General features: G+C 70.3%; 202 protein-coding genes, 4 tRNA genes and 11 pseudogenes (1 of these 217 cut by a window edge). 120 read left to right on the forward strand and 97 right to left on the reverse strand.

The window, feature by feature from the left end:
• Positions 1-45 precede the first annotated feature (45 nt).
• The 10 genes and pseudogenes from OOK07_RS14935 to OOK07_RS14980 all read left to right on the forward strand — a co-directional run bounded on the left by OOK07_RS14935 (position 46) and on the right by OOK07_RS14980 (position 9,591).
• Positions 46-773, forward strand: a pseudogene (locus OOK07_RS14935) (hypothetical protein).
• A 19-nt stretch (positions 774-792) separates the two neighbouring features.
• Complete coding sequence (locus tag OOK07_RS14940; protein ID WP_266796908.1) at positions 793-1,641, forward strand: hypothetical protein; 849 nt, start codon at positions 793-795, stop codon at positions 1,639-1,641.
• On the forward strand, positions 1,638-2,945 hold the full coding sequence (locus tag OOK07_RS14945; protein WP_266796909.1) for a TadA family conjugal transfer-associated ATPase: 1,308 nt from the start codon (positions 1,638-1,640) through the stop codon (positions 2,943-2,945). The genes OOK07_RS14940 and OOK07_RS14945 overlap by 4 nt, the downstream gene beginning before the upstream one ends.
• A 37-nt stretch (positions 2,946-2,982) precedes the next feature.
• Positions 2,983-3,912, forward strand: a complete 930-nt coding sequence (locus tag OOK07_RS14950) for a type II secretion system F family protein (RefSeq protein WP_406313315.1) — start codon at positions 2,983-2,985, stop codon at positions 3,910-3,912.
• Positions 3,909-4,835 carry a type II secretion system F family protein gene (locus OOK07_RS14955; protein WP_266796912.1) on the forward strand — a complete coding sequence of 309 codons (927 nt, stop codon included), beginning with the start codon at positions 3,909-3,911 and terminating at the stop codon, positions 4,833-4,835. The genes OOK07_RS14950 and OOK07_RS14955 overlap by 4 nt, the downstream gene beginning before the upstream one ends.
• A gap of 55 nt (positions 4,836-4,890) precedes the next feature.
• A complete protein-coding gene (locus tag OOK07_RS14960; protein ID WP_266796913.1) occupies positions 4,891-5,142 on the forward strand; it encodes a hypothetical protein in 252 nt (83 codons plus the stop codon).
• Between the two features lie 41 nt (positions 5,143-5,183).
• The gene (locus OOK07_RS14965; protein WP_266796914.1) at positions 5,184-5,636 is read left to right on the forward strand and encodes a TadE family protein; all 453 of its coding nucleotides are present in this window, start codon (positions 5,184-5,186) and stop codon (positions 5,634-5,636) included.
• Positions 5,633-6,100 carry a TadE/TadG family type IV pilus assembly protein gene (locus tag OOK07_RS14970; protein ID WP_266796915.1) on the forward strand — a complete coding sequence of 156 codons (468 nt, stop codon included), beginning with the start codon at positions 5,633-5,635 and terminating at the stop codon, positions 6,098-6,100. Before OOK07_RS14965 ends, OOK07_RS14970 begins: the two co-directional genes overlap by 4 nt.
• Before the next feature lie 14 nt (positions 6,101-6,114).
• Positions 6,115-6,576, forward strand: coding sequence for a TadE/TadG family type IV pilus assembly protein (locus OOK07_RS14975; protein ID WP_266801950.1), 462 nt, complete (start codon positions 6,115-6,117; stop codon positions 6,574-6,576).
• A gap of 113 nt (positions 6,577-6,689) precedes the next feature.
• Positions 6,690-9,591, forward strand: a pseudogene (locus tag OOK07_RS14980) (BTAD domain-containing putative transcriptional regulator).
• 111 nt (positions 9,592-9,702) lie between these two features.
• On the opposite strand, the gene OOK07_RS14985 reads toward OOK07_RS14980, so the two are convergent.
• Entirely contained in the window at positions 9,703-10,353 is a 651-nt protein-coding gene (locus OOK07_RS14985; RefSeq protein ID WP_266796917.1) for a DUF7691 family protein, read from the reverse strand.
• A 284-nt stretch (positions 10,354-10,637) separates the two neighbouring features.
• Here OOK07_RS14985 and OOK07_RS14990 point away from each other — a divergent pair, with 284 nt between their 5' ends.
• Positions 10,638-10,772, forward strand: coding sequence for a hypothetical protein (locus OOK07_RS14990; protein ID WP_266796918.1), 135 nt, complete (start codon positions 10,638-10,640; stop codon positions 10,770-10,772).
• A gap of 397 nt (positions 10,773-11,169) precedes the next feature.
• Here OOK07_RS14990 and OOK07_RS14995 read toward each other — a convergent pair whose 3' ends face one another.
• The 3 genes from OOK07_RS14995 to OOK07_RS15005 form a co-directional block, all read right to left on the reverse strand.
• The gene (locus OOK07_RS14995; protein ID WP_266796919.1) at positions 11,170-11,367 is read right to left on the reverse strand and encodes a site-specific integrase; all 198 of its coding nucleotides are present in this window, start codon (positions 11,365-11,367) and stop codon (positions 11,170-11,172) included.
• Between the two features lie 205 nt (positions 11,368-11,572).
• Entirely contained in the window at positions 11,573-12,091 is a 519-nt protein-coding gene (locus tag OOK07_RS15000; RefSeq protein ID WP_266796921.1) for a hypothetical protein, read from the reverse strand.
• Positions 12,092-12,194: 103 nt separating this feature from the next.
• Entirely contained in the window at positions 12,195-14,150 is a 1,956-nt protein-coding gene (locus OOK07_RS15005) for an APC family permease (RefSeq protein ID WP_266680477.1), read from the reverse strand.
• Positions 14,151-14,893: 743 nt separating this feature from the next.
• Here OOK07_RS15005 and kdpF point away from each other — a divergent pair.
• From kdpF to OOK07_RS15040, 7 genes and pseudogenes are all read left to right on the forward strand, one after another.
• The gene (kdpF, locus tag OOK07_RS15010; protein ID WP_009326374.1) at positions 14,894-14,983 is read left to right on the forward strand and encodes a K(+)-transporting ATPase subunit F; all 90 of its coding nucleotides are present in this window, start codon (positions 14,894-14,896) and stop codon (positions 14,981-14,983) included.
• Positions 14,984-14,991: 8 nt separating this feature from the next.
• The gene (gene kdpA / locus OOK07_RS15015; protein ID WP_266796922.1) at positions 14,992-16,656 is read left to right on the forward strand and encodes a potassium-transporting ATPase subunit KdpA; all 1,665 of its coding nucleotides are present in this window, start codon (positions 14,992-14,994) and stop codon (positions 16,654-16,656) included.
• The gene (gene kdpB / locus OOK07_RS15020; RefSeq protein ID WP_266680481.1) at positions 16,653-18,794 is read left to right on the forward strand and encodes a potassium-transporting ATPase subunit KdpB; all 2,142 of its coding nucleotides are present in this window, start codon (positions 16,653-16,655) and stop codon (positions 18,792-18,794) included. The genes kdpA and kdpB overlap by 4 nt, the downstream gene beginning before the upstream one ends.
• A gap of 6 nt (positions 18,795-18,800) precedes the next feature.
• Positions 18,801-19,469, forward strand: coding sequence for a potassium-transporting ATPase subunit C (locus OOK07_RS15025; RefSeq protein ID WP_266796924.1), 669 nt, complete (start codon positions 18,801-18,803; stop codon positions 19,467-19,469).
• A 129-nt stretch (positions 19,470-19,598) separates the two neighbouring features.
• Positions 19,599-20,282, forward strand: coding sequence for a response regulator (locus OOK07_RS15030; protein ID WP_266796925.1), 684 nt, complete (start codon positions 19,599-19,601; stop codon positions 20,280-20,282).
• A 47-nt stretch (positions 20,283-20,329) separates the two neighbouring features.
• Positions 20,330-22,873 carry a DUF4118 domain-containing protein gene (locus OOK07_RS15035; protein ID WP_266680487.1) on the forward strand — a complete coding sequence of 848 codons (2,544 nt, stop codon included), beginning with the start codon at positions 20,330-20,332 and terminating at the stop codon, positions 22,871-22,873.
• Between the two features lie 157 nt (positions 22,874-23,030).
• Positions 23,031-23,322 (forward strand): annotated as a pseudogene (locus OOK07_RS15040) (Tn3 family transposase); the annotation flags it as partial.
• Positions 23,323-23,549: 227 nt separating this feature from the next.
• Here the strand turns inward: OOK07_RS15040 and OOK07_RS15045 are convergent.
• The 6 genes from OOK07_RS15045 to OOK07_RS15070 form a co-directional block, all read right to left on the reverse strand.
• The gene (locus tag OOK07_RS15045; RefSeq protein ID WP_266680491.1) at positions 23,550-25,259 is read right to left on the reverse strand and encodes an LCP family protein; all 1,710 of its coding nucleotides are present in this window, start codon (positions 25,257-25,259) and stop codon (positions 23,550-23,552) included.
• A gap of 224 nt (positions 25,260-25,483) precedes the next feature.
• Positions 25,484-25,753, reverse strand: coding sequence for a Sec-independent protein translocase subunit TatA (tatA, locus tag OOK07_RS15050; RefSeq protein WP_266796927.1), 270 nt, complete (start codon positions 25,751-25,753; stop codon positions 25,484-25,486).
• 83 nt (positions 25,754-25,836) lie between these two features.
• Positions 25,837-28,533: a magnesium-translocating P-type ATPase gene (mgtA, locus tag OOK07_RS15055; RefSeq protein WP_406311730.1), complete on the reverse strand. Its 2,697-nt coding sequence runs from the start codon at positions 28,531-28,533 to the stop codon at positions 25,837-25,839.
• The gene (locus OOK07_RS15060; RefSeq protein ID WP_266796928.1) at positions 28,526-28,888 is read right to left on the reverse strand and encodes an ArsR/SmtB family transcription factor; all 363 of its coding nucleotides are present in this window, start codon (positions 28,886-28,888) and stop codon (positions 28,526-28,528) included. The genes mgtA and OOK07_RS15060 overlap by 8 nt, the downstream gene beginning before the upstream one ends.
• 48 nt (positions 28,889-28,936) lie before the next feature.
• Positions 28,937-29,155 (reverse strand): hypothetical protein, encoded by a 219-nt coding sequence (locus OOK07_RS15065; RefSeq protein WP_266680502.1) that lies wholly within the window; start codon positions 29,153-29,155, stop codon positions 28,937-28,939.
• A gap of 190 nt (positions 29,156-29,345) precedes the next feature.
• The gene (locus OOK07_RS15070) at positions 29,346-29,858 is read right to left on the reverse strand and encodes a PadR family transcriptional regulator (protein ID WP_266680504.1); all 513 of its coding nucleotides are present in this window, start codon (positions 29,856-29,858) and stop codon (positions 29,346-29,348) included.
• A gap of 99 nt (positions 29,859-29,957) precedes the next feature.
• Between OOK07_RS15070 and OOK07_RS15075 the strand changes: the two genes are divergently transcribed.
• Positions 29,958-30,515 (forward strand): hypothetical protein, encoded by a 558-nt coding sequence (locus OOK07_RS15075; protein WP_266680506.1) that lies wholly within the window; start codon positions 29,958-29,960, stop codon positions 30,513-30,515.
• Positions 30,516-30,571: 56 nt separating this feature from the next.
• Positions 30,572-31,531 (forward strand): D-2-hydroxyacid dehydrogenase family protein, encoded by a 960-nt coding sequence (locus tag OOK07_RS15080; RefSeq protein WP_266801952.1) that lies wholly within the window; start codon positions 30,572-30,574, stop codon positions 31,529-31,531.
• Between the two features lie 20 nt (positions 31,532-31,551).
• On the opposite strand, the gene OOK07_RS15085 is transcribed toward OOK07_RS15080, so the two are convergent.
• The 5 genes from OOK07_RS15085 to OOK07_RS15105 all read right to left on the reverse strand — a co-directional run bounded on the left by OOK07_RS15085 (position 31,552) and on the right by OOK07_RS15105 (position 35,072).
• A complete protein-coding gene (locus tag OOK07_RS15085; protein WP_266796931.1) occupies positions 31,552-32,424 on the reverse strand; it encodes a tyrosinase family protein in 873 nt (290 codons plus the stop codon).
• Positions 32,408-32,917, reverse strand: coding sequence for a tyrosinase family oxidase copper chaperone (locus tag OOK07_RS15090; RefSeq protein ID WP_266680510.1), 510 nt, complete (start codon positions 32,915-32,917; stop codon positions 32,408-32,410). Before OOK07_RS15090 ends, OOK07_RS15085 begins: the two co-directional genes overlap by 17 nt.
• Before the next feature lie 133 nt (positions 32,918-33,050).
• Positions 33,051-33,632 carry a vitamin K epoxide reductase family protein gene (locus OOK07_RS15095; protein ID WP_266680512.1) on the reverse strand — a complete coding sequence of 194 codons (582 nt, stop codon included), beginning with the start codon at positions 33,630-33,632 and terminating at the stop codon, positions 33,051-33,053.
• A complete protein-coding gene (locus tag OOK07_RS15100; RefSeq protein ID WP_266680514.1) occupies positions 33,632-34,132 on the reverse strand; it encodes a DUF5949 family protein in 501 nt (166 codons plus the stop codon). Before OOK07_RS15100 ends, OOK07_RS15095 begins: the two co-directional genes overlap by 1 nt.
• Before the next feature lie 184 nt (positions 34,133-34,316).
• Positions 34,317-35,072 (reverse strand): glycoside hydrolase family 16 protein, encoded by a 756-nt coding sequence (locus OOK07_RS15105; RefSeq protein WP_266796934.1) that lies wholly within the window; start codon positions 35,070-35,072, stop codon positions 34,317-34,319.
• Positions 35,073-35,349: 277 nt separating this feature from the next.
• Here OOK07_RS15105 and OOK07_RS15110 point away from each other — a divergent pair, with 277 nt between their 5' ends.
• The 4 genes from OOK07_RS15110 to OOK07_RS15125 all read left to right on the forward strand — a co-directional run bounded on the left by OOK07_RS15110 (position 35,350) and on the right by OOK07_RS15125 (position 37,217).
• A complete protein-coding gene (locus OOK07_RS15110; protein ID WP_266680518.1) occupies positions 35,350-35,742 on the forward strand; it encodes an RNA-binding protein in 393 nt (130 codons plus the stop codon).
• A gap of 391 nt (positions 35,743-36,133) precedes the next feature.
• Positions 36,134-36,454 carry a hypothetical protein gene (locus OOK07_RS15115; protein ID WP_266680520.1) on the forward strand — a complete coding sequence of 107 codons (321 nt, stop codon included), beginning with the start codon at positions 36,134-36,136 and terminating at the stop codon, positions 36,452-36,454.
• 64 nt (positions 36,455-36,518) lie between these two features.
• Positions 36,519-36,836: a hypothetical protein gene (locus tag OOK07_RS15120; RefSeq protein WP_266680522.1), complete on the forward strand. Its 318-nt coding sequence runs from the start codon at positions 36,519-36,521 to the stop codon at positions 36,834-36,836.
• A gap of 60 nt (positions 36,837-36,896) precedes the next feature.
• Positions 36,897-37,217 (forward strand): hypothetical protein, encoded by a 321-nt coding sequence (locus OOK07_RS15125; protein WP_266680524.1) that lies wholly within the window; start codon positions 36,897-36,899, stop codon positions 37,215-37,217.
• Positions 37,218-37,636: 419 nt separating this feature from the next.
• On the opposite strand, the gene OOK07_RS15130 is transcribed toward OOK07_RS15125, so the two are convergent.
• Positions 37,637-37,969: a hypothetical protein gene (locus OOK07_RS15130; protein ID WP_266796936.1), complete on the reverse strand. Its 333-nt coding sequence runs from the start codon at positions 37,967-37,969 to the stop codon at positions 37,637-37,639.
• A gap of 359 nt (positions 37,970-38,328) precedes the next feature.
• On the opposite strand from OOK07_RS15130, the gene OOK07_RS15135 reads away from it, so the two are divergent.
• From OOK07_RS15135 to OOK07_RS15170, 8 genes are read left to right on the forward strand one after another with little or no spacing between them, the layout of a single operon-like run.
• Complete coding sequence (locus tag OOK07_RS15135; RefSeq protein WP_266680528.1) at positions 38,329-39,459, forward strand: glycosyltransferase family 4 protein; 1,131 nt, start codon at positions 38,329-38,331, stop codon at positions 39,457-39,459.
• Between the two features lie 20 nt (positions 39,460-39,479).
• Positions 39,480-40,943: an exopolysaccharide biosynthesis polyprenyl glycosylphosphotransferase gene (locus OOK07_RS15140; protein WP_266680530.1), complete on the forward strand. Its 1,464-nt coding sequence runs from the start codon at positions 39,480-39,482 to the stop codon at positions 40,941-40,943.
• Positions 40,944-40,949: 6 nt separating this feature from the next.
• A complete protein-coding gene (locus OOK07_RS15145; protein WP_266680532.1) occupies positions 40,950-42,287 on the forward strand; it encodes an O-antigen ligase family protein in 1,338 nt (445 codons plus the stop codon).
• On the forward strand, positions 42,284-43,969 hold the full coding sequence (murJ, locus tag OOK07_RS15150; RefSeq protein ID WP_406311738.1) for a murein biosynthesis integral membrane protein MurJ: 1,686 nt from the start codon (positions 42,284-42,286) through the stop codon (positions 43,967-43,969). Before OOK07_RS15145 ends, murJ begins: the two co-directional genes overlap by 4 nt.
• Positions 43,959-44,750: a polysaccharide deacetylase family protein gene (locus OOK07_RS15155; protein WP_266796938.1), complete on the forward strand. Its 792-nt coding sequence runs from the start codon at positions 43,959-43,961 to the stop codon at positions 44,748-44,750. The genes murJ and OOK07_RS15155 overlap by 11 nt, the downstream gene beginning before the upstream one ends.
• Positions 44,747-45,889, forward strand: coding sequence for a glycosyltransferase (locus OOK07_RS15160; RefSeq protein ID WP_266796940.1), 1,143 nt, complete (start codon positions 44,747-44,749; stop codon positions 45,887-45,889). Before OOK07_RS15155 ends, OOK07_RS15160 begins: the two co-directional genes overlap by 4 nt.
• On the forward strand, positions 45,886-46,557 hold the full coding sequence (locus OOK07_RS15165) for a YveK family protein (protein WP_266680540.1): 672 nt from the start codon (positions 45,886-45,888) through the stop codon (positions 46,555-46,557). Before OOK07_RS15160 ends, OOK07_RS15165 begins: the two co-directional genes overlap by 4 nt.
• Positions 46,554-47,663, forward strand: a complete 1,110-nt coding sequence (locus OOK07_RS15170; RefSeq protein WP_266680542.1) for a GNAT family N-acetyltransferase — start codon at positions 46,554-46,556, stop codon at positions 47,661-47,663. Before OOK07_RS15165 ends, OOK07_RS15170 begins: the two co-directional genes overlap by 4 nt.
• An 8-nt stretch (positions 47,664-47,671) precedes the next feature.
• Here the strand turns inward: OOK07_RS15170 and OOK07_RS15175 are convergent, their stop codons facing one another.
• The 12 genes and pseudogenes from OOK07_RS15175 to iolC form a co-directional block, all read right to left on the reverse strand.
• On the reverse strand, positions 47,672-48,976 hold the full coding sequence (locus tag OOK07_RS15175) for a glycoside hydrolase family 26 protein (RefSeq protein ID WP_266796942.1): 1,305 nt from the start codon (positions 48,974-48,976) through the stop codon (positions 47,672-47,674).
• A gap of 46 nt (positions 48,977-49,022) precedes the next feature.
• A pseudogene (locus OOK07_RS15180) lies at positions 49,023-49,382 on the reverse strand (long-chain fatty acid--CoA ligase); the annotation flags it as partial.
• 40 nt (positions 49,383-49,422) lie between these two features.
• On the reverse strand, positions 49,423-49,938 hold the full coding sequence (locus OOK07_RS15185; RefSeq protein WP_266796944.1) for a transposase domain-containing protein: 516 nt from the start codon (positions 49,936-49,938) through the stop codon (positions 49,423-49,425).
• Between the two features lie 175 nt (positions 49,939-50,113).
• On the reverse strand, positions 50,114-51,670 hold the full coding sequence (locus OOK07_RS15190; protein ID WP_266796945.1) for a vWA domain-containing protein: 1,557 nt from the start codon (positions 51,668-51,670) through the stop codon (positions 50,114-50,116).
• Between the two features lie 147 nt (positions 51,671-51,817).
• Entirely contained in the window at positions 51,818-52,699 is an 882-nt protein-coding gene (locus OOK07_RS15195) for an ABC transporter permease (protein ID WP_266796946.1), read from the reverse strand.
• Entirely contained in the window at positions 52,696-55,548 is a 2,853-nt protein-coding gene (locus tag OOK07_RS15200) for an alpha/beta fold hydrolase (protein WP_266796948.1), read from the reverse strand. Before OOK07_RS15200 ends, OOK07_RS15195 begins: the two co-directional genes overlap by 4 nt.
• A gap of 227 nt (positions 55,549-55,775) precedes the next feature.
• The gene (locus OOK07_RS15205; protein WP_266680551.1) at positions 55,776-57,176 is read right to left on the reverse strand and encodes an APC family permease; all 1,401 of its coding nucleotides are present in this window, start codon (positions 57,174-57,176) and stop codon (positions 55,776-55,778) included.
• Positions 57,177-57,522: 346 nt separating this feature from the next.
• Entirely contained in the window at positions 57,523-59,025 is a 1,503-nt protein-coding gene (mmsA, locus tag OOK07_RS15210) for a CoA-acylating methylmalonate-semialdehyde dehydrogenase (protein ID WP_266796950.1), read from the reverse strand.
• 14 nt (positions 59,026-59,039) lie between these two features.
• Positions 59,040-60,929, reverse strand: coding sequence for a 3D-(3,5/4)-trihydroxycyclohexane-1,2-dione acylhydrolase (decyclizing) (gene iolD / locus OOK07_RS15215; protein WP_266796952.1), 1,890 nt, complete (start codon positions 60,927-60,929; stop codon positions 59,040-59,042).
• The gene (gene iolB, locus OOK07_RS15220; RefSeq protein WP_266680555.1) at positions 60,926-61,753 is read right to left on the reverse strand and encodes a 5-deoxy-glucuronate isomerase; all 828 of its coding nucleotides are present in this window, start codon (positions 61,751-61,753) and stop codon (positions 60,926-60,928) included. Before iolB ends, iolD begins: the two co-directional genes overlap by 4 nt.
• Positions 61,754-61,760: 7 nt before the next feature.
• Positions 61,761-62,672 (reverse strand): Cgl0159 family (beta/alpha)8-fold protein, encoded by a 912-nt coding sequence (locus OOK07_RS15225; protein ID WP_266680557.1) that lies wholly within the window; start codon positions 62,670-62,672, stop codon positions 61,761-61,763.
• A 56-nt stretch (positions 62,673-62,728) separates the two neighbouring features.
• Entirely contained in the window at positions 62,729-63,697 is a 969-nt protein-coding gene (gene iolC, locus OOK07_RS15230; protein WP_266680559.1) for a 5-dehydro-2-deoxygluconokinase, read from the reverse strand.
• Positions 63,698-63,820: 123 nt separating this feature from the next.
• Between iolC and OOK07_RS15235 the strand changes: the two genes are divergently transcribed.
• The 3 genes from OOK07_RS15235 (at position 63,821) to OOK07_RS15245 (ending at position 65,926) form a co-directional block, all read left to right on the forward strand.
• Positions 63,821-64,738, forward strand: coding sequence for a sugar phosphate isomerase/epimerase family protein (locus tag OOK07_RS15235; protein ID WP_266683528.1), 918 nt, complete (start codon positions 63,821-63,823; stop codon positions 64,736-64,738).
• 359 nt (positions 64,739-65,097) lie between these two features.
• Positions 65,098-65,298, forward strand: coding sequence for a helix-turn-helix transcriptional regulator (locus OOK07_RS15240; protein ID WP_266680561.1), 201 nt, complete (start codon positions 65,098-65,100; stop codon positions 65,296-65,298).
• A 64-nt stretch (positions 65,299-65,362) separates the two neighbouring features.
• A complete protein-coding gene (locus OOK07_RS15245) occupies positions 65,363-65,926 on the forward strand; it encodes a GNAT family N-acetyltransferase (protein WP_266680563.1) in 564 nt (187 codons plus the stop codon).
• On the opposite strand, the gene OOK07_RS15250 is transcribed toward OOK07_RS15245, so the two are convergent.
• Positions 65,907-66,950, reverse strand: a complete 1,044-nt coding sequence (locus tag OOK07_RS15250) for a zinc-dependent alcohol dehydrogenase family protein (RefSeq protein ID WP_266796954.1) — start codon at positions 66,948-66,950, stop codon at positions 65,907-65,909. The genes OOK07_RS15245 and OOK07_RS15250 overlap by 20 nt on opposite strands.
• Positions 66,951-67,157: 207 nt before the next feature.
• Between OOK07_RS15250 and OOK07_RS15255 the strand changes: the two genes are divergently transcribed.
• Together OOK07_RS15255 and OOK07_RS15260 are read left to right on the forward strand one after the other, a co-directional pair.
• Positions 67,158-67,397, forward strand: coding sequence for a heavy-metal-associated domain-containing protein (locus OOK07_RS15255; RefSeq protein ID WP_266796955.1), 240 nt, complete (start codon positions 67,158-67,160; stop codon positions 67,395-67,397).
• A 20-nt stretch (positions 67,398-67,417) separates the two neighbouring features.
• A complete protein-coding gene (locus OOK07_RS15260) occupies positions 67,418-69,667 on the forward strand; it encodes a heavy metal translocating P-type ATPase (protein ID WP_266796956.1) in 2,250 nt (749 codons plus the stop codon).
• A gap of 844 nt (positions 69,668-70,511) precedes the next feature.
• Here the strand turns inward: OOK07_RS15260 and OOK07_RS15265 are convergent.
• The 5 genes from OOK07_RS15265 to OOK07_RS15285 all read right to left on the reverse strand — a co-directional run bounded on the left by OOK07_RS15265 (position 70,512) and on the right by OOK07_RS15285 (position 75,275).
• Positions 70,512-71,801 (reverse strand): citrate synthase, encoded by a 1,290-nt coding sequence (locus OOK07_RS15265; RefSeq protein ID WP_266680571.1) that lies wholly within the window; start codon positions 71,799-71,801, stop codon positions 70,512-70,514.
• A gap of 288 nt (positions 71,802-72,089) precedes the next feature.
• A complete protein-coding gene (gene recD2 / locus OOK07_RS15270) occupies positions 72,090-74,348 on the reverse strand; it encodes an SF1B family DNA helicase RecD2 (protein ID WP_266796957.1) in 2,259 nt (752 codons plus the stop codon).
• Positions 74,349-74,422: 74 nt separating this feature from the next.
• Complete coding sequence (locus OOK07_RS15275) at positions 74,423-74,650, reverse strand: DUF7848 domain-containing protein (RefSeq protein WP_266796958.1); 228 nt, start codon at positions 74,648-74,650, stop codon at positions 74,423-74,425.
• Positions 74,647-74,979, reverse strand: a complete 333-nt coding sequence (locus tag OOK07_RS15280) for a hypothetical protein (protein ID WP_266680577.1) — start codon at positions 74,977-74,979, stop codon at positions 74,647-74,649. Before OOK07_RS15280 ends, OOK07_RS15275 begins: the two co-directional genes overlap by 4 nt.
• Positions 74,976-75,275 carry a hypothetical protein gene (locus OOK07_RS15285; protein WP_266680579.1) on the reverse strand — a complete coding sequence of 100 codons (300 nt, stop codon included), beginning with the start codon at positions 75,273-75,275 and terminating at the stop codon, positions 74,976-74,978. The genes OOK07_RS15280 and OOK07_RS15285 overlap by 4 nt, the downstream gene beginning before the upstream one ends.
• 179 nt (positions 75,276-75,454) lie before the next feature.
• Here OOK07_RS15285 and OOK07_RS15290 point away from each other — a divergent pair, with 179 nt between their 5' ends.
• The 10 genes and pseudogenes from OOK07_RS15290 to rbsD all read left to right on the forward strand — a co-directional run bounded on the left by OOK07_RS15290 (position 75,455) and on the right by rbsD (position 84,661).
• A complete protein-coding gene (locus OOK07_RS15290) occupies positions 75,455-76,210 on the forward strand; it encodes a DUF5919 domain-containing protein (protein ID WP_266796959.1) in 756 nt (251 codons plus the stop codon).
• Complete coding sequence (locus tag OOK07_RS15295) at positions 76,203-76,670, forward strand: NUDIX domain-containing protein (protein WP_266680583.1); 468 nt, start codon at positions 76,203-76,205, stop codon at positions 76,668-76,670. Before OOK07_RS15290 ends, OOK07_RS15295 begins: the two co-directional genes overlap by 8 nt.
• 90 nt (positions 76,671-76,760) lie before the next feature.
• Positions 76,761-77,080, forward strand: a pseudogene (locus OOK07_RS15300) (ATP-binding protein); the annotation flags it as partial.
• Positions 77,080-77,325, forward strand: a complete 246-nt coding sequence (locus OOK07_RS15305; protein ID WP_266796960.1) for a hypothetical protein — start codon at positions 77,080-77,082, stop codon at positions 77,323-77,325. The pseudogene OOK07_RS15300 and the gene OOK07_RS15305, both read left to right, overlap by 1 nt.
• 101 nt (positions 77,326-77,426) lie before the next feature.
• Complete coding sequence (locus tag OOK07_RS15310) at positions 77,427-78,326, forward strand: MBL fold metallo-hydrolase (protein ID WP_266796961.1); 900 nt, start codon at positions 77,427-77,429, stop codon at positions 78,324-78,326.
• A 282-nt stretch (positions 78,327-78,608) separates the two neighbouring features.
• Positions 78,609-79,646 (forward strand): LacI family DNA-binding transcriptional regulator, encoded by a 1,038-nt coding sequence (locus OOK07_RS15315; protein WP_266680587.1) that lies wholly within the window; start codon positions 78,609-78,611, stop codon positions 79,644-79,646.
• Positions 79,643-81,178 carry a sugar ABC transporter ATP-binding protein gene (locus tag OOK07_RS15320; protein WP_266796962.1) on the forward strand — a complete coding sequence of 512 codons (1,536 nt, stop codon included), beginning with the start codon at positions 79,643-79,645 and terminating at the stop codon, positions 81,176-81,178. Before OOK07_RS15315 ends, OOK07_RS15320 begins: the two co-directional genes overlap by 4 nt.
• A complete protein-coding gene (locus tag OOK07_RS15325) occupies positions 81,168-83,117 on the forward strand; it encodes an ABC transporter permease/substrate-binding protein (protein ID WP_266796963.1) in 1,950 nt (649 codons plus the stop codon). The genes OOK07_RS15320 and OOK07_RS15325 overlap by 11 nt, the downstream gene beginning before the upstream one ends.
• Before the next feature lie 138 nt (positions 83,118-83,255).
• A complete protein-coding gene (locus OOK07_RS15330; RefSeq protein ID WP_266796964.1) occupies positions 83,256-84,275 on the forward strand; it encodes a ribokinase in 1,020 nt (339 codons plus the stop codon).
• Positions 84,272-84,661 carry a D-ribose pyranase gene (gene rbsD / locus OOK07_RS15335; RefSeq protein WP_266796965.1) on the forward strand — a complete coding sequence of 130 codons (390 nt, stop codon included), beginning with the start codon at positions 84,272-84,274 and terminating at the stop codon, positions 84,659-84,661. The genes OOK07_RS15330 and rbsD overlap by 4 nt, the downstream gene beginning before the upstream one ends.
• A gap of 239 nt (positions 84,662-84,900) precedes the next feature.
• Here rbsD and OOK07_RS15340 read toward each other — a convergent pair whose 3' ends face one another.
• From OOK07_RS15340 to OOK07_RS15350, 3 genes are read right to left on the reverse strand one after another with little or no spacing between them, the layout of a single operon-like run.
• Positions 84,901-85,698 carry a sugar phosphate isomerase/epimerase family protein gene (locus OOK07_RS15340; RefSeq protein ID WP_266801954.1) on the reverse strand — a complete coding sequence of 266 codons (798 nt, stop codon included), beginning with the start codon at positions 85,696-85,698 and terminating at the stop codon, positions 84,901-84,903.
• A 35-nt stretch (positions 85,699-85,733) separates the two neighbouring features.
• Entirely contained in the window at positions 85,734-86,885 is a 1,152-nt protein-coding gene (locus tag OOK07_RS15345; RefSeq protein WP_266680599.1) for a dihydrodipicolinate synthase family protein, read from the reverse strand.
• Positions 86,882-88,039, reverse strand: a complete 1,158-nt coding sequence (locus tag OOK07_RS15350) for a Gfo/Idh/MocA family protein (RefSeq protein ID WP_266796966.1) — start codon at positions 88,037-88,039, stop codon at positions 86,882-86,884. Before OOK07_RS15350 ends, OOK07_RS15345 begins: the two co-directional genes overlap by 4 nt.
• Positions 88,040-88,367: 328 nt before the next feature.
• On the opposite strand from OOK07_RS15350, the gene OOK07_RS15355 reads away from it, so the two are divergent.
• Positions 88,368-89,426, forward strand: a complete 1,059-nt coding sequence (locus OOK07_RS15355; protein WP_266680603.1) for a LacI family DNA-binding transcriptional regulator — start codon at positions 88,368-88,370, stop codon at positions 89,424-89,426.
• A gap of 212 nt (positions 89,427-89,638) precedes the next feature.
• On the opposite strand, the gene OOK07_RS15360 is transcribed toward OOK07_RS15355, so the two are convergent.
• The gene (locus tag OOK07_RS15360) at positions 89,639-90,322 is read right to left on the reverse strand and encodes a class I SAM-dependent methyltransferase (RefSeq protein ID WP_266796967.1); all 684 of its coding nucleotides are present in this window, start codon (positions 90,320-90,322) and stop codon (positions 89,639-89,641) included.
• A 26-nt stretch (positions 90,323-90,348) separates the two neighbouring features.
• Between OOK07_RS15360 and OOK07_RS15365 the strand changes: the two genes are divergently transcribed.
• The 3 genes from OOK07_RS15365 (at position 90,349) to OOK07_RS15375 (ending at position 92,336) form a co-directional block, all read left to right on the forward strand.
• Positions 90,349-90,516 carry a hypothetical protein gene (locus tag OOK07_RS15365; RefSeq protein ID WP_405672037.1) on the forward strand — a complete coding sequence of 56 codons (168 nt, stop codon included), beginning with the start codon at positions 90,349-90,351 and terminating at the stop codon, positions 90,514-90,516.
• Positions 90,517-90,591: 75 nt separating this feature from the next.
• Positions 90,592-91,524 (forward strand): bifunctional helix-turn-helix transcriptional regulator/GNAT family N-acetyltransferase, encoded by a 933-nt coding sequence (locus tag OOK07_RS15370; RefSeq protein WP_266796968.1) that lies wholly within the window; start codon positions 90,592-90,594, stop codon positions 91,522-91,524.
• 11 nt (positions 91,525-91,535) lie between these two features.
• The gene (locus OOK07_RS15375) at positions 91,536-92,336 is read left to right on the forward strand and encodes a sugar phosphate isomerase/epimerase family protein (RefSeq protein ID WP_266796969.1); all 801 of its coding nucleotides are present in this window, start codon (positions 91,536-91,538) and stop codon (positions 92,334-92,336) included.
• A gap of 182 nt (positions 92,337-92,518) precedes the next feature.
• Here OOK07_RS15375 and OOK07_RS15380 read toward each other — a convergent pair whose 3' ends face one another.
• Positions 92,519-92,920 carry an ATP-binding protein gene (locus OOK07_RS15380; protein ID WP_266796970.1) on the reverse strand — a complete coding sequence of 134 codons (402 nt, stop codon included), beginning with the start codon at positions 92,918-92,920 and terminating at the stop codon, positions 92,519-92,521.
• A 115-nt stretch (positions 92,921-93,035) separates the two neighbouring features.
• Between OOK07_RS15380 and OOK07_RS15385 the strand changes: the two genes are divergently transcribed.
• Both OOK07_RS15385 and OOK07_RS15390 read left to right on the forward strand, forming a co-directional pair.
• Entirely contained in the window at positions 93,036-93,386 is a 351-nt protein-coding gene (locus OOK07_RS15385) for a Scr1 family TA system antitoxin-like transcriptional regulator (RefSeq protein WP_266796971.1), read from the forward strand.
• Positions 93,383-93,616 (forward strand): DUF397 domain-containing protein, encoded by a 234-nt coding sequence (locus OOK07_RS15390; protein WP_266796972.1) that lies wholly within the window; start codon positions 93,383-93,385, stop codon positions 93,614-93,616. Before OOK07_RS15385 ends, OOK07_RS15390 begins: the two co-directional genes overlap by 4 nt.
• Here the strand turns inward: OOK07_RS15390 and OOK07_RS15395 are convergent.
• A complete protein-coding gene (locus OOK07_RS15395) occupies positions 93,587-94,246 on the reverse strand; it encodes a GNAT family N-acetyltransferase (RefSeq protein ID WP_266796973.1) in 660 nt (219 codons plus the stop codon). The two genes, OOK07_RS15390 and OOK07_RS15395, sit on opposite strands and share 30 nt — an antisense overlap.
• Before the next feature lie 117 nt (positions 94,247-94,363).
• Between OOK07_RS15395 and OOK07_RS15400 the strand changes: the two genes are divergently transcribed.
• Positions 94,364-94,765: a hypothetical protein gene (locus tag OOK07_RS15400; protein WP_266796974.1), complete on the forward strand. Its 402-nt coding sequence runs from the start codon at positions 94,364-94,366 to the stop codon at positions 94,763-94,765.
• A gap of 16 nt (positions 94,766-94,781) precedes the next feature.
• Positions 94,782-96,314: a caspase, EACC1-associated type gene (locus OOK07_RS15405; RefSeq protein WP_266796976.1), complete on the forward strand. Its 1,533-nt coding sequence runs from the start codon at positions 94,782-94,784 to the stop codon at positions 96,312-96,314.
• On the opposite strand, the pseudogene OOK07_RS15410 reads toward OOK07_RS15405, so the two are convergent.
• A pseudogene (locus OOK07_RS15410) lies at positions 96,311-96,958 on the reverse strand (3-phosphoshikimate 1-carboxyvinyltransferase); the annotation flags it as partial. The gene OOK07_RS15405 and the pseudogene OOK07_RS15410 overlap by 4 nt on opposite strands.
• A gap of 477 nt (positions 96,959-97,435) precedes the next feature.
• Here OOK07_RS15410 and OOK07_RS15415 point away from each other — a divergent pair.
• On the forward strand, positions 97,436-99,229 hold the full coding sequence (locus tag OOK07_RS15415; RefSeq protein ID WP_266680615.1) for a glycoside hydrolase family 3 protein: 1,794 nt from the start codon (positions 97,436-97,438) through the stop codon (positions 99,227-99,229).
• Positions 99,230-99,414: 185 nt separating this feature from the next.
• Entirely contained in the window at positions 99,415-100,005 is a 591-nt protein-coding gene (locus tag OOK07_RS15420) for a hypothetical protein (protein ID WP_406311755.1), read from the forward strand.
• Positions 100,006-100,084: 79 nt separating this feature from the next.
• Here OOK07_RS15420 and OOK07_RS15425 read toward each other — a convergent pair whose 3' ends face one another.
• The 6 genes and pseudogenes from OOK07_RS15425 to OOK07_RS15450 form a co-directional block, all read right to left on the reverse strand.
• Positions 100,085-101,515, reverse strand: a complete 1,431-nt coding sequence (locus tag OOK07_RS15425; protein ID WP_266796979.1) for a S28 family serine protease — start codon at positions 101,513-101,515, stop codon at positions 100,085-100,087.
• A gap of 126 nt (positions 101,516-101,641) precedes the next feature.
• Positions 101,642-102,034 carry a hypothetical protein gene (locus OOK07_RS15430; protein WP_266680621.1) on the reverse strand — a complete coding sequence of 131 codons (393 nt, stop codon included), beginning with the start codon at positions 102,032-102,034 and terminating at the stop codon, positions 101,642-101,644.
• 77 nt (positions 102,035-102,111) lie between these two features.
• Positions 102,112-102,249, reverse strand: a complete 138-nt coding sequence (locus tag OOK07_RS15435) for a hypothetical protein (RefSeq protein ID WP_266680623.1) — start codon at positions 102,247-102,249, stop codon at positions 102,112-102,114.
• 123 nt (positions 102,250-102,372) lie between these two features.
• Positions 102,373-106,104, reverse strand: a complete 3,732-nt coding sequence (locus OOK07_RS15440) for an ABC transporter ATP-binding protein (protein WP_266796980.1) — start codon at positions 106,102-106,104, stop codon at positions 102,373-102,375.
• A 163-nt stretch (positions 106,105-106,267) separates the two neighbouring features.
• Positions 106,268-106,920 (reverse strand): annotated as a pseudogene (locus OOK07_RS15445) (esterase-like activity of phytase family protein); the annotation flags it as partial.
• Positions 106,921-107,057: 137 nt separating this feature from the next.
• The gene (locus OOK07_RS15450) at positions 107,058-107,912 is read right to left on the reverse strand and encodes a serine hydrolase (RefSeq protein ID WP_266796982.1); all 855 of its coding nucleotides are present in this window, start codon (positions 107,910-107,912) and stop codon (positions 107,058-107,060) included.
• Between the two features lie 236 nt (positions 107,913-108,148).
• On the opposite strand from OOK07_RS15450, the gene OOK07_RS15455 reads away from it, so the two are divergent.
• Positions 108,149-110,422, forward strand: coding sequence for an ArnT family glycosyltransferase (locus tag OOK07_RS15455; protein ID WP_266796983.1), 2,274 nt, complete (start codon positions 108,149-108,151; stop codon positions 110,420-110,422).
• 207 nt (positions 110,423-110,629) lie between these two features.
• Positions 110,630-111,436: an endonuclease I family protein gene (locus tag OOK07_RS15460; protein ID WP_266680635.1), complete on the forward strand. Its 807-nt coding sequence runs from the start codon at positions 110,630-110,632 to the stop codon at positions 111,434-111,436.
• Between the two features lie 507 nt (positions 111,437-111,943).
• Here OOK07_RS15460 and OOK07_RS15465 read toward each other — a convergent pair.
• Positions 111,944-112,309 carry a hypothetical protein gene (locus OOK07_RS15465; RefSeq protein WP_266796984.1) on the reverse strand — a complete coding sequence of 122 codons (366 nt, stop codon included), beginning with the start codon at positions 112,307-112,309 and terminating at the stop codon, positions 111,944-111,946.
• Positions 112,306-112,659 carry a hypothetical protein gene (locus OOK07_RS15470; protein ID WP_266796986.1) on the reverse strand — a complete coding sequence of 118 codons (354 nt, stop codon included), beginning with the start codon at positions 112,657-112,659 and terminating at the stop codon, positions 112,306-112,308. Before OOK07_RS15470 ends, OOK07_RS15465 begins: the two co-directional genes overlap by 4 nt.
• Positions 112,660-112,866: 207 nt before the next feature.
• On the opposite strand from OOK07_RS15470, the gene OOK07_RS15475 reads away from it, so the two are divergent.
• Positions 112,867-114,216: an NsdA family TPR-like regulatory protein gene (locus tag OOK07_RS15475; RefSeq protein ID WP_266796987.1), complete on the forward strand. Its 1,350-nt coding sequence runs from the start codon at positions 112,867-112,869 to the stop codon at positions 114,214-114,216.
• A gap of 61 nt (positions 114,217-114,277) precedes the next feature.
• Positions 114,278-114,499: a DUF397 domain-containing protein gene (locus tag OOK07_RS15480; RefSeq protein ID WP_266796989.1), complete on the forward strand. Its 222-nt coding sequence runs from the start codon at positions 114,278-114,280 to the stop codon at positions 114,497-114,499.
• A 122-nt stretch (positions 114,500-114,621) separates the two neighbouring features.
• Here OOK07_RS15480 and OOK07_RS15485 read toward each other — a convergent pair whose 3' ends face one another.
• The 3 genes from OOK07_RS15485 to OOK07_RS15495 all read right to left on the reverse strand — a co-directional run bounded on the left by OOK07_RS15485 (position 114,622) and on the right by OOK07_RS15495 (position 118,838).
• The gene (locus tag OOK07_RS15485) at positions 114,622-116,322 is read right to left on the reverse strand and encodes a thiamine pyrophosphate-binding protein (RefSeq protein ID WP_266796990.1); all 1,701 of its coding nucleotides are present in this window, start codon (positions 116,320-116,322) and stop codon (positions 114,622-114,624) included.
• Positions 116,319-117,299, reverse strand: a complete 981-nt coding sequence (gene speB / locus OOK07_RS15490) for an agmatinase (protein ID WP_266796992.1) — start codon at positions 117,297-117,299, stop codon at positions 116,319-116,321. The genes OOK07_RS15485 and speB overlap by 4 nt, the downstream gene beginning before the upstream one ends.
• Positions 117,300-117,362: 63 nt before the next feature.
• A complete protein-coding gene (locus tag OOK07_RS15495; RefSeq protein WP_266796993.1) occupies positions 117,363-118,838 on the reverse strand; it encodes a sodium:solute symporter family protein in 1,476 nt (491 codons plus the stop codon).
• A 122-nt stretch (positions 118,839-118,960) separates the two neighbouring features.
• On the opposite strand from OOK07_RS15495, the gene OOK07_RS15500 reads away from it, so the two are divergent.
• Both OOK07_RS15500 and OOK07_RS15505 read left to right on the forward strand, forming a co-directional pair.
• A complete protein-coding gene (locus OOK07_RS15500) occupies positions 118,961-120,433 on the forward strand; it encodes a PucR family transcriptional regulator (RefSeq protein WP_266796995.1) in 1,473 nt (490 codons plus the stop codon).
• Between the two features lie 111 nt (positions 120,434-120,544).
• Positions 120,545-121,333, forward strand: coding sequence for a phosphatase (locus OOK07_RS15505; protein ID WP_266680653.1), 789 nt, complete (start codon positions 120,545-120,547; stop codon positions 121,331-121,333).
• Here the strand turns inward: OOK07_RS15505 and OOK07_RS15510 are convergent.
• The 4 genes from OOK07_RS15510 to OOK07_RS15525 form a co-directional block, all read right to left on the reverse strand.
• Positions 121,272-121,745, reverse strand: a complete 474-nt coding sequence (locus tag OOK07_RS15510) for a maleylpyruvate isomerase N-terminal domain-containing protein (RefSeq protein WP_266796996.1) — start codon at positions 121,743-121,745, stop codon at positions 121,272-121,274. The two genes, OOK07_RS15505 and OOK07_RS15510, sit on opposite strands and share 62 nt — an antisense overlap.
• A gap of 38 nt (positions 121,746-121,783) precedes the next feature.
• Positions 121,784-122,665 (reverse strand): acyl-CoA thioesterase, encoded by an 882-nt coding sequence (locus tag OOK07_RS15515; protein ID WP_266680657.1) that lies wholly within the window; start codon positions 122,663-122,665, stop codon positions 121,784-121,786.
• A gap of 46 nt (positions 122,666-122,711) precedes the next feature.
• Positions 122,712-123,869, reverse strand: coding sequence for an acyl-CoA dehydrogenase family protein (locus OOK07_RS15520; RefSeq protein ID WP_266683530.1), 1,158 nt, complete (start codon positions 123,867-123,869; stop codon positions 122,712-122,714).
• A gap of 108 nt (positions 123,870-123,977) precedes the next feature.
• The gene (locus OOK07_RS15525; RefSeq protein ID WP_266680659.1) at positions 123,978-124,571 is read right to left on the reverse strand and encodes an SACE_7040 family transcriptional regulator; all 594 of its coding nucleotides are present in this window, start codon (positions 124,569-124,571) and stop codon (positions 123,978-123,980) included.
• Between the two features lie 95 nt (positions 124,572-124,666).
• Here OOK07_RS15525 and OOK07_RS15530 point away from each other — a divergent pair, with 95 nt between their 5' ends.
• The 6 genes from OOK07_RS15530 to OOK07_RS15555 all read left to right on the forward strand — a co-directional run bounded on the left by OOK07_RS15530 (position 124,667) and on the right by OOK07_RS15555 (position 132,663).
• Entirely contained in the window at positions 124,667-126,298 is a 1,632-nt protein-coding gene (locus OOK07_RS15530) for a carboxyl transferase domain-containing protein (RefSeq protein WP_266796998.1), read from the forward strand.
• Positions 126,299-126,309: 11 nt separating this feature from the next.
• Positions 126,310-128,340: an ATP-binding protein gene (locus tag OOK07_RS15535; RefSeq protein ID WP_266796999.1), complete on the forward strand. Its 2,031-nt coding sequence runs from the start codon at positions 126,310-126,312 to the stop codon at positions 128,338-128,340.
• Positions 128,337-129,308 (forward strand): hydroxymethylglutaryl-CoA lyase, encoded by a 972-nt coding sequence (locus OOK07_RS15540; protein WP_266680665.1) that lies wholly within the window; start codon positions 128,337-128,339, stop codon positions 129,306-129,308. Before OOK07_RS15535 ends, OOK07_RS15540 begins: the two co-directional genes overlap by 4 nt.
• A gap of 5 nt (positions 129,309-129,313) precedes the next feature.
• Positions 129,314-130,474: an acyl-CoA dehydrogenase family protein gene (locus OOK07_RS15545; protein WP_266680666.1), complete on the forward strand. Its 1,161-nt coding sequence runs from the start codon at positions 129,314-129,316 to the stop codon at positions 130,472-130,474.
• A gap of 142 nt (positions 130,475-130,616) precedes the next feature.
• Positions 130,617-131,660, forward strand: coding sequence for an ABC transporter substrate-binding protein (locus OOK07_RS15550; protein WP_266797001.1), 1,044 nt, complete (start codon positions 130,617-130,619; stop codon positions 131,658-131,660).
• Between the two features lie 142 nt (positions 131,661-131,802).
• Positions 131,803-132,663: a siderophore-interacting protein gene (locus OOK07_RS15555; RefSeq protein WP_266797002.1), complete on the forward strand. Its 861-nt coding sequence runs from the start codon at positions 131,803-131,805 to the stop codon at positions 132,661-132,663.
• Between the two features lie 292 nt (positions 132,664-132,955).
• Here the strand turns inward: OOK07_RS15555 and OOK07_RS15560 are convergent, their stop codons facing one another.
• The gene (locus tag OOK07_RS15560; RefSeq protein WP_323178086.1) at positions 132,956-134,554 is read right to left on the reverse strand and encodes a beta-N-acetylhexosaminidase; all 1,599 of its coding nucleotides are present in this window, start codon (positions 134,552-134,554) and stop codon (positions 132,956-132,958) included.
• Positions 134,555-134,646: 92 nt separating this feature from the next.
• Here OOK07_RS15560 and OOK07_RS15565 point away from each other — a divergent pair, with 92 nt between their 5' ends.
• On the forward strand, positions 134,647-135,531 hold the full coding sequence (locus OOK07_RS15565; protein WP_266680672.1) for a DUF4429 domain-containing protein: 885 nt from the start codon (positions 134,647-134,649) through the stop codon (positions 135,529-135,531).
• Positions 135,532-135,612: 81 nt separating this feature from the next.
• On the opposite strand, the pseudogene OOK07_RS15570 reads toward OOK07_RS15565, so the two are convergent.
• A pseudogene (locus tag OOK07_RS15570) lies at positions 135,613-135,814 on the reverse strand (phosphoesterase); the annotation flags it as partial.
• 147 nt (positions 135,815-135,961) lie between these two features.
• On the opposite strand from OOK07_RS15570, the gene OOK07_RS15575 reads away from it, so the two are divergent.
• Positions 135,962-136,219 carry a hypothetical protein gene (locus OOK07_RS15575; RefSeq protein ID WP_266680674.1) on the forward strand — a complete coding sequence of 86 codons (258 nt, stop codon included), beginning with the start codon at positions 135,962-135,964 and terminating at the stop codon, positions 136,217-136,219.
• A 13-nt stretch (positions 136,220-136,232) separates the two neighbouring features.
• Complete coding sequence (glmS, locus tag OOK07_RS15580; RefSeq protein WP_266680676.1) at positions 136,233-138,050, forward strand: glutamine--fructose-6-phosphate transaminase (isomerizing); 1,818 nt, start codon at positions 136,233-136,235, stop codon at positions 138,048-138,050.
• Positions 138,051-138,158: 108 nt separating this feature from the next.
• Here glmS and OOK07_RS15585 read toward each other — a convergent pair whose 3' ends face one another.
• Positions 138,159-138,725, reverse strand: a complete 567-nt coding sequence (locus OOK07_RS15585) for a GPR1/FUN34/YaaH family transporter (RefSeq protein ID WP_266680678.1) — start codon at positions 138,723-138,725, stop codon at positions 138,159-138,161.
• Between the two features lie 151 nt (positions 138,726-138,876).
• Positions 138,877-139,404, reverse strand: a complete 528-nt coding sequence (locus OOK07_RS15590) for a universal stress protein (protein WP_266680680.1) — start codon at positions 139,402-139,404, stop codon at positions 138,877-138,879.
• A gap of 308 nt (positions 139,405-139,712) precedes the next feature.
• On the opposite strand from OOK07_RS15590, the gene OOK07_RS15595 reads away from it, so the two are divergent.
• From OOK07_RS15595 to OOK07_RS15610, 4 genes are all read left to right on the forward strand, one after another.
• The gene (locus tag OOK07_RS15595) at positions 139,713-140,045 is read left to right on the forward strand and encodes a hypothetical protein (protein WP_266680682.1); all 333 of its coding nucleotides are present in this window, start codon (positions 139,713-139,715) and stop codon (positions 140,043-140,045) included.
• A gap of 378 nt (positions 140,046-140,423) precedes the next feature.
• On the forward strand, positions 140,424-141,656 hold the full coding sequence (locus OOK07_RS15600) for a helix-turn-helix domain-containing protein (RefSeq protein WP_266797006.1): 1,233 nt from the start codon (positions 140,424-140,426) through the stop codon (positions 141,654-141,656).
• A 166-nt stretch (positions 141,657-141,822) separates the two neighbouring features.
• Positions 141,823-142,425 carry an oligoribonuclease gene (gene orn, locus OOK07_RS15605; RefSeq protein ID WP_266797008.1) on the forward strand — a complete coding sequence of 201 codons (603 nt, stop codon included), beginning with the start codon at positions 141,823-141,825 and terminating at the stop codon, positions 142,423-142,425.
• A gap of 104 nt (positions 142,426-142,529) precedes the next feature.
• Positions 142,530-142,602: transfer RNA gene (locus tag OOK07_RS15610), tRNA-His, on the forward strand.
• Here OOK07_RS15610 and OOK07_RS15615 read toward each other — a convergent pair.
• Positions 142,594-142,830: a hypothetical protein gene (locus OOK07_RS15615; protein WP_266797010.1), complete on the reverse strand. Its 237-nt coding sequence runs from the start codon at positions 142,828-142,830 to the stop codon at positions 142,594-142,596. The two genes, OOK07_RS15610 and OOK07_RS15615, sit on opposite strands and share 9 nt — an antisense overlap.
• 120 nt (positions 142,831-142,950) lie before the next feature.
• Here OOK07_RS15615 and OOK07_RS15620 point away from each other — a divergent pair.
• Positions 142,951-143,268: pseudogene (locus tag OOK07_RS15620) on the forward strand (GNAT family N-acetyltransferase); the annotation flags it as partial.
• A gap of 283 nt (positions 143,269-143,551) precedes the next feature.
• On the opposite strand, the gene OOK07_RS15630 reads toward OOK07_RS15620, so the two are convergent.
• Positions 143,552-144,595 carry a LacI family DNA-binding transcriptional regulator gene (locus OOK07_RS15630; RefSeq protein WP_266797012.1) on the reverse strand — a complete coding sequence of 348 codons (1,044 nt, stop codon included), beginning with the start codon at positions 144,593-144,595 and terminating at the stop codon, positions 143,552-143,554.
• Positions 144,596-144,989: 394 nt separating this feature from the next.
• Between OOK07_RS15630 and OOK07_RS15635 the strand changes: the two genes are divergently transcribed.
• The 4 genes from OOK07_RS15635 (at position 144,990) to OOK07_RS15650 (ending at position 149,860) form a co-directional block, all read left to right on the forward strand.
• Positions 144,990-146,312, forward strand: coding sequence for an ABC transporter substrate-binding protein (locus OOK07_RS15635; protein ID WP_266797013.1), 1,323 nt, complete (start codon positions 144,990-144,992; stop codon positions 146,310-146,312).
• The gene (locus OOK07_RS15640) at positions 146,309-147,334 is read left to right on the forward strand and encodes a carbohydrate ABC transporter permease (protein ID WP_266797015.1); all 1,026 of its coding nucleotides are present in this window, start codon (positions 146,309-146,311) and stop codon (positions 147,332-147,334) included. Before OOK07_RS15635 ends, OOK07_RS15640 begins: the two co-directional genes overlap by 4 nt.
• Entirely contained in the window at positions 147,331-148,236 is a 906-nt protein-coding gene (locus tag OOK07_RS15645) for a carbohydrate ABC transporter permease (RefSeq protein WP_266797017.1), read from the forward strand. The genes OOK07_RS15640 and OOK07_RS15645 overlap by 4 nt, the downstream gene beginning before the upstream one ends.
• Positions 148,237-148,420: 184 nt before the next feature.
• Positions 148,421-149,860 (forward strand): GH1 family beta-glucosidase, encoded by a 1,440-nt coding sequence (locus OOK07_RS15650; RefSeq protein ID WP_266797019.1) that lies wholly within the window; start codon positions 148,421-148,423, stop codon positions 149,858-149,860.
• Between the two features lie 155 nt (positions 149,861-150,015).
• Here the strand turns inward: OOK07_RS15650 and OOK07_RS15655 are convergent, their stop codons facing one another.
• The 3 genes from OOK07_RS15655 to OOK07_RS15665 all read right to left on the reverse strand — a co-directional run bounded on the left by OOK07_RS15655 (position 150,016) and on the right by OOK07_RS15665 (position 153,750).
• Entirely contained in the window at positions 150,016-151,482 is a 1,467-nt protein-coding gene (locus OOK07_RS15655) for a glycoside hydrolase family 18 protein (protein ID WP_266797021.1), read from the reverse strand.
• Between the two features lie 181 nt (positions 151,483-151,663).
• Positions 151,664-153,040, reverse strand: a complete 1,377-nt coding sequence (locus tag OOK07_RS15660; RefSeq protein WP_266797023.1) for a sensor histidine kinase — start codon at positions 153,038-153,040, stop codon at positions 151,664-151,666.
• On the reverse strand, positions 153,037-153,750 hold the full coding sequence (locus OOK07_RS15665; RefSeq protein ID WP_266797025.1) for a response regulator transcription factor: 714 nt from the start codon (positions 153,748-153,750) through the stop codon (positions 153,037-153,039). The genes OOK07_RS15660 and OOK07_RS15665 overlap by 4 nt, the downstream gene beginning before the upstream one ends.
• Positions 153,751-153,861: 111 nt before the next feature.
• Here OOK07_RS15665 and OOK07_RS15670 point away from each other — a divergent pair, with 111 nt between their 5' ends.
• Positions 153,862-154,377 (forward strand): hypothetical protein, encoded by a 516-nt coding sequence (locus OOK07_RS15670; RefSeq protein WP_266797027.1) that lies wholly within the window; start codon positions 153,862-153,864, stop codon positions 154,375-154,377.
• A gap of 15 nt (positions 154,378-154,392) precedes the next feature.
• Here the strand turns inward: OOK07_RS15670 and OOK07_RS15675 are convergent, their stop codons facing one another.
• Positions 154,393-155,259 carry a spermidine synthase gene (locus OOK07_RS15675; protein ID WP_266797028.1) on the reverse strand — a complete coding sequence of 289 codons (867 nt, stop codon included), beginning with the start codon at positions 155,257-155,259 and terminating at the stop codon, positions 154,393-154,395.
• 60 nt (positions 155,260-155,319) lie between these two features.
• Positions 155,320-155,772 carry a hypothetical protein gene (locus tag OOK07_RS15680; RefSeq protein WP_266797029.1) on the reverse strand — a complete coding sequence of 151 codons (453 nt, stop codon included), beginning with the start codon at positions 155,770-155,772 and terminating at the stop codon, positions 155,320-155,322.
• Between the two features lie 274 nt (positions 155,773-156,046).
• On the opposite strand from OOK07_RS15680, the gene OOK07_RS15685 reads away from it, so the two are divergent.
• Positions 156,047-157,495 (forward strand): NsdA family TPR-like regulatory protein, encoded by a 1,449-nt coding sequence (locus OOK07_RS15685; RefSeq protein ID WP_266797030.1) that lies wholly within the window; start codon positions 156,047-156,049, stop codon positions 157,493-157,495.
• Between the two features lie 19 nt (positions 157,496-157,514).
• Here OOK07_RS15685 and OOK07_RS15690 read toward each other — a convergent pair whose 3' ends face one another.
• On the reverse strand, positions 157,515-158,111 hold the full coding sequence (locus tag OOK07_RS15690; protein ID WP_266797031.1) for a histidine phosphatase family protein: 597 nt from the start codon (positions 158,109-158,111) through the stop codon (positions 157,515-157,517).
• 193 nt (positions 158,112-158,304) lie between these two features.
• On the opposite strand from OOK07_RS15690, the gene OOK07_RS15695 reads away from it, so the two are divergent.
• The 7 genes from OOK07_RS15695 (at position 158,305) to OOK07_RS15725 (ending at position 164,504) form a co-directional block, all read left to right on the forward strand.
• Positions 158,305-159,252, forward strand: a complete 948-nt coding sequence (locus OOK07_RS15695) for a phosphatase PAP2 family protein (protein WP_266797033.1) — start codon at positions 158,305-158,307, stop codon at positions 159,250-159,252.
• Positions 159,203-160,333 (forward strand): hypothetical protein, encoded by a 1,131-nt coding sequence (locus OOK07_RS15700; protein ID WP_266797034.1) that lies wholly within the window; start codon positions 159,203-159,205, stop codon positions 160,331-160,333. The genes OOK07_RS15695 and OOK07_RS15700 overlap by 50 nt, the downstream gene beginning before the upstream one ends.
• Positions 160,324-161,913: an amino acid adenylation domain-containing protein gene (locus OOK07_RS15705; protein ID WP_266680688.1), complete on the forward strand. Its 1,590-nt coding sequence runs from the start codon at positions 160,324-160,326 to the stop codon at positions 161,911-161,913. Before OOK07_RS15700 ends, OOK07_RS15705 begins: the two co-directional genes overlap by 10 nt.
• Positions 161,910-163,247, forward strand: a complete 1,338-nt coding sequence (locus OOK07_RS15710; RefSeq protein ID WP_266797036.1) for an AAA domain-containing protein — start codon at positions 161,910-161,912, stop codon at positions 163,245-163,247. Before OOK07_RS15705 ends, OOK07_RS15710 begins: the two co-directional genes overlap by 4 nt.
• A gap of 112 nt (positions 163,248-163,359) precedes the next feature.
• The gene (locus OOK07_RS15715; RefSeq protein WP_266680692.1) at positions 163,360-163,725 is read left to right on the forward strand and encodes a DUF8844 domain-containing protein; all 366 of its coding nucleotides are present in this window, start codon (positions 163,360-163,362) and stop codon (positions 163,723-163,725) included.
• Positions 163,726-163,846: 121 nt separating this feature from the next.
• Positions 163,847-164,440 (forward strand): bifunctional DNA primase/polymerase, encoded by a 594-nt coding sequence (locus OOK07_RS15720; protein WP_266680694.1) that lies wholly within the window; start codon positions 163,847-163,849, stop codon positions 164,438-164,440.
• Positions 164,431-164,504 (forward strand) — tRNA-Lys (locus OOK07_RS15725). The genes OOK07_RS15720 and OOK07_RS15725 overlap by 10 nt, the downstream gene beginning before the upstream one ends.
• Positions 164,505-164,977: 473 nt before the next feature.
• Here OOK07_RS15725 and OOK07_RS15730 read toward each other — a convergent pair.
• On the reverse strand, positions 164,978-166,291 hold the full coding sequence (locus OOK07_RS15730; RefSeq protein WP_406311772.1) for a M6 family metalloprotease domain-containing protein: 1,314 nt from the start codon (positions 166,289-166,291) through the stop codon (positions 164,978-164,980).
• A gap of 283 nt (positions 166,292-166,574) precedes the next feature.
• On the opposite strand from OOK07_RS15730, the gene OOK07_RS15735 reads away from it, so the two are divergent.
• A complete protein-coding gene (locus tag OOK07_RS15735; RefSeq protein WP_266797040.1) occupies positions 166,575-168,458 on the forward strand; it encodes a putative bifunctional diguanylate cyclase/phosphodiesterase in 1,884 nt (627 codons plus the stop codon).
• On the opposite strand, the gene OOK07_RS15740 is transcribed toward OOK07_RS15735, so the two are convergent.
• From OOK07_RS15740 to OOK07_RS15750, 3 genes are all read right to left on the reverse strand, one after another.
• A complete protein-coding gene (locus tag OOK07_RS15740) occupies positions 168,437-169,543 on the reverse strand; it encodes an LLM class flavin-dependent oxidoreductase (protein ID WP_266680700.1) in 1,107 nt (368 codons plus the stop codon). The two genes, OOK07_RS15735 and OOK07_RS15740, sit on opposite strands and share 22 nt — an antisense overlap.
• 97 nt (positions 169,544-169,640) lie before the next feature.
• Positions 169,641-170,372, reverse strand: a complete 732-nt coding sequence (locus OOK07_RS15745; protein WP_266680706.1) for a maleate cis-trans isomerase family protein — start codon at positions 170,370-170,372, stop codon at positions 169,641-169,643.
• Positions 170,369-171,166 (reverse strand): maleate cis-trans isomerase family protein, encoded by a 798-nt coding sequence (locus OOK07_RS15750; RefSeq protein WP_266797042.1) that lies wholly within the window; start codon positions 171,164-171,166, stop codon positions 170,369-170,371. The genes OOK07_RS15745 and OOK07_RS15750 overlap by 4 nt, the downstream gene beginning before the upstream one ends.
• Before the next feature lie 213 nt (positions 171,167-171,379).
• Between OOK07_RS15750 and OOK07_RS15755 the strand changes: the two genes are divergently transcribed.
• Positions 171,380-172,333, forward strand: a complete 954-nt coding sequence (locus tag OOK07_RS15755) for a D-2-hydroxyacid dehydrogenase (RefSeq protein WP_266680710.1) — start codon at positions 171,380-171,382, stop codon at positions 172,331-172,333.
• A 23-nt stretch (positions 172,334-172,356) separates the two neighbouring features.
• The gene (locus tag OOK07_RS15760; RefSeq protein ID WP_266797044.1) at positions 172,357-173,766 is read left to right on the forward strand and encodes an amidase; all 1,410 of its coding nucleotides are present in this window, start codon (positions 172,357-172,359) and stop codon (positions 173,764-173,766) included.
• Here OOK07_RS15760 and OOK07_RS15765 read toward each other — a convergent pair.
• Positions 173,747-174,241 (reverse strand): DUF3830 family protein, encoded by a 495-nt coding sequence (locus OOK07_RS15765; RefSeq protein ID WP_266584298.1) that lies wholly within the window; start codon positions 174,239-174,241, stop codon positions 173,747-173,749. The two genes, OOK07_RS15760 and OOK07_RS15765, sit on opposite strands and share 20 nt — an antisense overlap.
• Positions 174,242-174,288: 47 nt before the next feature.
• On the opposite strand from OOK07_RS15765, the gene ehuB reads away from it, so the two are divergent.
• The 6 genes from ehuB (at position 174,289) to OOK07_RS15795 (ending at position 178,548) form a co-directional block, all read left to right on the forward strand.
• The gene (gene ehuB, locus OOK07_RS15770) at positions 174,289-175,203 is read left to right on the forward strand and encodes an ectoine/hydroxyectoine ABC transporter substrate-binding protein EhuB (protein ID WP_266797046.1); all 915 of its coding nucleotides are present in this window, start codon (positions 174,289-174,291) and stop codon (positions 175,201-175,203) included.
• The gene (gene ehuC, locus OOK07_RS15775; RefSeq protein ID WP_266680716.1) at positions 175,200-175,922 is read left to right on the forward strand and encodes an ectoine/hydroxyectoine ABC transporter permease subunit EhuC; all 723 of its coding nucleotides are present in this window, start codon (positions 175,200-175,202) and stop codon (positions 175,920-175,922) included. The genes ehuB and ehuC overlap by 4 nt, the downstream gene beginning before the upstream one ends.
• Entirely contained in the window at positions 175,919-176,569 is a 651-nt protein-coding gene (ehuD, locus tag OOK07_RS15780) for an ectoine/hydroxyectoine ABC transporter permease subunit EhuD (RefSeq protein WP_266680718.1), read from the forward strand. Before ehuC ends, ehuD begins: the two co-directional genes overlap by 4 nt.
• Positions 176,559-177,356 (forward strand): ectoine/hydroxyectoine ABC transporter ATP-binding protein EhuA, encoded by a 798-nt coding sequence (ehuA, locus tag OOK07_RS15785; RefSeq protein ID WP_266680720.1) that lies wholly within the window; start codon positions 176,559-176,561, stop codon positions 177,354-177,356. Before ehuD ends, ehuA begins: the two co-directional genes overlap by 11 nt.
• Before the next feature lie 232 nt (positions 177,357-177,588).
• Positions 177,589-178,347 carry an IclR family transcriptional regulator gene (locus tag OOK07_RS15790; RefSeq protein ID WP_266680722.1) on the forward strand — a complete coding sequence of 253 codons (759 nt, stop codon included), beginning with the start codon at positions 177,589-177,591 and terminating at the stop codon, positions 178,345-178,347.
• Positions 178,348-178,474: 127 nt separating this feature from the next.
• Positions 178,475-178,548, forward strand: a tRNA-Lys gene (locus tag OOK07_RS15795).
• Between the two features lie 107 nt (positions 178,549-178,655).
• On the opposite strand, the gene OOK07_RS15800 is transcribed toward OOK07_RS15795, so the two are convergent.
• From OOK07_RS15800 to OOK07_RS15820, 5 genes are all read right to left on the reverse strand, one after another.
• Positions 178,656-180,281: an AMP-binding protein gene (locus tag OOK07_RS15800; protein ID WP_266797050.1), complete on the reverse strand. Its 1,626-nt coding sequence runs from the start codon at positions 180,279-180,281 to the stop codon at positions 178,656-178,658.
• A 40-nt stretch (positions 180,282-180,321) separates the two neighbouring features.
• Positions 180,322-180,837, reverse strand: a complete 516-nt coding sequence (locus OOK07_RS15805; RefSeq protein ID WP_266680726.1) for a hypothetical protein — start codon at positions 180,835-180,837, stop codon at positions 180,322-180,324.
• Positions 180,838-180,995: 158 nt separating this feature from the next.
• Positions 180,996-181,601, reverse strand: a complete 606-nt coding sequence (locus tag OOK07_RS15810; protein ID WP_266797051.1) for a lytic polysaccharide monooxygenase auxiliary activity family 9 protein — start codon at positions 181,599-181,601, stop codon at positions 180,996-180,998.
• Positions 181,602-181,738: 137 nt separating this feature from the next.
• Positions 181,739-182,860, reverse strand: a complete 1,122-nt coding sequence (locus OOK07_RS15815; RefSeq protein WP_266797052.1) for an SPFH domain-containing protein — start codon at positions 182,858-182,860, stop codon at positions 181,739-181,741.
• A gap of 76 nt (positions 182,861-182,936) precedes the next feature.
• On the reverse strand, positions 182,937-184,274 hold the full coding sequence (locus tag OOK07_RS15820; RefSeq protein WP_266680732.1) for a peptidoglycan-binding protein: 1,338 nt from the start codon (positions 184,272-184,274) through the stop codon (positions 182,937-182,939).
• Between the two features lie 190 nt (positions 184,275-184,464).
• Between OOK07_RS15820 and OOK07_RS15825 the strand changes: the two genes are divergently transcribed.
• The 4 genes from OOK07_RS15825 (at position 184,465) to glxA (ending at position 189,677) form a co-directional block, all read left to right on the forward strand.
• Positions 184,465-184,538, forward strand: a tRNA-Lys gene (locus OOK07_RS15825).
• Positions 184,539-184,683: 145 nt separating this feature from the next.
• Positions 184,684-185,400 carry a FadR/GntR family transcriptional regulator gene (locus OOK07_RS15830; RefSeq protein ID WP_266680734.1) on the forward strand — a complete coding sequence of 239 codons (717 nt, stop codon included), beginning with the start codon at positions 184,684-184,686 and terminating at the stop codon, positions 185,398-185,400.
• 318 nt (positions 185,401-185,718) lie between these two features.
• Entirely contained in the window at positions 185,719-187,743 is a 2,025-nt protein-coding gene (locus tag OOK07_RS15835; protein WP_266680736.1) for a glycosyltransferase family 2 protein, read from the forward strand.
• Entirely contained in the window at positions 187,740-189,677 is a 1,938-nt protein-coding gene (glxA, locus tag OOK07_RS15840; RefSeq protein WP_266680738.1) for a radical copper oxidase GlxA, read from the forward strand. The genes OOK07_RS15835 and glxA overlap by 4 nt, the downstream gene beginning before the upstream one ends.
• Positions 189,678-189,793: 116 nt before the next feature.
• Here the strand turns inward: glxA and OOK07_RS15845 are convergent, their stop codons facing one another.
• The 9 genes from OOK07_RS15845 to OOK07_RS15885 form a co-directional block, all read right to left on the reverse strand.
• Positions 189,794-190,813 (reverse strand): glycoside hydrolase family 6 protein, encoded by a 1,020-nt coding sequence (locus tag OOK07_RS15845; protein ID WP_266797054.1) that lies wholly within the window; start codon positions 190,811-190,813, stop codon positions 189,794-189,796.
• Between the two features lie 460 nt (positions 190,814-191,273).
• A complete protein-coding gene (locus OOK07_RS15850) occupies positions 191,274-191,951 on the reverse strand; it encodes a class F sortase (RefSeq protein WP_266797056.1) in 678 nt (225 codons plus the stop codon).
• Positions 191,952-191,955: 4 nt separating this feature from the next.
• Positions 191,956-192,603: a hypothetical protein gene (locus OOK07_RS15855; RefSeq protein WP_266797057.1), complete on the reverse strand. Its 648-nt coding sequence runs from the start codon at positions 192,601-192,603 to the stop codon at positions 191,956-191,958.
• A 112-nt stretch (positions 192,604-192,715) separates the two neighbouring features.
• Positions 192,716-193,495: an HAD-IIA family hydrolase gene (locus OOK07_RS15860; RefSeq protein ID WP_266680751.1), complete on the reverse strand. Its 780-nt coding sequence runs from the start codon at positions 193,493-193,495 to the stop codon at positions 192,716-192,718.
• Between the two features lie 153 nt (positions 193,496-193,648).
• Complete coding sequence (locus tag OOK07_RS15865) at positions 193,649-194,329, reverse strand: phosphonatase-like hydrolase (protein WP_266801955.1); 681 nt, start codon at positions 194,327-194,329, stop codon at positions 193,649-193,651.
• 95 nt (positions 194,330-194,424) lie between these two features.
• Positions 194,425-195,549 carry a TIGR03364 family FAD-dependent oxidoreductase gene (locus tag OOK07_RS15870; RefSeq protein ID WP_266797059.1) on the reverse strand — a complete coding sequence of 375 codons (1,125 nt, stop codon included), beginning with the start codon at positions 195,547-195,549 and terminating at the stop codon, positions 194,425-194,427.
• A gap of 132 nt (positions 195,550-195,681) precedes the next feature.
• Entirely contained in the window at positions 195,682-196,437 is a 756-nt protein-coding gene (locus OOK07_RS15875; RefSeq protein WP_266797061.1) for a GntR family transcriptional regulator, read from the reverse strand.
• Between the two features lie 60 nt (positions 196,438-196,497).
• A complete protein-coding gene (locus OOK07_RS15880; protein WP_266797063.1) occupies positions 196,498-197,349 on the reverse strand; it encodes a hypothetical protein in 852 nt (283 codons plus the stop codon).
• Positions 197,350-197,847: 498 nt separating this feature from the next.
• Positions 197,848-198,966 carry an ROK family transcriptional regulator gene (locus tag OOK07_RS15885; protein WP_266801956.1) on the reverse strand — a complete coding sequence of 373 codons (1,119 nt, stop codon included), beginning with the start codon at positions 198,964-198,966 and terminating at the stop codon, positions 197,848-197,850.
• Positions 198,967-199,161: 195 nt separating this feature from the next.
• Here OOK07_RS15885 and OOK07_RS15890 point away from each other — a divergent pair, with 195 nt between their 5' ends.
• From OOK07_RS15890 to OOK07_RS15900, 3 genes and pseudogenes are all read left to right on the forward strand, one after another.
• On the forward strand, positions 199,162-200,253 hold the full coding sequence (locus OOK07_RS15890) for a Gfo/Idh/MocA family protein (RefSeq protein ID WP_266797064.1): 1,092 nt from the start codon (positions 199,162-199,164) through the stop codon (positions 200,251-200,253).
• Positions 200,250-200,753: a heme-degrading domain-containing protein gene (locus OOK07_RS15895; RefSeq protein WP_266515077.1), complete on the forward strand. Its 504-nt coding sequence runs from the start codon at positions 200,250-200,252 to the stop codon at positions 200,751-200,753. Before OOK07_RS15890 ends, OOK07_RS15895 begins: the two co-directional genes overlap by 4 nt.
• A gap of 83 nt (positions 200,754-200,836) precedes the next feature.
• Positions 200,837-201,181 (forward strand): annotated as a pseudogene (locus OOK07_RS15900) (LLM class flavin-dependent oxidoreductase); the annotation flags it as partial.
• Positions 201,182-201,256: 75 nt separating this feature from the next.
• Here the strand turns inward: OOK07_RS15900 and OOK07_RS15905 are convergent.
• The 4 genes from OOK07_RS15905 to OOK07_RS15920 form a co-directional block, all read right to left on the reverse strand.
• The gene (locus tag OOK07_RS15905; protein WP_266680761.1) at positions 201,257-202,114 is read right to left on the reverse strand and encodes a fumarylacetoacetate hydrolase family protein; all 858 of its coding nucleotides are present in this window, start codon (positions 202,112-202,114) and stop codon (positions 201,257-201,259) included.
• A gap of 152 nt (positions 202,115-202,266) precedes the next feature.
• Positions 202,267-203,001, reverse strand: coding sequence for a YidC/Oxa1 family membrane protein insertase (locus OOK07_RS15910; RefSeq protein ID WP_266797066.1), 735 nt, complete (start codon positions 202,999-203,001; stop codon positions 202,267-202,269).
• 91 nt (positions 203,002-203,092) lie between these two features.
• Entirely contained in the window at positions 203,093-203,407 is a 315-nt protein-coding gene (locus OOK07_RS15915) for a DUF6412 domain-containing protein (RefSeq protein WP_266797068.1), read from the reverse strand.
• Positions 203,408-203,466: 59 nt separating this feature from the next.
• Positions 203,467-203,994 carry a winged helix-turn-helix transcriptional regulator gene (locus OOK07_RS15920; protein WP_266680767.1) on the reverse strand — a complete coding sequence of 176 codons (528 nt, stop codon included), beginning with the start codon at positions 203,992-203,994 and terminating at the stop codon, positions 203,467-203,469.
• A 68-nt stretch (positions 203,995-204,062) separates the two neighbouring features.
• On the opposite strand from OOK07_RS15920, the gene OOK07_RS15925 reads away from it, so the two are divergent.
• Positions 204,063-205,550, forward strand: coding sequence for an MFS transporter (locus tag OOK07_RS15925; protein ID WP_266797070.1), 1,488 nt, complete (start codon positions 204,063-204,065; stop codon positions 205,548-205,550).
• A gap of 25 nt (positions 205,551-205,575) precedes the next feature.
• On the opposite strand, the gene OOK07_RS15930 is transcribed toward OOK07_RS15925, so the two are convergent.
• The gene (locus tag OOK07_RS15930; protein WP_266797071.1) at positions 205,576-206,403 is read right to left on the reverse strand and encodes a class E sortase; all 828 of its coding nucleotides are present in this window, start codon (positions 206,401-206,403) and stop codon (positions 205,576-205,578) included.
• Between the two features lie 215 nt (positions 206,404-206,618).
• Here OOK07_RS15930 and OOK07_RS15935 point away from each other — a divergent pair, with 215 nt between their 5' ends.
• The 4 genes from OOK07_RS15935 to OOK07_RS15950 all read left to right on the forward strand — a co-directional run bounded on the left by OOK07_RS15935 (position 206,619) and on the right by OOK07_RS15950 (position 213,990).
• Positions 206,619-208,091, forward strand: coding sequence for a glycoside hydrolase (locus OOK07_RS15935; protein WP_266797073.1), 1,473 nt, complete (start codon positions 206,619-206,621; stop codon positions 208,089-208,091).
• A gap of 60 nt (positions 208,092-208,151) precedes the next feature.
• Positions 208,152-209,390: an MFS transporter gene (locus OOK07_RS15940; protein ID WP_266797075.1), complete on the forward strand. Its 1,239-nt coding sequence runs from the start codon at positions 208,152-208,154 to the stop codon at positions 209,388-209,390.
• 187 nt (positions 209,391-209,577) lie between these two features.
• Positions 209,578-210,588, forward strand: coding sequence for an SEC-C domain-containing protein (locus tag OOK07_RS15945; RefSeq protein WP_266797076.1), 1,011 nt, complete (start codon positions 209,578-209,580; stop codon positions 210,586-210,588).
• A 333-nt stretch (positions 210,589-210,921) separates the two neighbouring features.
• A complete protein-coding gene (locus OOK07_RS15950) occupies positions 210,922-213,990 on the forward strand; it encodes a DEAD/DEAH box helicase (protein WP_406313319.1) in 3,069 nt (1,022 codons plus the stop codon).
• A gap of 104 nt (positions 213,991-214,094) precedes the next feature.
• On the opposite strand, the gene OOK07_RS15955 is transcribed toward OOK07_RS15950, so the two are convergent.
• On the reverse strand, positions 214,095-214,760 hold the full coding sequence (locus OOK07_RS15955) for an ATP-binding protein (RefSeq protein ID WP_266797079.1): 666 nt from the start codon (positions 214,758-214,760) through the stop codon (positions 214,095-214,097).
• Between the two features lie 201 nt (positions 214,761-214,961).
• Between OOK07_RS15955 and OOK07_RS15960 the strand changes: the two genes are divergently transcribed.
• Together OOK07_RS15960 and OOK07_RS15965 are read left to right on the forward strand one after the other, a co-directional pair.
• Positions 214,962-215,807: a helix-turn-helix domain-containing protein gene (locus tag OOK07_RS15960; protein WP_266797080.1), complete on the forward strand. Its 846-nt coding sequence runs from the start codon at positions 214,962-214,964 to the stop codon at positions 215,805-215,807.
• Positions 215,807-216,007, forward strand: a complete 201-nt coding sequence (locus tag OOK07_RS15965) for a DUF397 domain-containing protein (protein WP_266797081.1) — start codon at positions 215,807-215,809, stop codon at positions 216,005-216,007. The genes OOK07_RS15960 and OOK07_RS15965 overlap by 1 nt, the downstream gene beginning before the upstream one ends.
• On the opposite strand, the gene OOK07_RS15970 is transcribed toward OOK07_RS15965, so the two are convergent.
• Positions 215,993-216,142, reverse strand: coding sequence for a hypothetical protein (locus OOK07_RS15970; protein ID WP_266797082.1), 150 nt, complete (start codon positions 216,140-216,142; stop codon positions 215,993-215,995). The genes OOK07_RS15965 and OOK07_RS15970 overlap by 15 nt on opposite strands.
• Positions 216,143-217,005: 863 nt before the next feature.
• Here OOK07_RS15970 and ltrA point away from each other — a divergent pair.
• The 3 genes and pseudogenes from ltrA (at position 217,006) to OOK07_RS15985 (ending at position 219,928) form a co-directional block, all read left to right on the forward strand.
• Entirely contained in the window at positions 217,006-218,769 is a 1,764-nt protein-coding gene (ltrA, locus tag OOK07_RS15975; protein ID WP_266794682.1) for a group II intron reverse transcriptase/maturase, read from the forward strand.
• 43 nt (positions 218,770-218,812) lie between these two features.
• Positions 218,813-219,662, forward strand: a pseudogene (locus OOK07_RS15980) (IS5 family transposase).
• Positions 219,659-219,928: a hypothetical protein gene (locus OOK07_RS15985; RefSeq protein ID WP_266797083.1), complete on the forward strand. Its 270-nt coding sequence runs from the start codon at positions 219,659-219,661 to the stop codon at positions 219,926-219,928. Before OOK07_RS15980 ends, OOK07_RS15985 begins: the two are co-directional and overlap by 4 nt.
• Before the next feature lie 139 nt (positions 219,929-220,067).
• On the opposite strand, the gene car is transcribed toward OOK07_RS15985, so the two are convergent.
• Positions 220,068-223,550: a carboxylic acid reductase gene (gene car, locus OOK07_RS15990; RefSeq protein WP_266797084.1), complete on the reverse strand. Its 3,483-nt coding sequence runs from the start codon at positions 223,548-223,550 to the stop codon at positions 220,068-220,070.
• Between the two features lie 479 nt (positions 223,551-224,029).
• Here car and OOK07_RS15995 point away from each other — a divergent pair, with 479 nt between their 5' ends.
• The 4 genes from OOK07_RS15995 (at position 224,030) to OOK07_RS16010 (ending at position 228,193) form a co-directional block, all read left to right on the forward strand.
• Entirely contained in the window at positions 224,030-224,686 is a 657-nt protein-coding gene (locus OOK07_RS15995) for a TetR/AcrR family transcriptional regulator (protein WP_266797086.1), read from the forward strand.
• Between the two features lie 33 nt (positions 224,687-224,719).
• Complete coding sequence (locus OOK07_RS16000; RefSeq protein ID WP_266797088.1) at positions 224,720-225,100, forward strand: Scr1 family TA system antitoxin-like transcriptional regulator; 381 nt, start codon at positions 224,720-224,722, stop codon at positions 225,098-225,100.
• A 53-nt stretch (positions 225,101-225,153) separates the two neighbouring features.
• Entirely contained in the window at positions 225,154-225,573 is a 420-nt protein-coding gene (locus OOK07_RS16005; RefSeq protein WP_266797090.1) for a pyridoxamine 5'-phosphate oxidase family protein, read from the forward strand.
• 301 nt (positions 225,574-225,874) lie between these two features.
• Positions 225,875-228,193: an ATP-binding protein gene (locus OOK07_RS16010; RefSeq protein ID WP_266797091.1), complete on the forward strand. Its 2,319-nt coding sequence runs from the start codon at positions 225,875-225,877 to the stop codon at positions 228,191-228,193.
• Positions 228,194-228,322: 129 nt separating this feature from the next.
• On the opposite strand, the gene OOK07_RS16015 is transcribed toward OOK07_RS16010, so the two are convergent.
• A complete protein-coding gene (locus OOK07_RS16015) occupies positions 228,323-228,979 on the reverse strand; it encodes a contact-dependent growth inhibition system immunity protein (RefSeq protein WP_266797092.1) in 657 nt (218 codons plus the stop codon).
• 21 nt (positions 228,980-229,000) lie between these two features.
• On the reverse strand, positions 229,001-229,538 hold the 3' end of the coding sequence (locus OOK07_RS16020) for an RNase A-like domain-containing protein (RefSeq protein WP_266797094.1). 1,577 nt of this gene lie beyond the right edge of the window; the window shows 538 of its 2,115 coding nt (coding positions 1,578-2,115); the start codon falls outside the window, past its right edge; it ends in the stop codon at positions 229,001-229,003.

Consider the following 229,538-nt stretch of genomic DNA (forward strand, 5'->3'; position numbering starts at 1 on the left):
GCCGGACGTGGCAGACAACATCTTGCGTGCACGGGGAGCGGTTGCGTGAAAATCCAGGAGCGTACGGGGGCGGGCGCGGGACGTCCCGCCGCCTCGGCTCAGCCGGCGGTCGGTGACCGGCTTCCCACTCCCCCTCGCGAGCGCAAACCCGCGCTGGCCGCACTGGCGGTGCTGCTCATCCTGGTCGGCGCGCTCGGCGCGACGATGCTCGTGCTGCAGGCCGGGGATCGGATCGAGGTCGTCAAGGTGACGCAGGAGATACCCGCGGGTGGGTCGGTCACGGGCAGCAACATGACCTCCGTGATGGTCGCCGAGGACAGCAGCATTCACTACGTGCCGTGGGCCCAGCACGAAGCCCTGGAGAAGATGAAGGCGGTCAGCACCATCCCGGCCGGGGTCGTCGCCGTCGGCGAGATGTTCGGCGACGAGGCGGGTGTCGCGGCGGGCAAGGCCACCGTCGGCCTCTCCCTCAAGGCGGGGCAGTACCCGACCGGACTGAAGGCCGGAGACACCGTCGCCGCCTACCGCGTCGGCAGCGACAGCGGGTCCGGCAGCTCCGGCGGCTCCAGTAACTCCGCCTCGACGTCCGGCAGCAGCAACACCCTGATCGTCGGCCAGGCGCGCGTCAGCTACGTACAGACGGGGAAGAGTGACGACCTCGTCAGCAGCTCGAGCTTCCCGTCACACTGACCGTCGACAGCGACAAGGCCGCCGCCCTCGCGCAGGCTGCCTCCAACAGCGCCGTGGCCCTCGTGCTCGTCTCCGGTAACTAGAAGGCGGCTCAAGCACACCATGGCTCTCATCGCCCTCGCCGCCGACAAGGGTTCCCCCGGCGTCACCACCGCGGCCGTCGCCCTCGCGGCGGTCTGGCCGCGTCGCGCCCTGCTCGCCGAGACCGACCCGGCCGGCGGCGATCTCGTCTACCGCAGCACCGCCGCGCACGGCGGGCCGCTCAACCCCAACACCGGCATGCTGTCGATCGCCGCGACTGCCCGGCGCGGGCTGGTCCCCGATCAACTCTGGGACCACGTCCAGCCGTTGAGCGGCGGTCTCGAGGTTCTCGTCGGCCTCGGCATCGCCGAGCACGCCGCGGGTCTCGCCGGGCTGTGGCCCACCCTGGGGCGCGCCTTCGCCTCGCTCGCCGACTCCCCGCACGCGCCCGCCGACGTCATCGCCGACTGCGGACGGATCAGTGGGGACACGCCCGCGGTCGAGCTGTTCCCGCACGCCGCCCTCGTACTGCTCCTCTCCCGTACGGAGCCCGAGGCCATCGCCCGCGTCCGCGACCGCGCCGCCGCCCTGGCCGCCAAGCTGCACGGCGGTCCGCGCGGCGCCGTGAGCCTGGCCACCCCGCTGATCGGTGTCGTCCTCATCGCCGACCCGAGTAACGCCGGCCGGATCGCGGGCCAGGTCAACGACGTGCTCATACACGCCCAGACCGGTGCCCGCGTCGTCGGCACCATCGCCGACGACCCCGCCGGAGCCGACCAGCTGGCCGGCCGCAGGCGCGGTCGCCTCGACAAGTCGCTGCTCATCCGGTCGGCCCGCAAGGTCACCGCGGATCTGTACCAGCAGTACGGCGCCGCATGGTCCGTACCCGCCCACGGTCATGTGGGCGGGCATGCGGGGGCCGCGGGATGACCGCTGTCGACCATCAGCTCGTCAAGCGGTTCAGGCAGGACGCCGGTGACCGCCTCGCCGAGCAGCGCCGCGTCGACCAGGCCGGCGGCGTCACGCCGATGTCCACCGAGGACGAGCGGCACTACGCCCGCGCGGTCATAGCCCAGATCCTCGAGGACTACGCCCGGACGGAGATCAACGCCGGGCGTACGCCGCTGGACGCCGAGACCGAGGAGCAGTACGCGGCCGCCGTGCACGCCGCCCTCTTCGGCGTCGGCCGGCTCCAGCCGCTGCTCGACAACCCCGAGGTCGAGAACATCGACATCAACGGCTCCGACCAGGTGTTCGTCGGGTATGCCGACGGCCGCGAGGTCACGGGTGATCCGGTCGCCGAGACGGACGAGGAACTCATCGAGCTCATCCAGGTGCTCGGCGCCTACTCGGGCCTTTCCTCCCGCCCCTTCGACTCCGCCAACCCGCAACTCGACCTGCGGCTGCCCGACGGTTCGCGTCTGTCGGCCGTCATGGATGTGACGCGGCGCCCGGCGCTCTCCATCCGTCGCGCCCGCATGGGCAAGGTCTTCATCTCCGACCTTGTCGGCAACGGCACCCTGGCCCCCGAGGTCGCGCACTTCCTGGCCTGCGCGGTCCGAGCCCGCAAGAACATCATGATCGCGGGAGCCACCAACGCCGGTAAGACGACGCTCCTCAGGGCCCTCGCGAACGAGATCCCGCCGCACGAGCGCCTCATCACCGTCGAGCGCGCCCTGGAACTCGGCCTGGACACCTTCCCCGACCTGCATCCGAACGTCGTCGCGTTCGAGGAGCGCCTGCCCAACTCCGAGGGCCAGGGCATGATTTCGATGGCCGAACTCGTCCGCCGTTCGCTCCGTATGAACCCCTCCCGCGTCATCGTCGGTGAGGTCCTCGGCGACGAGATCGTGACCATGCTGAACGCGATGTCGCAGGGCAACGACGGCTCGCTCTCCACGATCCGCGCCAACAGCTCCAGCGAAGTCTTCAACCGTATTTCCACCTACGCGTTGCAGGCGTCCGAGCGGCTGCCCATCGAGGCCAGCCAGATGCTCATCGCGGGCGCGGTGAACTTCGTCGTCTTCATCCAGCGGCGCAACAACTACCAGACCGGCGGCCGCCTCCAGCGCATGGTCACCTCCGTACGCGAGGTCAACGGCGTCGACGGCCGCGTGCTGTCGAGCGAGGTCTTCGCCGAGGCTCCGGACGGGCGGATCGTGCCGCATGCGCCCCTCGCGTGCCTGGAGGACCTGATCGCACAGGGCTACCGGCCCACCGGAACGTGGGTTTGACATGACGTACGAGGCTCTCGACTCGCCGCTCGGTTCGATGGGCGGCCTGTTCTCCACGACCGTCCTCTACTCGATCGGCTGCGGTGTCGCCGTCGGCGGCGGACTCGCGCTGTTCGTGATCGCCGTACGCGGACTGCCCGCCAAGCCCGACCACGAGAAGCAGAAGGCGGCCGAGCGGGCGAGCGAGCTGATGCGGTTCGCCGGACAGCGCGGCTCGCTGGCCGCCATCATCGGCCTGGTCGTCCTGCTGCTGACCCGCTGGGCGGTGGCCGGCCTCGCGGCCGGCGTCCTCGTCTTCTTCTGGGACCGCCTCTTCGGCGGAGCCGCGGAGGAAAAGGCCGCCATGCGCCGCGTCGAGGCCCTCGCCTCGTGGACGGAGTCACTGCGCGACACGATCGCAGGCGCGGTGGGCCTGGAGCAGGCCATCCCGGCGTCCGCCCGCGCGGCGGCCCCGGTCCTGCGCCCCCACCTGGACGCGCTCTTCGACCGCCTGCGCTCGCGCACCCCGCTCCCCGACGCGCTCCAGCAGCTCGGCGACGAGATCGACGACGCGTCCGCGGACATCATCATCGCGGCGCTGATCCTCAACTCCCGGCTGCGCGGCCCGGGTCTGCGACAGGTCCTCGGCGCGCTGGCCAAATCGGCGCGTGAGGAAGTGGACATGAGACAGCGCGTGATGGCGCAGCGCGCTTCGACCCGGCGGTCCGTGCAGATCGTCGTCGCCGTCTCGATCGCCTTCGTCCTCGGCCTGTCCGTCTTCAACCGCGACTTCGTGGCCCCGTACGGCACAGCCGTCGGCCAGCTCGTACTCGCCTGCGTCTGCGGTCTGTTCGGGCTCGGCTTCTGGTGGCTGCGCAAGCTGTCGACCATCGAGACGCCGGAACGCTTCCTGGTCCGGGACGAGTCGGCCGTGCAGTTCGTGCGCCCGCGGATGCCCGCCCAGCCGGAAGAGGGGGTACGACGGTGAACCTGACGATGCCGGTCGTCGTCGGCGCGATTCTCGGCCTGGGCGTCTACGCCCTCATACGCGCCCTCATGCCGTCCAAGCGCAGCGCCGTCGCGCAGGTCGCGCGGATCGACGCGATGCGGGCGCGCGGGGCGGCGTACGAGTCGGCGACGCGGACCACGGCCCGCAAGGGCCCCCTCGGCTCGCTCCGGGCCGAAGTCGGCGCGCGCGTCTCCGAGTTCTATCTGCAGCAGGGCTGGGAGCAGCGCTCGCTCCGTGCCGACCTGGCCGTCCTGGACCGCAGCTGGGAGAACTTCCTGGCGACCAAGGTGCTGCTGGGCGTGGCCGGCCTGTTCTTCGGCCCGTTCCTGTTCGCGGTCGTGTGGACCATGGGTTTTGGCAGCAGCCCGATCATTCCCGTCTGGCTGGCACTGGTCTGCGCGGCCCTCTTCTTCTTCCTCCCCGACCTGGAGGTACGGCGGGACGCGGCCGACAAGCGGCGCGACCTGCGGCGTGTGATCGGGGCGTACCTGGACCTGGTGTCGATGAGCCTGGCGGGCGGACGCGGTCTGCCGGAGGCGCTCATGGCCGCCGCCGAAGTCTCGGACGGCTGGGCGACGCTGCGCATCCGCAACGCCCTCGCCGACGCCCGCATCACGGGCATCAGCCAGTGGCAGGCGCTGGGGCAGCTCGGCGAGGAGATCGGCGTCGAGGAGCTGAAGGACCTGTCGGCGTCGCTCGCCCTGGTCGCCGACGACGGCGCGAAGGTACGCGAGTCCCTCGCCTCCCGCGCCGAGACCATGCGGCACCGCGAACTCGCCGAGATCGAGGGCGGCGCGGGCGAGAAGTCGCAGTCGATGCTCGTGGCGCAGCTGCTGCTGTGCGCCGGCTTCCTGGTGTTCCTGATCTTTCCGGCGGCGATGCGGGTGTTCCAGGTGGCATGACGCGCGCTTTGACCGACCACCAGCCGACGAACTGCTTCTGAGAGGACAACTCCCCATGAACAAACGGAACTTCACCACCGGCATCCCGCCCGTGGACTTCCTTGTCACCTTCCTGCGGGGGCGGGTCCAGCGGGCCCGCTCGGGTGAGCTGGACCGCGGGGCTTCCGCCGTGGAGTGGGTCATCATCTCGGCGGTCGTCGTGGCGATCGTCGGCGTGGTGGCCGCGATCATCAACGCCGCGCTGACCGACGGCGCCAACAAGGTGGGCGACTGCATCAAGGGCGCCAGCGCGTCCAAGACCTGCTGAGCGTTCGTACAGATTCAACGGACTCAACAGATTCAACGGGGTTGTCGGTGCGCGTTCGTCGCTGGATACGCCGCCGGGTGGAGGCCGCTTCCGCCCGCGGTGACTCCGGCATGACCGCGATCGAGTTCGTGTTTCTCACGCCGGTCCTGTTCTTCATGATCTTCGCGACGGTGCAGTTCGCGTTGTACTTCTTCGCCGACCACGTGGCCCAGGCGGCGGCCCAGGCGGGCGCCCGCAAGGCGCGTGCCACGGCGCACGACCAGCCCGGGGCCTGGCGGGGCGAGGCGAAGGACGTAGTCGACAGCTACATCAGCCAGCTGGGTCCGCAGCTGGTGCTGTCGCCGGACGTCACGATGCTGCAGCCGGAGCAGAACACGGTCGGCGTGGAGATCTCGGCGCGGGTGCCGACGGTGTTCCCGGGGCTGGATCTGACGGTGCACGCGCAGTCGGAGGGGCCGGTGGAGAGGTTCGTGCGAGATGAGGGAAACGGATGAGGTTCCCTGCCCGCTCTCACGCGTCTGCTTGGTCTGTCGCCTCTGCTTGGCGGGACCGCTTCTCCCGACTGCGGGACGACCGGGGGCTGTCCACCGTCGAGGTCGTGATCCTCGCCCCGGTGATGATCCTGTTCATCCTGGTGCTGGTGGCCTTCGGACAACTCGTGGACGGCCGCGGCGCGCTCGACGGGGCAGCGCGGGACGCGGCCCGCGCGGGCTCGATCCAGAAGGACCACGCGACGGCGATGGCCGAGGCCAAGAAGGCGGCGGAGGCTGACCTCACGGACGTCTGCTCGGGCCCGGTGTCCGTCGTACAGACCAGCCAGGGCTTCAAGCCGGACACCATCTTCACGGTCGAGGTCAGCTGCAGGATCCGAGGCCTGGCGATGCTCGGCCTGGACGTCCCGACGACACTGTCGGCGAGCTTCAGCTCCCCGCTGGACCCGTTCCGGAGGACGGCGTGATCGGCGCGATCGGTGTGCGGGACTTCGTGCGCGCGTGGCTGTCCTCCCGCCGCGCCCGCCTGGACGACCGTGGCTCGGGCGCCGGCGCGGTCATCATCTTCGCGCTCGTCTTCCTCTCCCTGGCGGCCTTCGTCATCGACGGCGGCATGTCCATCTCCAAGCGGGAGCGCGCGGCGGACATCGCCGAACAGGCGGCCCGTTACGCCGCCCAGGACATCGACCGTGATGCCCTCTACGAGAACGCGGGCGGCGCCGCCCCGATCAAGTACCAGGACTGCGACGCCCGCGTGAAGGCCTTCGCCCGGCAGATGGACATGTCCGGCGCGGACGTCGCGGCGACCCACTGCGTGGCGGCCGACGCCGAACAGGTCCAGGTCGAGGTGCAGCTGACGTATGCGCCCGTCTTCACCGGGATGTTCTACGGCGGTGACGTGGTCGTCCACGGACAGGCGGTGGCTCACAACGAGGTCGGCTGAGCCTGCCCCTTCGACGTCGCACATACGAGTTCATAAGATCTCTGTAGCCTCAATACATCTCACACAACCTCACAGATCCCATCTGTCCGCCCCGCTACCCAAGGACACCCGCCATGCCGCGAACGCCCCAGCCCGTGCACATCCGGCGGCGTACCTTCGGGGACTTCGTCAAGGCGTTCTTCGCGTTCGTCGCGCTGCTCGTCCTGGTCGTGGGCGTGCCGGGCGCGCTGGCGGTGTCCGTGGGGTGGCCGCTGCCGAGCAGGTTCGAGCCGGTGCAGTGGCTGCAGAACCCGATCACCGTCGGGACCTTCCTGCACATCTTGACCGTGCTCGTCTGGCTCGCCTGGGCCCAGTTCACCGCCTGCGTCCTCGTCGAGGTCAAGGCCGCGCTCTCCGGAGTCGGCATCCCCGGGCGCGTTCCCGGCGCCGGCCCCAGCCAGCTGCTCGCCCGGCAGCTCGTCGCCGCGCTGCTGCTGGTTGGCGCCACCGCGGCCAGCCTCACACCGGGGCTGTCCCAGTTCGGGCACAGCCTGGAGGGGAACCAGAAGCCCACGGTCGCGGCCGCCCAGCAGACCCCCGGACTCTTCGCCCAGCAGCAGGAGCAGACTGCAGGCACAGCCGATGCCCTCGCCGAGCAGGCATCCCATGCCGCAGCACAGGCGGACAGCGGCAGCAGTGGTACCGCCAAGCACGGCGAGACGAAGTACTACCGCATCCAGCCGCCCGAGGGGCGTCACCACGACACCCTCTGGGAGGTCGCCCAGCGCCACCTCGGTGACGGGCGCCGGTACAAGGAGATCTACCAGCTCAACAAGGACCGGATCCAGGCGGACGGCTCCAAACTGTCCGAGGCCAGTCTGATCCGGCCCGGGTGGATCATGGAGATGCCGGGCGACGCGCACGGCGGCGAACTCGTCGAGATGCCCGACGCTCACGCCCAGGTGTCGCACGAAGTGCAGCAGCAGATCCACGACTACGCCAAGACCGGGGACCATGCGCAGGACCGTGGCGACCGGGACACCCAGCAGTTCGCCGTGCCTGAGCAGCGGCTTGCCCCTCACGAGCAGCACCACCAGCACGCCACCCCGGCCGCCTCCGCCTCCTCGGAGTCCGGCACCCAATCCTTCGGCCTCCCCGAAGCCCTTCTTGCCGCTCCCCTCCTCGCCGCCGGGCTCCTCGGGGCCCTCGGTCGCCGGCGCCGGCAGGCGCTGTGGCAGTCGGCGTTCGGGGCGGTCGGAGGGCGGCGCGGAATGGAGCCGCCCACGCCGACTGGGGCGGCCGCCGAGGCCGAGGACGCGCTTCTGGTCGGCGCCGACCCCGAAGGCGTACGGCTGCTCGACCGGTCCCTGCGCGGACTGGCCGCGTCCCTCGCCGCCGAGTCGCGCGCTGCCCACCGTGTACGCGGCCTGGCTGAGCAACGGCGACCTGCACCTGCAGCTCGCGCAGCCCGCGGGCAAGCCGCCCGCCCCCTGGCGGCTCGGGCAGGACCAGACCTTCTGGATGCTGGCCCGCACCGACGCCGAGCGCTACGAGGACGCCGACACCGCCGCGCCCTACCCCGGTCTCGTCAGCCTCGGCACGCTGGACGGCTCCCGGCTGCTCCTCAACCTCGAGTCCGTGCCCGGCATCGTCTCCCTCAGCGGCCGTGAGGCCGACCGGGCCGCCGTGTTCGCGTCCGTTGCCGCCGAACTCGCCACCAACGGGTGGTCGGACCGCATGACGATCACGCTCGTCGGCTTCGGCGAGGACCTCACCCCGCTCGCCCCCAACCGGCTCCGCCACCTCGACGACAACTCGGCCCTCATCGAGACCATGGAGGCCGAGACACGGCAGCGGCGGGGGGCGCTGGGGGCTGCGGGGCATGACTCGGTCCTCACCGGGCGTACAGGGCCCGCCCAGCACACGCGGTGGGCGCCGCACCTCGTCCTCCTCGCCTCCCAGACCTCAGCCGAGGACGCCGTCAAGCTCGCCGAACTCGCCGCCGACGCAAGCCGCTTGGGCATCGGTTACCTCGTCGGCATGGAGTCCGGCGAGCTGCCCGGTGCCGCCTGGGAGATGGAGATCACCAGCGAGGGCAAGCTGCTCGCGCCCCTCCTCGGTCTCGAACTCGACGCGCAGCTCCTGCCGGTCGCCCAACAGCGTGCCGTCGTCGAGCTATTCGTCGAGGCCGACCCCGAGGGCGATCCCCAAGGACCCACGCCCACCCCGCCGTTCCTCGTCGACATCAGCGAGCAGGGGCGGCCCGCGGTGTACGCGCGGCTCGTCGGGTCGTACGAGATCATCGGCCTCGACACCCCGGACGGAGAGCGGAGCGCACTGCTCCACGAGGCCCTGGCCCTGCTGCTTCTGCACCGTGAAGGCGTGCACCCCCGCGTGCTCACATCCGCCCTGTGGCCGCGGGGAGTTACCGAGGACGTGCGGGACGCGCTGCTGGCACGGCTGAGCACATGGCTCGGCGCCGACCCGGACGGCAACCCGCGACTGCGTACCGACGCGACCGGGCGCCTCATCCTCGACAAGGCCGTCGTATCGGACCTCGACGTGCTGCGGTCGCTGTACCACGAGGCCACGCAAGGCAAAGGCGCAAGCAGCCGGACCGTACGCGGACGGCTGCTCACCGACGCGCTCGCTCTGGTGCGCGGACCGCTGCTCGCCGACCGGCCCGAGGGCCGCTACCGCTGGCTCACCCACGAGATCGTCGACGCCCAACTCCCACTGCTCGTGGCGGACATCGGGCTCGCACTGTCCGCCTTCCACCTAGAGAAGGACCACACGGAGAAGGCCATCGAGGCACTCGGCGCAGCCCTCAACTCCGCGCCCGGCGACGAGCGGCTGTGGAACGAGCTACTGCGCGCCACCCACGCCACCGGCGACACCGGCGACACCGGCCGACTCCAGACCCTCACCGCCGATCTCATCAACCGCAGCAGCCCGCGGGGACTGCCGCCGCGCACCGAGGCGCTCCTCGACGAACTGCTGCCGTCGTGGCGCAGCGGCGTCGCCACGGTGGGATGAGTACGGGTCTGTTTCTCCAGCGTCAGCTTCGGCATTCATACGGTCGCCTCACCTCCGGCGGGCAGCCAGGGGTGAGGCATGCTTCCGTGTCCCGGCGACGGCCCGGTCAGGTCAGCCCGTGATGGAGAAGAAGATCGTGTCCTGCGTGTACCAGTCGACGTTCTTCGTGGCGCGCTCCCATTCCTCGTGTTCGACCTCGAGCTTGTCGATGAGGTCCTGGACGTCGTGGTGGAAGCTCTCGTCCATCCGATCCAGCACGGCACGGTAGGCGTCGGCTGCCGGCTTGGCCTTGGCCAGCGGAAACATGCCGATGTGCGGCCCGTCGACGGGATAGGGAATGCGGAAGGGAATCTCCTCCGGCGGCCCGGAGAACAGACGGTCCAGCAGCAGATCCGCACTCACCCCCAGGCGGCGCAGCTCGTCGTCCACCAGGCTGAAGAAGGTGGCGGGATTGGAGAACACGCCCAGCTCCATGAGATCGGATGCGTTGCAGTCGATGATGTGCTGCAAGGCCTGGAAGTAGGCGCCCTCCGCGTACTCAGCGTTCGAGGTCGCGTGACCGGCCAGCAGGTGGTCGAGCGCGTCGGGTACGGACAGACCCCAGTCGATGCCCTGGCTGTCGAGTTCGTGTTGCCTCTGCTGCGCCCTCTCGCGTATCAGGCCAAGGATGCGCTGCTGGTCGGGCGTGAGGTTGCTCCCGGCTCCGAGAAACGCCAGGACATCGGCTTTGTCAGCGGTGCTGTACGAGATGATCCGGCTCATGATCGCCATGCTGCCAGCCGCCACTGACACCGAAGCCGGCAGGCAGGTGATCGCTTCGGAGCGGTGCGTACCCTTCTTGGCAGGACTCCTGCCGAAGAGCCGGGCTCATCAATGTGCTCGCCCCGGACACCGAGATCCTGGACCAGGTCGGCGTCAACGCGGACCACGACGTCGTGGTCCAGCTGCATGGGGCTCGCCCCGCACCTCCGCGATGACGAAGCCGGACGTCCTGTGGTGCGGCGCACGCGCCGCTGCCGCCGCACGGCTTCATCGACACCGCACTCATGGACACGAAGAGCGAGGTCGTATGGTCCGCGGCGGACGACGAACTCGACGGCGACGCCGTGGGGGCAGGCGCGGACCACACCCTCCACCGACCTGCCACACGGCGCTTCCGCCGCCTTCCCGAAACCCCATAGGCAAGGACCAGGCCGTTCGCCTGCCGACAGCTGCGGCCACCAAAGGGCGTCCCCCACCTCGGTAGCGGAGCACATCAGCCGTCAAATAATTCGATCACCTGTTTGCATCTAAGGCTGCGGCGCCAGCCGGGATCGCCCCTCAACCGCCACCGTGGCGCAAATACGCAGGTCAGCGCCGTGCGCACGACCAGCCATGTTTTGGGGCTCCTGCCGGGGGCGCAAGTCTCCGCCCTCCCTTTGGGAGGGCATTTTGCCAGTCAGAGCGTGTTTCACCCGCCACGCCGAAGCCCCGGGCACTCCCCCGACGATCAAGGGAAGGTTCCGGGGCTGTCCGGCTGTCACCGGGTTTTCGCGGGTGGCCCTGTCGAATACGTGTCGAAATTCTTGGCGCGAAGCCTCAGTCGCTGTCGGCCGGCTCGGGGAGATCTCCGGCAGCCTCCGGGCGCCGTTTCAGGTCAGGCAGCTGCCCCTCGACGCACCGCGCGTAAGTGGCCAACAGCACCGGCACGCTGTTCCCGGCCCATTCGGCCACCTGGGCAGGTGGGATCCCGTCGTTGAGCCACTTCGTGAGGCGCGTGTGCCGGTTGTCGTACACCCGCCTCCCCGTGGGCGAGTCGAAGACGTGCGGGGGCAGGACGGCCTTGCGCGCACTGCGCCAAGCCCGGCGGATGACCGAGCCCGCGTGTCGGCGAAGACTGCGAGTCGTTCGGCACGCTTGCCAAGTAAGCACCTTCAACTGGGATGACACACATGTTTGTCATGTCGGCCGTTGGGTCTGCCGCCGCTCTTCCGGTGATTGATCACGAGAGGCCGGACGCTCTGAGGACCGCCTGGGCGGTGTCATTGTCGATCCGGTGGCCGAGCTGTTGCAGGACGTCTGCTCCTTGGCGCAGTGTGCCCCGCTCGATGGAGCGGCGCAGTCCGGTGTCGAGCTCGTGCCAGATCAGCGGGTTGGCGGCCAGGACGCGGGGATCGAGTTCCAGGTGATGGCCGTAGGCGTCCCACAGGACCAGGTGGGGAGCGACGTCGCCGCACTGTCTTGCGCCTGCCAGAGCGTCCGTACGCACCATGCGTTGGCACCACGGGCCGCGTACCGCAAGCCAGCCGGGACCGGCGCTCACCCGGTGTGGCAGCAGGACGGTGAAGACCGCGGCGGACAGGGTGATCCACAGCAGGGCGCGGAGCGGCGACAGCGTGTCCGCGTCCCAGTCGACCAGCAGGGTCATGGCGCAGAAAATGAGCGCGCAGCCCACCGCGAACCGGGCGCTGCCACGCCAGTGGCGGTCGCCGGCCAGATCCAGCGGTCCGCTTCGTCCCATGAGGCTGACGCTAGGCCTCCAATTACGGCCGGGCGATTGCCCCTGACGGGGCTCTGACGCCGCACGGTCGCATCTTGACGGGTTCCTGACGCGGGCGGTGGATTCAGCCGGTGTGGACGCGGGGGCGGCGGGCGCGGTCCGGTTCGGCTTCGCGCAGGACCTCGCGGGTGACCGGGGCGACCTCGCCCTGCCCGAAGAGGAAGAAGCGCAGGAAGTTGTGGAAGGGGTTGCCCTCGGTCCACTCGAAGTAGATGTGCGGGGTGCAGCCGGTCGAGTCGCGCACGTGCAAGAGCAGGGCGGCCAGGGCGTTGGGGATGGAGGAGGACTCCAGGGTCAGGACGCGGTAGCGGTTGTGGAGGACCTCGCCGCGGACGGTCAGGTCGCCCTCGAACTCGGACGGGTCGGTAAGCGTCACCTCAAGGAAAACGAAGTCTTCTTGCTCCGGCAGGTCGTTGTCCGCCCGGATCTGCTCGATCTTGTCGCGGTACTCGGCCTTGTCGCGCCGGTCGGGTTCGTTGGCGATGAACCGTATCTTCCGGGTGGCCATGTCCCGGATGAAACGTTCCGCCATGTCGTCCAGCGTCACGCTGGTCACGCGCAGTTCGAAGGCGCGGGCCAGCCGGGACAGCAGGGAGACCAGGATGATGCCGGCGATGAAGCAGGCGCCGATCTTGACGCCGTCGGGACGCTCGACGACGTTGGCGCCGGTGACGTAGAGCAGGACCGCCGAGACGATCGCGAAGGCGATGGTCCAGCCGCGATGTCCGGCCTTGCGCGAGGCGATGGTCACCGCGATCGCCGCGGAGGACATCAGCACCAGGACGCCGGTGGCGTAGGCGCCGCCCTGGGCGTCGACGCTGGCGTCGAAGATCCACGTGACCAGGAAGCCGATCAGGGTGAAGACGATCACCATCGGGCGCACGGCGCGGGCCCAGTGCGGGGCCATGCCGTAGCGGGGCAGATAGCGCGGCATCAGGTTGAGCAGCCCGGCCATCGCGGAGGCGCCGGCGAACCAGAGGATGGCGATGGTGGACAGGTCGTAGACGGTGCCGAAGGCGCCGCCCAGGTACTGGTGAGCGAGGTAGGCGAGGGCGCGTCCGTTGGCCTGGCCGCCGGGCTTGAACTCGTTCTCCGGGATCAGCACAGTGGTGATGAAGCTGGTCGCGATCAGGAACACGCTCATGATCAGGGCGGCGGCCGTGAGGAGCTTCTTGGTGTCCCGGATCCGGCCCTTCGGGTTCTCTTCGGTGTCGCCGGCGTCGCCCTGCACGTGTGGCATGACCGCGACGCCGGTCTCGAAGCCGGACAGGCCGAGCGCGAGCTTGGGAAAGACCAGCAGGGAGACGCCGATCATGGCGAACACGTTGCCGTGCTCGGTGGTCAGGGCGCTGGACCAGTCGGTGACCACGTGGCCCGCGGTGAGCACGTGCCACATGCCGACCATCACGACGATGGTGTTGAGCCCGAGGTAGGCGATCACCAGAGCGACCGCGACGCCGATCGCCTCCAGGAAGCCCTTGAGGAACACCGCGCCGAGCAGGGCGACGAGGATGAGGGTGATCAGCATCTGCTTGTCGTGCAGGGTGCTGGTCAGGTGGGGGTTCTCGACCAGGTGGGTCGAGGCGTCCGCCGCGGACAGGGTGATGGTGATCAGGAAGTCGGTGGCGGCGAAGCCGAGCAGGGTCAGGACGAACAGCTTGCCCTTCCAGAACGACAGCAGCCGTTCCAGCATGGCGATGGAGCCCTCGCCGTGCGGGCTCTCCTCGGCGACCCGGCGGTAGACGGGCAGGACGCCCGCCAGGGTGACGATCACGAGGACGACGGTGGCGATCGGGGAGAGGAGTCCGGCCGCGAGGGCGGCGATGCCCGGCTGGTAGCCCAGGGTGGAGAAGTAGTCGACGCCGGTGAGGCACATGACCCTCCACCAGCGCTGGCCCTTGTGCGGGGGCTCCGGCTCCGCGTGCGGTCCCGTGTGGCCCCCGGGCTTGCCCATGTCGGACAGGCCCTGCAACATCCACGTCCGGAGTCGGCTCGGAGGCGGGTGTTCGGTGGTGGCCATCGGCGTGCTCTCCTTGCGTGCGGCTCAGCGTGTGATCTCGGCCATCACGCGGACGGCGGCACCAGCGTAAGCAGAGAGTGACGTGTGGGCCTGGGGATGAGCTGGCTGAGGGCGTCAATCTTCCGTTAAGAACAACCCGCGCATACCGGCAGCACATCAAGACGGTGAGGTCACTCGGCTCATGGGCACCGGCTGCGCTGTACGAGGGAAGCGAGGGGGCAGCGAATCCGGAGCGGACACGAAGTGTCATGCCGTACGCCGTCTCCCGGCTGCCGTCGACGGACATGACACGGATCTGGACGGGGCACGCCTCGGGGGCCAGGGCCGTTGTGCCGTGAATGAGCCGTCAGCCGCCGTGCTGATCCCGGAGGCGGAGCCGGAGCGGCTCTGGCCGTTGCTGCTGCACAGCGGGGCGCAGACGTCGCCCACCCCGTACGGCGCGAGACCGACGCGGTCATCTGCCGCCTGCGCTTCCGGCTGCTGTGAGCGAGGTTCCGCACGCTCCCGGCGGCCTGGCCACCGATACGGACCCGTGGGCGTAAGAGTTCCGTCAAGGGTGCGGGGGTCGCCGTAAGAGAGCCGTCAACGGCCGACCGGATCCCGCCCCAGAGGCGGTTTCCTCTAAGCGTCCGTTCAATCCCCATCTCATCCCGGGAGTTCACGATGGCCGATCTGGCCTTCGTCGTCACCACGATCGCCGTATTCGCGCTGGTGGCGCTCGTCGCCAAGGGGGTGACGAAGCTGTGACCGCGGAGAACGTCGTCGGCCTGGTCGTGGCCGTCGCCCTGCTGGGCTATCTCGTCCTCGCCCTGATCTTCCCGGAGAGGTTCTGAGAACTGACATGGGTCCCGTACTCGCCGGCGTGCTCCAGCTGCTGGCCCTCATAGGCGCGCTGGCGCTCGCCTACGTCCCCCTCGGCAACTACATGGCCAGGGTCTACTCCTCGGAGAAGCACTGGCGCGTGGAGAGGTGGATCTACAAGGGCATCGGTGCCAATCCCGACACGGAGATGCGCTGGCCTGCCTATCTGCGCGGTGTGCTCGCCTTCTCCGCCGTCAGCGTCCTCTTCCTCTACCTGCTCCAGCGCCTGCAGGGTGTCCTGGCGCTGTCGCTCGGCTTCAAGTCCATCGATGCGGACCAGGCGTTCAACACCGCCGCGTCCTTCGTCACGAACACCAACTGGCAGTCGTACTACGGCGAACAGGCCATGGGCCACGTTGTGCAGACCGCCGGTCTCGCGGTGCAGAACTTTGTGTCGGCCGCGGTGGGCATTGCGGTGGCGGTGGCTCTGGTGCGTGGCTTCGCCCGCTCACGCACCGGTGAGCTTGGCAACTTCTGGTCGGACATGGTGCGCGGGGTGACCCGCATCCTGTTGCCGGGCGCGTTCGTCGCGGCGATCGTGCTGGTCGCCTGCGGCGCGATCCAGAACTTCGCCGGGATCCACGAGGTCGGTCAGTTCATGGGCGGCTCGCACCAGTGGAACGGGGGCGCCGTCGCCTCGCAGGAGGCCATCAAGGAATTCGGCACCAACGGTGGCGGCTACTCCAACGCCAACTCGGCGCACCCGTTCGAGAATCCGACGCCCTTCACCAACCTCTTCGAGATCTTCCTGCTGCTGGTGATCCCGTTCTCGCTGACCCGCACCTTCGGGGTGATGGTCGGCTCCGTGAAGCAGGGCTACGCGATCCTCGCCACCATGGCCACCATCTGGGTCGGCTTCGTCGCCCTGATGATGTGGACCGAGTTCGCCCACCACGGCCCGGCGTTGCAGCTGGCCGGCGGGGCGATGGAGGGCAAGGAGACGCGGTTCGGTGTCGGGGCCTCGTCGATCTTCGCGGTGTCGACCACGCTCACCTCGACCGGAGCGGTGGACTCCTTCCACTCCTCCTTCACCGGCCTGGGCGGCGGCATCACCCTGCTGGGCATGATGCTGGGCGAGATCGCGCCAGGCGGCACCGGCTCCGGGCTCTACGGCATGCTGATCATGGCGGTCATCGCGGTGTTCATCGCCGGCCTGATGGTCGGCCGCACACCCGAGTACCTGGGCAAGAAGATCGGCACCCGCGAGATCAAGCTGGCGGCCTGCTACATCCTCATCACCCCGGCACTGGCACTCGTCTTCACCGCCGCGGCGATGGCCCTGCCCACCCCGGGCCACTCCATGACCAACTCCGGCGCGCACGGCTTCTCCGAGATCCTCTACGCCTATACATCGGGCGCCAACAACAACGGCTCGGCCTTTGCCGGTCTCAACGCGGACACGCAGTGGTTCAACACCACGATCGGCCTCGCGATGATCCTCGGCCGTTTCCTGCCGATGATCTTCGTGCTGGCGCTGGCCGGCTCGCTCGCCGAGCAGAAGCCCATCCCGGTCACCGCTGGCACCCTGCGCACCGAGAAACCGCTGTTCACCGGCCTGCTGGTGGGCGCGATCCTGATCATCACCGGTCTGACCTACTTCCCGGCCTTGGCGCTGGGGCCGCTGGCCGAGGGGCTGGCGTCATGACCACTCGCACAGAGAAGCAAGAGGACGCGATGTCCACAGCCACCCCGACCGGGGCGCCGCACAGCGACGTACCCAGCGGGCACAAGCCCGCCGAAGGACGTGTCGGCGCCGGCCTCTTCGACCCCAAGCAGCTCGTCAAGTCCCTTCCGGACGCGTGCCGCAAGCTCGACCCGCGGGTGCTGGTCAAGTCGCCCGTGATGTTCGTGGTCTGGATCGGGTCCGTCCTGACGACGGTGTTCTCCTTCAAGGACCCGGGCGACTGGTTCGGCTGGGCGATCAGCGCCTGGCTGTGGCTGACCGTCATTTTCGCCAACCTGGCGGAGGCGGTGGCCGAGGGCCGCGGCAAGGCGCAGGCCGACACCCTGCGCAAGGCCAAGACGGACACCGTCGCACGGCGGCTGCTCAAGGACGGCGTGGAGGAGCAGGTCCCGGGCACCGAACTGAGGATCGGCGACCTGGTCGTCTGCGAGGCCGGCGACATCATCCCCGGCGACGGTGACGTCGTCGAAGGTGTCGCCTCCGTCGACGAGTCTGCGATCACCGGCGAGTCGGCACCGGTCATCCGCGAGTCCGGCGGCGACCGGTCCGCGGTGACCGGCGGCACGAAAGTCCTCTCCGACCGCATCGTCATCAAGATCACGACGAAGCCGGGCGAGACCTTCATCGACCGGATGATCAACCTGGTCGAGGGCGCGGCCCGGCAGAAGACACCGAACGAGATCGCGCTGAACATCCTGCTCGCCTCGCTGACCATCGTCTTCCTGCTGGCAGTCGCCACCCTGCCGCCGTTCGCGGACTACGCGGGCACCCACCTCACGATGGTCGTGCTGGTCGCGCTGCTGGTCTGCCTCATCCCGACGACGATCGGCGCGCTGCTCTCCGCGATCGGCATCGCCGGCATGGACCGGCTCGTGCAGCGCAACGTGCTGGCCATGTCCGGCCGGGCGGTCGAGGCGGCGGGCGACGTGTCGACGCTGCTGCTCGACAAGACCGGCACCATCACGCTCGGCAACCGTCAGGCGTCCGAGTTCGTGCCGGTGACCGGTACCACGGAGGCCGATCTCGCCGACGCCGCCCAGCTGTCCTCGCTGGCCGACGAGACACCCGAGGGCCGCTCCATCGTCGTACTGGCGAAGGACAAGTACGGCCTGCGCGAGCGCCACCAAGGAGAACTCACCGGCGCCGAGTGGATCGCGTTCACCGCCCAGACCCGGATGTCCGGCGTGGACGTCGACGGACGCAACATCCGCAAGGGCGCGGCCGGTTCGGTCATCGCCTGGGTGAAGGAGGAGGACGGCACGGTCGCCGCGGACGCGGACACACTCTCCAACCGCATCTCCGAGGCGGGCGGTACGCCGCTGCTGGTGGCCGTCAAGGACGGGGAGGGCGCCCGCGTGCTGGGCGTCATCCACCTCAAGGACGTCGTCAAGGAGGGTATGCGGGAGCGGTTCGACGAGCTGCGCCGCATGGGCATCAAGACCGTCATGATCACGGGTGACAACCCGCTGACCGCCAAGGCGATCGCCGAGGAGGCGGGCGTCGACGACTTCCTCGCGGAGGCCACCCCCGAGGACAAGATGGCCCTCATCAAGCGGGAGCAGGCCGGCGGCAAACTCGTCGCCATGACCGGTGACGGCACCAACGACGCGCCCGCGCTCGCTCAGGCGGACGTCGGCGTGGCCATGAACACCGGTACGTCGGCTGCCAAGGAGGCCGGCAACATGGTCGACCTCGACTCCAACCCGACCAAACTCATCGAGATCGTCGAGATCGGCAAGCAACTCCTCATCACCCGAGGCGCGCTCACCACCTTCTCCATCGCCAACGACGTCGCGAAGTACTTCGCGATCATCCCGGCACTGTTCGCCGCTGTTCCGGCCTACCACGGCCTGGACAAGCTCAACATCATGCACCTGTCCTCGCCGGACTCCGCGATCCTGTCCGCGGTCATCTTCAACGCGCTGATCATCATCGCGCTGGTGCCGCTTGCCCTGCGCGGTGTGCGGTACCGGCCAGTCAGCGCCGACAAGATGCTGCGGCGCAACCTCACGATCTACGGCATCGGCGGGCTGATCGCCCCGTTCATCGGCATCAAGCTCATCGACCTGCTCATCTCCCTCATCCCCGGAATCGGCTGATCGGCTATGAACAACTCGGTTACGAATACGGCCCGGTTGCTCTGGGCGGGCCTGCGCGCTCTCCTCGTACTGACCCTGGTGACGGGCGTCATCTATCCGCTGGCGGTCACCGGTATCGCCCAGGGCCTGTTCCACGACCAGGCCAACGGCTCGGAGATCAAGGCGGACGGCAAGGTCGTCGGATCGTCCCTGATCGGGCAGGCGTACAACCTGCCGCTGAAGAAGGGCCAACAGACCCCGGAGCCCGACCTGAAGTGGTTCCAGGGCCGTCCGCAGAACGGCCTCGGCGCCAACACCGTCAACGTCCAGTACAAGCTGATCCTTTCCGGCGCCACCAACCGTTCCGCCGACAACAAGGACCTGATCGCTTGGGTGACGGCCGCCAAGGCCGCCGTCATCAAGGACAACTCGGTTGGCAGCTACATCGTGAAACCCGCCGACGTCCCCGCCGACGCGGTCACCTCCTCCGGATCCGGCCTGGACCCGGACATCTCCCGGCAGTACGCGGATCTGCAGGTCCACCGGATCGCCGAGAAGAATGGGCTGTCCGTCGCCGAGGTGGACAAGCTGGTCGAGGATCACACCGAGGGCCGCACGCTCGGCTTCATGGGCGAGCCCCGCGTGAATGTCCTCGAACTCAACCTCGCGCTCAAGGACCTCGTGGCCAAGGGCTGACGGCCTTACGCGACCACGCGGGAGTTGGCGGCCCGGGAGCATTCCTGTTCCGTCAACTCTCGCAGGCGCGACGTCGGTTGCCTGCTCCCGACACCTATGGTTCGACGTACGACAGGAAGGTGCACACCCATGACACGGGTGCTGGTGGTGGAGGACGACCCGCAGCTCGTACGGGCTCTCCTCATCAATCTCCAGGCACGCCAGTACGGGGTCGACGCGGCACCCGACGGCGCGACCGCGCTCCGCCTCGCGGCCGCACGCCGGCCCGATGTGGTGATGCTCGACCTCGGACTGCCCGACATGGACGGTGTCGACGTCATCAAGGCGCTGCGCGGCTGGATGCGGGTGCCCATCCTGGTGTTGTCCGCCCGGCAGGCGTCCGACGAGAAGATCGCCGCCCTCGATGCCGGCGCCGACGACTACGTCACCAAGCCGTTCAGCATGGACGAGCTGCTCGCCCGGCTGCGGGCCGCCGTCCGCCGCACCGAGGAGGTCCCGCTCGCGCCCGGGGCCACGCTCGTGGAGACGGACGGCTTCACCATCGACCTGCTCGCCAAGAAGGCCGTCCGAAGCGGCCATGACGTCCGCCTGACCCCGACCGAATGGCACCTGCTGGAAATCCTGGTCACCAGCCCGGGGCGGCTGATCACCCAGAAGCACCTGCTCCAGGAGGTGTGGGGCGTCTCCCAGAGCAACAAGACCAACTACCTGCGCGTCTACATGGCCCAGCTGCGGCGCAAACTGGAAACAGACCCCGCCCACCCCCGCTACCTCATCACCGAACCCGGCATGGGCTACCGCTTCGAGGGATGACCCCCGTCCCGACCGTCCCGACCACATCCGAACCCAGAGACGAGACCATGGCACGCGGCAAGCTTCGGATCTACCTCGGCGCGGCCCCGGGCGTCGGCAAGACGTACGCGATGCTCTCCGAGGCCCATCGCCGCGTTGAACGCGGCAGCGACTGCGTGGTCGCCTTTGTGGAACATCACAAGCGGCCACGCACCGAGGTGATGCTGCACGGCCTGGAGCAGATCTCACGCAAGGAACTCGATTACCGCGACAGCGTGTTCACCGAAATGGACGTCGACGCCGTCCTGGCCCGGCACCCCCGGGTGGCGCTGGTCGACGAGCTCGCCCACACGAACATCCCCGGTTCCCGCAACGCCAAGCGCTGGCAGGACATCGAGGAGCTGCTCGCCGCCGGCATCGACGTGGTAACGACCGTGAACATCCAGCACCTGGAGTCGCTGGGCGACGTCGTCGAGTCGATAACCGGCGTACGGCAGCGCGAGACCGTCCCCGACGAGGTCGTCCGGCGGGCGGACCAGATTGAGCTGGTCGACATGTCGCCGCAGGCGCTGCGCCGACGGATGGCGCACGGCAACATCTACAAGGCCGACAAGGTCGACGCGGCCCTGTCGAACTACTTCCGGCCGGGCAATCTGACCGCGCTGCGGGAACTGGCGCTGCTCTGGGTGGCCGACCGAGTCGATGAGTATCTGACCGAGTACCGCAGCGAACACCGGGTGTCGAAGATCTGGGGCTCGCGGGAGCGGATCGTGGTCGGTCTGACCGGCGGCCCGGAGGGCCGCACGCTGATCCGCCGGGCCGCCCGGCTCGCCGAGAAGGGCGCCGGCGGCGAGGTGCTGGCCGTCTACATCGCCCGCAGCGACGGACTGACCAACGCCTCGCCCAAGGAGCTGGCCGTCCAGCGCACCCTCGTGGAGGACCTGGGCGGCACCTACCACCACGTCATCGGCGACGACGTCCCCTCCGCTCTGCTGGATTTCGCGCGGGGAGTCAATGCCACCCAGATAGTCCTCGGTGTCTCGCGGCGCAGGGGATGGCAGTACGTCTTCGGGCCCGGTGTCGGCGCCACGGTCGCCCGGGAGTCTGGCCCCGACCTCGACGTCCACCTGATCACCCACGACGAGGCGGGCAAGGGCCGCGGATTGCCGGTAGCGCGAGGTGCCCGGCTCGGCCGTGTGCGGATCATCTGGGGCTGGCTGGCCGGGATGGTCGGCCCCACACTGCTCACACTGCTGCTGACCAACGTCGACGCCGAACTCGGTCTGGCCAACGACATGCTGCTGTTCCTGACGCTGACCGTGGCAGCGGCCCTGCTCGGCGGCCTGCTCCCGGCACTGGCCTCGGCGGCCTTCGGGTCGTTTCTGCTGAACTACTACTTCACCCCGCCCCTGCACCGCCTCACCATCGCCGACCCCAAGAACATCGTCGCCCTCGTGGTCTTCTTCGCCGTGGCGGTGTCGGTGGCCTCCGTGGTTGACCTGGCCGCCCGTCGTACGCATCAGGCGGCCCGGCTGCGCGCCGAGTCAGAGATCCTCTCCTTCCTCGCCGGCAGCGTGCTGCGCGGCGAGACCAGCCTGGACGCTCTGCTGGAGCGGATGCGGGAGACCTTCGGCATGGAGTCGGTCGCCCTGCTGGAGCGGGAAAGCGACGTGGCCCCGTGGACCTGCGCGGGCAGCGTGGGCCCACAGCCCTGCCAGTACCCTGAGGACGCGGACGTGGACATGCCGGTCGGCGACCACATGGCCCTCGCGCTGTCCGGCAGAGTGCTGCCCGCCTCCGACCGCCGGGTCCTCGCCGCGTTCGCCGCCCAGGCCGCCGTGGTCCTGGACCGCCAGCGCCTGCAGTCCGAAGCCGACCAGGCCAAGGAACTCGCCGAGGGCAACCGCATCCGCACCGCCCTGCTCGCCGCCGTCAGCCACGACCTGCGCACCCCGCTCGCCGGGATCAAAGCCGCCGTCTCCTCTCTGCGTTCGGACGACGTGGCCTGGTCCGAGGAGGACCAGGCCGAACTCCTGGAGGCCATCGAGGAGGGCGCCGACCGCCTCGACCACCTGGTGGGCAACCTGCTCGACATGTCCCGGCTGCAGACCGGCACCGTCGCCCCGCTGATCCGCGAGATCGACCTCGACGAGGTGGTGCCCATGGCCCTGGGCGGCGTACACGAGGACAGCGTGGAGCTGGACATCCCGGAGACCTTGCCGATGGTCGCCGTCGACCCGGGCCTGCTGGAGCGGTCGGTGGCCAACCTGGTCGAAAACGCGGTCAAGTACAGCCCCGCCGGCGAGCGCGTCCTGGTGGCAGCCAGCGCCATGGCCGACCGGGTGGAAGTGCGGGTGGTGGACCGCGGCCCGGGCGTCCCGGACGAGGCCAAGGACCGCATCTTCGAGCCGTTCCAGCGCTACGGCGACGCCCCGCGCGGCGCCGGCGTCGGTCTGGGTCTCGCGGTCGCCCGCGGCTTCGCCGAAGCCATGGGCGGCACCCTCAACGCCGAGGACACCCCCGGCGGCGGCCTCACCATGGTCCTCACCCTCCAGGCCGCGTCCGACCGCCAACCGCTCCCCGCCGGCCTTCCGGCGACCGCCACCTCCTAGCGACGCCAACATCCCGCCAGGACAGGCCAGTACAGCCAGTACGGCGTTGGAGTCCCGTGGGCCATCGTGCCCGCGCGGATGCGAGTATGGCCCCGATCTCACGTGTGGTCGCTGGAAGAGCGTTCCCCCCGTCGACGGAGGCCGATCGGCACTCACCATGCTGCGGATCGCCGGCTCCCTGGTCACCAACCAGGTCCGCGCCCACAACCTGATGCGCATGTTCGGCCGCGAGGGGCACCTGACCCCGCTGGGGCAAGCGTTCACGGCGCGCGGGCGCATGACCAAGCCCCCGCACCTGCGTGCCGTCGCCGACCCCATGGACGACACCTTCCGGCGCCAGATGAGCAACCAGCTCACCGTCCAGGAGCCTCGCCACAACCTCGCCCGCAACCTCTGCCGCGGTAAATGAGGGCATCATCCGCCAGGCACACCGGGAAGGGATCGAGGAGGCTCGGACCGGCCGGCGGTCAGCTCCTCACCTGGGCGACTGGTGTGCCGGCGTCCAGCGACGCCACCGTATGGATGATTGCGTCGGCCGAACGGCTGCGGGTGGGGACGCGATTCCCAGCCGACCATGCCGGCGGAGCGCGCCTGTCAGGCCGTCGAATTCGCCGGGAACGCTGCCAGGGCGCCGTACCTCTCTTGGCGCGACCCGGCATCACCGGCTCCTGCGGCTTTACGGCGCCGAGTCCTTCTTCCCCGCTGCCGCCGCATAGGCCTGAGCCGGTGTCATCGCCACCCCGTTGATCTGGACCGTCTGGTAGGGGCTGACCTCCGCGCAGTTCTTGGCCTTGTCGGCGGTCTGGGCGTGGGCGTCGGCGACGGCGGCGTGGGTGTCGGCGGGGGCTGCGGAGCCGTACGACGTGCCGCTCGGCCAGTCGCTGCCGATGACCAGGACGATCCCGCTCGCGCTCCCCTGGGTGAGGTGCGAGGCGGGCAGCCCGAGGGCGGAGGCCGCCGTCCGGGCTTCGGCCTGCTGCCCGGGGCCGTAGGTGATCGTCGTCCGCGACGACTGCTCGGCGGCGTTGCCCGAGGTGGTGCCCGAGCCGAAGCCCTTGGCGAGGAGGGCGTCGGCGATCACTGAGGCGCGTCCGCCGGTGGTGGTGCCGTTCTCGACCCGTACGGCCACCCCGGAGGCCGGCACGGTCGCCGACGGGGAGGCCGAGGCCTTCTTGTCGCCGCTCACCTTCTTGCCGCTGCCCGACGTCAGCGACCGGTCGTCGGCGATGGTCGCGAACAGCGCCTTCGCAGCGGACGCGGGCACGACGCGCTCCTTGTTTGCCGGGTCCGCCGCGGTCTGCATCGTGGTGAACGTCATCCGCTGCGACGGCACCTTGTTCAGGTCCGTCGCCAGATCGACGAGCTTGCCGACGCTGCCCAGGCCGGTGTCCACGGTCAGCGCGTTGGTGGCCGCGTCCGCAAGCGAGTAGACCTTGGCCGGGTTCGCCAGCGTGCCCGCGCTCTTGAACTTGCGGATCATGGCCCCGAGGAAGAGGTGCTGGGAGACCGTACGGCCCAGGTCGCTGCCGTCCCCGAAGCCGTGCCGGGAGCGGACGAACTCCAGCGCGGCCTCGCCCTTGAGGGTGTGCGTGCCCTTGGCGAGCTTCAGATGCGAGTAGGTGTCGTAGACGTCGTCGCTGACGCACACCGACACACCGCCCACCGCGTCGGACATCTTCACCACGCCGGAGAAGTCGAGCATCGCGAAGTGGTCGATGGGGATGCCGGTGAGCTGGTGCACGGTCTTGACCTGGCAGGCCGCGCCGTACTGGAGGGCGCTGTTGATCTGCCCGTAGTAGCCGCCCGTCGACTGGCCGCTGCCCGGGTCCTTGCAGGCGGGGACGTTGGTCATGGTGTCGCGCGGCACGCTCATCACGGTGGCGTTGGAGCGGTCGGCCGAGACGTGGACCACCATCTCCACGTCCGCGTTGTGCCCGGCGGTCGAACTCGCCGTGCCGCAGCCGCCGCCCAGTCTGCAGTCGGCCGCGTTGTTCCTGCCGTCCGAGCCGATCACCAGAAGGTTGATCGGGGTCCGGCCGAAGGCGTCCGCCTTCTCCTTGCCGTCGGCGCCGCCGTCGATGGCGACACTCCTGATGTTGCCGTTCAGATGCTCGTACAGCCAGGCACCGGCTCCGGCGGTGACCAGGATCAGCACCGACACCGTGAACAGGGCTGTGCGGGCTATTCGTTTGCGCCGGGTGGCGAGCTTGGCCCGGCGGCCCGACCGTTGTCCCTTGGAACGTGCCGCCCGCCGAGCGGCCGCCCGGCCGCCGTGCGATGGGCGAGGCGGTCCGTCGTCCGTCTCGCGCTGGCGGGGAACGCTCGTCGAGCGATCACGTGTGGCGGAATGGCCGCGGGTTCTGCCCTCGCCCCAGGGGTCGCTCAACTCCCACTCCCTACGCTGTGGCCGACGTCAACCGACGGCGCGACGGAGCACCCCTCGGGTTGATTGATTGCGCAATATAGCAAGTGTTACTGGGTGCGCTGCTGCTGAGCTGCACCCCACCCCCCAGGTCCCCGGCGGCACGCCACCACCCGCGCCAAGGACACCGAGCGGCGCGTGGCGGACACCGCTCCGCGCCCGCCCCGGCCTCCGCGCTCGCCCCCGCCTCAGCTCTCGGTCTGCGTCTGCGCCTTCGGCTGCGTCGACTGCACCGACTGCACCGACTGCACCGACTGCACCGGCTGCGTCTGTTGCGTCTGCTGCACCGGCTCCTGCGTGCCGCCCTCGTCCTTCATCGCCTTCGCCTCGCTCTTGAGGATGCGCATCGACTTGCCCAGCGCACGCGCCGTGTCCGGCAGCTTCTTCGATCCGAACAGCACGATGATGACGATCGCCACGATCAGCAGGTGCCAGGGTTCCAGTCCGTTGCGGAGCATCCCGCCCACCCCTTCTTCTTCGCATGACGGCCTGATGCGCGGGAGCGCGGGACACCGTCCTGCTGGTTGCCGCCTGATGGTTGCTACATTGCGCAACTGTATAACCGAGAGCACCCTCTGACTGCAAGCAGTCCAATCGTGTACATGGCAAGCACGGCGGCCAGCAGCAGGTAGTACAGGGGCGGCAACGGCGTGAAGCCGAGCAGCGAGCCGAAAGGGGAGACCGGCAGCAGCAGTCCTACGGCGGCCAGCGCCCCCGCCGCCCAGCCGATCGGCCCCGGCCCGCGCCCGTGCCCCGCTCCAGCGCTCCCGGCGCGCAGCAACAGCATCACCAGGCCCTGGGTGAGCAGGTTCTCGGTGAACCAGCCGGAGTGGAACACCGCCGCGTCGTCCAGACCGTCGGACCCGTGCAGGGCGAGCGCGAGCACACCGAAGGTGGCGAGGTCGGCGACCGCGTTGAGGGCGCCGAAGCCGGTGATGAAGCGCAGCAGGTCGCGCGGGCGGAGGAGGATCGGGCGGCGCAGCACGGACGGATGCGGCCGGTCATGGGCGAAGGCGAGCTGGGCGGCGTCGAAGCACAGGTTCTGCACCAGCACCTGGGCCGGGAGCATCGGCAGGAAGGGCAGCAGCAGGCCCGCCGCGAGCATCGCGATGACGTTGCCGAGGTTCGAGGAGAGGCTGACGCGCAGATACGTGGCGATGTTGCCGCCCGAGTACCGTCCGGCCGCGATGCTGTGGTCGATCGCGGTGAGGTCCTTCTCGGCGAGGACCACGTCCGCGCTCTCCCGGGCGACGGCCACGGCGTCCCGGGGTGCGATACCGACGTCGGCGGCGCGCAGGGCGGGCAGGTCGTTGACCCCGTCACCCAGGTAGCCGACGGTGTGCCCGCTCGTGCGCAGGGCGGTGGCGATACGGGCCTTGTGCTCGGGGGCGCAGCGGGCGAAGACGACGGTGCGGGCGGCGGCCTCGGCGAGTTCGGGATCGGTGAGGCCGTCGATGCGGTCCGCGGCGAGGACGGCGTCCGCGGGCACGGGGACGCCCAGGTCGCGGCAGGCGCGCACGGCGGTGCCCGGGTGGTCGCCGGTGAGGATCCGGACGGTGACGCCACGGTCGGCGAGCGCCCTCAGCGCTTCGGCGGCGGTGGGGGCGAGGGCGTCCTTGAAGGTGACGAACCCCCGGAAGTCCAGGCCGCGTTCGTCGGCGGGCGTGTAGTCGCGCGTGCGCGCGGGACGCTCCGCGGTGGCGACGGCCAGCACCCGCAGCCCGTCGTCCGCCTGGCGTGCCGCGAGCGCGAGCAGCCCCGCGCGCTCCCGGTCCGCCAGGACACAGCGTTCCAGTACGGCCTCGGCGGCTCCCTTGACGACCAGGGTGTGCGTGCCGAGCCGGCCCGGTGTGCGCACGACGGCGGTCGCGAGACGCCGCAGCGGATCGAACGGTAGGGCCGCCACCCCGTCGTACGCCATGACGTCGTCCTCGTCGGCCGCGTCCAGGACCGCGTCGTCGAGGGCGTCCGGGGCGGGCAGGTCGGCGAGCTGGAGGGTCCACCAGGCGTTGACCGCGGCCCAGCGCAGCACCTCGGGATCGTCGTGGCCGCCCGGGCCGAGGGCGCGGTCGAGGACCGGCCGGTCCTGGGTGAGGGTGCCGGTCTTGTCGAGGCACAGGACGTCGACGGCGCCGAGGTCGTGCAGCGAGGGCAGCCGTTTGACGATCACCCCGTGGCCGCGGGCCAGCAGCGAGGCGCCGCGCGCCAGGCACATGGTGACGATGACCGGCAGCATCTCCGGCGTCAGCCCGACCGCCACCGCCACGGCGAACGGCAGCGTCTCCAGGCCGCGGTCGCGCAGGGCGGCGCCCGCCATGAGGACCAGCGGCGGGGTCAGCAGCATGAACCGGATGAGGATCCAGGAGATGCCGTGCACCGACCGGTCGAAGGCGCTGGCCTCGGGCCGGGCCTCCTCCCCCGGGCCGTGGGCCGCCGCGAACCGCGTCCGCGCGCCGGTCGCCACGACGACCGCGGTGGCGCTGCCGGAGGCGATGCTGCTGCCCTGGAAGCACAGCTGGGACCGGTCGAAGTCGTCGCCGCCCGCCTGCGCCCCGTCAGCGGCGTCCTTGGCCACGGGCGCCGACTCGCCCGTGAGCACCGCCTGATGCACGGTCAGCCCCTGCGCCCGCAGCAGCCGTACGTCCGCCGCGACGAGATCGCCCGGCCCCAGCCGGATCACGTCCCCCGCCACCAGCTCCTCCACCGGGATCTCCCGGACGTCCGGGGGCAGGTCCTCCTCGGTGCGGCGCAGGACAGTGGCCGTGCTGGCGACCAGGCCGCGCAGCGCGGCCATGGACCGGTTCGCCCGGTGCTCCCCGGACGCGCGCAGCACGCAGCTCACCACGACCAGCAGGAGGATCACGCAGGCGGTGCCCCAGGAGGCGACGGCCGCCGACACCAGCCCGAGGCAGAGCAGTACGGCGGTGAACGGGTCGCGCAGGCTGCGCAGCAACGCCGTCGGCCAGGAGGCTTCCCGCCGGCCCGGCAGCGTGTTCGCCCCGAACCGCGCCTGCCGCTCCTCGGCCTCCGCCTCGGTCAGACCGCGAGGACCGCTGCCCAGGTGCCGCAGCGTCTGCAGCACGGTGAGCGCATCAAGACCCGATCCGGACACGGGCACCGCGTCGGGACCCGCGCCGAGGGCCGATTCCGGCACGGTCACCGCGCCGGGCTCCGGTCCCGCGTCGGGGAGCCGTCCGGCGGCCGGCCCGGGGTCCGGTGCCGAGGCGCTGTCAGCCACCGGCCCCGCGCAGGCTGCGCACGGACAGGGACGTCCCCTCGGCGCGCGCGGCGAGCTGACCCACCATCACCCGTACCACGGTCACGACGTCGGGGTCGTCGACGAAGTAGATCTGGCGCCGCCCCTCCCGGCGGGACCGCACGAGCCCGGCGAGCTTCAGCTTCGCCAGGTGCTGGCTGACCGCGGGCAGCGCGCCGCCGACCCGGTCCGCGAGGTGGGTCACGTCGCTCTCACCCTGGGCCAGCGCCCACACCAGGTGCAGCCGGGCCGAGGACGCCAGCAGTCCGAAGGAGGCGGCCGCCTCCGCGAGCACCTCGGCGGACGGATCCTCGAAGCCACCGATGTCTGCCGCCACTGTCCTTCTCCTGTCCCGCCCTGGTCCGCGCGCCGCACTCGCGCCGCCTCAGTCTAGGTGCCGGCCCGGGACCGACTCCTCGTCCGGACCGGGCCGGTCGCGGGCCGCCAGGAGAAACCATCCGAGGTCCCCGACCGCCGCCCCGGCGGCCGCGGCCCCCGCGATCAGCCCCGCGGTGATCAGTCCCTGTCCGATGTAGGGCCGCCCGGCGAAGGTGCTCAGGCCGAAACCGAGGACCAGGAACAGGACCGCGGCGACGGCCGGCACGCCCGTGAGGAGCAAGGCCCGCGCGCACACGAACCCGCCGCCCCGGCGTGCACCTGCAGCATGCTGAGGATCCGGCACGTGTCTCCCCCGATGGATGAATCCGTATATGGATGAAGCCGTATGGGGTGGGGAGTGTAATGGTTCTCGACTTGCGCAATCTTTAAAGGCTTGATCATCCGCCCTCAGAGGCTCACCTGATCTGCTCGGCCGCCCACTCGGCCCACTCCCGCCGCATGGCGTTGAACCGCAGCCCGTACTCCAGCGCGATCCTGCCGTAGACCGACAGACTGCCGTCGTCCCAGTCGATGGACTCCGCCAGCCGGCTCAGGCTCTCGACCCCCTGCTCGGACATCTCCATCAGATCGGCCAGATAACCCCGCGCCTGCTCGGGCGTCAGCACGCCGAGGAAGAAGACCCGCAGCAGGATGTCGCTGCGGGTGTTCCGCTGAGGCTTTGTCTCGGTCAGCCAGTGCCGCAGTTCGGCCAGCCCCTCGCCGGTGATGGCGTACTCCTTGCGGCCCCGCGGCCCCTCCGCGGCGACCGCGGTCAGGCCGGAGTCCGCGAGCTTGGTCAGCTCGGTGTAGATCTGGCTCTGTGTCGCGGGCCAGACCGTGGCCAGCGACGTCTCGAAGAGTTTCAGCAGGTCGTACCCGCTGGCGGTGCGTTCGGAGAGAAGCCCGAGCAGGGCGTGTCGTAGGCTCATGCCCCCAGCCTACCTTCCACTATTGACATGTCACAGAGTGACCTTCTACTTTTGACATGTCAGAAGAGTAACTCAAAGAGCTGAAGACCAGGGGTCCCCATGTCGTACCTGCGCACTTTCCTGCCTTGGATCGTCTTCGCGGTCATCCCCTCGGGTGACTGGCAGTGGGGAGCCCTGGCAGCCCTGGTGGTGGCGGTGGCGGTCATCATCGAGCAGAAGCGGTCGGGCGCCGGGTTCGACGCACTCATCATCGAAACGGGCTCGGCGGCCTTCTTCGCCGCACTGGCGGCCGTCGCCTTCGCCGACCCGCACTCCGGTATCCACGACTACTCGGCGGCGCTCTCCTCCGGAGTCCTCGCGGTCATCGCCGGGGCCTCGCTGGCCATCGGGCGGCCGTTCACGCTGGGCATCGCCAAGCGCACCACACCCCGTGAACTGTGGGAGCTCAAGCCGTTCATCCGCGTCAACGTCGTCATCACCGCCGTATGGACGGCCGCCTTCGCCCTCACCGCCCTCGCGCTCGCCTACGAGGCCCACACCGGACACGGCCACTCCACCCCTGCCACTCTCATCCAGATCGCCGGTTTCGTGGTCCCGATGCTCTTCACGGTCCGCTACGTCGCCCATATGCAGGCCAAGGCCGGGCAGATCGCCTGATCGGTACGGTGACCACGAGCGACCTGACCGGTACACACCGAAGAAAGGGGCCCGCCGTGCGGCTGCGCTGCGCTGTGCTCGACGACTTCCAGCAGGTGGCGACAGAACTCGCCGACTGGTCACCCGTGGCCGACCGGGTGGAGACCGTCACCTTCTCCGGACACTTCGGCAGCGAGGACGAACTCGCCGCGGCCCTCTCCGGCTTCGACATCGTCGTCACCCTGCGCGAGCGCGTGCCCTTCCCGGGGTCCCTGCTCGCCCGCCTGCCCCGGCTGAAGCTGCTCGTCGCCTCCGGTATGCGCAACAGCGTCATCGACTACACCGCCGCCGAGGCCCACGGCGTCACCGTGTGCGGTACGGCGAGCACCTCGACGCCGCCGGTCGAACTGACCTGGGCCCTGCTGCTCGGCCTGGCCCGCGGCATCGTGGAGGAGAGCAACTCCCTGCGTTCCGGCGGCCCTTGGCAGCAGACGGTCGGCGCCGACCTGCACGGCCGCCGCCTCGGACTGCTCGGCCTCGGCAAGATCGGCAGCCGGGTGGCACACGTGGGCCTCGCGTTCGGCCTGCACGTCAGCGCCTGGAGCCAGAACCTCACCAAGGAGTACACGGACGAGGTGGGCGTCGAACTCGCCGCCTCCAAGGAGGAGTTGCTGTCCACCAGCGACTTCGTCTCCGTCCACCTGGCCCTCGGCGACCGCACCCGCGGGCTGCTCGGCCCCGCCGAACTCGCCCTGCTCAAGCCCACCGCGTACCTGGTCAACACCTCCCGCGCCGCGATCGTCGACCAGGACGCCCTGCTCGCCGCGCTGCACGAGGGCCGCATCGCCGGTGCCGGCATCGACGTCTTCGACATCGAGCCCCTCCCTGCCGGCCACCCGATGCGCACGGCTCCCCGCCTGCTCGCCACACCCCACCTCGGCTATGTGTCCCGGTCGAACCTCGAGACGTACTACCGGGAGGCGGTGGAGGACATCCGGGCGTTCCTGGACGGGAAGTCGGTGCGGCGGCTGGGCTGAGGAGCCGTGCGGGCAGCCGGTCAGGCGTACCGGTAGATCCCGCTCACGTCCTCCATCTCCTGCGGCGTGACATCCCACGGCGGCATGGGCTCGTTCCGGGCGACGATCCGCCCGCGCTGCTCGTCGCCGGGGCCGGGCGCCTTGGCCGGCAGATAGCGGGCGCCCTTCTTCTTGTGCCGCCGCTGCCAGCGGGTCCACTGCAGGTCGACGAAGGCGTGGTGCAGCCAGAAGACGGGGTCGTTGACGGAGCCGCCGCCGAGCATGGCGCCGCCGACCCAGCGGTGGACGCGGTTGTGGTTGCGCCAGGCGACATTGCCCTGCCCGGTCCCCCACCCCTCCAGTTTGTTGCGGAACCCCTTGGTGCAGGTGGAGTCCCAGGGCGAGGTGTCGTAGACCGGGTCGGCGAGCGCCGACTCCAGCTCCTTCTTCGTCGGCAGAGCGATGGGGTTGCCGGCGCGGCCGAGGTCCCGGGTGAGGAACGCGCCGTTGGTGATGCCGTGCCTGATGGGCCAGTAGCCCTGCGCGTAGGCGAACGGCCCGGTGACGACCTGACGGTCGGAGCTGCGCCCGTTGCCGCCGAGCACGTCGTCGGTCCAGGGCACGGCCGTCGTCGAACGGTCCCGCGTCCAGTCCCAGTACGGCACCGTCACCGACGGGTCGACCCGCTGCAGCGCCCGCTCCAGGTCCAGCAGGAAGCGGCGGTGCCAGGGCAGGAAGGAGGGCCCCATGTGGGCCGCCCGCAGACCGGTCTCGCCGTCGGAGGTGTAGTACTCGATGTGCAGGCGCACGAACTCGTCGTACGCACCCCGCCATTTGATCTCCAGCAGCGCGTTGACGAACCGCCGCCGCTCGTCGCGCGTCAGCTTGCTGACGTCCTTACGCACGTACACCATGCTGCTCCCCCATGTGCGCGTATCCCTCACCGAGCGGGCCAGGCTCCAGGTCGCGCAGCCGCTGGCCGGGGCCGAGTTCGTCGACCGCCGCCCGGGTCGCCGCCAGCGAGGTCCGGTACGAGCTGTAGTGGTCGACCATGGTCAGCCAGGTGCCGTCGGCGCGGCGCATCAGATGCAGCGGGTGGCCGTCCACGGTGACCTGCCAGGCACAGTCGTCGCCGCAGCCGTCGGCGCGGAGCAGGGTGCCCTGGATGCGGCGCCCGCGGTAGGTCTCGTCGAAGGCCGGTTCCCCGGTGTCCGCGGGGCTCACGGTGTGGTCCCCGCTCCGCGGCGGGCGCGAGGCCCCGACGAGAGGGGCGAGCGCCAGACCCACGGCGGAGGCGAGCAGCCCGCGCCTTATCACCCAGCAGGTCCGCCGCTCGGACCCGCTGCCCGCCCGGCCGTCGGCATTCGGCTCCGCGACCGTCGGCGCCCCGTCAGCACTGATCACCATGCGTCACTCCCTGGGGACAGACTCGTATGACCGCAGCGTCAACCACCGGTCGCGCCGTACGGTCACGACCGGTTCGGCCATACGGACCTGTGTTCCACTCGGGAGAGTCAGCGCCGGACAGTGGGCCCGGGAGTCAGCCGGTCCAGAAGTCCCACCACCGCGTCAGGACGAGCATGCCCACGACGCCGATGTGCAGCAGCGGCAGTACCCAGGTGAACTCCGCGAAGAAGGACTTCACCGGGCCCGGCGCGGGCAGGAAGCCGCCCCGCACGTTGAAGGAGGTGACGTACCAGAACAGCAGGATCGTCGCGGCCCAGGCCAGACAGCACCACAGGCACAACGCGTTGATCCGGTACAGCGACTCGTACTGCAGCCAGGACACGAACCCGATCCCGAACAGACAGCCCGCCTCGAAGACGAGCCAGTACCAGCCGGGGAACGCCGCCCCGGCCAGCACACTCACGCCGACGCAGATCACGACACCGTAGGCCACCAGGCCCAGCATCGGGTTGGGGAATCCGAAGACCGAGGCCTGGGCGCTCTTCATCACGCTGCCGCAGGACACCACCGGGTTCAGGCTGCATCCCGGGACGAAGCCGGGGTCCTTGAGCAGCTTGAACTCGTCGATGGTGATGACCCAGGAGGCCAGCAGTCCGGCGGCGCCCGTGATCACCAGCAGGAGGGCGAACGCGGGGCCGCCCCCGGCCCGGCGCATCAGCCGCGCGGGCGCTGGGCCGGCAGGACGACGTGTGCGGCGGCGCTCAGGGTCTGATCGGCGCCTACGAAGGCGGCCAGCGCGGCCGGCTCGATCGGTTGCCCCGGCCTGCCCTCGGGCCACGGACGGGTGGTGAACACCAGGTAGGCGTAGCCCCGTTCGGCGACCGCCGCCAGCCAGGCCGGCGGCGCGGTGCACTGGGCGCCCAGCTGCGGCATGCCGACGACAGCCTGGTCCGCCTCGACACGCAGGGTGAGAGCCAGGTCGGCCCCGGTGGTGCCGTCGACGAGATCCGCGCCGACCGTCAGCCCGTTGCTCGCCAGCAGGTCCTCGACCGCGGCGGACGTCATCTCCGGCCCGCCCTCGGCATCCCCGAGGGAATAGGCCAGCAGATACGGCATGTCGGTGCCGTCGGGAGCCGCGCCGCTCCAGGGCAGCACGACGAGCGTGCCCAGCTCGGCGACTCGGAAGGGGCTCGTTTCGCTTGAGGTCGAGGTCACGCCACGCTCAACGAGCCCCGACCGGGGCGGAAACTCCGCCTCCGGAAGACATATGAGATCCCCGAAGGATGCCGGGCCGGAATGGTCCGTCGTCGGACCGGCGATGACGGCCGGTCCGTTCTCACGCGCCCCGCCGGAGCGGGACGGTCACCCCGTCGGGGGGAACGGCCGTCGGGCCGACCGCTCAGCGGTAGACGCGAAGGTGGTGGGCGGCGAAGGTGACCGGCCGGTGGCCGGACGGGGCCGGGTGGTACTCGCCCGCGCACAGCGACAGGTTGAGGATCAGGTACGCCGACCAGTCGGCACCGACGCCCGTTCCGTCGCGGTAGACCCGCTCGCCGTCGACGTACCAGTCGACGGAGTCCTCGCCGCAGGAACTGCCGATGGTCACCCACCCGCCCGGGACGACCGCGTCGGCGTCGGTGTAGTACGTGCAGGCGTCGTTGACGTGGTTGGACAGCTCCAGCAGGTTCGGGTTGTCCGGGTGGTACTCGAAGGTGTCGATCTCGTTCCCGCCGTCCTTCCAGGTCCACAGCGCCGGCCAGGCACCGGGCCGGGAGGGCAGTTTGACGCGGGCCTCGATGTAGTCGCCGGTCCTGACCTGGAAGCCCTCGGCGGAGTACTCGGTGGTGAGCAGCCCGGTGCGCCAGGCCTGCCGGCCGCCCCGGAGAACGTGGCCGGCCGGGGTGGCGGCGAAGGTGGCCACGCCGCCGGAGACGGTCACACAGCCCGGGTCGAGCCAGTCGAGCTTGTTGTCGTCCGGGTTGTGGTTGCCGTAGCGGTAGGCACTGGTTCTGTCGCCGACCCATTTGGCGCCCCAGGCGATCGGGGCGTTGAACTCCTCCGACCAGACGAGTGATTTGCCGGGGGCCGATCGGGTGGCACCGATGGCGGTGGCGGCGGATGCGGTCGGCGTGAACTTGGGGCTCTCGGCGGTCATGGCGGCGAGGGTAGGGCCACACCTCACCGACCCGGCCCGAAGTATCGGCCACCTGCCGTAATTCCACTTTCAGACTACCCGCATGGTCGAATCCAAACGCACCATACGATCAATTGATTCACCGACCATGTGAGCCCGTCCGACGGCTCTGTACGCAAAGCATTGTTCACCCCTCCGACTTTCACGCGTATGGCGTAACGCAGCGCATTTGCATAGAGCATCGACTGCTATGTTCTCCAGCCGTCGGATCAGAGGTAACTTTCAACCGAGGTGATTCATGAAGAAGGCAGTTTTCACCACTGCGGCGTTGGCCATCGGCGCGAGTCTCGTAGGTGGCGCCGCCGCCGCTGCGTCGGCCGCGCCGGCGCCGGCACCGGCGCCCGCATCAGGTCTGCTCGGTGTCATGTCCCCGACCAAGGTGACCCCGGCAGTCGTGCCCGCGGCCGATGTCGTCACGCACCTGGCCCGCGACGGCAAGATCGCGAACGGCAGCGCGTTCGACGAGAAGCGCCCGGAGGGTGGCTCCGGCGTGTACCTGGACGGCATGGACCCCAATTCCGCCAAGAAGCCCACGATCCCGGTGAAGAACCCGGCCGGCCGGGGCGATGTTCAGGTCCACCCGCTGCAGGCGCCGACCGCCGTCGGTCTCGGCAGCCTCCTGGGTAAGTGACACGACGGAAGCCGTAGGAGTCGGCCGCACCGACCCGCACCCGGTCTCGGCGCACCGAACACGGCGGAGACCCACGAAGCATCTCTCCGGCCCACCGGCCCTTTCCCCTCCGGTGGGCCGGACACGCGTCGGCCCTCGTTCCGTACGGGCCGGCGCGGCCCGGCACGGCGGAATTCTCTCCGAGTTGCAGGCGGCCGTCGCCTTTCGGATTGTCGTTCATATGAGCCACAAGGATTCCACGCCCATTACGGATCGGCCTGCCGGGGCGCATCACATTGCGCCATCCGATGGAATAATCCCTGTTTAGCCCCTCTTCCCGTGACTTATGCGCGCATATCAAGGTTTCCTGGTATGCAAGCGTGCGCAACCGTGAATTGAGGAAGGAACTGAGTTGCCCAGGAAGTTCGCGGTCATCACTGCCCTCACCCTCGGCGCTGTGGTCAGCAGTGTCGGCATTGCCTCGGCGAGTGACAACAACACCGAAATCAAGGGTGGCGGCGGTTTCTCGTCGTCCCCGGTCGTGGTGAACGCCCCGCAGCAGGGCGTTCTCATCGTCAACGGCACGGTCGTCGACGGCCGGTGCATCGCACCGTGGTCCAACGGAGCAGTCCTCGCCGGCGTCCTCGCGCCGAACTCGCACTACTCCGCGTGCAACACCGACAAGGTCGACCAGTCGCAGAACGCCCGGTACGAGGGCGGCCTGCTCTTCTGACCCCTTGCCCCGAGTAACTCGGAGCAGGTGCATCACCCCATTACAGCCCCGAAAGGCGCAACTCATGCGTAACAAGGTTACGGCCATCTCCGCCCTCGCTGCGGGTGTCGTCCTCGCGGCGGCCGGCACCGCCGCTGCCGACAACTGCACCACCGTCAAGGGTGGTGACGGCTTCTCGTCGTCCCCGGTCGTCGTGAACGCCCCCCAGCAGGGTGTCGCTGTCGTCAACGGCACGGTCGCCGACCTCCGTTGCGTCGCGCCGTGGTCCAACGGTGCCGTCCTCGGCGGCGTTCTCGCCACGAACTCGCACTACGCCGCGTGCAACACGGCGGACATCGACCAGTCGCAGAACGCCGGTTACAAGGGCGGCCTGCTCCTCTGACCTGTTCCGAGCAATTCGGAGCACGGAAATCCCCAACCGCCCCACCGAAAGGCGCATCACATGCGTAACAAGGTTACGGCCATTTCCGCCATCGCCGCGGGCATCGTTCTCGCGGCCGGCGGCGCCGCCGCGGCCGACGACAACAACACCACCGTCAATGGCGGTGGCGGCTTCTCGTCGTCCCCGGTCGTCGTCAACGCCCCCCAGCAGGGTGTCGCCGTCGTCAACGGCACGGTCGTCGACGGTCGTTGCATCGCCCCGTGGTCCAACGGTGCCGTTCTGGGTGTCATCCTCGCCCCGAACTCGCACTACGCCGCGTGCAACACCGACAAGGTCGACCAGTCGCAGAACGCCCCGACCGCGGGCGGCCTGCTCATCTGAGCGGTTCTTTCACCCGATGGCGGTCCGCCGGAACTCCGGCGGGCCGCCGTCGGCTTTCCCACGGCCGTCACAGAGGGACGCAGGCACGAGGTCGCACGAAAACCCTCGGGGCCCGTCTGCGTCCCATGCAGACGGGCCCCGAGGTGAGGAGATGACCGACGAAAGCCGGCAGGAACACCGCCGGTCGAGAAGAGCGCGCCAACAAGGAGGGAAAGGCGCTCCGCCGCCTACGGCATTCCTGCCGGCGCGCCGCAATGCGAGCGACGCCGGGCTGTTCCAATGGGACCAACGGCACCGCACCGCCGACGGTCACCCTGAATCGTTCGTTTGGCCCAGCGCACGTGGATTGCGCTCCCCCGCATATGACGAAGGGCCGGCTCCCAGGGATGCGGAGCCGACCCGAATCGTCGAGCCACTGCCTACTTGCCGACGGGAAGGCCGCCGAGGAGCTGGCCGTCCACGGAGCCCGGCAGGGCGGACTTCGGCAGGGCGCCGCCGACGAGCGGGGTCTTCACGACTCCCGTGTTCTTCACGCCGCCCTTCACGCTGCTGTTCACGCTCTGCGCCACCTGCTGGACGTTGTTGCCCACGTAGCCCGCCGACACCTGGGCTGCCGTGGGGACACCGCCCGCGACCGTCCTTCCGCTGTCCATAAGGCCCTGCGCCGGCATGTCCGCCGCGATGGCGGGCACGGCGACACCGGCAATGGCAAGGGAACCAGCAACGACGGCGGCAGCCTTCAGAGTCTTCATCGTGTGCCTTTCTTTTGTAAGCCTGACTTCTCCCGGCCTAACGAGAGGGCGACCTCCTGGAAACCCTGTTGCCGCCAGTTCGGGGAACTCATACGAATGGACCCTGACCTGCCAATGCTCCAAACGGGTGACTCAAGGTGACAAATAGCCCATGGAAACGCCACCATTCCGACACAGTTCACCGGTCCGCAGATAAATACGGCGGAGCAGCTAGAGTGGCTCACCTCGTGATTCCAGCGATGCCGGTTGAACAACGGACCTCACGCTCTCGAACGGGTGCGGGATTTTATATCAAGAACACGAGCCGCACGTCCTGGCCCCCGGCTCGGACTCTTTTGTTCGGAAGGGCAGCGTCGCTCATGCGTAATTCCCCATGCGTGCCGCACATTCTGCATGTCACCCAGCCCGTCGAGGGCGGTGTCGCGCGGGTCGTGACGGACCTGGTGGCGGCCCAACTCGCCGCGGGATTGCGGGTCACCGTCGCCTGTCCGCAGGACGGCATGCTGTCGGACGCACTGCGGGCGCAGGACTGCACGGTGCTGCGCTGGGACGCGACCCGCTCGCCGGGACGCCGACTTCCCGGCGAGGTACGGCAGTTGGCACGGATCACGTGTGACGTACGGCCGCACCTGGTGCACGCGCACAGTGCGAAGGCGGGACTAGCGGCCCGGCTCGCGGTACGCGGCCGTATCCCCACCGTCTTCCAGCCGCACGCCTGGTCGTTCGAGGCCGCGGGCGGTGTCGTCGCGCGCCTGGCAGTGGGCTGGGAGCGGTTGGGGGCCCGGTGGGCGACGCGCATCGTGTGCGTGAGCGAGGCGGAGCGGCGTACCGGGGAGCGCCGCGGAATCAGTGCCCTGTGGCGTGTCGTCCCCAACGGCGTCGACACGCTCAGGTTCCGGCCGGAAGGGCCGCAGGAGGACCACGGGTCCGGCACGGGCCCCCTCGTCGTGTGCGTGGGCCGGCTGTGCCACCAGAAGGGGCAGGACGTGCTTCTGAGGGCCTGGCCCGAAGTGGAGCGGCAGGTGCCCGGCGCACGGTTGGCGCTGGTCGGCGACGGCCCGGACGCGGACCGGCTGCGCTCAGGTGCGCCCGATTCCGTACGGTTCACCGGCGCCGCGCCCGACGCCGCCCCCTGGTACCGGGCCGCCGACGTCACGGTCCTGCCGTCCCGCTGGGAAGGCATGGCACTCGCTCCGCTGGAGGCCATGGCATGCGCCCGGCCGGTCGTCGTCACCGACGTGGACGGGGCACGCGAGAGCCTGCCGCCGGAGCATCCGCCGCACTGCCTGGTGCCGCCGGAGGACTCCGACGCGCTGGCCCGGGCGCTGTCGGCGCTGTTGCGGGACGAGCAGCTGCGCACGGCGCTGGGCGCACAGGGCCGTAGGCATGTGCTCGCCGCTCACGATCTACGGCACGCGGCGGACGCCGTGATCGACGTCTACCGCGAATTGCTCGGCGTCGTTGTCGCGCCGGTCGTCGTACCCAACTAGAGCAGGAAGTGCATCACCAGATGACTGCGGAAAGTACCGTTCCCCCTCCTGCGGGGCAGCAGCCGCGGGCGGCAGGGCGCGCCGTCTCCGTTCTCGCCCCTCGCCGCCCCGCAGCCGGACGCCGACTGCCCGCCGGACGGAGAGGCCGCCCTCCGCGGCGCGCCTCCCGGGTGCCCTTGCCCCTCGTCGACGGCGGCGCCACCGTGCTGGGCGCCCTTGTCGTGCCCCGGGCCGTCACATACCCGCTGGTCATCGTTGTGCTGGCCCTCGGTGTGATGCTGCTGAACCGGCGGGCCGGCCTGTACGACGCCTCCGTCACGCGCGGCTCGCTGGACGAACTCCCCGCCGTCTGCGGCCGGATCGCCGTCGGCTGGGCGGCCGTGGCGGCGCTCTCCCCGCTGCGACCGCTGCCGCTGACCGTGCTGGTCACCGCGTTCGCCGTGCACTGCGCGGCAGGCTGCGCGGGTCGCGCGGCGGTGCACGGACACCGTGCGCGGCGGCGTCGGCCCTGCCCCGCGCTGGTGGTCGGCCCGGTCACGGCGGCCCGGCCGGTCGCGGCCGCGCTGCTGCGCCAACCCGGCTGCGGTGTACGGCCGGTGGGCCTGGTCAGCGACTCCCTGGACGTGCTCACCGGTTCCGGCGAAGGTCACGGGTGTCCGGTCCTCACCACGGATCAGGAGACGCATCGGGCGGTCATCCAGAACGGTGTGGAGACGGTGCTGGTCGTGGGCGCCGCCACTCGGGTGGAGAAGGCCGCACTGCTGCGGGATCTCGCCGCGTACGGCTGCGTGGTGTGGGAGCTGGACACGGACCCGCCGTCGTACGGCTCCGACGGGCTGCGTGAAGGAACCGGGCATCTGGCGGGCTACCCGCGCCGGCTGCTGTCTCCGGGCGGCGGACGGCAGCGCGTCAGCAGGGGCAAGCGTGTGCTCGACATGGCGCTGTCCGGCTCACTGCTGCTGCTGGCCGGCCCGGTGCTGCTGGTGTGCGCGGCCGTGCTGCTGGTCATGGACGGGCCCGGGGTGCTGTTCCGGCAGGAGCGGATCGGCAAGGACGGGCGGCCGTTCACCCTGCTGAAGTTCCGCACCCACCGGCCCGCCAGCGCGCACGAGGCGGCGACCCGCTGGAGCGTGGCGAACGAGCACGAGATGAGCCGCTTCTGCCGGTTCCTGCGCCGCACCTCGCTGGACGAGCTGCCGCAGCTGTGGAACGTCTGCCGCGGCGACATGAGCCTGGTCGGCCCGCGCCCCGAACGGCCCTACTTCGTGGCCATGTTCAGCCAGGCCCATCCCGGCTACCGGGAGCGTCACCGGATGCCGACCGGGATCACCGGGCTCGCCCAGATCCACGGGCTGCGCGGCGACACCTCCATCGAGGACCGGTGCCGCTTCGACAACGCCTACATCGACAACTGGTCGCTGTGGCAGGACATCTGCATTCTGGTGCGTACGGCGGTGCTGTTCGTGCGCCCGACGGGGAGCTGAGCGCGGGTGAGCTCTCCCTCGGCGGCCTCCGTACCGCTCGTACGACGGCCGGCGGCGCTGCCGGCGCTGCGCCGGGCGGCTCCCGTGCTGCCCGTCGTGGCGGTGATCGCCCTGCTGGGACTGCCGGGCGCGCCGGACAGCGGTGCCTCGCCCGCCGATCTGGCCTGCGGGCTGGTCGTGCTCTGGGCCGCCGTGACCACCGTACGAGAAGGGCGGCGCCCGCTGACGCGGACGGCGGCGGTGGTGCTCGGTCTGCCCGTGGTGGGCATCGCGGTCGCCGCGACCGGGGCGGTGACGCCCGGCGACGGGATCACCGGCCTTGCCCGCTATCTGCAGGTGTTCGTGCTGTTCCCGCTCGCGGTGGTGCTGCTGGTTCGCGACCGGCGCGACGCCCGGCTGTTGCTGTGGTCGCTGGCCGGCCTCGCGCTGTGGCAGGGGGCCGTCGGGGTGCACCAGTTCCTCACCGGAACCGGGGCCTCGTACCAGGGGGCGGACATCCGGGCGGTGGGCACGTTCGGGCCGTCCGACGTGATGGGCATGGCGAGCGTCGTCGCGTCCGGGGTGGTGGCCCTGACCGGTCTCGCCCTCGGCACGCGCGCCCGGAACCGGCAGCTCGTCGCGGCCGGCTGTGCGCTGGCGCTGCTCGTGCCGCTCGCGCTGTCCTTCAGCCGGGGTGCCTGGATCGCCACGGCCGTGGCCTGCGGGACGCAGCTGCTGCTGGCCGGCGTGCGGCGGGCGGTGACGGTGTTCGCGGCGGCGGTCGCGGCCGCGGTGGTGCTGGTGGGCGGGCTCGGGGTGGGCGCCGCGGCGCTGCAGGAGCGGCTGACCAGCATCACCCAGGTCACCGACACCCCGGACCAGTCGGTCGTCGACCGCTACACCATGTGGGCGGCGGCCACCGACATGTGGCACGAGCATCCGGTGACGGGCGTCGGCCTGAAGGCCTTTCCCGCCTACCGCGACGCCCATGCCTCGCTCGCGCTGTCGTCGGGCAGCGACACCGCGGGAGCGGGTCAGGCCTACCGGCGTCAGCCGCTGCTCTCCCCGCACAACATGTACCTGCTGCTCCTCAGCGAGCAGGGCCTGCTGGGTCTGCTCACGGTGGCGGGCAGCTGGCTGGCGCTGCTGGTCTGCGCGCTGCGCGGGCTGCGGCGCGCGGGACGCGCCCGGGACTGCGCGCTCGCGGCCGTCGGTCTGCTGCTGTGGCAGCTCGTGAACTTCCTGTACGCCGACATCGGCGGACCCTCCACCACGCTGACGGCCGTCTGCTTCGGCCTCGTCGCCTGGTGGTCGCTGGCGGGCGGGGCGCCGGCGGGCCCGGCCGCCGAATCGGGCACGCGGTGAGGCCCGGCCCCGCGAGGACGGCGGACGCCACGGGCCACGCGACCGGCATCTACCGCGCCCGCCCGGCGAATGCGGGGCGGCCGGCCACCCGGCCGGCGGGCGGCCCGCCCTCGCGCCGCTTCATCGCCCGGGCGACGCTGCTCTCCGCCGCACTGTCCGTCGCCGGGGCGGTCCTCGGCCTCGGACGGGACCAGGCGCTCGCGCACCTTTTCGGCGCCGGCGCGGAGACCGACGCGTTCCTGGTGGCCTGGACGGTGCCCGAACTCGCGGCGACCCTGCTGATCGAGGACGGCCTGGCGTTCGTGCTCGTGCCCGCGTTCAGCGCGGCGCTGGCCCGGCGGGCGCTCGGGAAGGGCACTCCCGACCCGGTACGCGCCCTGGTCGCCGCCTCGTTGCCACGGCTGTGCCTCGCCTTCGCCGCCACGGCCGCGGTCCTGGTGGCCGGGGCGCCGCTGCTGGTCTCGGCCCTCGCGCCCGGTCTGTCCGACCCGTCCCTGGCCGTCTCCTGCACGCGGCTGACCGCGACCTGCGTACTGAGCTTCGGGCTGGCCGGGTACTGCAGCGCGGCGCTGCGGGCCCACCGTTCCTATCTCGCCCCCGGCGCGATCTACATCGCCTACAACGTCGCGATCATCGCCACGATGTTCGTCCTGGGTGAGCACTGGGGTGTGCGTTCCGCCGCGCTCGGGGTCGCCCTCGGCGGGTGCCTCATGGTCGCCGTACAGGCTCCGTCCCTGGGCCGGCGCATCGCCCGGCGGCCCGGCCGCAACGCCTTCGCCTACGACGGGGACGGCGGCCGGCCCCTCGCGCCCGCCCTGGTCTGCGCCGTCCTGCTGTTCGCCCTGTGCCGGCAGTCGCAGGTCCTCATCGAGCGCTACTTCGCCTCCACGCTGCCCGCCGGCGCCATCTCGCACCTCAACTACGCCCAGAAGGTCGCCCAGTTGCCGATGTCGCTGTCCATGATGGTGTGCGTCGTCACCTTCCCGGTGGTGGCGCAGGCCGTCGCCGAGGGCGACACTCGGCGGGCCCGGGACCGGGTCGAGCGGGACGTGGCGCTGATGGCCTGCCTCGTGCTGCTCGGCGCCGCGGTGGTGGTGGCCGGTGCGCCGCAGATCGTCGAACTCCTTTTCCAGCGTGGAGCGTTCACGGCACAGGACACCGCCGCCACCGCCGCGGTGATGCGGGTGTACGCGACCGGACTGCTCGGGCAGACCCTGGTCGGGGCGCTCGCACGGTCGTACTTCGCGGGCGGCCGGACCACCTGGTTCCCGCTGGGGGCGATGGGCGTGGGCGCTCTCGTCACCATCAGCATCGGCGCCCTGGCCGTCGGCCCCTGGGGGGCGTGCGGCATCGCCGCCGCCAACGCGGCCGGCATCACCGTCACCGCCCTGCTCCTGCTGCACGGCCTGGGGCCGGGCAGCGTACCCGTGCGCGTGCGCCGGGTGGTCGCCGAACTGGCCCGACCGGTGGGCGCGGCCGTGTGCGCCACCGCAGCCGGGCTCCTGTGTGCGGGGCTGTTCGCCTCGCCCGCGGCCTCCGTGGCCGCCTGCTGCACCGGCGTGACCGTCGTCTTCCTGCCGCTGGCCTGGATCCTCGACGCAGCGAACGCCCGGTCCCTCGTGCTGTCCGCCATGCAGTTCCTCCGTCACTCCGTCACACGAAAGCTGGGCCATGGTCGCTGACGTCTCTGCCGCATCGCCTACGGCCGAACCCGCACCCGGACCGCCCGCGCGAAGACTCGCGGGGCGGGGCCCGGCCGCCTGGGTCGCCATGTACCACTCCGTCTCCGACTGCCCGGACGACCCCTACAACGTCACCGTCACTCCCGCACGTCTCGACCGGCAGCTCGCCTGGATGTCCGCGCGCCGTCTGCGCGGGGTGAGCATGCGGGAGCTGCTCGCTGCCCGCGCCCGCGGCACGGAGCGCGGCCTGGTGGGGCTCACCTTCGACGACGGGTACGCCGACTTCGCGAGCACCGCGCTGCCCGTGCTGTGCCACTGGGGATTCACCGCGACCGTGTTCGTGCTGCCGGGGCGGCTCGGCGGCGACAACGGCTGGGAGCCGCAGGGGCCGCGCAAGCCGCTGCTCGACGTGGACGGCATCCGCCACGTCCTGGCCGCGGGCATGGAGGTCGCCTCGCACGGAATGACCCATGTCGATCTGACCAAGGCCACGGACCAGGTGCTGCACACCGAGGTCGACGACAGCCGTCACCGGCTCGCCGGGATCACCGGCGGCGACGTCGAGGGCTTCTGCTACCCGTACGGCTACCTCGACGAGCGCGCCGCCGCCGCGGTGCGCTCGGCCGGTTATCGCTACGCCTGCTCGATCTGGCCCGGACCGGCCGGCTGCGGCGACTTCGCGCTGCCCCGCATCCACGTCGGACAGAGCGACACCGCGCTGCGCCTTGCGCTGAAGAGACGTCTGGCCCGGGTCTACGGCCGAGATGTGGGGGCCGCGTGAGGGCCCTGCACATCATCACCGGGCTCGGCGTGGGTGGAGCGGAACAGCAGCTGCGCCTGTTGCTGCGTCACCTTCCCGCACAGTGCGACGTGGTGGCCCTGACCAACCCCGGGCCGGTCGCCGCGGGCCTGGCCGCCGACGGCGTCCGGGTCACCCACCTCGGGATGGGCGGCAACCGCGACCTGGGCGCGCTGCCCCGGCTGACCCGGCTGATCAGCGCCGGCGGCTACGACGTCGTACACACCCATCTGTACCGGGCCTGTCTCTACGGCCGGATCGCGGCGCGGCTCGCGGGCGTGCGGGCCGTCGTGGCCACCGAGCACTCGATCGGTGAGACCCGGCTGGAGGGGCGGCCGCTGACCGCGGGCGTCCGCGCGCTGTACCTGGCCGGCGAGCGCCTCGGCCGCGCCACCGTCGCCGTCTCACCGGCGGTGGCCGAGCGGCTGCGGCGCTGGGGTGTGCCCGGGCCACGCATCCGCGTCATCCCGAACGGCATCGACGCGCACCGTTTCCGCTTCGACGAGGTGGGCCGCAAGGAGGCCCGGAACCACTACGGGCTGCCGGAGGACTCGTATGTCTTGGGAGGGGTGGGGCGCCTCGCCCCGGGCAAGCGCTTCGACCTGCTGCTGCGCGCGCTGTCCCGGCTGCCCGGTGACGCGCGGCTGCTGCTGGTCGGCGGCGGGCCCGAGGAGGCGGCGCTGCGGCAGACCGCCCGGGGGCTGGGGGTCGCGGACCGGGTGGTGCTGACGGGCGAGCGGCCGTATCTGCCGGAGCCCGGCGACGCCGCACCCGGCCTCGTCGACCTGCTGTCCGCGATGGACGTGCTCGTCTCACCGTCGGCGGAGGAGGCCTTCGGTCTGGCCGTGGTGGAGGCGCTGGCGGCGGGGCTGCCCGTGCTGTACGCGAGCTGCCCCGCCGTCGACGACCTGCCGCCGGACGCGGCTCCCGGCGCCCTGCGCGTCACCGGCGGCGCCGGGGCGTACGTACGGGAGCTGCTGCGGCTGCGGGCCGCGGGGCCGGGTGAACGGGCCGCCCCGGAAGCCGTGCGCCGCTACGACATCGCGTGCAGCGCCCGGCAGTTGATGGATGTGTACACGGCCGCTCTGTCCGGCTCGACCCTGGAAGTGAGTTCTCCATGACCGACACCCCCACTCGGCGTGACCGGCTGTCAGGCCGTTCGCGCCCACGTGCGAGGCGGCTGCCCTCCTGGTGGCTGCTGCCGGCCGGCGCGCTGCTCGGTGCCGTGGCCGGCGGCGCGTACGGAGTGGCGAAGCCGCCGCAGTACACGGCGACCAGCTCCGTCGTCGCCGTGGCGGCCGGCCGGTCCGACGTCGACTGCGCCGACGCGCTCGGCTTCGCGCAGGCGTACGGGAGGGTGGCCCCGCAGCTCGCGGTGCTCGGGGACGCGCAGGTGACGGCGGGCGTGCCGGTCGCGCAGCTGCGCGACAGCGTGCAGGTCGCGACCTCACCGGACGCGCCGATGATCGCGGTCTCGGCGACCTCGTCGAGCCCCGCCCAGGCCGTCGACATCGCCAACGCGGTGTCCGGCACGCTGGTCACCCAGGCGGGACACACCAAGGCCGGCACGGGCATCAGGCTCGAACCCCTGTCCCGGGCGCTGCGGCCCACCGAGCCGTCGTCCCCGTCGTGGCGGCTGACCTCGCTCGTGGGGGCGAGTGCCGGCGGGCTGCTGGGCGGCCTCACGCTGCTGGCACGGCCGCGGCGGACGACCCGGGACGACGGCCCCGGCCAGGCGACCGTGCCCGCCCCGACCCACGCCGCGGACGCCCGCGGGACGCTCGCATGACCGCGCCCGGCCGCGCCCTGTCGGTGGAGCTGTGCACCGACGAGCGGACCTTCGCCGCGCTGGCCGAGGAGTGGGGACGGCTGCACGCGTCATGCCCGTCGGCGACACCGTTCCAGACCCACGCCTGGCTGCACTCGTGGTGGCTGTCGTACGGCACGCCCGACGGGCTGCGGCTCTTCCTGGTCCGCCGGGGCGGTGAACTGGTGGGCGCCGCACCGCTGATGCGGGTGCGGCGCCCGCTGCCCAAGCTGGTGCCGATCGGCGGCGCCATCTCCGACTTCCGTGACGTGCTCCTCGACGCGGAGGTGACCGAGGAGGGCAGCCTGGTCCTGGCGGACGCGCTGTCCGACGCGGCCCGTACCGCTCTGATCGACTTCCGGGACGTCAGGCCGGGCAGCGCCGTGGAACGGATCTACCGGCACTGGCAGGGGCCGCGCTGCCGGCTGCGCGACTCGACATGCCTGGAGCTGCCCGCGCTGCCCATGACCGAGCTGGTCAAACGGCTGCCGACGGCGCGCGCCCAGCGGGTGCGCAACAAGGTCAACAGGCTGGGCCGGCTCGGTGTCGAGTGGCGTGTCGTGAACCACGACGAGACGGAGACCGCGCTGCGCCGGATGCTTGAGCTGCACCAACTGCAGTGGCAGGACAAGAAGGTGACGCCCGAACACATCCGGCCGCGGTTTCTGGAGCACCTGGTCCGGTCGGTGGGCCCGATGACCCGCTCCGGCCAGGCCGCGGTGACGGAGTTCCTGTTCGAGGGCACGGTGGTGGCGGTCAATCTGCTGCTGCTGTCGGGAGGGCTGACGGGCGAGTATCTGTACGGCTTCCACCCCCGGCTGCGGGAGAGCAAGCTGGACGTGGCGACGATGCTGCTGCGCGCGTCCAGCGAGGTGGCGTCCGGTCGTGAGGGCGGGGTCCTCAGCCTGCTGCGCGGCGACGAGCCGTACAAGTACCGCTGGTGCCCCGAGACGGTGCACAACCAGCGTTTCCTGCTGGCCGGCCGACGCACGGTGCCGCTGCTGGCGGCCAGCGCCTGCCACTCCGGGGCCCGGCACGGGGCCAAGAAGGTGCTGCGCAGGAAGGCCGCTGCACAGGATCAGGGGTAGGGGTCCCCTCAGTGCGCGCAGCCGGCACGTCGGCCGTCCGCCGGTTGCGCCGCCCCGTTCGCCACGGCGGCCGGCGTGCATCCGGGCGGCTGGGCGGGCGTGGCCGGCGTCGCCGGTTGCCTCGGCGGCAGTGGCACGGGCGGTGGCACCGGTGTCGGCAGCGGCACGGCGGGCGGCGTGGGCGCGGCCGGGACCGGCATCGGGACCGGGACCGACGGTGCCGGCAGCGGCACGGAGGCGCTGGACAGCACCTCCCGGTACAGGGCCGAGGACCGCGGATTGGTGGCGCACTGCCACACGCCGTGCGGGCAGTAGTCGGTGATCGTGTTGTACAGCGGCTTGTGCTCCTCGATCCAGGCGAGCATGCGCAGCATGTACGTGGGGTTGTCGCCGTTGCGGAACAGACCCCATTCGGGATACGAGATCGGCTTGCCGTGAGCCTGCGCGAAGTCGACGTGGAACTGCAGCCCGTAGGGCTCTGACACCTCCTCGTCGAACGACATTCCGTGCGGCTGGTCGTAGGAGTCCATGCCGACGATGTCGACGACGTCGTCACCGGGATAGCACTCCGGCCACGGAATCGCGTCCGCGCCCCTGTTCGGGGCGAAGTCGAACTTGAACTTCTGGCCCGGGACCGAGCGCATGACGGTGACGATGCGCCTCCAGTACTCCTTCCAGTCCTCCGGATCAGGGGCGCAGCGGTGGGTGTACGTGGTGCCGTTCATCTCCCAGCCGAGTACGAGGACCGTGTCCGTCGCGCCCAGGTCGACCAGTCGCTGCGCCAGCACCCGGAAGTGCTCGTCGAACGCGCCGGCCGCGGCGTGCCGCAGGAGCCTTCTGACGGCCGTGTCGGAGAACTCCGCCTCGTTGTGTTCCATCAGCGGCACGTTGAGCACGAACATCCGGTCCTTCTCGGCCTGCCGCCACTGGGCCCAGCTGTCGAGGAAGCCGTTCCCGCCCTCGATGTTGCTCCACACGTCCCCCGGCAGATACGTGTGCCCGACGCGCAGTTCGGTGCCGTCCAGCCAGCCGCTGAACCTCTTCAGAAGCGCGAGACCCTCGGGTTCGGAGTCGAGGAAGGCACCGAACGCGCCCCGCTGTTCGTCCGCTCCCGCCGGGGGCCCGCCGTCCAGGGGCGGCGGGGTGGGGCCCGGTGCGGTGGGCACCACGAGCGGGGGGCGCGGCGGGTCCGGATGCCGTGCGTCGTCGACCGGAGAGGGGGTCGGCGCACAGGCGAGCAGGGCCGCCGAGAGCAGTCCCGCGGTCACGAGCACCAGTCGCGCGAGGGGGGAATGGCGGCGATGAGGGGCCATTCGTCCTCCTTCGCCACAGCTCCTCAAAGTGACATATAGTCATATATCACTTAAATCTATTATTCAGGACGTACGACTCGCCGCCGTACAGCGCCTCTACCTCCTTCGAGTACGCCGCCGTCACCGCATGCCGCTTGATTTTCAACGACGGAGTGAGCAGTCCGTTGTCCTCTGTGAACTCTTCTTCGACAAGAGTGAAGGCGCGGACCGTCTCGGCCCGGGAGACGGCATCGTTGGCGTGGTCCACGGCCCGCTGGACGTCGGCGCGCATCCGGGGGTCCCGTACGACCTCGGACACCGGGGTGCCGGCCGGCCGCCCGAGGGCCGTCAGCCAGTGGGCGACGGCCTCCGGTTCGAGGGCGATCAGGGCGGCGACGAAGGGGCGGTTGTCGCCGACGACGGGGCACTAGCCCCAAGGCCGTGAAGTTTGCGGCTGGGTTTCGTTGTCAAGGGCCTGCGGGCGCGAGGATTTCGATGCCGGTGGTGGCTATGTAGCTGGTGCGGTCGATGCGAGGGCCACGTGCCTGGTACTTGGAGATGGCGCGTTTGACGATGCGGGGGCTGACCCGCAGTCGCCGTGCGGGCAGCAGTGCGGCCACCAGCAGCCCGCGCCAGCGGGCCCCGGGGCCGTGCGTGGTCGGGGCCGGTCCGCGCAGCAGGTCGAACAGCCACCGCACCGGCTTGCTGCCGACACGACGGCGGGCCTGGGCCAGCGCGCTCGCCGAGGGCACAGCGAGCGGCAGGCCGGCCAGTGCGCCGGTGAGCTTGCGCCACACTCCGGGGTATCCCACCTCCGGGAACAGGCACGCGGCCAGGATCAGGTAGATCACGACCCGGGAGGGCAGGTCCCGCAGCCGCGACTGCACCGTCCTGGTCGCCATCAGCGCCTCGTCGACCATCTCGAAGGGCACAAGCTGGGTGAGCTCGCCGAGATGACCTGGCGCGAAGCGCCCTTCGGCCACCCGGACGGCACGGGTGATGGCAGACTGTCCGGACAGCGGAGCCTCCGGTCTTTGTGAACGGCTTGTCTTGGTCGACTGCCAGTTCTACCGGGGCTCCGCTCCTCACGTCCGGCGAATCCACAGCTCAAAGACCCCTGGACAACCCCACCGGACCCATAACTTCACGGCCTTGGGACTAGCCCTGGCCGCGGCCGGCCTGTTCGATCGCGTCGGCGAGCTGCCGTACGTCCTTGTCCTCGGTCTTCCGCGCCAACTCGTGGGCGCGGTCGCCGAGTTCTCCGAGGCCGGGGTCGCCGGGGAGGCTGCTCCAGCGGTGGTCGCCCTGGCGCAGGGAGTCTGCGAAGTAGGCGGCCACGGCCGTGACCTGGAAGCGAGGGCTCGCGTCCCACAGGGAGTCGTGGAGGGCTCCGGTCTCCAGTTCGCCCGACTGCTCGTGCGGGTCGCGGGTGCCGGGGTCGAGCCAGCGGACGGTTGCCGTGGCGAGGTGGCCGCCGGCGCCGGGCCTGGTGCGCACGGCGTACAGGGCGGTGACGGTGTGGCCGGGGCCGACCTCGCCGCCGTCGACGCGGTCGTTGCGGAAGTCGCCGTCGGCCACCCTGCGGTCGTCGTAGCCGACGAGGCGGAAGTCGGCGACCGTCCTGGGATCGAAGGCGACCTGGGCCTTGGCGTCACGGGCGGTCAGGTCGATGTTCTGCGGGAGCTGGTCGCAGAAGACCTTGCGGGCCTCGTCCTCCCGCGACACGTACACGGTGTGGCCGTCTCCCTTGTCGGCGAGGCGTTCCATGAGGGCGTCGCCGTAGTCGCTGCCGACACCCACACCGAAGAGGGTGACGCCGTACTCGCGGCGGGCCGTGGAGATGCGGTCGAGGATGGAGTCGGGGTCGGTGTCGCCGTCGTTGGCGAGGGCGTCCGAGATGAGGACGACACGGTTGGTGGCGTTCTCGCGGCGGCCCTCGACGGCGGTGGCGTAGCCGGTCTCGACGCCCGCGCCGAGGTTGGTGGAATAGGTCGGCTCCAGGCTGTCGATCGCGTCGTGGATCTTGCCCCGGTGGCTGCCGAGGCGGGTCATCGGCAGGACCGTCTCGGCCTTGTCGCTGAAGGTGACGATGGCGACCGAGTCGTCGTCGCGGAGCCGGTCCGTCATCGTGTCGAGGGACTGCTGGGCGAGGTCGAGACGGCCGGGCTCGGACATCGAGCCGGAGATGTCGATGACGAAGGTGAGGGCGGCGGGCGGGCGTGCGCCCATCTGGTGGGCGGGGCGGGTGGCCAGGCCGACGCGGACCAGCGACCAGTTCTTCCGGTCGGTACGGGCGCCGTCGACGGTGACCGTGAAGCCGTTGCCGTCGGGGCGTTCGTAGTCCTGGCGGAAGCTGTTGACGAACTCCTCGGGGCGGATGGTCGAAGGGTCGGGGCGCCGTCCCTCGGCGAGAGTGCGGCGGGCATAGCCGTACGAGGCCGTGTCCACGTCGAGAGCGAAGGTGGAGAGGTGGTCGGGGGACGGGCTCTCCAACGAGTCCTGGCCCTTGTTCTCCCCGGCCGTCGGGGCGGCCGGCGCCGGGAAGCCGGTCCTGTCCGAGCCGTCCGAGGTCTTGCTGCTGTGGTCGGAGCCGCCGCCCGCGCCGCAGGCCGTGAGCAGCAGGCCGCTCGCCGCCGTGAGTGCGACGAGGCCGGCGCGCAGCCGTCGTGTGCGGCGCCGCGATGTGCCCGGCCGTGTTGTTCGGTACCGCTCCATCTTCCGTGCCCCCTCGGTGCGTTGACGTCGACGTCTGTGACTGTGACGGCGCGGGAGGCCGGAACGTGCGGCACGGGGTGTTGCGGATGAGTCTCAAGACGGCCACGATCATGGCCGGTCGTGACCGGTGGGTGATCCTCCGTTGACCTAGGACACCACGTCCTTCCGGGCGAAACCGCGAAAGGCCAGGGCGAACAGCACGAGCGCGTACGTTATGGAAATCGCCGTGCCCTGGATCATGCCGGACCACTCGAGGTTCGGCTGGACGGCGTCCGCCCAGGCGAACTGCCAGTGCGCGGGCAGGAAGTCGCGCCAGTGACCGAGCGCGGTCACGGCGTCCAGGACATTGCCGACGATGGTGAGGCCGACCGCGCCGCCGACCGCGCCCAGGGGCGCGTCGGTCTTCGTCGACAGCCAGAACGCCAGGCCCGCGGTGACCAGTTGGGACACGAAGATGAACGCCACGACCACCAGCAGGCGCTGGGCCGCCGTCCCCGGGTCCAGCGACCCGCCGGTGGGGATCTGCAGCGGGCCCCAGCCGTACGCCGCCGTGCCGACGGCGAGCGCCACCACCGGCAGCAGGATCATCGCTGCCAGGCTCAGCCCCAGCCCGACGACGAGCTTGGACCACAGCAGGCGCGCCCGCGGCACGGGGGCGGCCAGCAGATAGCGCAGGGAGGACCAGCCGGCCTCCGAGGCGACCGTGTCCCCGCAGAACAGGGCGACCGGGATGACCAGCAGGAAGCCCGCGGAGACGAAGAGGTTGACGGCGGCGAAGTTCGCCCCGGAGGCGGTGGCCGTGTCCATCAACGTCACCGTGTTGTTGCGGCCGTCCGGAGTGCCGCCGATCGCGAACGCGATGAGCAGCACGAACGGCAGCGCGGCGAGGATTGAGCCCATGACCAGTGTGCGGCGCCGCTTCAACTGCCGGGCCAGCTCCACCCGCAGGGGCAACGTCCGGCCGGGCCGGTAACCGGAGGCGGTTTGGACGGACTCGGTGTGCTGGGTGTGCTCGGCCGGCGTGCTCATGCGGAACCTCCGATCAGGGTGAGGAAGGCGTCTTCGAGACGGCGGTGCGGGCCGAGCGAGGCGACCGGGACTTCCAGGCGCACCAGCTCTACGAGCAGGTGGGCCGCGGAGACCGTGCGGGCGGCGGGAGCCGGATCCACCTCGGCCGGTGGCCGCAAGAGGAGTGCCGCCCCGTGCGGTTGTTCGTCCGCGGCGGTGTGGTCGTGGCTGGTCGCGCCCCGCGGCGGAGCCGCTGAGGTGTGCAGCCCCGCGCCCCTTCGGGGCGTTGCCGGACCGTCGCCGGCTTCCTCGGCCTCGGTCAGGTGAGGCCTCTCGTCGGGCGCCAGCCGCACCAGGAGGCCACCGTCCGTGCGCACCGCCGACTCCACTCCCGGCAGTGCCGCCACCTTGTCGACGAGTGGGTCCGGGATGTCGGTCGCCAGGCCCACGAGCAACGTGTCGCCCGAGCCGATGATGTCGGCCACCCGGCCCGCCTGGACGAGGCGGCCGCGGTCCATGACGACCAGGTGGGTGCAGGACTGCTCGACCTCTGCCAGGAGGTGGCTGGAGACGATCACCGTGCGGCCGGCCGCCGCGTACCGGATCAGCACCTCGCGCATCTCGCGGATCTGCGGCGGGTCGAGGCCGTTGGTCGGTTCGTCGAGGATGAGCAGGTCCGGGAGGCCGAGCATGGCCTGGGCGATGGCGAGGCGCTGGCGCATGCCCTGGGAGTAGGTGCGGACGGCCCGGGCGAGCGCGTCGCCGAGGCCCGCGATCTCCAGGGCCTCCTCCAGGTGCGCGTCCTCGGGCGGGCGGCCCGTCGCCTGCCAGTACAGCTCCAGGTTCTCGCGGCCCGAGAGGTGCGGGAGGAAACCCGCGCCCTCCACGAACGCGCCGACCCGGGACAGCACCGGGGCGCCGGGGCGGATGGCGTGCCCGAAGACGCGGATCTCGCCGTCGTCCGGCTTGATCAGGCCCATCAGCATGCGCAGGGTGGTGGTCTTGCCCGCGCCGTTCGGTCCGAGGAGGCCCAGGACCTGGCCCTTGGCCACGCGGAAGGACAGGTCCCGTACCGCGTAACGGTCCGTCGACCTCGCGTACCGCTTGCTCAAGTCCGTGATCTGAAGGGGGACTTCGGCGAGCGCCGGGTCCGGTGGCACCGCGGCCGTGCGGCGGCGGCCGCTCAGCAGCAGGGCCAGGGCGATCACGGCTCCGGCCAGCGGGAGCCACCACACCCAGGACGGCAGCGGGGCGGCGGCGGTGGTCACGCCGGGTGCCGTCGGCACCTTCAGGTCGCCCTTGAGGGAGACGGTGTACGTCGCCGGGGTGGCCGGGGAGGCGTAGCCCAGGTCGGTGGAGGCGAGGACCAGGCGCAGGCGGTGACCCTGCTCGACCTCGTGGTCGACGGCCGGCAGCGTGATCGTCACGTCCCTGCCCGCCTTCGCGCCCTCGACGCGGACGGGGGCCACCAGCTGCGAGGGCAGCACGGGCGTCCCGCCGCCGGGAGAGACGTCGTACACCTTCCCGAACAGCACGGCGTCGTCGCTGGTGGACTTGACGTGGACGGTGACCGTCGGTGAACCGGTGATCCGCACATGGCCGGACATCGGCGCCGACTCGAACTGCGCGTACTGGCCGGGGAAGTCCAGCGACACCCCGACGCCGAGCGAGGACAGCTGGGCGAGCCCGCCGGAGCCGCCGAGGCCGGGCAGGGCGGAGACGGCGGGCGGGGTGGCGCCGGCCGGGTTGTCGAAGTCCTGCCGCGTGCCCCTCAGCGGCACGAAGCGCTGCCCGCTCTCCAGGCCCGGGTAGGTGTCGTCGCTCGCTCCCCGCAGCAGGGCCGAACCGGTCGTGGAATCGACTCCTCCGGCGCGGCTGACACGGAAGGCCGGGCCCGTGTCCGTGGCCTTCTCGTCCTTGAGGTAGCGGTCGAACCAGGTACGCACCCGTGTCTGGACACGGCTCGTCTCCATGTCGCCGCCGTCGTGACCCCCGGCGATCCAGTCGACGTCCACGGGGGCTCCGTTCGCCCGGATGGCCTTCGCCGCCGCGTCCGCCTGGCCGAGCGGGAAGAGGGAGTCCGTCTGGCCCTGCAGCAGGAGCGTGGGCACCTTGATGCGGTCGGCGACGGCGGACGGGGAGCGGGCGGTCAGCAGCTCACGCGCCTGTGCGTCCGGCCTGCCCGACTCCGCGACCCGCTGGTACATCCGGCACAGCTCGGGCTGGAACGCGTCGCATCCGCCGCCGGAGTTGACGAAGATGCCGGCCCACAGCTTCTTGAAGACGCCGTTCGGGAACAGGGCGTCCGCCAGGTTCCAGTACGTGATCGCCGGGGCGATGGCGTCCACGCGGTGGTCGTATCCCGCCGCGAGCAGCGAGATCGCGCCGCCGTACGAGGCGCCGGCGACGCCCACGCGCGGGTCGCCGGGCTTGTCGAGCTGGACCTGGGGCTGCTTGGCCAGCCAGTCGATCAGCCGGGAGACGTCGGCGACCTCGCCCTTCGGGTCGTTCAGTCCGATCTTGCCGGTGGACCTGCCGAATCCGCGCGCCGACCAGGTCAGGACCGCGTAGCCGTCTCCTGCAAGGTCCTGCGCCTGCTGCCGTACGTCGTCCTTGTTCCCGCCGAAGCCGTGGGCCAGGAGGACAGCGGGGCGGCGTGCGCCGCTGGGGCCGGAGGTGAAGAACGAGGTGTCGATACGGACGCCGTCCACGGCCATGACCCTGTCGGTCCGGTGCACCGCGGGTGCGTCGTCGGAGGCGACGGCCGTCCATGTCCCGGCACCGGCGAGCACGACGACGGCGGCCCCGGCGGCCAGCAGGCGCCGGGGCCGCCGAAGCGGCCCTCGCAGGCGGGGCATTCGAAGATCCATGCCTCAACGGTACGGGGGTCTCTGACAGTTGGAGCAGCCTCGGGGGTGAGGGGGCCGCCCTCCCGCGGGAGTACCGGGCGATCAGCATGTACCGCGGTTGCTGTACGGCTACGGGCGCGGTCCGTCCTGTGATTCGCCGGGTGCGGGTTCGTTGTGGCTTGTCGCGCCCACGCGGCGGAGCCGCAATCGATACAGCCCCGCGACCCCGGGACACCCCCGCGGGGCGATCAGGGCTGGGCGTCCTCCGGGATCGACACCAGCCACCGCGTGTCCCTGCGCGGGCGGAGGTAGAAGGCCCAGTACAAGGTGGCCACTGCCGTGATGCCGCCCGTCCACAGCAGGTAGCTCGTCTCCTGCAGGCTGAGGATGTACGCCAGTACGGCGATCAGCAGGACCGGCATCGCGGGCCACAGGGGCATGCGCCAGGCCGGGGTGTGCTGGTGGGTGCCACGGCGGGAGAAGAGGGCGGCCACTGCGACCAGGAGGTACATGCCGGTCACCGAGACGCCCGTGACGCCGTACAGGGTGTCGAGGTTCACGAAGCAGAGCACTGCGCCGGGGACGCCGACCGCGAGGGTGGCGACCCAGGGGGAACCGAAGCGGCCGAGCTTGGCGAAGACGTTGTTGACCGGCTCGGGCCAGGCCTTGTCGCGCGCCGAGGCGAACAGGACGCGGGAGTTCTGGATGACCATCACGATGCCGGCGTTGATGATCGCGAGGGCCACGCAGAGGCTGACGAACGTGCCGACCGCCGAGTTGGACCAGGCGGTGACCATGGAGCTGATGTCGCCGCCGGAAAGCTCCGAGAGGTCGGAGGCGCCCAGGGTGATGGCGACGACCGGGACCAGGATGATCACGGTGGAGATGGCGAGGGTGGCCAGGACGGTGCGGGCGACGTTGCGGCGCGGGTGCTCCAGCTCCTCGGAGAGGTAGACGGCGGTCGAGAAGCCCTGGGTGACGAAGAGGGCGATCGCCAGGCCGGAGACGACCAGCATCGCCGTCACCGTGTCCGTGTGGCCGTGGGCGCCGCCCACCTGCATGGACACCAGGCTGCCCGCGCCCCGCTCGCTGTGCGCGAAGCCCAGGACGGCGACCACGGCCGCGGCGATGACCTCCAGGACCAGGAAGATGCCGGTGATCCAGGCGTTGGCGCGCAGGTCGAGCAGGCCGGCCAGGGTGGCGAGCAGCATCACGCCGGCGCCGGCGATCGACGGGTCGAGATGCACGACCGGTGCCAGGTAGTCCGCCGTGCCCATCGCGATCACCGGCGGCACGATCATCACGACCAGGAGCGAGAGGACGAAGACGAGCCAGCCCGCGAGCCGTCCGGCCAGCGTCGAGACCATCGCGTACTCGCCGCCCGCGCTGGGGATGAGGGTGCCCAGCTCCGAGTAGCAGAACGCCACGGCGATACAGAGCAGCGAGCCGATGGCGATCGTCAGGGCGGTGGCGGTGCCGAGCGAGCCGAACAGGTCAGGGACGACCACGAACAGCGTGGAGGCGGGGGTCACGCAGGAGAGCGTGAGGAGGGTTCCGCCGACGACCCCGATGGAGCGCTTGAGGTGCGTGGGGCCGGTGTCCGTCGCCTCGGGGGCGGCGGTGTCGAGAGGGCGGAGCGTGTCGGTCATGCGGCGGTTCCGATCGACTCGTGCGGATGCCTCCGGCGGCTGGCGCGGTGCTGCATGGAACCCCGACGAAAACCATCACGTCAATGGGTAGTTGGCTACGAAATCCGTAGATCAAGAGCCCTTGGACACTTGAATACGGCGTTCTGGTCAGGTTCTTCCGTGCCTTTGAGTCGTACGGGAATCGCAGGGAGGGCGTCGAAAAAACGTGCGGACTTCCAGCATGCGGACCTCTCGGGGAAGCTGAGCCGGAGCTGAGCCCGGACATGGCGGTGCCCCGCCCCCGGAGAGTTCCTCGGGAGGGCGGGGCACCGTACGGCCTCGTGGGTTGCGGCTCGGGGGCTGCGCCTCAGTGGTTGCGCGGGAAGCCGAGGTCGACGCCGGAAGGGGCGTCGGCCGGGTCGGGCCAGCGGGTGGTGACGACCTTGCCGCGGGTGTAGAAGTGCGTGCCGTCGTTGCCGTAGATGTGGTGGTCGCCGAAGAGGCTGTCCTTCCAGCCGCCGAAGGAGTGGTAGCCGACGGGGACCGGGATCGGGACGTTCACGCCGACCATGCCGGCCTCGATCTCCATCTGGAAGCGGCGGGCGGCGCCGCCGTCCCGGGTGAAGATCGCGGTGCCGTTGCCGAACGGCGAGCTGTTGATCAGCGCCACGCCCTCGTCGTAGGTGTCCACGCGCAGCACGCACAGCACCGGGCCGAAGATCTCGTCCTGGTAGGCCTTCGCGGACGTGGGCACCTTGTCGAGCAGCGAGATGCCGATCCAGTGGCCGTCCTCGAAGCCCTCGACCGTGTAGCCGGTGCCGTCGAGCACCACCTCGGCGCCCTCGGCCGCCGCGCCGGAGACGTACGACGCCACCTTGTCGCGGTGCACCCTGGTGATGAGCGGGCCCATCTCGGAGGTGGGGTCGTTGCCGGGACCGATCTTGATCTTCTCGGCGCGCTCGCGGATCTTCTCCACCAGTTCGTCGCCGATGGAGCCGACCGCGACGACCGCGGAGATGGCCATGCAACGCTCGCCCGCGGAGCCGTAGGCGGCCGAGACGGCGGCGTCGGCGGCCGCGTCCAGGTCGGCGTCGGGCAGGACCAGCATGTGGTTCTTGGCGCCGCCCAGGGCCTGGACGCGCTTGTGGTTGGCGGCGGCGGTGGTGTGGATGTAGCGGGCGATCGGGGTCGAGCCGACGAAGGAGACGGCCTTGACGTCCGGGTGCTCCAGCAGACGGTCGACGGCCACCTTGTCGCCGTGCACCACGTTGAAGACGCCGTCGGGCAGACCGGCCTCGGCCAGCAGCTCGGCGATCTTGATCGCCGCCGACGGGTCCTTCTCGGACGGCTTCAGGACGAAGGTGTTGCCGGTCGCGATGGCCATCGGGAACATCCACATCGGGACCATCGCCGGGAAGTTGAACGGCGTGATGCCCGCGACGACACCCAGCGGCTGGCGGATGGAGGAGACGTCGACGCGGCTGGCGACCTGCGTGGACAGCTCGCCCTTGAGCTGCACGTTGATGCCGCAGGCGAGGTCGACGATCTCCAGACCGCGGGCCACCTCACCGAGCGCGTCGGAGTGCACCTTGCCGTGCTCGGCGGTGATCAGCTCGGCGATCGCGTCCCGGTTGGCGTCCAGCAAAGCCCGGAACCGGAACAGGATCTCCGTGCGCTTGGCCAGCGAGGACTGGCCCCAGGTGGCGTACGCGTCCTTGGCGGCCGCCACCGCGGCGTCGACCTCGTCGACCGACGCGAAGGCGACGTTCGTGGTGACCGCGCCGGTCGCAGGGTCGGTGACCGGCCCGTACGTACCCGACGCGCCTTCGACGGTCTTGCCGCCGATCCAGTGGTTGACGATCTTCGTCATGCCCAGATACTCCTTCACAGATGGCGGCGTCGGGTGGAGACGTGCCGTTCGTACAGCTCTCGGGCCTTCACCGCCGACGGTCGGGTCGCGGTCTCGGCCACAGGTACATCCCACCAGGCCTGTGCAGGCGGCGGGCCCGACACAGTGTCGGCCGTTTCGGTCTCGACGTAGACACATGTGGGCGTGTCGGCGGCGCGGGCCTCGGCGAGCGCCTCCCGGAGATCCGCCACGGTCTTCGCCCGCAGCACGCGCATGCCCAGGCTGGCGACGTTCGCGGCGAGATCCACGGGCAGCGGCGCCCCTGTGTAGGAACCGTCGGCAGGGGAACGGTGGCGGTACGCCGTGCCGAACCGCTCGCCGCCCACCGACTCGGACAGTCCGCCGATGGACGCGTACCCGTGGTTCTGCACGAGCAGCACCTTGATCGCGATGCCCTCCTGTACGGCGGTCACGATCTCCGTCGGCATCATCAGGTACGTGCCGTCGCCGACCAGCGCCCACACGGGCCGGTCAGGGGCGGCCAGCTTCACGCCGATGGAGGCCGGGATCTCGTAGCCCATGCAGGAGTAGCCGTACTCCAGGTGGTACTGGTCCCGCGACCGCGCCCGCCACAGTTTGTGCAGGTCGCCGGGGAGGGAGCCGGCCGCGTTGATGATCACGTCCGTCTCGTCGACGATCGCGTCCAGCGCACCGAGCACCTGCGGCTGCGTCGGCCGTACGTCCGGCTCGTCGGCCTCGTAGCAGGCGTCGACGCGCTGCTCCCAGCGCTCCTTGTCCTCGGTGTACTCGGTGACGTAGGGGGACACGACCCGGTACGCGTGCGTGTCCAGGGCCGCCGTCAGTTCCTGCAGGCCGCTGCGGGCGTCCGCGATCAGCGGCTGACCGGCGAGCTTGTGGCCGTCGAAGGGCGCGATGTTGAGGTTGAGGAAGCGCACGCCCTCGCCGGTGAAGAGGGTGCCGGAGGCGGTGGTGAAGTCGGTGTATCGGGTGCCGACGCCGATCACCAGGTCGGCGGTGCGGGCGAGTTCGTTCGCGGTCGCCGTGCCGGTGTGGCCGATCCCGCCGACGTCCTGCGGGTGGTCGTGACGCAGGGAGCCCTTGCCGGCCTGGGTGGAGGCGACCGGTATGCCGGTGGTCCCCGCGAACTCGGCGAGAGCCTCCTCGGCGCGGCTGTGGTGGACGCCACCGCCCGCGACGACGAGCGGCCTGCGCGCGGCCCTGATCACCCGTACGGCCTCGGCGAGTTCGGCCGGATCGGCACCCGGACGCCGTACGGCCCAGGTGCGCTCGGCGAAGAACTCGTCCGGCCAGTCGTACGCCTCGGCCTGGACGTCCTGCGGGAGCGCGAGCGTCACGGCGCCGGTCTCGACGGGGTCGGTGAGCACGCGTACGGCGTTGAGGGCGGACGGGATCAGGGCTTCCGGGCGCGTGATCCGGTCGAAGCACTTCGACACCGGGCGCAGGCTGTCGTTGACCGACACATCGCCGGCGTACGGGACTTCGAGCTGCTGGAGGACCGGGTCGGCGGGGCGGGCGGCGAAGACGTCGCCGGGCAGGAGCAGGACGGGGAGGTGGTTGACGGTGGCGAGGGCGGCGCCCGTGACGAGGTTGGTGGCGCCGGGGCCGATGGAGGTCGTCACCGCGTGCGTGGACAGGCGGTTCGACTGGCGGGCGTAGCCGACCGCCGCGTGCACCATGGCCTGTTCGTTGCGGCCCTGGTGGTAGGGCATGTCGGCGGAGTACTCGACGAGCGCCTGACCGATTCCCGCCACGTTGCCGTGGCCGAAGATGCCCCAGGTCGCGCCGATCAGCCGCTGCCGCACGCCGTCGCGCTCGGTGTACTGGGCCGACAGGAAGCGGACGAGTGCCTGCGCGACCGTGAGCCTCGTCGTTGAGGACGTCATCGGTAACCCTCCGTATGGTGCGGATGGAAGCAGATCCGCCACTCCCGCGTCTCGCCCGGCCCCGCCATGACATTGAGGTAGTACATGTCGTGACCGGGCTGGGCGATGGACGGGCCGTGCCATCCGTCGGGGACGAGGACGGCGTCGCCGGAGCGGACCTCGGCGAGGACGTCGGATCCGCCCTCACGGGAGGGAGATACGCGCTGATAGCCGAAACCGTTCGGGCCGTCGATCTCGAAGTAGTAGATCTCCTCCAGCTCCGCTTCCACGCCGGGCCGGTGCTCGTCGTGCTTGTGCGGCGGGTACGAGGACCAGTTGCCGCCGGGGGTGATCACCTCGACGGCGATGAGCCGGTCGCAGTCGAAGGCTTGGGCCGAGGCGAAGTTGCGGACATGCCGCAACTGGGCGCCGCTGCCACGCACTTCGACGGGGACCTCCGGCGCGGGGCCGTAGCGGGCGGGGAGTCGTCGCTCGCACTTCGCTCCTGCCAGGGCGAAGCGGCCTCCCGCGCCGGAGGCGATCTGGACCCGGGCGTCCAGGGGTACGTACGCGAAGTCGGAGACCGACGCGAACACGCTTTCCCTGCCCAGGAGTTGGAACTCTTGGTCCGTCTTGTCGTCGGCTGTCCGCACGGTACATGCGCCCTGCAGCGGAAGCACGATCCACTCGCTGTCACCGGTGGTGAAGGTGTGTGTGCCACCCGGCTCCAGCTCCACGATCCGCAGACTGCTGTACTCCCAGCCGGCCCTTTTGGGGTCGACGTCCAGCACATAGTTGCCGTTCGCGGTGGTGCCGCGCTCGACGTGCAGCTCGCCCACGGTCATCAGGTCCTCACAACAGTCCGACGGCGGTGTCGACGGCGGCGGCCACGTCGCCGTCCGCCGGGTACAGCAGCGAACGCCCGACCACCAGGCCTCGCACGGTGGGGAGTTGGAGGGCGCCGCGCCACTTCTCGTACGCGCCGTCCTGATCGTCGCCGACCTCGCCGCCCAGCAGCACGGCGGGCAGCGTCGACGTCGCCATGACCTCGGCCATGTCGTCGGGGTTCTCGGTGACCGGGAGCTTGAGCCAGGTGTAGGCGGAGGTGCCGCCGAGGCCCGAGGCGATCGCGATGGACTTGGTGACGGCCTCGGCGGACAGGTCGTTCCTCAGCCTGCCCTCGTCGGTACGGCGGCTGATGAACGGCTCCACGAAGACCGGAAGCCGGCGCGCCGCCATGTCGTCCACGGCGCGGGCGGTCGACTCCAGCGTGGTGAGGGAGCCGGGGTCGTCGTAGTCGATGCGCAGGAGCAGCTTGCCGGCGTCGAAGCCCAGGCGCTGGATGTCCTCGGGGCGATGGCCGGTGAACCGGTCGTCGAGTTCGAACCGGGCGCCCTGAAGGCCTCCGCGGTTCATCGAGCCCATGACGACCTTGCCGTCGAGGGCGCCGAGGAGGAGCAGGTCGTCGAGGATGTCGGCGGTGGCGAGGACGCCGTCGACGCCGGGGCGGGAGAGGGCAAGACAGAGGCGTTCGAGCAGGTCGGCACGGTTGGCCATGGCGAGTGGGCGGTCGCCGACGCCGAGCGCGCCGCGTGCCGGGTGGTCGGCGGCGACGATCATCAGCCGGCCGGAGTCCCCGAGGAGCGGTCTGCGGGTACGACGGGCGGCGGCCTCGGCGACGGCCTCGGGCTGCTGGGCGCGCAGGCGGACCAGTTCACCGACGTCGACCTGCCGTGGCGTGGCCGCTCTCGGGGTCACGGTCATGCCCAGGCAGCCCGTGCCCCCCGTCTCGTCGTCGGCCCCGCGGACCCGGCCCGCCCTCACAGCACCGCTCCGGCCTCGATGGCGGCCTCGATCTCGCCGGTGGTCGGCATGGCGGACGAGCACTCCAGGCGGGAGGCGACGATCGCGCCGGCCGCGTTGGCGTGCCGCATGATCGTCTCCAGGTCGTGGCCCTCCAGCAGTCCGTGGCACAGGGAGCCGCCGAAGGCGTCACCGGCGCCGAGACCGTTGAGGACGGTCACCGGCAGGGGCGGGACCTCGGCCGACTCGCCCTTGCTGTTGACGGCGAGGACGCCCTTGGGGCCCTGCTTGACGACGGCGAGTTCGACACCCGCGTCCAGCAACGCCTCGGCGGCGGCCCGCGGTTCACGCACCCCGGTGGCGACCTCCACCTCGTCGAGGTTGCCGACCGCGACGGTGGTGTGGCGCAGGGCCTCCTGGTAGAAGGGGCGGGCGGAGGCGGCCGGATCGCGCCCGGCCGTCTCCTTCCAGAACATGGGGCGCCAGTCGAGGTCGAAGACCGTCGTGCCGGCCTTGGCGCGGTGGGCGAGGGCCGCGAGCGTCGCCGTACGGCTGGGTTCCTCGCTCAGGCCGGTGCCGGTGACCCAGAAGACACGGGCGTCGTGGATGGCGTCGAGATCCAGCTCGTGGGCGTCGATCTCCAGGTCGGGGGCCTTGGGCCGGCGGTAGAAGTAGAGCGGGAAGTCGTCCGGCGGGAAGACCTCGCAGAAGGTGACCGGGGTGGGCAGGCCCGGGACCGGGGTGACCCAGCGGTCGTCGACGCCGAAGCCCTGGAGGGCCTCGTGGAGGTAGGCGCCGAAGGGGTCGTCGCCGGTGCGCGTGATCACCGCCGTACGGCGTCCGAGGCGGGCCGCGGCGACCGCCACGTTCGTCGCCGAGCCGCCGAGGAACTTGCCGAAGCTCGTCACCTGCGGCAGCGGGACGCCGGTCTGGAGCGGATACAGGTCCACTCCGATCCGCCCCATGGTGATCAGGTCGTACGCCATCGGCATCCCTTCGTCACGGCTCTCCCGCGTTTTTAGACCCCCACACCGAGCCCTGTCAATGTTTTGTCCAGACATACGGACGACAGCTTGACAGCGCTTGCTGTCGCCCGGAAGCTGACCGCCATGACGTCCTTGCCGCCTCAGTCCTCACTGTCCCGCATCCGCGTCGGATCGGCGCCCGACTCCTGGGGCGTCTGGTTCCCGGACGACCCGCGGCAGGTCCCCTGGCAGCGTTTCCTCGACGAGGTCGCGCAGTCCGGCTACGAGTGGATCGAGCTGGGTCCGTACGGGTACCTGCCGACCGACCCCGCGGTGCTCACCGAGGAGACGGCCCGCCGCGGCCTGAAGGTGTCGGCCGGCACGGTGTTCACGGGCCTGCACCACGGCGAGGCGGTGTGGGAGAAGACCTGGGCCCACGTGGCCGACAACGCGGTACTCGCCCAGGCCATGGGTGCGTCTCATCTGGTGGTCATCCCGTCCTTCTGGCGGGACGACAAGACCGGCGAGGTGCTGGAGCCGGACACCCTGACGCCCGAGCAGTGGCGCAACCTGACCTCGCTGACGGAACGGCTGGGGCGGGAGGTGCGGGAGCGGTACGGGCTGCAGATCGTCGTCCACCCGCATGCCGACACGCACGTCGACAGCGAGGAGAACGTCGTCCGGTTCCTGGACGGGACGGATTCCGACCTGGTCTCGCTGTGCCTGGACACGGGGCACTACGCGTACTGCGGCGGCGACAGCGTCAAGCTGATCGAGACCTACGGGGAGCGGATCGGGTATCTGCACCTCAAGCAGGTGGATCCGGAGATCCTGGCGGAGGTGCGGGCGGGCCAGGTTCCGTTCGGTCCGGCTGTCGCGCGCGGTGTGATGTGTGAACCGCCGGCCGGGGTGCCCGCGTTGGGTCCGGTGCTGGAGGCGGCGCAGAAGCTGGACGTGGATCTGTTCGCCATCGTGGAGCAGGACATGTACCCGTGCGAGCCGGACGTTCCGCTGCCCATCGCGCAGCGGACGCGGGCGTTCCTTCGGTCCTGCGGGGCGTAGCCCGTCGGGACGGGGAGGGGCGGCGGGGCACCGGTGGGCCGGGCCCGGCGACGCGGGAGCCCCCGGGCCTGAGCGAAGTCGGCAGCCCGGGAAAGGGCGCGGCCCACCTCCCCGGTGTCAACGCGACGCGCCTTGGAGCCCGCGCACGCCGTTGCACCACTCGTGTCACAAAAGTCCCCTCCGTGTCACCCATGTCCCGTGTACGCGGGACTTGTGTCACACGCGGCCCACAGGCCCTGCCCTCCCTTCACGCTCCGTCGTTGACGGGGGCACAGGATCTGTGATCGCCAGCGCAGCGCCCGGCTCCCCCGACGGCCGCCCCCGGCCGCCCCCGCGGCGCGCGCAGGGAGGTGCTACCCATGACCGACCGAAGGCTGTGGTCGTACAAGGAGATCGCGGCGCACATCAAGGTGCAGCCGGACACCGTGCGGTCCTACCGCAAGCACGGGCTGCTGCCGCAGCCCGACCACGTCGAGGGCGGAAAGCCCTTCTGGTACGCGGACACGGTCCGGGCATGGGTCGCCTCCAGGCCCGGAAACCGCGGCCGAAGAGAGGACTGACCTGCCGCGGTGTCCCCCCGGAAAACCACCTGTGCCCCACCGCGCTGTGGGGCACGGTTGTTCCATGAGCTTCTCCGTCAAGCCCGTTCTCACGGGGGCCAGGACCGTACTGCGGCCGTTCACCGAGGCCGACGCCGACGTCATGCGGGAGATCATGGAGGACCCGGACGTCCTCCGCTTCACCGGCGAGCCCTCGCGTGAACTCACCTTGGAGCACCTGCGGTCCTGGTACGGCTCCCGGGCCGCGCAGCCCGACCGCCTCGACCTCGCCGTCACCGACCGCGCCACCGGCGAACTCGTCGGCGAGGTCGTCCTGTACGAATGGGACCCGCGGGCCCTCAGCTGTACGTTCCGCACCCTGATCGGCCCGCGCGGCCGGGACCGCGGGCTCGGAACCGAGGCCACGCGGCTCGTCGTCGGCCATGCCTTCGGACAACTCGGCCTGCACCGGATCCAGTTGGAGGCGTACGGCCACAACCACCGGGCCCTGCGCGTGTACGAGAAGGCAGGGTTCGTGGTGGAGGGGATCCGGCGGGACGCCGAGTTGCGCGACGGCGAGTGGGTCGACGAGGTGATCATGGGCATCCTCGACCGTGACTGGGCCGCCCTCAGCTCCACGGCTCGATGACCGTCACCCCGGCTCCCGGCGCAGTCCCCATCGCCGCCAGTGCCGCCGGTGTGGCGTCCAGGGTGATGTGTGAGGTCACCAGGAGGTCGGGCCGCAGCACGCCGGCCCTCACCAGCTCCAGCATCGGCGGGTAGGTGTGCGCCGCCATGCCGTGGCTGCCGAGGAGTTCGAGCTCCAGGGCGATCGCGCGGGCCATCGGGACGGGGGTCGTGCCGGAGGGTGAGGGGAGCAGACCGACCTGGACGTGGCGGCCGCGGCGACGCAGGCCGTTCACGGAGGCGGCGCAGGTGAGCGGCGAGCCCAGGGCGTCGAGGGACACCTGGGCGCCACCCCCGGTCAGCTCACGGACCGCCGCGGCCGTGTCCGTGGCGGCCGACCCGTCCACGCACTCCGCCGCGCCGAACTTCCGCGCCAGGTCCAGGGCCCCGGGCGATACGTCCACCGCGACCACCCGCGCCCCCGAGGCCGCCGCGATCATCACCGCGGACAGGCCCACGCCTCCGCAGCCGTGCACCGCGACCCACTCCCCCGCCGCCACCCGGCCCTGCTGCACGACCGCTCGGAACGCGGTGGCGAACCGGCAGCCCAACGCCGCCGCCGTGGCGTACGACAGTTCCTCGGGCACGGCGACGAGGTTCACGTCGGCGTGGTCCAGCGCCACGTACTGCGCGTACGAACCCCAGTGCGTGAAGCCGGGCTGCGTCTGACGCTCGCACACCTGCTGGTCGCCGGCCGCACATGCCGCGCAGCCGCCGCAGGCGCACACGAAGGGGACGGTCACCCGGTCGCCGGGGCGCCAGTTGCGCACGCCGGGGCCGACCGCCTCCACCACACCGGCGAGTTCATGTCCGGGAACGTGCGGGAGGGCGATGTCCGGGTCGTGGCCCTGCCAGCCGTGCCAGTCGCTGCGGCACAGTCCGGTGGCCTCGACCTTCACGACGACCCCGTGCCCGGCGGGCCGAGGGTCTGTCACGCCACGCACCTCGGCCGGCTCCCCGTACTGCTCGAACACCACTGCCCGCATGTGCGCTCCCGTCCCCGTCCGCGGCTACGGGTACATCCTGGCCGGTCCCGCCGGTTCCGCGCGCCCCTGCCGGGGCGTTCACCGTCGGCAACGCGGACGTCACCACGGCCCGGACGTGATGGAAAAATACCCCCTAGGGGTATAGCCTGGAGAGTGGAAGGCCCCCGTGGGCCCTTCAGCCCCACACGCCTCGACGAGGAGAACGACATGACCACCCAGACCGACACCCCGGGTACCGTCACCGCCGTCTACAAGGTAAGCGGGATGAGCTGCGGACACTGCGAGGGTTCCGTCTCCGGTGAGATCCTGGGGCTTCCCGGCGTCAGCTCGGTGACGGCCGTCGCCGCGTCCGGTGAGGTCACCGTCGTCTCCAGCGCCCCCCTCGACGAGGCCGCCGTGCGCGCGGCGGTGGACGAGGCGGGCTTCGAACTCGTCGGCCAGGTCTGACCGGAAGCCGGGTACCCGAGATGGCCAGCACCACCACAGAGACACCGGCACCGATACCCACGGCAGCGGACGCCTCCGAGGTCGAGCTGCTCATCGGCGGGATGACCTGCGCCTCCTGCGCGGCGCGCGTCGAGAAGAAGCTCAACCGCATGGACGGCGTCACGGCCACGGTGAACTACGCGACGGAGAAGGCGAAGATCACCCACTCCGCGGGCATCCAGGTCGCCGACCTGATCGCCACCGTGGTGAAGACGGGCTACACGGCCGAGGAGCCACCCCCGCCCCGGCCGGAGCCCGCCGAGCAGGACACGCCGGAAGACGCCGAACCGGCCTCCTACCGCCGCCGCTTCACCGTCTCAGCCCTGCTCGCGCTCCCCGTCGTACTGCTGTCGATGATCCCGGCCCTGCAGTTCGACGACTGGCAGTGGTTGGCGCTCGCCCTCGCCGCGCCGGTCGTCGTGTGGGGCGGGCTGCCCTTCCACCGGGCGGCCTGGACGAACGCCCGGCACGGCGCGGCCACCATGGACACGCTGGTCTCGGTCGGCACGCTGGCCGCGTTCGGCTGGTCGCTGTGGGCGCTGTTCCTCGGCGACGCGGGCGTGCCCGGCATGCACGACGAGTTCAGGTTCACCGTCACCCGCACCGACGGCGCCTCCACGATCTATCTGGAGGTCGCCGCCGGTGTCGTCGCCTTCATCCTGCTGGGCCGCTATCTGGAGGCCCGCTCCAAGCGGCGTGCGGGAGCGGCTCTCAGGGCGCTGATGGAGCTGGGCGCCAAGGACGTGTCCGTGCTGCGCGGGGGCCGTGAGATCCGCATCCCCGTGTCCCGGCTGGCCGCCGGGGACCACTTCGTCGTACGGCCCGGGGAGAAGATCGCGACCGACGGCACCGTCGTCGAGGGCGCGTCCGCCGTGGACGCCTCGATGTTGACCGGCGAGTCGGTGCCGGTGGACGTGGGCACGGGCGACGCCGTCACCGGGGCCACGGTCAACGCCGGGGGCCGGCTCGTCGTCGAGGCCACGCGCGTGGGCGCCGACACCCAGCTCGCGCGGATGGCGAAGCTGGTGGAGGAAGCGCAGAACGGCAAGGCGGAGGTGCAGCGGCTCGCCGACCGGATCTCGGCGGTCTTCGTGCCCGTCGTCATGCTGATCGCGGTCGCCACGTTCGGCGCGTGGCTCGGCGTCACGGGCGACACGGTCGCCGCGTTCACCGCTGCCGTCGCGGTCCTGATCATCGCCTGCCCGTGCGCGCTGGGCCTGGCCACGCCGACCGCGCTGATGGTCGGCACGGGGCGCGGCGCGCAGCTCGGCATCCTCATCAAGGGCCCGGAGGTCCTGGAGTCCACGCGCCGCGTCGACACGGTCGTACTCGACAAGACCGGGACGGTCACCACCGGCCGGATGACCCTCCACGAGGTCTACGTCGCCGCCGGCGCCGACGAGACGGAGGTGCTGCGGCTCGCGGGCGCCGTCGAGCACGCCTCCGAGCATCCCGTCGCCCGCGCGGTCGCCCTGGGCGCCGAGGAGCGGGTCGGACGGCTCCCGGAGGTCGAGGCGTTCGAGAACGTGCCCGGGCGTGGCGTACGCGGGCGGGTGGAGGGCCGTGAGGTGGCCGTGGGGCGGCTCTTCGAGCGCCTGCCGGAGGAGTTGGCCCGCGCGAAGGACGAGGCCGAGAGGGGCGGTCGTACGGCCGTCGTGGTCGGCTGGGACGGAGTGGCACGCGGTGTCGTCGCCGTCGCCGACGCGATCAAGCAGACCAGTGCGGAGGCAGTGCGTGAGCTGCGCGCGCTGGGGCTCACACCGGTGCTGCTGACCGGGGACAACCGCGCGGTGGCCGAGGCCGTGGCACACGCCGTCGGCATCGAGCAGGTGATCGCGGAGGTCCTGCCCGAGGAGAAGGTGGAAGCCGTACGAAGGCTGCAGCGCGAGGGCCGCAGCGTCGCCATGGTCGGCGACGGGGTCAACGACGCGGCCGCGCTGGCCACCGCCGATCTGGGGCTGGCGATGGGCACCGGGACCGACGCGGCGATCGAGGCGGGCGATCTGACGCTGGTGCGCGGGGATCTGCGGGTGGCGGCGGACGCGATCCGGCTGTCCCGCAGGACGCTGTCCACGATCAAGGGCAACCTCGCGTGGGCCTTCGTATACAACGTGGCCGCGCTGCCGCTGGCCGCCGCCGGGCTGCTGAACCCTATGATCGCCGGGGCCGCGATGGCCTTCTCGTCGGTTTTCGTGGTGACCAACAGCCTTCGGCTGCGGACGTTCCGCTGAACCGCGGAGAAGTTACCGCCGGTTAGGCGAAGTCGAGGTGAAAGCGCCCTTGGAGTCCGGGGCCAGGCTCACATAAGCTCTTCACAAGGCTCGCGCATCATCCTTACGCTTGGGCCCCGATCGGCATATCGGGGCTCTTGCGTATCTAACGGACATATGCAAGAGACGCAGATCACAGTGATGTGAACGTAACCATCGAAGGGGTACGAAGGTCTAAGTTGACGATGTCAGGCAGCGTCTTGGGGGGCGTTTCCTGGCATCTGAGGATGTCTTGGGGGACTTCCTCAGAGGTGCGTTGCCGGGGCACGTACACCGGGGAGCTTGAGCGGCCCTCCCGAGCGTGCGCTGTCCCGGCAGACCGCACACCCATGAGTGCGGCGAGTTTTGCTCATTCTGCTCAACGCTCGCCGTATTCGACAGCGATCAGGCGCTGTTCTCACAGACGCCCGGCCGGATCCCGTGGGGGGAATCCGCACCGGGACATGGGAAGGCGCCCTGGACGTCGGCCCGTGGGGGGACCGCCGCCAGGGCGCCTTCTTCTTTTGCGTTTCCGAGTTTTGCGTTGCCGAGACTGCGCGCCTTCGCCTGCGCACTGGGCACTGGGCACTGGCGACAGGACCCACCTGACGCACCGGAGTTAAACGACCGCACCCACCCGGCGCACCGGGCCCGCGCGACCGCACCCACCCGAGGGGCGCGGGAAACTGCGCACCCCACCACGACGGGCCGGCACCCGCCCAGGACGGGAACCACCCACCCCTATAGGCGCAGGGCCCTTCCGCCCAAAGGACGGAAGGGCCCTGAACTCACGCTCGCGAAAGACGCCGCCGAACCGCCGGAGGCGTCAGCGCTCCTCGACCGGCACGAAGTCGCGCTCGACGACACCCGTGTAGATCTGGCGCGGGCGGCCGATACGGGAGCCGGGCTCCTTGATCATCTCGTGCCACTGGGCGATCCAGCCCGGGAGGCGGCCGAGGGCGAAGAGGACCGTGAACATCTCGGTCGGGAAGCCCATGGCGCGGTAGATCAGGCCGGTGTAGAAGTCGACGTTCGGGTAGAGGTTGCGCGAGACGAAGTAGTCGTCGGAGAGCGCGTGCTCCTCCAGCTTGAGCGCGATGTCCAGCAGCTCGTCGGACTTGCCGAGCGCGGAGAGGACGTCGTGCGCGGCGGCCTTGATGATCTTCGCGCGCGGGTCGAAGGACTTGTACACCCGGTGGCCGAAGCCCATCAGGCGGACGCCGTCCTCCTTGTTCTTCACCTTGCGGATGAAGGAGTCGACGTCGCCGCCGTTGGCCTGGATACCCTCGAGCATCTCCAGCACGGACTGGTTGGCGCCGCCGTGCAGCGGCCCCCACAGGGCGTTGATGCCGGCCGAGATCGACGCGAACATGTTCGCCTGCGACGAGCCGACCAGACGGACCGTGGACGTCGAACAGTTCTGCTCGTGGTCCGCGTGCAGGATCAGCAGCTTGTCGAGGGCCGCGACCACGACCGGGTCGAGGTCGTACTCCTGCGCCGGGACCGAGAAGGTCATGCGCAGGAAGTTCTCGACGTAACCGAGGTCGTTGCGCGGGTAGACGAACGGGTGGCCGATCGACTTCTTGTACGCGTACGCCGCGATCGTCGGAAGCTTGGCGAGCAGGCGGATCGTCGAGAGGTTGCGCTGCTTCTCGTCGAAGGGGTTGTGGCTGTCCTGGTAGAACGTGGACAGCGCCGAGACGACCGACGACAGCATGGCCATCGGGTGGGCGTCACGCGGGAAGCCCTTGTAGAAGTTCTTGACGTCCTCGTGCAGCAGGGTGTGCTGCGTGATGTCGTTCTTGAACGCGGAGAGCTCGTCGACGCTCGGAAGCTCGCCGTTGATCAGCAGGTAGGCGACCTCCAGGAACGTGGAGCGCTCCGCCAGCTGTTCGATGGGGTATCCGCGGTACCGGAGGATGCCCGCCTCGCCGTCGAGGTAGGTGACGGCGGATTTATAGGCGGCGGTGTTGCCGTAACCGCTGTCCAGCGTCACCAGACCGGTCTGGGCGCGGAGCTTCCCGATGTCGAAGCCCTTGTCGCCGACGGTGCTGTCGATCACCGGGTAGGTGTACTCGCCGTCGCCGTACCGCAGTACTACAGAGTTGTCGCTCACGTCTTCCCTCACCGACGTAGTGCCTCATCTTCGAGGTTGCCCTGACTGTCTCTACCATCCCCCAATTGGCTCAGGAGAGTGCACTCGGGGTCGACCATCGGGCCTATTGGCGGCACTGAGTGCCGCCAACTTGCTCATCCTGCCCCCTTGTTTACCCATCCGGAAGTGCTCTGTGACCTTCGCGACTCATTTGATCGATCATTTCTTGTGATGCCTGTCTCAAAGGGGCCCACAGGGGTCGCGAGAGCCCTCACGGCAGCCCGGGAGCCGCACAGCGGTCCGCGAGCCTCACAGAGGTCTGGGAGAGAGCCGGAAGTCGAGTGCCGTGCAGCGTCGCCCCGCCGACACCGTGCGCACCGCCTGGCCAATCGCCTTGCGGGAACCGACGAGGACGACCAGCTTCTTGGCCCGGGTGACCGCCGTGTAGAGCAGGTTGCGCTGAAGCATCATCCAGGCGCTGGTGGTGACCGGGATCACCACGGCCGGATATTCACTTCCCTGCGAGCGGTGGATGGTCACCGCGTACGCGTGAGCCAGTTCGTCCAGTTCGTCGAATTCGTACACAACCTCCTCGTCCTCGTCGGTCAGCACCGTCAGGCGCTGGTCAACCGGGTCGAGCGAGGTGACAACGCCGACGGTGCCGTTGAAGACACCGTTCTTGCCCTTCTCGTAATTGTTGCGAATCTGGGTGACCTTGTCGCCGACACGGAAGACCCGGCCGCCGAACCGCTTCTCGGGCACGTCGGGGCGGCCGGGGGTGATGGCCTGCTGGAGCAGGCCGTTGAGGTTGCCGGCGCCGGCCGGGCCACGGTGCATGGGCGCGAGAACCTGGACGTCCCGGCGCGGGTCGAGGCCGAACTTGGCCGGAATCCGACGGGCCGCCACGTCCACGGTGAGCCGACCGGCCTCCTCCGTGTCGTCCTCGACGAAGAGGAAGAAGTCCTTCATGCCGTCGGTGACCGGCTGGTGCCCGGAGTTGATCCGGTGCGCGTTGGTGACCACGCCGGACTGCTGGGCCTGCCGGAACACGCGCGTGAGACGCACGGCGGGGATGGGACCGCCGTCGGCGAGGAGGTCGCGCAGGACCTCTCCCGCGCCGACGGACGGAAGCTGGTCGACGTCTCCGACGAAGAGGAGATGAGCGCCGGGCGGTACCGCTTTCACCAGCTTGTTGGCGAGCAGCAGGTCCAGCATGGAGGCCTCGTCGACCACGACCAGGTCGGCCTCCAGCGGCCGGTCCTTGTCGTAGGCCGCGTCGCCGCCGGGCTTCAGCTCCAGCAGGCGGTGGACGGTGGAGGCCTCGGCGCCGGTGAGCTCGGCCAGGCGCTTGGCCGCGCGGCCGGTCGGGGCCGCCAGGACCACCCTGGCCTTCCTGGCGCGGGCCAGCTCCACGATCGAACGGACCGTGAAGGACTTGCCGCAGCCGGGGCCGCCGGTCAGCACGGCGACCTTCTTGGTCAACGCGAGCTTGACCGCGGCCTCCTGCTCGGGCGCGAGGTCGGTGCCGGTGCGGGTCCTGAGCCAGCCGAGCGCCTTGTCCCAGGCCACGTCACGGAAGCCGGGCATCCGGTCCTCGTCCGTGCGCAGGAGGCGCAACAGCTGGGCGGAGAGGGAGAGTTCGGCACGGTGGAAGGGCACGAGGTAGACGGCGGTGACGGGTGGGCCGCCGTCCGGACCGGGCACCTTCTCCCGTACGACACCGGGGTCCTCGCCCTCCTCGGGCGGCTCGGCCAGCTCGGCGAGGCACTCGATGACGAGCCCGGTGTCGACCTGCAGCAGCTTCACCGCGTCCGCGATCAGCCGCTCCTCCGGGAGATAGCAGTTGCCCTGGTCGGTGGCCTGCGACAGCGCGTACTGCAGGCCAGCCTTCACGCGCTCCGGGCTGTCGTGCGGGATACCGACGGACTGGGCGATCTTGTCGGCGGTGAGGAAGCCGATGCCCCAGACGTCGGACGCGAGCCGGTACGGCTGGTTCTTGACGACCGAGATCGAGGCGTCGCCGTACTTCTTGTAGATGCGCACGGCGATGGAGGTGGACACCTCGACGGTCTGGAGGAAGAGCATGACCTCCTTGATCGCCTTCTGCTCCTCCCAGGCCTCGGTGATCTTCTTGGTGCGCTTGGGGCCGAGACCGGGCACCTCGATGAGCCGCTTGGGCTCCTCCTCGATGATCTGCAGGGTGTCCAGACCGAAGTGCTGGGTGATGCGGTCGGCGAAGACGGGGCCGATGCCCTTGACCAGCCCCGAGCCGAGGTAGCGGCGGATGCCCTGGACGGTGGCCGGCAGCATGGTCGTGTAGTTCTCCACCGTGAACTGCTTGCCGTACTGCGGGTGGGACCCCCAGCGTCCCTCCATCCGCAGGGCCTCGCCGACCTGGGCGCCGAGCAGCGCGCCGACGACCGTGAGGAGGTCGCCGGCGCCTCTGCCGGTGTCGACCCGGGCGACCGTGTAGCCGTTGTCCTCATTGGCGTACGTGATGCGCTCCAGCACGCCTTCGAGCACGGCGAGCTGCCGTTCACCCGTGGGGTTCCCCGCCTGTTGAGCCATGATCCGACGGTACCGGCCAGGTGTGACAGTGGGAGGCTGCCACCGAGTGCTCGCCGTCGCTCAGCGGGCCGGGGTCACTCGTCCCGCGTGACGCGGGCGTGGTCGGTCACGACCCGGCGGAAGAGGTCATGACCCGTGCGGCCGGTATGCCGCAGGCACCAGTCCTGAGCCGTTTCCTGGTCTTCTTGCGGGCCGGACGTCTCGGCACAACCGAATCCCGCGCAGAACGCCTCGAAGGTGACTCCACCGTCCGGCACGTGCCGGATCGTGTGGGGCACGAAGCGCAGCACGGCGCGGCTCATGCGGACACCTCATCGGACCGTGCGGGAACGTCGTCCTCGTCGGCGTCGGGCACCGGCATGCGCGCGCCCCGGCTCTCGGCGATCCGGTGCACGTCGCGCAGCGCCTCACTCATTCGCGCGAGCACGAAGCGGAGCTGATCCGGTGTGGCCTTGCGGTCGGCGAGCATGTCGGCCGCGTGGTCCAGGAGTTCGCCCGCCATGCCGAGCTGCACGCTCTCGATGTTGTCGGCAAGGCGGGAGAGGTAGCCGTTCCCGTCGCCATGGAGGAAGCACGGGTTGCCCTCCGGAGTCGACCACGGCAACAGGCGCGCCATCTGCGTCGTGCTCATCGGGCCGTCACCTCCACGCCGTGGATCACGCGTGGGCCGATGTCGACGCCGTGCACGGCCAGCCACAGGACGCGCCGCCGTGCCCGCTGTCGTCGTTCCTCCTGACGCCGCTCGTGCGCGACCAGGTACGGGCGCACCAGACCGATGTCCTCACCCCGCAGCGCGGGGACGCGAGGAAGGCGCACGGGCACGGTGTCCTGCCGGGCGGTGGACGGCTCGGGGGACCGGCGGCGCCCCGAAGCCGGTAGCAGGAGCCGCAACAGCGACTCGACGAAGCGGGCGATACCTTGGCTCATGTCGGCCTGCTTTCTCAGGTTGGCCATGCCCCCGGGCCGGTCGCACGGTCGCGGGGGTCTGTATGTCACTCACCCACCACACTTCCGCCTCTGATGGTGCGTTCCTACTTCGTTCCGTGACCGTTAGGCACGGAGTAGGCCTACCGTGCAAAGCGTGCCTAACGTCCCAGGGGGTAACCGTGAACGAACCGCTACGCCGTGCCATGCTCCAAGCCCGGATGACAGACCGTCAGTTGGCTGAGAGGTGTGACGTCGACATCAAGACCATCGGCCGGTGGATCACCGAGGCGGGACGGGTCCCCCGCGCCCGTCACCGGTGGGCCGTCTGCGAAGCACTCGGAGAGGACGAGGCGGTGTTATGGCCAGCAGTTGCAAAGAAGGCGATCAAGGTCGGTCCGGACCGTGAGGTCGTTTCGGTCTATCCCTACCGGTCAGGCTGTCCGGCCTCCCTGTGGCGCTCATTGATCACCAAGGCTGAGCAAGAGCTGACCTTCGCGGGTTACACCAACTACTTCCTATGGCTTGAACAGGCCCGATTCGGTACCGCGTTGCGGCGGAAAGCCGCCCAGGGATGCCGAGTTCGGTTTCTCCTCGGTGACCCTGACAGCGATCTCACGCGGTCGCGTGAGCAGGATGAAGACGTTGCGCTCACTCTGTCCACCCGTATCCGTGTGACGCTTGCCGAACTGGAGAAGATCAGAAGCCAGCCTCGCATCGACGCGAGGTACAGCGACGGACACGCCCACCTGTCCGTGTTCCGCTTCGATGACGACATGATCGTTACGCCCTTGCTTACGCACCGAGTTGGGCACGATGCCCCCACGCTGCATCTGCGCCGTCACCAGGACGACGGCATGTTTGATCGCTTCGCGTCACACGTCGAGGAACTGTGGAACCGGGGCACTCCGGTATGGGAAAGGGAAGGCAATGGGTAGGCGCGATTACGAGGACGACGCCAACGCCCCGGCAGCGAACAGCCTGGTTCCCGCCGCCTCCACCGTCGTCGTCGACGACTCCGGGCGCATCCTGCTCCAGCGCCGTCGCGACAACGGTATGTGGGCCCTTCCCGGAGGCGCCATGCATATCGGAGAGTCGCTGCCGGACTGCGCCATCCGGGAGACCCGCGAAGAGACCGGATTCGACGTCGAGATCGTCGGCATCGTCGGCACGTACACCAGCCCCCGTCATGTCTTTGCCTACGACGACGGCGAAGTGCGGCAGGAGTTCTCCGTCTGCTTCCTCGCGCGACCGGTGGCCGGGCACCTGGCAGTGTCCGAGGAATCCACGGATGTCCGCTGGTTCCAGCCCGCAGAAGTCGACTCGCTTCCGATGGTCCCCAGCATCCGCAAGCGCGTGAACGACTGGCGCGACGGCAACATGCCCGCAGCCCGGTAGCGGGAAGAGGCGGCAACCCGGCACACCCCTCCTGACCTGCACCGACTGCGATTCCCCAGAGCGTACTTCCGCAAGTGGCTTGCGAGCTGCACCAACGCCGTACGGCACATCAAGGGGCCGGCAGCCCTGCGGGTGCGCTGGGCGTCTGGAGTACTGCGGATCGGGGCGCGGCCCCGGGATCCCGAACCGCAGCCGCCGCCGCGGTCGTTGGAGCAGCTTGCCGAGGCGGAAGAGGGCGGGGACTGGTGCTGGTGCGGGCCTGTTCCGACGTATGGGGCTGGCATCCGCTGTCGAGACACGGCAACCGGGGCAATACGTGCGGTGCTAACTCGCGGCGGCGTAGCTCGTTGATCAGCACGTCGACTCCTGCCTGGCCGACCCCCAGGCAAAGCAGATGTGGAGGGACCTGATGACGGCAATCCAGTACTTCTGGCGACACCCGCTCGCGGAACAGGTACGCGAGGAAGGGCGGGAACAGGGCCGGGCCGAGGCCAAGGCCGAGATGGTTCTCCACATCCTGGAGTGGCGCGAGCTTCCCGTGCCCGATGCCGTGCGCGAGCGTATCCAGTCCTGCACGGATCTGAATCAGCTGGAGACCTGGGCGCAGCGGGCCATGCACGTCAAGGAACCGGCGGAGATGTTCGCCACGGAGTGAGCGGGGCCGGGGGGTAAAACCGCAGGAGAGCAGCGCGGTGCCGTAAGCGCCAGATCCGGCCCCCCTTCCGCTTTCCGTGAGGCCCGGGATACCTCTGGAGCATGAGCGAAGTCATGGGAGCCGAACTGCCCACGCCCGCCTGGCACATCGACGGGCGCTGCACCAACTGCGATGTCGCCCGGCAGCTCGCCCCGGGGCTGATCGGTGAGGCCGACGGCCGTTCGGTCATCCTCCGCGAGCCGCAAGGCCCGGACGAGACAGGGCAGTTGTACGCCGCCGCGCACGCCTGCCCCACTCGGGCCGTCCGTCCGCCGACCGGACAGCTGGAGGCGGACCGGGACCCCTTCCCGCTGGCCCTCGACGACACCGTGCGGTTGTGCGGGCACAACTCCCGGCACACGGCGGGGGCCAACTCCTACCTGCTGCACCGCCCCGACGGCACCACGATGATGGTCGACACCCCGCGCTGGAGCCCGGCGCTGGCGGCCCGCCACGAGGCGCTGGCCCCCGTCACCGACGTCCTGCTCACCCACCGCGACCATGCCGCACACGGCCGCCGTTACGCCGACCGCTTCGGCGCCCGGCTCTGGATCCACGAGGGCGATCTCGACGCCGCCCCGGACGCCGACCGCGTGCTCCGCGGCACCGACCCGACGGTGATCTCCGACGGTGTGATCGCCTTCCCCCTGCCCGGCCACACCCGAGGCAGCGTGCTCTACGTGGCCGACGAGCGGTACTGCTTCAGCGGCGACAGCTTCTACTGGTCCCGTACGACGGCGGACATCGAGGTGGTCGACAGCGTCACCTGGTACTCGATCGAAGCACTCGCCGACTCCCTGACCCGGACCGTCGACCGACTGCGTTTCGAGTGGCTGCTGCCGGGCCACGGAGACCGGCGAAAGCTCCCCGGTGACGAGATGGCCCGGCGCATGCGCGAGCTGGCGTCCCGTACCCGTCGGCTTCGGCCCCGGCCGGTGGACTTCAGCGCGGTGCGCTGGTGAGGCGTCGTTCTCGTCCTTGCGGAAACTCCGGCTCGTCCTTGCGGAAACTCCGGCGCCCTCGCGGGCCGCTGACCATCCGCGCTGCCATGTGACCGCGGACCTCAGCGACCACGGCGGCCACGGCGGCCATTGATACGCCGACCCCTGATCGACGCCGCCCCCTCATCACGATCGCAGTCACGATCACGATCTGGTCTCGGGGGCTTGCGCAACATACTTGTAATCGATTCCAATCCTCCGTACACGTCGATGTAATCGATTCCACGAGGAGGTGGAGCGGCGATGGCGAGCATCAAGGACGTCGCTGCCGAGGCGGGGGTCTCCGTCGCCACGGTGTCGCGCGTCCTGAACGACCATCCGTCGGTCAGCGCGGACGCACGCACGCGCGTACTGGCCGCCGTCGAGGCGCTGGGCTACCGCCCGAACGCCGTCGCCCGTTCCCTGCGCACCGACCAGACCCACACCCTCGGCCTGGTCATCAGCGACGTGATGAACCCGTACTTCACCGAGCTGGCCCGCTCCGTCGAGGAGGAGGCCCGCGCGCTCGGCTACAGCGTCATCATCGGGAACGCCGACGAGCGGCCCGACCTTCAGGACCACCACGTACGGAACCTGCTGGACCGCCGTATCGACGGACTGCTGGTCTCCCCCACCGACGGCAGCTCGCCGCTGATGCTGGACGCGGCGCGCGCGGGGACGCCCATGGTGTTCGTCGACCGGTGGATCCCGGGCGTCGACGTGCCGGTGGTGCGGGCGGACGGGCAGGCCGCCGTACGGGACCTCGTCGCGCATCTGCACGGGCTGGGGCATCGCAGGCTCGCGATCATCGCGGGGCCCGCCGCCACCACGACCGGGCGGGAGCGTGTGGAGGCCTTCCGGGACGCGCTCGCCGCGTACGGACTCGGACTCCCCGACGCCTACATCGGGCAGGGCGACTTCCAGGCCGAGAGCGGGCGGCGGGTCACCGAGGGGTTCCTGGACCTTCCGCAGCCGCCCGAGGTCGTGTTCGCCGCCGACAACCTGATGGCGCTGGGCGCCCTGGACGCCGTACGCGCGCGTGGGTTGTCCGTTCCGGAGGATCTCGCGCTCGCCGCGTTCGACGACATCCCGTGGTTCGTGCACACCGATCCGCCGATCACCGCGATCGCCCAGCCCACCGGCGAGCTGGGCAGGGCCGCCGTACGGGCCCTGGTCGACCGCATCGAGGGACGGACCCCGCAGTCCGTCACCCTCCCCGCCCGTCTCGTCGTACGCCGCTCGTGCGGCGAGCCACCGGCCTCCGCACAGCCGTCCCCCGCAACGAACAGGAGCCAGTCGTGAGCAACCCGGACGAGTTGCTGCGCATCGAGGGCATACGGAAGAGCTTCCCCGGAGTCGTCGCGCTGGACGGCGTCGACTTCGACCTGCGCCGCGGCGAGGTGCATGTGCTCCTCGGCGAGAACGGCGCGGGCAAGAGCACGCTCATCAAGATGCTGTCAGGTGCGTACACGCCCGAGGCCGGCCGGATTCTGGCCGGCGGCGAGGAGGTGCGCATCCACGGTGCGCAGGACTCCGAGCGGCTCGGGATCGCCACCATCTACCAGGAGTTCAACCTCGTACCCGATCTGACGGTCGCCGAGAACATCTTTCTGGGGCGGCAGCCGCGCCGCTTCGGGATGATCGACCGGAAGAGGATGGAGGCCGACGCCGAGGTCCTCCTCGCGCGCGTGGGCGTGAACGTGTCGCCACGCGCGCGTGTGCGCGAACTCGGCATCGCGCGCCTGCAGATGGTCGAGATCGCGAAGGCGCTGAGTCTGAACGCGCGCGTACTGATCATGGACGAGCCGACCGCCGTGCTCACCTCGGAAGAGGTCGAGAAGCTGTTCTCCATCGTGCGGTCACTGCGCGAGGACGGCGTCGGCATCGTCTTCATCACGCATCACCTGGACGAGATCGCCGCCCTGGGAGACCGGGTGACGGTCATCCGTGACGGCAGGTCCGTCGGGCAGGTCCCCGCCTCCACGCCCGAGGACGAGCTCGTACGCCTGATGGTGGGCCGCTCGATCGAGCAGCAGTACCCGCGCGAACGGGCCGACGCCGGCGCCGCGTTGCTCACCGTCGAGGGCCTGACCCGCGACGGTGTCTTCCACGACGTCAGCTTCGAGGTGCACGCCGGCGAGGTCGTCGGCATCGCCGGGCTCGTCGGAGCGGGCCGTACGGAGGTCGTACGGGCCGTGTTCGGCGCGGATCCGTACGACAAGGGGGCCGTGAAGGTCGCCGGGGCGCGTCTGAAGGGGCATGACGTCAGCGCCGCCATGGCGGCCGGCATCGGACTCGTGCCCGAGGACCGCAAGGGCCAGGGGCTGGTCCTGGACGCGTCCGTCGAGGAGAACCTCGGCCTGGTGACCATGCGGGCCGCCACGCGCGGGGGCCTCGTGGATCTGCGGGCCCAGCACGAGTCGGCCGCCCGGATCGCCGGGCAGCTCGGCGTGCGGATGGCCGGACTCGGCCAGGACGTACGGACGTTGTCCGGCGGCAACCAGCAGAAGGTCGTCATCGGCAAGTGGCTCCTCGCCGACACCAAGGTGCTGATCCTCGACGAGCCGACGCGCGGCATCGACGTCGGCGCCAAGGTCGAGATCTACCAGCTCGTCAACGAACTCACCGCGGCCGGCGCCGCCGTACTCATGATCTCCAGTGATCTGCCCGAGGTGCTCGGCATGAGCGACCGGGTGCTGGTGATGGCGCAGGGCCGGATCGCGGGCGAACTCGCGGCCGACGAGGCCACCCAGGACAGCGTGATGGCGCTCGCCGTCAGCAATCCCACCCTCACGAACGAGAAGACCGAAAAGGAAGCCTCCCGTGGCCACTGACACGCTCAAGAGCAGGGCGGGCGCCGGTGGCGCCACGAGCGGCCTGCGACGTCTCCTGCTCGACAACGGCGCGCTCACCGCGCTGATCGTCCTGGTCATCGCCCTGTCGGCGCTGTCCGGCGACTTCCTGACCACGGACAACCTCCTGAACGTGGGCGTCCAGGCGGCCGTGACGGCCGTCCTCGCCTTCGGCGTCACCTTCGTGATCGTCTCGGCGGGCATCGACCTGTCGGTCGGCTCGGTAGCCGCCCTGTCCGCCACCGTCCTCGCCTGGACCGCCACTTCGCACGGCGTACCGGTGGCCCTGGCGGTCGTGCTGTCCGTCGCCACCGGTGTCGCCGCCGGTCTCGTCAACGGTTTCCTGATCTCGTACGGCAAACTGCCGCCGTTCATCGCGACGCTCGCCATGCTCTCGGTGGCCCGCGGTCTGTCGCTGGTGATCTCCGAGGGCTCCCCGATCCCCTTCCCCGCGTCGGTCTCGCACCTCGGCGACACGCTGGGCGGCTGGCTGCCCGTGCCGGTGCTGGTCATGATCGTGATGGGTCTGATCGCCGCGTTCGTGCTGGGCCGGACCTACATCGGCCGCTCCATGTACGCGATCGGCGGCAACGAGGAGGCGGCCCGGCTGTCGGGTCTGCGGGTGAAGAAGCAGAAGCTCGCGATCTACGCCTTCTCCGGCCTGTTCGCGGCGGTCGCGGGCATCGTGCTCGCCTCCCGCCTGTCCTCCGCGCAGCCGCAGGCCGCCGACGGCTACGAGCTGGACGCGATCGCCGCGGTCGTGATCGGCGGAGCCTCACTGGCCGGTGGCACCGGCAAGGCGTCCGGCACCCTGATCGGCGCACTGATCCTGGCAGTGCTGCGCAACGGCCTCAACCTCCTGAACGTCTCCGCCTTCTGGCAGCAGGTCGTCATCGGTGTCGTCATCGCGCTGGCGGTGCTGCTCGACACACTGCGCCGCAAGGCCGGGGCGACGCCGGTGGCCGCCGGCACCGGTGGCAACAAGGGCAAGCAGGCGGGGACGTACGCACTGGCGGCGGTCGTCACCGTTGCGCTCGTCGGCGCGACCTCCTTCCTCCACAACGGCGGGTCGTCCTCCACCACCCCGAAGATGGGCCTGTCCCTGTCCACCCTCAACAACCCGTTCTTCGTGCAGATCCGGGCGGGCGCCCAGGCCGAGGCGAAGAAGCTGGGCGTGGACCTGACCGTCACGGACGCCCAGAACGACGCCTCCCAGCAGGCCAACCAGCTGCAGAACTTCACCAGTTCCGGCCTCGGCGCGATCATCGTCAACCCGGTGGACTCGGACGCGGCGAGCAACTCCGTGAAGGCCGCCGACAAGGCGAAGATCCCGGTCATCGCGGTCGACCGCGGCGTCAACAAGGCGACCGTGGACGCCCTGGTGGCCTCCGACAACGTCAAGGGCGGTGAGCTCGCCGCCAGGACGATCGGCGAGAAGCTGGGCGGCAAGGGCAGGATCGTGATCCTGCAGGGCCAGGCGGGCACCTCCGCGGCCCGTGAGCGCGCCGCGGGCTTCGCGGCCGGGCTCAAGGCCTACCCGGGCATCCAGGTCGTCGCCCAGCAGCCGGCCGACTTCGACCGCACCAAGGGCCTCGACGTGATGTCGAACCTGCTGCAGGCCCACCCGGACGTCCAGGGCGTCATCGCCGCCAACGACGAGATGGCCCTCGGCGCGATCAAGGCCCTCGGTTCGAAGGCCGGAAAGTCGGTCCAGGTCGTCGGCTTCGACGGCACCCCGGACGGGCTGAAGGCGGTCGGATCGGGCACTCTGTACGCATCCGTGGCACAACAGCCCTCGCAGCTGGGCAGGATCGCCGTGGACAACGCGCTGAAGGCCCTGCAGGGCAAGACGGTCGAGGAGACGGTGAAGGTGCCGGTGAAGGTGGTCACGAAGGAGAACGTGGCCGGCTTCAGCGGCTGACGACGGGGAACGGGCGGGCGGTTGTCGTCTCACGGTGACGACCGCCCGCCTCAAGTCATCTCTCAGGGGAGTCGTGTCGGCGTACGACGCGATGTACGTCTCGGTACACGGCTCCATGTACGACGGGGAGTCCTTTTGATGTACGACTACGACCTGCTGGTCGTGGGATCGGCCAACGCCGACCTGGTGATCGGCGTCGAGCGGCGGCCGGGCGCCGGCGAGACGGTACTCGGCTCCGACCTGGCCGTCCACCCGGGCGGCAAGGGCGCGAACCAGGCGGTCGCGGCGGCCCGCCTCGGCGCCCGTACGGCTCTGCTGGCCCGGGTCGGCGACGACTCGTACGGCAGGCTGCTGCTCGACTCGCAGCGGACGGCCGGCGTCGACACGGTGGGCGTACTGGTCGGCGGCGCCCCGACGGGGGTGGCGCTGATCACCGTCGACCCCTCCGGGGACAACAGCATCGTGGTGTCGCCGGGGGCGAACGGAAAGCTCACATCGGCCGACGTGACGGCCGCGGCCTGTCTCTTCCAGGCCTCGCGTGTCGTCTCGACGCAGCTGGAGATCCCGCTGGAGACGGTCGTGGAGGTCGTCCGCAGTCTGACCCCGGACAGCCGTTTCGTCCTCAACCCGTCCCCGCCACAGCCCCTGCCGCCGGAGGTGCTGGCGGCCTGCGACCCGCTGATCGTGAACGAGCACGAGGCGAAGGTCGTCCTCGGCGACACGTGCGTCTCCGACCGCCCCGAGGACTGGGCCCGGCTGCTGCTCGCCAAGGGCCCGCGCTCGGTCGTGGTCACCCTGGGCGCGGAGGGGGCGCTGGTGGCCGACGGACGGGAAGTGACGCGGGTGCCTTCGGTGAAGGTGGACGCGGTCGATACGACGGGTGCGGGCGACGCGTTCACGGCGGCGCTGGCGTTCCGGCTGGGCTCGGGGGCGTCCCTCGCCGAGGCCGCGGCGTACGCGGCCCGCGTCGGGGCGGCCGCCGTCACCAAGGAGGGCGCCCAGGTGTCCTTTCCGACGGCCGAGGAGGCCGAGGCAGTGTGCGGCGGCCTCCCGGAGGACGCCGTGCCTGACGGTGGCTCCGCCGCGGGCCGGACCCCCGGCACGAAAGGCGGGCCGGACGACTCGTCCGGAACTCCTCAGCGGGGTGAGGCGCTGTGAAGAAGGCGGGAATCCTGAACCGTCATCTCTCCGGGGCGCTGGCCGAGCTGGGCCACGGCGACGGAGTGCTGGTGTGCGACGCGGGCATGCCGATACCGGAGGGTCCGAAGGTCGTCGACCTGGCGTTCCGTGCCGGGGTGCCCGCCTTCGAGGAGGTACTGGACGGACTGCTGGCCGAGCTGGTGGTGGAGGGGGCCACGGCGGCGAGGGAGATCCGGGGCGCGAACCCTGCGGCGTCGGCTCTCCTGGACGGCCACTTCCCCACCCTGGGGCTGGTGTCGCACGAGCGGCTCAAGGAGCTGTCGGCGGGGGCACGGCTGGTGGTGCGCACGGGCGAGGCACGACCGTACGCGAACGTGCTCCTGCGGTGCGGGGTCTTCTTCTAGATGCCGGGACAAATTCGAGGGGGCCCGATCCGTCGACCGGGCCCCCTCGGCTTTTCCCCTCCAGCTCAGAACCCCCGCGATCCCCCCAGATCCCCCTCCGAGAAGTCCTGATGCCAAGTACGACCCGCAAGGTGGGCGAAGGGTTGTACGGCTTCTTCAGATTTTTTTCGTCCCGCGTCGCCGGCCGCGTCCGGCCAGGTCAGCAGGTGCCTGGTGCCCCGGCACCAGCGCTCGGATCGTCAGCCGGTGTGCTGGGCGAAGCGTCGGGCCGTCTCCGTCAGGACCTCGCGGCCGTCCCGCGCCCACAGGTCGTCGTTGAACAGCTCGACCTCGATGGGCCCGGTGTAGCCGGCCGCCTCCACGTAGCCCTTCCACTCCCGCATGTCGATCGAGCCGTCGCCGATCTGCCCGCGGCCGGTGAGCACGCCCTCGGGCAGCGGCGTGGTCCAGTCGGCGAGCTGGAAGGAGTGGATACGGCCGCCCGCGCCCGCCCGGGCGATCTGCGCGGGCGCGTTGTCGTCCCACCAGACGTGGTACGTGTCGACGGTGACGCCGACCTGCCGGGCCGGGAAGCGTTCCGCGAGGTCGAGCGCCTGGGCGAGCGTCGAGACCACGCAGCGGTCAGCGGCGTACATCGGGTGCAGTGGCTCGATGGCCAGGCGGACACCGTGCGACTGCGCGTACGGGCCCAGCTCTCCCAGCGCGTCGGCGATGCGCTCCCGGGCGCCGTGCAGGTCCTTGGAGCCGGCCGGCAGCCCGCCGGAGACCAGGACCAGGGTGTCGGTGCCCAGGGTCGCCGCCTCGTCGATCGCACGACGGTTGTCGGCCAGCGCCGCCGCGCGCTCGGCCGGGTCGATCGCCGTGAAGAAGCCTCCGCGGCAGAGGGTGGTGACGGTCAGGCCCGCGTCACGGACCAGCTTGGCCGTCGCATCCAAACCGTACGACTGGACCGGTTCGCGCCACAGGCCCACTCCTGGCACGCCCAACTCCAGGCAGGCGTCGACCAGTTCGGGCATCGCCAGCTGCTTGACGGTCATCTGGTTGATGGAGAAGCGGGAGAGGCCGCCGGTCGTCACTGGGTCACTCCGTAGAGGGCAAGGAGGGTCTTCATCCGGTCCTCGGCCAGTTTCGGGTCGGGGAACAGGCCCAGGCCGTCGGCGAGCTCGTAGGCGCGGGCGAAGTGCGGGAGGGAGCGGGCCGACTGGAGGCCGCCGACCATCGTGAAGTGCGACTGGTGGCCGGCCAGCCAGGCGAGGAAGACCACGCCCGTCTTGTAGAAGCGGGTGGGGGTCTGGAAGAGGTGGCGGGAGAGTTCGACGGTCGGGTCCAGCAGGGCCCGGAAGCCCGCCGCATCACCCGTGTCCAGGACCCGTACCGCCTCCGCGGCCAGCGGGCCCAGCGGGTCGAAGATGCCGAGCAGGGCGTGGCTGAAGCCCTGCTCGTCGCCCGCGATCAGCTCGGGGTAGTTGAAGTCGTCGCCCGTGTAGCAGCGCACGCCCTGCGGGAGCCGGCGGCGGATGTCGATCTCGCGCTGGGCGTCGAGGAGGGAGACCTTGATGCCCTCCACCCTGTCGGGGTGAGCGGCGATGACCTCCAGGAAGGTGTCCGTCGCCGTGTCGAGGTCGCTCGACCCCCAGTAGCCCTCCAGCGCCGGGTCGAACATCGGGCCGAGCCAGTGCAGGACCACCGGCTCGGACGCCTGGCGGAGCAGGTGGCCGTAGACCTCCAGGTAGTCCTCGGGGCCGTTCGCCGCCGCCGCGAGGGCGCGGGACGCCATCACGATGGCCTGCGCGCCGGACTCCTCGACGAGGGCGAGCTGCTCCTCGTAGGCCGCCCGGACCTCCACGAGGGATCCGGCGGCGATCTGGTCGGTGCCGACGCCGCAGGCGATCCGGCCGCCGACCGCCTTGGCCTCGGCGGCGCTGCGCCGGATCAGCTCGGCCGCGCCCGCCCAGTCCAGGCCCATGCCGCGCTGAGCGGTGTCCATCGCCTCGGCGACCCCGAGCCCGTGGGACCACAGGTGGCGGCGGAAGGCGAGGGTGGCGTCCCAGTCGACGGCGGCGGGCGAGTCGGGCGACACGTCCGCGAAGGGGTCCGCGACGACATGCGCCGCCGAGAAGACCGTACGCGAGGTGAAGGGGGAGCCGGTGGTGAGGGCGAGGGGTTCCGGGCGGGGGTCGTATGCCCTGAACCCGCCCTTGAAGTCGGGGAGTTGGATGGTCACAGCGCAATCTCCGGTACGTCGATGCGCAGGCCCTCGGCCGAGGACCTCAGGCCCAGGTCGGCGAGCTGGACGCCGCGGGCGCCGGCGAGGAGGTCCCAGTGGTAGGGGGCGTCGGCGTAGACGTGCTTGAGGAACAGCTCCCACTGGGCCTTGAAGCCGTTGTCGAACTCCTCGTTGTCCGGGATCTCCTGCCACTGGTCGCGGAAGGAGTACGTGGCCGGGATGTCGGGGTTCCAGACCGGCTTGGGGGTCATGGTGCGGTGCTGGACGCGGCAGTTGCGCAGGCCGGCGACCGCGGAGCCCTCGGTGCCGTCGACCTGGAACTCGACGAGTTCGTCGCGGCCCACGCGCACGGCCCAGCTGGAGTTGATCTGGGCGATCGCGCCGCCGTCGAGCTCGAAGATGCCGTAGGCGGCGTCGTCGGCGGTGGCGTCGTAGGGCTTGCCGTTCTCGTCCCAGCGCTGCGGGATGTGGGTGGTGGCGATGGCCTGGACGGACTTCACCCGGCCGAACAGCTCGTGCAGCACGTACTCCCAGTGCGGGAACATGTCGACGACGATGCCGCCGCCGTCCTCCGCGCGGTAGTTCCAGGACGGGCGCTGGGCCGTCTGCCAGTCGCCCTCGAAGACCCAGTAGCCGAACTCGCCACGGATGGACAGGATCCGGCCGAAGAAGCCGCCGTCGATGAGGCGCTTGAGCTTCAGCAGGCCCGGGAGGAAGAGCTTGTCCTGGACGACGCCGTGCTTGATGCCCTTCTCCTGCGCGAGCCGGGCGAGTTCGAGGGCGCCCTCAAGGCCGGTGGCGGTGGGCTTCTCGGTGTAGATGTGCTTGCCCGCCGCGATCGCCTTCTTGATCGCCTCCTCGCGGGCCGAGGTCACCTGGGCGTCGAAGTAGATGTCGACGGTCGGGTCCGCGAGTACCGCGTCCACGTCGGTGGAGATGTTCGCCGGGTCCAGGCCGTGCTGTTCGGCGAGCGCCTTGAGCGCGTGCTCGCGGCGGCCGACCAGGATCGGCTCCGGCCACAGCACGGTGCCGTCACCGAGGTCGAGGCCACCCTGTTCGCGGATGGCCAGGATGGAACGGACCAGGTGCTGGCGGTAGCCCATGCGCCCGGTCACGCCGTTCATGGCGATACGCACCGTCTTGCGTGTCACGTCATTCCCTTCGCAGGCGTCGTACTCGGCTCCCAGGCGTCGTACTCGGCGTCGTACGCGGATGCGCGCGCCGCGTCGGCCCCACTGATGAGCGTCACAGCAAGCGCTTTCTATCTATGGAGAAGCTAGCCTCTGAGCGGTGGTTCAGACAAGACCGTGACCGCTTCGAGTTGTTCGAGGGGACGAACAACTCGGGGTTGTGGCCGTAAGGTCTGGTCGACGTGCTCGGAACCGGGGGGCCTGGGGTCGACCTGTCCACGAGGGCGTACCACGAACCGATGAGGGCGTACGACAGGTACGACGAGATGCGTGACCGGAGGACGACGAGATGACGGTGACCCTGGCGGACGTGGCGGCCCGCGCGCAGGTCTCGCCCGCGACGGTGTCGCGCGTGCTGAACGGGAACTATCCCGTCGCCGCATCCACCCGTGAGCGGGTGCTGAAGGCGGTCGACGATCTGGACTACGTGCTGAACGGGCCGGCGAGTTCGCTGGCCGCGGCCACTTCCGACCTGGTGGGGATTCTCGTCAACGACATCGCCGACCCGTTCTTCGGGATCATGGCGAGCGCGATCCAGGCGGAGATCGGTGGGCCCGGGGGCCGTGCCGGGGGCGAGCGGCTGGCGGTCGTCTGCAACACGGGGGGTTCGCCGGAGCGTGAACTGACGTATCTGACACTGCTGCAGCGGCAGCGCGCGGCGGCGGTCGTGCTGACCGGCGGTGCCATTCAGGACGCGCCGCACGCGGCGGCCGTGGCGTCGAAGCTGCGCAAGCTGACCAACGCGGGGACGCGGGTGGTGCTGTGCGGTCGGCCGCCGGCGCCCGACACCGGGGCGATCGCGCTCGCCTTCGACAACTGCGGGGGCGGACAGCGGCTGACCGAGCACCTGATCGGGCTGGGGCACCGGCGGCTCGGGTACATCGCGGGGCCACAGGAGCGGACGACGACGCGGCACCGGCTGGAGGGGCACCGGGCGGCGCTGGCCGCGGCGGGGATCGAGGAGGATCCCCGGTGGACGGTGTGGGGCCGGTACGACCGGACCTCGGGATACGAGGCGACGCTTGAGCTGCTGCGCCGGGATCCGTCCCTCACGGCGGTGGTCGCGGCGAACGACTCCGTCGCGCTGGGGGCGTGTGCCGCGCTGCGGGAGTCCGGGCTGCGGATTCCTCAGGACGTGTCGGTCGCCGGGTTCGACGATCTGCCGTTCAGCATCGACGCGGTGCCCGCTCTGACGACGGTGCGGTTGCCGTTGGCGGAGGCGGGGGCGCGGGCCGGACGGATCGCCATGGGGCGGGAGGAGCCGCCGCCGGGGGATATCGCGACGGTTCGGGGGGAGCTGATGGTTCGGGGGTCGTCCGGGGTGCCCCGGAGCCCGGCATCCACGTGACCGCACTGGGGGCTGCCGCCCCCAGACCCCCGTCGGCCCTTGAGGGGCCTTGTCCTCAAACGCCGGACAGGTTGAGTTGCGGGATCTGCCTTCGCACACCGCACGGGCCCGGTCGCGCGAAACGACACCAAACGCCGGACGGGCCGAGGTGCAGGACCGGCCTCCAAACACCACACGGGCCCAGTTGCGCGAAACGGCGCTGAAAGGTCTGGTCAGCTGTCCTTCACCGCCAGGAACCCGAACTGCTCCGGCACGTCGTCCGGGCCGGTCTCCACGGTACGGGTGAGGCGTAGGCCCGCTGTCGCCGCGGCGTTCAGGAGGGCGGCCAGCGGGAGGTGCCAGGCGCCGACGCGGGCCCGTACGCCCTTGGAGCTCCAGCCGTCGAAGCGGCGGGAGCGGTCGGTGTACCGGGGGTCCACGATCACCCTCGGTGGATCGCTTCGGTCCGCGAAGGCGCCGACGAAGCACGGGTGCACTCCCAGGTGCACGAACCGGCCCCCGGGCTCCAGCACCCGTGCGATCTCGCGCAGGACCGCCGCGTAGTCCGGCACGTCCGTGCTCGCCAGCACGCACACGGCGGCCGGCACCGAGGCGTCCGCCAGGGGGAGCGCCGTCGCGTCGGCGAGGGCGACCGGCAACCGCCGTGCCGCATGGCGCAGTTGACCGCCGGAGAGGTCGACTCCCACCCGGGCCCAGCCCAGTTGGCGCAGCCGGGACGCGTGGGCGCCGGTGCCGCAGCAGACGTCGAGGCAGCGTCCGCCGCCGGGGCCGAGCAGGTCGCCGAGGGCGACGTGGACCGTGCGGACGTAGTCGCCCCGGCCGTCGGCGGACATGTGGTCGTTGTACCAGTCGGCGTGTTCGTCGTACGCCGCGTTCCTGCTGGCCGATGTCTCCATGGCCCTGAGCCTAGGGAGGGGCAGGGGTGCCCGCGGTGCCGTTCGCCGACGGCTGCACGGGTTTCGCTGTCGGCGCGAGGAAGTCCATTTTCCCGGCGGACGGGGCCAAGCGGGGGTTCGAGCTCGTCTCCACGGCCAGGGGCAAGACCGGCGTGCAGGTGAGCGTGTACCGGCCGGTGGCCGACGAGGGGTAGCCCCGGGGGTGCGGGTGTCCTAGTCTCGATCCGACGGTATCTCTGACTGAGTCAACCATTCGGGGGTCGATGCTCATGACCGTCCAGGACATCCGCACCTTCAACCGCTTCTACACGAACGTCATCGGCGCTCTCGACTACAGCCGCCAGCTGTACGCCCCGTACACGCTGACGGAGTCCCGTGTGCTCTACGAACTCGCGCACTCCCCTCGTACGGACGCGGTCGATCTGCGGAGCGAACTCTCCCTGGACGCCGGGTACCTGAGCCGGATCCTGAACAAGTTCGAGGACGACGGGCTGATCGAGCGCGTACCGTCCGCGCGTGATCCCCGGCGCCGCCAGGTCACCCTCACCCCGCGCGGGCGCGAGACCGCGGGCCTGCTGGCCGAGCGGGCCAACGAGTCCGTGGGCGCGCTCCTCGCCACCGTACCCTCCGCCGACCGCCCCCGCCTGTCCGAGGCGATGCGCACGGTCCGCGAGATCCTCTCCGACGGCCGTCCGCCCCGCCGCGAGGACGTCGTCCTGCGCGAGCCCGGCCCCGGCGACCTGGGCTGGATCGTGCAGCGCAACGCCGCGCTGTACGCCGCCGAGTACGGCTTCAACGCCGACTACGAGGGGCTGGTGGCCCGTATCGTCGCCGACTACGCCGAGGACCACGATCCGCATCTGGAGCGGGTGTGGGTCGCCGAGGTCGACGGCCGGCCGGTGGGCTGCATCATGTGCGTACGGGACGACGCCCCGGCCACCGCCCGGCTGCGGCTGCTGCTGGTCGAGCCCGAGGCGCGCGGGCTCGGCATCGGCGACCGGCTCGTGGGGGCCGTCGTCGACTTCGCACGCGGGGTCGGCTACCGCGACATCGTGCTGTGGACCAACGACGTCCTCGGCGCCGCCCGCCGCATCTACCAGCGACACGATTTCGTCCTGGTCGCCGAGAAACCGCACCGCTCGTTCGGAAAGGACCTGACCGGCCAGGACTGGCGGCTGGACCTGCACGGCTCCCCGGGGTGACAGTAGGGACCATGAGACTGGCGTTCTCCACCCTCGGCGTCCCCGGCCTGCCCATCCCGGACGTGGTCCGGCTCGCGGCCACCCACGGCTACCACGGCGTCGAGCTGCGCGCCCACCCGGAGGAACCGGTCCACCCGGGCATCGACCTCTCCGAACGGGTCGACGTGGCCTCCGAGTTCAAGGCGGGAGGCATCGAGATCCTGGGCCTCGCCGGGTACGCGCGCGTGGCCGCGCCCGGCGACGACGGCCCCGTGATCGAGGAGATCCGCCGCCTCCTCGACCTCGCCCGCGACCTCGGCGCCCCCTACGTCCGGGTCTTCCCCGGCGCGGACCACGAACAGACCACCGAGCGCGCCGACGCGCTGGCCGCCCGGCGGCTGGGCACGGCCGCGGAGTACGCCGCCGACCTCGGCGTACGCATCCTCCTGGAGACCCACGACTCGCATCGCAGGGCAGCCGACGCGATCCGGATCCTGGGCCCCGTCGGCCACCGTCATGTCGGCGCCCTGTGGGATGTCATGCACACCTGGCTGGGCGGCGAGCAGCCTTCGGAGTCGTACGCCGCCCTGTCGCCGTTCCTCGGCTATGTCCAGGTCAAGGACATCGCCTCCGCCGAGGACACCACCCCGCTCCCGCTCGGCACCGGCGTCCTGCCCCTCACCGAGTGCGTGGAGGTCCTCTCCCGCCACGGCTGGGACGGCTGGCTGTGCTGGGAGTACGAGAAGCGCTGGTACGAGGAGGCTGCGCCGCTGGCGGAGTTGCTGGGTGCGGGGCGGGAGCATTTGGGGCGGTTGCTGAACGAGTGCGCGTAGCGCTCCGCGGGGGGGCGGGTGGGGAGGCTGCCGTGACGGGGTCGTCGGTCGGGTGCGGGGTCCGTCGTGGCTGTTCGCGCCCACGTGGCTCGCCGCATATCGATACAGCCCCGCGCCCCCTCGCGCCCTCATGAGGCTGGCGAGCCTCGGTCGCGTACCGGAGCCGCGGGACGGGACCGCCGTCAGCTGACGACGCGGGCCCAGACGGACTTGCCGAACTCCCGCTCCCGTACGCCCCATTCCTCGCACAGTGCGTCTACGAGGAGGAGGCCGCGGCCCGAAGTGGCGTCCGGGTCATAGCCGTTCAGGACGGGGTGGTGGGGCGACCCGTCCGAGACCTCGACCTCGATGGTCTTGCCGCCGTCGTGCGCGAGGGCGACGTCGAAGGTACGGCCGTGGCGACGGGCGTGCCGGACGGCGTTCGTGGCCAGTTCGGTGAGGATCAGGGCGATCGTCTCAGCGACGTCGTCCGGTACCGCCCAGGCGGCGAGCGCCAGTTGGGCGCCGTGGCGGGCCTCGGGGACGTTCTCGACGACCGGCATGAAGGAGCGGCGCCAGGTGTGGGGGTGACTTTCCGTGTTCACGATACGACTGTCGGTCCTGCTCGCTAACTTCGATAGAGATCGCGCGTCGACGGTCGAATGCGGCGAGTGACGTTGAGGGCGCGTTGAATGGCGTTGAGGCGGGTTGAGGGGGTCGTTGCGATGGGGCAACCGAAGAAGAAGGCGGCCTCGCCGGCGGCGCAGTACTTCGCGGAGGTACTGGTCCCAGTACGAGTACCTCATCGAGTGCGCCGCGCGTCCCAACGTCGCGCTCCAGGTCATGCCGATGAGCCGAGCAGGCCACGCCTGCCTGGCCGGGCCCATGACGGTGATCGAGACGCCGGAGAACGTCACCCTCGTCTACCTCGAAGGCCAGGGAAACAGCCACCTGGTATCCGACCCGAACGAAGTGGGCATGCTCGCCCGACGCTATGCGATGATCCGAACGCAGGCCCTCAACTCCGAGGAGTCTGCGCGTCTGATCAAGCAGTTGGCGGGTGAGCTGTGAACAACTTGGCCTGGTTCAAGAGCAGTTATAGCGACAACACCGGCGGCGAATGCCTCGAAGTCGCCCTCTCGTGGTTCAAGAGCAGCTACAGCGACAACACCGGCGGTGACTGCGTCGAGGTGGCCACCACCTCAACCATCCACATCCGCGACTCCAAAACTCCGGACGCCCCCCACCTCACCGTCTCCCCCACCACCTGGTCAGCCTTCCTCGGCGGCCTCCACGAGTGACCGAGGTCGGCCCGCGAACCGCGCCACCCGTTCCTCCAGCCGCGCCCGGCACTCCGGCCACTCCTCTGCCGTGATCGAGAAGATCGCCGAGTCACGCAGTCGGCCCTCCTCCCCCGGGGCCCACGAACGCGACCAGTTCCTCAGTACGCCCTCGAAGCGTGCGCCCACGCTCTGGATCGCCGCGCGGGAGCGGCTGTTGCGGGCGTCCGTCTTCAGGTCGACCCTCGACACATCCCACACCTCGAAGGCGTGCCGGAAGAGCAGCAGCTTGGCCTCGGCGTTGATGCCCGTACCCTGCGCCGAACCGGACAGCCAGGTGAATCCGACCTCCACCGCGTCGAGTTGGTCGTCGGACCGCCAGCACCTGGGTTCCCAGTACGCCGTTGCCCCCACCGCCCGTCCGGTTGCCAACGACACCTGGGCGTAGGGCAACAGATGTCCCGTCTCCTCTCTCGCGAGCTGCTCATCGATGTACTGCCCGACCTTCTCGGCCCTCGGTACCCAGGTGAACTCGTACGTGCCCCGGTTCTCCTCCGCCGCCACCGCCAGGTCGGCCGCGTGCCGCCGTGACAGCGGTTCGAGTCTCACCAACCAGCCCTGGAGCAGCGGTGCTTCGCATCTGAACGTCACGGAACGGAGTCTGCCTCGCCCGCCCTGACCCGTCGAACGGATTTCCCGGAGCCGTCGCCCCTAGACTGGGTGCGCCGATGAGCAGGGGGAACACGGGAACAGGGGGACGAGGTGGCCGTGGCCGCGCGTATGCGTCTGGTGTTGTCCGGTGGGGACGAGCTGGACCAGGAGGAACTCGGGGCGCTCACCGCGCAGTTGAGGCAACGGCTGCTCGAACTGGACGTGGACGACGTACGGTTGGAGCGGTCGGGCGGGGCCCCGCCCCCGGGCGCCAAGTCGGGTGGCCTCCTCACCGTCGGCGCACTCGCCGTCACGCTCACGCCCGCCGTGTTCCGGCCCGCTCTGCGCCTGGTGGAGACATGGCTGCAGAACCGTCCCGTCCGCACGGTGAAGGTCGACGTCGACGGCCGCACCCTCGAACTCGGCCATGCCTCCCCGGCGGAGCAACGGCTCCTGGTGGAGGCTTTCCTGGAGGCGATCCCGGACGGGTCCGGAGAACCGCCCGCCGGCCAGGAGTGACAGGAGCGGGCCGCAGATGACCGACTTCCCCCTCGGCCCGGGCCGCAGGGACGCACTCCTGATCGCGACCGGAACGTACGACGACCGGACCCTGAGCACCCTGCGCTCCCCCGGACAGGACTGCGCGAGCCTCGCCGGCGTGCTCGCCGACCCCGGCATCGGCGCCTTCCGCACCGAGCAGCTGAAGGACGCCCAGGCCCACCAGGTCATGCGTGCCGTCGAGCGGTTCTTCCTGGACCGCAGCCGCGACGACCTGCTTCTGCTGCACATCTCCTGCCACGGCATCAAGGACGACGACGGCCATCTGTACTTCGCCGCCCGCGACACGGACCGCGACCTGCCGGCCTCCACCGCTGTCCCGGCCGCCTTCCTGCGTGACCGCATGGAACGCTGCCGGGCCCGCACCGTCGTCGTCCTGCTGGACTGCTGCTACAGCGGGGCCTTCCTGCCCGGCGCCAAGGGCGACGACCAGATCCACGTACGCGAGGAACTCGGCGGGCACGGCCGGGCCGTACTGACCGCGACCAACCGCACCGAGTACGCCTGGGAGGGCGAGCACGTCGAGTCCAAAGTGCCCCAGCCGTCGCGGTTCACGGGCGCGCTGATCGAGGGGCTGCGCACCGGTGAGGCGGACCTGAACCGTGACGGCCGGATCACCGTCACCGAGCTGTACGACTACGTGTACGAGTCGCTGCATCGCACCGGAGTGAGGCAACGGCCGCGGATGTGGGCGGACTTGGAGTACCAGGTGACCGTCGCCCGGGCGGTCGGCGGGAGTTCCCGGCCGTCCGCCATTACGGACGCGGTCCCGGACACGACGGCGACGGCGACGGCGACGGCGACGGCAGCGGAACAGCGGGAGCCGACAGGACATCAGAAGCCGTCGCCCCGTGAGCAGCGCGGTCAGGATGCCCTGATCGGGCTCGAACTCACCCTGGAGGAGACCGCGTTCGGCGTGACCAAGGACCTTCAGGTGGATACGGCGATCTACTGCCCGACCTGCGCCGGCTCGGGCGCGGCGCCCGGGGCCATGGCCGACCCCTGCTACGCCTGCGCGGGAACCGGCGGGACGCGACGGGCGTGGGGGAAGGCGGACAAGGGCCTCTGCGTCGAGTGCGACGGCTCCGGCACGATCCTCAGCGCTCCCTGCCAGGAGTGCGTGGGCGAGGGCCGGGTTCGACGCCGCCGCACCCTGACCCTCAAGGTCCCGGCCGGCGTCGACAACGGAACACGTATCCAGCTCGCCGGCGAGGGAGAGGTCGGCCCCGGCGGCGGCGCGCCGGGCGATCTGTATGTCGAGATCGTGGAGCTGCCGCACCGCGTCTTCCGTCGGGTCGGTGACGATCTGCACTGCGACCTGACCATCACGGCGGCCACGGCGAAGTCCGGTGGCACGGCCGGCCTGGACGCACCGGACGGCCGCAAGACCGTCCGCATCCGTCCCGGCACCCGCGACGGCCAGACCCTCCGGCTCGCCGGCTTCGGCGTCAAGCACCTCAGATCCGACGGCCGCGGAGACATACTGGCGCGTGTGGACATCCGCGGTTAGCCCGCCAACTCCGCCCGCAGCTTGGCGAACGCCTCATGGAACCCCGGAAACGTCTTCCGCACGCATCCCGGATCGTCGAATGAAATACCGGGCGCCCGAAGTCCGGTGACCGCGAAGGACATCACGATGCGGTGGTCGCCGTGGGACTTGATCCGCGGGCCGGCCGACGCCCGTAGACCCGGCCGGATCTCGATCCAGTCCGGGCCCGTCGACACGTCCACCCCCAGCCGCCGCAGGTTCTCCGCGCAGGCGTCCAGCCGGTCGCACTCCTTGACCCGGGTGTTCGCGACGTCCTCGATCCGCACCGGACCGTCCGCGAACGGCGCGATCGCCGCCAGCGTCGGCATGGTGTCCGAGATGTCCCGCATGTTGGCGGTGAGTCCGCGCAGTACGCCGGTGCCCCGGACCGTCGTGCCGTTCGGGCGCGTCGACACCTCCGCGCCCATCCTGCGCAGTACGTCGACGAAGCCCAGGTCACCCTGGAGAGCCCCGGTGCCCAGGCCCGGCACCGTCACCTCGGCGCCCGGTGTCACCGCGGCCGCCGCGAAGAAGTAGCTCGCCGTCGACGCGTCGGGCTCGATCGCGTACGTCGTCGCCCGGTAGCCGCCCGGCGGGACCACGAACACGTCGCCGTCCCGCTCCACTCCCGTGAGGCGGCTGTACGTCCTGTGGCGCAAAAGGAGTCGTACGTCGTCCGACGGCCGCAGAAACCGTACGCACGATCGCAGAGGCCGTACGCACGCTGCAGGAGCAGTGGTCGAACAGCACGCCTCATCCGCCACCGTGCCCCCTCGGTCACCAAGTTCCGGGAATCGCCGAGAACGTGGGAACCCGCCCCCCTTACGGTTCGTCCAACCCGCAAGCTGACCGGATGAGTCTCCGCCGTGCGGTGTCGGCCCTCGCTGCTGGCTGCGATCGCTGACTTACCCTCTCCGCCGTACTGCGGCCGGCAGCACGCCGTCATCGGCGCGCCCCCCTCCAAGCGCCGATGACGGCCCCTCTTCCGGTTACTGTGCACTCCCTTGACTGGCAGAAACTTCCCGACTATTGGTGACTCCTTGGAAGTTTCCTTCAGTTGATCTCCGGCTGATTTCCAGCGGATCACTCCGGAAGGAGCGCACGTGCCCTCCAGACGTACCGTTCTCGCCGCCACCGCAGGCGTCACCGCGGCCCTGGCGATCGGCGCCGAGGCCTACGCCGGCACCCCCGACGACAAGAAGCTCCGCTCGCTCATCTCCCGCATGACCCTTCCCGAGAAGGTCGGCCAGCTCTTCGTCATGCGCGTGTACGGTCACTCCGCCACCGCGCCCGACCAGGCCGACATCGACGCCAACCTCAAGGAGATCGGCGTCCGCACGGCCGCCGAGCTGATCGCCAGGTACCGCGTGGGCGGCATCATCTACTTCACCTGGGCGCACAACACCCGGGACCCCCATCAGATCGCCGGCCTCTCCAACGGGATCCAGCGCGCCTCCCTCACCCAGCCCCGCGGTCTGCCCGTCCTCGTCGCCACCGACCAGGAACACGGCATCGTCTGCCGCGTCGGCGCGCCCGCGACCCTCTTCCCGGGCGCGATGGCCATGGGCGCCGGCGGTTCACGCCGGGACGCGCACACCCTCGGCCGTATCTCCGGCGCCGAGTTGCGGGCGATCGGCATCAACCAGGACTACTCCCCCGACGCCGACGTGAACATCAACCCGGCCAACCCCGTCATCGGTGTCCGCTCCTTCGGGGCCGACCCGGGCGCGGTGGCCGGTCTGGTCGCCGCCGAGGTCGCCGGGTACCAGAGCTCGTCGGTCGCCGCGACCGCCAAGCACTTCCCCGGGCACGGCGACACCGCCGTCGACAGCCACTACGGCTTCCCCGTCATCACCCACAGCCGTGAACTGTGGGAGAAGCTGGACGCCGTTCCGTTCCGGGCGGCCGTCAAGGCGGGCATCGGCTCGATCATGACCGCGCACATCCAGTTCCCGGCCCTGGACGACTCCGGCGACCCGGCCACCCTGTCCCACCCGATCCTCACCGGCATCCTGCGCGGGGAACTCGGCTACGACGGGGTCGTGGTGACCGACTCCCTGGGCATGGAGGGCGTACGGACGAAGTACGGCGACGACCGCGTTCCCGTGCTCGCGCTCAAGGCAGGCGTCGACCAGCTCCTCAACCCGCCCGACCTGGCCGTCGCCTGGAACGCCGTCCTGAAGGCCGTGCAGGACGGCGAGCTGACCGAGGCACGGCTGGACGAGTCGCTGCTGCGGATCCTGCGGCTGAAGGCGAGGCTGCGGCTGTTCGAGCAGCCGTACGTCAGCGGGCGCGGCGTGGATCGCACGGTCGGCACCAAGGCGCATCTCGCGGCGGCCGACCGCATCGCCGAGCGGACGACGACGCTGCTGGTCAACGAGGGCAAGCTGCTGCCGCTGTCCCGCCGTACGCACGGGAAACTCCTGGTCGTGGGCGCCGATCCGGCCTCTCCGTCCGGCACGACGGGCCCGCCGACGGGCGTTCTCGCGAAGGCCCTCACCGAACTTGGTTTCACCGCGACGGCCCTGTCCACCGGTACGGCCCCCTCCGCCGCCACCATCACCAAGGCGGTCGCCGCGGCGCGGGAGGCGGACGCGGTGGTCGTGGCGACCTACAACGTCACGGCGGGCAACGCGCAGCAGACCCTCGCCGGGCAGCTGGTGGCGACCGGGCGGCCGGTCGTGGCGATCGCCGTCCGCAACCCGTACGACGTGGCCCAACTTCCCTCCGTCCCCGCCCACTTGGCGTCGTACTCCTGGACCGACGTCGAACTGCGGGCGGCCGCGCGGGTGATCGCCGGGAAGGCCGCGCCGCGCGGGCGGCTGCCGGTGCCCGTGCAGAAGCCCGACGATCCGACGCAGGTGCTGTACCCCATCGGCTACGGGCTGTCGTACTAGAAGGGGCGTAGCGCCCGTACGTCACACACCCGACGTACGACCACCAATAGGCCCAAAGCATCCCGCGCGTCTGGCGTGTGCCCGCTGTGGCGGGTCACGCTGGGGGCGGGTCATCTGGGGAGGTGCCCGGGGGGATCGCGATGCGTGAGCGAAGTTTTGTGGGGGTGGTCGGCACACTGCTGGTAATGGTCGCTGCCCTGTTGACGGGCTGCCAGGTGCTGTCGTCCGCGTCCGACAAGGGTGACGAACCCAGTGCGGCACCGAGGACGACCTCGCAGCAGCCCTCCGGATACGGGTCGGTGTTCCTCTCCGTCGACGAGTGCAGTTCGTTCGGTACGACGAGCTTCACCGAGGTGCCGTGCACCAGTGAGCGGGCTTTCGCCCGGGTGGTGGCGCGCCACGACGGCAAGGTGGGCGAGGGCCCGCTGTGCCCGGCGACCACGGACTTCGTCCTGCACATCAGCGAGCAGAGTTCGTCGTCCGACGAGGACGGCGACGGCTCGGTGCCGCAGGGCTACGCCTGCATGCGCGATCTGGAGCCACCGCACCCCGGCGACCCGGGCGGCGGGGGCGGGCCACGCACCATCGTCGGCGACTGCGTCTACGGCTCGGGGAACGGGCAGGTCCGCGAGACGGCGTGCGACGACAGCGGCAGGAAGAGCCCTCAGTACAAGGTGGCGAAGGCGGTCACCAAGCGCTCCCGGTGCCCTGCCGGGACGGCCCTCTATGTGCAGCTGGAGGGCAGGGAGCCGGTGGGCTGCGCCCGGCCGGTGTGAGCAACGGCCGGGCACAGCGAGGGACTTGACCGGTCCTGGCAAGGGACTTGGCCGGTCCCGAAAGGGGACTTGACCGGTCCTACGGTCGCAGAGCCGGCTCGCGCTCCACGCCCCGTACGTCCAGCTTCCGGTCGAACGCGGCCAGCGGCTTCGCCCGAGCCGTGGAGGAGGCGGGGACACCGGCCCACTGCAGGATGCGGGCGGTGGCCAGCACCTTCTGGTCCGCGACCAGGCCGGCCACGTTGGCGCCGTGGTTCAGCCCCGGGGCCGTGAACACGTACGAGTCCTTCGCGCCCTTGCCGACGCGGAAGCGCTCCGCGCCCCACGGGTCGTTCTGCCCGTAGACGAAGAGCATGTGGTGTGCGTGGTCCCGCACCCAGGAGTCGACGTCCCGCATCGCGTACGGCTGGAACTTCATCGGGATGTCGCGGGGTACGAAGTTCCGCGGCGCCTGGTAGCCGTAGCGGAGGTACTTCTTCTCGATGTACGGGAAGTGGATGGTGGGGGCGCCGAGTTGGGTGCCCGCCTGGTAGTAGTACGGCGTGTACGGCTCCAGGCCCTGGTCCGTGTAGAAGGAGAAGCCGGAGATCGTGTCGACGGACGTCCAGATCGCGTCGTCGGTCGCGGTCTTCGCGTCGGCCGGGATCGTGGCGCAGTCGGACAGCAGGCTGTACTGCCAGAAGGCGAAGACGTAGTCGAGGACGACGGCCTCGTAGGCGCGGTCCAGGCTGCCGATGGTGGTGAAGGTGTAGCCGTTCTCGGCGGCGTAGGCCGCGTACTTCTTCTCCAGCGGTTCGCGGCGCACCAGCGCCTCGCGCTGCACCGCGTTCAGCCGGTCGCGGCACTCCTTGGTGCCGACCCTGGTGAAGAAGCGGTCGTAGGCGGAGTCCTCGTTGTTCACGACGTCGTTCGGGGCGACGTACGCGACGACGCCGTCCATGTCGCGCGGGTAGAAGCGCTCGTAGTACGTGGCGGTCATGCCGCCCTTCGAGCCGCCCGTGGAGATCCAGTTCCTGGTGTAGATCTTCTTCAGCGCCTGGAAGATACGGTGCTGGTCACTGGCCGCCTGCCAGATGTCCAGCTTGCTCCAGTCGGCCGGGGCGGGCCGGGACGGGGTGAAGAAGCGGTACTCCATGGAGACCTGGTTGCCGTCCACGATCTGGGTCGGCTCGCTGCGGCTGGGTGTCGTGGAGACGTTGTAGCCGCCGGTGTAGAAGACCGTCGGGCGGCCGGCGTCCTTGTGCAGCACGGTGATCCGCTGCTGGAACGTGCCCTTGGACGGGTGACGGTGGTCGACCGGCTGGGTGTAGTCGAGGACGAAGAAGCGGTAGCCGGTGTACGGCTTCTCCTCGATCAGGCTCATCCCCGGTATGGCGAGGAGCTGGTCCTTGATGTCGGTGGTGGCCTTGGTGGCCGTGGCCCCCGGCTCGGCGGCGGTGGCCGCCCCCGCCGTGCTCACCGTGCCTATGAGCACCGTGAGTGCCAACAGCCATCTGAGCGCCTTGCGCATGCATCCTCCCCTGTGAATCAGATGTGCGTGCGGAAGCTATCGGAGCAACTCCGGTACGCACCAGGGGAGATAGGGAAGTCCCTCGGTTTTTGGGCGGGTTCAGCGGGTTCTGCGGGTTCTGCGGGTTCAGTAGCGCTTCCAGCCACCGGAGTCGTACGACCCACGGCCCACCGAGCCCTTGATCCACACCTTGCGGTGCCCGACGTAGGCCCGCACCGGTCCGGCGTGACTCGTGAACTGCCCCTTGTCGACGATGGGTTCAAAACCGCGCACCTGCATGCTGACCATCATCGGCCGCTTGGCGGCGGCGCCCTTGGGGACTGTGAGGGCGCACAGGTAGTTGCCGCTCCTGTACAGCTTCACGGAGCCGGTGGAGAAGGCGAACGTCCTGATCTTGTGACCCGAGCAGGACTGCGCGGCGGCCTGCGCCTGCCCCGGCGCCGCGAGGGCCAGGAGCCCGGAAGCGGCCAGCACGGTGAGGAGCGTCGCCAGCCGCCGCCGTATCGCACCACTGTCCACTGTCGTCCCTTTCCGTACCAGGCGATGAGCGTACTGATGTACGGACGCACGACATATGTCGGATGGTTGCACGACGATCAGCGAGACACCCCGACAGACTCCTCCGGCTCGGCCTGCTCGACGAACGTCCGCCTCAACGCGGCATACCGGCCACCCCGGGCGAGCAGCTCCTCGTGCGTGCCGTCCTCCACCACCTGTCCGCGGGCAGAACCCACCGACGTCACCCTCGCACCGCTCAGCCCCTGGCGGGCCTCCCGGGCTTCGGACGACCGGCCGGACTCCGTCCGCACCCGCCATGGCCGCAGGCCGGGACGCCCTCGCTGCCGGGCGGAGACCGATCAGGCCCCCACCGGCGCGTCGACCCCCACGAACGTCCGCCACAACACGGCGTATTTACCGCCGAGTTGGAGCAGCTCCTCGTGCGTGCCGTCCTCCACCACCTGTCCGTGGTCCATGACGACGACGCGGTCCGCGCGGGCCGCGGTGGTCAGGCGGTGGGCGACCACGAGGGTGGTGCGGCGGCCTGCCAGGCGGTCTGTCGCCTGGTTGACCTGGGCTTCCGTGGCCAGGTCCAGGGCGGCCGTGGCCTCGTCCAGGAGGAGGACGTCGGGGTCGACCAGTTCCGCGCGGGCCAGGGCGATCAGCTGGCGCTGGCCCGCCGAGAGGTTGCGGCCGCGTTCGGCGACCTCGTGCAGATAGCCGCCGTCGAGCGTGGCGATCATCTCGTGCGCGCCGACCGCGCGGGCCGCCGCCTCGACCTCGGCGTCCGTGGCGGCCGGACGGCCGTAGGCGATGGCGTCGCGGACCGTGCCCTGGAAGAGGTACGCCTCCTGCGGGACGACGCCGAGACGGTGCCGGTAGGAGGTGATGTCGAGGGTCCGCAGATCCTGGCCGTCGACCGTGACCCGGCCGCTCGTGGGGTCGTAGAAGCGTGCCACGAGCTTGACGAGGGTCGACTTGCCCGCGCCGGTCTCGCCGACGAACGCAACCGTCTGCCCGGCCGGGATCGTCAGCTCGATGCCGTTGAGCGCCTCCTCCCCTTCTGCCTCGTCGGCGGCACCGTAGGCGAAGTGCAGGCCCTCGAAGGCGATGTCGCCGCGCAGGGAGAGGACCTCCAGCGGCTCGTCGGCGGCCTTGGTGGAGGTCGGCTCCCGGAGAAGTTCCTGGATGCGGCCCAGGGAGACGGTGGCCTGCTGGTAGCCGTCGAAGACCTGGGAGAGCTGCTGGACCGGCGCGAAGAACAGGTCGATGTAGAGGAGGTAGGCGACCAGTGCACCGGTCGTCAGCGTGGCGGCGTCCACCCGTCCCGCGCCCGCGATCAGTACCGCGGCGGCGGCGACGGACGACAGGAGCTGCACGAAGGGGAAGTAGATCGAGATCAGGAACTGCCCCCGGATACGCGCCTGGCGGTAGCTGTCGCTGCGCTCCGCGAACCGCCGCCCGCCGTCGCCCTCGCGCCGGAAGGCCTGCACGATCCGCAGCCCGGACACCGACTCCTGCAGGTCGGCGTTGACCAACGACACACGCTCACGGGCCAGTTCGTACGCCTTCACACTCGCCCGGCGGAAGAAGAACGTGGCGACGACCAGCGGAGGCAGCGTGGCGAACACGACGAGCGCGAGCTGCACGTCGATCACCAGCAGGACGCCCATGATGCCGAAGAAGGTGACGACGGAGACGAACGCGGTGACCAGGCCGGTCTGCAGGAAGGTGGAGAGGGCGTCGACGTCGGTCGTCATCCTCGTCATGATCCGGCCGGTCAACTCCCGCTCGTAGTAGTCGAGTCCGAGCCGCTGCAGCTGGGAGAAGATCTTCAGGCGCAGTGAGTACAGGACCCGCTCACCGGTGCGCCCGGTCATCCGGGTCTCGCCGATCTGCGCCGCCCACTGGGCGAAAACGGCGAGCAGACCAAGCAGCGCGGCCGCCCAGACCGCGCCGAGCGCCGCCTCGGTGACGCCCTGGTCGATGCCGTGCCGGATCAGGACCGGAAGCAGCAGCCCCATGCCGGCGTCGAGGGCCACCAGGGACAGGCTGACCAGCAGGGGAAGGCCGAAACCCCGCAGCAGTCGGCGCAGCCCGTAGGACTCCTCGGGCGTGACCGCACGCGCCTCGTCGATGTCCGGGACGTCGGCCGCCGGCGGCAACGCGTCGACCTGGGCGAGGAGTTCGGGCGTGGCGGGCATGCCCTCCATCGCGAGGTCCCTCGGGACGCGCTCGCCCGCCCAGAGCCGGGGCGTGATACCGCTCTCGGCGTCGAACTCGGCGTCCAGCTCGTCCCGTACGGACGTGTCGTCCTGCGGGCAGGCGGGCGGGGTGTGCCCCGGTGAGACGCCGCCCAGCTCGTCCGGGTCGGTGAGCAGTCGGCGGTAGAGCGCGGACCGCTCCTGCAGTTCCTCGTGGGTGCCGATGTCGGCGAGCCGGCCGGTGTCGAGGACGGCGATGCGGTCGGCGAGGTTCAGGGTGGAGCGGCGGTGGGCGATCAGCAGGGTGGTACGGCCCTGCATGACCTGCTTCAGCGCCTCGTGGATCTCGTGCTCGACGCGGGCGTCCACGGCGGAGGTCGCGTCGTCGAGGACGAGGAGCCGCGGGTCGGTGAGGATCGCGCGGGCGAGGGCGACGCGCTGGCGCTGGCCGCCGGAGAGGGTCAGGCCGTGCTCGCCGACCTTGGTGTCGTAGCCGTCGGGGAGTTCGCTGATGAACCGGTCCGCCTGGGCGGCACGGGCGGCGACGAGGATCTCCTCCTCGGTCGCGTCGGGGCGGCCGTACGCGATGTTGGTGCGGACCGTGTCCGAGAAGAGGAAGGAGTCCTCGGGGACCAGTCCGATCGCGGCCCGCAGCGATTCGAGGGTGAGCTCGCGCACGTCGTGGCCGCCGACGAGGACGGCGCCGCGGGTGACGTCGTAGAAGCGCGGCAGGAGCAGGGAGACGGTGGACTTGCCGGAGCCGGAGGAGCCGACGACGGCGAGGGTCTCGCCGGGACGGATCTCGAAGCTGAGCCCGTCGAGGACGGGGCGCTCCTCGTCGTAGCCGAAGGACACGTCGTCGAACTCGACGGTGGCGGGCGCGTCGGCGGGCAGTTCCCTTGTGCCGTCCGTCATCGACGGCTCGGTGTCGATCAGCTCCAGGACGCGCTCGGTGCCCGCGCGCGCCTGCTGCCCGACCGTGAGCACCATGGCGAGCATGCGGACCGGGCCGACCAGCTGGGCGAGGTAGGTGGAGAAGGCGACGAAGGTGCCCAGGGTGATGTGCCCGCGGACCGCCAGCCAGCCGCCGAGCGCCAGCATGGCCACCTGGCCGAGGGCGGGAACGGCCTGCAGGGCGGGGGTGTACGTGCTGTTCAGCCGGATGGTGCGCAGCCGCCCGGCGAACAGCCGCCGCCCGACCTCCCGCAGCTTGCCGGTCTCCTGCTCCTCCTGCCCGAAGCCCTTCACCACGCGTACGCCGGTGACGGCGCCGTCGACCACGCCCGCGACGGCGGCGGCCTGGGCCTGGGCGTACCAGGTGGCGGGGTGCAGCCTGGAGCGGCTGCGCCTGGCGATCCACCACAGGGCGGGGGCCACGGCGAGGGCGACCAGGGTCAGCGGAAGCGACAGCCAGGCCATGATCACGAGGGAGATCAGGAAGAGGAGGACGTTCCCGATGGTCATCGGGAGCATGAAGAGCAGGCCCTGGATCAGCTGGAGGTCGCTGGTGGCGCGGCCGACGACCTGGCCGGTGGACAGCTCGTCCTGGCGGCGGCCGTCGAGGCGGGTGATCGTCTCGAACATCTCGGTCCGCAGGTCGTGCTGGACGTCGAGGGCGAGCCGGCCGCCGTAGTAGCGGCGGATGTAGGTCAGGACGTAGACCACCACGGCGGCGGCGATCAGGGCACCGGCCCAGGGAGCCATGTCACGGCTGTGATCGCCGATGACGTCGTCGATGATCACCTTGGTGACGAGCGGGACCAGCGCCATGACCGCCATGCCGCCGAGAGAGGAGCCGAGCGCGAGCAGGACATCCTTCGGGTAGCGCCATGCGTACGCGGCCAGCCTGCGCGCCCAGCCTCGTGTCTCGCCCCGTTGCGCTGCCACGCGGGTGCCCTCCTTCAGACCTGATCTTCCGGAAGGCACCAACGCGTCCGGGCGCGGATTTCATCCCGCCGCAACAATTCGCTCCGCTGGGATCGGCCGTTTCCCGGGTGCGGCCGAGTGGGGGCCGGTCGCGCAGTTCCCCGCGCCCCTGGGAAGCCGTGCTTACCCGCAGGTGATAGAACCTCGTGATCTGCGTGGCGTTCTGGTTGTCGTCGCTGACCAGGAGCACCTTGAGGCGGCCCTTGTCGTGGCCCGTGATCGCCATGGGGACCCTCCGTTGTCCAGCAACGGATTCGGCTGGGGCTGCTTGGCGGTAGCTCCCAGGGACGGGCAGGAAGCGATGTCGGCCAGAAGCGTCTTCTTGATCAGCCGTGCGCCCGGCCCGCCCGTGAGGTTCTCGATGCCGCTGGTGTCCGTCGCCCCGCGCGGGTCGGCCAGGTAGAGGCGGACGGTGTTGCCGACGCCGGAGGTGAAGCCGCGTTCCAGGACGAGCAGGCGGCCGTCGGGGGTGGCCTGCACCTCGGGGACGCCGAGGCCGGAGTCGATGGGGTAGGCGTACTGGGCGCCGAGACGGAAGTGCCCGCCCTTCGTCCTCTGCCAGGTCTGGAAGCGGACGATGTTCGCCGAGTCGCCGGAGATCGCGTTCTCCATCGACGCCAGCAGGGTGCGGCCGCCCGGGAGGAGGGTCAGGCCCTCGAAGGTCTGGTTGGACGTGGCGCGTCCGGCGGGGGCGACGAGGAGCGAGGAGGGGACCGGGAGGCGGTCGAGGATCCTGCCGTCGCGTGAGTAGCGGCGGACCGACGGCTCGGTCTCCGCGTCACCTCGGCGGTGCCGACAGCCGCGGGCGCTCCGCGCCCCGAACCGGATGCGGCGACGCTCCGCGTCGCGGCACCCGGATGCGATTCCTCCCCGGCTTGAACGCCGGGGCCTCCTCGCAAGAAACAGGTGAAGCGTCAGCTTGCGGCCAGATCCTTGTGAATTGCCTTCGAGACGCCCTGGATAGTCGAAATGCCGTAGTTCATGGTGCTGTTGCCCCAGGTGAGGACCGTGATCATGTAGTCGTGGCCGCCCCCGTTGAAGGTGCCGACGCTGTGCACCCGCCAGCCGTGCGTGGAGCGCTGCAGCCAGCCGTTCTTGACGTGCCAGGAGACCCCGGACGGGGCGCCGTAGGGCGTGCCCCAGCGCTGCGAGGAGATGACCTGGCCCATCAACTTCAGGATGTAGGCACGGGAGTTGTCGCTCAGCACCGAGTTCTGCGCGGTGACCAGCTTGAGCAGCTTCTGCTCGTCGGTGACGTTGATCTGGGTCAGGCCCCAGTAGTTGTTGGCGCCGGGGACGGTCTTCGTCATGCCGGCGGCGCTCAGGAAGCCCTTGATCTTCGTCAGGCCGAGCTGCTTCCAGAGCTTGCTGGTCGCGTCGTTGTCCGACTTGGTGATCATGGCCTTGGCGAGCGAGTTCTCGGTGTCGGTGAGATAGCGGTTGTGCTTCTTCGCGTCCCACAGCAGCGTCGCGAGGACGGTGACCTTCACGACGCTCGCGGAGTCGTAGGAACTGGTGGCGCGCAGCGAGCAAGTGGTGTTGGTGGAACGGTCGTAGAGGCCCACCGCGATGGTGCCCGTGCGGTGGGCGAGGGCGGCGGTGATGTCCGTCCTGAGCTTGGTGGCGAGGCCCGCCTTGGCGGATGTGCAGCTGACGGTCGGGGTCGTGGCCGCCGCCGCGGGCGCGGCTGCGGCCACGCAGGGTATGAGGACGCCGGCCGCGAGGCCCGCACCGAGTACACGGGCACGTCTGGACACGTGCTGAGTCATGGGGATCCCCCGTCATGGTGAAGTGGTGACGAGCGCACCCTAGGCGCACTCGCCTCTCTTGACTCGCGTGGATATCCGAAAGTTGTACGTACGTTCCCCATGCGGGAGTTCAGCCGTCGGGGCGAATCCGCCCCAACCGCCCGCCCCTCCGCCCGTCACCGCGCCCTGCGCGTTTTCACAGCCGGGGGCCAGGTTCGCCACAGCGCGCACCCACCCGCGGTCTCCACGATGCGGGGGTGACATCTGCCACCGATCCACTCCCCCACACCGAGACCGTGTCCGCCGACCGGCCGCCCTCCGCCCCAGCGGCGACGTCGCCGGACAAGGCCCCACGCTGGTCGCTGCCCGCGCTGATCGCGGTCCTGGCCCTGGCCACGGTCCTCTACGCCTGGAACCTGTCCGGCTCCGGCATGAACACCTTCTACAGCGGCGCCGTCTGGGCCGGCACGCAGAGCTGGAAGGCCTGGTTCTTCGGTTCGCTGGATCCGGGCAACTTCCTGACCGTCGACAAACCGCCGTTCGCGCTCATGGTCATGGGCCTGTCCTGCCGTGTCCTCGGCTTCGGCACCTGGCAGATGATGGCGCCGCAGATCGTGGCGGGCGTTGCCACGATCTGGATCCTGCACTCGTCCGTGAAGCGGATCTGGGGCCATGTCGCGGCGACCGTCGCCGCGCTGGTGCTGGCGCTGACCCCGATCACCGTCGCCATCAACCGCGACAACAACCCCGACACGCTGCTGGTGTTCCTCATGGTGTCGGGCGCGGCGCTCGCGATGCGCGCCACCCGTGACGAGAGGCTGCTGCCACTGCTCGGTTCGGCGGCCTGCTTCGGCCTCGCCTTCAACACCAAGCTGCTCGCGGGCTACATCGCACTCCCGGCCGTCTTCGCGCTCTACCTGTACGCGTCGAGGGCACCCTGGGTGAAACGGATCGTCAATCTGCTGCTCGCCGCGGTCGTTCTGGCGGTCTCCAGCTTCTGGTGGGCCATCACCGTCTCCCTGGTACCGGCCTCGGACCGGCCGTACATCGGCGGCTCGACGGACGGCTCCGCCTGGGACCTGATCATGGGCTACGACGGTCTCGGCCGCGTCTTCGGCGGCGAGGGCAACGGCGGGGTCGGCCGGGGCGGAGGCGGAGGCGGAGGCTTCTCCGGCTCCGCGGGCCTGGGCCGGATGTTCAACGACATCCTCGGCGGCCAGATCTCCTGGCTGCTGCCCTTCTCGGCGATCGCCCTGATCGGCGGTCTGGTGCTGTGCGGGCGCGCCCCGCGCACCGACCTCCGGCGGATGGGGCTGGTGCTGTGGGGCGGCTGGACGCTGCTGCACTACGTGATCTTCGCGACCGCCCAGGGCACCATGCACCCCTACTACACGACCGCGCTCGCCCCCGGCATCGCGGCACTGTGCGGCGGCGGTGGCGTGATGCTGCTGAACGCCTTCCGCGCCGACAGGCGGTGGGCGTGGGTGCTGCCGGTCGCCTTCGGCGTCACCGGCATCTGGGCGATCGTGCTGCTGCGCCGGGCCTCCGGCTGGAACACCTGGTTGTGGCCGGCCGTCGGCGCGGTCATGGCCCTCGCGATCGTGGGCGTGCTCGTCTTCCGGTCCGGCAACAAGGCGCGTCTGCTTACCGCGTCCGTCGCCGCGGCGGTCGTGGCGTCCCTCGCGGGCCCGACGGCGTACGCCGCCTCGCCGGCCTTCGGTTCGACGACCGGCATGATGGGCGGCACCAACCCGACGGCCGGCCCCTCGACGGGCGGCGGCATGGGCGGCGGACCCGGCGGTGGCGGCGGCAGCCGCAGCGGCTTCCCGGGCCGCGGCGAGATGCCGGGCGGCACCCGACAGAACGGCCAGAACAGCCAGAACAACCAAACCGGCGGCCGGGCGGAGGGCGGCGTCCCAGGCGGCCCGGGCGGCCCCGGCGGACAGCAGGGCCAGAACGGCCAGGCTGCCGGCGGCAGGGGCGAGATGGGCGATACGGCCCCGGGCGGCATCGGCGGGATGGGCGATACGGCCCGACAGCGCGGCGGCTTCGGTGGTGGTGGCATGGGCGGCGGCATGGGCGGCGCGAGCAGCGAGCTCATCTCGTACCTGGAGAAGCACCGGAACGGCGCCAAGTGGCTGCTCGCGGTGTCCAATTCGCAGAGCGCCGCGCGGATCGAGCTGAGCGCCAGGCAGGCGGTGATCTCGATGTGGGGCTTCACCGGCTCCGACAACGCGATGACGGTCGCCAAGCTCAAGGAGCTCGTGAAGAAGGGCGAGCTGCACTACATCCAGATCAGCACAAGCGGCGGCGGCATGGGCGGCGGCCCCGGCGGCGGCAACAGCCTCAGCACCGAGGTGTCCACCTGGGTGAAGAAGCACGGCACGGCGGTCAAGGAGAGCGCGTACAGCAAGAGTTCGACGTCCGACGCGACGTCCGACTCGACCGCCGGTACCACCACCGGCAGAAACTCCTCATCCCAGTCCAACCAGTCCTCGCTCTACCGCCTGGACCCGTCTGACGTCAGCTGACCGACGCAGGCGCAGACGGCCACCGACCACCCGCCCGGTCGGTCGGGGGCCGTCTTCGGATGTCGATCTCGCCAACTCGCGTAGACACGGGGCAGATTGTCGGTTCCGGTCACCTGATGGACACGTTCAGTTTATTTACAGGACCGCATGTCCATGCCACGCTCCCGTCTGCCGCCTTCATTCAACCCGCGTAGATGGGACCCCCACATGCCGGCGACACGTATACGCCGCTGGAAATCGGTGGCCCTGGCCACCTCCGCCGTCCTGGTCGGCCTCACCGCCCCGGCCCTGACCGCGACTTCGGCCGCGGCCACGACGACCGACTACGACTCGACGTACTACAAGAACGCGGTAGGCAAGACGGGCGCGAGCCTCAAGTCGTCCCTGCACACGATCATCAGCGCCAACGTCTCGAAGATCTCGTACTCCGCCGTCTGGAACGCGCTGGAGGTCACCGACCAGGATCCGAACAACAGCAACAACGTGATCCTGCTCTACAGCGGTGTCTCCCGCGCCAAGTCCCTCAGCGGCGGTGACACGGGCGACTGGAACCGGGAGCACGTGTGGGCCAAGTCCCACGGCGACTTCGGCGAGGTGACCGGGCCCGGCACCGACCTGCACCACCTGCGCCCCGCGGACGTGACGGTCAACAGCGTCCGTGGCAACAAGGACTTCGACAACGGCGGCAGCACCGTCAGCAACGGGGGCGGCAGCCTCACCGACTCCGACTCCTTCGAGCCGCGCGACGCGGACAAGGGCGACGTGGCCCGCATGATCCTCTACATGGCGGTGCGCTACGACGGCGGCGACGGCTTCGCCGACCTGGAGCCCAACGAGAAGGTCAACAACGGCACCAACCCCTTCATCGGCAAGCTCTCCGTCCTCAAGGAGTGGAGCGACGAGGACCCGCCGAGCGCCTTCGAGGAGCACCGCAACCAGGTCATCTACGACACCTACCAGCACAACCGCAACCCGTTCATCGACCACCCGGAGTGGGTGGACGCGATCTGGTAGCCATTGCTATGGCTGAACTTCCCACTTCCTATGGGGAGTTCAGCCCGGCTCATCGGATATCGCCCATCCAGAGTCGCCGCCCCAGCTCGTCCAGATCCGCCCGCCGCTCTTCGTACTCGGGCAGCGCACTCCGCAGCAGCCGCCAGAAGTCCTCCCGGTGCAGATCAGAAAGGCGATGGGGCTGTCGGGGTGCACGGGGTCGGGCACCGAGGTGGGGAGCGGCGGCGGCTCGCTGTTCGTGGCATCGGACCACGGGGCGTTCATGCCTCCGGCGTGGCCGGTCGGCGGAATCGGGGCTTGCGGTGGGCGAACGGCCGCTCCACCTCGTCCCGCTCGACGTGCACCACCACAGCCCCGCGCCTCTCCGTACGTCCCTTGTTCCCGGAGATCCATTCTGCGCCCAGGGGGCGGGGTAAGGAGAAGGACCCAGGCGTAGGACATGGCTGAGCGCGCGGAGTACGAGGCTTCGTGGCGGTACGTCCGCGCGCTGGGCAGGGGCCGGGCGGGTCAGGTGCCGGGGCCTTCTTCGGGGGCGGCGTCAGGGGCCTCGTCATCGTGGGCTACCGGGAGGCGAGCTCCCCTGCTCCGGGCGATCCGGTGCACCTCGTGGAGCGATTCGGTCAATCGGGCGGCGAGGAAACGGAGTTGGGGAGCAGTGGCCTTGCGGTCACCGAGGAGATCGGCGGCGTGGTCGAGGAGGTTGTCGGCCATGTCGAGCTGGACGACTTCGACGTTGTCGGCGATCCGGGAGAGGTGGCTGGTGCCGGTGTTGTCGGTGACGAGGTAGCAGGGGTTGCCGTCGAGGTTGGACCAGGGGAGGAGACGGGGCCGGCTGACTGTGGTGGCGGCCTGGTCGTGGCTCTCGTAGATCATGCGGCGGCCACCTCGGTGCCGTGAACTCGGAGCGAGCCGACGTCGACTCCGTGGATGCGCCGTGGCCCTACGTCGATGCCGTGCACGGCGAGCCAGAGGGCCCGGCGGCGGGCGCGTTGCCGTCTGGTCTGCGTGCGTTGTTCGTGGGCGAGGAGGTAGGGGCGGACGAGTCGGGAGTCCTCACCGCGGAGAGAGGTCTCATGCGGGCAGGGGCGGCGACTGGATGCGACGAGGGCAGCAGGTACAGGGGTGAGCGGCCCCCCTGCCCCGGAGGAGTGCCGGTGCCGCCCGCAGGCGGGCCACAGCAGCCGCAGCAGCGGCTCGATGAGGCGGGCGATATGGTGCAACACGTCTTCAACTCCAGTGTGGTTGAGGGCCATGCCCCCGGGCCGTCGCAAGCGGTCGCGGGGGTCCTTCCTTTCGGCCGAGATCGCTCGGCGCCTGTGCAAGAGGTAACCGCCCGGACACCCTCCGCAGGTACCGTTGGAAGACGGTGGGACCGTGAACGCCGTGAACGCCGTCGTTGAACACCATGCAAGCCGTCGGGAGTTGAGGACATGGCACGGAAACGCACCCCCAACCGCGCCCTGGACAACCTGCTTGACCAGGCACGATGGACCAGGACCCAGCTTGCACAGCAGGTGAACCGCCTCGGCCCTCAGGCAGGGCTCAACCTCACGTACGACCGCACCGCAGTCGCGCACTGGATTGCAGGTGTCCAGCCAAAGCCCCAGGTCAGGGTCCTGATCGTCGAGGCCCTCTCGGCACGGCTAGGACGACCCGTCACCCACGCGGAAGCCGGCCTGGAGCCTGCGACATCACTCACGGGCTCCCAAAGCGCCGACACTGTCGAGGAGTTGATCGGCCTCGGAAGGGCAACAACGGATCCGTCCCGCCGCAGCCTGCTGGCTGCCACGGTCTTCTCCGCCGCTCTGTCAGTACCCGCGTTCACCCTCCCCGCGCGAGCGGCGGCCGAATCTGTGACTCCGGGCAAGAAGACGGTGCGTATCGGCTCTTCACAGGTGCAGTCGATCCGCACCATGACCGACCGGATCGCAGACATCCTCGACGAACTCGGCGCCGGGCACGCGATGCCCATGGCGTCCGCGTTCCTCGTCAACACCGTCGGCCCGTGGCTCCAGGCACAAGCCCCGGAACCCGTTCGCAAGGACATGCTGGCCGCCGCATCCGACCTCACGTACCTGACCGGCTGGATGGCCATGTACGAGAAGGCCCACGGCCTCGGACAGCGCTACTACGTCCAAGCCCTCGGCCTGGCGCGCGAGGCGGACGACCACGTCACCTACTGCAGGACCCTGCGCGGCATGTCCCTCCAGGCCTCCAACCTGGGCTACGGTCCCAAGGCCCTGGAACTCGCGGACTCCGCAGCAGAAGCAGCCCCCTCGGCGGGCCCGCGTCTCGTGGCGTTCCTACGCGGTCAGCAGGCCCACTCCGCGTCCATGGTGGGCCTCAAGCAACAAGCCCACGCCCGCCTGAAGGAGGCCGAGGACGCATTGTCGAAGGCGGACAACCGCAGGGACGCGATCGGTGGCTACGACCAGACCGCCTACCTCTTCCACGTCTCCCACGTCCTGGACGAGGAGAAGGACTTCGCGGGCTCGATCAAAGCCCTTAAACAGTCGATCCGCCTCCAGCCGAAACAGGAACGCCAAGGCCGCGTGCACTCCTACGCGCTTCTCGCGCAGCGCCAGCTACGCGTCGGCCACTTGGACGCGGCCTGCGAGAGCTGGTCACGGTTCCTGGACGAGTACGAACACGTCTCGTCCAACCGCGGTGACGACCACTTCCGCACGATGAGCACGGAACTGCGTCGGCACCCAACTGCCCGCCCTGTGCGAGAGCTTGCACGCCGTGCACGTGATGTGGCCTCGGCCAAGGCTGCGTGATTTTCGCAGACCCCGGAAGTGTCGGCGCATTTCATCGGAAACAGCGAAGGAGTGCGAACCCATGGTTGACGGACCCATCCTGAACGCTGCCGCGCTGAACGGCTGGCGCACGTCGACGTACAGCGGCAACGAAGGCGGCAGCTGCATCGAGGTCCTGGACGGCTACCCGCCCGGCGTCCCGGTCCGCGACTCCAAGGTCCCACAGGGGCCTGCGCTGGTCTTCCCGTCGGCCGGCTGGACATCGTTCATTGCAACGATCAAGAACGGAAGCTTCCCTGCTTGATTCCGCCCCAGATGACTGGCCCCCACCATCTTTGCGGGGGCCAGCCTCAAACTTCTGCCCTACGCCGGGGCCGTCAACCGGCCGGAAAGCAAGTCATCCACCGCGAACAGCCGATCGGGGGATCAGTCCGAGCCCAGATGCGTCGCCGCGAACATCCGCAGCACGGCCGGAAGCACCACCACCGACGGGCCGGGGGACGCCAGCGCCTTCGCCAGATCCGCCTCCAGGGCCTCCGGCGTCGTACGAATCCCCGGCACTCCGAACGACTCCGCCAGCGCCACATAGTCCGGCCGGGACAACTCCGTCGCCGTGGCCTGGCCGAACGCGTCGGTCATGTACTCGCGCAGGATGCCGTAGCCGCCGTCGTCCACGATCAGCCAGGTGACGTTCAGGTCGTACTGGCGGGCCGTCGCCAGCTCGGCGATCGAGTACAGGGCGCCGCCGTCGCCGGACACCGCGAGGACCGGGCGGGTCGGGTCCGCCGCCGCCGCTCCCAGCGCCGCCGGGAAGCCGTAGCCGAGGCCGCCGGCGCCCTGCGCGGAGTGCAGGAGGTTGGGACCCTTGGCGTCGAAGGCCGACCAGGCCCAGTAGGCCAGGATCGTCATGTCCCAGAAGGACGGGGAGTCGGCGGGGAGCGCCCGGCGGACGGACGCCAACACGTCCTGTTCCAGGGTGAGTTCCTGAGCGGCGATGCATTCGGCGACCTTCGCGAGCACCTCGCGCACCCGCTCCGGGGCAGCAGGGTCAGAGCGCTCCTCCCCGGTCTCCACCGTCTCCAGCAGCGCCTGCAGCGCGAGGCGCGCGTCCGCGTGAATGCCCAACGCAGGGTGGTTGGACTCCAGCTTGCCGAGGTCGGCCTCGATCTGGATGACGCGTCCGCTTGGCTTGAACGTGTGGTAATTCGAGGAGAGTTCGCCCAGCCCCGAGCCGACCACCAGGACTACGTCCGCGTCCTCCAGAAACTCCGTGGTGTGCCGGTCCTCGATCCACGACTGGAGCGAGAGCGGGTGCTTCCAGGGGAAGGCCCCCTTACCACCGGGGGTCGTGACGACCGGCGCCTGCAGCCGCTCCGCCAGCTGCTTCAGCTTCCCGGACGCGTCCGCCCGTACCACTCCCCCGCCCGCGATGATCGCCGGGCGCTCGGCGCGCGCCAGCAAGTCGGCTGCCACGGCGGTCAGTTCGGGGCGCGGAGTCAGCTCGTCCGGGGTCGCGTCCACCGCCGTCACCACCGGCAGCCGGGTCCCGGCCAGCAGCACGTCCTGCGGGATCTCCACCCAGACCGGGCCGTGCGGAGCGGTCAGCGCGGACTTCCAGGCCTCCGCGATCGCGGACGGGATCTGGGACTGGGTGCGGACGGTGTGGACGGACTTCACCACGCCTCTGAACGAGGCAGCCTGGTCCGGGAGTTCGTGCAGATAGCCGTGCCTGCCACCGCCCAGGCCGGCCGTCGGGATCTGGCTGCTGATCGCCAGTACGGGGGCGGAGGCCGCGCGGGCCTCCTGCAGCGCCGCGAGGGAGGTCAGCGCACCCGGGCCCGTGGAGAGCAGGAGAGGGGCGGCCTCTCCGGTGATCCTGCCGTACGCGTCCGCCGCGAACCCCGCGTTGTTCTCCACCCGCAGGCCGACGTAGCTCAGGTCGGAGCGGCGCAGCGCGTCGAACATGCCGAGCGCGTGCTGGCCGGGCAGCCCGAACACGGTGGTCGCGCCGAGCCCGGCCAGCGTCTCCACGACCAGGTCTCCGCCGTTGCGGCCGGAGGGCGGGTTCAGTGCCGCCTCCGTCTGGGCGGCCGTCGGACGGAGTTCCAGGTCGTGGTCGTGGGTCACTTGCCTTCGTTCTCCTCGCGGGCCGCGGCGATCTGCCGGGACATGATCGTGGTCAGTTCGTACGCCGTGTGGGACGCGGCCACCGACGTGATCTCCGCGTGATCGTACGCGGGCGCCACCTCGACGACGTCGGCCGATACGAGGTTGCAGGATGCCAGGCCGCGCAGGATCTCCAGGAGTTCGCGGGAGGTCATGCCGCCGGCCTCGGGCGTCCCCGTGCCGGGCGCGTGCGCCGGGTCCAGGCAGTCGATGTCGATGGAGATGTACAGCGGACGGTCGCCGATGCGCCGGCGGAGCTGGTCGGCGACCTCGTCGGCGCCCCGGCGGTAGATGTCCGCCGAGGTGACGATGCCGAAGCCCATCTTCTCGTCGTCGGTGAGGTCCTGCTTGCCGTAGAGCGGGCCGCGTGTGCCTACGTGGGACAGCGCCTCCGTGTCGAGGATGCCCTCCTCCACCGCGCGGCGGAACGGTGTGCCGTGGGTGTACTCGGCGCCGAAGTAGGTGTCCCAGGTGTCGAGGTGGGCGTCGAAGTGGAGCAGGGCGACCGGGCCGTGCTTCTTCGCCACCGAGCGGAGCAGCGGGAGGGCGATCGTGTGGTCGCCGCCCAGCGTCATCAGGCGGGCGCCCGTGCCGAGCAGCTCGTCCGCCGCCGCCTCGATGGTGTCGACGGCCTCGTTGATGTTGAAGGGGTTCACCGCGATGTCCCCGCCGTCGGCGACCTGGGCCAGCGCGAACGGGGAGGCGTCCTGTGCCGGGTTGTAGGGCCGCAGCAGCCGGGACGCCTCGCGGATCGCGTTGCCGCCGAAGCGGGCGCCCGGCCGGTAGGAGACGCCGGAGTCGAACGGCACGCCCACGACGGCGACGTCGGCGCGGCCGACCTCGTCGAGGCGGGGCAGCCGGGCGAAGGTCGCGGGTCCGGCGTACCGCGGGACACGGGAGGAGTCGACGGGGCCGCGAGGCGTCTCGTTGCTGCTCATGGAGTGATGCCTTTCCTACGCTTCATCGCGTATGGCGCGATATGTACTACTTCTTGTACGACTCTACTGGGCTGCCGGGACGGGTTCGGAGGCGGCTTCGGGGGCACGTCCGGCAAGACGCTCGCGCCAGGCGGCGAGTACGGCCGCGTCGGTCGCGGGTGTGGCGAGGGAGACGGCCAGGTAGGCGACGAGGGACGACAACAGGCCGTAGTACACGGGCTCGTTGGCGAGGATGCCGTAGCCCGCCATCAGGCCGACGACCGCGAGGCCGCCGACGACGACCGAGGCGAGGGCGCCCTGCGCGGTGCCGCGCTTCCAGAGCAGCCCGCCGAGGATGGGGACGAGGAGTCCACCGACGAGGAGGTTGTAGGCGACCGTCAGCGCCTCGACGACGTTGTTGAGCGCGATGGCCGTGCCGATCACGCCGAGGCCCATGATCAGGATGAAGACGCGGTTGCCCCTGACCTCGTCGTGCGCGTCCTCCGAGTCCGAATCCCCGGAAGGACGCACCGCTCCCCGCAGCCGTGACCAGATGTCGTTGTTGGCGACGGTCGCGCAGGCGATCAGCGCGCCGGAGGACGTGGACATCACGGCGGCGAGCGCGGCGGCCAGCACAAGTCCCCTGACCCCGACCGGGAGTTCGTCCTTGACGATGGTCGCGAAGGCGTCGTCGGGGCTGCCGAGCCCGGGGTACAGAACCTTGGCCGCCGTACCGATGACGGCTCCGGCGAGGGCGTAGACGAGGCAGTAGGTGCCCGCGACGGTGCCGCCCCACCTGGCGGTCCTGTCGCTTCCGGCCGTGAAGACGCGCTGCCAGATGTCCTGCCCGATGAGCATGCCGAAGGTGTAGATCAGCAGGTAGGTGAAGATCGTCTCGCCGCCGATGCCCAGCGGGTCGAAGTACGCGGTGGGCAGCTTGGCCTTCATCTCGCTGAAGCCGCCCGCCTTGACGACCGCGATGGGCAGAAGGAGCAGCAGCACGCCGATCGTCTTCACCACGAACTGCACCATGTCCGTGAGGGTGATCGACCACATGCCGCCGAGCGTCGAGTAGGCGACGACGATCGAGCCGCCGAGGATGATCGCGACGGTCCGGTTCATGTCGAACAGGACGTCGAAGATCGTGGCGTAGGCGATGGTCGAGGTGACCGCGAGCATCAGGGTGTACGCCCACATGACCACGCCGGAGATGACGCCCGCGCGACCGCCGTAGCGGAGGTCGAGCATCTCGGAGACGGTGTAGACCTTCAGGCGGGCGATGCGGGCGGAGAAGAAGACGGACAGGGCGAGCAGGCCGAGGCCGATGGTGAAGACCATCCAGGCGCCGGAGAGGCCGTACTGGTAGCCGAGGCCGACCCCGCCGATGGTGGACGCGCCGCCGAGGACGATCGCCGCCATGGTGCCGGAGTACATGGCAGGCCCGAGGCGGCGCCCCGCGACCAGGAACTCGCTCTTCGACCTGGCGCGGCGCATGCCCCACCAGCCCATGGCCAGCATGCCGGCCAGGTAGATGACGATGACGGTGTAGTCGACGGCCACAGGAGCCTCCTTCGCTCGGTCTCGCCGGCGGGTGATGAGCACCGACACTAGGTGGCCGGAAAGCGACTGCGAAGTGTACGTTTCATCCATTCGATCCATGCCGGATGGAGGGAACGCACACCATGCCGGACCCCGCTGTTCCCCCTACTCCCCCAGTGCCCCTCGCGTCCCTCCTGGCCCGTGAGGACCTGGCCCTGCGCCGGATCGCGGGCCCTTTCGATCCGGACATCGTGATCCACTGGGCGCACACCTCGGAGATGGCCGACCCGTACCCGTATCTGCTGGGCGGGGAGCTGCTGCTGACGGCGGGGGTCCACATCCCGGAGGCGGCGGGCTCGGGCACCTACTTCGACGACTACGTGTCGAGGATCGTCACGGCGGGCGGGGCCGCTCTCGGCTTCGGCCTGGCTCCCGTGCACGACACGGTGCCGCGGGCTCTGGTGGCGGCGTGCGACGCGCACGGGCTGCCCCTGCTGGAGGTGCCCCCGCAGACCACGTTCTCGGGGGTGGCCCGCGCGGTCTGGCAGCTGATGGCCCAGGCCCGTCTCGCGGAACTCCGCCGGGTAACCGAGGCCCAGCAGAGCCTCGCCGCGGCGGCGTCCCGCCCGGACCCGGTGCCGTCGGTGCTGCGGCAACTGGCCCAGCGGGTGGGAGGCCGGGCGGTGCTGTACGGGCCGGAAGGCGCGGAGATCGCGGCCGCGGGGCGCACGACGGGCACCGGGGCCGGGGAGGCGCTGGCCGGGCTCGCGCAGGTCGTCCGCCCGTCGGGTGCGGGGACGCCCACGTCCGCCACCGACAACAAGGCCGGCACCCATCTCGCCGCCTACGCCCTCGGTGCCGGTCGGGGCTTCGTGCTCGGGGTGGCCGCGCCGCAGCGGGATCCCGGTGACCACACCATCGCCTCCGTCGCCGCCGTCCTGCTGTCCCTGCTCACCGGCGAGCGCCAGAGCGGCGCGGGTGCGGCACGGTCGTCGGCGCTCGTACGGCTGCTGCTGGGGGCGCCGCCGGCCGACGTGGCCCCGCTCCTGGGGTCCGGCCGGTGGCTCGTGGTGCATGCCCGGCCGGACGCGCAGGCTCCCGACCCGGTCGCCGCCTCCGCGCTGGGCGCGGCCCTCGGGTCGCCGCTGGTCGACCTCGCGCAGGACGTCGTACGGGTCCTCGTGCCGGCCGACCGCGAACCGGCCGCGCAGCCCGGCTGGACGCTGGGCGTCAGCGCCGCCGCGGCCCCCTCGGCGTGGCCGTCCGCCGACACGCAGGCCGCCCGTGCGCTGGCCCGGGCCCGCGCCACCCGTACCGCCCTGGTCCTGCACAGCGACCGCGCCGGCCTCGCCGACCTGGTACCGGCCCAGGAGGCCGAGGCTCACGCCCGGATGCTCCTCGCCCCGGTCGCGGACCCGCCCGCGCTGGCCGAGACGCTGCGCACCTGGCTGTCCCTGCACGGCAGTTGGGACCGTACGGCGGTGGCCCTGTCCGTCCACCGCAACACGGTCCGCCAGCGCATCGCCCGCTGCGCCGCGCTCCTCGGCACGGACCTGGACGACCCGGACGTACGCATGGAGCTGTGGTTCGCGCTGCGGCAGCGCCGGTGCCCGTAGCGAAGGCGGGCGGCAATAGGTACCGCGGCTCATGAGAATGAGTACGTGACCCACGTCCCAGCGCTCGGGACGCCAGGGACTCGTACGGTCGCCTGCCTCACAATGGGATCCATGCCGATACCCGGGACACCCAGCCGCGCCGAACTCGTCGACCACCTTGTACGGACCCGTATCGCGGGCGACGTCGCGACGCCCCGCGAGAACAACCTCAGCCACTACCGCAAGCTGGCGAACGGCGACCGCCACTACTGGTTCGGCCTTGAGCTCGGCGACCGCTGGAAGGACGAGCAGGACGTGCTCGCTGTGATGGCGGAGCGGGTGGGCGTGAACGACGATCCCGAGTACCGGTACGGCCAGGACACCATCGACCCCGAGCTGACCGTCGACGGTCTGGAGCGGATGGCGGCCCGGCTGCGCAAGGCGGCCGACGGACGGCAGCGGGTGCTGTTCGCGACCGGCCACCCGGGCGGTCTGCTCGACGTGCACCGCGCCACGGCCGCCGCGCTGCGGGCGGCGGGCTGCGAGATCGTCGTGATCCCGGACGGGCTGCAGACCGAGGAGGGGTACGTCTGGCAGCTCGCGGACGTCGCGGTCCTCGAGCACGGCGCCACCCTGTGGCACACCCACTCCGGTGAGCCGATGCGGGCCATCCTCACGGCACTGGAGCACGCGGAACGTGCGCTGCCCGACCTGGTGGTGGCCGACCACGGCTGGGCGGGCTACGCGGGCCGGCACGGCGTCGACTCCGTCGGCTACGCGGACTGCAACGACCCGGCGCTCTTCCTGGCGGAGGCGGAGGGCACCGTTCAGGTCGTGGTCCCGCTGGACGACCATGTCGTCAACCCTCGCTACTACGACCCGATGACCGCGTATCTGCTGACGGAGGCCGGCCTGTCCTAGGCCCCTGACACCGGCGGTCCTGGATACCGGCGATCGACGCGGGGCGCGCTCGGCGCGGGAGAGTGGCCACCGTGCCGTGGCGGCGGACCGCGAGCCGGGCGAGCAGCTCGACGACCGGTGCGCTCACACGCTCCGGGAACCGCGGGGCCACAAGGCCCCCACTGCATGCCGGGTGGTCGGCGTGGACGACGAGTTCCATGAGCCGGGTGAGCAGGAAGTCGTCGAGTCCGAGGGACCAGTCGCCCCAGGAGGGGACACGGACGGGGCGAGTGGCGGCCGCCTTCGGCACCTCGTCCCGCAGCCGGCCGAGCGCCTCCCGCACACGCGCCTGCAGCGCCGCGAGCCCGTCCGCCGCGGTGGCCTCACCGCCCTGCCGGATCCGCCCGCCCCGCGGGTTCCACGACTCGTCCACGCCCCCTCAGTCCTCACGGGGCACGAGCGGAAGTCCCGTCAGTTCTCCCGGGGGACGCGCACCAGTCCTTCCTGGATCACCGAGATGGCCAGCTGCCCGTCCTGTGTGTAGATACGGGCCTGCCCGAGGCCGCGGCCGCCATGGGTGGACGGCGACTCCTGGTCGTACAGCAGCCATTCGTCGGCGCGGAAGGGCCGGTGGAACCACATGGCGTGGTCGAGGGAGGCCCCGACCACGTCTCCGACGGCCCAGCCGCCGCGGCCGTGCGCGAGCAGGACCGAGTCGAGGAGGGTCATGTCGGAGACGTAGGTGGCGAGGACGACGTGCAGCAGGGGTTCGTCGACTGCGCCGCCGAGCTTGCCGTTGGTGCGGAACCACACCTGGGAGTGCGGCTCGCGCGGCTCGCCGAACCTTCCGTACGGCGGCTCCTCGGCGTACCGCAGGTCGACGGCCTCGCGCGCCTCCAGGAACTTCTCGACGACCACCGGGTCGAGATGGCCGTAGCCGCGCAGCCGCTCCTGGGAGGTGGGCAGCGTGACCGGGTCGGGCGCGGCCGGCATCGGGGTCTGGTGGTCGAGACCGTCCTCTTCGGCCTGGAAGGACGCCGAGAGGTGGAAGATCGGCTTGCCGTGCTGGACGGCGACCACCCGGCGGGTGGTGAAGGAGCGTCCGTCGCGGATGCGGTCGACGCTGTACACGATGGGCGCGCCCGGGTCGCCCGGGCGCAGGAAGTACGCGTGCAGGGAGTGGGCGTGCCGGTCAGCGGGGACCGTACGCCCGGCGGCGACGAGCGCCTGGGCCGCGACCTGTCCGCCGAAGACGCGTGGGACGACGGCGGACCGGGACCGGCCGCGGAAGATGTTCTCCTCGATCTGCTCCAGGTCGAGCAGATCGAGGAGATCCTGTAGTGCCTGGCTCATGGCAGACAGTTGTACCCGCCAGTAATTTCTTGAGGTTTCGCGGCCCTTACAGGCCCATGTCCTTGGCGATGATCGTCTTCATGATCTCGCTGGTGCCACCGTAGATGCGGTTGACGCGGTTGTCCGCGTACAGGCGGGCGATCGGGTACTCGTTCATGAAGCCGTAGCCGCCGTGCAGCTGGAGGCAGCGGTCGATGACGCGGTGCGCGACCTCGGTGCAGAACAGCTTGGCGCTGGCGGCCTCGGCCGGGGTCAGCTCGCCCGCGTCGAGGGCCTCCAGGGCGCGGTCGGCGACCGCCTCGGCGGCGTCCACCTCGGCCTGGCAGGCGGCCAGCTCGAACTTGGTGTTCTGGAAGGAGGCGACGGGCTTGCCGAAGACGGTGCGCTCCTGCACGTACTCCTTGGCGAACCGGACGGCGGCCTTGGCCTGCGCGTAGGCACCGAAGGCGATGCCCCAGCGCTCGGACGCGAGGTTGTGGCCGAGGTAGTAGAAGCCCTTGTTCTCCTCGCCCAGCAGGTCCTCGACGGGCACCTTGACGTCGACGAAGGCAAGCTCGGCGGTGTCGGAGGTCTTCAGGCCGAGCTTGTCGAGCTTGCGGCCGATGGAGTAGCCCTCGGACTTGGTGTCGACGGCGAAGAGGGAGATGCCGTGGCGGCGGTCCTCGGCGGTCGGCGCGGCGGTGCGGGCGCAGACGATCACGCGGTCGGCGTGCACGCCACCGGTGATGAAGGTCTTGGAGCCGTTGAGGACGTAGTGCGTGCCGTCCTCGCTCAGCCTGGCGGTGGTCTTCATGCCCGCGAGGTCGGAGCCGGTGCCCGGCTCGGTCATCGCCAGGGCCCACATCTCCTCGGCGGAGACGAACTTCGGCAGGAAGCGCTTCTTCTGCTCGTCGGTGGCGAGCATCTTGATGTACGGCAGGCCGAGAAGCACGTGCACGCCGGAGCCGCCGAACTGGACGCCCGCGCGGGACGTCTCCTCGTACATCACGGCCTCGAACTTGTACGAGTCGATGCCGGCGCCGCCGAACTCCTCGTCGACGCGGATGCCGAAGACGCCGAGCTCGGCGAGCTTGTAGTAGAAGTCGCGCGGCGCCTGGCCGGCCGCGAACCACTCGTCGTAGACCGGGACGACCTCGGCCTCGATGAAGGCCCGCAGGGTCTCCCGGAACGCCTCGTGGTCCTCGTTGAACACCGTACGGCGCACCGCCGCCACCTCCACCTGACTCAAGGGGTCCATGCCTAAGCGCTTGCTCAGAACTTCAAGGTACCGGCGGGTAGGGAGAGGCGTCCAGAGGGGCCCCCGTAACGCTCGTCACGCTGCCGCGGCAGCGAAGGCCCCCTTCGCCATCCGGTGCAGCAGCTCCGCCGTCGTCCCGCGGCCCGGCAGCGAACCGGGGCGGCCCAGGTGCGGGGTCGAGTTCAGGAGTCCGAAGACGGAGTGGACGGCCGAGCGGGCGGCGGGCTCCGCCAGGCCGGGGTAGACCTCGCACAGGGTCTCCACCCACAGCTCGACGTACTGCCGCTGCAGCTGCCGCACCAGCTTGCGGTCGCTGTCCCGGAGGCGGTCCAGCTCGCGGTCGTGCAGGGTGATCAGAGGGCGGTCGTCGAGCGCGAAGTCGATGTGCCCCTCGATGAGCGAGTCGAGGATCTCCTCGGGCGCCGTCCCGTCGGCCTCCTTGAGGCGCCGCTTCGCACCGGTCAGGAGCTGGCCGCTGATCCCCACGAGCAGTTCGGCGAGCATCGCGTCCTTGCCCGCGAAGTGGCGGTACAGGCCCGGCCCGCTGATGCCGACCGCGGCACCTATCTCGTCGACTCCGACCCCGTGGAAACCGCGCTCGGCGAAGAGCCGCGCGGCCTCCTTGAGGATCTGCTCACGGCGGGTGGGGGCGTCGGTTCTGGTGGCCATGGAAGCAATTCTAGACAGGGAGGTTAGCGGTCGTTAACCTGAAGGAAATGGTTAACGCTCATTAACAGTCGACCACTGGGTGAGGGGACCGCAGGATGCATGAGGCACCGGAGCTGACGAGCGCGGCAGATCCCGCGTCGGAGGCCTGGCAAGCCAATGAGGCGGCGCACCGGGCGCTCGTCGAGGAGCTGCGCGGCAAGCTGGCCGCGGCCCGGCTCGGCGGCGGCGAGAAGGCGCGGGCCAGGCACACCGCGCGCGGCAAGCTGCTGCCGCGCGACCGGGTGGACACGCTGCTCGACACAGGTTCGCCCTTCCTGGAGCTGGCACCCCTCGCCGCCGACGGGATGTACGACGGGGCGGCCCCGGCCGCCGGTGTGATCGCCGGGATCGGGCGGGTCAGCGGGCGCGAGTGCGTGATCGTCGCCAACGACGCCACGGTCAAGGGCGGCACGTACTACCCGATGACGGTGAAGAAGCACCTGCGCGCCCAGGAGGTGGCCCTGGAGAACCGCCTCCCGTGCATCTACCTGGTCGACTCGGGGGGCGCCTTCCTGCCCATGCAGGACGAGGTCTTCCCGGACCGGGAGCACTTCGGGCGGATCTTCTACAACCAGGCGCGGATGTCCGGGGCCGGCATTCCGCAGATCGCCGCCGTCCTCGGCTCGTGCACGGCCGGCGGTGCGTATGTCCCGGCCATGAGCGACGAGGCCGTCATCGTCCGCAACCAGGGCACCATCTTCCTGGGCGGTCCTCCCCTGGTGAAGGCCGCCACCGGTGAGGTGGTGACCGCCGAGGAACTCGGCGGCGGCGAGGTCCACTCCCGGGTCTCCGGTGTGACGGACCACCTCGCCGAGGACGACGCGCACGCGCTGCGGATCGTCCGGAACATCGCCGCGACACTCCCCGCGCGCGGGGCGCTGCCCTGGGAGGTGCGGCCCGGCGTCGAGCCGAAGGTGGATCCCTACGGTCTGTACGGCGCCGTCCCCGTCGACCCCCGCACCCCCTACGACGTACGCGAGGTCATCGCGCGCGTCGTCGACGGCTCCCGTTTCGCCGAGTTCAAGGCCGAGTTCGGACAGACACTGGTCACCGGCTTCGCCCGGATCCACGGCCACCCGGTCGGCATCGTCGCCAACAACGGCATCCTGTTCTCCGAGTCCGCCCAGAAGGGCGCCCACTTCATCGAGCTGTGCGACCAGCGCGGCATCCCGCTGGTGTTCCTGCAGAACATCTCCGGGTTCATGGTCGGCAAGGACTACGAGGCGGGTGGCATCGCCAAGCACGGCGCCAAGATGGTCACTGCGGTGGCCTGCACCCGCGTGCCGAAGCTGACGGTCGTGGTCGGCGGTTCGTACGGCGCGGGCAACTACTCGATGTGCGGCCGGGCCTACTCCCCCCGCTTCCTGTGGATGTGGCCGGGCGCCAAGATCTCCGTCATGGGCGGCGAGCAGGCCGCCTCCGTCCTCGCGACCGTCAAGCGCGACCAGCTGGAGGCGCGCGGGGAGTCCTGGCCGGCGGACGACGAGGATGCCTTCAAGGCGCCGATCCGGCAGCAGTACGAGCACCAGGGCAGCGCCTACTACGCCACCGCCCGTCTCTGGGACGACGGCGTGATCGACCCGCTGGAGACCCGGCAGGTGCTGGGCCTCGCCCTGACCGCCTGCGCCAACGCGCCCCTTGCCCAAAGGGACTACACAGCGCCCCAGTTCGGCGTCTTCCGGATGTGAGGAGGGGACCCATGTTCGACACAGTGCTCGTGGCCAACCGGGGTGAGATCGCCGTCCGCGTGATCCGTACGCTCCGCACGCTGGGCGTGCGCTCGGTGGCCGTCTTCTCCGACGCCGACGCCGACGCCCGGCATGTCCGGGAGGCCGACACGGCGGTACGGATCGGTCCGGCGCCGGCCGCCGAGAGCTATCTGTCGGTGGAGCGGCTGCTGGAGGCCGCCGCCCGCACCGGCGCACAGGCCGTACACCCCGGATACGGCTTCCTCGCGGAGAACGCGGCCTTCGCGCGCGCGTGCACCGACGCCGGGCTGGTGTTCATCGGCCCGACGGCGGAGTCCATCGCGTTGATGGGCGACAAGATCCGGGCCAAGGAGACGGTGAAGGCGGCCGGGGTGCCGGTGGTCCCCGGGTCGAGCGGCAGCGGCCTGGCCGACACCCGACTCGCCGACGCCGCCCTGGAGATCGGCATGCCCGTGCTGCTGAAGCCGTCGGCCGGCGGGGGCGGCAAGGGCATGCGGCTGGTGCGGGACGCCGCCGTGCTGGGCGACGAGATCGCCGCCGCCCGTCGCGAGGCCCGCGCCTCCTTCGGCGACGACACGCTTCTGGTGGAGCGGTGGGTGGACCGGCCGCGGCACATCGAGATCCAGGTGCTGGCCGACGGACACGGGAACGTGGTGCATCTGGGCGAGCGCGAGTGCTCACTGCAGCGGCGGCACCAGAAGCTCATCGAGGAGGCGCCGTCCGTCCTGCTGGACGAGGCCACCCGCGCGGCCATGGGCGAGGCCGCCGTCCAGGCGGCCCGCTCCTGCGCCTACCGGGGCGCGGGCACGGTGGAGTTCATCGTCCCCGGTGGCGCCCCCTCGTCGTACTACTTCATGGAGATGAACACCCGGCTCCAGGTGGAGCATCCGGTGACCGAGCTGATCACGGGCCTGGACCTGGTGGAGTGGCAGCTGCGGGTGGCGGCGGGCGAGCGACTGCCGTACGGGCAGGGCGACATCCGGTTCACCGGGCACGCGATCGAGGCCCGGGTCTGTGCCGAGACCGTCTCCGTCAAGGAGGGGGCCCGCGGGTTCCTGCCGTCCGGCGGCACGGTGCTACGGCTGCACGAACCCCAGGGCGACGGCATCCGCACCGACTCCGGGCTCAGCGAGGGCACCGAGGTCGGCTCGCTGTACGACCCGATGCTGTCCAAGGTGATCGCCTACGGGCCCGACCGGGAGACCGCGCTCAGGAGACTGCGCAAGGCCCTCGCCGAGACGGTCACGCTGGGGGTGCAGACCAATGCCGGGTTCCTGCGCCGTCTGCTGGCCCATCCGGCGGTCGTGGCGGGCGAGTTGGACACGGGCCTTGTGGAGCGGGAGATGGACGGGCTCGTACCGGACCAGGTACCGGCGGAGGTCTACGGGGCGGCCGCACTGCTGCGCCGGACGGCGCTCGCCCAGGCCGACGGCAGCGGCTGGGCCGACCCGTTCGGCGCCGCGGACGGCTGGCGTCTGGGCGGAGAGCGGGCCTGGACCGCGCACCACCTCGCGGTGCCGGGCCACGAGCCGGTCACCGTGCGCGTGCGCGGCACACAGGACGGCGGCATCGAGCTGCTGCCTAGCGGGGCGGACGAACCCCTCCGGGGGGCCGGGGGTGTGCCCCCGCGTCCCGGGTCAGATCGCCGGTTCACCTTCCAGCTCGACGGCGTCTCCCACACCTTCGCCGTTACACCGGACGGCACCTGGCTGGGCCGCGACGGCGACGCCTGGCAGGTGCGCGACCACGACCCGGTCGCCGCGTCCCTCACCGGCGCGGGGCGTGCGGGCGCCGACTCGCTCACCGCGCCCATGCCCGGGACGGTCACGGTCGTGAAGGTCGCCGTCGGGGACGAGGTGAGCGCCGGTCAGAGCCTGCTGGTCGTCGAGGCGATGAAGATGGAGCACGTCATCTCCGCCCCGCACGCCGGCACGGTCGCCGAACTGGACGTCACGCCGGGCACCACGGTCGCCATGGATCAGGTGCTGGCCGTCATCACCCCGGCCCAGGAGGAGAAATGACCGTCGACGCGCTCCCCATGGTCGTCCCGGCTCCGGACCTGCCCCGGCGGGTCAGGATCCACGAGGTCGGCGCCCGTGACGGCCTGCAGAACGAGAAGTCGACGGTGCCCACCGAGGTGAAGGCGGAGTTCGTCCGCCGCATGGCCGACGCGGGGCTGACGACGATCGAGGCGACGAGCTTCGTACACCCGAAGTGGGTGCCTCAACTGGCCGACGCCGAGCAGCTGTTCCCGCTGGTGCGGGATCTCAAGGGGGTGCACCTGCCCGTCCTCGTCCCCAACCGGCGCGGCCTCGACCGCGCCCTCGCGCTCGGCGCGGACCGGGTCGCCGTCTTCGCCAGCGCCACCGAGTCCTTCGCGAAGGCCAACCTCAACCGGACGATGGACGAGTCGCTGGCCGTGTTCGAGCCCGTCGTCAAGCACGCCAAGGACGAGGGCGCCCATGTCCGCGGCTATGTCTCCATGTGCTTCGGCGACCCCTGGGAGGGCGCCGTCGCGCTGCACCAGGTCGCGGGCGTCTGCAAGGCGCTGATGGACATGGGCTGCGACGAGCTGAGCCTGGGCGACACCATCGGCGTCGCGACGCCGGGGCACGTACGCGAACTGCTCTCCCTGCTGGGCGAGGAGGGCGTGCCGGCCGACGTCATCGGCGTCCACTTCCACGACACCTACGGCCAGGCCCTCGCCAACACTCTGGCCGCCCTCCAGCACGGCGTCACCACGGTCGACGCCTCCGCCGGCGGCCTCGGCGGCTGCCCGTACGCCAAGTCCGCCACCGGCAATCTCGCCACCGAAGACCTCGTGTGGATGCTTCAGGGTCTCGGCATCGACACCGGGGTCGACCTCGGCCGTCTCGTCGCCACCAGCGCGTGGATGGCCGGCCGACTGGGCCGACCCAGCCCGTCCCGCACCGTCCGAGCCCTGTCCCACAAGGACACCGAGGCCGCCGAGGCCACTGAGGAGCAGTGACCGTCATGGACTTCCGTCTCTCCCCCGAGCTCGAAGAACTCCGCCGCACCGTCGAGGCGTTCGCGCACGACGTCGTGGCGCCCAAGATCGGCGAGTTCTACGAGCACCACGAGTTCCCGTACGAGATCGTCCGCGAGATGGGCCGCATGGGCCTGTTCGGGCTGCCGTTCCCCGAGGAGTACGGCGGCATGGGCGGTGACTACCTGGCCCTGGGCGTGGCCCTGGAGGAACTGGCCCGTGTGGACTCGTCGGTGGCCATCACCCTCGAAGCCGGCGTCTCCCTCGGCGCCATGCCCCTGCATCTGTTCGGCACGGACGCCCAGAAGCAGGAGTGGCTGCCGCGCCTGTGCTCGGGCGAGATCCTCGGTGCCTTCGGCCTGACGGAGCCCGACGGCGGCTCGGACGCGGGCGCCACGCGCACGACGGCCCGGCTCGACGAGTCGACGAACGAGTGGGTGATCAACGGCACCAAGTGCTTCATCACCAACTCCGGCACGGACATCACGGGCCTGGTCACGGTCACGGCGGTCACCGGCCGCAAGCCGGACGGCAAGCCGCTGATCTCGTCGATCATCGTCCCGTCCGGCACGGCGGGCTTCACGGTGGCCGCGCCGTACTCCAAGGTCGGCTGGAACGCCTCGGACACCCGCGAGCTGTCCTTCTCCGACGTCCGCGTCCCAGCCGCCAACCTGCTGGGCGAACTGGGCCGCGGATACGCCCAGTTCCTGCGCATCCTCGACGAGGGCCGGGTCGCCATCGCGGCTCTGGCGACCGGACTCGCCCAGGGCTGTGTGGACGAGTCGGTGAAGTACGCGAAGGAACGCCACGCCTTCGGCCGGCCCATCGGCGCCAACCAGGCCATCCAGTTCAAGATCGCCGACATGGAGATGAAGGCCCACACGGCCCGCCTGGCCTGGCGCGACGCGGCCGCCCGTCTGGTGACCGGCGCCCCGTTCAAGAAGGAGGCCGCCCTCGCCAAGCTCCACTCCTCCACGGTCGCCGTGGACAACGCCCGCGACGCCACCCAGATCCACGGCGGCTACGGCTTCATGAACGAGTATCCGGTGGCCCGCATGTGGCGCGACTCCAAGATCCTGGAGATCGGCGAGGGCACGAGCGAGGTGCAACGGATGCTGATCGCGCGGGAGTTGGGGCTGATGGGCTGACGCGACCGCAAAGACGCGGCGCGCGGGGCTGCCGCAGGTCCGGGCTCGGGACGCCCACCCCTTGGACATCTATTTAGGTTAGGCTAACCTAAATTCGACTTGTCCGGCGGGCGTTCCGCCCCGTTCGAAAGCAGCCATATCCATGCCCCGTGCCCGCGCCTCCCACTTCACCCGCCGCGGCCTCCTCGCCGCCGGCGGCGCCCTCGGTCTCGGGGCCGCGCTCGCGGCCTGCGGGGACGACGACGCGGAAAGCGGAGGCCCTGGCGAGACGGCCGCCGCCAGGTCCGGCTCGTGGTCCTTCAAGGACGACCGCGGCACGACCGTGAAGCTCGGCAAGGTGCCCGCGAACATCGTCGCGTTCACCGGTGTCGGCGCCGCGCTCCACGACTACGGCATCAGCGTCCGGGGCGTCTTCGGCCCCACGAAGACCACGGACGGCAAGGCCGACGTCCAGGCCGGCGACATGGACATCAGCAAGGTCACGATCCTCGGCAACGCCTGGGACCAGTTCAACGTCGAGAAGTACGCGGCCCTCGCGCCCGACGTGCTCATCACCACGATGTTCGACGACGCCGGCACCCTCTGGTACGTCCCCGAGGCCTCCAAGGACAAGATCGCCCAGCTGGCTCCCAGCGTCGGCATCTCCGTCTACGACCGTCAGCTGACCGAGCCGCTGCAGCGCATGTGGGCGCTGGCCGAGTCGCTCGGCGCGGACATGACGGCGGCGAAGGTCACGGACGCCAAGAAGGGGTTCGAGGAGGCCGCCGCCCGGCTGCGCAAGGCGGCGAGGGCCAAGCCCGGCATCAGGGTGATGGCCGGTTCCGCGAGCGACGCGCTCTTCTACGTCTCCGGAACGGACCTCTCCATCGACCTGGAGTACTTCAAGGCGCTCGGCGTGAACCTCGTCGAGCCCCCGACGAAGGCCAAGGCCACGGGCGGCGGCTGGTACGAGTCGCTGAGCTGGGAGAACGTCGACAAGTACGCGGCGGACATCATCATGATGGACGACCGGTCCTCGGCGATCCAGCCGGCCGACGTCACCCAGGCCACCTGGAAGAAGCTGCCCGCGGTCAAGGCCGGGCAGGTCATCCCCCGCTCCCCCGAGCCGATCCTGTCCTACGACAAGTGCACCCCCCTTCTCACCAGCCTCGCGCAGGCACTTGAGAAGGCGAGGAAGGTCGGCTGACAGTGCGGATGGCGCGTGGGTGTCCGCGGTCCGTCGTGGCCGGTCGCGCGCGCGGCGGAGCCGGACATCGATGGAGCCGGACATTGATGCAGCCCCGCACCCCTGAGGTATGCACCCCCTGACGTCGTCTCAGGAGTACTCCATGACTACGGCCACAGCCGCCCCGTTCCGTTTCTTCTCCCTTCAGGTCGTGCGGACGAGGCGGCTCGGGCCGTCTCTGGTGCGCGTCACCTTCGGCGGGGACGATCTGCACGCGTTCCACTCCGACGGGTGCGACCAGTCCCTGTCCCTCTTCCTGCCGCACCCCGGGCAGAGTGAGCCCGCGGTGCCCCGCGAACTCGGCGACGGCTGGTGGCAGTGCTGGCGTGAACTCCCGGACGGAGTACGGGCGGTGATGCGCTCGTACACCCTTCGCGCCCTGCGCCGCGAACCCGATGACGCCGACGATGCCGATGAACCCGACGAGATCGACATCGACTTCGTGCTGCACACCCCGGCCGGCCCCGCCTCCACGTGGGCCGCCCGGGCCGCCGCCGGCGACCGTGTCGTCCTGCTCGGCCCGGCGATCGCGGACAACCGGGCGATACGCTTCCGGCCGCCCGAGGACACCGATCTGACGCTGATCTGGGGTGACGAGACCGCCCTGCCCGCCGTCTCGGCGATCCTGGAGTCGCTGCCGGCCGGTGCCCGCGCCCGGGTGTGGCTGGAGGTGCCCGACGCCGGGGACATCCAGGACCTGCCGACCGAGGCGGACGCGGAGATCACCTGGCTGGTCCGGGACGCGAGCGGCGCCGAGGGGTCCCCCATGGCCCTCGGCGCCCTCCGCGACGCCCAACTGCCGCCCGCCGCGCACCCGTACGTCTGGATCGCCGGCGAGTCCGGATGCGTGAAGACGCTGCGGCGGCACTTCGTCGCGGAGCGGGGGATCGATCGACGGCGGGTGACGTTCGTCGGTTACTGGCGGCGGGGCATGTCCGAGGAACAACTGCGCGCCGCCGAGTAGCCACCCTCACGTCGCAGCCCACCGGAGGACACCCTCCATGCGCTCGCACCTGCCGGACGCGCTGCCGCCGCCGGCGGTCCCGAGGAGCAGATGGCCGGCCCGGCCGACCCGTCGGGCGCCCTCCAACTGGTCTGAACCCTCAAGAATCCCGTCGCGGGGTTGCGCCCACGGCGGACGGGCACCCCGCAGTACGGTCCTGCGGGGTGCCCGTTCAGCGGATCCGGCCCCCAGGGGGTACGGATTCCGACCCGAAGGGGGGTGCGGATTCCGACCCCCAGAACAGAAGATCACCTCACCCGGCGGGCCACGGCACCTGGGGCGACCTGTAGTAGCCGATCCCCAGTGCGTCCCATCGCGGCCCCTGCGCCGCGAGCCGCACCTTGTAGGTGTCCCAGTCGTGCGTGGATGCCGGCGACCAGCCGAGTTCGGCGACTCCGGGCAGCCTCGGGAAGGCCATGTAGTCGAGGTCGGCGTTCGTCACGATCGTCTCGGTCCACAGCGGTGCCTCGACGCCCCTGACCGCCGAACTCGGTGCCCCGGCAAGGTAGTTGCCCGGGTCCCAGTCGTAGGCGCGCCGCACCTCCACCAGTCCGGCCCAGTCCTGGCCGAGCGGGGTGTCCTCGGTGTACTTCATGTCGAGGTAGATCCGGTCGGCGGGCGAAAGGATCAGTCCGGTCCCGTTCTGCGCGGCCTTCGCGACCTGTGCCTTCTCCGCCGCGTCGGTGTCGTCCAACCCCCAGTACTGGGCGACGGCGCCCCTGACCGGGTGTGCGCCGGTCAGCTGATGCCAGCCGATCACCGTCTTGCCGTACTTGGCGACGACGGGCTGCACCCGGTCCATGAACGTGACGTAGTCCTCGTGGCTGGTGGAGTGCGCCTCGTCTCCGCCGATGTGGAGATAGCGGCCCGGCGTGATCGCGGCCAGCTCGCGGATGACGTCGTCCACGAAGTCGTACGTGATGTCCTTGCCGACGCACAGCGAGCTGAAGCCGACGTCGGTGCCGGTGTAGAGCGGGGGCGCCACGCCGTCGCAGTTCAGTGCTGCGTACGAGGCGAGGGCGGCGTTGGTGTGGCCGGGCATGTCGATCTCGGGGACGACCTCCAGATGGCGCGAGGCCGCGTACCGGACGATCTCCTTGTAGTCGGCCTTGGTGTAGTGACCGCCCTGACCGCCGCCGACCTGGGTCGAGCCGCCGTGGGCCGCGAGGCGCGGCCAGGAGTCGATCGCGATGCGCCAACCCTGGTCGTCACTCAGGTGCAGATGCAGCTTGTTGACCTTGTAGAGGGCCAACTCGTCGATGTAGCGCTTGACTTGGTCCACGGTGAAGAAGTGGCGGGAGACGTCGAGCATCGCGCCGCGGTAGGCGTAACGCGGGCTGTCCTTGATCGTGCCGCCCGCGACCAGCCAGGGTCCGCGCCGCACGGAGTCCCTCTCGACGGCCGCAGGGAGCAGCTGGCGCAGGGTCTGGACGCCGTGGAAGAGGCCTGCGGGCTCGGCGGCGGTGATGGTGACGCCCTTGCCGCCGCTGTCGAGGCGGTAGCCCTCGGCACCGAACGCGCCTTTCTCCAGGCGGAGTCGGATGCCGCCCCCGCCGTGCCCGGTAATGGGCAGGCGGTATCCGGTGGAGGGCCGCAGGATGCCCGCGAGGTACTCACCGACCAGCCGCGCCTCGCGCGAGTCGTCCACACGGATGTGCGTGTCCCGGGTGATGCGGTACGGAGATCCGCCCGGAGTGACCGACGCGGGAGCCGGAACCACCCGGCCGAGCGGGGTCGCCTTCGCCTCCGATGCCGGTGCCGCACCCGCGGTGAAGGCGCCGGCCGCCGCGACGAGCAGCAGGGACCCGAGGACGCGGGCCATACGGGGAGTCGTTCTGTGGTGCCGTCTCACATGCGCTCCCTTCGACAGTGATCAGCTGTGATCACCACTGACCAGGATTGGTAGAGACCACTCTCCCGTAGATCCGGTGAAACAATCCCCGCATGGCGGAAATCATCCAGAAGGACGGCACGTGGGCCTTCGACGGCGATGCCGTGCGACTGACACCCGGCCGGGACAGAAACGTCAGCCTGCTCCGCCGGACCCTGGGTGAACTCGTCGTCCCGCTGGGGGCGTTGGCGGGGATCTCGTTCGAGCAGGGCAGGAAGTCGGGACGGCTCAGGCTGCGGCTGCGCGACGGTGCCGACCCGCTGCTGCACGCCTCCGGCGGACGGCTCACCGAGCCCAACGACCCCTATCAGCTGCTCGTCGAGTCCGACCGTTACGGCGTCGCCGAGTACTTCGTGGACGAGGTGCGAGGCGCCCTGCTGCTGGACGGGGTCCCGTCGGACCCGGTGACCGAGTACCTGCTGCCCGGCCCGTCCGTCCCGCTCTCCGTCGCGGCCGGGGACGGTGCCGCGAGCTTCGACGGCGAGCACATCCGCCTGGAGTGGAACTGGAAGACGGAGGACGCCAAGGCGGCTGCCGGGGCCCGTACCCTGGCCGTCACGGACGTCGTCGCCGTGGAGTGGCAGCCGGCGGCCGGCCTGGAGAACGGGCACCTGCGCTTCACCCTGCGCCACGTGCCCACCAAGGCGCCGCCCAAGCACGACCCCAACTCCGTGGAACTGTGGGGCTTCAAGAAGGATCCGCTGATGGCCCTGATCGCCGCGGCCGTACAGGCACGGCTGCCGCATCCCTCGACGGCCGCCAGGGCCGACGTGCCGCCCCCGGCGTCCCCCGAGCGGCTCGTGCCCGCCGGCGGGCACGAGGACGACCACGACGCGCTGCTGCGGCGGCTGCGCGAGCTCGGCGAGCTGCACCGCACGGGCGTGCTGACGGACGAGGAGTTCGCCCTGGCCAAACAGGCGGTCCTCAAGCGGATTTGACATGCTCCTCGGGCTGAAGCCCGAGGATTCTGGCCGTCCCTGCCGGTTGCTGTGCCGCTACGCGGCACGGCTTCCGGCGGGGATTCCTTGGCGCTCGTCGAGGTGCCCCTCGCAGGAGTCCGGCGCGGAGAACGCGTACAGCCTCCGGCCCGCGGCGCGCGCCGTCACGCAGACGACGCCCTCGGTCTCGGGGTACGCGGTCTCGCCGATGGGGCAGCTTCTTGGTGACCTTGTCGCCCTTGACGACGTCGGTGCGCTCGTCCTGGCGGCTGTGGCCGTTGATGGACTCGGCCTGGGCGAGGAACTGGTCCCGGGTGCGCGAGTCGAAACCGGTGTCGGTGGACTTGCCCTGGCCGGCCGGGCACCGCTACTTGCCCGATATCGGGCAGGATTCTTGCGAAACATCTTTCGGTACCCCAGGATCTACCGGGTGCACGACGAACTTGTTGATCACCTGACCCGTTCCACGCCCCTGAGCCGGGGCGAGGCGCTGCGGGTGATCCAGGACGTGCTCGCCTACTTCGACGAGACGACCGAGGACTACGTCCGTCGCCGCCACCGCGAGCTGCAGGCCCAGGGCCTGGTGAACGCGACGATCTTCGAACGGATCGAGGCGGACCTGCAATACCGGGCGGTCGCGCCGCCGGAGCTTACGCTCAGGCAGCTGCGCCGCATCGTCTACGGCTGAGGGATTCATCTGCATGTGCGGAATCGTCGGATACATCGGGAAGCGTGACGTGGCCCCGCTGCTGCTGGAGGGGCTGCAGCGGCTGGAGTACCGCGGCTACGACTCGGCGGGCATCGTCGTCACCTCCCCCAAGGCGTCGGGCCTGAAGATGGTCAAGGCCAAGGGGCGCGTGCGAGAGCTGGAGGCCAGGGTCCCGGCCCGCTTCAAGGGCACGACCGGCATCGCCCACACCCGCTGGGCCACCCACGGCGCCCCCTCCGACGTGAACGCCCACCCGCACCTGGACGCCGAGGGCAAGGTCGCCGTCGTCCACAACGGCATCATCGACAACGCCACCGACCTGCGCCGCAAACTGGAGGCGGACGGCGTCGAGTTCCTCTCCGAGACGGACACCGAGGTGCTCGTCCACCTCATCGCCCGCGCCCAGGCCGAGACCCTGGAGGAGAAGGTCCGCGAGACCCTGCGGGTCATCGAGGGCACGTACGGCATCGCCGTCATGCACGCCGACTTCCCCGACCGCATCGTGGTGGCCCGAAACGGCTCCCCGGTGGTCCTCGGCGTCGGCGAGAAGGAGATGTTCGTCGCCTCGGACATCGCCGCCCTGGTCGCCCACACGCGGCAGATAGTGACCCTGGACGACGGCGAGATGGCCACCCTCAAGGCCGACGACTTCCGGACGTACACCACCGAGGGCACCCGTACGACGTCCGAGCCGACCACCGTGGAGTGGGAGGCGGCCTCCTACGACATGGGCGGCCACGACACCTATATGCACAAGGAGATCCACGAGCAGGCCGACGCCGTGGACCGCGTGCTGCGCGGCCGCATCGACGACCGCTTCTCCACCGTGCACCTCGGCGGCCTGAACCTGGATGCCCGCGAGGCGCGCCAGATCCGCCGGGTGAAGATCCTCGGCTGCGGCACCTCGTACCACGCGGGCATGATCGGCGCGCAGATGATCGAGGAGCTGGCCCGTATCCCCGCGGACGCCGAACCGGCCTCCGAGTTCCGGTACCGCAACGCGGTCGTGGACCCCGACACCCTCTATGTCGCCGTCTCCCAGTCCGGCGAGACCTACGACGTCCTCGCGGCCGTCCAGGAGCTGAAGCGCAAGGGCGCGAGGGTGTTCGGCGTCGTCAACGTGGTGGGCTCGGCGATCGCACGGGAGGCGGACGCCGGTATCTACGTGCACGCGGGGCCCGAGGTCTGCGTGGTCTCCACCAAGTGCTTCACGAACACCACGGTGGCCTTCGCCCTTCTCGCGCTCCACCTGGGCCGCACCCGCGACCTCTCGGTCCGCGACGGCAAGCGGATCATCGAGGGCCTGCGGAAGCTGCCGGCGCAGATCACCGAGGTCCTCCAGCAGGAGGAGGAGATCAAGAAGCTGGCCGCGCAGTACGCCGACGCCCGCTCGATGCTCTTCATCGGCCGGGTCCGCGGCTACCCGGTGGCCCGCGAGGCCTCCCTGAAGCTGAAGGAGGTCTCGTACATCCACGCCGAGGCCTACCCCGCCTCCGAGCTCAAGCACGGCCCCCTGGCCCTGATCGAGCCCGCTCTCCCCACGGTCGCGATCGTCCCCGACGACGACCTCCTGGAGAAGAACCGCGCGGCCATGGAGGAGATCAAGGCCCGCAGCGGCCGCATCCTCGCGGTGGCGCACCAGGAGCAGGAGAAGGCCGACGCGACGATCGTGGTCCCGAAGAACGAGGACGAGCTGGACCCGATCCTGATGGGCATCCCGCTCCAACTCCTCGCCTACCACACGGCCTTGGCCCTCGGGCGGGACATCGACAAGCCGAGGAACCTCGCGAAGTCGGTGACGGTCGAGTAAGACGCACGGGCAGAGGCCACCCGACAGAACGGACCCCCACGTGTCGCCACCGAACACGGGGGGTCCGCTCCATTCACCGGGGGCCGCCCAAACCCCCGGCCGGCGCAGCTAGCCGGTGGCCGTCACCCCCCGGCCGGCAGCACGTCGAGGAAGGACGGTCGGCCAGTGCGCGAGAGCCGCGGTCGCCGCGTACCAGGCCACCGCCCCCGCCGCGACGGCGAACCAGCCGCCGGCCTTCGCCAGGGGGTCGCTGGTCGCGAACTGCGCGATGGCAAGGAGCACGAGCGAGACGAAGAACAACCCGTAGGTGCCCTGGGTGAGTTGGTCCCCGCCCGCGAGGGTCAGGGTGAGCGTCACGAGGGCGAACAGCAGCAGGAAGAGTCCCGCCGCATTGGCGGACATGGCGCTGCCGGCCGCGAGTGCCCAGGTGAACCACAGGGCGCCGAGGGCCGCGTAGGCCGTACCTGTCGGCACGTCACGGTCGCGGAAGGCGAACAGGCCGGCGACGAACAGCGCAACGCCGCCTACGTAGTGGGCCAGTGATACGGCGTCAGCGGCCGACACTCCATTGATCACGTCAGTGTGTCCGAGTCCGAACGCCAACAGGGTGATACCCAGGGCGAGTCGGCCGACCACGGTAGTGGTTCCGCTTCCCGCGGAGACGTCGTTGTCCACGGCGGGGCTCCCTTCGTACATGTGCAGTTGTGCGGTGAACGATGTATGCCCTTCACAAAGGCACAAACACCTCTACGCGTGAGTAGGTTTGCTCACTGCACAAAGAGGGCCGCCCGTTCCCGGATCGCATCTCACCTGGGAGAACGAGACGTTACGGAATCACAACGACGGGTCGCTTCGCCCGCTTGGCGAGCCGCCCGGCGACGGAGCCGAAGATTCGTCCGACGATGCCGTGCGTGGAGCCGACGACGATCGCGTCCGCCTCGTACTCCTTGCCCACCTCTTCGAGTTCGTGGCAGATGTCGCCGCCGCGCTCGACCAGGATCCAGGGCACCTCGGCCAGATAGTCCGCACAGGCGAGTTCGAGCCCGAGCACCTCGGTGCGGTGGTCCGGTACGTCGACGAAGACCGGTGGCTCGCAGCCGGCCCACACCGTGGTGGGCAGCCGGTTGGCGACGTGGACGATGATCAGGCCCGAACCGGAGCGGTGGGCCATGCCGATCGCGTAGGCGAGGGCACGCTCACTGGAGGTGGAGCCGTCGAAGCCGACGACGACACCGTGCTTGAAGGCTGGATCGCAGGAGTGGCGTGTGTCTTCTGCCGCCTGGGGCTCGGCCGCCGTGGGATCGGCGACGGGCCGCTTGCGGTCCGCGGGTTCGAAGAATTCGTGACCGGCCATGGCTGTCTCGGGGATTTGATCCTTTTGGGAGGGACGACAGTGTGCGGCGGAGCTGTGTCCGGGAATCATCTTCCCAACCCCATACCCCCAAGGGTACGGCGGCACGCCTCCTTCGCCCAGATCCCGCCCACGGGGCGTGGGGGTTCCAGGGAGCATGCACGAGGGGGTGCCCGTAACGCAATGGTTGCTGCGCTGTACAGGCGGTTCGCACAGGATTCACTTACCCGGCGGCCGCCAGGACGGGAGCGTACAGTGACCGACCGGTCGAACAGGCGTTGAACACCGTGACCCAGCCCCAGGGAGCACGCATGCCCGGACCGCACCCCACCCCCGAGACTCCCCGCGCGACCGCCCCGCCCCAGGACACCGCGACCGACGTCGTCCGCTGGGCGGCCTTCAGCTGCGTCCTCGTCCCCGTGGTCCTCCTCTGGTACGGCACCTCTCTCGCCGGCGCTACGGGCACGGCACTCGGTCTCGCCGCCGTCACCGCCGCCTGCCGCCTTCTGCTGCGCCAGTCCGAACGGTGCGCGGCGCGTCCGCGGGCCGGGGAACCCGTGTCCCGCCGCGGCCGCCATCACAGAAGCGGTACGGGGGCTCACAGAGGCGGGCGCCACACTGGGGGAAGTACACCGGTCGGTTGACCGGTTTCCGCGCACGCGTCCGACGGTTTTCAGCCAACTTCCGGACACCGCGCCGTCGATGCCCCGACCACCCCCCAACCCCCGTTCCACCTGCACGGACAGGGGTGCGTGGGGACCGCGTACCCTACGTGGATTGGCCACTGCGACAAGGCGCACTTCCCTGCACGGCCCGTGAGTGCAACGCTTCGTGATCGAATGCTTCACGCCAAGTTGCCATGTCGACAATGTGCCGGTTGCCGAACCGGGTCACCCCGGCACCACGCGACACAGTAGATTCGATCTTGACGTCTTACGGCGGGGGACTCGTGCAGGACCGAGGGGAAACGTGCAGGAGCGACACAACCGAGGAGCCGCGACCACCGAGGGGGGCTTAGCAGTATGAGCCACGACTCCACCGCCGCGCCGGAAGCCGCGGCCCGGAAGCTTTCCGGGCGACGCCGCAAGGAGATCGTCGCGGTGCTGCTTTTCAGCGGCGGCCCCATCTTCGAGAGTTCCATACCACTGTCGGTGTTCGGGATCGACCGCCAGGACGCCGGCGTACCGCGCTACCGACTGCTGGTGTGCGGGGGTGAGGACGGCCCGCTGCGGACCACAGGGGGCCTGGAACTCACGACGCCACATGGCCTGGAGGCGATCTCACGCGCAGGCACGGTCGTCGTACCGGCCTGGCGCTCGATCACCTCTCCGCCACCCGAGGACGCACTCGACGCACTGCGCCGGGCGCACGAGGAGGGTGCCCGCATAGTCGGGCTGTGCACCGGCGCCTTCGTGCTGGCGGCGGCGGGCCTGCTGGACGGCCGTCCCGCGACCACACACTGGATGTACGCGCCGACGCTGGCCAAGCGCTATCCGTCGGTGCACGTCGATCCGAGAGAACTGTTCGTCGACGACGGCGATGTGCTGACGTCCGCCGGGACGGCGGCCGGAATCGATCTCTGTCTCCACATCGTGCGGACGGACCACGGCAACGAGGCGGCGGGCGCGCTGGCCCGGCGTCTGGTCGTCCCGCCGCGCCGGTCGGGCGGTCAGGAGCGCTACCTCGATCGATCTTTACCTGAGGAGATCGGCGCCGACCCGCTCGCCGAGGTCGTCGCATGGGCGCTGGAGCATCTGCACGAGCAGTTCGACGTGGAGACGCTCGCCGCTCGTGCGTACATGAGCCGGCGCACCTTCGACCGCCGTTTCCGGTCGCTCACCGGAAGCGCTCCCCTGCAGTGGCTGATCACTCAGCGCGTGCTGCAGGCACAGCGCCTCCTGGAGACGTCGGACTACTCGGTGGACGAGGTCGCGGGCCGCTGCGGCTTCCGCTCGCCGGTGGCCCTGCGCGGACACTTCCGCCGTCAGCTGGGTTCGTCCCCGGCCGCCTACCGCGCCGCGTACCGCGCTCGCCGTCCACAGGGCGACAGGCCGGTCGACGTGGAGAGCGCGGCCGGCCCGCCGGGGCCCGTGCCCCTGCTGCATCCGGAGGGACCGGTACCGCTGCAGAGCCGACGGGCGGCGGCGAGCGCGTTGGGAGCGGCGGCGCTGTCCGCGTCCGCCCCCCTGGAGAACGGCCGTGAGGCATACGTCACGAGCCGGGCCGGCGTGCCGGGGCAACGCAGCGGTACGTGAGCACAACCTCAGACGCCGGTCGGGCACGCTGTCCAGTCAGCCCGTCCGGCGTCTGAGGAGCAGGCCCCTTCAGGACCGGACAGTGATCTGCGGGCCAGAGCCCCGGGCGAGCCCCGCTGCAACACCGGGCACCCCAATAACCGGACGCCAGCCTTAGGGTGGTCGCATGAACGATCGCATGGTGTGGATCGACTGCGAGATGACCGGCCTCTCGCTGTCCGACGACGCGCTCATCGAGGTGGCCGCCCTCGTCACCGACTCCGAGCTGAACATCCTCGGAGAGGGAGTCGACATCGTCGTCCGTCCGCCGGACCGGGCACTGGAGACGATGCCGGAGGTGGTGCGTCAGATGCACACCGCGTCCGGGCTGCTGGAGGAACTCGCCGGCGGCACGACACTGACGGACGCCGAGGAGCAGGTCCTCTCCTACGTCCGCGAACACGTCAAGGAACCGGGCAAGGCCCCGCTGTGCGGCAACTCGGTCGGCACCGACCGCGGTTTCCTGCTCCGGGACATGCCGACACTGGAGGACTACCTCCACTACCGGATCGTCGACGTGTCGAGCGTCAAGGAACTCGCCCGGCGCTGGTACCCGCGGGCCTACTTCAACAGCCCGGAGAAGAACGGCAACCACCGCGCCCTCGCCGACATCCGCGAGTCGATCGCGGAACTGCGCTACTACCGCGAGGCGATCTTCGTACCCCAGCCCGGCCCCGACTCCGACACCGCGAGAACGATCGCCGCGAAGCACGTCCTGCCTGCGCAGTAGCGGCCCGGAGGTGGCGCCGGAAAAGCCGTGCGCGAGCACCCCTTCGGACCCTGTACACTTTTTCTCGGCCGGTCGGAAAACCACGAAGTTAACCGCCGGTCGTGGTGGGTGTAGCTCAGATGGTAGAGCACCTGGTTGTGGTCCAGGATGTCGCGGGTTCGAGTCCCGTCACTCACCCTGAAAGATCAGCCGGTGGCCCCGCGGAAGCGGGGCCACCGGCTGATTCGCGTTCAACACCCAGCCCGTCCAGGCCTCACCCGCACCGACGGCAACCCGCTCAGCGGGCCCGCCGGGCATGGGCGGCCAGATCGAGGCGATCGCCACGGCCCTTCCCTCGTCCGGGGACGCCGCCGAGCTGCGGGCCGCGCTCGCGGTCATGGCCATGGTGGCGTCACGAGCGGCCACCAGCTCCTCGCCCTGCCGGTCCCGCACGACGCCCCGCCGAACGCATCGCCGTACTGCTGCGCCCGGCCCTCAAGTCCCGGGCTGCTCGGGCGACTTGGCGCTCGGCGTAGGCTGCCGGGGATGACCGGGCCGTTCCGTACCGCCCGTCTGGACGTCGTCCCGCTGCGTATCGAGCACGCCGCCGAGATGGCCGCCGTCCTGTCGGACCCGGCGCTGCACACGTTCATCGGCGGCGCCCCCGCCTCCCCCGAAGACCTCCGGGCCCGCTACCTCCGCCTGGTCGCGGGATCGCCCGACCCGTCCGTCACCTGGTGCAACTGGGTGCTCAGGCTGCGCGAGGACTCCCGCCTGGTGGGGACCCTCCAGGCCACGCTCGGACAGGCCGTCGCGGAGATCGCCTGGGTGGTCGGCACCCCGTGGCAGCGGCGGAGCCTGGCCCCCCGAAGCCGCCCGCGTCCCGCTTCACGAACCAGCGGCAGCCGTCCGGGAGGAGGACGCAGTACGACACACACCCCGAGTCCTGGTCGCGGAAGGCGCGGAACACCTCACCCACCGCGCGCAGATGGGGCTCGACGGCGGCGACCTCGTCAACGTCCGGCAGTGGATGCGGAGTCATGGGCCTCGGCGATCGTCTTCAGGAACAGGTGCGACGAGGGGGCGACGAGGCCGCGCTCAGGAACCGGTGGAGCGACGGAAACCGGTGGGGCGACGAGAACCGTGATCAGGACGACGTCCGCGTCACCAGCTCCGTCGCCAGTACCATCTGCCGGCGTTCCAGATCGCGGGAGACGGCCGGGCGGCGGTCGGCGATCTCGCCGAGCAGGAGGTCGATCATGCGGCGGCCCATCTCCTCGATGGGCTGGCGGACGCTGGTGAGCGGGGGGTCCATGTGGCGGGCGATGGCCGAGTCGTCGTAGCCGACGAGCGCCACGTCGTCGGGGATGCGGCGGCCCTTCTCGCGCAGCACCTGGCGGGCGCCGGCCGCCATCACGTCCGAGCCCGCGAAGACCGCGTCCAGGTCGGGGCGGCGGGCGAGCAGTTTCGTCATCGCCCGGCGGCCGCCCTCCTCGGTGAAGTCGCCCGGCTCGATGAGCTGTTCGTCGACCTCGTGGCCCGCGTCGCGCAGGGCGTCGCGGTAGCCGTCGACGCGCCGCTGGGCGCCGTAGACGTCGAGGCGGCCCGTGATGTGCGCGATACTGCGGCGGCCCCGGACGGCCAGGTGCTCGACCGCCGAGCGGCCGCCGCCGTAGTTGTCCGAGTCCACCGACGTCAGCGTCTCCGCGGCCGACCGCGGACCGCTGATCACCGCCGGGATCTCCAGCTGGGCCAGCAGATCCGGAAGCGGGTCGTCCGCGTGCACCGAGACCAGCAGGACGCCGTCCACGCGGTGGGCGGCCAGGTACTGGGCCAGCCGGCGGCGCTCCTTGTCGCCGCCCGCGAAGATCAGCAGAAGCTGCATCTCCGTGTCCGACAGCTCGGCGCCGACACCCTTCAGCATGTCCGAGAAGTACGGCTCCGCGAAGAAGCGGGTCTCCGGCTCGGGGACGACCAGGGCGATCGCGTCGGTGCGGTTGGCCGCGAGGGCGCGAGCGGCCGTGTTGGGGACGTAGCCGAGCTCGGCCACCGCCGCCTCGACCGCGGCCCGGGTCGCGTCGCTGACCCTGGGCGAGCCGTTGATCACCCGGGAGACCGTGCCGCGGCCCACGCCGGCGCGGGCGGCCACCTCTTCGAGCGTGGGCCGCCCCCCGCTTCGGCTCCGCGACATTGGCTCCGCCCTTCCGCCGTTGACCCGTGTTGGCCTGGAATCTAACAGTCTCGTGGGACCGGTGAGCGCCCCTGGGTGCTGCCTGCGCGGAACGGGGTGTTTCGGACCGAACGGCCTCGCCCTCGAACGCCCTGCGCGCCGAAAGACGACACCCGGCACCGGAACCGTCAAGTCCACTTAACGGCCCGATAACTGAACGCATCTCGGCCCGCGCACTCCCTTGACACCCCCGCCCGAACCGACGACCCTTCAACACATCACCTGTGGGAGCGCTCCCACAGTACCTGACACATACACATCCCGCACGTTCCCCGCCCGAGCCGCAGCGAGTAATAACGGGCCCAACAGTGCAGTTGGCCGGGGGGTCGGCACGTCAGGCAACAGGAGGACGCAAATGGGCACGAGTACCCGACGGTCCCGCAGGCTGATGGCCCTCGCGGCCGTCGCCGCGCTGGCGACGGGACTGCTGGCCGGCTGCTCCAAGGACTCGGACGACAGCTCGTCGAACGACAGCGGCGGCAACGCCAAGGGCAAGACCACGTTGACCATCGGCACCTTCGGTGTGTTCGGCTACAAGCAGGCCGGTCTCTACGACGAGTACATGAAGCTGCATCCGACCATCAGCATCAAGGAGAACGTCACCACCCGTACCGACGTGTACTGGCCGAAGGTCCTCACCCGGCTGCAGGCCGGCTCCGGCACCGACGACGTCCAGGCGATCGAGGTCGGCAACATCACCGAGGCCGTGCAGACGCAGGGCAACAAGTTCGTCGACCTCGGCAAGGAGGTCGACAAGTCCCAGTGGCTGGGCTGGAAGAACTCCCAGGCCACCACCAAGGACGGCAAGCTGATCGGGCTCGGCACCGACGTCGGTCCGATGGCGATCTGTTACCGCAAGGACCTCTTCAAGAAGGCCGGTCTGGAGACGGACCGCACCAAGCTCGCCGAGCAGTGGAAGGGCGACTGGGCGAAGTACGTCGACGTGGGCAAGGACTACATGAAGAAGGCGCCCAAGGGCACCAAGTTCGTGGACTCGGCCTCGTCCGTCTACAACGCGGCCCTCGGTGGTGCGAGCGAGCGCTACTACGACAAGGGCGGAAACGTCATCTGGGACAAGTCCGACGGCGTGAAGAAGTCCTGGAACGACGCGATGACCGTGGCGACCAGCGACATGTCGGCGAAGCTGAAGCAGTTCGACAAGCCGTGGGACCAGGGCTTCGCCAACGCCTCCTTCGCCACCGTGGCCTGCCCGGCGTGGATGATCGGCTACATCGAGCAGAAGTCCGGTGACTCAGGCAAGGGCAACTGGGACGTGGCGGCGGCCCCGACCGCGGCCAACTGGGGCGGCTCCTTCCTCGGCGTGCCCACGGCGGGCAAGCACCAGAAGGAGGCCATCGCACTGACGAAGTGGCTGACCGCGCCCGAGCAGCAGGCGAAGGTCTTCGCCAAGCAGGCCAGCTTCCCGTCGACCCCGTCGGCGTACGCGGGCCTGAAGCCGGCCGCTGACACCACGGCCTACTTCTCGAACGCGCCGATCACGCAGATCTTCGCGGACTCGGCGAAGACCATCCCGGTCCAGTACTTCGGCATCAAGGACCAGCCGATCAACACGGCGATCACCGACGTCGGCATCCTCCAGGTCGAGCAGAAGGGCAAGAGCCCGACGCAGGGCTGGGACGCGGCCAAGAACGAGGTCAAGGACGTGCTCGGCCAGTGACCAGCTCCAAGCAGGCTCTCGCGCATTCCGCGTCGAGCGCCGAGGCCGCGCCCGGCACCCCGCCGGGCGCGGCCCGGGGCGCTCACGGTCGCGGTACACCGCCGGGCCCCGATTCATGGCGCAGCCGGCTGTACCGCTGGGACATGAAGGCGTCCCCGTATGCGTTCATCGCTCCCTTCTTCGTCATCTTCGGAGCGTTCTCGCTGGTCCCGCTGCTGTACACGGCCTGGTACTCGCTGCACGACGTGCAGCTGTCCTCGCTGAACCAGCAGACCTGGGCGGGCCTGGACAACTACCAGAACCTGCTCGCCTCGGACTTCTTCTGGAACGCCCTCAAGAACACCTTCACCATCGGTGTGATCTCGACCGTCCCGCAGCTGATGGCGGCGATCGGCCTGGCGCACCTGCTCAACTACCGGCTGCGCGGCTCGACCGTGTGGCGGGTCGTGATGCTCACCCCGTACGCCACCTCGGTGGCGGCGGCGACGCTGGTCTTCACGCTGCTGTATTCGTGGGACGGCGGCATGGTCAACTGGTTCCTGCACTTCGTGGGGGTCGGTCCGGTCAACTGGCGTGAATCCGACTGGGGTTCGCAGTTCGCGGTGTCCTCGATCGTGATCTGGCGGTGGACCGGCTACAACGCGCTGATCTACCTGGCGGCGATGCAGGCGATCCCGGCCGACCTCTACGAGTCGGCGTCGATCGACGGCGCCAACCGCTGGCAGCAGTTCCTGCATGTGACGGTCCCGCAGTTGCGGCCCACGATCCTGTTCACGGTGGTCGTCTCCACGATCGGCGCGACCCAGCTCTTCGGTGAGCCCCTGCTGTTCGGCGGGGTCAGCGGTTCCAAGGGCGGCTCCGAGCACCAGTACCAGACGCTCGGCCTGTACATGTACGACCAGGGCTGGATCATCGGCAACCTCGGCAAGGCGTCCGCGATCGCCTGGTCGATGTTCCTGATCATGCTGATCGTCGCCGTGATCAATCTGCTGTTCACCCGACGCCTGAGGAAGTCCCAATGACCACCAGCGAACTGACGTTGCCTCAGGCACGGAAGAAGAAGGGCCGCGGGCCGACGGCGCGCCGCCGGGTGATGGGCGCGGGCAAGCAGCTGCACGCGGGCCCGGTGACGTACATCGTCCTGACGGTCTTCGCACTGCTCTCGCTGGCACCCCTGGTGTGGACGGCGATCGCGGCCTCGCGCACCGACCGGCGGCTGGCCGAGACGCCGCCGCCCCTGTGGTTCGGCGGCAACCTGTTCAAGAACCTGGAGAGTGCCTGGGACCAGGCCGGGCTCGGCACCGCGATGCTGAACAGCACGGTCGTCGCGGGCACCATCACCGTCAGTACGGTGCTCTTCTCCACCCTCGCCGGGTTCGCCTTCGCCAAGCTGCGGTTCAGGTTCTCCAGCCTTCTGCTGCTGCTGACGATCGGCACGATGATGATCCCGCCGCAGCTGGCCGTCGTACCGCTGTATCTGTGGATGAGTGACCTGGGCTGGTCGAACCAGTTGCAGACGGTCATCCTGCCGACGTTGGTGACGGCCTTCGGGACGTTCTTCATGCGGCAGTACCTGGTGCAGGCGCTGCCGACCGAGCTGATCGAGGCGGCCCGGGTGGACGGTGCGAGCAGTCTGCGAGTGGTGTGGCACGTGGTGTTCCCGGCGGCGCGGCCGGCGATGGCCGTGCTGGGCCTGCTGACCTTCGTGTTCGCCTGGAACGACTTCCTGTGGCCGATCATCGCCCTCACCCAGCAGAACCCGACCGTGCAGGTCGCCCTGAACTCGCTCGGCACCGGCTATGTCCCCGACCAGGCCGTGATCATGGCGGGCGCGCTGCTGGGCACACTGCCGCTGCTGATCGCGTTCATCCTGTTCGGCAAGCAGATCGTGGGCGGCATCATGCAGGGCGCGATCAAGGGCTGAGCCCGGCCAGGGCCATCCCCTTCCCCTCTTCTCCCCTTCTCCTTCCTTCTCTTCATCTCCCTTCATCTCCCTCCTTCTCCCTCCTTCTCTCCGTACGACGTTGGGGGCCGGGTCACCGCCGCTTCGGCCCCCTTCTCCCCCCTCCGACTCTTCGGTCTGCACGACCACTTATGGGAGCGCTTCCATGCTTGAAACCGCACAGCCGACGACTCCGGTGACCTTTCCCCCCGCCTTCCTCTGGGGGGCGGCGACCTCCGCGTACCAGATCGAAGGGGCGGTGCGGGAGGGCGGTCGTACGCCCTCGATCTGGGACACCTTCAGCCATACCCCTGGCAGGACGGCCGGCGGTGAGCACGGTGACATCGCTGTCGACCACTACCACCGGTACCGCGAAGACGTGGCGCTCATGGCCGAGTTGGGCCTGTCCGCGTACCGCTTCTCGATCTCCTGGCCGCGGGTGCAGCCGACGGGGCGGGGTCCGGCCGTGCAGGTGGGCCTGGACTTCTACCGGCGGCTCGTGGACGAGCTGCTCGCCCACGGCATCAAGCCCGCCGTCACCCTCTACCACTGGGATCTGCCGCAGGAGCTGGAGGACGCGGGCGGCTGGCCGGAGCGGGACACGGCGCTGCGGTTCGCCGAGTACGCGCAGATCGTCGGGGAGGCGCTGGGCGACCGCGTGGAGCAGTGGATCACTCTCAACGAGCCGTGGTGCAGCGCGTTTCTGGGCTACGGCTCAGGGGTGCACGCGCCGGGCCGTACGGAGCCGGAGGCCACGCTCAGGGCCGCACACCATCTCAACCTGGCCCACGGACTGGGCACTTCGGCCCTGCGGTCGGTGATGCCGGCCCGCAACTCGGTCGCCATCAGTCTCAACTCATCGGTGGTCAGGCCGCTTTCACCGGGGGCCCCGGCCGATCTGGCGGCGGTGCGGAAGATCGACGACCTGGCCAACGGTGTCTTCCACGGCCCGATCCTGCACGGGGCGTACCCGGAGTCGCTGTTCGCGGCGACCGAGCCGATCACCGACTGGTCGTACGTCCTCGACGGGGACCTGCGCGCGATCAACCAGCCGCTGGACGCGCTGGGCCTCAACTACTACACCCCGTCGCTGGTTTCGGCGGCGGACGCCCGGCTCACCGGCCCGCGCGCCGACGGCCACGGCGCCAGTACCCACTCCCCCTGGCCGGGCGCGGACGACGTCGCCTTCCACCAGGCTCCGGGCGAGCGCACCGAGATGGGCTGGTCGATCGACCCGACGGGCCTGCACGAGCTGATCATGCGGTACTCGCGGGAGGCGCCGGGCCTGCCCCTCTACATCACGGAGAACGGCGCGGCCTACGACGACAAGCCCGACTCCGACGGCCGCGTCCACGACCCCGAGCGCATCGCCTATCTGCAGGGCCACCTCTCGGCTGTGCGCCGGGCGATCACCGACGGCGCGGACGTCCGCGGCTACTACCTGTGGTCCCTGATGGACAACTTCGAGTGGGCGTACGGCTACCAGAAGCGATTCGGCGCGGTCTACGTCGACTACGCGACCCTTGCCCGTACGCCGAAGTCGAGCGCCCGCTGGTACGGGCGGGCGGCCCGGACGGGGACGCTGCCTGCGGTGGCGGGCGACTAGTGTGCTGCGCCGGGCAGGGCCCTTCGGTGGGCCCACTGGCGGGGGGAGGCGTCGCGCCCCGGCCGGGTGGGGGGTGGTCCGGCCGGGGCGCTGTTGCCCCCGTTCCGCGGTGGTCAGGCGTCCGTGGTCAGGCGGGCGTCGCGTGTGCGCCCGGGTCAGTTGAACGCCCCGAACGCCTTCGAGAAGGCGAACTTGTCCTGGACGATCGAGCTGCAGGTGGCGTCGGCGGTGGGCTTGGCGCCGCCGTCGCACTGCTTGTCGCGGGTCGCCGACCACATCGACAGCCAGCCGAGGCCCTTGGACTTGGCGAAGGTCACCAGTTGCGCGGCGTCGTCGGCCTTGAAGACCTCCGACGAGACGTCGTTGACGCCGATCATCGGGGTGACGGCGACCGCCTTCCAGGCAGCGCTGTCGGACAGCCCCAGCACACTCTTGACCTGGGCCTGCGTGGCGGTGGCGGCCTGCTCGGCGTATGTGCCCATGTCGCCGCTGTACGAGGCGCCGTAGTCCATCGCCATGATGTTGACCGCGGAGATCTTCACGCCGTTGGACTTGGCGTTGGACAGCAGGTTCACGCCGTCCTGGGTGAGGCCCTCCGGCATCACCGGGAGGGTGAAGGAGACGTCCAGTCCGGGGTGGGCCGCCTCAAGCTTGGCTATCGCCTTCGCGCGGTTGGTGTTCGCCGTGGTGTTCGGCAGTGCGCCGCCCTCCACGTCGAAGTCGACCTTGGTCAGCTTGTACGCGTCCACGACCTTGCCGTACGCCGCCGCCAGCGCGTCCGCCGAGGAGCACGTCGTCGCCAGCTCGGAACCGGACGCACCGCCGAAGGAGACCCGGACGTCGCCGCCCTTGGCGCGCAGCGCGCCGATCTGTGAGGCCACCCCGTCGCTGCCGAGGTCGCTGACCCCGCCCCACTTCGGCGTGCAGCCGCCGCCGTCGGTGACGAAGGCGAGGTTGTAGTTCTTCACCCCGGTCGCCTCGGCGCTCGCGAGCAGGTCGAAGGCCGGGTAGAGGGAGGTGTCGACGTAGGGCGCGAAGCCGGCGCTCGCCGTGGTGCCGGTGCCTGAACTCTGGGACGGGGTGGGGGTGGGCGTGGGGGTGGCCGACTTGATGGGGGTCGGGGTCGGCTTGGAGGTGGGTGTCGCGGTCGGGGTCGGGGACCCGGTGGGGCGGCCGCTCGGCTCGGGGGTCGCGCCGTCGTCCGCGGAGCAGTTGGCGCCGTCGATGAGACAGCTCTTCGGGTCGGCCGCTCCGTTGACGACGAAGCCGACGGTGACGGACTTGCCTGGCGCGAGGCCGTCGGTGTCCCACTTGGGCGGTGTCACCGTGACGTGCTGTCCGCTCACGCTGGACTCGGCGTTCCACAGCGAGCTGAGCCTGGCGCCGGAGGGCAGGTCGAACTCCAGCTTCCAGGCCTTCTCCGTCTGGCCGCTGTTGTTCGTGACGACGTACTGCGCGGTGTAACCGGTCGACCAGTCGCTGGTCTTGGTGTAGGCGGCGCCGATTCCGGCCGCCTGGGCGGTACTGGTGAGCAGGAGGACCCCACCGCCCACCACCGCCGCGGCGACCACCCCACCGATCACCTTGTTTCTGCCGCTCACCTTGCGCCGGTGCGTGCTCATCGCGTGCCTGCCTTCACTGTTCGGGGGTGGGTGCGGCAGCACGCTAGCGATCCGGAACCGGGCAAAGCGCCTGATCCGGACGGGGGTTGAGGATCTTAGGGTGCGCTTAAGGAAGGGATCGGGGCCGGTTAAAGGTAGAGACCAATTCGGCCTGCACGGTCACCGGATCCGAGGGTTGCGGTCACCTGGCGAAGGCCTTCCTGCGGCGCCGTACCGACCGGTGCCCCCGCCCGCCGGGCGTCCGCTCCCGCCCGTCCAGCTGGATCCAGATCCGCACCTCGGTCCCGCCGAGGACCGACGACCCGATGCGCACGTCCCCGCCTGTCGACTCCGCGAGCCGGCGCACGATGTCCAGCCCGAGGCCGGTCGAACCGTCGCTGCCGGAGCCCCGGCCGCGCGCCATCGCCCGCTCCGGGTCGGGTATGCCCGGGCCGGCGTCCGAGACCAGCACGATCACCGCGTCCTCGCCGTTGTGCAGGTCGACCGCGAAGGCCGTGCCCTCGGTGGTGTGCCGGAACACATTGCCGAGCAGGCCGTCCAGTGCGGCCACGAGGTCCGCCCGGGCCACGGGTATGCGCACCGGCCGGTCGGCGCCGGCCACGCGCCACTTGCGGCCCTCGTCCTCCGCGAGTGCCGACCAGAACGCCATCCGCTCCCGGACCACCTCGGCCGCGTCGCATCCGGCACCGGGGCCGGCCGCCGCGGTCTGCGGTTTGGCGTCCCGGGCCGTGCGGATGATGGTGTCGACCTCGCGCTCCAGCTGGGCGACGGCGGCCCGGGTCTGGTCGGCGGCCGGCCCCTCACCCAGCGAGGCCGCGTTCAGTCGCAGCACGGTCAGCGGTGTACGCAGCCGGTGGGACAGATCGGCCGCCAGCTCCCGTTCGTTCGCGAGGAGTTGAACCACCTGGTCGGCCATGGAGTTGAAGGCGACGGCGGCCAGCCGCAGTTCGGCCGGCCCTTCCTCCGGCACTCTCGCACCCAGCTTGCCCTCCCCCAGCTCGTGCGCACCCTCGACCAGCTTCTGGGCGGGCTGCACCATCCGTACGCCCAGCCGGTCGGCGACCGCTACCGAGCCGACGATCAGCGCGACGCCGACCCCGGCGAGCACCGCCCAGGCCGTGCCGACGCCGTTGCTGACCTCGGACTCGGGGACGTACACCTCGACGACGGCGATCGAGCCGGAGCTGAGGGCGACCGGCTGCAGCAGGGTCGCGCCTCCGGCGACCTTGGTGGTGGAGGCCCGGCCCAGCTTGCGCACCGTCGCGATGTCCTCGTCGGCGGCGCGCTGCCGGCCGATGTCGGCGGCCGTCTGTGTGCCGGCCGCGGGTATGTGCACCGACATCCCGGAGTCCGAGCCCGCTGATGCCACGACCCGCTCCAGCTGGTCGCGTTCGGTGGTGATGGACAGTGCGGGGGCGACCGCGGCCGCCTGCCGCTCGGCGTTGGAGAACGCACGGTCCCGGGCCATCTCCTTGATGACGAGCCCGAGCGGCACCGCGAAGGCGACCACGACCATGGCGGTGACCGCCAGACAGACCCGGACCAGTGCCCATCTCATCGCGGCGGCCCCGATCCCTCGGCGGCTGGCGGCTCCAGCTTCACGCCGACGCCCCGCAGTGTGTGGAGATAGCGCGGCTGTGCCGCGGTCTCGCCCAGCTTCCGCCGCAGCCAGGACAGATGGACGTCGATGGTCTGGTCGTCGCCGTACGACTGCTGCCACACCTCGGCGAGCAGTTCCCTGCGTGGGACGACGACGCCCGGCCGGCCCGCCAGGAAGGCGAGCAGGTCGAACTCGCGGCGGGTGAGGTCGAGCCGGACGCCGTCCAGTTCGGCCTGGCGGCGCAGCGGGTCGACGGTGAGGCCGCCGACGCGCAGGACGGTGGAGGGCGGGGCGTCCGCGGGGGCGGACCGGGAGCGTCTCAGGACCGCGGCGATCCGTGCGGAGAGGTGCTCGACGGAGAAGGGCTTGGTCAGGTAGTCGTCCGCGCCCGCGTTCAGCAGCCGGACGATCTCTGTCTCGTCGTCCCGGGCGGTGGCGATGATCACCGGTACGTCGGTGATGCCGCGCAGCATCTTCAGGGCCTCGGACCCGTCCAGATCGGGCAGTCCGAGGTCCAGGATGACCACGTCGAAGGTGAAATGGGCGACCTCGCGCAGCGCCTCCAGCGCCGTCCCGACACTGCGCACGATGTGCGCGGCGTCCGTCAGGTGCCGGATCAGCGCCGAGCGTACGAACTGGTCGTCCTCGACCACGAGCACACTTGCCATGCGCGGCACCGTACGCCATGCGCAGGAGCCGCATCGGAGCCTGTGGACAACTCCGCTCATGTGGACAACGGGCGGGACACCAGTGGGACGCGTGAGGCAGTATGGCCCGCGATGCGCAGAGCCTTCGTACACGTACTGGCTTGGTCGCTCGCCACGGGCGCGGCGGTCACGCTGTCGTGGTGGGGCGTCCACACGGTCATGGCGGGCACGGCGTACGACCCGCCGCGCGCCCTGCCGATCACGGCGGCGGACGCGACCACCCAGCAGTCGAAGCCGCTGGCGTCGTCGACGAAGCGGCCCTCCCCGTCGGCGTCGAAGAGCGCGTCGCACAGGCCCTCTCCGGCCCCGGCCCGCACGCCGTCGACGACACCGACGGCCGGCCCCACCTCGACCCCCGCCTCGTCCGGCCAGGTCAAGGCCTACGGCACCGACGGCGGCCGCGTGGTGTTCGACCTGGGCACGACGGACGCGACGCTGGTGTCGGCGACGCCGGGGGCGGGCTGGTCGATGCAGGTCTGGAAGACGGAGACATGGATCCGGGTGGAGTTCAGCTCGGGTGCGGACCGGGTGTCGGTGTTCTGCACCTGGCACGACGGGCCGCCGCACGTGGAGATCGGGAACTACTGACCGCCTGGGTCCTGGCTAGCGGAACACCGAGGGCGGCGGCGCCGGGGAGGCGACCGCCGCAGCGTCCGTCACCGGGGCCGCCCCGCCGGTGAAGTCGACGAGCGCGCGCCCGTGTTCGACCCGGCCGGGGTGCGGGTCGGAGGCGGCGCCGCGGGTCAGTTCCGCGATCGGCAGCGGGGTGTCGGAGGCGACGAGGACCGCGTTGCCGAAGCGCTTGCCGCGCAGCACGGTCGGGTCGGCGAGCAGCGCGAGTTCGGGGAAGCGGGCGGCCGCCGTGGCGATCTGGCCGCGAAGATGGGCGAGCGGCGGCCCGTCGGCGATGTTGGCGGCGTACACGCCACCCGGTTTCAGGGCCCGGCGGACCTCGTCGAGGAATTCGGCCGAGGTGAGGTGGGCGGGGGTGCGGGCCCCGCTGAACACATCGGCGACGACGAGGTCGGCCCAGCCGTCGAGCACCTTGGCGAGCCCTTCGCGGGCGTCCACGGAACGTACCCGGATCCTGGCGTTCGGGTCCAACGGCAGCTCCCGGCGGACCAGTTGGACGAGCGCCGCGTCCCGCTCGACGACCTGCTGGGTGGAGCGGGGGCGGGTGGCGGCGACGTAGCGGGCGAGGGTGAGGGCTCCCCCGCCGAGGTGCACGGCGTGCACGGGTTTCCCGGCCGGCGCGACGAGGTCGATGACGTGCCCGAGCCGGCGCTGGTACTCGAAGGAGAGGTGGGAGGGGTCGTCGAGGTCGACGTGCGACTGCGGCGCCCCGTCGATCAGCAGCGTCCAGGCCCGCGCCCGCTCCGGGTCGGGCATCAGCTCGGCGAGGCCGCCGTCGACGGTCTCGACGACCGATTCGGCACCACCACCACGCCGGGACTTCCTGGTCTTTCCCACTGCGCCATTATCGGCAGCCCGGGACGGGCCCGCCTGCGCGGGGGTCGGCGCGGCCTCGGCTCAGCGGCAGCTGTCCGCGGCCTTGATGATCCGTGCCGCCTCGCCGAGCGCGGCACGCAGGACTGCCGGATCGGTGGCGAGGTCGGCCTCGCCGGGCGGGAGCAGCCAGTCCGAGCCCTCCACGGGCGGCTCGGGATTCAGGCGCAGACCGCGACCGTCGGTCTCCGTACAGGTGCTGCCCGGGACGTCCCAGGCGGCGGCCGTGCCGGGCGGGACCAGAAAGCCCAGGGTGGTGCAGCCGTCGTCGTGCAGGACGGGACCGACGGCGTCGCCCGTCCCGCGCCGCAGGATGTCGACCGCCTCAAGCCCCTGCCGCGTGGGCACGGTGACGAGATCGCACGCGCCGCCGGTGAGAGGCGGCTCGCTGCGCTCCGGGGTCGGGGCATGCGCCACCGTCGTCGACGGCGTACGAGCAACGACGCTCTGGCTGGTCTCCATCCCTGCCTCCACCACGGAACCCCTCCTTGAACGAAGCGGGTCGGGAGTTCGGGCGGCTCCCGGTCCGCCGGGTTCAACGCGTCGCCGCGTCAACGGCTACGGCGGAAGTCAGCCACAAAGGATGGCAGTTCATGGCAGATCCAGTATGAGATATCCGGTTTGTAGCCAAACCCTGCGTGGCGGGTCGTGCACAGCAGGTACGTTCTTGCTCCGCCGGAGACAGGGCGCTACACGGACAACTCATCCTGATTCCGGCATGGTTCGACGGTTCGCACGAGAGGACCCGGCCATGACGTCGTCCAAGCTGACCTCGTCTCAGCCCACGCCCCCACGGCCATCGCGGCCGAACCTCGTCTTCCGGCAGTTGCGCGGACAGCGCTCGCCGGCCGAGTTCGCCGCGGCGGTCCGACGGGCCGCGCGCGAGATCGGGGAGCGGGTCAGCTGCGACGCGCGCTACGTCGGCCGGGTCGAGGCGGGCGAGATCCGCTGCCCCAACTACGCATACGAACGGGTGTTCCTGCATATGTTCCCCGGCCGCACACTCACCGACCTGGGCTTCGCGTCCCGCGCGTCCGTACGCGGACGCCGGGCGCATGCCCCCAGTGAGATGCAGGGGCCGTACGAGCCGTATGAGACGCAGAACCGGCAGGAACCTCAGGACCCGTACGACCCGCACGAACATCACGAGAGCCATGAGTTTCACGAGAACCACGAGGAGAGCGACGTGCTGCGTCGCGCATTCATGACCGGCGGTGGCGCCACGGTGGCCGCCGCCTCACTGGGCCCGATCGGGCTCGCCTTCGACGCCGCGGCGGCGGGGCGTCCCGTCCGCCGCCCCGGTACGAACGACGCGTACGCGCTCGAAGAGGCCGTCCGCAGAATCCGGCTGCTCGACGACCGGCACGGCGCGGACGGGCTCTACCGGCGCGCGTCGGCCCCGTTGCGCGCCGCCTACGCGCTGCTGGACGCGGGCGTGACCCGTCAGGCGACCGCCGACCGTCTCCACTCCGGCGCCGGTGAACTCGCCATCTCCGTGGGCTGGCTGGCGCACGACTCGGGGCGCTTCGACGACGCGCGCTCGCACTACGCGGAGGCGCTCGCGACCGCCCGGATGACCGGCGACGACGCCCTGGAAGCGCATGCCTTCTGCAACACGGCGTTCCTCGCGCGCGACGCCGGGCGCCCCCGCGAGGCGGTACGGGCCGCGCAGGCCGCGCAACGCGTCGCGCACCCCCTCGGATCTCCCCGTCTGATGTCGCTGCTCGCGCTGCGCGAGGCGGGCGGCTGGGCGGGACTGGCCGACCGCACCGGCTGCGAACAGGCACTCATCCGCGCCCAGACCTTCTATCAGCGGGGGCCCACGGAGGCCGATCCCGAGTGGATGAGCTTCTACGGAGAGGCCGAACTGGAGGGCCTGGAGGCGCAGTGCTGGTCGACGCTGGGCGACTGGCCGCGGGCCGCCCGCCACGCCCGCCGTGCGGCGCGGCTCCAGAATCCGCACTTCACCCGCAACATCGCCCTGTACACGGCCGAACTGGCCGACGACCTGGCGCGAGGCGGCCGCCCCGACGAGGCGGCTGCGGCCGGCATGCGGGTGCTGGATCTGCTGGACCAGGTCCAGTCGTCACGGATCCAGACCATGCTGGCGGGCACGGCACGCGTACTGCTGCCGCACCGGCGTGCGTGCGGGGTGTCGGGGTTCCTGGAGCGGCACGCCTCCGTGCCGCGTACGGCATGAGCGGTCCGCGGCGGCGGGGTCAGCCCGCGAGGTGCCCGAGGTCGTTCCAGCTCTCGACGGCCGGCTCGCCGTAGGCCCATCCGAGCACCGACAGGGATGTCGGGTTGAGCCGGATCCGGGCCGCGAATTCCAGCGGCAGACCCAGCCACCGTGCCCCGATGGACCGCAGGATGTGCCCGTGCGCGAACACGAGCACGTCGCGCTCCGCCTCGCGCGCCCAGGCCACCACCTCGTCGGCCCGGGCGCTCACCTCGGCGAGCGACTCGCCCTCGGGGACACCGTCCCGCCAGATCAGCCAGCCGGGCCTGACGGTCTGGATGTCCTCGGGCGTCATGCCCTCGTACGCCCCGTAGTCCCACTCCATCAGCGTGTCCCAGACGGCCGCCCGCTCCCCGAACCCGGCCAGTTCGCACGTCTCACGCGCGCGTGCCAGCGGGCTGGTGCGCACCTCGACGCCCGGGAGCCCCTCCAAGGGCGCCCGGTGCAGCCGCTCGCCGAGCAGCTTGGCGCCGCGCCGGCCCTCCTCCAGCAACGGCACGTCGGTCCTGCCGGTGTGCTTGCCGGACAGCGACCACTCGGTCTGTCCGTGCCGGGCCAGCAGGATGCGCGGTGCCATGGGAGAAGGAACCTTTCCGGAAGAGATCGCAGGCGGAACCCTTCCATCATCGCGCACCCCGTGCGGGGGCAACCCGGGGGGCGATCTCTGCGTCTTTGAGGTCCGGGGCGCCCGAAGCGGGCGCGCACGTACGCCGTAAAGTGGCACGACCGGGCCTGTGGGCGCCGCGCGCGAATGAAGGGGAGGCGATCGGATGCCGAAGACCGAGACGACACCAGGCATCGAGGCAGCAACCCCGCGGACCCGCCTGCGCTGGTGGACCGAGTTGCCACTGATACTTCTGGTGTACGCGTGCTACTCGGCCGGCCGGCTCCTCGCCCGCGGCGACACCGACGGCGCCGTCGGCCACGGCCTGTCGATCCTGCGGATCGAGAAGGTCCTGCACATCAACGCCGAGCACCCGCTGAACCGGCTCTTCACGCACGAGGCGTGGCTCGGTGTCCCGGCCGACTTCTGGTACGCGTCACTGCACTACCTGGTCACGCCCGCCCTCCTCATCTGGCTGTTCCGGTCCCGCGCCGTGCACTACCGCGCCGCCCGCACCTGGCTGATGACGTCCACCTTCATAGGCCTGATCGGCTTCACCCTGCTGCCGACCTGCCCACCGCGCCTGCTGTCGGCGGGCCACGGCTTCGTCGACACGATGGCCCAGTACAGCTCGTACGGCTGGTGGGGCGGCGAGGCCAGCGCCCCGCGCGGCCTCGGGGGCATGACGAACCAGTACGCGGCCATGCCGAGCCTGCACGTGGGCTGGGCGCTGTGGTGCGGGGTCATGCTGTGGCGGTACGGCAGGACGCCCGCGACGAAGGTCGCCGCCGTCGCCTACCCGCTGCTGACCACGATCGTGGTCATGGGCACCGCGAACCACTACTTCCTCGACGCGGTCGCGGGTGCGGCCGTGATGGGCGTCGGGCTGGTCCTGACGCCGTACGTGATGCGCGGCGCTGACCGGGTCCGGGCGCGGATCTCGTTCGGCTCAGGGCGCTCCCAGGTCGCAGGTTCCTCAATTGTCAGTGCCGGATGCCAGACTTCCGCGGGTGAGCGAATTCCACGGCAGCGCGAGTCCCGGATCGGATCCGGAGCCGAACCGGGTGCCTCTCCCACGGACGCGGGGGAAGGCGCTCCGGCAGCGGCTCGCTGAGCTGCGCGGTCCCGACGTACCGGCCAAGGCGCTGGACGCGCGCGCCCTCGCGGCGCTCGCCGCCAACCCGGGCTGCAGGAGGCGCGCGATCCTGGACGGCGCCGGGGTGAACAAGGCCACACTGGCGAGCGCGTTGGGCTCCCCGTCGGCCTTCGGGCAGTCGCAGTTCGCGCTCACCCGGGGCAACGCGTTCGAGGCGAAGGTCAAGGCCGACGGCGGCGCGGAGCTGCTCAGGCTGGTGCACGAGAAGCTGGACCGGCGCGCCGATCCGCCCCACGAGGCGCAGGTGCCCGACCTCCTGGCCACCGGCCCCGAGGGCCGCGCGGCTCGCACCGCGCTGGCACTGCGCGAGGCCACCGCGGCCCCCGGCAGCTGGACCCTGCTCGACCATCCGATGCTCGCCCTCGACGTCGCGGGCTCCCCCGCGTTCCTGGAGCCGGACGCCGTGGTCGTGCACCCCGACGGCAGCTGGACGGTCGTCGAGATCAAGTCCTTCCCGATGCTGGACGGCGCCGCGGACCCGGCGAAGGTGGGCGCGGCCGCACGACAGGCGGCGGTGTACGTGCTGGCCCTGGAGGAGGTCGCCGCCCGCCTCGACCCGGCGCCCCGGGTGCGCCACCGGATCCTGCTCGTCTGTCCCAAGGACTTCTCCAACCTGCCCACCGCCTCGGCCGTCGACGTGCGCAAGCAGCGCGCGGTCACCGGCCGCCAGCTGGCCCGCCTCACCCGCATCGAGGACATCGCCGACACGCTCCCCGAGGGCACCTGTTTCTCTCCGGAGCTGCCCACCGCCGAGCTGACGTCCGCCGTGGAGTCGGTCCCGGCGACGTACGCGCCCGAGTGCCTGTCCGCCTGCGAGCTGGCCTTCCACTGCCGTGACCGCTCCCGCGCGGCCGGCGCGGTGACCTCCCTGGGCCGCTCGGTCCGCGCCGAACTGGGCGGCCTGTCGACGGTCGGGGACGTCCTCGCCGCGGCCCGCGGCGAGAGCGGCGACCCCAAGGACCCGGCGGTGGCGGCCCTGCGCAGAGCGGCGCACCTGCGTGCGCAGGCCCTCGGCCAGGAGGTCACCCCATGTCGCTGATCTCCACTCTCGGCCGGCTGGAGGCCGTGCGCACCGGCCACGCCCAGCCCGCCGCCACCGTCCGGCACCGGCACCTGTCCGAGCGGCCCCTGGTCTTCGTGCCGCTCACCACCGCGGGCGAGGCCGGTGCCCCGCTCGGCGCTCTGGTGGGCACCGACCGGGACGCGCCGCGTCTGCTGGCCGTGCCGCAGCCGCGCGACCGCGACCTCAGGTTCGCGTTCCTGGCCGAGCTGGCCGACGTCGTCCTGCCGTATCTCGACGCGTACACGGACGACGTGGAGGCCGCCGAGCGGAGCGAGACGGACCCGGAGACCGGCAAGCGGGTCAAGGTCGAGGTCGAACTGTGCGCGGACGCCCCGCAGTTGATAGTCCCGAGCCGGGCGGGCGTCGACTTCGTACGACTGCTCGGCCGCTCCATGCGCTTCAGGCGTACGGCGGAACAGGACCCGGAGACCCCGTATCCCGCGCCCCCGCGCGTGCCGCTGCTGGGCCGCTGGCTGACGCACTTCGGGGAGCGAGCCCGCGTCCCCGGCTCCTCCCTCCTGCTGGCGATGACGGACGTCCTGGCCCGGCACTGGGCGAGTGGCCAGTCCACTCTGGAGGACCAGCACCTGGGCGCACTGCTCGCCTGGATCGCCCCGCCGGAGGGCTCGACGGGCGCCGATGCGGCGCTCGCGGCCGAACTCGCCCGCGACGCCCGGGGCCAGCTGCTGTGCCCGCCCGCCGGACCGGCCACCGACCCGGCGTTCGACAACAAGCTGCTCGCCCCCGCCATCGAGCGCCACGACCGCGCGCGTACCGCCCTCGCCGCCGCCGAGGACGGTCTGGAGGCGGACGACCGGCTCGGTGAACTCACCACCGCCGAGCGGGACATCCGCGACCTGGTGCTGAGCCGCACCCTGCCGACCTGGGAGAAGGTCTGGCAGGGCCTCGACCTGCTGCGGGCGCTGCCGAACGGGGCGCATGTCGAGGAGCGGTGGACGCGCGACCGCTGGTCGTTCACCGGCCACCGCGACCGGATCGTCGCGGGCGAGCCCCCGCAGCCGCGCCGCGACGACGCGGTCACCGCGGCGGGCAAGCTGGCCGCACGCGAGCGCGAGCAGGCGCGGCTGGAGGCCCAGGAGGCCCTCGACGACCCGCTGGTGATGGCGGGACGGCGGCTGTCCGGGGAGGCGTTCGCCGGGGAGGTGACGGATGTCGTGATGGCGTACAGCGAGGGCAAGCGGCCCAGCCCGCGCCCCCTGGTCACCGTACGGACCGAGGACCTTCCGCACCTGGGCGAGCGGGCCAGGGTGTACCGCTCGCTGGGCGGCAAGCCGCAGTCGGCGGAGTTCGTCGGACGGGAGGCGGACGATCTGCTCGTCCTGCGCATCGTCGACAAGATGGGCCGCGGCAAGGTGCCCGAGTCCGGCTCGGTGCCCGAGAAGGGCGACCTGCTCTGCTTCACGACCTTCGAGCACGAGCAGCGCGGCGGCCCGAAACTGCCCGACCCGGAGGAGACACCGTGGACCCACGGCGGGCCGCCGGGCGAAGCCGTTCACGAGACCGCCGACCCCCCGACCGCCGAGGACGTCCTGTGACCGCCGCCTTCGATCCCGGTGCCCTGGCCGGCGAGGCCACCGACGCCATCCTCCGCGACACCCTGCACGGCACCCATCGCGGCGTGGTCGTGGACTCGCCGCCCGGCGCCGGCAAGTCCACGCTCGTCGTCCGCGCGGCCCTCGAACTGGCCGACGCGGGACGCCCGTTGATGATCGTGGCCCAGACGAACGCACAGGTCGACGACCTCGTGCTGAGGCTCGCGGAGAAGAGCCCGCAGCTCCCCGTGGGCCGCCTGCACAGCAGCGAGACCGACCCGTACGACAAGGCGCTCGACGACCTGCCCAACATACGCAAGTCGGCGAAGGCGGGAGAGCTGAGCGGCCTCTCGGTCGTCGTGTCCACGTCCGCGAAGTGGGCGCATGTGAAGGTCGACGAGCCGTGGCGGCACGCGATCGTCGACGAGGCGTACCAGATGCGCTCGGACTCGCTACTGGCCGTGGCCGGACTGTTCGAGCGGGCGCTGTTCGTGGGCGACCCGGGCCAGCTCGACCCCTTCTCCATCGTGGGCAGCGAGCAGTGGGCGGGCCTGTCGTACGACCCCTCCGCCTCCGCCGTGACCACCCTTCTGGCCCACAACCCCGAGCTGCCGCAACACCGCCTCCCAGTGTCCTGGCGCCTCCCGGCCTCGGCCGCGCCCCTGGTCTCGGACGCCTTCTACCCGTACACCCCCTTCCGCAGCGGCACGGACCACGGCGACCGCCGTCTCGCCTTCGCCGTCCCGTCCGACGGTTCGGGTCCCGACCAGGTGATCGACGAGGCCGCGGAGTCCGGCTGGGGCCTGCTGGAGCTGCCCGCACGGCACACCCCGAGGACGGACCCGGAGGCGGTACGGGCGGTGGCCATGGTCGTACGACGGCTGCTGGACCGGGGCGGCGCGGCGACATCGGAGCGCGCACCCGAGGAGCCCCTGCCGCTCACCCCCGACCGGATCGCCGTCGGCACGGCCCACCGCGACCAGGCGGCGGCCGTCCGCGCGGCACTGGCGGAACTGGGCGTCACGGACGTCACCGTCGACACCGCGAACCGCCTCCAGGGCCGCGAGTACGACGTGACGGTCGTCCTCCACCCTCTTTCCGGCCGTCCCGACGCCACCGCCTTCCACCTGGAGACGGGCCGCCTCTGTGTCCTCGCCTCCCGCCACCGCCACGCGTGCATCGTGGTCTGCCGGGCGGGCGTGAGCGAGCTGCTGGACGACTACCCGTCGACGGAGCCGGTCCAGCTGGGAACGCTCGTGAAGTTCCCCGACGGATGGGAGGCGAACCACGCGGTGCTGGCGCAACTCGGGGAACATCGCGTGGTGTGGACGCCTTGAGCGTGCGGAGGCCGAGGCCTTCGTGCTCCGCGGCCCACTTGCGCGGGCGCGGGACAATGGACGGTGGCCCGCTCTTGGACGGGCCGGACGCGACGTACGAGGAGGAGAAGACATGGCGGAGCCCACGCCGCGTCGGAACGAACCGCGGCTACGCCCCGCGCCCCTGCTGTTCGAGCCCGCGGAGGCGGCCTCCGACCCGGAGCACTTCTTCGACCTGGAGTCGATCGACGATCCACGGGCGCTGCTGGCCCGTGCGACGGAGCTGACGCACGCGTTCCGTGCGGCGGCCGACCGTGCGGTGGAGTTCCAGGCGATGGCGGCCGCCCAGCTGGCGGACCCCAGGCGCTTCGACCGGCTGACGTCGGCGGACATCGCGGAACGGGCCGAGTGGACCGAGGACTATGCCAAGAAGATGGTGGAGTTCGGACGCGACCTGATGAGCGGGGCCGAAGGCCGGGGCTCCGCGGACCCGGTCTGAACACACGCCACTTCACTGTGGCATATGCCAGGCGGGCAAGATACTCCCTCCTCCTCCCGCCTGTCCCGATTTCCGGCAACTCTCGGGAGCGGCGCGTTCACAGCCGGTAGATATGGATGTCATGAGCAGCGAACGCATGGATCCGTTCTCCGACCGCTTCGACGTCTCGGGAGTCACCGCGGACGGAGCCGCCTGGCTCGCCTCGGCGGGAACGTATCCGCGAAGCATGCTCACCCTCTGGAAGGAGCGCCCGGACGCCCCGGTCGTGCTCCCCTGCGGCTCCGCCTTCGACGTCGTCAGCACGCCCGCGGTCTTCGGCCGCCGGATGGTCGACCGGCTGTGGGACGAGGGGCCCGGTTCGGGCCCGGTGGCGACGTTCCGGGGACGCATGCTGCTGTTCGCCGCGCCCGGCACGGCCCAGCGGCTGCCCTCCCTGCTGCGCTGGGAGGAGGTCGGCCGTACGGCGGCGATCCCGCCCCTGCTGTGCCACGGCAACGGCGACGCGGTGACCGTCCCGGCCCTCCTCTCCGCCGGCCGGCCGACCTCCTGCGACTCCCGCTGGCTCGTCGCCCCCGACACCCGGCACCCCTGGCTGCCGGGCCCCGAAATCCTGCTCTGGGCAGCCGTCCGGGCGGCCCGCGCCGCCGTGCGGATATCGATTTTTCCCCCGGCCGATCAGGATGCTAAGGTCTACGACGTCAGCAGGCGCCGCTAGCTCAGTTGGTTAGAGCAGCTGACTCTTAATCAGCGGGTCCGGGGTTCGAGTCCCTGGCGGCGCACGTTGGCGATGGCGAGGCATGTTCGCGGAGAGCGCGAACCGGCCTCGCCATCGTTGTTTTTGCGCGGCTTCGCCGCGCGTGGTGGGGGCTTTGCCACCCACACTCCCCAACCCCGTCGGCCGACGTGGGCGTCGACTCGGGGACTCTGCGACGGAGTGGGGCCCCTTGGCGGGTGCGCCGAGGAGTACTGGGGGGCGGGGCCAGGCCTGTCCTGGCAGGGGCTCATGCTCACCGGGGAGGCGGCCCATCATGCCGCGGGCCGCCGCTCACCCCAGATGCGGACCCGTCGCGGCCACGGACCCGCACCCACCATGAACGCGGAGACGCGTCTCGGCTGCGGGCCCGCACACCCTGGACGCGGGCCCGTCGTGACCCGCCTGCGCCGGCTGTGGACGTGGGCTCCCGCTTGCCGTGGAGGTCGACCCGCCTTGGGCACCGTGGCCGCCGGCCGAAGAGTGAGGTCGTGCGGTGGGCTACTGGCTGTCTGCGGTGATCTTGACTCTCCAGGCGCCCGTGGCCGTTCGGGCCTCCGCCTGCACCTGGAGGTTCTCGCCCGGGACCGTGAAGGTCTCGCCCAGGCCGATCGGGGCGTCGGCGAGGGGTGGGTAGACGGAGTTCTCCCAGCAGGCCTCGGTGTGCGGGTGGGCGTCCAGCACCTCGATCGGGCCGTCGCCCGACTGTGCGCCGCCGTGCACCCTGTAGACGAGAATCCCGGCCCGACAGGACCCCGTGTCGTTGCCGACCGGTCCGCGCGCCTCGAAGGCGATCACGCTGTCTCGGCCGGTGCGCACCACACCCAGCTTCACGTCCTGCCCGGGCCCGGGGGCCGGCGGCCCCGCCACCCCCTTCTCCAAAACCGCCGGCGCGGCACCCAGCGGCTCCAGCGTCAACCGCGTGACGCCCGACTCCCGCACGCACACCACCTGCCGCGGCGCCAGCCACCCCAGCTTCCACTTGTGCCAGCCGAACAGATCGGGGGCCAGTCCGAACTGGCTGCCCATCAGGTCCCAGTCGCCGACGTACGTGTCCCAGTCGCCCTTGCCGTCGTCGGGCCGGTGGTACAGATCCGGCAGGTCGAAGACGTGCCCGGTCTCGTGGGCCAGCACGAGCCGGTCAGGCGGATGCTTCTCGAACACGGTGACGACCCGCCGGAGGTCCTTGCCGTCGGCGCGCAACGGGGTGTCCAGGTTGACGACCTTCGTCGCGTCCGAGTCCACGCCGGGCGCGTCCGGGTCGGCCACGAAGTACACGACGTCGTAGCGGGAGAAGTCGACCTGCGGGTCGGCGACGGCCAGCGCGTCCTGCAAGTACGCGGCACGGCGGTCGGCGCTCCAGTCGCGCTGTATGGCGTACGCCGTCGACGGCTTCGGCATCCGGATCCAGTGCCGCAGCGGATGCGCGTGGAGGGTGAACTTTCCGTAGGAGGCGCGTTCGAAGAAGCGGCTGGTGGCCGGGAAGTGGTCGGCGGCCAGCTGGGCGGGCGTGGTCCGCGGGACCGAGTCCGGGAAGGACAGGAAGACCATCACCGCGTTCAGCGTGCGGGTCGGCCGCGGGTACGCGGCGTTCCAGGTGTCGAGGCCTTCCGAGTGATGGACGCCCGTGCGCTGCAGCGCGCACGGCACCGACGAGAACGGTTCGGCCACCGAGGGCCCGGTCACCAGCGAGGTCGCGGCGACGGCCGACAAGGTGGTGAACACGGCGGCGGTGCTGCGCAGTCGGGGACCCCTGAATCCCTTGAGGGGAGACGGTTGCAGCACAGGGACCTCCGGGAGCGGTACATGGGACACCGCACCCAGCCTGTGTGCATTTGTAGTACTACGTCCTGTTCGCCTGCCCCAGACGAGTGAGGCAGCCTAAGGACCGCCAGAGCCGACACCCCCGAAACGCTCACGGAACGTCACAAGCGATCGGCAGCCCCAAGAACCCGTCCAGCTGCGGGCAGAAACGATCTGTCAGAAGTGCCGCTCGATCCGGGACACTGGACAGTGGCTGGAAGGCCCTTGGGTCTGCCTCTATGATCGGCACACTTTCCTGCACGGACAGAGATCGAGTGCACTGCGGGAGCGAGCGGTGAGCGGAACGTCCGAAGGGCCGGCGCCCACGGCAGACCTCGACCGAGGCGCCGTAACAGAGAGTGACGCCTGTGCGTCTCCTCGTACCGAGCCGCTGACGACTCGTACGGAGCCGTCGGCGTACCACTCGGTCTTCACAGCTGCCCCCCTGGCCATGGCGGTCATCGACCGCGAGGGCCTGGTGGTCAGCGTCAACGACGGGTTCGGCGCCCTGCTCGGCAGCCCCCCGGACGCCCTGGTCGGCCGGATCGCCGCCGATCTGATGGACCTGGCGTCCGACGCCCGCACCTGGCACGCGTACCGCGAGATGCTGCGCGGGCGCGAGGCCAGACTGCGCTGCACACGCCGTCTGAAGCACCCCGACGGCCAGTCGGCCTGGGTCCAGGTCACGGTCTCGCCCCTGACTACCCACGACGAGGGGCTCCTGATGTCCGTCACGGACATCAGCGCCCATCGCGAACTCCAGGGCCGGCTACGGCACTTGCAGATGCACGACCCGGTGACCCGGCTGCCCAACCGCACCCTCTTCTTCGAGCGCCTGACGGCCGCGCTGGAGGCGGAGTCGTACGAGGAGAACGGCACCGGCCGGATCGGCCTGTGCTATCTCGACCTGGACGGCTTCAAGGCCGTCAACGACACCCTCGGCCACCGGGTCGGCGACCGGCTGCTGGCCGCCGTGGCCGAACGTCTCACGCGCTGCGCCGACGAGGCGGGTTACGCCAGAGCCAGCGCGCCGCTGGTGGCGAGACTGGGCGGCGACGAGTTCGCACTGCTCGTGGAGGATTCCACGGGCACGGACCAACTGGCCGAGCTGGCCGAGTCGGTGCTGGAGGCGATCCAGGCACCCTTCGATCTCGCCGGCCGGCGGGTGTCGGTGTCGGCCTCGATCGGCGTCGTGGAGCGGCAGGCGGCCGGCACCTCCCCCACCGCCCTGATGCAGGCGGCCGACACCACCCTCTACTGGGCGAAGGCCGACGGAAAGGCCCGCTGGACGCTCTTCGACCCCGAGCGCAACGCGCACCGCATGACCCGTCAGGCCCTCGCCTCCACCCTTCGCCCGGCCATCGAGCGCGGCGAATTCGTCCTCGAATACCAGCCGTTGGTGGGCATGGACAACGGCCGGCTGCGGGGTGTCGAGGCACTGGTGCGCTGGAACCACCCGCAGTTCGGTGTCCTGACGCCGAATCGGTTCATCGGACTGGCGGAGGAGGACGGTTCGATCGTCCCGCTGGGCCGCTGGGTCCTCGTCACGGCCTGCCGCCAGGCGCGCCGCTGGCAGCTGGAGCACCCGGACGAGCCGCCGCTGTTCGTGAGCGTCAACGTGGCGGTGCGTCAGGTCTGGGACTCGGATCTGGTGGCGGACGTGGCCGAGACCCTCGCCGAGACGGGCCTCGCCCCCCATCTGCTGCAGCTGGAGCTCACGGAGTCGGCGGTGATGGGTTCCTCGGGGCGCCCGCTGCAGGTCCTGCAGGCCCTCAGCGAGATGGGTGTCGGCATCGCGATCGACGACTTCGGCACGGGCTACTCGAACCTGGCGTATCTCAGCCGGCTTCCGGTGTCGGTGCTGAAGCTGGACGGGTCCTTCGTGCGCGGCTTCCAGTACGAGAGCGACAAGGAAGGGGCCGTTCCGCCGAACCCGGCCGACGAGGTGGTGGTCGAGGCGATGATCCAGCTCGCCCACCGGCTCGGCCTGACCGTTACCGCGGAGTGCGTGGAGACCTCCGCCCAGGCCTCCCGGCTGCGGCGGATCGGCTGCGACACCGGCCAGGGCTGGCTGTACTCACGGCCGGTGTCGCCGGACCGTATCTCCGAGCTGCTCGGCCCCGGGACCGACAGGGCCCAGAGCCCGCGTGCCGGGGATCAGGTGGTCGGCAACCCGTAGGCGTCCGCGAGGAGTTCGTACGAGCGCAGTCGCACATCCCCGCTGTGGGCGTTGGCGGTGATCATCAACTCGTCGGCGCCGGTGCGCTTGTGGAGGTCGTCGAGGCCCGCGCGGACCTCGTCGGCGGTGCCGTGGATGACGTTGGAGTTCCAGGAGGCGATGAACTCCCGCTCCATCTGGCTGAATTCGTATGCCTCGGCCTCCTCGGGGGTGGGGACGAGACCGGGCCGTCCGGTGCGCAGCCGGACCATGTTGAGCGCGGCGGCCAGGACCTGGCGGCGGGCCTCCTGCTCCTCGTCGGCGGCGAGGGCGGAGACGCCGATGAGGGCGTAGGGGGCGTCCAGGACGGCGGAGGGCCGGAAGGACTCCCGGTAGAGGTCCAGCGCCGGGACCGTGTTCTGCGCCGAGAAGTGGTGCGCGAAGGCGAAGGGCAGGCCGAGGACGCCTGCCAGGCGGGCGCTGAAGCCGGAGGAGCCGAGCAGCCAGACCGGCGGGCGGTGCGCGGACTGGACGCCGCCGGGCGAGGTCGCCTGGATCGGGCCGGGTACCGCGTGGATACGGCGGTAGGGGTGCCCGTCGGGGAAGTCGTCGTCCAGGAAGCGGGTGAGCTCGGCGAGCTGCTCGGGGAAGTCGTCGGCGCCCTCGTTCAGGCGCTCGGTGCGGCGCAGGGCCGCCGCGGTGGCGCCGTCCGTGCCGGGGGCGCGGCCGAGGCCGAGGTCGATGCGGCCGGGCGCCATGGCCTCCAGCGTGCCGAACTGCTCGGCGATGACCAGGGGCGCGTGGTTGGGGAGCATGACGCCGCCGGAGCCGAGCCGGATGCGGTCGGTGTGGGCGGCGAGGTGGGCGAGGATCACGGCGGGGGACGAGGAGGCGACCCCCGGCATGGAGTGGTGCTCGGCGACCCAGTACCGGTGGAAGCCTCGGCTCTCCGCGAGGCGGGACAGGGTGACGCTGGTGCGGAGGGCATCGGTGGCCGTGCGGCCCGCGCCGACGGTCACCAGGTCCAGTACGGACAGGGGTACGGGGGCGGTGCCCTGTGCGGTTGCCCGGATCCCGTCCGCCGCCGCGTTCTCGTCTGCCGTCACCGTGGGTGCCTCCTGTTTTCGGCCGTGCGCTGTCCGTCACGCACAAACAGGAGGCACTCTCCGCTTTATTCCCCGGGGCCGGAGACGGCGACCGGCCTCAGACCTGTACGAGGGGTTCCCGGCTGAACAACGAGCCCAGGACCGGCGCGTTCACCCTCCGGTCCACGAGCCGCAGCGCCTCCCACACCGTGACCTGGTTGGCCGTGAGGACCGGCTTGCCCAGTTCCTTCTCCAGGGCCGGGATGTGCGCCGCCGTGTGCAGGGCGGTGTCCGGCAGGAGGAGGGCGTCCGCGTCGGGGTGGTCGGCGTCCCGCGCCAGCAGGAACACCTCCGCCTCGTCCCAGGTGCCGACCTCCGCCGCCGTGATGATCCCGGCACCCCGCACGGAGATCACCTCCGCGCCGCCCGCCCGCAGGAATTCCGCGAACAGCCCGGCCACGTCGTCGGGGTAGGTCGCGCCGACCGCCACCCGCCGCACACCCAGTTCCTGCAGCGCGTGGGCGAAGGCGAAGGACGTCGAGGACGCCGGCAGCCCTGCCGTAAGGGCAAGGGAGCGCACCTGCTCCTGGGCGCCCTCCCGGCCGTAGACGAAGCTTCCGCTGGTGCAGGCCCACACCACGGACTCGACGCCCGCCATGCGCAGGTCCGCGACTCCCGCCGCGAGCCGCTCGGCCGAGCCCATCTCCAGCAGGGCGTCCACCCGGTGCGCGTCCTCGCCGATGTCGGTGTGCACGACGTCCAGCCGGATGTCGCTGCCCAGCAGCTGCTCGATGCGTGGGTAGTCGTCCTCCGCGGAGTGGCCCGGGTAGAGGAATCCGAGTGCGGTCATGGCCTGCCTTCCTGCTGCTGTTCACCGTCCGGAAGTTCCGGCAGTACGGGGCCGGAGCGCGCCGCCGGATCGATCAGCGCCTGATACGGCCCCACCGCCCGGGTACCCAGCCGGGACAGCGCCGCCCACATCGTCACCTGGTTGGCCGAGATCACCGGGATGCGCAGTTCGGCCTCCAGCTGGGGGATGACGTCGTACGTCGGAAGGTTGGTACAGCTGATGAACAGCACGTCGGCGTCACCCTGTACCGCCTGGTGGGCCATGTCGACCACATCGCGGTACGGCACCTTCCAGATGTGCCGGGTCAGGCCCATGTACGCGCATCCGGTGACCGCGACGCCCGCCTCGGCGACGTACTCCTCCAGTGCGCGTGTCACCGAGACGGTGTACGGGGTCACCAGTGCCACGCGCCGCGCGTCGAGCGCCACCAGGGCCTCAAGGAGTGCGCCCGAGGTGGTGACCGACGGGACCTCGCCGGCGCGTGTCATCGCCGCGCACATCGCCCGCTCCCCGGCGATCCCGGCGACGAAGCTGCCGGACGTGCAGGCGTACGCGACGACTTCCGGGGTGATCGCGGTCAGGGTGCGGACCGCGTTGTCGAGCGTCTCGTGCTCGCTCACCAGACGGGCGAGGTCGAGACTCACCTCGACCGGCACGAACGGCGTGCGCGTCAGATGCAGTGAGACCTCGTCCGGAACCCAGCGCCACAGCTCGCGGTCCAGGGCGAAATCAAAAGGGGCGACGACACCGACACCGCGTTGCGGGCGGGGTCCGCCCAGAAACGACACCTCCATACAGGCACCGTCCTCACAGCGAGAAAGGGGTGGGCAACGGACCGTCATCACGCCCGTGTTGACGAAGGTAGGTTCTGGTGCGAGCGTGGTCAATCCGCGCATGTCGAAGCATGTGTTACGCCCGCGTTGCGCCCCCGTCAACGCCCGCATCCACCCACGTCACGGACGGTGCGGAGCCTTCCAGGACAGCCGGCCCCCGGAGAAAATATCCGTATGAGCGACCCCGCCCCCACCCTTCTCGTCCTGGATGCCGACCCCCCGCCCCGCCTCGGCCGGCTTACCGGCCGCGCCCTGATCGAGCACACCGACGAGGCGAGCCTCGCCGAACGTCTGCCGCACGCGGACGTGCTCCTGGTCTGGGACTTCACCTCGCGGGCCGTGCGTTCCGCCTGGCCGGGCGCAGGTCCGCGGCCGCGCTGGGTGCATACGGCGAGCGCGGGCGTGGACCACCTGATGTGCCCCGAACTCGCCGCGTCCGACACGGTGGTGACCAACGCCCGCGGCGTCTTCGACCAGCCCATCGCCGAGTACGTCGCCGCCCTCGTCCTCACCATGGCCAAGGACCTGCCGGGAACCTGGGAGCTGCAGCGGGAGCGGACCTGGCGGCACCGCGAGACCCAGCGGGTCGCGGGCACACGTGCGTGTGTCGTCGGATCCGGGCCCATCGGCCGGACCATCGCCCGCACGCTCAAGGCGCTCGACGTGACGACGGCACTCGTCGGACGCACTCCGCACACCGGCATCCACGGCCCCGACGACCTCGACCGGCTGATCGCCCGCGCCGACTGGGTGATCGCCGCGGCCCCGCTGACCGAGCAGACGTACGGCATGTTCGACGCGCGCCGGTTCGGCGTGATGCAGCCGTCGGCCCGCTTCATCAACATCGGGCGCGGTGGGCTGGTCGTCGAGGACGCGCTCGCCCAGGCGCTGGCCAGGCGGTGGATCGCAGGTGCCGCCCTGGACGTCTTCGAGCACGAACCCCTCACCCCGGACAGCCCGTTGTGGGACGTGCCGGGCCTGATCGTGTCCCCGCACATGAGCGGCGACACGATCGGCTGGCGCGATCAGCTCGGTACCCAGTTCGTGGAGTTGTACGAGCGCTGGGCAGCGGGCAGACCGCTTCTGAACGTGGTCGACAAAAAGCGTGGGTACGTACCAGGACGCTGAACCGTTCAAGCGATGGAGGGCAGATGACGGACCCCGGCCTCACCGAGCTGACCGCCGCACGACTCGTCGAGGGCTATCGCAAGGGCGAGTTCAGTCCCCAGGAGGTCACGCGGGCCGCGCTGGACCGGGCCGAGCGGATCCAGCCGGAGGTGAACGCGTTCGTGCGCCTGCCGGCCGACGAGGCGCTCGCGCAGGCCCGTGAGTCGACGGAGCGCTGGCGGCGCGGCGAACCGAAGGGGCTCGTGGACGGGGTCCCGACGACGGTCAAGGACATCCTGCTGCTGCGCGGCGCGCCCACGCTCAAGGGCTCCAGGACGATCCCGGAGAACGGCCGCTGGGACGAGGACGCCCCCTCGGTCGCCCGGCTGCGTGAGCACGGCGCCGTGTTTCTCGGCAAGACCACGACACCGGAGTTCGGCTGGAAGGGCGTGACGGACTCGCCGCAGTCCGGTCTGACACGCAACCCGCACGACCTCACCCGCACTTCGGGCGGCTCCAGCGGCGGTGCGGCCGCGGCCGTGGCGCTCGGCGCGGGTCCGCTCGCCCTGGGCACGGACGGCGGCGGCAGCGTCCGCATCCCGGCGGCCTTCTGCGGGATCTTCGCGCTGAAGCCGACGTACGGGCGCGTGCCGCTCTATCCGGCGAGCGCCTTCGGCACGCTGGCGCATGTGGGCCCGATGACCCGGGACGCGGCGGACGCGGCGCTGCTCCTCGATGTGATCGGGGCGCCTGACGACCGCGACTGGTCGGCGCTGCCGGCCGCGCCCGGGTCCTTCGTCGCCGGGCTGTCGGGCGGGGTGCGGGGCCTGCGGGTCGCCTACTCGCCGTCCCTCGGCGGACAGGTGGCGGTGCACCCCGCGGTCGCCGCCGCGGTGCGTCAGGCGGTGGAGCGGCTCGCGGAGCTCGGCGCGTACGTCACGGAGACCGACCCCGACTTCACCGACCCGGTGGACGCCTTCCACGCCCTGTGGTTCTCCGGGGCGGCCCGGGTGACCCAGCAACTCGGGCCGGAGCAGCGGAAGTTGCTCGATCCCGGGCTGCGGGAGATCTGCGCGGCCGGCGCGCGCCTGAGCGCGCTGGACTACCTGGCCGCGGTGGACGTCCGCATGGAACTCGGCCGCCGTATGGGCCACTTCCACGAGTCCTACGACCTTCTCGTCACGCCGACGCTGCCGATCACGGCGTTCGAGGCGGGCGCGGAGGTGCCGAAGGGCTCCGGTCACCGGCGCTGGACGGGCTGGACCCCGTTCACGTACCCGTTCAACATGACCCAGCAGCCGGCGGCGACCGTCCCGGTCGGACGCGACGGGGACGGTCTGCCGATCGGTCTGCAGCTCGTGGCCGCCCGGCACCGGGACGACCTGGTGCTGCGGGCGGCGCACGCGCTCTACGAGGCGGGGATCGCCTCCCCTGTCACTTCCGGCGGAAGCTGAGCGTCTCCCCTGCCGCCCCTGACCGCCACAGGTCGTTGCATCCCTCGGCCATCTCCTCGAGCCCTTCGACGATCTGGCCCCAGACGATGCCGGGTACCCAGCCCACGTCGGCGTTCAGGAGGAGGTTGTTGCGCTCGTAGAAGAGGGCCAGGTCGACGAGCGTCGTGCCGGCGCGGACCTCGCGGTCGTAGCCGTATGCCTTGGTGCCGAGTTCCGATCCCGCGAAGGAGAAATAGCAGAGATCTCCGGGAATCGGGGTCACTGTCGGATTTTCCAGGGGTGGCTCTGATGTCGCGAAAGGAGAGAAAAGGGCATAGATCTCATTTCGGGCGTATTTCGCGTGATAGACGTCGCTGCCCAGTGGAAGGGCATCCCACACGGCCGCGCAGGTGAGCGGGGCGCGGTCGTCCAGCAGTTTTGCCGTGCAGGTGATTCCACGTTTGACCAGCGAGACTTCGATGTAGCGGTCAGCCATGCATCCCATGGTGCATACATCGCATGCTCTCGGGTAGCCGCGCCGCCATGGCTCCACCTTTTGGGAACGACAGACACACACCCGGGTCACCCGGACCCAGCCGCCGATCGCTGCTCGCGGGGGTGGCGGCGCTCGGTGCGCTGGGCGCCGCGGGATGCAGCCGGGTGGCCACCGCTTCGACGACGAAAGGCGGTGATCTCCTCGACCGGCTCAGGGCGTCAGGCGTCGTACGGCTGGGCATCGCGGGTGAGATCCCGTTCGGCTACATCGACAAGAACGGCGATCTGACCGGCGAGGCACCGGAATTGGCCAAGGTCGTCTTCAAACGGCTCGGCGTGGACAGGGTGCAGCCCGTGCCCACGGAGTTCGGCTCCCTGATACCGGGCCTGAACTCGCAGCAGTTCGATGTCGTGGCGGCCGGGATGTACGTCAATCCCGAGCGTTGCGCGCAGGTCATCTTCGCCGACCCGGACTACCAGATGCTCGATTCCTTCATCGTCCGCAAGGGCAATCCGAAGGGCCTGCACACCTACAAGGACATCGTCGCGAAGAAGGCCAAGTTCGCGACGGGGACCGGCTATGCGGAGATCCAGTACGCCGTCGAGGCGGGGTACAAGGAGAGCGACATCCTGGTCGTTCCGGACCAGGTCGCCGGACTGAACGCCGTCGAGGCCGGACGCGTCGACGTCTTCGCCGGTACGGCGCTCACCGCCCGGGAAGTCGTCAAGAACTCCTCCAAGGCCGAGGCGACCAGGGCCTTCGCGCCGCTCGTCAAGGGCAAGCCCCATGTCGACGGGGGCGCCTTCGCCTTCCGGCCGACCGAGACGAAGCTGCGCGACGCCTTCAACACCGAGCTGCACAAGCTCAAGAAGAGCGGCGAACTGTTCCGCGTGCTGCGGCCGTTCGGCTTCACCAAGGCCGAGATGACGGATCTGACCGCGAAGGAGCTCTGCGGCGGATGACCTCGGGACTCTGGGAACTCGTACTCAAAGGGATCTGGATCACCCTCCAACTCCTCGTCCTCAGCGGACTGGTGGCCGCGGCGGTCGCCTTCGGAGTCGGCGTGGCCCGCACTCACCGGCTGTGGATCGTCCGCTTCCTCGCGGGCTTCTACACCGAGGTGTTCCGCGGGACCTCCGCCCTGATCATGATCTTCTGGGTGTTCTTCGTGCTGCCGATCGCGTTCGGCTGGCAGCTGGTGCCCCTGTGGGCGGGCACGCTCGCGCTCGGACTGACCTACGGCGCGTACGGCGCCGAGATCGTGCGCGGCGCGCTGAACTCGGTCGACCCGGCGCAGCGCGAGGGCGGCGTCGCCCTCAGCTTCACCCCCTGGCAGCGGATGCGGCTGATCCTGCTGCCGCAGGCGGTGCCGGAGATGATCCCGCCGTTTTCCAACCTGCTGATCGAGCTGCTCAAGGGCACCGCGCTGGTGTCCGTCATGGGCATGGGCGACCTGGCCTTCAGCGCCAACCTGGTGCGCCTGGCGCTGCAGCAGAGCGCGGAGATCTACACGTACGTCCTGCTGATCTACTTCGTCATCGCCTTCCTGCTCACGCGGGGAATGCGCGGACTGGAGCGCAGGCTCAAGGCAGGCCTGGGCAAGTCGGTCGGGCGCACGCCCGAGCAGGAGCTGCGTCGTCCTGAGACGACCGGCGTGGGCGCGGGAGGTGCTCTCGGATGAAATGGGACTGGAGCGCTGTCGCCGACTTCATGCCGAAGTTCTGGGACGGTCTGCTGGTCACCCTGCAGATCCTCGCCATCGGCTCGCTGATCTCGTTCGTGCTGGGGCTGGTGTGGGCGCTGCTGATGCGCACGCCGTCGCGCTGGGTGCGCTGGCCGGTCGGTGTGGTCACGGAGTTCATCCGCAACACCCCGCTGCTGGTGCAGCTTTTCTTCTTCTTCTACGTGCTGCCCGAGTGGGGCCTGACGTGGTCGGCGCTGACCACGGGCATCTGCGCGATCGGACTGCACTACTCGACGTACACGATGCAGGTCTACCGCGCCGGCATCGAGGCGGTCCCGGCCGGCCAGTGGGAGGCGGCGACCGCGCTGAACCTGCCGGTGCGGCGCACCTGGACCGCGGTGATCCTGCCGCAGGCGATCCGCCGGGTCGTCCCGGCCCTCGGCAACTACGTCATCGCGATGCTCAAGGACACCCCGATCCTGATGACGATCACGGTCATGGAGATGCTCGGCCAGGCGCGGCTGTTCTCCCAGGAGCACTTCCAGTTCACCGAGCCCCTGACGGTGATCGGGGTGGCCTTCATCTTCATCGCCTATCCGGCCTCCCTTCTCGTACGAGCCCTGGAGCGACGCCTTGTCCGCTGACACCCCTTTGACGAAAGAACCCGACGCGAGCGGCAACCGGCCGGTGGACGGCAGCGAACTGATCCGCTTCGACCACGTCACCAAGCGCTTCGGCTCGAACACGGTCCTCGACCAGCTCGACTTCTCCGTGAACTCCGGCAAGCACGTCACCCTGATCGGCCCGTCCGGCTCCGGCAAGACGACGATCCTGCGGCTGCTGATGACGCTGACCAAGCCGGAGGAGGGCACGATCACCGTCGACGGGATGCAGCTCTTCCCGGCCCCCGAGAAGCAGATCCGCGAGGTCCGCAAGAACATCGGGATGGTCTTCCAGCAGTTCAACCTGTTCCCGAACATGACCGTCCTGCGGAACATCACCGAGGCCCCGGTCACCGTTCTCGGCCTGTCCAAGGACGAGGCGGAGGAGCGGGCGCGCGGGCTGCTGGACCTGGTCGGCCTCGCCGACAAGGCCGGCTCCCGCCCGACGCAGCTCTCCGGCGGCCAGCAGCAGCGGGTGGCGATCGCCAGGGCGCTGGCGATGCGGCCGCAGGTGCTGCTCCTGGACGAGGTGACCTCCGCGCTCGACCCGGAGCTGGTCGCCGGCGTCCTCGACGTGCTGCGCGACATCGCGCGCACCACCGACATCACGATGCTCTGTGTGACCCACGAGATGAACTTCGCCCGGGACATCTCGGACCAGGTGCTGATGTTCGACTCCGGCCGGGTCATCGAGTCGGGGCCGCCGGAGAAGATCTTCAGCGAGCCGGAGAACGACCGGACGCGAGAATTTCTCAGCGCGGTGCTCTGACGCCAGGAGTTGAACGCGGTTCAACCTTCGAGGTCCAAGCACCGGGTCAGGGCGCTGGCATATGCCAGCGCGCCTGCGCCCCTGTTGAGAGCGGTGGTCCGGGGTCGGAATCTCGTCAACAGCCGCTCACAACCAGCCTCTTGACCGTTATCGTGGAAGGGATTCGCTGTCCGGATTACGGCCCAGTAGTAGTGCCAGCAGCAGTGCGACCGAGCGAGCGCAGGGGGACACCGTGGCGCTGAAGCACGAGCCGACCGCGCCGTACCACTCGGCCCAGGACGCCCTCCGCGTCCTGGAGACCGTGGCGCGGCACACCACCGGAGTCACCGACACCGACCTCGCCCGGCTCACCGGCCTCACCCCGGAGCGGCTGACCACCCTCCTGAGGATGCTGCGCCGCGAGGGCTACGTCGAACAGATCACCGACGGGGCGTACATCACGGGCGACGCCCTCACCCGACTCGGCTCCGCGCAGGGCCGTGAGCAGGCCCTGCGCGAGAAGCTCCAGCGCACCCTGGACCGGCTGCGCGACTCGGTGGGCGCCGCCGTGTACCTCAGCCGGTATGTCGACGGCGAGGTCAGGATCTCCCAGTACGCCGACGGGCCGACGACCCCGGTGGTCAACGAGTGGGTCGACTTCCGCGTCTCGGCGCACGCGACCGCCATCGGCAAGAGCCTGCTGGGCCAGCTCGACCACAACAGCAGGCGCGACCACCTCTCCCGCCACAAGATGGCCCGCCTCACCTCGCGCACCATCACCAGCGACAAGCTTCTGCTGTCCCGTCTGGAGACCCAGCCGCCCACCGTGCCCCATCTCGACCTCCAGGAGTACGCGGTCGGCACCGTCTGCGCGGCCGTCCCGATCAGCGCCGGCTCCGCGGTCGGCTGCCTCGCCCTCTCCCTCCCGGTCGAGCACGCCCACCGGCTCCGCCAGGCCGCCGACACGCTGAACCGGAGCGCGGCGCCCCTGCTGCTGTCCCTGGCGATCTAGTCGGTCCAGGCGCTCCAGGGGCACTCCGGACGGCACCGGCCGCTGGTCCGGAGCACCCCTGGGGACCAGGTAGTATTTTCTCCGTCGCCGCCCGCGAGACACAGATCAAACGGTCGGCGAGAGTCATGCGCCGCTAGCTCAGTTGGTTAGAGCAGCTGACTCTTAATCAGCGGGTCCGGGGTTCGAGTCCCTGGCGGCGCACGATGTCGATGGCGAGGCGTGTTCGCGGACAGCGCGAACCGGCCTCGCCATCGCTGTTTTTGTGCGGCTTCGCCGTCGTTGTGGGGACTTCCGCCACCCACACCCCCTCAGGACGAGCCTCGCGTGGAAGCCGGCGCCCCCTCGACGTCCTCCCGGGTCAGCCTCCGGTACGCGTACCCCTGCTCGCCGGGCGGGCGCCACCACACCGGATCCGCGCACCGGACCCCCTCCCGTCTGAGCAGCGCCCGGTGGATCTTGTTCGTCGCCGTCACCGGCATCCGCTGCACCACCCGCACGAACCGCGGCGCCATCTTGGTGCCCAGGTCCGGCTGGGCGGCCAGGAACGTGCCGAAGTCCACCGGGTCGAACCTCCCCGCGACCGTCGCCATCACCTGGTCCCCGGTCACCGGATCCGGCACCGCGTACACGGCGACCGCGTCGGCGCCCTCGTACCGGGCGAGGATGTTCTCGATCATCGCGGCGGCCAGGTTCTCGCTGTCGACCCGGATACGGTCGTCGGTGCGGCCCGCGAAGTAGAGATAGCCGTCGGCGTCCCGGTAGAAGAGGTCACCGGTCCAGTAGGCGCCGCCCCTTCGCCGCTCGGCCTCCGCCTCGGCGTTGCGCCAGTACCCCTCGAAGGGGTTCGGGCCGCGGTTGACCAGCTCACCTATCGCCTCGTCCCCGTTCAGCAGTCGCCCCGCCGCGTCGAAGCGGGCCGGCCGGCGCTCCTGTCCCGTGTCCGGATCGAGTACGACGAGACCCGGCGTCGCCTTTCCCACCGCGCCGCGAGGCGTCCCCGGCGACCACTGCACTGCGGCCCCGCCCTCCGAGGACCCGTACCCCTCCACCAGCCGCACCCCGAACCGCCGCTCGAAGGCCGCCGCGTCCACCGCCCCCGCCTCCGTGCCGAAACCGAGCCGGAGGGGGTTGTCCCGGTCGTCGTCGCGCGCCTCGGTGGCCAGGATGTACTGCACGGCCCGGCCCACGTACGTGAAGTACGTCGCCCCGTGTTTGCGTACGTCCGCCAGGAACCCCGACGCCGAGAAGCGCCGGCGCAGCGCCACGCCCGCCCCGGCCGCCAGCGCGGGTGCCCAGTCGGCGATCACCGCGTTGCCGTGGAACATCGGCATGCAGACGTAGTGCACGTCGTCGCGGCGCACCCCGAACTGGCCGACCAGGGACGCCCCGGCGGCCGCCAGCCGGCCCTGGGTGCAGATCGCGGCCTTCGGGGCGCCGGTCGAACCGGAGGTGAAGTACAGCAGCAGGCGGTCGTCGGGGGTGGCGCGGGAGGCGTCCGGCTCGGCCGTCGTATACGGCGCCAGGAGCCCGGCGTACTCCTCGGTGTCGGTGACCAGGAGGCGTACGCCGGGGAGGTCGAGACCGGTGAGGAGGGGGAGGTGGTTGCGCTCGGTGACAACGGTCCGGCATCCGGTGTGCAGGATGTCGCGGGCCAGCTCCGCGCCCCGGCGGGTGGGGTTGATGCCGGCGATTGCCGCTCCCGCCAGTGCCGCGGCCTCCAGCCACAGGGCGTATTCAGGGGTGTTGTCGAGCAGGACACCCACATGCGGCTCGGCGCCGGGCGGCAGCAGGTCGGTCAGCAGGGCCGCCCTGGCCGCGGCACCGGCGGCCATCTCGTGATGGGTGAGGACCAGGTCCTCGCACCACAGGGCCGGACGGTGGTCGCCCCACCGCCCGGCTACGAGTTCCGCGACCGTGCTCCTGTTGGACTCCATGGCGGCGCACGGTAGTTGATGGGTCGTCAAATGTGGAGGGTCAGGGGGTGATCGTGACGCCGTCGACGACGACGGTGTCGGTGGTGTCGTCGGTGCCCTCGCCGAAGCCGAACTCGTCGGACATCTGGCTGAACGTGACCATGAAGGCGACGCAGAACACGACGATCACCCCGAGGAACGCCAGGATGGCGATGGTGGACGCCGCCAGACCGGCGCGGCGCGGCGCCTTGGCCGTGGCGATCACTTCGCGGCCCTCGGCGTAGTAGACGGTGACGAAGTCCCCCTCCAGGATCGTCGCCGGGCCGTTCTCCTCCTCGAAGCGGACGAGGCGGCCGTCGCGTGCGGTGAACTCGAAGACGTGGTGCAGCGTGGTGCTCACCGACGTGTCATGGCCGCCGCCGTGCGTCGTCGTGAACATCCGCAGACAGCGCGCCTCGGCCGTCAGCCCGCTGTTCCAGGCGCTGCGGATCTGCAGCGAACGGCGCAGCACGCGGTACGCGCCGAAGAGGACCAAGGCCATGATCAAGCAGGGCACGAGGTAGAACAGCACGTCCATGGGATCCCCCGGGGTCTCAGGCCACCGCCCTGCCCAACGGTAGGGCGGTGACAGGAAGGTACCCGCGAGCGGAGCCCCGTTCGCTCAAGTAAGGCTCAGAGTTCGGGTGCGTGCGCCGGGACCGAGCCTCCCGGCGCACGCACCCTGTCCGGCGGGGATCAGAACGTGACGTCCGAGCAGGCGTAGAACGCGTTGCCCGTGTCGGCGATCGTCCATACCGCGAGGATGACGTGGTGGCCGCTCAGCCCGGACGGCAGTGTGCCGCTGTGGGAGAGGGTGGCCGGAGGGCGCTGTCCGTTGTACGGCACCGTCAGGAACGGTGTCGTGCTGAGGTCGGAGCGGGCCAGGTTGTGGTTCTGGTTCCAGCCCTGCCGGGTGACGTAGTACTTGAAGTCGGTGGTGGCGTGCATGGCGGTGAACTGCCAGCGGAACGTGTAGCTCTGACCACCCGTCACCTTCGTGGTGGGCCAGGCGCCACCGGACGGCGTCCTCGCGCTGTCGAGCTGGGAGAAGCGGGAGTTGCCGCCCGAGCACAACGAGCCGTCGGCCGGTCCGGCCGCGGGGAAGCCCTTGGGGCCCTCGACGCTCTGCGGCTCCCACTGGATGTCGCCGCAGTTGGTCACGGTGCCGTTCTGGCAGAGCTTCTGCCGGCTGATGGGGAGGTCGGTGTAGCCGTGGCCGCTCGCACCGCCGGCGGAGAGCACGAAGGCTCCCGCCGTGGTGAGTCCGAGCACGGCGGCGTACCACTTGGTCTTTTTGCGCATGCTGCCGCTCCTGAAGAACGTGGGGGAGGTTCCATGAGGCGTGCAGGTCTAGACCAAGTGTCAGATTATTGCCGTTGCTTGGCTGTGTCCATATCGAAAGCCGGGTCCATGGCCAGTCCACGGCCATCGGAGGCCGATTACGGCCCCTGGTCTCCCCGCCCCGAGCAGAACGCCACCGTCAAGTCCTTCACCAGCGCCTTGCGTTCGTAGTCGTCCAGCTCCACGAGCCCGCGCACGGTCAGCCGCGTCACCGTGTCCTCCACGGAGTCCACGACCGACGTGAGCACGCTCGCCCGTTGCCGGGCGTCCAGCGCGGCGATCCGGCGGCGGTGTATCGCGGCGGCGACCTCGGGGGCGTACTCCACCCGGACCGGCTGCACCGAGAACACCTCGATCCCGACCGGTGCCACGTCCGCCGCCGTCAGCCGGGTCAGTGCCGCGGCCCTGGAATCGGCCGCCTCCACCGGACCCCGCCCCCCGCCGGGCGTCTCCACCGCGACCCGGGCCAGGGCCGCCTCCACGCACTCACGCAGATAGGTCTCGTGGTCCTCGATCCCCAGCAGCGCCCGCGCGGTGTCCCGCACCCGCCACACCACCAGCACCACCACGCGCAGCGGGACACCGTTGCCGTCGGCCGCGGGCATCGGCTCGCTGCGCCAGTGCCGCAGCCGTAAGTCGACCCGGCGGCGCAGCAGCAGGGGGTTGACCCACATCAGACCGGTGCGCCGCACGGTCCCCCGGTAGCGTCCGAACAGTCCGAGCACCCAGGCCCGTCCGGTCCGGCCGCGGGCGAGCCCGCCGAAGCCGACCATCCCGAGCGCGCCGGCGCCCGCGTAGGCCGTCCACTGCGCGGGACCGAGCCCGGCCCCCGCGTACGCCGGCAGCCGCAGCGCCGCCGCCGCGAGCTTGGGCAGGACTCCGGCCCACCACGAGGTGGCCACGCACCCGGCCGCCCCGCAGGCACCGGCCAGCACGCCCGCCGTCGCGGGCAGCACCCGGGCGGGACGCTCGGCCAGATCGAGGTCGATCTGCGGTGCGGACCTCGGCTTCGCCGGGGTCGGCCGCCGGAAGCGCGGCTGTTCGCCCGTCCCCTGCCTGCGGCCGACGACGGTCGGTCTGAGCGGCACGGACACCGGGTCCGGGTCGTCGCGGAACAGCAGATGGACGGGGATCTCGGTGGTCGCCTCGTTCTGGATGAGGCGAGCCGGTCTGCCCGGTCCCTCGGACTCGGGTGTCTGTGAAGTGGTCGTCGTACTCATGCGTGCCTCCAGCCTCCGCGCCAGATGCGTCACAACAGGTGGGTCGGGTCACAACAGATGGGTCGGGCAGACCCGCTCAGGAGAAGAGGCGCCTCCAGGTCTCCGGCCCCGGATAGCCGTCCGCCGCGCCGCCGCGCCACCCCTGGGAGCGCTGGAAGGCCTCGACGTTGCGCCGGTCCGCCTCGCCCCAGCGCGGCCCCGGCCCGGTCGTGTAGTGCTTGCCGAACCCTTTCTTCACCAGCTGCCTGCCCAGCTGGGTGACGTACTCGTTGTCCGCACCGGGCCTGAACAGCGCCCGGCCCGGATAGCCCTGCACCCCGTGGGACGCGGGCGGACCGGCCGCCCCGCCCGCCGGGACGGAGTTGCCCTTGCCGGAGACCAGCAGCTCCCAGGTCCGCGGCCCCGGCAGCCCGTCCGCGTCCTGGCCCTTCCAGCCCTGGGCCTGCTGGAAGGCCTGGGTGGCCAGACGGTCCGCGTCCGACCACCGCCGTCCGGGGCCCGACGGGTAGAAGCGCCGGGCACCCCGCTCGATGAGCAGCTGCCCGAGCTGGGTGACGTACTCGTTGTCCGCGCCGGGGCCGAAGTACGCCGCTCCCGGGTAGGGCGTCGCGGGTTTCGGATCGGCGGGCGTGCTCGGCTGCGCGCCCGGCGTGTCTGCCGCGAGCCCCTTGTACCGGTACGGGAGATAGCGGTCCGAGTAGCTCCAGTAGGCATACGGGGTGGCCTGCCGGCGGGCGTGGGGGGGCGTCTGCTCATAGGCGAGGTATGAGGCGTGCGTGGAGTCCGTCCAGCCGCCGAAAATGACGACGTGCGAGCCCTTCTCCGGGTTCTCGGGATTGTGGAACAGCAGAATGTCGCCGGGCTGCAGTTCCTCCTTGGTGATCTGCTGCGCGTACTGGCCGAGGCTGCCCGTCCATTCGTTCCCGGGCAGGCCCCAGGCCATCGAGACATAGCCCGAACAGTCCTGCCGGTAACCGTCGGACCAGTACAGGTTCATGCTGTACGGCACCTCTGCGTCGACCCATTTCCTGGCCCGGTTGATGATCTCCGCGCGGGTGGTCGCGGGCACCCTGAGCGCACCGGCGAACTTGGCCGGCCCACCCCTCCCGCCGTGCAACGGGCCCTTGTGGCCCTGCGGGGTACCGGGCTCCTCTCCTGCAGGAACACTCGGGCTGGGCGATGCGTGCGGGGCGGCGAACGCCGGTGTCGCACAGCCCGCGCCCAGTGCCGCGGACGTGGCCGCCGCCACGATCACGGCCATCGGGGTCCCCCCGCCCGGCCGGAGCCGGGAGTGGGTGCGGGCGGCCGGATGGCGACCGGTCCCCGAATAGGGCAGGACCCGGCGCCAGTGCGCGCATCCGGGGCAGTCGCAGTCGCCCGCCGGATCGAATTCCTCGAATACCGGAGTCGCCATGCGATTCCCCTCACACTCCAGATGAAAAAGACCGCGCCTGTCCACGTTGATCAGTTTCCCAACCGTCTTCCCGACGCGCATGTTGACGGTCCGAATGATGTACAGGGGCCGCCTGGGACCGGTGCCTGCCACCGGGCGCCGTGTGGTCAGGGGCACCCCTGGGCTTCCGGTAGAGTTGCGACGTCAGCGGGCGCCGCTAGCTCAGTTGGTTAGAGCAGCTGACTCTTAATCAGCGGGTCCGGGGTTCGAGTCCCTGGCGGCGCACGATGGTGATGGCGAGGCGGGTTCGCAGAAAGTGCGAACCACCTCGCCATCGTCGTTTCTGAAGGCGCGGCGCGACCGCGCCGGCGGGCGAGGCCTCTCGTGAAAGCAAGGCCCTTCACTCTGTCTGGCCGGATACTCTCTGGCCATGGCAGCGCGTGACCTCCAAGAGCGGATCAAGAAGCTCATCATCGACCGCAGGCTGCCCCCCGGGGCCCCGCTGCCGACCGAGCCCGAGCTGATGGAGTTCCTGGGCGCGAGCCGGAACTCGGTGCGCGAGGCGCTGAAGGCGCTGCAGGCGATGGGCATCGTGGAGATCCGGCACGGCTTCGGGACGTACGTCGGCCCGATGTCGCTGGCCCCGATGATCGAGGGCCTCGCCTTCCGCACGGTCGCCGGGCACTACCGGGGAGAGGACTCCCTCCTGCAGCTGCTGGAGCTGCGCGAGGCGGTGGAGACGGGGCTCGTCTCCCGGCTCGCGGGGCGGATCCCGGATGCGGACCTCGTTGAACTCGACGCGCTCGTGAACCGTATGGAACACCAGGCCGCGCAAGGAGGCGCCGGTCTCGCGGACACCGACCGCGCCTTTCACGCCACCCTGTACCGGGGGCTGGACAACGTGCTGCTCGGCGAGGTCCTGGAGGCGTTCTGGGACGCCTTCCACCGTGTCCAGACGGACCTGGGAGGCACGCCGCCGGACCACCAGGTCACCTGCCGGCAGCACCGGGACATCCTCGACGCGGTGCGGTCGGGCGACTCGGCCAGAGCGGAGGTGGCCATAAGGGAGCACTTCGGCAACCTTCGCGTACGGCTGTCCACAACGCATCCACAGGATCCCCACATGCGCCACAATGAACGCGTATGACCGGTAAACACCGCGTTTCGCATCTTGCGATCATGATGAACGCCGTAGAACCCTGTTTTCCAAGATACTGCGGATACGCGGCAGTTGGGGGTCAAGTAAGCGGTTGCCGGTTCTGTGGGGATAGGGGGCCCAGTTCACGGGACGATGCCGAGGGGGGCATCATGCAACCGGAAGGTCGCGGTTCCATGTCCATGCGTGTGCGAGCTGTGGTGGCCGCGACCCACCAGTGATACGCCTGTGAAGAGTCGAGGGGGCTCGACACGGGCGGAAGGAACCGACACAACGCGCGGGGGGCCTCGCGTGTGGGGGGAATGACTCATGACGTCGACGCCGACGGGCGCCCGGCACAACTTCGACTCGTCAGAAACGACCCAGCTCAGAGTGCCGTCCCACCGGAACAGCCAGACGGGCCAGTTCCGCCGGATCAAGAAGAACCTGCCGAGATACGACTACGAGCACTACAGCCGGCTGGCCGGTCCCCTCACCCAGCCCGACCCGGACAAGCCGTACAAGGTGCAGTACCGCTCGCTGCTCTCACAGGAGCCGCACCGCCTGCGCGCCGCCCTGATGCTGGGCGCAGCCCCACTGCTGTCGCTGATCCTGCTCGGCTGGCTGCTGCAGCCCGAGCACTGGACCCGACGCGACTACCCCGCCTTCGGCTTCCTGCCGGCGCTGGACGTCGTGATGCTCGTCTCGATCGGTCTGATCGAGTTCTTCCGCTGCATGAACGTGCTGTCGAACGCGCACGCCACGCTGGTCGCCCGCGACCCGATCCCGGTGGTGCCCGAGACCGGCACGAGAGTCGCGTTCATCACGACGTACGTGCCCGGCAAGGAACCCCTGGAGATGGTGACGAAGACCCTGGAGGCGGCCGTGCGGCTGCGCCACCGGGGGCTGCTGCACATCTGGCTCCTTGACGAGGGCGACGACGCGGAGGTGAAGGCGGTCTGCGCGCGCCTGGGCGTGCACCACTTCTCCCGCAAGGGCATCGAGAAGTGGAACCGGCCCAAGGGCCCGCACCGCGCCAAGACCAAGCACGGCAACTACAACGCCTGGCTGGAGGCGCACGGCCACGACTACGACTTCTTCGCCTCCGTCGACACCGACCACGTCCCGCTGCCCAACTACCTGGAGCGGATGCTCGGCTTCTTCCGCGACCCGGACGTCGGCTTCGTCATCGGCCCGCAGGTCTACGGCAACTACGACAACCCGATCACCAAGGCCGCCGAGTCTCAGCAGTTCCTCTTCCACGCGCTGATCCAGCGTGCGGGCAACCGCTACGGCGCCCCGATGTTCGTCGGTACGTCGAACGCCGTACGGATCAGTGCGCTGAAGCAGATCGGCGGCCTGTACGACTCGATCACCGAGGACATGGCCACGGGCTTCGAGATCCACCGGCACCGGAACCCGGCGACGGGCAAGAAGTGGCGCTCGGTGTACACACCGGACGTGCTGGCCGTCGGTGAGGGTCCTGGCGCCTGGACGGACTTCTTCACCCAGCAGCTGCGCTGGTCGCGGGGGACGTACGAGACGATCCTGAAGCAGTACTGGAAGGGCTGGTTCTCGCTGCCTCCGGGCAAGCTCTTCAACTACACGATGATGATCATCTTCTACCCGATGTCGGCTCTCAACTGGATTCTGGCGGCGCTGAGTTGTGCGCTGTTCCTGGGTCTGGGCGCCTCGGGTGTGAACATCGACCCGACGGTCTGGCTGATGCTGTACGGCAACGCGTCCGCGCTGCAGATCGGCCTGTACATCTGGAACCGCCGGCACAACGTCTCGCCGCACGAGCCGGAGGGTTCGGGCGGTGTGGCGGGCATGGTGATGTCAGCCCTGTCGGCGCCGATCTACGCCCGCTCGCTGATGGACACCGTGCTGCGCCGCAAGAGCAAGTTCGTGGTGACGCCCAAGGGCGACTCGGCCAGCCCGGACACCCTGTTCGGGACCTTCCGCATCCACCTGTTCTTCATCCTGGTCTTCGCCGGCTCGATCGCCGCCGGCATCACACTCGGGCACTCGCACCCGGCGATGCTCATCTGGGCCACGTTCGCCCTGCTGATCACCGCGTCGCCGATCTTCGCCTGGCGGTACTCGCTGTGGCAGGCGAAGAAGAGGCCACCCGCGCCGGCCGTGCCGGAGCCGCAGAACCCGGCGGCGCCCGGGACGGCGTACCAGCCGCTGCCGGCACAGGCCGCGCCGCACTCGCCGCACGCCTCGGGGCACAAGCCCAGCTGGGCCGCGGCGAGCGGAGGCTCGGGGGGAAGCCCGAGCGGGGACCCGAGCGCAGGCAATGACCAGACGATGCAGATCGCTCTTGGTGGATTTGGGGGACGTAAGGAATGAACGACCGTGCAGGCCACCGCCGCGCCCGTCGACTCGCGATCGGTACGGCGGTGGTACTCGCGCTGGCCGGGATGAACGGGCCTTGGCTCTACCGGGTCGGGACAGAGAAATACCACGAGTACCAGATCAACAGACCCGAGTACAAAGCGGACAACGGGCACTGGGACATTGTCGAGTTCCCGAAGGAGTACCGCCAGGACACCATTCACGCGGCACTTCTGCGCACCGGCAAGGTGCTGCTGATCGCCGGTTCGGGCAACAACCAGGACAACTTCGACGCGAAGAAGTTCGACACCCGGATCTGGGACCCGGTGAAAGGCACGATCAAGAAGGTCTCGACCCCGAAGGACCTGTTCTGCACCGGCCACACCCAGCTCGCCAACGGCAATCTGCTGATCGCGGGCGGCACCAAGCGGTACGAGAAGCTGAAGGGTGACGTCTCCAAGGCCGGTGGCCTGATGGTGGTCCACAACGAGAACCCGGACAAACCGATCACTTTGCCCGCGGGGACGAAGTTCACGGGCAAGGAGAACGGCAAGACGTTCGTGTCGAAGGACCCGGTTCTCGTCCCGCGTGCGAAGAAGGTCTTCGACAAGGCGACGGGGAAGTTCCTGCGCAACGACCCGGGGCTCGGCCGTATCTACGTCGAGGCGAAGAAGAGCGGCACCAAATACGAGACGGGAACCCAGGACAACTACCGCATCCAGGGTCTGACCGGCACCGACGCGCGCAACACGTACGGCATCGCGCAGAAGCTCGCCCTCGACAAGAAGGACTTCCAGGGAATCCGGGACGCCTTCGAGTTCGATCCGGTCGCCGAGAAGTACATCAAGGTCGACCCGATGAACGAGGCCCGCTGGTATCCGACGCTCACCACCCTGAGCGACGGCAAGGTCCTCAGCGTCTCCGGCCTCGACGACATCGGGCAGCTGGTGCCCGGCAAGAACGAGGTCTTCGACCCGAAGACCAAGAAATGGACGTACACGTCGACGATCCGCCAGTTCCCGACGTACCCGGCGCTGTTCCTGATGCAGAACGGGAAGATCTTCTACTCGGGTTCGAACGCGGGATACGGGCCGGACAACGTCGGCCGTATTCCGGGCGTTTGGGATGTCGGCACCAACAAGTTCAGCAAGCTGCCGGGGCTCAGCGACGCCAATGAGATGGAGACGTCGGGGACGGTACTGCTGCCGCCCGCGCAGAACGAGAAGTTCATGGTGATCGGCGGTGGCGGGGTCGGTGAATCCGCGGCGTCCAGCAACAAGACGCGGTTGATCGACCTCAAGGACAAGAACCCGAAGTTCACGGACGGGCCGACGCTGGAGAAGGGGACGCGCTATCCGCAGTCGTCGGTCCTGCCGGACGACTCGGTGCTGGTGTCGGGCGGCTCCGAGGACTATCGCGGGCGCGGTGACTCCAACATCCTCCAGGCGCGGTTGTACAACCCGGACACCAACTCGTTCGAGAAGGTCGCCGATCCGGAAGTGGGGCGCAACTACCACTCGGGGTCGATCCTGCTGCCGGACGGCCGGGTGATGTTCTTCGGATCCGACTCGCTGTACGGCGACAAGGCGAACACCAAGCCGGGGAAGTTCGAGCAGCGGATCGAGATCTACACACCGCCCTATCTGTACCGGGATTCGCGGCCGTCGCTCTCGGGCGGGCCGCAGACGATCGCGCGGGGCGGGTCGGGCACGTTCACATCACCGCAGGCCTCCGCCATCAAGAAGGTGCGGCTGATCCGGCCCAGTGCGTCGACCCACGTCACGGATGTGGATCAGCGGTCGATCGCACTGGACTTCAAGACGTCCGGGAGCAAGATCACTGTGACGGTGCCGAAGAACAGGAATCTGGTGCAGTCGGGGTGGTACATGCTCTTCGCGGATGACGATCAGGGGACGCCCAGCAAGGCGCAGTGGGTGAAGGTGCCGTAGCGCTGCCGCGGCTTGCGTGGTGGGGTGCGGGTGAGTGGTCGGGTGCGGGGTGGGGTGCGGGTGCGTCATGGCTGGTCGCCCGCGGCGGAGCCGCACCCTGACCCAGCCCCGCGCCCCTACGCGTCCGACCCTCGCGCCAGTTTCAGAGCGTAGGTCGACCACCATTGGCCCGCCTTGGGGCCACCCTTGCACGTGCCGTCCGACTCTCCCGGGCGCTTGACCCAGAGGTACGCGTCCACCAAGGGGTCGGCCGTTTTCGTCGTCGGGCTCTCCCCCAGGGCCCGGCCAGGCGGGTTGCACCAGCGTTCGCTCTCGTCGCCTCCCGTGTAGGGGCCGTTGCCGTTGCGGCTGGTGTCGATGACGAAGTGCTTGTCGCCGACCTTCGCGGACAGCTGCTTTCCGTACGCGATGGAGTCCTTGGTCGAGTAGAAGTTGGAGACGTTGACCGCGAAGCCGTCCGCCCGGTCGATGCCCGCCCACCGCAGGGGCTGGAAGATCTGGTCGGGGTGGCCCCAGCCGGCGTTGCCCGCGTCCAGGTAGACCTTGGTGTTCTTCAGGGACTTGAGCTTGGTGACGGCGCCCTTGAGGAGGTCGTAGCGCTCCTCGTGGAACTCGTCCTGGGTGCAGCCGTCCACCAGGTGCAGGATGGCGTCCGGTTCGAGGACCACCGTGGCCGCGCGGTCCCCGATGCCCGCCGCGACGCCGTCGATCCAGGTCCGGTACGAGTCGCCGTCGGCCGCGCCGCCCTGCGAGTACTGGCCGCAGTCGCGGTGCGGGATGTTGTAGAGGACGAGCAGGGCGGTGCGCCCCGCCTTGTCGGCTGCCTCGGTGAAGCCCTTCGCCTCCTGCTCGGGGTTCTCCGGGCCGATCCACTCACCGGTCGGCTGCTCGGCGATCTTGCGGATCTGCCTGGCGTCGTCGTCCTTGCCGGACTTGTCGTAGCCGGTGACCTGACGTGCCGCGTTGCTGTCCGGGTTGACCCAGAACGGGTCGCTCTCCCTGGGCTGCTGGGTGATCTTCGCGCCGGCGTCCTTGTTCGTGTCGCCGTCGCCCCCGGACGAACATCCCGCGACGAGAAGTGCCGCCCCCAGCACCGCCGCGGAACCCCTCATCCCGGCCCCCCTCATGCCGTACATCCAACTCCCCCTTGGGTGCACTGGTTAGAGGCTCAATCCTGACATACGCCTCGTGGCCCCACGAGATCGCCCGAACCTTGTCGGCGAGCTGTTACGCACCCTGGTGGTCGAGCGGGGGGCGCACGGCGCCGAGCTGCGCCACGAAGCACCGGGAGGCACCCGGACTGTCCGAAGGGCGTCGTGGAGCCCTGAATCACCAGTGCGTATGACGGAGAGCCACCGAACCGGAACCTGGCGTCATACAGCCCCTAGGTTCTGGCGCTCATCCGTTCTAAAGTCTTCTCAGACGACCCCGGCCCCCGGCCGTTTCTTGCCTCTGTGGCACCCCGAACCTCCCGCGCCGGTCGCCGGGTTACTCCCGCATCCCGTGCGCCCGCGGTTGAGGACCAGCCCGGTCGGCGGCTTCGGGGGGAGCAGGCCGCCGACCGGGCCCGGTACAGGCGGCTCGGTGGCGACGGGTTCACAGGCTGGTTCCGGTGAGGTAGGCCGAGACGATCACGTTCGCCGTGTAACTGTGGCTGACCCGGTCGAAGGTGCCGCCGCAGGTGATCAGCCGCAGCTCGGAGCGCCCCGGCCGGTGTTGCCCGTAGGCCTGTCGGGCGTCGAAGCGGTCGCGTTCCTGTACCCGCACGTCGTCCACAGTGAACTCGGCGACCTTGCCGTCGTCGCGGACGACGCGGACGTTCTCGCCGGGCCGTACGGTGCTCAGCTTGTAGAAGACGGCGGGGCGGGTCTCGGTGTCGACGTGCCCCACCATCAGCGCGGCCCCGGCGGCCCCCGGTCTGGCCCCGGCCGCGTACCAGCCGACGACGCCCGCCTGGTCGTAGGGCGGCGGGTCGATCGCCCCCTGCCGGTCCAGGCCACGGGCCACCACGGGCGCCTGGACGCCCAGGTCGGGAATGTCGATGCGCTGCGGCAGCGCGTCCCCCAACGGGCGGGCCGCGGGCGGAAGTTCCGCATCCGGCGGCCGTCCGACCGAGGCCAGGTCGCCGGCGCCGGCCGGGGCGGCTGTGCCCTGCCGTATGTCGGTCACCTGCCGCCCCCACAGCCACAGCCCGAGCAGCAGCACCGCCCAGGCCGTGCCCATCAGCAGACGGGCGGAGCCGGAGGAACGCTCGTGGTCGGCGTGCTCGGACATCGGCTCAATCCTTCCCGCGGCCCCGGCGCGCGCTCAGAAGCGCCACGGCGGCCGCGGCGACGCCCACGAGGACGAGCCCGGTGACGGCCTGCCCGGTGCCGGGTCCGGCCGCGCTGACGTCCACGGTGGCGAAGCGCGCGGTTCCGCCTCCGCCCGCGTGGACGGGGGCGACGGGGGACGCCGGGGCGGCGGGCGAAACCGGGGCGCGGGGCACTGCAGGGACGGCGGAAGAGTCGTCGGACAGCGCCTGGGCCTCCGGCTCCGACTGCGCCTGCCCCTGCCCCTGCCCCTGCGACCCCGTCTCCGACGGCGATACGACAGTGAGCCTGCCCTTGACCTGGAAGCCGCCGCACGTGATGTTCACGTCGTACGGGCCGGCTTCGGCAGAGGCGCGGACCCGGGTGTCCCCGGCGAGGGTGCCGTCGGTGCCCGCGAGCCGGGCGTCCGCGACGAACGCCGTGGAGTGCGCGGTGGCCGTCCTTTTGGCGCAGCCGGTCACCCGGAGCGCGAGGTCGGCGCCGGGGGCGGGGGCCGACGGGGTCACCGAGAGGCCCGCTGGGCCCCCGTCCGCCCCGTCCGCCGCGTGCGCCGTAGGCGTGAGGGCGCAGGCGGCCAGGAGCCCTGTGCAGAGAGTGAGACGTAGTGAGCCCATCGTGAACCTCCAGATACCAGGAGGCTCCTCCCCGGGCCCGGGCCTCGCATCCGCAGCGGCGCCGCACTGCTCCAAACGGGTTACGAAGGGTTTCGGAACGGCCCTGACCAGGTCAGATCCGGTCGACCAGATCCGCGATCGAGTCGACGATCTTGGACGGCCGGTACGGGAAGTCCTCGACCTGCTCGGGCCGGGTCAGCCCGGTGAGCACCAGGAACGTCTGCATCCCGGCCTCCATGCCGGCCAGCACGTCGGTGTCCATGCGGTCGCCGATCATCGCGCTGGTCTCGGAGTGGGCGCCGATCGCGTTGAGCCCGGTGCGCATCATCAGCGGGTTGGGCTTGCCGGCGAAGTACGGCTGCTTGCCGGTCGCCTTGGTGATCAGCGCGGCCACCGCGCCGGTCGCGGGCAGCGCGCCCTCGGCGGAGGGGCCGGTCTCGTCGGGGTTGGTGCAGATGAAACGGGCGCCGGCGTCGATCAGCCGTACCGCCTTGGTCATGGCCTCGAAGGAATACGTCCGCGTCTCGCCGAGGACGACATAGTCGGGCTCGTGGTCGGTGAGGATGTACCCGATGTCGTGCAGTGCGGTGGTGAGACCCGCCTCGCCGATGACGTACGCCGAGCCGCCCGGCCGCTGGTCGTCCAGGAACTGGGCGGTGGCGAGCGCCGAGGTCCAGATGGACTCGACCGGCACGTCCAGGCCCATGCGCCGCAGCCGGGCGTGCAGGTCGCGCGGGGTGTAGATCGAGTTGTTGGTGAGGACCAGGAAGGGCTTGCCGGACTCGCGGAGCTTCTTCAGGAAGGCGTCGGCGCCGGGGATCGGTACGCCCTCGTGGATGAGCACACCGTCCATGTCGGTGAGCCACGACTCGATGGGCCTGCGGTCTGCCATGTGCGGGATCTCCTGCCGTACGCGGTACTGCGTGGCCCCAGCCTAACGATCAGCTGTCGGTCGCAGACTTCCAGTCCTCAACGTAACTCTGACTGTTTCGGGCGATCTCGGTCCAGTGCGGTTCGAAGAGTGGCACGCCGTCCGTCAGCCCGGTCAGGGCGCGAGCAGTGCCGGCAACCGGCCGACGGAGTCGAGCACATGGGTCGCCCCGGCCGCCCGCAGCGCGTCCGCGTCGTGCGCCCCGGTGCGGACCCCGGCGACCACACCGGCGCCCGCGCGGACGCCGCTGAGCATGTCGTACGAGGTGTCGCCCGCGACGGCGATCTGCCGTACGCCGTCCGCGGCCGCCGTACGCAGGAACGCGGTCAGAACCATGTCGGGGTACGGGCGTCCGCGGCCCCCGGCGTCGGCGGGGCACAGCGTCAGGGGCACCAGGTCCTGCCAGCCGAGCGCGGACAGGATCGCGTCCTGTGTGGTGCGCGCGAAGCCGGTGGTCAGTACGACCGTACGGCCCTGCGCGGTGAGCTCCTCGATGGCCTCGCGCGCGCCGGGCAGCGGCGCGATCCTGCCGCCGTCGACGAGATCCGCGTACGCCGCCTCGAAGGCGGCGTTGGCGCGTTGCGCGAGTCGCTCGTCCCCGAACAGGTGCCTGAAGACGGAGATCTTGGACTCGCCCATGGTGGCGCGGACGTGGTCCAGCATCGAGTCGGGCTCGGCGTCGAGGTGCCGTGCGGCCGCCGCGAAGGCCTGCTCGACGAGGCCACCGTCGGCGACGGTGGTGCCGGCCATGTCGAGAACGACGAGCCGGATGTCGCGGGGGTCCGTGGTCATCATGCGGGTGTCCGTGGTCGTCACGTGCGTGTCCTTGGCCGTGTGGGGGTCCGTGGTCATGTGGGGGTCCGTGGTCATGTGGAGGTTGGTCAACTTCCTCACCAGCCGAGTTCGTTCGCGGTGGATTCGGCGATCGCGGGCGAGCAGGTCATCCCGCGCCCGCCGGGTCCGGTGACCAGCCACACCGCGTCGCCCACCTGCTGCCGGTGCACGACCCGCGCCGGATCGGTGCACTGCGCGTACACCCCCGCCCAGCGGCGCCGGATCTTCGGCAGCGGGCGGCCGAGGAGGGACTCGACGACCCCGGTGAGGTGGTCGTAGGGGTCCTCGGCGGTGTCGAAGGCGAAGGGGTGCTCGTACTCGTGGGTGTCGCCGATGGTCAGCCCGCCGTCGGCGCGCTGGACCATGAGGAGCTGCATACGGTGGTCCCGTGCCGTGGGGGCCTGCGGTTGCCGGGCGTTGAGTTCGTCGAGCGCCCCGGACGCGTACGCCGGGTAGTACCGGAAGCTGTCCGCGTCCGCGACGGACGTGGTGAGCGGCTCACCGAGGGGGTCGGTCTGCATCATCTGCAGGCGTACGCGGCGGACGGGCAGGTCGGGTCCGGCGAGTTCCCTCACGAGGCCGCCGAGCGAGGCTCCTGTGCACAGGACGACGGCGTCGGCGTGGTGCACCTCGCCGTGATCGTCCCGGACCGCAGCGGCGCCGACGACGTCCCGGACCTCCCGCCCGGGCAGGAAAGTGTAGTTCGGGGACTTCAACAGTTCGGCGCGCAGGGCGAGTTGAGCGGTACGCGGCTCCACGGCGCCGTCGCGCTCGCAGTGGAGGGCGGCGGTGAACTCGCCGCGCAGGGCGGGGTTCAGGGCACGGGCCTCGGCAGGTGCGAGGAGCTTGTATGCGCGGGCGGCGGAGTCCTCCCGCGCCACGGCGGCCTCCGCGACGGCGAGTTCGAGGGGGCCGCGGACGACGGTCAGGGAGCCGTTGGCCCGGAACCCGAGCCCGGGCACGCGCTCGCCGATCCGCTCCCACAACTCCCGTGCCCTGAGGGCTGTTTCGAGTTCCTCTCCGCCTGCTCGCCCACTCACCCAGATCTGCCCGAAGTTGCGCAGGGAGGCGCCGCGGGCCTCGGCCTCGCGCTCGATCTGCACGACCTCGTGGCCGCGTTCCACTGCCTGCCAGGCGTGCATGGTGCCCACCACGCCTGCTCCGACGACTGTCACTTTCACGGCGGCCACGCTCCTCGCGCAGAGAGATCCGGAGGAATCCGGCTGACAACGAGAGCCTGAACGAGTCATCCCATTTGGGCTAGACCCGTTATGCTTTTGTCATGCGACTTCGAGGTGTGGCGGGGTGCGGACTCAGCCTTGGAGATGCGCGGTGAACGAGAACCGGTCCCCGCGGTACAAGGTCCGCACCCGCTCCAGCGGCTGCCCCTCGGTGTCTCGCGAGATCCGGTGGATGAGCAGCATCGGAAGGGCCGGCGGGGTCCCGACGAGCAGGGCCTCGCGGGGCGTGGCCAGCACCGTCTCGATCCGCTCGTCGGCGTCCCCGAAGCCGATGCCACGGTCGAGGAGGTAGCCGTAGAAGGAGGAGTCGGGCGCGAAGTCGGTGTCGAGGCGGGGGACGCGGGCCACGGCGACGTAGGTGCTCTCCAGGCCGACCCGTTCGTCGTCTGCGAGCAGCACGCGCTCCAGGTGCCAGACGGGTTCGCCGCGTTCGAGGCCGGTCTCGGCGGCGAGCGCGTCCGGGCAGGGGAAGCGGTCGAGGGTGACGAGGCTGCGGCCGGGGGTGCGACCCTGCCGCCGTACGCCCTCGGTGTAGCTGGCGAGGGAGAGGGGCTGTTCGAGCTTGGGGCCCGCGACGACGGTGCCTCGTCCCTGCCGGCGCAGCTTGCCCTCCAGCACCAGCTCGCGCAGCGCCTGCCGTACGGTCTCCCGCGCGACCCCGTACTCCTCCGAGAGGTCCCGCTCGGTGGGGATGGCACCGCCTTCCCCCAGCTCGCCGACGAGGCGGTCGATGCGCGCCTTCACCGCGTAGTACTTCGGGATGCGGCCGTGTTCCGGGATGCCGGAGCGGACGGGGGCACCGGGGGCCTGGTCGTTCGGGTAGTCCACGGGAGGGATCGTCGCAGACGCCGCGCCACGCCACGGCGGGTACGGCCCGGACCCGGGCCGTCAGCGCCGCCGTCGCGCCCGTGGCCTGAGGGCCAGCAGCACGGCGCCGGCGGTGACGAGGAGGACGGCGGCGGCACCGACGAGTCCGCCCGCGGTGCCGAGGCCGGTGCTGGCCAGCTCGTCGGCGAAGGGGAGGCCCGGGTCGTGGTCGGGTGGCGGGGTGGCGGTACCGGAGGCACTGGGAGAGGTACTGGAGGTACTGGAGGTGCCAGCGGTACTAGAGGTGCCAGCGGTACTAGAGGTGCCAGCGGTACTGGAGGTGCCGGTGGCGGGGCTCTCGGACGGCGCCCCGGTGGGGTCGTCCTGGATGCGGAAGGGGTAGTCGTTGGACTGCCCGACCCAGTCGCCGTCGTCGTTGTGGCGCTGGACGACGGCGGCGTTCACGGTGACCTTGTTGGGCACGGCGTCCGAGGTCAGCGCGAGCCGGACCTTCACCGTGACGGTCTTTCCGGGCCCGACCGTGAGGCCGGGGGACCCGTCGTCGAAGGCGCCCACGAGCTCCTGCTCGTCGGTGCTCTCGAAGCGGACGGGGTGCGGGTGGCCGCCGTCGTAGAACTCCAGACGGGGCTGAGAGGGCTTCAGGGCGCGCTTGTCGTCGACGAGCACGACGACCGGGTGGATGTTTCCGCAGGTCCCGCGGGTGGTGTTGGTGACATCCAGATACCAGGTGCCATAACCGCCGCCCGCCTCGTAGGCGTCCGGGCCACCGTGGATACGGCTGGTGAGGGGAAAGCGGCGGTTGTCCGGAGCGGCGCAGGCGGGACCGGGGGCCGCGTGCGCCGGGCTCGCCACGGAGAGAAGGGCGGCTGCTGCCAGGCAGAGGGAGACGGGCGTGCAGAGTCGCATGAACATGTGACTGTGCCTGGTGGGGACCGCCGCGATACGGCGCCGCTCCGCACGACCCCACAAGACCCCTCGATCAGCCCACCCACACCCGCACCCACCGCCGGCCCGCCTGCGCCAACCATCCGCCCACCCGCCGCAACAGCCGTCAGCCAGCCTGCGCCAACCACCCGCCACCTCAGCCATCGGCCCGCCTGCGCCAATCCGCCCGCCCGCCTGCTCGCCACCTCAGCCATCGGCCCGCCTGCGCCAATCCGCCCGCCCGCCTGCTCGCCACCTCAGCCATCGGCCCGCCTGCGCCAACCATCTGCCCACCCGCGGCAACAGCCGCCGGGCCTCAGCCGCCCGCGGTAGGCCCTGAGCCGCCTGCCGCCCGCCATCAGCCGTCAGCCAGCCTGCTCCAACCATCCGCCACCGGCCACCGACCACCGGCCACCGGCCACCGGCCACCGGCCACCGGCCAGCCTGCGCCAATCCGCCTGCTCGCCTGCTCGCCTGCTCGCCGCCTCAGCCATCGGCCCGCCCGAACAGCGGTGCCAACACCAGCTGCGCCGCCCCCTCGGCGACCCCGCCCGAGGCAACCCGTACCGACACCGCCGGCTCGCCCACTCGCCGGGCACGCTCGTCGAGGACGGCGCCCACCCCCCGTACGAAGACGTCCGGGGCGGCCGTGACGGTGCGGCCGCCGAGGAGGACGAGGTCGATGTCGAGCAGGGCGACCAGGTTGCCGGCCGCTGTGCCGAGCACGCGTGCCGCCTCGTCGACCCGGCCGCGTGCCACCGCGGCCAGACACAGCGCCTCGACGCAGCCGCGGTTGCCGCAGCCGCACAGCGGTCCGTCCAGCTGGACGACCTGGTGCCCGAACTCACCGGCCCCGGTACGGGCGCCCCGGTGCACGGTCCCGCCGAGGACGAGTCCGGCACCGAGTCCCGTACCGAGATACAGATAGGCGAAGGACCCGCCCTCGCCTTCGACGGCCAGCCGGAGCGCGGCCGCGTTGGTGTCCTTGTCCAGGACGACCGGCACCCCGAGCCGCCGCGCGAGCGCGTCCCGCAGCGGGAAGCCGTCCCACTCGGGGAATCCCGTCACCCGGTGCAGAACACCGCGGGCGTGGTCGAGGGGACCGGGCAGGGCGACACCCGCGCCGAGGAGGGACCCGGCGTCCAGTCCTCCCGGCACCGCGCCCAGCAGCGCGCCCGTCTCTCCCGCGACCGCCGCCACCACGGCCTCCGGCCCCACCCCCAGGTCCAGCGAGGTGCGACGCTCCCCCACCACGGCGCCCGTGAGATCGACCAGCACCGTCCGCAGTTCGTCCCGGTCCAGATGCAGCCCGACCGCGTGCCCCGCCTCAGGCACGAGCCGCAGCACCGTACGGGGCTTGCCCCCGGTCGAGGCGCGGCGGCCCGCCTCCGCAACGAGCCCGTCGGCGCGCAGCCGGGCAGTGATCTTGCTGACGGCCTGCGGGGTCAGCCCGGTCCGCTCGGCGAGTTCGAGCCGGCTGATCCCGTCCGCACCGGCCGTGCGCAGCAGGTCGAGTACGAGCGCCATGTTGTGACTGCGCAGCGCCGGCAGATTCGCGCCGACGGGCCAGGACACACCGGCCACCCCACCGGTCACACCGGCCATTCCATCGGTCACTCCAGTCGCCTCTGTCACCGAGGTCCTCCGGTCACTCCCACCGGACGTGCCGTCCCGGCCCGGCAGGTCTCCGCGGCCCCTGCCTCTGCCTCTACCCCTGCCCCTGCCGCCCCGCTCATCCTGTCCACGCCGTCATTGTCCCCCGCGCTTGCACTTTGGCAACAGCGTTGCGAAAGTGGATGCATGACTCGTACTCCTCTCCGCGTGGGTCTCATCGGCTACGGCCTCGCGGGCTCCGTCTTCCACGCCCCGCTGATCGCCGCCACCGAGGGCCTCGCCCTCGACACGGTGGTCACCTCGAACCCGGAGCGGCAGAAGCAGGCCCGCACCGAGTTCCCGGACGTACGCGTGGCGGCGGCCCCCGACGAGCTGCTCGGCCGCGCCGCCGAGCTGGACCTGATCGTCATCGCGTCCCCGAACAGGACGCACGTCTCGCTGGCGACGGCCGCCCTGAAGGCCGGTCTCCCGGTGGTGGTGGACAAGCCCGTGGCCGGCACGGCGGCCGAGGCGCGCGAGCTGGCCGCCCTCGCCGAGGAGCGCGGCCTCCTCCTCTCCGTCTTCCAGAACCGTCGCTGGGACAACGACTTCCTGACCCTCCGCAAGCTGCTCGCCGAGGGCGAGTTGGGCGACGTATGGCGCTTCGAGTCCCGCTTCGAGCGGTGGCGCCCGCAGACCAAGGGCGGCTGGCGCGAGTCCGGCGACCCCGCAGAGATCGGAGGTCTTCTCTACGATCTCGGCAGCCATGTCGTCGACCAGGCGCTGGTCCTCTTCGGCCCGGCCGCGCAGGTGTACGCCGAGACGGACATCCGCCGCCAGGGCGCGGAGACCGACGACGACACGTTCATCGCGCTCACGCACACGAGCGGTGTGCGCTCCCACCTGTACGTCTCCGCGACGACCGCCCAACTCGGCCCGCGTTTCCGGGTGCTGGGTTCGCGGGCTGGTTACGTGAAGTACGGCCTCGACCCGCAGGAGGCGGCGCTGCGCGAGGGCAGGCGTCCGGGCACGGCAGCCGACTGGGGCACGGAGGCGGAGTCCCTGTGGGGCCGGGTCGGTGCTGGGAGTCCCCCCTCTGGCGGCGAGTCCCCGCTGACCGGCGGTGGCCGCCCCGAACCCACCCTCCCGGGCGACTACCCCGCGTACTATGCGGCCGTGACCAGGGCTCTCATCGACGGCGGCCCCAACCCGGTGACCGCTGCCGAGGCGGCCGCCGCCCTCGACGTACTGGAGGCGGCCCGCCGTTCGGCCCGCGACCAAGTGGCGGTGACGCTGTGACGCGCAACCAGGAGATCACCCCGAAGTTCCACCCGGAACTCACCCCGCCCCTGGAGGAACTGGAGGCGCAGGAACGGCGCCTGGTCTTCAGCCAGTTCACCCACGACGACGCCTGGGCCCTTGGGTCGCTCCTCGTGGAGCTGGCCCGGGAACGCCAGGCGCCCGTCGCCGTCGACATCCACCGCTCGGGCCAGCAGCTCTTCCACGCCGCGCTCCCCGGCTCCACACCCGACAACGACGCCTGGATCGCCCGCAAGCGTCGCGTGGTCGAGCGCTACGGCTCCGCCTCCTACCTGGTCGGCGCACGCTTCCGCGCCAAGGGCAGCACCTTCGAGGACTCCTCCCGCCTGGACCCGGACGTGTACGCGGCCCACGGCGGCTCCTTCCCGATCAACGTCCTCGGCGTGGGCGTGATCGGCGCGGTCACCGTCTCCGGCCTGCCGCAACTGGCGGACCACCGGCTCGTGGTGGAGGCGCTGGAGGAGTTCCTGAAGCGCTGAGCGCATGAGGGGATCACAGGGAACCCCGGGGATCACAGGGATTATCGCGAGGCACCCTCCGGGTTGACACCGATGTACAGCGCATCGACCGGAGGGACCGAACCGCGAGTGACACCTTGAAGGCAACCGTCGGCCGGTACGGCGTCTGGAGCGCGGGTCTGCGCTCGGAGGACCCATCCCGTCGCTCCGAACTGGCCGACGCCGCCGCGGAGTTGGAGCAACTCGGGTACGGCACGGCCTGGCTGGGCGGCAGCAGCGCCGCCCACCACGCCGCACCGCTCGTCGCGGCGACCTCGCAGCTCTCGGTCGGCACCAGCATCCAGTCCATCTGGCAGTACGAGGCCACCGAGAGCGCGGCCGCCTTCGCCGAGCTGGAGAGGGCCCACCCCGGCCGGTTCGTCCTCGGCCTGGGCGTCAGCCACGCGCGGGGAACTGCGCGACAAGCCACAGACGGCCCGCAGCCGCCAAACGACCGCAGTCCCCCGGCTCTCCCAGCAGCGCGCTTACGCGTCCTTGAACTCCTGCCGCTGCCGCCCGAGCCCCTCGATCTCCAGCTCCACGACATCCCCGGCCCGCAGGAACGGCTTCGGCTCGGGCTCTCCCAGCGCGACCCCAGCCGGCGTACCGGTGTTGATGACATCGCCCGGGTACAGGGTCATGAACTGGCTGACGTACCGCACCACTTCCGCCACGGGGAAGATCTGCTCGGCCGTCGTCCCGTCCTGCTTCAACTCCCCGTTGACCCACAGCCTCAGCGCCAGGTCCTGCGGATCGGCGATCTCGTCCGCGGTCACCAGCCACGGACCCAGCGGGTTGAACGTCTCGCAGTTCTTCCCCTTGTCCCAGGTCCCGCCCCGCTCGATCTGGAACTCGCGCTCGGACACGTCGTGCGCCACCGCGTACCCGGCGACGTGGCCGAGCGCGTCCTGCGCCGACTCCACATACCGGGCCGTACGCCCGATGACGACCGCCAGCTCGACCTCCCAGTCGGTCTTCACCGACCCGCGGGGGACCAGCACCGTGTCATGGGGCCCGACGACCGTGTCCGCGGCCTTGAAGAAGATCACCGGCTCGGCGGGCGGCTCGGCCCCGGTCTCGCGGGCGTGGTCGTGGTAGTTCAGCCCGATGCACACGATCTTGCCGATGCGCGCGAGAGGCGGCCCCACCCGCAGCCCGGCCGCGTCCAGCGCGGGCAGCTCACCGGCATCGGCCGCGGACCGGACGCGCCCCAGCGCCTCGTCGTCGGCGAGCAGCGCGCCGTCGATGTCCGGGACGAGACCGGAGAGGTCCCGCAGCACCCCCTCGGCGTCCAGCAGCGCGGGCTTCTCCGCTCCCGCCGTACCGACTCGCAGCAGCTTCATGATCACACTCTCCACTCGATCGCGGGCGCCCGACCGATGGGTGCAGCCATCGGAGGACTGGTCGATCCTCCAAGGTCGGCGTCCAGTCCGCAATACCCGGTTCACGGACTGGACCGTAACCCCGCGACCTCGGGACCTCGCGCCCCCGGGACCTAGCGGTAGAGCACGGCCCGTTCCACCGCGCTCCACGTCGTGCTGGTCACCACGTACAGCGCGGCGGCCAACGGCACGACCGCCACCGTGAACAGCGTGAAGAAGGACATGAACGGCATCACCTTGCTCACCGCTCCGAGCCCCGGCACCCGCTGTTCGCCGTCGCCCACGTCGCCCACGGGAAGCGGGCTGTTCGTGGCCATCATCCGCTTCGTACGCATGTAGTTGAAGGTCGCGACCCCGGCGACCAGGGCGAACAGTGCGAGATAGACCAGCCCCGCCGACCCGAAGGCCCCGCCTGTGCCCAGTGCGTCGGCCCACCGTCCGGCGAGCGGGGCGGCGAACAGCTGGTGGGCGAGCAGACCGTTGCTCCGGCCGCCGATCGTCGTGTTCGAGAACAGGTGGTAGAGGAGGAAGAAGGCGGGCAGCTGCAGCAGCCCGGGCAGGCACCCGGACACCGGCGACACCTTCTCCTCGGCGTGCAGCTCCAGCACCGCCTTCTGGAGTTTCTCGGGTTCCTTCGCGTGCTTCTTCCGCAGCTCGGCGATCCTCGGCTGCAGGGCGGTGCGGGCCTTCTGTCCGCGCGCGGCGGCGCGGGACAGGGGATGAACGAGCAGTCGTACGAAGGCGGTGAACAGGACGATCGCGGCGGCGGCCGCGGTGGCGCCGAACAGCGGCTGGAGCAGGTCGGCGAGGTGTTCGACCAGATCGGCGAACACGGAGAAGACGGACATGGGTGAGCCCTCCGGAGGGTCTCGTCGTGCCGGTATCAGGACATGGCGGCATGACGACCCGCGTGGGGTCACGGAGATGTGCGGGTGAGCCCTACGCGACGGTCGCCGGAAGGGCGGATCCGGGGGCCCGGGGCCGGGTGCGCCCCTTGGCGTCGGGGTCGCGTTGCGGCAGGAAGGCCGTACGGCGGGCCCGGTCGCGGATGGCCGTACGCACCCGGGTGGGCGGTACGGCGGGCGCGCAGCGCGCGGTGATGACCGAGCAGAGGGCGAGCGCGGAGCCGGCGGCGGCGGTCGCGGCGAGCGCGACGGCGGCGGTGAGGCTGCCGTTGTCGACGAGCAGCACGGCCTGAAGGATCAGCATCAGCAGTACGGCGGCTGGGCGCAGCGCGGCCCGATTGCGGATCATGGCTGCCCTCCCCCTCGTACTGTGCCGGTGCTGCCCGTACTCGTCCTGCTCTCCCTCGGTTATACCTGACCGGTCTCGACGGGCTGCAACAGCCTCTTGGGTTTGAGCAGTGCCCGGCTGACCGGATCCGCCGGGTCCGGATCGGCTCCCGGTCCCGGCTCCATGAGGATGTCCTCGACGGGTACGACGGCACGGCAGGCGGGGCATTCGCCGTACGGCCCGAGTTCGGTGCCGCAGTCGCTGTGCCGGAAGTAGCGCAGCTGGGTCTCGGAGAAGTGCTCCCGGCCCCACAACCCGAGCGAGCGCAGCGTCGGCCACAGGGCGATGCCGCGCTCGGTGATGACGTACTCGTCGCGCGGCGGCGACTCCTGGTACCGCCGCTTCTCGAGAATCCCCTCCGCGGTGAGCGTCTGGAGGCGGGCGGCCAGGACCGCGCGCGGGATGCCGAGGTGGACGAGGAAGTCGTTGTAGCGCCGCACCCCGTAGAGCGCGTCGCGCACGACGAGCAGCGTCCAGCGCTCGCCGATGATCTCCAGCGCGCGGGCGATGGAGCACTCCTGTGTCGCGTAGTCCTTGCCCAGTGCCATGCCGCCCACTGTAACCATTCTGCTGGCGCAGGTTCAATGAACGAACCTACTGTGTTACGGTGCCGGACATGACTAGGTTCAATGAACGAACCACGGCCGAGGTGGACGCCATGACCGCCACCGTGGCCGCCCCCGAGGCCGTTACGGAGGCCGCCCGCAAGGCCGCCACCGAAGTCGCCGCGCCCACCGCGCCGCGGGCCAGACCGGCATCCCACGCGCAGGCGCCCCCGCACCCACGCGCCACCCTCGCCCTGACCAGCGCGGCCACCGCCGTGACGCTCATGACGTACACGGCGCCGGTCGTCACCCTCCGCGACACCGCGCTGGCCCTGCACACCCCGCTCTCCGCGCAGGCCTGGCTCATCAACGGCACTCCGCTGGGCCTGGCCGCCGTCCTCCTGGTCGCCGGCAGCCTCGCCGACGACTTCGGCCGCCGCCGGATCTTCCTCCTGGGCACCCTCACCCTCGGCATCACCACGGCCCTGGGCGCGCTGGCCTCGTCGACCCTGCTGTTCACGCTGGCCCGTGTCGCGCAGGGCGCGGCCAGCGCGGCGATCCTGGCGAGCAGCCTGGGCCTCATCGTGCCCGCGTTCCCGACCCCGCGCGGCCGGCTGCACGCGACCGGCGTGTGGGGCGCCTTCGTGAGCGGCGGTATCGCGGCCGGGCCGCTGGTGGCGGGCGCGATGCCGAACTGGCGGATGGCGTACGGCGTTCTGGGCGCGGCCGCGCTCCTGGTGGCGGCCCTGTCGACGCGCGCGTTGTCGGAATCGCGTTCACCGAGAGGCGGACGCCCGGACATCCTGGGCGCGCTGGCCTTCGGCCTGGCGCTGGTGTCACTGGTCGCCGCCCTCACACTCGGCCGTGACGGCTGGCTGCGTACCGAGGTGGGCCTGTTGTTCCTGGCTGCCGTGGTGCTGGTGGCCGTGTTCGTGTTCGTGGAACGCCGCACCGCGACCCCGATGATCGACCTGGGCCTGCTGCGCCGCCCCGGCTTCCTGGCCTCGTCCGCCGGCGGCCTGTTCACGGGCCTCGCGGTGATCGGCCTCTTCAGCTTCCTGCCGGTCCTGTTCCAGCAGGTGCTCGGCCTCTCGCCGATGGACACCGCCTGGCTGTTCCTGCTCTGGTCGGGCCTGTCCTTCACGGTCGCACTCCAGGCCAAGCGCCTGGCGGGCCGCGTCCCGCCTCGCCACCAACTGGCCGTGGGCTTCGCCCTGCACGCGGCCGGCGTCCTGACGATGCTCGGCGCGATCGACTCCGGCTCCTGGCACCGCCTCCTGCCGGGCCTGATTTTGGGCGGCATCGGCAGCGGCCTCCTGAACGCCGCCCTGCCGCTGCTGTCAGTGGAATCGGTACCGGCGGCCCGCGCGGCCATGGGCTCGGGCGCCCAGCAGACCTTCCGCTACATCGGCTCCTGCGCCGGAGTCGCCCTGACGATCGCCATCGTCACCTCCTCGGGCAGCGGTCCGGGCCACGGCGCGAACATCGCACTGGCGGTGTCGGCGGGCCTGGCGGCACTGGCGGCGGTGGCCGTACTGGCGCTGCGGGAGCGGGCGTGACCGGCGCGTATCAACGAGGCGCGTCTCAACGAGGCCGCATCGACACCAGCTTCCCCCACACCACCAGCCGATACCTGGACGTGTACTCGGGAGTGCAGGTCGTCAGCGTGATGTAGTAACCGGGCTCGCCGTACCCGTAGCGCGGCTTGACGACGGAGCGCGGAATCGGCCGTATGACACCGGCGTCGCGGGCCGAGGTCTGCGGCAGGGTCCTGTCGACGGCGTACGTGTACGTCGCGCTTCTGGTCTCCACCTGCACGACGTCCTTCGCCCGCAGCCGGTTGAGGTACCGGAAGGGCTCACCGTGGGTGTTCCGGTGCCCCGCGAGGGCGAAGTTGCCCACCTGGCCGGGCTGCCCGGTGCCGCGGTAGTGGCCGACGTACCCCTTGTTGAGGACGTTCTGCTTGCTGACGCCCTCGGCGACCGGGACGCGGAGGCCGAGGCGGGGGATGTTGAGGACGGCGTAGGCCTGGGACCAGGTGGGGCGTGACTGCCGGGCGGTGGTGGTCTGCCGGCCGGTACGGGTGTCACGGGTGCCGGCGCCGTCGAGCGGCCTGGCCGGCGTCGACGGGGCGGACGCAGCAGTGTCGCCGCCGCCGTTGCCCGTCTGGTTGCCCGCCCCGCCGTCGCCCCACTCCCGCTCCAGGGCCTCCACCTTCCGATCGGCGCCGCGCCGGGCCTCCCGGTTGGTCCACCACAGCTGATGGACGACCAGGAGCAGGAGTACGAGGCCTACGGTGACGAGGGCCTCTCCCCCGGCCCACCACACCCGCCGGCGCCGGGCCAGCCGCCGCCGACTCCTGTGCTGCACGACCGGAAGCCGGCCTCCGCGCTGAACAACCGGAACGCGCATCCACACGCCTCCTCTGCCTCCGCACGCCTCCTTCACGGGCCGCCCGCACGATAGGGGGCATGACGTGAAGTAACCAGCCGTAAGCGCTGTCCGGTACTTCGTACGAAGGTTTTAGAAAGGGCTGTCACAACTCTCGACAACCCCACGCGTCACACCCGATGCTTCGTCGTGGCACGAGTGGCGCAAAACGGGACCTCCAGTGAAGCGGAGTAGCCATGATCCGACGCAGAACCCTGCTGACCGCAGCGGGCGGCACCCTCCTCGGCAGTGCGCTGGCGACCGGCACCGCCCGCGCGGATGCCACGATCAGCATCAACCCCCGTACTTCATACGGCACTTGGGAGGGCTGGGGCACCTCCCTTGCCTGGTGGGCCAATGTGTTCGGCGCGCGCGACGACTTCGCCGACATCTTCTTCACCACCAAGTCGACGACGTACAACGGCACCTCGCTGCCCGGCCTGGGTCTGAACATCGCCCGCTACAACCTCGGCGCGTGCAGCTCGAACACCGTGTCCGGCGAGAAAATGGCCGTATCCCCCAACATCCCCGCCTTCAAGCAGATCGAGGGCTACTGGCAGGACTGGAACAACGAGGACCCGGCCTCCTCGGCCTGGGACTGGACGGCGGACGCCACGCAGCGCGCGATGCTGGTGAAGGCGGCGAACCGCGGCGCCACCACCGAGCTGTTCGCCAACTCCCCCATGTGGTGGATGTGCCAGAACCACAACCCCTCCGGTGCCTCCGGCGGCGGCAACAACCTCCAGACGTGGAACTACCGCCAGCACGCCTCCCACCTCGCCGCGGTCGCCCTCCGCGCCAAGAACAACTGGGGCGTGAACTTCGCGACGGTCGAGGCCTTCAACGAGCCCAGCTCCAACTGGTGGACGGCGACCGGCACCCAGGAGGGCTGCCACATCGACGCGACGGTCCAGTCTGCCGTACTGCCGTTCGTGCGCAGCGAGTTGGACAAGCGGGGCCTGACGGGAACCAGGATCTCGGCCTCGGACGAGACCAGCTACGACCTGGCCCGTACGACGTGGAACTCCTTCTCGTCGACGACGAAGGGGTACGTGAACCGGGTCAACGTCCACGGCTACCAAGGCTCGGGCGGCCGCCGGGACCTGCTCTACACGGACGTGGTGACGACGGCCGGCAAGGCCCTGTGGAACTCGGAGACGGGCGACAACGACGGCACGGGCCTCACGATGGCGAGCAACCTGCTCTACGACTTCCGCTGGCTCCACCCCACCGCCTGGGTTTACTGGCAGGTGATGGACCCGTCCTCGAACTGGGCGATGATCGCGTACGACGCCAACACCCTCCAGGCGGGCGCGGTCCAGACGAAGTACTACGTGATGGCACAGTTCAGCCGCCACATCCGCCCGGGCATGAAGATCCTCGACACGGGCGTGAGCAACGCGGCGGCGGCCTACGACGCGAGCGCGAAGCGCCTGGTGATCGTGGCGGCGAACACGTCCTCGTCGGCCCAGACCCTGACCTTCAACCTCTCCAACTTCACGACGGTGAGCGGCGGTTCGGGCGGACTCGTACCCCGCTGGAACACGGTGACGACGGGCGGGGACAAGTACAAGTCGTACTCGGACACGCACGTAAGCGGGAAGACCGTCGCCGTGCCGTTCGCGGCGAAGGCGGTGCAGACGCTGCAGATCGACGGGGTGGTGATCTAGCTGGAGCCGCGGGCCGCGACCGGCACGGGCGCCTCCCACGGCCCGGACCCCGGACACCCCTTGACCCCCGGCCACGGCCCCGGACTCGCCCTGGGTGCGCTCGCGCTCGGCGGTTTCGGAATCGGGCTGACCGAGTTCGTGATCGCCGGGCTCCTTCCCCAGGTGGGCAGCGGCCTCCACGTGTCCGAGGCCGCGGCCGGCCGCCTGATCTCCGGGTACGCCCTGGCGGTGGCGGTCGGCGCGATCGCGCTCACCGCCGCCACCGCCGGCCTGCACCGCAAGGCCGTCCTCGTCGGCCTGGTGGCCCTGTTCGTCGCGGGCAACCTGTTGTCCGCCGTCGCCCCCGGCTACGAGGTGATGCTCCTCGGACGCGTCGTGGCCGCCCTGTGCCACGGCTCCTTCTTCGGCATCGGCTCCCTGGTCGCCCGCCGCCTGGTCCCGCCGGAACGGGCCTCGCGGGCGGTCGCGATGATGTTCGCGGGCCTGACGGTGGCGAACGTCCTCGGCGTACCGTTCGGCGCCCTGGTCGGCGATCGCTGGGGCTGGCGCGCCACGTTCTGGGCGATCACGGCGATCGGGCTGGCCGCGTTGATCGCCATCGCCGTGCTGGTGCCGTCCTGGGCGGGCACGGCCGCCCCGGCGTCCAGCACGGACAGCGCGGACGGCGGCGCCTCCAGGACCGGCCTCCGCGCGCAGGTGCACGCCTTCCGCTCCGCCCAGGTGTGGCTGACGCTCGCGGCGACCGCCCTCGGCTACGGCGGAATGTTCGGCGCGTTCAGCTACATCGCCTACACCCTCACCCGGGTCACGGGCTTCTCCGACACCGACGTGGCCTGGCTGCTCGTCGTCTACGGCACCGGTCTGGTCGCCGGCAACCTGGCGGGCGGACGCGGAGCCGACCGCAACCGCGACCTCACCCTGATCGTGTCGCTGACCGGCCTGACCACCACACTCACGCTCTTCGGCCTACTCGCCGACAGCGCCGCCGCCTCCGTGATCCTGATCTTCCTCCTGGGTCTGTTCGGCTTCGCCGCCGTCCCCGGCATGATCACCCGCGTGACGGACGAGGCGGGCGGAGTCCCCCTCGCCGCAAGCGCCAACGTCTCCGCCTCCAACATCGGCAACGCGCTCGGAGCCTGGCTGGGCGGCCTCGCGATCAGCACCGGCCTCGGCTACACCTCTCCCCTCTACGTCGGCGCGGGCATCGCCCTGACGGGCCTGGCGGTAATGGCCTACGCGGCACGCGGCTGCGCCCGACCAACGCCCAAGGACCGAGCGCCCCACAGTGAATCGTCCTGACGGTCCCGCCCGTCCCGACGGTCCTGCCAGTCCCGACGGTCCTGACAGTGGCGGCGCACTCGGCAGGCAGCTCCGCCCGGCCGACACCCCAAGACCGGGCGACGCCACGGTGACGGGACCGCCGGACCTGCACATATCTCACCCCTTGTCTCCGCCTCCGTAAGCCATCGGCAGTACGGTGTCGTCCATGCGCCCCGACACGCCCGCCGAGAACGTCGACCACACCGCCGAAGCGGCACGCCTGGAGCGGACCGCCGACCTGTATCCCGAGGACGCCGAAGCCCTGCTCCTGCAGGCCGCGGCCCACCTGGAACTGTCCGGCGACCGCCCCGCCGCGACCGCGCTCTACGACCACCTGCTCTCCTCCCGGACCGACCTGGAGGACCCCTACCTGGTACGAGCCCTCAAGGCCTCGAACCTGTGGGAGTACGGCCACGAGGCCGAGGCCCGCGCGATCATCGACGGCGTCCGCGCCGCGGCCCCACGGGACCCGGCTCCCTGGGTGATCGTGGCGGAGTCACTGGAGTCGCACGACGAGCTGGAGGCGGCCCAGGAGACGTTCACCGAGGGAGCCCGCGTCCTCCTGACAGACGTGGACGAGCCCCCCTACGCGACACATCCGCTGCTCTTCGGCCGCCACCGGGTGAGGCGGATGCTGGGGCTCGCCCACGACGAGTGGGACACGGTGGCGGACCTCCTGCACTCGTCCCCGGTCTCCCTGGACGAACTCCACGACCCCAAGCGCGTGTGGTCCCTGGGCTCGGACAACCCGGCGGAGCTGGCGGCGGAAATCTCGCGGCTGCGGGCGGAGTTGGGCACCTTCCGCGAGGCCCTCTCCCGCCCGTTCCCGGTGGCGGTCCTGCACTGGCCGCAGGAGGAGCTGGCTGAGCTGCTGGCGGGCTACCCGACCCTGGCCGCCGAGTACCCGTCCCATACCGACCACCTCGCGACGATAGAGGGGTCACTGCGGGAACTGGCGGCCAGCGGAACGCCGAACCTGGGAATCGTGACAGGCACGGTCCCGTCGTACGAGGCCTTCGCGGCTTCGGAGATGACATCGCCTGGCGAGGCGGATCTTCTGCCGCAGTACGCGACGACGCTGGCGGCGCGGGGGCGGGCTGTGGAGTGGCCGCCGCAGCGGGGGGCTGGGTGTTGGTGTGGGTCGGGGCGGGGGTATGGGGAGTGTCACGGGGTGTAGCGGCCACGCGGGCCCATTTCTCACCAGTCGAAGTGCCCCCACTCAGCGGACGACATAGCCGACCCGGCGGGCCTCCGAGTTCTGAGGGCCACACAGGGCTCTGACGGCTTTCGCGGTAGCTCAGGCCTGCTTTCCCAAACTTGCCTGTCCGAAAACGATCACCTTGCAGCAGAAGAGCTTCGATTGTCGGTGGCTGCTGTTAGAACAGATCCATATCGACGTGAGAGATCAATCGCGAGGGATCAGGGAGCAGCCGTGGCGGAATCGGGGGACCGGGCGCAACCGGTGGCGGGTGTTTACGAGCAGCTGATCACGCGGACCCTGCACGACCGGATGGAGCGGCTCGAAGCCGCGGGCTGGAAGGCAATCGACGAGGAAGTCAGCGAAGAGTCCGCGCCCCACGTGCTGGCACGCCACATCGGAGAGGCCGTGGGGCGCAGGCTCAGTCAACTGCCGCAGAACAAGCAGGTGACCGTTGCCAACCAGATCCTGGAGTCTCTGGCCACGCATGCACCGGACCCGGACTTGGATGAGGTCGTAGGCGCCATCGCCGATGGCCCCCGGCAACTCCTGGCGCTCGCTGAGCAGGAGGCTCCCGGCGTCTACGCGATTCGCCCCCTCACGCCCCTCTCCGAAACCGCGCTGATCACCAACGCCCCGGACGACCCCAACCTGGGCGCCGAACTGCGGGCGGAGCTGGCCACGGCCGATCACATCGACCTGCTGTGCGCGTTCGTGAAATGGCACGGAATACGAGTACTCGAAGGCTCGCTCCGCGCGGCCAAGAAGCGCGGAGTCCCCATCCGGATCATCACGACCACGTACATCGGGGCCACCGACAGACATGCCTTGGACCGCCTGGTCCGCGAGTTCGGCGCCGAGGTGAAGGTCAACTACGAGATCCGGTCGACGCGTCTGCACGCAAAGGCTTGGCTGTTCCGCCGCGAGACCGGCTTCAACACGGCCTACGTGGGCAGCTCCAACCTGTCCAAGGCCGCGCTCCTCGACGGCCTGGAGTGGAACGTACGGCTCTCATCCGTCGCCACGCCCAGAGTGCTCGAAAAGTTCGAGGCGACGTTCGAGGCGTACTGGGATGACCCGGCCTTCGAGTCGTACGACCCCGATGAGGACGGGGAGCGCCTCGCCGAGGCACTGGCCCGAGCAGGAGGCAAGAGGTCGGGCGACGACCTCAAGATCAACCTATCCGGCCTCGAAGTACAGCCCTTCCCCCACCAGCGGGACATGCTGGAACGTCTCCGCGTCGAGCGCGAGATCCGCCATCACCACGAGAACCTCCTGGTCGCCGCCACCGGAACGGGCAAGACCGTCATGGCCGCCTTGGACTACCGCACCATGCGCGACCAGCGCGGTGGAGAGCTCCCTCGGCTGCTCTTCGTCGCTCACCGCAAGGAGATCCTGAGACAGTCTCTGCGCACCTACCAAGAGGTGCTCGCCGACGCTTCGTTCGGTGAGCTGCTCCACAACGGCCAGGAACCTCGTGACTGGACCCACGTCTTCGCCAGCGTCCAGTCCCTCAACCTCCAGCGGCTGGAGCAGCTTGGTCCCGGCCACTTCGACGTCATCGTCATCGACGAGTTCCACCACGCCACGGCGAACACGTACCGCCGCGTACTCGAGCACTTCGCGCCAACCGAACTGCTCGGCCTCACCGCGACGCCGGAGAGGATGGATGGGCTCAATGTGCAGGACGAGTTCTTCAAGGGCCGGATCGCCGCCGAAATGCGGCTGTGGGAAGCCCTGGAGGCCGATCTGCTGTGCCCGTTCCACTACTTCGGCATCCCCGACGGCACGGATCTGACACGGCTGAGGTGGCGATCGGGCAACTACGACCGCGACGAACTCGCCAACGTCTACACAGCCGACGACGGACAGGCCCTCATCGTCCTCAAGCAGGTCAAGGACAAGATCTCCAACCCCGCAGCCATGCGCGCCCTGGGCTTCTGCGTGACCAAGGAGCACGCTCACTTCATGGCGCAACAGTTCAACAAGGCGGGACTCCGGGCTGCGGCCCTGGACAGCGACTCGTCTCCCGCGGAGCGGGAACAGGCACTGGACGACCTGAAGAACGGCAAAATCCAAGTCATCTTCTCCGTCGACCTGTTCAACGAGGGCCTGGACGTCCCCGACGTCGACACCCTGCTTCTCCTTCGCCCCACGAACAGCGCGACCGTCTTCCTCCAACAGTTGGGACGCGGTCTGCGCCGTACGCCGAACAAGCCGGTACTGACGGTGCTGGACTTCATCGGCCAGCACCGGGCGGAGTTCCGCTTCGAGGAGCAGTTCCGCGCTCTGACGAACCTCTCCCGCAACCGCCTGGTCGACGGCGTCGAGCGCGGTTTCCCGCAGCTGCCCTCCGGCTGCCAGATCATCCTGGAGGGCAAGTCCAAGGACCTCGTCCTCGCCAACATCCGCACCCAACTCAACGCCACCATCAACACGTTGGCGAAAGAGGTCCGGGACTACAGCACGCCCAAGCTGGAGGCGTACCTGCGCGAAAGCCGGCGGGACATCAAGGAGCTCTACAAGAGCGACAACTCCTGGACCAAGGTCCTCCGCAAGGCGGGGGTCATCAAGGAGGCCCCGCTGCCGGGTGAGGAGGACCTCCTCAAGCGCGTCCACGCCTTCCTCCACGTGGACGACCGGGACAGGGCCGGCACGTACCTCCGCCTCCTCGCGGACGACGCCCCTGGCTACGACTCCCTCTCCCCGACCGAGCAGGCGCACGCCCGCATGCTCTTCTTCAACCTCTGGGACAAGGCGGGCGGCTTCTCCAGCTACCGAGAGGGTCTCGAATCCCTCCGCGCCCAACACCTCGTCCGCGACGAACTTCAACAGGTCCTGTCGTACGTCCTCGACCGCACCGACCACTACCCCATCCCCCTGGACGGGCCACTCGGTCATCTTCCGCTGAAGATCCACAGCGCTTACAACCGCTCCGAGGTCTTGTCAGCGCTCGGGGTCGCGCGGTTGGGCGGACAGATGCCCGGGGTGTTCGCGCAGGGGGTGACCTGGGTCGAGGAGATCAAGACCGACGCGTTGCTGATCACCCTGGAGAAGAACGAACGGGACTTCTCCCCCAGCGTCCGCTACAAGGACTACGCGATCAGCCCCACCCGCTTCCACTGGGAGTCGCAGAGCACCACCCCGGAGAGCTCCAAGACCGGCCTGCGCTACCAACACCACGCCGAGCAGGGCAGCCATGTCCTCCTGTTCCTGCGCCGCTACAAGTCCAACGCCATCGGCAAGTCAGAGCCCTGGATGTTCCTGGGCCCGGCGACCTATGTGAAGCACGCGGGCAGCAAGCCGATGGCGATCACGTGGGATCTTCAGCACGAGCTTCCGGCTGATGTGTGGACGTACTCGACGATCGCTGCCGGGTAGTCGCGCGCCGCGGCAGATCCGTTCCACTCACAGCCTGGATTAGGCCCGCTGACGGCCGCCAGAGGTGGAACGATCTGCCATTCGCCGTTTCGTCACCAAGTGGTTCAGTAAGGCAGCCTTCCGACTTCCTCGATCTGCACCTCAAAGTGCGTCTGCGCACGGTCCAGGGCCTCATCGGCATCACGGCCATGGGCTCTGAGCCAGTGGAGGAAGTCGGTGATGACGTCGATCACCGTCTCTTCGGCCATCCTCATGCGCATCCGGCTCGTGCCCGACTCACTGGGCAGCGTTGCCGCCGTGTAACTACCGAGGAGCGCTTCGGCCCGTGTGACACGGGCTCCACCCGCGTGTCCGTTCGGCGAGGTGAGCCCCGTCGCAAGCTCACACCATGTCACCTTCCGGTCGGGATGGAGTTGCACACCCCAACGGTCGGCGACCGCATCGACGAGTGCCATACCCCGTCCCGTTTCCGAGTCGGCGTCCGCCTGCTGGAGGATCGGGAGCGCTCGCGTATCAGGGTCGTGGACCTCGATACGCAGATACGTGCCGTTCATGGAGACGGCGAGAGTGGTCGGGGTGCCGGGTCCGACGTGGTTGATCACATTGGCCACGAACTCGCTGACGCAGAGCTGGGCGGCGTCGATCGACTCGTGTAGGCCCCAGAGCCTCAAGTGGGTCCGCAAGACACGTCGGAGTGCTGCCGCTTCCTCAGATTCCGCCAGGAACGGAAGGTCCCACGATTTCCTCGGCATGCATGTGGTGCAGTCCATGGCTCAACTCCTCCACCAGTCAGTCGAGTTGCGGTAAGCAACTAGGTGCACACTTAGAGTTGCACTGGAACTCTCAAAATGGAACTCTCATCATGACCGGAGAGGAGCACACCCACATCGCGCGCCCCCAGCGCACGCCGTCTTGCCGCCGGGATCGAACAACCGAGACGATCTGACCGAACGACACGAAGGGCTGCTTACATGCCAGTTGGACCCACGACACGAAGGCGCCAGTTGGGCGCTGACCTGCGTCGCCTCCGCGAAGCCAAGGGATTGACCCTTGAGGAGGCAGGCACGCTCGTCGGCATCTCGAAAGCGACGCTCAGTCGCTACGAGACGAAGGAAGGCACGGTCAAGTGGCCGACCGTTGACGCCCTTTGCCGCGAATACGGCGCCTCGGACGAAGAGCGTGGGGCCCTCGTGGAACTCGCGAAGGGCGCCAAGATCCAGGGTTGGTGGCGATCACTCGCCGACCCTATTCCCGAGTCCATGAACCTCATGCTCACCCTTGAGGACGAGGTAGTACGCGAAGACCACTACGCATGCATGTACGTGCCCGGACTTCTGCAGACGCGGCCCTACGCCGAGGCTGTGCACTGCGCCTCGGAGGTTCAATGCCCTGAGCGCGAAGTGCAGCACATGGTCGACATCCGCATGAAGCGACAGGAACTCCTTGAACGCGATGAGCCGCCACATATCTGGTGCGTGATCGATGAAGCCGCGCTCCGGCGAAGGGTTGGTGGCCGCGAGGTCATGCAGAGCCAACTCGAGCACCTACTCACGATGTCTCAGAGACCTCACATCACCGTGCAAGTGCTGCCGTTCTCAACGGGTGCTCACGCGGCTGCCGTTGGCAGCTTTGCAGTCCTTCGCGGCCCCGCACCCGAACTGGACGTGGTGTACGTGGACTTGCTCGGCGGTGGGCTCTTCATGGAGAAGCGGCCAGAACTTGAGCGTTATAGGTTGGCGTTCGAGTACCTCAGCGCGCAGGCACTCGATCTCGAGTCCTCGGCGGAGATCGTCCACCGTATAAGCAAGGAGCTCTGATGGCAGCGCCCTCGTCGCACCAGTGGTTCAAGTCCTCCTACAGCGGTGGGAGTGGTACCGAGTGCGTCGAGTGCATGTATGCCGGTGGCAGCACCTTCGTGCGTGATTCGAAGCTGCCCGACGGGCCCAGCATGACTGTGGGAGATGGCACCTGGGGGGCCTTCATGGATGCGCTCAGGGCGACTTCAAGTTCCCGGTAGGAGCAGGCTGTCGGTGATGCCCCAGATCCAGACGGCGTGTTCGGGTGCGTCCTGGATCGCTCGGGTGGTCTTGGCGATGTTGTCGGCTCCCAGCAGCCGCAGCCTGCCGATGGTCAGGTTCCGCAGAGCGGCCATCGCCCGCGGCGCGCTGCCGGTGCACTCCGACTGAGAGGGCGTTAAGTCCCTTCTCTCTCGGTTCGTGATCGCTCGTTCGTGGTACTGATCGTCGTACGGGCCGGCCGCTCGTCACGGCCATGCTGGGGTTCGGGGCATGGAGCGAAGACCGTATCCGAGCGATTTATCGGACCAGCAGTGGGCGTTGATCGGTGCGACACGAAGTCGCGCATTTCGAGTGAACTCGCAGATCGGAGGCCGGTTATAGACCGGATGCGTAGTTCCTGATCAGTGTTCGAGATCAGTCCCCGCCCTGGCGTGCGTTCACAGGTCCCGCTTGTGAGGGTGCGAAGCCCAGGGAAGAAGCCCAAGGGCCCCCGCTCCGTCCGGGGGAGCAACCGGGCGAGGGGAAGGCCGGACGGGCGAACGCAAGTGAACCCCCGATGATGCCTCGTCAGCCCAAGCCTTGGGTGACGGGACGAGGACCAGGGTGCAAGGGCCTGGCCGCTGGAAGAGGCGGCAAGCGGCGGCCGGGGACGATCAACCGGTCGTGGGAACACCGCTGGCCCCGGGGTGTAGGGGGCGCCCACCCCGGCCGTGTCTCGTGTGCGCGGAACGTGGAAACCCCGTCGGGGTCCGGGCCGTTGGGCTCGGTAGGCCGATCGTAAGAGGGGCGGAACTCCTCGGCGGGACAGGAAGCCCAAGAAGCAGATGCCGGCGGCCGAAAGGCGCGGGACTCGGGACGTGTGGTTGCCTCTCCAGGCGGCTGTCTCGGGGAACCGGCCGGATGCCGGTCCTGGCGGCCGGGTCCCGAAAGGGGAGCTGACGTGGGCTGGTGAGCCTTTGACGACCGAGGCCCGGGGCCTCCCGAACCGAGGGGCAAGTTGGACACCGCGGTGAACGGACCCAAGGACGTTGCCGAATGGGACGACGTCGCATGGCGTCACCACGAGGACAACGTAGTGAGGCTGAGGCAGAGGATCTTCAAGGCGACGCGGGAAGAGGACTGGGCCCTGGTCCGGTCCTTGCAGAAACTGATGCTGAGATCATGGTCGAACACGCTGATCAGCGTGCGGCAGGTGACTCAGCGCAACGCTGGACGTCGGACGGCCGGGATCGACGGGGAGACCGCCCTGTCACCCGAGGCCAGGATGGACGTGGCTGTGCGCGTGCACCACACGCGCTCGTCCTGGAATCCACTGCCGGTCCGACGCGTGTACATTCCAAAGGCCAATGGAAAACAACGGCCGCTCGGTATCCCCGTGATTATGGACCGATGCCATCAGGCGCGCGTCCGTAACGCACTGGAACCCGAGTGGGAGGCGCGCTTCGAGCCGAAATCCTATGGGTTCCGGCCGGGCCGCAGCTGTGCGGACGCCATCGGCGCTCTCTACTCCACGCTGAAAGGCTCCCGGGCCAGGAGGCTGTGGATTCTGGATGCCGACTTGTCCGCCGCGTTCGACAGAATCGACCACGAACAACTGCTCAGAGCGATCGGGTCCTTCCCGGCCAGGGAAATGATCCGGGGATGGCTGAAAGCGGGAGTGGTGGAGGACGGCCTGCACGCACCGACCGAAGAGGGATCACCTCAAGGCGGTGTAATCAGCCCGCTGTTGATGAACGTTGCTCTCCATGGCCTGGAGGAAGCTGCCGGAGTCCTCTATCTCGCATCCGGACGTACTTCCGGAGAAACGACACGAGGAGCTCCGGTGCTGGTGCGATACGCCGACGATATGGTCGCCTGCTGTCACTCTCGGCAGCAGGCAGAGCAGGTCAAGGTACGGCTTGCAGCGTGGCTGGCCCCCAGAGGGCTGACCTTCAACGAGGAGAAGACGCGCATTGTGCATCTCTCCGAAGGTTTCGACTTCCTGGGATTCACTCTCCGCCAGTTCCACGGGTCCAAGCTGATCATCAAACCAAGCAAGAAGGCGATCAAGCGGATACGGAAAAGGCTCACGGACGAGATGCGAAACCTTCGCGGATCGAATGTGGTGGCGGTCATCGCCAAACTCAACCCGATCATTCGGGGCTGGGCGGCCTACTACCGTGGGGCGGTGTCCAGCCGGGTCTTCTCGGATCTGGACTCTCATGTGTGGCGGCTCACATACAAGTGGGCCAAGCACTCCCACCCCAACAAGCCGAAGAAGTGGATTGTGCGCCGCTACTACGGCAAGTTCAATAAGTACAGGAACGACTACTGGGTGTTCGGCGATCGCGGCTGCACCAGCGAAAGCGGCGGCACCTTTCACGTGGTCAAATTCTCCTGGACGAATATCGTCCGGCACCAGCTGGTCACGGGCGGGGCGTCACCCGACGACCCCGGCCTGCAGGACTACTGGGCCAAAAGGCGGAGGAAGGTCAAACCCCCGCTGGACAACTACAACCTGAACCTGCTCGCCAAGCAGGAAGGGCGCTGTCCACTCTGCGGGGACTACATCCTCACTGCCAACCAGCCACCGCAATCCCCGCACGAATGGGAACGCTGGTGGTTGAACACCGTCCGCAGAGCGGTAGCCGCCAACTACCTCACTCATCACGGGCGGAGCGGCACGCCGGACGGACCGCAGACTCGCCTGGTACACGCCTCTTGCCATCGTGGTCTCCGAGCCAGAACACGCAGGAGACTCGCAGTCTCTGCATCACCGTGAAGCCCTCGGGGCTTGCTTGAGCCGTGGTGCCTGGAAAACGGGCATGCCCGGTTCTGAGGGGGCGGGGACGCAGCAATGCGTCCCCGCTACCCGACAGCCGATGATCACGGCCTGGAAGCAGGACCGGGTGGAGCGTTCGGCGACCGGAGACCCCGGACCTGTGACCTCCGGGAGGTCGTGCACGCGATCTTCTACCAGAACCGGACGGGCTGTCAGTGGCGCTACCTGCCCCACGATCTCCCCGCCTGGTCGGCGGTGTTCTACTACTTCACGCTGCGGCGCCAGGACGGGCTCGACCGGCGGATCCAGGAACTCCTGCGCTGCCAGGTGAGGGAGAAGGTCCGCCGATTAGAGGACCCGTCCCTCGTGATCACCGACACCCAGTCCGTGCGTGCGGCCGCGGGTGTCCCGAAGGCCACGACGGGACTGGACGCGAACAAGAAGACGCCGGGCCGCAAGCGCGGACTGGCCGTCGATGTATTGGGACTGATCATCGGCGTCGTTGTCCTGGCCGCTCCGCCCACGACAACGTCGCCGGCACCGCCCTGCTCGACCTCGCAGCCGAACGGTGCGGGATGCGCCTGGAGAAGGCACTGGTGGACCAGGGCTTCAAGGACGAAGTCATCATCCACGGCGCCCTGCAGGACATCACCGTCGAGGTCGTCCGCCGCAACCCCGCCGACCAGGGCAAAGGCTTTGTCCCGCAGCCGAAAAGGTGAGTGGTCGAGCAGGTCAACGGCACGTTGATGCTGCACCGGCGCCTCGCCCGCGAGTACGACCACCGGCCCGACAACTCCGCCTCGCGCGTCTACTGGGCCTCCACCGCGAACATGACCCGCCGCCTCACCACCCCGGCCCTGGCCTGGCGCGACATCCTCCAGGCGGCCGCGTGAACATCACCGAACTCCTCCACGACCCGCAGGCCCGCCATGACGAGGCCACTGCCCGGGCCGGCGAACTACGCGACCAGATCGAGCACTTGACCGCAGCCCTGGCCGCGACCGAAGCGCATCTGACGGAACTCACCACGACCCGGAAGGTCATCGCGGAACTCGCACCGGCCGGAGCCGAACCCGATCCGCCCGAACAAGCCCACCACCTACCAGGCCATCCTGAACGCCTTCAACCAGCACCCCGACCAGGTATTCCGCGTCCGTGAACTGCACGAACTCCTCGGCATGCCCACCCGACGACCCCGCCCTGAACGTCACCCGCAGCCGCCTCGGACGCCTCACCCGCCGAGGCTTCCTCACCCAGCCCGGACGAGGCCGCTACCAGAAACGGACTTAACGCCCCCCTCAGAGCAGGTCAAGTGCGTGGAGGTCGGCCATGTACTTGGTGATCAGTTCTTCCGACAGGTGCGGGATCTCCTTGGCGCCGCCGATCTCGGCTTCACGGACGGCTTCCTCGAAGCGGACGGACGGAATCGGGGAGCCCTGTGAGGGTTCGTCGGGCTGGCGGAAGGCGTGCATCAACGGCAGCAGCGAGTGCCGGCGCCGGGTCTCCGGCAGGGCGCGTAGGGCGGTCTCGAACCGGGTGACCCACTCGTCGTAGTCCTCGACGAGGTGGAGCGGGTGGCCGGTGCCGCCGAGCCAGTCGACGAAGGTGTCCAGGGAGATGCCGTCGTCGTGCAGGTTGGTCACGTTGTAGGTCCGGTAGCCGTCGCCGTGGCGGGCGCCGAGGGTGTTGACGGCCTGGGCGACGAAGTCGACCGGCAGGCCGTCGTAGTGCGCGCGCTGCCGGTTGCCCCGGGCGTCTGTGCGGTAGAAGGACGCCGGCGCGATGCCGGTGGCCGCCAGGCTGAACAGCAGGCGGGTGAAGATGTCGGGCACGTTCAGCTGGCCGGTGTGGCGGGTGTGGGCGAGGATCATGTCCGAGCGCAGAACGGTCACCGGCAGCCCGCACGCGTCATGGGCCTGACGCAGCAGGACTTCGCCGGCCCACTTGCTGATGGAGTAGCCGTTGCCGTACCCGTCGCCCAGGTGGCGGGCGGGCATCGTCTCGCGGATGTCGGCGTCCTCGTCGAGCAGTTGCGGGTCCTGCTCGACGGACACGCCGATGGTCGACACGTAGGTGAGGGGCTTGACCTTCGTGGTGAGCGCCAGGCGGATCAGCTCGGCGGTGCCCACGACATTGGCGTCGAACAACTGGTTGTACGGCAGTACGTGGTTGACCAGGGCCGCCGGGTGGAGGACGAGGTCGACGTCGGCGGCCAGCCGCTGCCAGACGTCCTGGTCCAGGCCGAGGCTCTCCTCGCCGATGTCGCCTGCCAGTACCTCCAGATGCCGCGCGGCCAGGTCCTGGTAGCGGCGCAGCAGTTCCGCGTCGCCGCTGGTGAAGGCGGCGTCCAGGCGTGCGCGGGCGTCGGCGGCGTCCCGGCCCCGCACGAGGCAGATCAGCCTGCCGCCCGTCGCGGCCGCGTGCTCGAGCCGGTCCAGGCACATGAACCGGCCGAGAAAGCCGGTGGCTCCCGTCAGCAGCACGGTGTGCGGCGGCTGTCCCGACGGGCGCCCCAACTGGTGTGCGCCGTCCAGGGTCCGGGCGTCGACGAACTTCTCCAGCGTGATGTCGGCGGCCCGGATCTCGGTGCTGCCGGTGCCGTGCACGGCGGCGAAGGTGGGCCGCTTCGACGTGGCGCCACGCGCGGCCTCGATGTGGTCGGCGATCGCCCGCAGGTCGTTACCCGGGCTGAGCACCACGCCGACCGGGACCTCGACCTCGAAGACGTCCTGGAGCAGCGTGGAGAACGACAGGGCGGACAGCGAGTCGATCCCCAGGTCCGTGAAACGCGCACCGGGGCGCAGATCCGCGGGGGAGCAGCCCAGCAGCGCACCCGCTGCACTGCGGATCGCCTCGAACACCGGCTGGTCGGGGCCTGCCTCGCGCAGGGCGCGCAGCGCTTCCTCCCGCCCGCTCGCCAGCTGCGCGTACAGGTCTTCGAGCCGGTCTCCGTAGCGCTTCTTCAGCTGCGGGCGCAGGTTCTTGCGGATCTCCGAGAGCAGACCGTTGTCCACGGAGAACGGCTCGGTCTCCACCAGGAAGTCGCGCGGGATCTCGTACGGCTCCAACTCGGCCCGCTGAGCCGCTTCTTGCAGCGCCTCGCTGAGCAGCCTCTTGAGTTCCTCGTCGTTCGCCGCCCGCTCCAGCACGTTCTCGCTCGGCACGACCACTGCCAGCAGGTAGGCGCGCGCACTGTTGCCGTAGACGTAGATCTGCCCCACCGCCGGGCTGGTGGCGTACACGCTCTCCAGCCGGGAGACCGCGACGAACTCACCCTGGCTCAGCTTGAGCACGTTGTTGCGGCGGTCGACGTAGATGAGCCGGTCGGGGCCGGTCTCGGCCATGATGTCGCCGGTGGCGTAGAAGCCGTCCTCGTCGAAGACGGCCGCGGTCACCTCGGGCCGGTTGTAGTAACCGGGGGTGATCGCCTGCGTCTTGACCAGCAGTTCACCTCGGGGATGGGGCAGGTCCGTGGTGAAGTAGCCGAGTTCCGGGACGTCGACCAGCTTGTATTCGATCACCGGCGGACGCTGTACGCGCGACTCGAACGTGACCATGCCCGTCTCGGTCGACCCGTAGCCGTCCACGACCGTGAGGTCAAGGCAGGACTCCACGAACTGCTTGAGTTCCGGGGCCAGCGGGGCGCTGCCGCAGGCGACCTGCCGCACACGGCCGCCGAGCAGGCGCTCGCGCAGGTCCGTCTTCACGGAGGTCTCCAGCGCGGCGGGGTCGGTGCCCTCCACGGCTCGTGCGGCCAGTCGGCTCTGGAACTCCTGGTGGAGCATGTCGCAGATGCGCGGTACCAGCAGTAACTGGGTCGGCCGGGCGAGGCTCATGTCCTCGAAGAGGGTCGTCAGGTCGCTCCTGGCGGTGAAGTACGAGGTCCCGCCCCGGCCGAGGGTGCTGTACAGGGACGAGCGTCCGGCCACATGGCTCATCGGCATGTAGTTGATGCCGACGGCGGGCAGGTCGTCTTCTGTGGGCATCAATCCCAGCCAGAGGTTGCGCAGCATCCGCTCGGTGTAGATGGCGCCCTTCGGCGTTCCGGTGCTGCCGGAGGTGTAGATGAGCAGGCGCGTCGGGTCCTCGTCCGGTTCCGGCTGCGGCACCGGTGCCTCGGGCAGGCTGCCGCCGCGTGCGGTGACCGCGGCGAGCGTGTCGATCGCGTCCAGGCCCGCTTCGGTGAGACGCCGACGCGCGGCATCGAACCTCTCCCGCTCGTCGTCGTCCTCGGGGTGGTGGTCGAACACCACCAGCCTGGGCTTCGAGGAGCTGGACAGCACCAAGTCGACTGCGCGGTCCAGGAGTTCGAGACTGGTCGCCAGGACGCGCGGTCGGGTCTCCTCGACGATGGGCTCCAGCCGGGACACCGGGGCGCCGGCCTGCAGGGGCACACTCACCGCGCCCAGGCGGAGGCAGGCCAGGTCGAGCACTGTGTAGTCGACGCTGATGAAGCCGTACAACGCGACGAAGTCCCCGGCGGACAGGGAGTGTTGTGCGTCCACGTGCCAGGCAGCGGCGACCGCGTTCGCCCGCTGCCACAACTGGCCGTAGGTGAGGGTGGTGAACCGCGGCAGAAGCCTCAGCGAGGTCCGGCCCGACACCGGGTCGGTCACCGCCTCTCTCGTCCGGTCGCCGAGCGCGGGACGTTCGGCGTACCCGTCCATGACGAGGCCGACGGCTTGCGCCAGGCCCTGCGCGGAGGCGGCCGCCGTACTGACCTCTTCCAGCGGCAGGGCGTCACGCGGCTGCTCGTCATTCGGGATCGTTGCCGAAGACAATTGTTTCCACCGACTTTCTGTGAGGGGTGATGTCGCCATTCAGGGGCGCGCCGATGCCGTTCGGGCATGGGCATATCGGTATGGCCGAACGGCTGGGCGCCGGGCATCCCTGCGGAACCGGCGGCTTCCGGCGCGTCATGGACGGTCCCCCCGGGCGTCCCGGGGGCCTGACAGCGGCAAAGGGGGAGAGGCCGCACCGGATCACAGCGGCGAAAGCGTGGAAGCACGGGGCGACCGGGAGGACGGCCAGAACGTCAGAGGCTCGGACTCGCGGCCTCGGTTCTGCAAGGGCAGCGCACCGACAGGCGTGTACGGCGCTGAACAGCCGGACGAGCCGCATGCGATCGCCCATCGACCGTGTCTGTGGGGGGAGTTGACACAGTGCCTCCTGGAAGGGATCTCTCTGCGCCCACTAGCCTCCTTGTTCCATTACAATACTGTCAAGTAAAGTAATCAGGAAACCTGATCGGATGCGTGAGATGGCTGAAAACGACAAGGAGAGACCCCCGGCGGGCAGGGGGCCCGGCAGGCCGCGCGATCCGTCGGTAGAGAGGGCGATCCTGCGCGCGACCGTCGAACGACTCGTGTCGGACGGCTACTCACGCATGACGATCGGCGACATCGCCGCCGATGCGGGTGTCACCAGGCCCACCGTCTACCGGCGTTGGGCCAACAAGTACGACCTTGTCGTGGACGCCCTGGACCTCAACTTCCAGGAGGAGCGCGAGCGGAACCCGATCGCTCCGCTCGATGAACTGCCCCCCGTGCTGGCACTCAAGAACGCGTTGCGTGACAACGACCCCTTCGGTCCCACGGGTCGGGGCATGAAGGTGATCGGAAATGTCCTGACGGAGGCCACGCACAACCCGGAACTGCTGGAGCTGGTACGGCGGCACGGGCTTGCCCCCCGGGTGCGGCTCCTGGTCGACACTCTGCGCCGGCTGTCCGAAAAGGGGATCGTGCGGCCGGACATCGATCCGGACGCCATCGCGGACATGCTGGTCGGTAGCTACTACTCCTCCTACCTCCGTACGGGCGTCCAGGACACGGACCTTCCGGACCGGATCGTCGACACCCTCTGGCCCCTCATCGCCGGTCGGCCCGCGGACGGAACGCCGCCGTCTTCGGACGACTGACGCAGCCGGAGGATCTTCAGGGCCGGGTCGTCGGTGGGCCAACAGGTCCTGTACGACGGCGAGCACCACTACGACGTGATCCTCGGCGAGCAGGCCCTGTACGCGAACGTCGGGGGACCCAAGGTGATGTGCGAGCAGTTGGAACGACTGCTGCGCGATATCGATCTCCCCTCGCTCCGCCTGGGAATCGTGCCCGCCACCGCCGAAATGAGCCTGGTTCCGAAACCCGGCTTCAGCCTGTACGACGGAGGCCGGGCCCACTATGGACTCGTCTCCTCCAGCGTGGACATCACCGACCCTGCGGAACTCGCCCTTCATCACCGGGCATTCGACGCCATCAGCGACGCAGCCCGCTACGGCGGCTCCGCCAAGGCGCTGGTCAACAAAGCCCTGACGTTCTGGAACAACGCGTAGGAGCAGGCGACCGCGTCCGTTCGCGAGCCGCCCGATGCCGATACTTTGGGCGAATGGACCGAAATGCCCTCATCCAATACGTCCGCGCCCGCCGGCTCGCCGTCCTGGCCACCCTCTCCGCCGACGGGCATCCGCAGGCCGCGGTGGTCGGGATCGCGGCCACCGATGCGGGCGATCTCGTCTTCGATACGACGCGGGGTTCCCGTAAGTTCGCCAACCTCAGTAGACAGCCGCGCGTCGCGCTGGTCGTCGGGGTCGACTGGGGAGACGAGCAGACGGTCCAACTCGAAGGCGTCGCAGCCGAGATCCCGCAGGACGACCCGGCCGTGGCCGCGTACTACGACCAGATCCCGACCGGGCCGGAACGGGCCGTGTGGCCGGACATCGTCTACGTCCGGGTACGGCCGGACTGGGGGCGCCACAGCGACTACCGCCCCGGCAGTTTCGGAGTGCAGGAGATCCCGCTGGCCTGAGAGGAGCGGGCAGCCATCCGGCTCCAGCTGCCGGTGCCGGTGCCGGGCTGGATGCGCGGTCGGGGTGGCCGACCGGATGCGTACCGCCACTGGGGGATGGTCGATCGAGTGATGCGATCCGGTATCTCGTGGACAACGGGAGCAAGTGGCAGGCGATGGCGTCGACTTACCGTCTTGCTCGACGTCTCGAAGGGTGGTGGCCGGTCGCGTCACGTATTCTCGGGCGGCAGACCATACTCATGGCGAACCGCTCACACCGAACCGGTCACCTGTGGCCGATCGCCCTGGCAGGAAGAGCTCTGTGGGAGATCACTTCGCCGCGGCAGTCCGGCGGTTCCGGTTGCGCGCGGGGCTGACCCAGGAAGCCCTGGCCGAGCGTTCCGGCATTTCGGTCAGCACGATCCGCGGCATGGAGACAGGCAAACGCCGTAACCCGCAGCTTGCGTCGGTGCGCCAGCTGGCCGCCGCACTCGATCTGCGGCCGACCGAACTGGACGAACTGCTGGCCGCGGCGGCGGGCGCCGCGGCAGGCGCGGCCGAGCACTCGGTGGTGGTTCCGGTGCCACGCCAGCTGCCTGCCCCACCCGCGCCGTTCGTGGGCCGCCACCACGAACTGGACCGGCTCGACACCACAGTGCAGTCCGGTTCGGGGGCGGCGAACACCGTGCTCATCTCCGCGATCGCCGGCGCCGGCGGAGTGGGCAAGTCATGGCTCGCGTTGCACTGGGCTCACCGAAACGCCGACCGGTTCCCCGACGGGCAACTCTTCGTCGACCTAAGGGGCTTCAGCCCCGACAGCGATCCGATGGACCCGGCCGTGGCGGTACGTGGATTCCTCGACGCGCTGGGTGTCGAGCCCGACCGCATCCCCGTCGCCCCGCACGCGCAGGCGGCGTTGTTCCGCAGCCTGGTGGCGGACAAGCGGATGCTGCTGATGCTCGACAACGCTGTCGACGCCGCCCAGGTCACCCCCCTGCTGCCGGGCGGCGACACCTGCACCGTGGCGGTCACCAGCCGCAACCGGCTGTCGGGCCTGATCACCGGCCATGGCGCACACCACCTGTCCGTCGACACCCTCACCGACACCGAGGCCCGCGGACTATTCGTCGCCCGACTCGGCAGAGCACGCATCGAGGCCGAACCCGCGGCGGTGGACGAACTCGTGGGCCTGTGCGGCGGGTTCCCGCTCGCGCTGAGCATCATCGCCGGCCGGGCCCACACCCACCCGCACCTGTCGCTGGCCGACCTCGCCGACGAACTGCGCGACGGCGCACTCGACGTACTGGACGACGCCGACCCTGCCGCGAGCCTGCCCGCGGTGCTCTCGTTGTCCCACCACGCGTTGACCGACGAGGAAGCCGAGGTGTTCGGGCTGCTCGCGATCGCACCCGGACCCGACATAGGCCTTGCTGCCGCCGGCAGCCTCACCGGCCGCGGCCGAAGCCGGACCAGGGCCGTGCTGCGCAGGCTGGAACAGGCATCGCTCATCGGTCAGGACGCCGCCGGCCGCTACCGTATGCACGACCTGATCCGCCGTTACGCCGCCACCGCTCACGATCTGGCCCACGGCACCCGGGAGGCGGCCCTGCGGCGGGTGCTCGACTTCTACACCCACACCGCGTTCACCGCCGCCAATCTCCTGGATTCCCACCGCGACCCCATCGAGCTCAGCCCGCCGGCACCCGACTGCCGCCCCCAAGCGCTGCCCGACATCCCGGCAGCGATGGACTGGTTCGACACCGAGCACAACAATCTGCTCGCCGCCCAGCGCACCGCCGTCGCGCACGCTTCACACCGCACGGCCTGGCAACTGGCGTGGACGCTGAACGACTTCCACTACCGGCGAGGCCACCGCCACGATCAGCTCGCCGTGTGGCAGATCGCGGTCGACTCGGCAGGCCAACTGCCCGACCCCGGCGCCCGGATCATCGCTCATCGGCTGCTCGGCCGCGCCCACGTCGTGCTCGGGCACCATCAAGAGGCGATCAACGCCCTGAATCAGGCTCTCGCGCTGAGCGAGCAGCAGAACGACCGTGCCCTCCAGGCCAACGCCCACTACACACTCGCGTCGATCTGGCCGGACGGGCGGCGGGCTCTGGAACATGCCAGACGCGCACTGGACCTCTACCGCGGCCTCGATCAGCCGATCGGGGAGGCCAACGCGCTCAACGCCGTGGGCTGGTACGCCGCGCGTCTGGGCCACCACGACACCGCTCGTGAGCACTGCCAGGCCGCCCTCGCCCTCTTCCAGCACCACCAGGACGTGAGCGGCCAAGCGCAAACCCTGGACAGCCTCGGCTACATCGACCACCACAGTGGCCACCACCAGGACGCTGTCCAGCACTACCGCCACGCCATCAGCCTGTACCGCGACCTCGACAACACCTACGAAGCCGCCGACACCCTCGACCGGCTCGGTCATTCCCACGCCGCCCTGGGCCAGCACGACCTGACCCGTGAGGTGTGGCGGGAAGCACGGGACCTGTACCGGCAACAAGGACGTGACCAGGAGGCCGAGCAGGTGGAGCAACAGCTCGACGAACTCGACGGCCTCGGCGGCCTGGGCGGCCCGGGCGGACTCGGCGAACAGGACAACCCGGCCCCGGACAGCGCCCGCTGACGTCGCACCAGGAGTTCTCCCGCATGGCATGTGACGCCCGTCGAACCGGTCACATGTGGACCGTTCGCGAGCTGCTCGCCCGGTCGCAGTAGGTCCAGATCAGTCCGCCACTCGGCTGGTCACTCATCGCTACGCCGCAGCGATCCTTTGGCGGATCATCTCCAGCCATTGGCGTACTGACAGCCCTTGCGGCGGTAGAAGGTCGAGTCCCAGGGCCGTGGTTGCAGTGTGGAGTTCGTCGTCCGAGGACACCGCGGTCAGCAGCTCGTCGATTTCCTGCACCGCTTGTCCACGCTCTTCGAATGCGGAGGCACTGACGTACTCGTCCAGAGCCTCGTCGCGAGTTTCGTAGATGTGTGAGAAGTCCCGGTGAAAGTACGCCCCGAGCAACTGGCCCAACTCGGGGAATCGCTGGTTCCATTCCCAACGGTTCTGCGGGTTCACCAGGGGAATCCGTGAGGGGTCCTGCAGAAATCGGTCGAGGTGGCCCCTGGCGATGCGCAGGCAGTCCTCCACGCTGGTCCCCATCGGAGGGCGGATGTGGGGCAGGTCTTCCACCTCGTCTGCGATCTCCTCGGAGAAAAGCCCCACGGAGAGCAAGTCGTCAATCTCTCGGACTGCCTTTTCGGCGCGTTGAGGATCCCTGGCGGCGACTCTCAGATAGGAAGCCAGGCCGGGGCCCGGTGTCTCCGTGGTGTCCGAGAAGATGAAACCGGTGTATGCATAGGCATTCAGCAGGTCACTGAGTTCATCAAATCGCTCCTCGGACGGAAGCGCCTGACTCATGAGTTGCTCCAAGAATGTGTGTTAGGGCTGGGGATACGAAGTTAGGACCCGGTATCCGGACGCCGCCGAGGAGTCGGCCTTGAGGATGACGCGAACACCCTTCACCCACCTTGTCCCTTGCCCATGGGTGAAGTCATAACGAGTGAGGTGGAGTCCTGTGTTCTCGTCGAACTCTGCTTCCAACCGTAATGGCCCTTTCGCACCATTGGCCAGCCAGTCAGATATCTTTCGTTGGTTCTCTCTGACTGCGAGGGTCCTGTCAGTGAAGCGTTGCGCCGAATCGACGTCAACGTAGCGCGAGTCCGCCTCGAGGCCAGGGTTCTGGCGCAGACGGCTGCGCATGCCATCAATCGTCTTGTCGACATGCCTGTCGATGGTGTGAGCCTCGCTCTTGCCGCCGAGGTTCTTACCCTCGTCACCGCGGACGTCCGCACGATGCCGGGGCTTTACACGCCCCTTGCGTTTGCTCCTGGGCCAGGCGTTGTAGTCCCCGCCGGAGCCATTCGATGCGCTCAGCCCCATGAGGACGATCCCGGCCGTGCCCAGTAAGCCGGCGTTG

Source organism: Streptomyces sp. NBC_00078, from assembly GCF_026343335.1.
Lineage (GTDB): Bacteria > Actinomycetota > Actinomycetes > Streptomycetales > Streptomycetaceae > Streptomyces.

Bases quoted from the DNA above. Each gene is read 5' to 3' on its own strand.
- OOK07_RS14940 (WP_266796908.1), top strand. From the start codon at position 793: ATGGCTCTCATCGCCCTCGCCGCCGACAAGGGTTCCCCCGGCGTCACC.
- OOK07_RS14945 (WP_266796909.1), top strand. From the start codon at position 1,638: ATGACCGCTGTCGACCATCAGCTCGTCAAGCGGTTCAGGCAGGACGCC.
- OOK07_RS14950 (WP_406313315.1), top strand. From the start codon at position 2,983: ATGGGCGGCCTGTTCTCCACGACCGTCCTCTACTCGATCGGCTGCGGT.
- OOK07_RS14960 (WP_266796913.1), top strand. From the start codon at position 4,891: ATGAACAAACGGAACTTCACCACCGGCATCCCGCCCGTGGACTTCCTT.
- OOK07_RS14970 (WP_266796915.1), top strand. From the start codon at position 5,633: ATGAGGTTCCCTGCCCGCTCTCACGCGTCTGCTTGGTCTGTCGCCTCT.
- OOK07_RS14985 (WP_266796917.1), bottom strand. From the start codon at position 10,353: ATGAGCCGGATCATCTCGTACAGCACCGCTGACAAAGCCGATGTCCTG.
- OOK07_RS14990 (WP_266796918.1), top strand. From the start codon at position 10,638: ATGGACACGAAGAGCGAGGTCGTATGGTCCGCGGCGGACGACGAACTC.
- OOK07_RS15000 (WP_266796921.1), bottom strand. From the start codon at position 12,091: ATGGGACGAAGCGGACCGCTGGATCTGGCCGGCGACCGCCACTGGCGT.
- OOK07_RS15005 (WP_266680477.1), bottom strand. From the start codon at position 14,150: ATGGCCACCACCGAACACCCGCCTCCGAGCCGACTCCGGACGTGGATG.
- kdpA (WP_266796922.1), top strand. From the start codon at position 14,992: ATGGGTCCCGTACTCGCCGGCGTGCTCCAGCTGCTGGCCCTCATAGGC.
- kdpB (WP_266680481.1), top strand. From the start codon at position 16,653: ATGACCACTCGCACAGAGAAGCAAGAGGACGCGATGTCCACAGCCACC.
- OOK07_RS15025 (WP_266796924.1), top strand. From the start codon at position 18,801: ATGAACAACTCGGTTACGAATACGGCCCGGTTGCTCTGGGCGGGCCTG.
- OOK07_RS15030 (WP_266796925.1), top strand. From the start codon at position 19,599: ATGACACGGGTGCTGGTGGTGGAGGACGACCCGCAGCTCGTACGGGCT.
- OOK07_RS15035 (WP_266680487.1), top strand. From the start codon at position 20,330: ATGGCACGCGGCAAGCTTCGGATCTACCTCGGCGCGGCCCCGGGCGTC.
- tatA (WP_266796927.1), bottom strand. From the start codon at position 25,753: ATGCTCCGCAACGGACTGGAACCCTGGCACCTGCTGATCGTGGCGATC.
- OOK07_RS15070 (WP_266680504.1), bottom strand. From the start codon at position 29,858: ATGAGCCTACGACACGCCCTGCTCGGGCTTCTCTCCGAACGCACCGCC.
- OOK07_RS15075 (WP_266680506.1), top strand. From the start codon at position 29,958: ATGTCGTACCTGCGCACTTTCCTGCCTTGGATCGTCTTCGCGGTCATC.
- OOK07_RS15085 (WP_266796931.1), bottom strand. From the start codon at position 32,424: ATGGTGTACGTGCGTAAGGACGTCAGCAAGCTGACGCGCGACGAGCGG.
- OOK07_RS15090 (WP_266680510.1), bottom strand. From the start codon at position 32,917: ATGGTGATCAGTGCTGACGGGGCGCCGACGGTCGCGGAGCCGAATGCC.
- OOK07_RS15095 (WP_266680512.1), bottom strand. From the start codon at position 33,632: ATGCGCCGGGCCGGGGGCGGCCCCGCGTTCGCCCTCCTGCTGGTGATC.
- OOK07_RS15105 (WP_266796934.1), bottom strand. From the start codon at position 35,072: ATGACCGCCGAGAGCCCCAAGTTCACGCCGACCGCATCCGCCGCCACC.
- OOK07_RS15110 (WP_266680518.1), top strand. From the start codon at position 35,350: ATGAAGAAGGCAGTTTTCACCACTGCGGCGTTGGCCATCGGCGCGAGT.
- OOK07_RS15120 (WP_266680522.1), top strand. From the start codon at position 36,519: ATGCGTAACAAGGTTACGGCCATCTCCGCCCTCGCTGCGGGTGTCGTC.
- OOK07_RS15125 (WP_266680524.1), top strand. From the start codon at position 36,897: ATGCGTAACAAGGTTACGGCCATTTCCGCCATCGCCGCGGGCATCGTT.
- OOK07_RS15130 (WP_266796936.1), bottom strand. From the start codon at position 37,969: ATGAAGACTCTGAAGGCTGCCGCCGTCGTTGCTGGTTCCCTTGCCATT.
- OOK07_RS15135 (WP_266680528.1), top strand. From the start codon at position 38,329: ATGCGTAATTCCCCATGCGTGCCGCACATTCTGCATGTCACCCAGCCC.
- OOK07_RS15140 (WP_266680530.1), top strand. From the start codon at position 39,480: ATGACTGCGGAAAGTACCGTTCCCCCTCCTGCGGGGCAGCAGCCGCGG.
- OOK07_RS15155 (WP_266796938.1), top strand. From the start codon at position 43,959: ATGGTCGCTGACGTCTCTGCCGCATCGCCTACGGCCGAACCCGCACCC.
- OOK07_RS15165 (WP_266680540.1), top strand. From the start codon at position 45,886: ATGACCGACACCCCCACTCGGCGTGACCGGCTGTCAGGCCGTTCGCGC.
- OOK07_RS15170 (WP_266680542.1), top strand. From the start codon at position 46,554: ATGACCGCGCCCGGCCGCGCCCTGTCGGTGGAGCTGTGCACCGACGAG.
- OOK07_RS15175 (WP_266796942.1), bottom strand. From the start codon at position 48,976: ATGGCCCCTCATCGCCGCCATTCCCCCCTCGCGCGACTGGTGCTCGTG.
- OOK07_RS15190 (WP_266796945.1), bottom strand. From the start codon at position 51,670: ATGGAGCGGTACCGAACAACACGGCCGGGCACATCGCGGCGCCGCACA.
- OOK07_RS15195 (WP_266796946.1), bottom strand. From the start codon at position 52,699: ATGAGCACGCCGGCCGAGCACACCCAGCACACCGAGTCCGTCCAAACC.
- OOK07_RS15200 (WP_266796948.1), bottom strand. From the start codon at position 55,548: ATGGATCTTCGAATGCCCCGCCTGCGAGGGCCGCTTCGGCGGCCCCGG.
- OOK07_RS15205 (WP_266680551.1), bottom strand. From the start codon at position 57,176: ATGACCGACACGCTCCGCCCTCTCGACACCGCCGCCCCCGAGGCGACG.
- mmsA (WP_266796950.1), bottom strand. From the start codon at position 59,025: ATGACGAAGATCGTCAACCACTGGATCGGCGGCAAGACCGTCGAAGGC.
- iolD (WP_266796952.1), bottom strand. From the start codon at position 60,929: ATGACGTCCTCAACGACGAGGCTCACGGTCGCGCAGGCACTCGTCCGC.
- iolB (WP_266680555.1), bottom strand. From the start codon at position 61,753: ATGACCGTGGGCGAGCTGCACGTCGAGCGCGGCACCACCGCGAACGGC.
- OOK07_RS15225 (WP_266680557.1), bottom strand. From the start codon at position 62,672: ATGACCGTGACCCCGAGAGCGGCCACGCCACGGCAGGTCGACGTCGGT.
- iolC (WP_266680559.1), bottom strand. From the start codon at position 63,697: ATGGCGTACGACCTGATCACCATGGGGCGGATCGGAGTGGACCTGTAT.
- OOK07_RS15235 (WP_266683528.1), top strand. From the start codon at position 63,821: ATGACGTCCTTGCCGCCTCAGTCCTCACTGTCCCGCATCCGCGTCGGA.
- OOK07_RS15240 (WP_266680561.1), top strand. From the start codon at position 65,098: ATGACCGACCGAAGGCTGTGGTCGTACAAGGAGATCGCGGCGCACATC.
- OOK07_RS15245 (WP_266680563.1), top strand. From the start codon at position 65,363: ATGAGCTTCTCCGTCAAGCCCGTTCTCACGGGGGCCAGGACCGTACTG.
- OOK07_RS15250 (WP_266796954.1), bottom strand. From the start codon at position 66,950: ATGCGGGCAGTGGTGTTCGAGCAGTACGGGGAGCCGGCCGAGGTGCGT.
- OOK07_RS15255 (WP_266796955.1), top strand. From the start codon at position 67,158: ATGACCACCCAGACCGACACCCCGGGTACCGTCACCGCCGTCTACAAG.
- OOK07_RS15260 (WP_266796956.1), top strand. From the start codon at position 67,418: ATGGCCAGCACCACCACAGAGACACCGGCACCGATACCCACGGCAGCG.
- recD2 (WP_266796957.1), bottom strand. From the start codon at position 74,348: ATGGCTCAACAGGCGGGGAACCCCACGGGTGAACGGCAGCTCGCCGTG.
- OOK07_RS15275 (WP_266796958.1), bottom strand. From the start codon at position 74,650: ATGAGCCGCGCCGTGCTGCGCTTCGTGCCCCACACGATCCGGCACGTG.
- OOK07_RS15280 (WP_266680577.1), bottom strand. From the start codon at position 74,979: ATGAGCACGACGCAGATGGCGCGCCTGTTGCCGTGGTCGACTCCGGAG.
- OOK07_RS15285 (WP_266680579.1), bottom strand. From the start codon at position 75,275: ATGAGCCAAGGTATCGCCCGCTTCGTCGAGTCGCTGTTGCGGCTCCTG.
- OOK07_RS15295 (WP_266680583.1), top strand. From the start codon at position 76,203: ATGGGTAGGCGCGATTACGAGGACGACGCCAACGCCCCGGCAGCGAAC.
- OOK07_RS15305 (WP_266796960.1), top strand. From the start codon at position 77,080: ATGACGGCAATCCAGTACTTCTGGCGACACCCGCTCGCGGAACAGGTA.
- OOK07_RS15310 (WP_266796961.1), top strand. From the start codon at position 77,427: ATGAGCGAAGTCATGGGAGCCGAACTGCCCACGCCCGCCTGGCACATC.
- OOK07_RS15315 (WP_266680587.1), top strand. From the start codon at position 78,609: ATGGCGAGCATCAAGGACGTCGCTGCCGAGGCGGGGGTCTCCGTCGCC.
- OOK07_RS15330 (WP_266796964.1), top strand. From the start codon at position 83,256: ATGTACGACTACGACCTGCTGGTCGTGGGATCGGCCAACGCCGACCTG.
- OOK07_RS15340 (WP_266801954.1), bottom strand. From the start codon at position 85,698: ATGACCGTCAAGCAGCTGGCGATGCCCGAACTGGTCGACGCCTGCCTG.
- OOK07_RS15355 (WP_266680603.1), top strand. From the start codon at position 88,368: ATGACGGTGACCCTGGCGGACGTGGCGGCCCGCGCGCAGGTCTCGCCC.
- OOK07_RS15360 (WP_266796967.1), bottom strand. From the start codon at position 90,322: ATGGAGACATCGGCCAGCAGGAACGCGGCGTACGACGAACACGCCGAC.
- OOK07_RS15370 (WP_266796968.1), top strand. From the start codon at position 90,592: ATGACCGTCCAGGACATCCGCACCTTCAACCGCTTCTACACGAACGTC.
- OOK07_RS15375 (WP_266796969.1), top strand. From the start codon at position 91,536: ATGAGACTGGCGTTCTCCACCCTCGGCGTCCCCGGCCTGCCCATCCCG.
- OOK07_RS15405 (WP_266796976.1), top strand. From the start codon at position 94,782: ATGACCGACTTCCCCCTCGGCCCGGGCCGCAGGGACGCACTCCTGATC.
- OOK07_RS15420 (WP_406311755.1), top strand. From the start codon at position 99,415: ATGGTCGCTGCCCTGTTGACGGGCTGCCAGGTGCTGTCGTCCGCGTCC.
- OOK07_RS15425 (WP_266796979.1), bottom strand. From the start codon at position 101,515: ATGCGCAAGGCGCTCAGATGGCTGTTGGCACTCACGGTGCTCATAGGC.
- OOK07_RS15450 (WP_266796982.1), bottom strand. From the start codon at position 107,912: ATGACTCAGCACGTGTCCAGACGTGCCCGTGTACTCGGTGCGGGCCTC.
- OOK07_RS15460 (WP_266680635.1), top strand. From the start codon at position 110,630: ATGCCGGCGACACGTATACGCCGCTGGAAATCGGTGGCCCTGGCCACC.
- OOK07_RS15465 (WP_266796984.1), bottom strand. From the start codon at position 112,309: ATGATCTACGAGAGCCACGACCAGGCCGCCACCACAGTCAGCCGGCCC.
- OOK07_RS15475 (WP_266796987.1), top strand. From the start codon at position 112,867: ATGGCACGGAAACGCACCCCCAACCGCGCCCTGGACAACCTGCTTGAC.
- OOK07_RS15480 (WP_266796989.1), top strand. From the start codon at position 114,278: ATGGTTGACGGACCCATCCTGAACGCTGCCGCGCTGAACGGCTGGCGC.
- speB (WP_266796992.1), bottom strand. From the start codon at position 117,299: ATGAGCAGCAACGAGACGCCTCGCGGCCCCGTCGACTCCTCCCGTGTC.
- OOK07_RS15500 (WP_266796995.1), top strand. From the start codon at position 118,961: ATGCCGGACCCCGCTGTTCCCCCTACTCCCCCAGTGCCCCTCGCGTCC.
- OOK07_RS15505 (WP_266680653.1), top strand. From the start codon at position 120,545: ATGCCGATACCCGGGACACCCAGCCGCGCCGAACTCGTCGACCACCTT.
- OOK07_RS15515 (WP_266680657.1), bottom strand. From the start codon at position 122,665: ATGAGCCAGGCACTACAGGATCTCCTCGATCTGCTCGACCTGGAGCAG.
- OOK07_RS15525 (WP_266680659.1), bottom strand. From the start codon at position 124,571: ATGGCCACCAGAACCGACGCCCCCACCCGCCGTGAGCAGATCCTCAAG.
- OOK07_RS15530 (WP_266796998.1), top strand. From the start codon at position 124,667: ATGCATGAGGCACCGGAGCTGACGAGCGCGGCAGATCCCGCGTCGGAG.
- OOK07_RS15535 (WP_266796999.1), top strand. From the start codon at position 126,310: ATGTTCGACACAGTGCTCGTGGCCAACCGGGGTGAGATCGCCGTCCGC.
- OOK07_RS15540 (WP_266680665.1), top strand. From the start codon at position 128,337: ATGACCGTCGACGCGCTCCCCATGGTCGTCCCGGCTCCGGACCTGCCC.
- OOK07_RS15545 (WP_266680666.1), top strand. From the start codon at position 129,314: ATGGACTTCCGTCTCTCCCCCGAGCTCGAAGAACTCCGCCGCACCGTC.
- OOK07_RS15550 (WP_266797001.1), top strand. From the start codon at position 130,617: ATGCCCCGTGCCCGCGCCTCCCACTTCACCCGCCGCGGCCTCCTCGCC.
- OOK07_RS15555 (WP_266797002.1), top strand. From the start codon at position 131,803: ATGACTACGGCCACAGCCGCCCCGTTCCGTTTCTTCTCCCTTCAGGTC.
- OOK07_RS15565 (WP_266680672.1), top strand. From the start codon at position 134,647: ATGGCGGAAATCATCCAGAAGGACGGCACGTGGGCCTTCGACGGCGAT.
- glmS (WP_266680676.1), top strand. From the start codon at position 136,233: ATGTGCGGAATCGTCGGATACATCGGGAAGCGTGACGTGGCCCCGCTG.
- OOK07_RS15590 (WP_266680680.1), bottom strand. From the start codon at position 139,404: ATGGCCGGTCACGAATTCTTCGAACCCGCGGACCGCAAGCGGCCCGTC.
- OOK07_RS15595 (WP_266680682.1), top strand. From the start codon at position 139,713: ATGCCCGGACCGCACCCCACCCCCGAGACTCCCCGCGCGACCGCCCCG.
- OOK07_RS15600 (WP_266797006.1), top strand. From the start codon at position 140,424: ATGAGCCACGACTCCACCGCCGCGCCGGAAGCCGCGGCCCGGAAGCTT.
- orn (WP_266797008.1), top strand. From the start codon at position 141,823: ATGAACGATCGCATGGTGTGGATCGACTGCGAGATGACCGGCCTCTCG.
- OOK07_RS15630 (WP_266797012.1), bottom strand. From the start codon at position 144,595: ATGTCGCGGAGCCGAAGCGGGGGGCGGCCCACGCTCGAAGAGGTGGCC.
- OOK07_RS15635 (WP_266797013.1), top strand. From the start codon at position 144,990: ATGGGCACGAGTACCCGACGGTCCCGCAGGCTGATGGCCCTCGCGGCC.
- OOK07_RS15645 (WP_266797017.1), top strand. From the start codon at position 147,331: ATGACCACCAGCGAACTGACGTTGCCTCAGGCACGGAAGAAGAAGGGC.
- OOK07_RS15650 (WP_266797019.1), top strand. From the start codon at position 148,421: ATGCTTGAAACCGCACAGCCGACGACTCCGGTGACCTTTCCCCCCGCC.
- OOK07_RS15655 (WP_266797021.1), bottom strand. From the start codon at position 151,482: ATGAGCACGCACCGGCGCAAGGTGAGCGGCAGAAACAAGGTGATCGGT.
- OOK07_RS15660 (WP_266797023.1), bottom strand. From the start codon at position 153,040: ATGAGATGGGCACTGGTCCGGGTCTGTCTGGCGGTCACCGCCATGGTC.
- OOK07_RS15665 (WP_266797025.1), bottom strand. From the start codon at position 153,750: ATGGCAAGTGTGCTCGTGGTCGAGGACGACCAGTTCGTACGCTCGGCG.
- OOK07_RS15670 (WP_266797027.1), top strand. From the start codon at position 153,862: ATGCGCAGAGCCTTCGTACACGTACTGGCTTGGTCGCTCGCCACGGGC.
- OOK07_RS15685 (WP_266797030.1), top strand. From the start codon at position 156,047: ATGACGTCGTCCAAGCTGACCTCGTCTCAGCCCACGCCCCCACGGCCA.
- OOK07_RS15690 (WP_266797031.1), bottom strand. From the start codon at position 158,111: ATGGCACCGCGCATCCTGCTGGCCCGGCACGGACAGACCGAGTGGTCG.
- OOK07_RS15695 (WP_266797033.1), top strand. From the start codon at position 158,305: ATGCCGAAGACCGAGACGACACCAGGCATCGAGGCAGCAACCCCGCGG.
- OOK07_RS15705 (WP_266680688.1), top strand. From the start codon at position 160,324: ATGTCGCTGATCTCCACTCTCGGCCGGCTGGAGGCCGTGCGCACCGGC.
- OOK07_RS15715 (WP_266680692.1), top strand. From the start codon at position 163,360: ATGGCGGAGCCCACGCCGCGTCGGAACGAACCGCGGCTACGCCCCGCG.
- OOK07_RS15720 (WP_266680694.1), top strand. From the start codon at position 163,847: ATGAGCAGCGAACGCATGGATCCGTTCTCCGACCGCTTCGACGTCTCG.
- OOK07_RS15745 (WP_266680706.1), bottom strand. From the start codon at position 170,372: ATGACCGCACTCGGATTCCTCTACCCGGGCCACTCCGCGGAGGACGAC.
- OOK07_RS15750 (WP_266797042.1), bottom strand. From the start codon at position 171,166: ATGGAGGTGTCGTTTCTGGGCGGACCCCGCCCGCAACGCGGTGTCGGT.
- OOK07_RS15755 (WP_266680710.1), top strand. From the start codon at position 171,380: ATGAGCGACCCCGCCCCCACCCTTCTCGTCCTGGATGCCGACCCCCCG.
- OOK07_RS15760 (WP_266797044.1), top strand. From the start codon at position 172,357: ATGACGGACCCCGGCCTCACCGAGCTGACCGCCGCACGACTCGTCGAG.
- OOK07_RS15765 (WP_266584298.1), bottom strand. From the start codon at position 174,241: ATGGCTGACCGCTACATCGAAGTCTCGCTGGTCAAACGTGGAATCACC.
- ehuB (WP_266797046.1), top strand. From the start codon at position 174,289: ATGGCTCCACCTTTTGGGAACGACAGACACACACCCGGGTCACCCGGA.
- ehuC (WP_266680716.1), top strand. From the start codon at position 175,200: ATGACCTCGGGACTCTGGGAACTCGTACTCAAAGGGATCTGGATCACC.
- ehuD (WP_266680718.1), top strand. From the start codon at position 175,919: ATGAAATGGGACTGGAGCGCTGTCGCCGACTTCATGCCGAAGTTCTGG.
- OOK07_RS15800 (WP_266797050.1), bottom strand. From the start codon at position 180,281: ATGGAGTCCAACAGGAGCACGGTCGCGGAACTCGTAGCCGGGCGGTGG.
- OOK07_RS15805 (WP_266680726.1), bottom strand. From the start codon at position 180,837: ATGGACGTGCTGTTCTACCTCGTGCCCTGCTTGATCATGGCCTTGGTC.
- OOK07_RS15810 (WP_266797051.1), bottom strand. From the start codon at position 181,601: ATGCGCAAAAAGACCAAGTGGTACGCCGCCGTGCTCGGACTCACCACG.
- OOK07_RS15815 (WP_266797052.1), bottom strand. From the start codon at position 182,860: ATGAGTACGACGACCACTTCACAGACACCCGAGTCCGAGGGACCGGGC.
- OOK07_RS15820 (WP_266680732.1), bottom strand. From the start codon at position 184,274: ATGGCGACTCCGGTATTCGAGGAATTCGATCCGGCGGGCGACTGCGAC.
- OOK07_RS15830 (WP_266680734.1), top strand. From the start codon at position 184,684: ATGGCAGCGCGTGACCTCCAAGAGCGGATCAAGAAGCTCATCATCGAC.
- OOK07_RS15835 (WP_266680736.1), top strand. From the start codon at position 185,719: ATGACGTCGACGCCGACGGGCGCCCGGCACAACTTCGACTCGTCAGAA.
- glxA (WP_266680738.1), top strand. From the start codon at position 187,740: ATGAACGACCGTGCAGGCCACCGCCGCGCCCGTCGACTCGCGATCGGT.
- OOK07_RS15845 (WP_266797054.1), bottom strand. From the start codon at position 190,813: ATGTACGGCATGAGGGGGGCCGGGATGAGGGGTTCCGCGGCGGTGCTG.
- OOK07_RS15850 (WP_266797056.1), bottom strand. From the start codon at position 191,951: ATGTCCGAGCACGCCGACCACGAGCGTTCCTCCGGCTCCGCCCGTCTG.
- OOK07_RS15855 (WP_266797057.1), bottom strand. From the start codon at position 192,603: ATGGGCTCACTACGTCTCACTCTCTGCACAGGGCTCCTGGCCGCCTGC.
- OOK07_RS15860 (WP_266680751.1), bottom strand. From the start codon at position 193,495: ATGGCAGACCGCAGGCCCATCGAGTCGTGGCTCACCGACATGGACGGT.
- OOK07_RS15865 (WP_266801955.1), bottom strand. From the start codon at position 194,329: ATGATGACCACGGACCCCCGCGACATCCGGCTCGTCGTTCTCGACATG.
- OOK07_RS15880 (WP_266797063.1), bottom strand. From the start codon at position 197,349: ATGTTCATGCGACTCTGCACGCCCGTCTCCCTCTGCCTGGCAGCAGCC.
- OOK07_RS15885 (WP_266801956.1), bottom strand. From the start codon at position 198,966: ATGGCCGGTGTGACCGGTGGGGTGGCCGGTGTGTCCTGGCCCGTCGGC.
- OOK07_RS15890 (WP_266797064.1), top strand. From the start codon at position 199,162: ATGACTCGTACTCCTCTCCGCGTGGGTCTCATCGGCTACGGCCTCGCG.
- OOK07_RS15905 (WP_266680761.1), bottom strand. From the start codon at position 202,114: ATGAAGCTGCTGCGAGTCGGTACGGCGGGAGCGGAGAAGCCCGCGCTG.
- OOK07_RS15910 (WP_266797066.1), bottom strand. From the start codon at position 203,001: ATGTCCGTCTTCTCCGTGTTCGCCGATCTGGTCGAACACCTCGCCGAC.
- OOK07_RS15915 (WP_266797068.1), bottom strand. From the start codon at position 203,407: ATGATCCGCAATCGGGCCGCGCTGCGCCCAGCCGCCGTACTGCTGATG.
- OOK07_RS15920 (WP_266680767.1), bottom strand. From the start codon at position 203,994: ATGGCACTGGGCAAGGACTACGCGACACAGGAGTGCTCCATCGCCCGC.
- OOK07_RS15925 (WP_266797070.1), top strand. From the start codon at position 204,063: ATGACTAGGTTCAATGAACGAACCACGGCCGAGGTGGACGCCATGACC.
- OOK07_RS15930 (WP_266797071.1), bottom strand. From the start codon at position 206,403: ATGCGCGTTCCGGTTGTTCAGCGCGGAGGCCGGCTTCCGGTCGTGCAG.
- OOK07_RS15935 (WP_266797073.1), top strand. From the start codon at position 206,619: ATGATCCGACGCAGAACCCTGCTGACCGCAGCGGGCGGCACCCTCCTC.
- OOK07_RS15945 (WP_266797076.1), top strand. From the start codon at position 209,578: ATGCGCCCCGACACGCCCGCCGAGAACGTCGACCACACCGCCGAAGCG.
- OOK07_RS15950 (WP_406313319.1), top strand. From the start codon at position 210,922: ATGGAGCGGCTCGAAGCCGCGGGCTGGAAGGCAATCGACGAGGAAGTC.
- OOK07_RS15955 (WP_266797079.1), bottom strand. From the start codon at position 214,760: ATGGACTGCACCACATGCATGCCGAGGAAATCGTGGGACCTTCCGTTC.
- OOK07_RS15960 (WP_266797080.1), top strand. From the start codon at position 214,962: ATGCCAGTTGGACCCACGACACGAAGGCGCCAGTTGGGCGCTGACCTG.
- OOK07_RS15965 (WP_266797081.1), top strand. From the start codon at position 215,807: ATGGCAGCGCCCTCGTCGCACCAGTGGTTCAAGTCCTCCTACAGCGGT.
- OOK07_RS15970 (WP_266797082.1), bottom strand. From the start codon at position 216,142: ATGGCCGCTCTGCGGAACCTGACCATCGGCAGGCTGCGGCTGCTGGGA.
- OOK07_RS15995 (WP_266797086.1), top strand. From the start codon at position 224,030: ATGGCTGAAAACGACAAGGAGAGACCCCCGGCGGGCAGGGGGCCCGGC.
- OOK07_RS16005 (WP_266797090.1), top strand. From the start codon at position 225,154: ATGGACCGAAATGCCCTCATCCAATACGTCCGCGCCCGCCGGCTCGCC.
- OOK07_RS16015 (WP_266797092.1), bottom strand. From the start codon at position 228,979: ATGAGTCAGGCGCTTCCGTCCGAGGAGCGATTTGATGAACTCAGTGAC.